The following is a 229,323-nucleotide window of genomic DNA, read 5'->3' on the forward strand; positions in this document are numbered from 1 at the left end:
GATGCCGGAACGACGACAGCTGGACCATGATGTTCGTTTCTGGTGGCTGTGAGCAGCTGACCGGCTATCTGCCCGACGACCTGATCAACAACAAGCTCGTCAGCTATGCCAGCCTGATGGATCCGGATGCAATCGAACAGGTGTCCGAAGAGGTCGCCATTGCGGTGCGCAAAGGCCGGTCTTTTTCCCTGGAGTACGCTATTACCCGCAAAGACGGCCGTAAGGTGTGGGTCTGGGAGCGTGGCTGCGGTGTCGAGCACGATGACGGCAGTGTTTTCCTGGAGGGGATAGTGCTGGATATCTCCGACCGCAAACAGCTGGAAATCGAGTTGGAGGAGATGGCCACCCGAGATCCTTTGACCGGCCTGCTCAACCGGCGGGAGTTCTCCAGAGTCCTGGAGGAAGAGTTGGAGCGCGCCCGCCGCTATGAACGTCCGATGGCGCTGTTATGGATTGATTTTGATCACTTCAAGGACATCAATGACAGCTGGGGCCACGCTGCTGGTGATACCGTGCTCTGTGCGGTGAGCGAGATCCTGACCGACCGGGTAAGAAGTGTCGATTCCGTCGGCCGGTTTGGTGGCGAGGAATTCGTTATTGTGCTGCCGGAAATGGATGTGGAGGGTGCCCGGGATACCGCCGAGCGTTTGCGCCAGCGGGTAGGTAACGCGCCGATACCGCTGGAGTCTGGCCACTCGGTGCCATTAACCATCAGCGTGGGTGTCGCGGTTTATCCTGTTCATGGTCACACAGTGGAAACACTTTGCAGCGCAGCGGACAAGGCGATGTATCAGGCCAAAATGCAGGGTCGCAACTGTGTGGCCATGGCGCAGCCGATCGAGCCGGTTCATAATGAAATCTGATAAAGGCTGAAATGTCGGCCCCAGCAAGTGTCCCGGGAGGGGCCAGTTCTCAATAACGATAAAAGGCGTCCGTTATGCATTCACTCGCCCGCCGTGCCCTGCACACCTGCGATATTCCGGAAGACCTGACCTCTGTCACTTTCCGCAATCGTGACACCGAACACCCGGATCGGGTTGGTTTACCGCAGGACGCAGTGGAATCCGTATGGCGTAGTGTGGAGGGCTTGTACCGGACCGGTGTGCACCCGGGAATCCAGCTGTCGCTCCGTTACCGGGGCGAGCAGGTGCTGCATGGCGCCATGGGCCATACCCGGGGCAACGGCCCCCATGATCCCGCCGCTCTGCCCAGGCTGCCGATGACCACGGAAACCCCGATCTGCTATTTCTCCGCCTCCAAGGCGGTGACGGCGCTGCTGATGCACATGCTCGCAGAGCAGGGCCTGGTGAATCTGATGGACCCGGTTTCCTACTACTGCCCGGAGTTTGCCAAGAACGGAAAGCGCACCATCACCGTGCACCAGATTCTCTCACACCGGGGCGGTATTCCGGCGATTCCCCGTGAGACCCCCATAGACGTGCTCTGGGAGCGTGATGAAATCTGGCGCCTGCTGTGCGCTGCCAAACCGGTCGAGGTGGATGGCGCGAAGGTGGCTTACCATGCCATTACCGGTGGCTTTGTGTTGCAGCGGGTCTTGGAGAAGGTCACGGGCGATACCATCGAGAATTATCTGGACCGGTACCTGCGCAAACCTATGGGTATGAAGTGGTTCACTTACGGAATCGCCCCGGAGAAGCTGCACGAACTGGCTACCAATTATGCCACCGGCCCGACCCCGATGTTTCCGCTGTCGTGGATCGTCAGCCGGGCCCTGGGCGGAGACATTCGCACGGTGGAGAAAGTCACCAACGACCCGCGCTTCCAGGAGGCGGTCATACCCGCCGGTAATCTCTGTGGCACCGCGGAGGAAATGGGCCGGTTCTTCCAGATGATGCTCAACGGCGGGGTTTGGAACGGCCAACGGATTTGCAGTGAGTTAACCATCCGCCGTGCCATCCACCAGTTCGGTTCATTGCAGATAGACCGTACCATGATGATCCCCATGCGCTTCAGTGCTGGCATGATGCTGGGCGGCAACCCGGTAGGACTCTGGGGGCAGCAGAGCCGTTATGCCTTTGGCCATGTCGGTCTGATCAACAAGTTGTGTTGGGCCGACCCGGCCCGGGATATTTCCGTGAGCCTGCTCAACACCGGGTTTCCGATAGTGGGTCATCACTTACCGGCCCTGGCCAGATTTGTCTATACTGTGTGCAGGCAGTTCCCGGTGTTGCCGGAAAACAAGCGAAGGCTGGTGGCTGCCTGAGTCAGTAAAAGTGAAACCTTGTTCATTCTAATTGCACTTTGTCTGACAGTTCTGCAAAATCGGCATTCTGAAACGGATTATTCACCAGACTCAAAGGATGAGGCACCATGGACAAACCGGAACTTCCCCCGCCTGAACTTCAGCGTGTCAAGCTGGACCAGCACGACAGCGTACGCAGCCACGTACAACAGCAGGTATGCGACGAGGTCCAGCGTCTGGAACGCCGTATCGAAACCCTGCGACTGACCAAAGCCCCCCATGCGGCCATCATGATCTCCACCTACGAGCGTATGATCAGCCGGAAGAAAGGCTTTCTGCAGAACTGGGACCTGTGAGCCTATTTGCGGGTTGAGGCCGACGCTGCGTTCCAGGTGGCGATGGCGAGATCTTCGCTCTGGTAGACGCAGTTATCGGGATTCTGCTTTGTTGCATCGTCGTCTTCCGCCCCGTCGTCCGGTACACGGGCAGGCTCGCCATCCGAAGTGTAGATATGCACAGTATCCATGGCGTAGTTGATCTCAACGCGCAGGCAGTCTGGCGGCGTGTTATCCGCACCGTACCGGCTCAGGTCTATGACCGTCTGCTCGGTATTCTTGATGAACAGTGTGTCGAGTTGGGCGTCGGTTACAAAGGTTTGGCGTAGTTCAATGCCCCCGACATTCCGGCTGACGTAATCGGCGGTGGCATACTCCGGCTGGTTGTAGCCACTGGCAACAAACTGCAAGGCGTCAAAGCGGGAACCGGCCAGCACACTCAGCAGCTCCGGCTGCTCTTCCCTGACATCATCGTTGACGCTTCGGGCCACATACTGAATGGTCCGATAGACCTTTTCGGTAAGGTCACTGCCTTCGGGACCCTCCGGCAGATATCGCCAATCGAGGGTCTGGTAGTTCCATTCGTAGTCGTTCAGGGGCTGGAGACTGAAGGACGCCGCCTGGTCGGTAAAGCGAATACGGGCGCCGGCACTGCGGGTGTTGTAGTTGCCGGCCTGGGACAGCGCGATGCGATCCCGGATATAACGCCGGCCTTCATCAAAGTTGGTAATACCGCCCACGCTGATCACCTGGTTCATCAGGTCCAGCGGGTTACGCACCCGGGTATAGTCCTGGCCGGTGTCGTCTGGCTGTGCACCGATGAAGATATCGATATGCCGCCGGATTTCTTCCACCGTAGCCAGGTGGTCCTCGTTGTCGGCGTCGTCGCCAGTGGGTTGTATGCTTTGGTAGAAATCGCTGAACCGGGTGAAGCTGAGGGTATCCGGCGCCTGCTCGGTGTTGGTCAGGTCAAAGGTTGAGAACACCAGGTCAACATTGGTTGCCGGGTTGAACGCGGAGGAACCGGTGCTTTCCATCCGGCACCCCGACAGGGTAAGGACGGACAGGGAAACAGCAACAAAAAGGCAGGAATGTCTCATTTCAGGTGGCCCCGGGGTGCGAAAAAACGGGTGAAAGGCTAAAGTGACTTGTGCTGACAATAAACGATAAAGCACGCAGCTACCCGCGCGGAGATCACATTTTGCAGCAACGGTTTTCCGAAACGCTCAACCGGGTGCTCGTCGCCCTGTTGATGCTGGTTGTTGTTTCCTTGCCATCGCTGGTGCAGGCGAAAAACGCCTGTCCTGCCGGGTCGGTGGTGCTGGATAGTACGACCAGCAGTGTGCGTAATCTCGATGGCTGTATCTGGTATCTGGAAGACGCCGGCCATGAGCTGGCCATTGACGACATCCTGGCTATGCCGGAGGAGCAGTTCAGCCTGCACCGGGGAGGCGTGCTCAATTTCGGTTATACCGACTCGGCCTACTGGACCCGTTTTGATCTGACCACCCGCGGCAGCCAGGTTGCCAGCAACTGGATCCTGGAACTGGCGTTGCCACTGGTGGATGAAGTCTGGCTGTATGTGGTGCGTGACGGTCGGGTGGTTGAACAGCGCCGTGCGGGCTACCTCGACAACTGGGACGACCGGGATCTGGCCGTGCCCAACCCGACCTTCCGTCTGCAGTTGTTGCCCGATGCCACCACCACCGTGTATCTGCGAACCACCACCACCAATACCTTCAGGTTGCCGGTAACACTCTGGCACCCGGACAGTTACATTGAGAAAGTCTCCATCGATGAAGCGGTCAGGGGCGTGCTGTTGGGGGCCATCCTGGCCATCCTCGCCTATAACCTGTTTGTTGCTGTGTCAGTCCGGGAACGCAGCAACATCTATTATGTGCTGTACCTGGTCTGCGCGGCGGTGTTTATCGGCACCGAACAGGTGCACGGGGTTCAGTTGCTGGACAACCGGCCACCGATTCTGGACAAGGCCTACCTGCATTTTCAGATCATCCTGACCTGGTTCTTCGGGTTGCTGATGGCCCGTTCTCTGCTCGAGACCCAACAGCGCTCCCCGGACCTGGACCAGGTGATCCGCCTGTGCCTGTATTCGGTGACGGCCACCTTCGTGTTGTCGTTCTTCATGCCCTACTCGGTGGCGATGGAATGGATTGTGGTGGGGTCCATTCTGTTGAGCCTGATCCTGATTGTGGTCAGTTACCTGTCATGGCGCTATTACAACCCGGCGGCCCGGTCCTACTTCTTTGCCTGGACCATGGCGCTGATCGGTTTTGGGATCTATGCCCTGACGGTCATGGGGTATCTGCCGCTGAATACCTTTACCACCTATGCGCCCCAATTCGGCCTGGTGGCCCAGATCATTCTGTTTTCCTTTGCCCTTGCCGATCGTATCAAGCAGGTTCAGGGCGAAGCGCTGGCCTGGAACCAGCGGGCACTGGCTAATCTCCAGCGCTACCAGTCTCTGTTTGATAACGCCATTGAAGGGGTCTTCCAGATGTCGCCAGACCGGCGCTTTGTCACCGCCAATCCGGCGATGGCCGAGTTGTTGGGCTACAGCAGCAGCCGCGAGTTACTGCAGGACAACCCGGATGTGCTGGAAACCTGCATTTCTGATGACCGGCTGCGGCGCCTGGTGGTAGAGCAACTGGAAGTCCGGGGCATGGTCAAGGGTATTGAAGCCCGCTATTTCACCCGCAGTGGTGTTGAACGTTGGGCCACCATCTCGTTGCACACGGCCTACGATCTGGATGGCGAGCCCATGCACCTTGAAGGTACCTGCATTGATGCGACCGAGAGCCACCAGCGCCAGCGAATCGAGCGGGAGCGTGAGCAGGAGCGCCTGGAGAAAGAGCTGGCCCGACACTCAGCCCAGGCCAAGAGCCAGTTTTTGGCCAACATGAGCCATGAGATCCGGACACCGCTGGCAGCCATTATCGGGTATGGCGAAACCCTGCTGGACCCAGACCTTGATGAGCGGGAGAAACGCAGCAGTGCCGAGACTGTCGTGCGCAGTGGCCGACATCTGCTGGAGTTGGTCAACGACATCCTTGACCACTCGAAGATCGATGCCAACAAGCTCGATGTCGATGTGGTACCGGTCATGCTGCCGGATTTGCTGGATGAGATTCGCGCCTTTTTCGAACCCCGGGCCCGGGAAAAGGGCCTGGAATTCACCGTTATCTGCGACTTTCCCCTGCCCGAGCAGATCCTGACCGACCCAACCCGGTTTCGGCAGATCATCATTAACCTGTGTGGAAATGCGCTTAAATTCACCGAAAAAGGCACAATTTCTCTTATTTTGCGCTGTGACCGAGAAGCCGAAACCCTCTGTGCCCGGGTTGTGGACACCGGCATTGGCATGAAACCGGAGCAACTGGAGCGGCTGTTTGATCCCTTCGCCCAGGGCAGCACGGCTATCTCCCGGCAATACGGCGGGACGGGGTTGGGACTCAGCATTTCCCGCCGGCTGGCCGAGTTGCTTGGCGGCAGTATCCGGGTATCCAGTACCTACGGTGAGGGCAGTGAGTTTGACGTCTGCATTCGCACCGGCGACCTTGCCGACGTCCATTTTCTGCGTGACGCCTCGGAGTTGAACCAGCGCCGACGGGGTATTGCCACGGTGTTGGCCCCCAGGCTCAAAGGCCGGATTCTGTGTGCTGAAGATAACGACGTTAATCGACGCCTGGTATCCATGCTGGTAGACAGAACCGGTGCCGAGCTGGTGCACGTCAGTAACGGAGCCGAGGCGCTGGAATTGGCTAGCCGGGAGCGTTTTGACCTGATTCTGATGGACATCCAGATGCCGGTGATGAACGGCCGGGATGCCACTCAGGCGTTGAGAGAAGCCGGGGTAAATACCCCAATCATCGCCCTGACAGCCAACGTAATGACGGAAGACATTGCCGAGTACCGGCTGGCGGGCTGTAACGAGCATCTGGCCAAGCCCATCGACAAACAACGCTTCTACGAGGTGCTGGCCCGGTACCTGACGGTTTGCCCTGAGGACTATCAGGGTGATACGCGCCAGTACTCGGGTAAGGTGCTGGTTGCCGAAGACAACGACGACAATCGTTTGTTGGTTGAGCGGATGTTGCGGCGCTTTGGTGTTGAGCCGGTTCCGGTCGCCAGTGGCGATCTGGCCGTCCGGCTTGCGCTGGCTGACACTGTGCACCTGGTCCTCATGGATCGGCACATGCCGGAAATGGACGGTGTAGCCGCCACCCGCCTGCTGCGCCAGGCCGGGTTCCGCCGCCCGATCATTGCCTTCACGGCCGGGGATCAGACCGAGAACGATGCTCTGCTGGCGGCGGGCTGTGATGGGGTGCTGAACAAACCGATCGACCAGTCGCATTTGCAGGCCATTCTCGAACGGTACCTGGTGGCGTCACCAGCCTCAGCGGTCACCTCCGATGATATGGCGCATTTGGTGCCCCGGTTTCTGGGCGGGCTTGAGGATCGGCGGGAACGCATGCGTGTGGCATTCCGGGCCAGGGATGCGAGCGCACTGCAGATGGAAAGCCACCAGATCAAAGGTACGGCCGGTGCCATGGGCTACCCCTTGATGACGCGCCAGGCGACCAGCCTGGAAAACCGGTTGAGGGAAAATCCGCCGGATTGGGCGCGAATCGGCAAGGAGCTCAGAACTCTGGACGAGATGATTGAACGGGCGCTGCAGGGAGCGCCAGATGAGCGGGAAACAACACAGGAACAGGCCAATGACTGAAAACCGACAGCAACAGGAACAGTATTCCCTCAGCATGATGTATGGTACCTACGCCGACGTTCTGTTCGTGCTGTTTCCGTTTCTGGTGATTGCCATGCAGCGGTTGTGGGATGGCAATCTTTACCAGACGCTGATGCGCCCGGACCTGAGCATCGCGGCGGCGATACTGGCGGGTCTGGCCATTGGCAAATTTGTGCTTGGCCTGGTGACCAATCGCGAGCTTGGGCGTTACAAAGAGCGTATTGTGTTCTTTATTGCCTTGACGTTGTTCGTGGTGCTGGGCCCGGCGATTATCCTGATACTGAGTATCACAGCCAACGCACAGGTCCCGGGATTTGTGGCGTTTGTGCAGCCGGTCTTGTTGATTGTGGCCATTTCGCTCTACACCACGGCGGTGAGCATCGCCAATATTCTGGTGCGTACCAACCAGGGGCCGTCAGGGGCGGAGGTGTCTGAAGCCACGTCGCAGTCGAAAGATGGTCGTCCCCGGCCCGCGCCCCTGGATTTGCCCAGACGAACCGGCAACGATGGCTACTGATCTGAGCGGATAATACAGGAGACAATGGATGACGGATCTGAGAATACTGGTAGTGGAAGATGAGCCCGTGATGCGGGAGCGGTTGGTTGAAATGCTCTACAAGGCGGGGGCGACGCAGGTGGCTGAATGCCCGGATGCGGCCTCGGCCCGGGCGGCTTTCGATGCCAGCGAGTACCATATTGTTCTGCTGGATCTGGGTTTGCCGGACGGAGATGGCCATGAGTTAATGACGCGCTTCAAGCAGATTCGGGAGGATCAGCATATCGTGCTGGTCACCGCCGATGACTCCATTGAAAGCATTCAGCGGGCAATCAGTGCCGGTGCCAATGGTTATGTGGTCAAGCCCTACTCCCAGGAAAAAATTCACGATGTGGTGAATAACTACGCCATCGTGCATGGCGGCGATATGGCGATGATGCAGGGGCTGAACCGGCGCCACTGACCGGTTCAGCGCATCGTCAATGCAATCAGGCGACCTGGCGTGCAATCCAGGAGTTATAACGGGTGGCCAGGGCACGCACGTAACGCGCTTCGGATCCATCCAGATTGCCCAGAACCCCTTTGAAAATCCAGCCTCGTTCATACAGGCCCAGCACCCGCTGTTCGTCATCCAGGTTGACACGCTGATTCAGTTTCTTGCAAATCGCATCCAGCAGCGGCAGCTTTTCCGGGCGCTTGATCGGAGCCTGACGATTGCTGATCGGCTGATTGGCTGCACGGGTTGTCGGATGTCTTCTCATGATGTTCTCCTTGTCGTTTTGCGGCTGCAAAAACAAAAAACCCCGGGGCCTGAGGCAACCGGGGTTTGGCAGAGAAGCTGCCCCGGTCGCCGCAATGGCTCCCGGGACTGACCGAAAGCCGTTAGATGTCTTTCACCATGGCGCGCACAGACTGCCCGTGACGGCAACCGGTGGCGGAGTAAGCGGTGGTCTTGGTAATCATCCTGGTCATATCAGCTCTTTGGATTCGGTTCACTTACCAGTGTATAGGCAATTGGCCGGTTTGCAATAGCCCCGGTGATTCGGCAAACCCGTACAGACGTGGCGAAGGTTGATCGGGATAATTCCCAGCGTCACGTGTTTTTACGTTGTGCAATCCGCGGTACCTCCGTATCAGGTATCGAATGGATCTCTCCTTTCTACGCAGCCGAATTGGCTGCGTTTTTTTTGCCCGGATATTGGCAGGCCAGGGTGGTTTCGGTTAGTTCGTAGCCACTAGTCCGTACAGCCTCTTGGGGTCGTTTTTGCGATAATTCGTACACTAACTTAATGCATTGAATTATCCGAAACCCAGAGGTTGAAACCGAAGAAAATGCCCGACGAACCCGGATCTGCCCGTAACAAATTCCGTTCCGATTTCATGGTTGAGCTTGCGTTGATTGTCGCTGTGGCCGTTTATCTGATGATGGCTCAGGGGCAGGCAGTTGGAGAAAATCTGTCGTTCACCGTGGTGGGCGCGGCCCTGATGGCCCTGGCCACCTACTGGACGCTTCACACCGTCCGTGACGGCCTGGAAGTTATTGCACTGCGGCTTCGCCCTGGCAAATAACCCGCTCCCAGGTTTTGTGCAGGATCAGCGCGTCGTTGGCGGCCCGGTGAACCGGTAGTCCCAGGTCGGCAATGACTTGTTGGCGGGTGCCCGACCACTGCCGCACCTGGGCCGGGTTCAGCAGCATGGACACCGATTCCAGCTGGAACTCCGGGGTTTCGCCGGCGGCCCGGAACAGCCGGTGCAGCCAGAAGCTGTCAAAAGTCCAGGCGTCGCAGAAGATCTGCTCCGGCAACAGCCTGTTCAGCGCCCGGGCCACTTCCCCTACCGGTGTGCCTTCCTGCTCCAGCCGTGCACGGGAAATGCCGTGTATGGTTTCCGCGCTCTCAGACCAGTCCTGCCAAAGTACGTGCGGCTGAATCAGCCAGCTGTGCAGGCTGCCATCGGGCATGCACACGCCAACTTCGATCGGATAACTTGCGATCAGATCGAGACTGGATGCTTCAAAGTCGATGAATGCCGGGCTGCTGTCTGAGTTCATTGAATCGTTGCTGGCTGTTTGTCGTTTTCCATCGAGTTTACCCCTGATCTTCCCATGACGCGAACCCAAGCGGCTCTGGCGCTGTTACAATATAGCCATGGTTTGTAAAAGCCCAATGACAAATCCCCTTCTTTTCCTGGTGAATACCCCATGACTGACACCGTTGTCGTTATCTATTCCGGGGGCATGGACTCCTTTACCCTGCTCCATCTTGCCCGGGCCCGTGGCTATAAAGTGCATGCACTGTCGTTTAATTACGGTCAGCGCCATGTACGGGAGTTGGAGGCGGCAGCTGCGGTGTGTCAGGCGGAGGCGATTCCCCACAAGGTGATTGATATCCGCGCCATGAGTGAGGTGATGGCGGGGTCCTCACTGACCTCAGACATTGCCGTGCCGGAGGGGCACTATCAGGAAGACAGCATGAAGTCGACGGTGGTACCCAACCGCAACATGATCCTGCTGTCGCTGGCCACCGGCTATGCCGTCACGGCCGGTGCACAAGCCGTCTGGTTTGGCGCCCATGGCGGTGACCATGCCATCTATCCGGATTGCCGGCCGGAATTTATCGAAAAAATGGATGCGGTGTGCCGGGTGGCGAATTACCAGCCAGTGGCGGTAGAGGCACCTTTTATGGCGCTCGACAAGGGCGAGATCCTGGGCGAGGGTTTGAAGCTGGGCCTGGACTACAGCCAGACCTGGACCTGCTACAACGGCCGGGAGCGGGCTTGTGGCCGTTGCGGCTCCTGCGTTGAGCGCCTCGAGGCGTTTGCGGCTCATGGCCTGAAAGACCCCCTGGCTTATGAGAGTCACGCCTGATGTACCGGGTAAAGGAAGCGTTTTACACCCTGCAGGGGGAAGGCGCCCAGGCTGGCCGGGCAGCGGTATTCTGCCGGTTCAGCAAATGCAATCTGTGGACCGGACGGGAGAAGGATCGGGCGGCGGCTGTCTGTAACTTCTGCGATACCGATTTTGTCGGTACCGACGGCCAGAATGGCGGGCGTTTCGAGACTGCCGTGGAGCTGGCCGAACATATTCGTAAGCTTTGGCCCGGCGCCCCGGGCCAGCCCTACGTGGTCTGCACCGGTGGGGAACCTCTGTTGCAGCTGGACCAGCCGTTGATTGATGCCTTCCACGCTGCGGGTTTCGAGGTAGGGGTGGAAACCAACGGCACCCTGCCGGCGCCGGAGGGAATTGACTGGCTGTGTGTCAGCCCAAAAGCCGACGCCGAGGTGGTTATTACCCAATGTGACGAGCTGAAACTGGTGTATCCCCAGCCTCTGGCACAGCCGGAACGGTTTCTGGGAATTCGGGCCAGGCACTATTTCCTGTCACCAATGGCCTCGCCGTCTGTACCGGATCAGGGGGATGACCCGGTCAAACGCAGCAACACCCAAAAGGCCACCGAGTATTGCCTCGCGCATCCGCAATGGCGCCTGACCCTGCAAATGCACAAGATCCTGGGCATTGACTGACCGAATGCCCGGGTGAGCCCCGCAGGCACTCTCCGGTCATGCTTCAGGCCGTTCGGCGCAGGGCCGTTTCCCGGGTGCGGAAATGGCTGGGGCTCAGACCGGTCCAACGCTTGAAGGCCCGGGTAAAGTTGGCCGCATCGGCATAGCCAAGGGCATCGGCAATCTGGCTCAGGTTCATGCCCGTGTTTTCCAGAAGTTCCTTGGCCCGCTCAAGGCGAACCTGATCCACCAGTTGCTGGAAGCTGGCCTCTTCTTCCTGGAGGCGGCGTTTCAGGGTGCGCTCGGACACAAACAGAGTAGCGGCTACCCGCGCCAGTTTTGGAGGGAACGGATGACTGGTCTCGATGACCCGTCGAACCCGGCAGGCAAAGCCGGCATCCTCCTTTAACTGCTTCAGGGCTTCCTCGCACTGCGCCCGTGAACTGGCGGCAAGCTGGTCGTCGCTGAATCGCACTGGCAGGCAAAGCTGGCTGACGGGCACGATAAGCGCGTTCTCGGTCGCGCCATACTCCACCGGCACCCCGATACGATTGCGAAAGCGGTGGAAGTGGTTGGGCTCTGGCCCGCGCCGAAGCACCCGTGTGCCGGGTACCAGGGTGCCGGTCAACTGAGCGCCCATGGTTACACAGCCAAACAGAACCGCATCCAGCACAAAACCCTGCAGTGGCCCCAGCTCGATGTCGCAGGTCACGTTATACCAGGCGTTCTGCCCGGATACCCGTTTCTGAACTTTCAGGTGGGGCGCTCGCAGCGTCAGGTAGCGGGTCATCAGCTCCAGCGCCTCTTCCAGGGTTCGGCTGCTCATGACCGCCGTTCCCAGGGCGCCGTGCAGGGGGAGCTTGAGCTCCCGGGCGAGCATGATGCCAAGGCCCGGCTCGCCACTCTCAATAATGGCGCGGGTGACAAACTCGCTGGCCTGGGCCTGGCTGACTCTTACTTCCGTTGAGTTCAGGCGAGTGGGGTCAAGACCGACCCGAAGAATGAGATCCCTTTCGTCCACTCCAATGGTATGCAGCAATTCGGCCAGGGTATGCAGGTAGATGGCCGGCATGCCCAGATCCTGTGCAGTAGAAACTGAGACGCGCATGGGTTTCCTCGTCAGCGACTGTTCTTGTTATGTAAGGGTGTTCAGTATTGCTGATTATGACCGTTTGCCCGGGCCAGCCCCATGACTTGATTGACGGGTCAATGGGCCAGAGAGGCCAATTCGGCACCTCTCCGGTCAGTCATTTCAATGGCTATGGCGCCGGATGAAGGTTTCCAGAACCTTGGCGGAACGGCCAGGATTTTCCAGCATGGGCAGGTGGCCGACGCCCCGGAATACATGCACATCGGCGTCTGGTGTGGCGGTTCTGAACCAGTTTACGCAACGGGTCGGGGTGATAACGTCTTTCTCGCCCCACTGCACCTGCAGCGGTGGTGTGCCCGGGCCGAGATACCGGGCCGGGGCAAGGGCGTCAGCGAGCATGTCGTTGAAAATGTGTCTCAGTGCTTGTCGGCGGTTCAGAAGGTCCGGGCCCAGTAATCCGGCCATGGCCAGCCCGGGTAACGTTGGTTTGCCGGTGCCCACACTGTTGAACATCCGGTAGACCCCGGCCCAGTCCTGGGGAATCAGGATGGCATCGCGATCAGACTCAAAGGGAGCGTCAATATCCACATCCGCATGTTCCGGGATACCGGCACTGTTAAGCAGTGTCAGTGACCGAGGAGGTTGCTCCAGCTTATGGGCCAGAATTGACGCAATGGCGCCTCCCATGGAGCTGCCGGCAATGTGCAGGTTGTCTGTCGCGTAGCCGGATAGCCAGTCACTCAGCCGTCGGGCCTGGCTTTCATAGCGGTAGCAGGCGTCAGCATGGTACTGGCTCTCACCCAGTCCGGGTACGTCCGGAACCAGCAGGTGCCAGTCTGCAGGGAGTCTCTGCATCCAGAAGGCCCAGTTTTCCTTCATGGCGGCAAAGCCATGTATCAACACCAGGGTTGGTCGCCCGGGTGCCGGTTTGCCACGTTCCAGAAACACCATGCGATGGCCGTCGACAATGGCTTCCTGCCGTTGTGCGCGCAGCAGCCAGCGTTGGCCGGTGCGGGCGACCGGCCATAGGTTCGGGGTCGGGACTTTCATGGATACGACAACCTCTTGATGGTAAATCCGAATTCCAGTTTACCGCCCCTGTGGTTGGGTGCTATTGCCTGCCCGCCCCGATCTGGCGTCGGTGCGGCAACCGGGTTCAAGGCGATGGCAGCCGGATATCCGTGATCACCGGGTTGTGATCCGAAGAGCGCCAAGGGCCGCTGACCGGTATCCGAGGTGGCTGGTCGTAGCCCAGGGCCCGGGGTTCATCGGCGTTGATGTTCCAGGCCTGGGCGTGGATGACATGGGGCAGCAGGCTGGCCGAAGCCAGGGCATAGTCGAGGCTGCCTTTTTCTCCCCGGTATCGGTAACTGTGGTGTGGGCAGTGGTCCTGTTGGCAGGGATGGAAGTGGTGCACCAGGCTGGTAAAGCCCTGGCGATAAAGCACCTGCACCGGGTCTTCCTGAGCGTAGCTGTTGAGGTCGCCGGTGATCAGGGTGCCGGCGAGTGTGTCCGGTGCCGGAAGTGAGCCAAGCCAGTCGAGCATGGTTTCGGTAGCCTGGCTGCGCCGATAATTGAAACAGCCCTGGCCGTCTTTCTGATCGGAATCTTTGCCGCTGGCGTTCCGACAGGACTTCGATTTCAGGTGCGTCACTACGATGCGAACAACCTGGTCGCCATGCCGGGCCTGGAACATCTGGGCCAGGGGTGGCCTGCCCATGGGCTCTGACGGCTGCCGACTGGCTTCGCCAACAGGGGTTGCCCGGTCTGTCCGGTATAACAGGGCGCTGCGAATGGCGTCGGAGCCGTCATCGCCGGGTGTCGCCACAAAACGCCACTCGGCGCCAAGTCGCGCGGCCAGTTCGGCAACGGCACTGTCTGGGCCATAGCCGTCGTTTTCAAGTTCGGTGACGGCCAGTATGTCTGGGTCCGGCAGGGTGAGAGCCGCCACCAGCCGCTGGTTCTGTTCCCGGAAGGCTGCCACGCTCTCTGCCCCCCGGGCAGTGGGAAAGCCTGCACCCTGGCCGTTACCGTTGAAGTAGTTCTCCAGGTTCAGGGTGACGATCCGCAGGTCGACGTCATCGGGCTTTCCGGGTGGTTGCGGGCGCTCGTTGCTGGCTTTGAAGACCGGTTGCCTGTCTGGCTGGACACGCCACTGGCCAAAGCGGAAATCGAGAACACCCTGCAGTTGCGAGACGGTATCGCCGGCGCGTACCGTGTTCCGCCCATCAAGCCCGCCCGGTGGCCAAGGCACGGGATCGGGATTGCGCACGGCCAGACCATCGTCCAGAAACACACGGTGTTGATGGTTGTTGCGGGCCTGCGTGACGGCTGCTGGCCCCGGTGCCAGGTATTCCGTCGGGATGACTTGATCCTCGGCGGCCAGAGTAAGCTCGCCGTAAAGGGCAAGGTTGTAGTGGTCAATAACCGTCAGCGGGGCGGCAAAGCGAACCCGCATGTTCTCAAGACTTTCCGGTGGTTGTGACCAGGGCAGTGACACCTCGATGGGCCTGGGCATCTTGCCCTCGCCGCAGACTGTCAGCTTGCCGACATCCACCAGTTCCGTCAGACCATGATATTCCTTGACGGTCCCTGTCAGTCGCAGGCGCTGGCCGGGCTTGCCCGCTGCCTGGCGTGTGTAGATGAACAGGGCTTCGGAGGTGGCCGGGTTCTGGTCCGTTTCAGCATCAGCCTGTTGCAGGTAGAAACCACCAAAACCACCTTTGTGGCGACTGTCCTGGGTGAGGATGCCTTCGACGGTGACGGTTTGCCCGGCCAGGGGCGAAGCAGGGCCGCTGCCCTGAATGGCGTGGATGGCAGTGGCCGGCGCGCCGCACGCCTCGGCCACTGCCTGCGTCGGGACGCAGAGCGTGGTAGCCAGGCCGAGGGCGGCGTTGAGCAGAAGTCTGGAAAGTGTCGTCACCGGGCCAGTCTAGCAGAGACCGGCCACCGCTTTGAGTGCCCGTTCGCGCTTGCTTCCAAAGCCAAGCTGGTCCGGGTTGGCCAGTTCCAGCTGCTGCACCAGTGGGTCCGGGTGGCTATTGTCAAAGGTAATTCCGAGCCGGGACAGGACATAGGGCGCCAACGCTGCACGGGTTTCGATGCTGAGGCAGCCCTGTTCCATACCGTAGTCGTTGGCAATGATCTGTTGTTGCGCCTCGGTCAGGCGCTGATCAGGTGCGATCTCCAGGGTGACCAGGCGTTGCCAGTCTTCATCCTGCTGCGCGGCGTGCCTGGATTTCTGCCGGAGTGCCTCCGGCTGGCCCTGAAAACGGCTCAGGGCGAAATCCCGGAATTCCCGGTTGGCATTGCACCAGGCCCGCACATGCCAGCTGTTACCCGTGCATACCAGTGAATGCGGCTCCAGCAGGCTGTCGGCGGCTTCCGGTCGGCTCAGGGACACGTAACTGGCCTTGAGTTGGCGGTGATAACGGGTAGCGTTAACCACAGCCCGCATGGTTTCCGGGGCGATGCGCCGGGACGGTTCCGGGATGACGGCATTGCCCGGCAGTCCAAGCTCCAGGTCAGAAAACGTGTCGCTCAGGCTCTGTTGCCGCGCAAGCAGGTCTTGATATTCGCTAACCTGGCCCCGTGTTACCACCGGTTTGAAACCGGCTGCCGGCACATAACCTTTCAGGTGCCGGTCGTAAACCAGGTTGCCGGGAGCCAGTTCCCGCAAGTAGGTGTTGATATCCTTTGATGCCTGCTGGCGACCAATGCCGAAACTGTGGCAGATGTGGTTGGTGGTCAGGCGTCCTTCCCACAAGGCGATGATTTCAATCAGTCGATAGCGAAGCAGTAAATCCCAGCGAATGGGCCAGTCCGTTTTCTTCATAACCAGGCGCTCACGGTCCGAGTAAGTAGCTTGATGTTTATGTTACCCGCTACGGCTATCAGGTTCTGTTACGGCCCATTAATGTAAAACATTGTCAAATACCGCGCCACTACTGGGTTCGAGGTCTCGGCAACTGCTTAGTGGAGTCGTCTGGCGATGGCTGGTTAAATACACACCAGCAGACAACCCATAACGTTGCTATCTTTTCTTTACTGTCACCCTGATGTAACCCAATACCCGGAGCCACTCATGACCCGAATGGTCACCTCCCTTTCGGCGCTGATCCTCAGCATTGTGTTGCTGGTCAGCGGCAATGCGTTTCTGATGACGCTGCTGGGTATTCGCCTGAGTATCGAAGAAGTCTCACCCAATGTCATTGGCTGGGTGTTGGTGTGCTATTCCATCGGTTTTGTCCTTGGCACCCTGTATGTCCACAAGATTATTGGCAGGGTAGGCCATATCCGCGCCTTTGCGGCATTTGCTGCTATGGCTGCCGTGGTGTCGCTGATGTATCCGATGGCGGTGTCGATGATTTTCTGGGCGGTCCTTCGGGTACTGTCTGGCTTCACCATCGCCGGTGTGTTGGTGGTGATTGAAAGCTGGTTCTCCAGCCGTGCCACTAACGCCAACCGGGGTGCGCTGTTTGCCGTTTACCAGATTGTTTTCTACTTGTCGGCCGCCGGCGGCCAGTTGATTGTCAACGTGGGTGACCCGGGCAGTTTCCTGCCGTTTTCGCTGGCGGCCATCCTGCTGACTCTCGCCCTGATTCCTCTGGCTCTCACTCGAATGGAAGCGCCGGCGATTGAGCAGGTGCACCGGATGTCGATCTTCAAACTCGGGCGGGAATCATTTTCCGGTGTCGCTGGCGCGCTGATCAGCGGCGTCATGATTGGCGGCTTCTATGCACTGGGGCCGGTATACGCCACGTTAGTGGGGCTGGACGTGGCCAGAACTTCGACCTTCATGGCCAGCGCCATCATTGCTGCCATGTTGTTGGCCTGGCCATTGGGCCGGGTGTGCGATCGATTTGACCGACGCCGGGTGATGTTCTGGGTGGCACTGATTGCTTCCGCTTCGGCCGTTGGGGTTGGCGTTTTCGGGGCGGCAAGCCTGGCGTTGCTCACCCTGCTGGTAGGACTTTTTACCGGTCTGTCGGCCACTCTGTACCCAATCGCGGTGGCCATCACCAACGACCGCATGGACAGCAACCGGATTGTCGCCGCCAGTGCCACGCTTTTGCTGAGCTACGGTATTGGCAGTGTGATCGGGCCGATCACCATGGCGGAGTTAATCAACATCATGGGGCCCTCCGGCCTGTTCTATGGCAACGCCGGCTTCCTGGTGTTGCTGGCAGTGATCACTAGCTACCGGATCAGCCACACCGACGACGTGCCGGTGGAGGAGCAGGAGCACTTTGTCCCGGCCATGCCGGAGGCGTCTCCGGTGCTTTCCGAGCTGGACCCGCGTAACACCGAGTTCCACGAATCTCCGGAAGTGGAGGAAATGCAGGAAGAGTTGCGTCAGGCTGGCTGACGCGCCTTTCGGTTTTCCCCAATTATATTTTCACCCTGATATCTGTTTTTATTTCAATGGTTAGCTTACTATTGGTGAATTTCCAATAAGGTAAGTGTTTTCTCGGTTTTCGGGGTGGCGTTTGCTTGTCCCATGCCGGATCACCATCAGGAGTGTTTAACCATGAGAGATCAATTCCCGTTTGCCGTTGCCCGGGTTACCCGCCGCTGGCGCAAGATGCTGGATGAGCGGTTGAAAGACTTGGGAGTCACGCAGGCTCGCTGGAGCACCATGGTGTATCTGCAGCAGGGTGGTGAAGGCCTTACCCAGCGCGAACTGGCCAGTCTGATGGCCATTGAAAATCCCACCCTGGTCAGGTTGCTTGATAGCCTGGAGCAGCAGGAGTTGATTGAGCGACGCCCCTGCCCGAACGATCGGCGCGCCCGCCGGTTGCATCTGACCAAGGCCGGTGCCGAGTTCATGGATGAGCTGTCCGAGCGTGCCGCTGTGTTGCGTGAAGAGATGCTGGAGGGCGTGACTGACAAGGAAATCGAATGCGCGCTCAAGGTGTTCCACAAAATTATGGATAATGCCGAGAAGCAGAAGTAACGCTTGATCGATAATTCTGTCGAGGGCCTGACCGCCCGTTACGGCGAACGCTGGCGCTGGCTGGCCGTTGCTACGGTTGTCCTTGGCACCATGGCCACGGTGCTCAGCGCCACGGTGGTGAATGTTGCGCTCCATGACATCATGATGGAGTTCGGCATTCGCCAGGGCCAGGTGCACTGGCTGGCCACCGGATTCATCGCCGCCATGACCACCACCATGCTGGCGTCCGCCTGGCTGCTGGACCGTTTTGGTGTGCGCCTGACCCTGGGTGTTGCCATGGCGGTGTTCACCGTCATATCCCTTGTCGGCGGCTTTGCCGAGTCTCCTGAACAGCTGATTGCCGCCAGAATAGGCCAGGGCGCCATGGCCGGGTTGATGCAACCCATGGGCATGTACCTGGTGTTCCGGATATTTCCGGCAGACAGGCGTGGTCAAGCCATGGGCATTTATGGCATGGGGGTGATTCTGGCACCGGCATTGGGCCCTGTGCTGGGTGGCTTTCTGGTGGACCAGTTCAACTGGCGCTATGTGATGTTTGCGCCGGCACCGGTCACCCTTCTGGGTGTCTGGATGGCCTGGCGGTTCCTGCCGCTGCCCCGCTCCCGCCCTGCGCCTTATCCCTTTGATCTGCCCGGTTTGTTACTGCTTGGGGCAACCATCGCCCTGACCCTCGATACCCTGACCCGAATGCAGGCCTGGCCAGGCCAGGAACTGCGAATCGTGATGCAATGGGCGTTGGCCCTTGGCCTTCTGTTCGCCTTTGTCTTTCGGGAACGCACGGCGAAGCATCCCCTGGTTAACCTGCTACTGTTGCGCCAACCGGTGTTTCTGTTCGCCACGCTGGGCGCCATGGCGCTTGGGCTGGCGCTGTTTGGCTCAACCTACCTGATTCCTCTGTTTGTGCAGACCACGCTGGGCTTCTCCGCGACGGAGGCGGGTCTGCTGATGCTGCCCGCCGGGGTGGTGCTGGGCATTGTTTTTCCACTGTCGGGCCGGCTGGCAGACAAGCGCAGCGCCCGCAGCCTGGTGCTGTTTGGAATCGCGGTGTTCGCCCTGTCTGCGGTCCTGTTTGCTCTGACCGGCCAGTACGCTGGGTTTGGCTGGCTGGTACTCTGGGCAGTGCTGGGCCGGATTGGGATTGGCTTTATGCTGCCGGCCCTGTCCACCGGTGCGCTGAATCCACTGCCCAAGGAACAGCTGGGCGCCGGGTCCAGCACCATCAATTTCGCCCGCCAACTCGGGGGTGCCCTGGGGGTAAATGTGGTGGCACTGACCATCGAGTTCGGTGAACACCAGGGCAGTGTGCCTACCGTGGCTGCGTTCGAGGCAGCCTGGTGGCTGGTAGCGGTGTTTGTGGCGTTGGCTGCCGTGCCGGTCTGGAAAATGCGGGTGTAAGGTGGCCAGTTGCCATTTCCGGCGGGATTCATTAGCATGTGGCCAACTTCGGGGGAGTAGCCTTCGCTTCTGGGTAACAGGAGCGGACGGTAGTCAACATACTTGGAGCTCATTCTCCATGGCTACCGTGTTCCGTGATTGATCGCGGAATTGGCAAGACCTGAGGCAGATCACCTCCACTGGGCGGAAGGTGAGCTGTCTCATGTCTGACGATTTCCGCCCTGAGGTCTCTTCGAATGGATGCGTTTCTCGCTTCAACCCTTGCCGTGGCCATTGCCGAAATTGGCGACAAAACCCAGCTCCTGTCTCTTTTCCTGGTTGCCCGATACGCAAAGCGTACCCCTATCATTCTTGGTATTCTGGTTGCGACCGTGCTCAATCACGCGCTCTCAGCGTGGCTGGGGGCCTGGGTGGCCAGCTGGATTCCGTCCCAGTGGCTGCCCTGGATTCTCGCAGTGAGCTTTGTCGCCATCGCCCTGTGGTTGCTGATACCGGATAAAGACGACAGTGCCGAATCTCGGTTTCTCGGCATGGGCGCCTTCTGGGCTACTACGGTAATGTTCTTCCTGGCGGAGATAGGTGATAAAACCCAAGTGGCTACGGTGGTCCTGGCGGCAAGGTATACGGAAACGTTATGGGTTATCATCGGCACGACGGTAGGCATGCTTCTGGCCAATATTCCGGTGATCCTGGCAGGGCGCTGGCTAATGGAGCGACTGCCGCTGGCGACGGCCAGGATCAGTGCCAGCGTATTGTTTGTGGTGCTGGCGGTGGTAACGGTCTGGACCACCCTAGTGAACTCCTGACACGGAACCGTGTCTTTCAGAGCAGAGGCCCGGAATGAATGTTTATGGGAACTGGTTGATATGTGGTTGAAAAAATGTGTCGCCGTTCTGGTGTGCCTGATGTTCCTGGCGTCAGCTGTCAATGCTGCGCAGAACCAAAAGCCGTCAGACACTGCAACGGTGGAAAACGATCGTTCGCCCCGGGTACCAACGTTCGCTCTTAACGGCGATCTGGCGGGGGAGCTGCAGGTTTTCACGACCCGCTATGAGGATACCTTTGCTGCTATTGGCCATGATGAGGCTCTGGGTTACCTGGAGTTGGTGAAGGCCAATCCGGGTGTTGACCCCTGGTTACCGGGAGACGGCACGACCATTACCCTGCCGCGTATGTATGTTCTGCCCGATGCACGCCGGGAAGGCATCGTGATTAACCTGGCCGAGTATCGGCTCTATTATTTCACCAACGATGGCGTTCAGGTGTATCCGGTGGGCATTGGGCGTGAAGAGAATCCGTCACCGCTAACCGACGCCGAGGTAACCATGCCACTGGAATCGCCTGCGTGGTATCCGCCGGCCAGTATCCGGGCATCCTATGAGGCCCGTGGAGAGTATCTGCCGCGTATGATCCCGCCCGGCCCGGATAATCCGCTTGGCACTCATGCCCTGATGTTAAGCGAGAAAGGCTATCTGATCCACGGAACCAATAAGCGTTTCGGTATCGGCTTGCCGGTCAGTGCCGGCTGTTTCCGTATGTACAACGAAGACATTTCCCGGTTTGTCTATCAGGTTCAGAAGGGCACGTCGGTCCAGATTATTCGCGAACCTGTCAAGCTTGGCTTGTCTGGCGGCGAGGTTTGGCTTGAAGTGCACCGGCCCCATGAAGATTACTCGCCCGAGGATCGCGAACAGCTATGGCGTGTAACACTGGAAAAATTGGAAGCCTTCCGCCAGCAACACCCGGACGTGGAAGTCCAGCGCCGGTCCATCGAGCTGGTGGTGGATCAGGCCGATGGCATTCCCACCATGGTCGGTGAGCGGCTGACCCGGGTGGCTTCTGATAAGGGGCAGACGGAAAGCAACCCGGAAGAGCCTGCAGAGCCGGAGCAAAAGCTGTACTTTTGACCCTGGCGCCAGGCTTTGCTGAAGTACCCGCTCCGCGACAACCAATAATAACCAAACGGCAGGAGTACTCATGAGTCGTACTATACTGATTACCGGAGCCAGTTCCGGACTGGGTGAAGGCATGGCCCGGGAGTTTGCTGCCCGGGGTGATCACCTAGCCCTGTGTGCCCGTCGTACCGAGCGGCTGGACCAGCTCCGGGCCGAGCTGGAGGGCACCTATCCGGGAGTGAAGATTAGTGTGCGGGCCCTGGATGTGAATGATCACGCACAAGTGGCCGAGGTTTTTCAGGCTTTCCGGGAGGAGTTTGGTCAGCTCGACAGGATCATCGTCAATGCCGGCATTGGCAAGGGGCAGCCGCTGGGCACCGGGCGCTTTGATGCCAACCGGCAGACCGCAGAAACCAATTTTGTTTCCGCCCTGGCCCAGATAGAAGCCGCCATGGAGATTTTCCGGGCACAGAACCATGGTCACCTGGTTGCCGTATCATCGGTAACGGCTGTTCGGGGGATGCCGGGCAACGTCACCACCTATGCGGCGACCAAGGCCGGATTGGCGGCACTTTGCGAGGGTTTGCGTGTCGAACTGAAAAAGCGCCGGTCTCCCATTCGCGTGACCACGCTCTATCCGGGGTATATCCGGACTGAGATCAACGAAAAGGTCAAGAACACACCTTTCATTGTGGACGCGAAGACCGGATGCCGGGCCATGGTCCGTGCCATTGAGTCCGGCAAGGCCGAACGTTTTGTGCCAGGTTGGCCCTGGACGCCCATTGGTTTCATACTGAGGCGACTGCCGGAGTCCGTACTGGCCCGAATATTCTGATCACTCTGCCTGGGAGATCGCCATGACGCCAAACCCGATGCAACGTCAGAACCTCCGCTTGCCCCTCTGGTCCCTGATTTTTTTCCTGGGAGGGCTGCTGGGACTGATCGGGGCTTCCTGGCAGGCAATTGCCCAGCAGGACACGCCGAGAACGGCACTGGTATTGACGGTCGAGGGTGCTATCGGCCCGGCCACAATGGATTATGTCACCCGTGGCATCAGACGGGCCGAGCAGGAGAATGCTGGCCTGGTCATTCTGGAAATGGATACGCCGGGTGGCCTGATGGATTCCATGCGGGAAATCATCAAAACCATCCTCGCCTCCGAGGTGCCGGTGGCAACCTACGTGTCACCCCAGGGCGCCCGCGCCGCCAGTGCCGGTACCTTCATCCTCTACGGCAGTCATATTGCGGCTATGGCGCCCGCCACCAACCTCGGTTCGGCAACGCCGGTTCAGATGGGCGGCCTGCCAGGCTCGCCAGAGCAAGAACCGGAGCAGCCCGCCGGGGACGACGAAGCTTCAGAGACCAGTGCCGACGACTCGGCCGCCGAACCACAGAAACGCCGGGGCGACACGGCGATGGAGCGTAAGGTTCTGGAGGATGCCGTCAGTTATATCCGTGGCTTGGCCGAGCGCCATGGTCGGAATGCCGACTGGGCGGAAGAGGCCGTCCGCGAAGCCGTCAACCTCGGCGCAACCGAGGCGCTGGAACTGAATGTTATCGATGTCGTGGCGCCTAACCTCCGCGAATTGCTGGAGGCCATTGATGGTCGCACCGTGCAGATGGCCACCGGCGAGCGGGAGCTGGTCACGGCGGACCTGGAACTGGTCCGTTCAGAACCGGATTGGCGAACCCGGTTACTGTCGGTGATCACCGATCCGAACGTCGCCTATTTCCTGATGATCATCGGTTTCTACGGCATTATCTTTGAACTGTCGAATCCCGGTGCCGTGTTCCCCGGGGTGATCGGTGCTATCTGTCTGATACTCGCGTTGTTTGCATTTCAGGTGTTGTCGGTGAATTACGCCGGCCTTGCCTTGATTCTGTTGGGGCTGGCGTTCATCGTGGGGGAAGCCTTCATGCCTAGTTTCGGCATTCTTGGTGTCGGTGGCATAGTCGCCTTTGTCACGGGATCGGTGATTCTGATGGATGGCAGCCACTCGGATATCTCATTGCCCACCGTTGGCGGCACGGCTGTTGTGGCGGGCGGGTTTATTCTCTGGACGGTTACCCGCTTCATCGGTTTGCGACGCCGTACGCCGGTCAGTGGCAGCGAACACATGGCTGAGGAAAAAGGCGTGGCACTGGACGACTTTGAATCTTCTTATGACGGCTACAAGGGCCATGTCCGAGTCAGTGGGGAGCGTTGGAATGCCCGTTGTCCGCATCAGATCACCAAGGGCACGCAGGTGCAGGTAAACGGTATGGAGGGGCTGACCCTTCTGGTTGAAGCCAGGCCTGATTCTGATCAAGGTCATTGAACGAGCAATTCGTACTAACCAACGGCAAATCAAGGAGGCCGTATGAACCTGGGTGACATTATTCCCTATATTGCACCGACTGTGGTGCTGCTTCTGATTCTCGGTTCCGCCATCAAGATCCTGCCGGAATACGAGCGCGGTGTGGTGTTTTTCCTGGGCCGCTTTCAGGGTGTCAAAGGCCCCGGCCTGATCATCGTCATCCCCGGAATTCAGCAAATTGTCCGGGTGGATCTGCGGGTGATCACCCTGGATGTCCCAAGCCAGGATGTTATTTCCAAAGACAACGTGACGGTCAGAGTAAATGCAGTGCTGTACTTCCGCGTGGTTGACCCCGAGAAGGCGATTATCCGGGTCGAAGACTATGGCGCTGCTACCAGCCAGTTGGCGCAAACAACCTTGCGCTCTGTGCTCGGCAAACACGATCTCGATGAAATGCTGTCTGAGCGAGACAAGCTGAATTCGGATATTCAGGAAATCATTGATTCCCAGACCGAGGATTGGGGTATCAAGGTGGCCAATGTGGAAATCAAACACGTTGACCTGAATGAGTCGATGATTCGTGCGATTGCCCGGCAGGCTGAGGCTGAGCGGGAACGTCGTGCGAAGGTCATCCACGCAGAGGGCGAATTGCAGGCTTCCAAAAAGCTGGTCGAGGCCGCAGAGGTGATGTCTGTGAATTCCGGTGCCATGCAGTTGCGTTATCTGCAGACCCTGTCAGACATGAGCAACAACAACTCCTCCACGATTGTGTTCCCGCTACCGATGGACATGATGAAAACCTTTATGCAAAACCAGCAACAGAAGGCTTCCGGCAACCCGGAGGGGTAAGACAAAACATTTTGAGCGAGCACAAAAAAGGCCGGTTGAACCGGCCTTTTTTGCTAAACGGCAGCCTTACTTCTGGCTGGCACGCTCGAGCATGCGCTTGGCGCGCTCGTTCGCTTCGTCAGCGGACTTCTGAGCAGCACGGGCAGCAGCCAGGGCTTCTTCAGCAGTCTGCTGAGCAGTGCGAGCGGAGCTTGCAGCGCTGTTAGCAGTGTTCAGAGCGTTGTTAGCAGTTTGCTCGGCGGAGCTTGCAGTCGCATTGGCCTCGTCGATAGCGCCCTGCTCAGTGGTGGCACAGCCTGCAGTCAGAGCAGCGGCCATTGCAAACCCGGCGATCGTCAGTTTACGCATGGTAAATCCCCTTATTGGTCGTTTTATTTCCTGTGATCCAGAAGTCATTAAGACGACTTCCTGTCAGCTAAGCCCGATAGGCGTTGACTACCGGAGTCGTCAAACAGTGTAAAACACTCAGAGACAAAATGTTAACTAAGGATACGTAAATTTTCTTAGGCTATGACAACAACTTAATACTCCCGTCATGAACGGGGTGGGTTCTGCGGTCAGGGAAGAATCCGAATGGGGGTGCCGTTATCGACCAGTGCCCAGATCTCATCCATCTCTTCATTGGTGACCGCAATACAGCCTTCGGTCCAGTCCAGGCCGGTATACGCGAAGGCAAGGTCGCCCGCTTCGTTGGGCAGTCCGTGGATCATGATGCTGCCGCCGGGATTAAGCCCCCAGGCTTCGGCCAGCTCCCGGTCACGGGCGTTCGGGTAGGATATATGGATGGACTTGTAGAAATCGCTGTTCGCGTTGCGCCAATCGAGAATGTAATCCCCTTCTGGCGTTCGCTTGTCACCCTCATACAGCTTGTGTCCTACCGGATTGCCTCCCAGTGAAATCCGATAGCTGCGCACCTTGTGCTCACCGCTCAACAGATAAAGCCTGCGCTCACTTTTGCGCACCAGAACCTTGGTGATGTTCAGGTGCTCTTCCAGCGTTGGTTCGCTGCCAGGCATGGCCATGCGTGTATCAGCCCGGGCCAGCAACTCCGAGCTACTGGCCAGGGCAGGCAATACGACAAGCATTAGTGATAGAAAAACTCTGAAGATCATGATGCTGGCACAGGTCGCTGGATGGTTAAACTTTGTTCACGTGTGTTTATAACATAGCCAGCAAGGGGATTGATAAGGGGTTTTGTTACGGTTTTTGGTTTTCCTGCACAAACCGGACGGGCGTCACGCATCCATTTTCAGGCCAACCTTGGTTACCCGGTCGGCTTCGGTGGCCCGGGCCACGAGCGTTACTGGCCCCAATATGACGGTGTCGCCAACAACTGGATGCCCCTTGGTGCGTTTGGCGAAACACTCGGCCAGCGACAACTCGGGAGGCAACTCGTCGAACTCGATACCATAGACCTGTTCCACATCGCCGAGCAGGGCATCTCCGTTCAGCACGAAGTCGCCGAAGAAGGCTCGCTCTGCCAGGTGTTTCGGAGCTTGCCGCCCGCTCAATGCCTTGCCGAGATCGGGTAGAACCGACGGCGTGGCGAACATGGCCAACATATCGCCGGCGGTCACTTCGAGGTCCTTTGTGGGCTGAAGGCACTTACGGTCGCGAAACACCCCGGCCACGGCGGTGTTTTCCGGCAGGCGCAGCTGGCCAAGGGCTCTGGGCTTGTCCCAACCCTTGCCCCGGAGTGGAAACAGCATCAGCTCGTGGTCGCCAGCGGCGGGCGCATCCAGTGGTAGCCGCCGGTAGGGATCTTCGCCGGCGGGAACTTCAAGCCGCAACTTGCGGGCGAGAGGTGCCATGGTGGTGCCCTGCACAATCAGCGACACCAGAACGATAAAGAACGCCGCGTGGAAAACCAGTTGCGCATCTGGCAGGTCGGCAATGATCGGGAACAGCGCCAAAACAATGGGCACCGCGCCTCGCAGGCCCACCCAGCTGATAAAGCCCAGCTCCCGCCGGTTGAAGCCGAATGGCCAGAGCGTGATCAGCACGGTTAATGGCCGAATAACAAAGATAAGCGCCAGAGCCAGCACCAAACCGGCGCCTGCCAGGGGGATCAGGTCTGATGGGCTCACCAGCAGGCCGAGCATCAGGAACAGACAGAGCTGTGCCAGCCAGGCCATGCCGTCGTGCACCTGAAGAATCATCGGCATCATCCGGACATGACGGTTTCCAATGACCACACCGCACAGGTAAATGGCGAGGAATCCGCTGCCTCCGACAGCGTTGGTGGCAGAAAACACCGAAATGCCGGCCGCACCCACCAGCAGGGGGTACAGCGCGGGGGTCAGGCGCATCCGATTGGCCAGTTCCACCACCAGAAAGCCACCCAGAACGCCGGCTGCGGCGCCGATGCCGAACTGTTGTACCAGCATGATCAGGCCCGAGAGAATGGACCCCTGCTCATGTTGGCCAATCAAGGTCACCAGCATCAGGGTGAGGAAAATGGCCATCGGGTCGTTACTGCCAGACTCGATCTCAAGGGTGGCACTGACCCGCTCGTTCAGGTGCAGGCCCCGGCCCTGCAGCAGAGAGAAGACCGCGGCCGCATCGGTTGAGGAAATAATGGCCCCGATCAACAACGCCATCATCCAATGCAAATCGAATACCCACCATGCCACGATGGCCGCGCCACCCGCGGTCAGGGCAACGCCAAGGGTGGCAAGTACCAGGGCTGGCCGCAGACCTACCCTGAAGGTCTCTACCCGGGTGCGCATTCCGCCATCCAGCAGGATAACGGCCAGTGAAAGATTGGCGATAAGAAAAGCCAGCTCAAAGTTATTGAACTGGATGCCGCCCGGTCCATCCTCGCCCATCATCATGCCAACAGCCAGAAAAACCAGCAGCACCGGCATGCCGACCCTGCTTGAAAGCGGGCTGAGAACGATGCTGAACACAAGCATCAAGGCGCCAATCAGAGTAAACGTGGGATCCATCAGACTCCTGACCAAAGGGACTTGCCCGGACGCTGGTCCGGGCCTATATTGCTGTGGCAATCATTATGCAGGCGGGCGTAGCTCAATGGTAGAGCAGAGGCTTCCCAAGCCTACGACGTGGGTTCGATTCCCATCGCCCGCTCCAAGACACTATCTCTGCATAGTCTGCAATTTTCCACCCCCAACCTTTTTAGGATTTCCGAGGTTGGCCCCTGTGTCCTGGCTGTGAATCTGTTAACAAAGCCGGCCTGTAATGCAACTGCCACACTACGCGATTAGTGTTCGAGGCATCTGAGTTTGGCCGGCCAAACGGCACGCTCAGTTCATAGGATTAGTACGGCCACTGGAGAGGCTGCCTGTAATCTATCCCCTTTCTCCAGGTTCTAGCTTGATGACAACGAAGTCCGATACCCCCCTTAATAGCGTTCAGCTAACCATGCTGGCACTTGGGGTGATTATCGTTTTGTTCCTCTGGGTGTTATTTCTTTGGCAAGGATCATCGACAAAGGCAGAAACACTCAATGCGAGGTTGTCCGAGAACCGCAATCTGGCGTTAATTGTGTCGGAGAGCCTAAAGCAGATGACTGATCGTGCCAAGGCCATGGGTAGCTTGGTGACTGACGATGTCATCGCGCATCAAGGGGCAGAAACTCGGCTTCTGACCCTTCTGGCAGAAGATCCGGTGTTCAACCGGCTCAGTGTTTACAACTTATCTGGAGATCTGATCTATACCAGTCATTTGGGTTCAGCACGGTCAAAGCTTGGTAGTTGGTTGGCTGGAACTGAGACGCACTTTGCCGGAACTGGATCTGCGCCTGTGCTTCCCGACCGAGTTGCGGATCCTGCATACGCGCCGGGAGAACCTGCCTGGCGATTGCCATTCCTGGTTCCGCTCAGGCTGACAGACGTGTCCCAATCCTCAAGATTGATATTGATTGAGCTGGACATCGCCTACCTGGCAGGGCTTATACAGAATGTTGAGCTGGGCGCGGGCTTTATTCAGATTTTGGATTCCAGGGGTGGTGAGTGGATGCGCGCCAATGAAAGCGGCATTGTGGTCGGAGGTCCACAGGTTCCAAAAGTTCAAATTGCAGGTGAAGGTCGTGTTGTCACCGGAGAAGCCACGCTGGAGCTGGCGGGCGAGCGTTACCAGTACGTTTTTGTTACCCGTCCAGCTAACGGTTTTACCGTCAGTGTGGCCCAGCCCTATTATGAAATCTTTGCACCGATTACGCCTGGCCGGAACAAGCAACTGGTAGCTAATAGCGTGATGACGTTACTGGTTCTGGGCATTGTGTTCTGGCTCATTCGTAGCCTGACCCAGCAGCAACGGGTTATGGAAGCATTGCGGTTGTCGGAGCGGAACAACCAGCGACTGATTGGGCGTCTTGAGACCGAGCATGCCCGCAGTAGCCGTGCCGCTTCCATTGATCATCTCAGTGGTTTGTTCAACCGTCGCCAGTTTCTGGATGTGGCGGATTCGCTGGTGCTGGAACAACGCCGACAGCGTAAGTTATCAACGATGCTGTTCATTGACCTGGACCGTTTCAAATCCATTAATGACTCGCTCGGTCACCATATCGGCGATCTGTTGTTGCAAGCGGTCGCGGGTCGTATTCAGCGAATGCTTGGAACAGGTGACATCGCCGCTCGTTTCGGCGGTGATGAGTTTGTGGTGTTGCTGGCTGGCGATCGCAGTGAGGCAGACATTGAGCAGTGGGCCTCAGCATTGACTGCGCACTTGTCCGCTCCCTACATGCTGGAAGGCACGGAACTGGTTACCAGTCCCAGCATCGGTATCGCCATCAGTCCTCGGGATGGCCAGAGTATTGATGAACTGACGAAATGCGCTGATGCAGCCATGTACTCGGCCAAGAAAGCCGGGCGTGGCCAATATCGCTTTTTCGACCAGTCATTGAATGTAGCTGATGTGGAAGAATTTCACTTGGAACAAGCCTTCGCCGAGGCTCTCAGAAAACGGGAGTTCGTGCTGCACTACCAGCCCCTGGTGTGTCTGGAGAGTATGGAAGTCATCGGCTATGAGGCCCTGGTGCGCTGGCAGCATCCGGGTATTGGTTTGCTTTATCCGGACCGGTTTATTCCTGTCGCCGAGAAAACGGGCTTTGTGGTGGCATTGGGTATGGAAGTACTTCGATTGGCGTGTGCCCAGTTATCTGACTGGAAACAGAAGTACGGTAGCTCAAAGCCAGTCGCAGTCAATGTTTCCCCGATACAGCTGGCCCAGCCGGAATTCTGTAAAGAGGTACTGGCGATGGTGGCTGACCATGGTTTGACGACAGATCTGGTGGAGCTGGAAATTACGGAAACCGCCATGCTGGAGGGCCGGGCCGTCGAGAGTCTGCACTGCCTCAAGCGGGCAGGTATCCGGCTCAGTCTTGATGATTTCGGCACCGGTTATGCAGGGTTTGCCCACCTCGAGGCGGTACCGGTAGACAAGCTGAAGATTGACCGAAGCCTGATCAATCGAATATCAAACAGCCACGATGACAGTCCCATTGTGTCCTCAACCATTATTCTGGCCAAGCGAATGGCGCTCAAGGTGGTGGCCGAGGGGGTAGAAACCCGTGAACAGCTGGTGCACCTGAAAGTCGCCGGCTGCGACATCGCTCAGGGCTATCACCTTGGGCGTCCAATGCCCGCAGAGCAAATACCAGAGTTTCTCAGAACCTTTGCAGAGGAGGCCGCCAGCGCATGAGGTTGTTGATGTTGACTCTAGGGCTTGTCTTCGTGGCTTTTGCACCATTCTCCCGTGCAGAAGCCGTTCAGGAGGTCAAATCCTGCAGCATGAACCGATTGACCTTCACCATGGTTCCTAAAAAAGACATTGACCAGCAGCGCACTGAATATCGGCCGTTAATCATGCTGTTAGAACAGGGGCTTGGAATGCCAGTTGAGCTGGTCAGAGCAACTTCCTACGAAAGCGTGATGGATGGCTTACTCTCGGGCGGTGTCGATCTGGCCGTCATGGGGCCGGCGTCCTATGTTATCGCCCACGCTCAAGATTCGGGCCTGGATGCCTTTGCGTCATTAACCACAGAGGCCGGGTTCTTTACGCCAAAGGGAAGTTTCTATTACTCGTTGTTGGTGGTTCCAAAAGCGGCAGGAATAGACAGCATTGAGCGCCTGAGACATGCCCAGGTGTTGCTGACCGACCCCTCCAGTACATCGGGGGCCCTGGTTCCAAAGAAAGAGTTTGCCACTACTATCGGCGAGCCGTTCTCCGATTTCTTTGGCGCAAACATATACGCGGGCAGCCATGACAAGGCATTGATGGCGTTGCTTGATAACAAGGCGGATGCAGCCTTTGTTTCCAGCTCAAGAGCAGATGAAGCCTACAGGCGCGGCGTGATTGATAAGAATACTCTAACCGTTCTCTGGCGCTCTGCACCGCTTCACTATGACCCGTTTGTATTCCGCAGTGGGATTTGCGAGGAAGTTCGCAGCCGGGTAATTGATTTACTGACAACACCTTCACCAATGCTTACCGAGTATTTGAATACCCAGCGCGCGATGGGAATAAACCGCGTGACCCACGATGACTACAGGGCGATTGAGGTCATCGCCCTGCCGAAATAGCCGCGTTCGGAAATTCCAGTATTCAGGTCATCATTCAATGCAACTTCAGGCGAGGATGCATCGCTCGGCTGATCTTGTCCATCAGCCAGATAATGCCCGTGCGCAGGAACCCGTGCAGGGCAACCTGGTGCATCCGGTACAGGGACACATAGAACAACCTGGCCACCTTCCCTTCGATGTACATGCTGCGACCAGACAGGTTGCCCATCAGGTTGCCGACCGTCGTGTAACGGCTGAAATTGATCAGTGAGCCATGGTCATTGTAGACAAAGGCCACTGGATCTTTGCCCTCCAGGCGGTTGCACAGGGTCTTGAACAGGGCATCGGCCTGCTGATGGGCGGCTTGGGCCCGTGGTGGCACGGGATGGTCGGAATCGGGCTGCGGGCAGGCTGCGCAATCACCGAAGGCAAAGATGTCGGTATCCCGTGTGGTTTCGAGGGTTTGCTTCACCAACAGCTGATTGCTGCGATTGGTTTCCAGGCCGCCGAGCTCCGCCAGAAACGGGGGAGCCTTGATGCCCGCGGCCCAGATGGTCATTTCAGATGGCAATTCGGTGCCGTCTTTCATGACCAGGCTGTTTTCACGCACTTCGCTGACTGGCTGCCCGGTCAGTACTTTCACCTTCTGGCGTTCCAGTTCACGGGTGGCTGCCGCTGACAGGCGCCCGGGCAGGGCCGGCAAAATCCGGTCTGCCGCTTCGATCACGCTGATGGAAACATCCGAGGACTGCAGGTGGTTCATGCCGTAGACCGGCAATTCCCTGGATGCCAGTCGCAGCTCGGCAGCCAGCTCCACACCCGTGGCGCCAGCGCCGATGATGCTGATATTCAGAGTATGGGGTTTGCCCTGATTGGCCTCGTGGTTTTTGCGCAGGAAGGCGTTGAGCATCAGGTTATGGAATCGCCTTGCTTGCCTGAGGCTGTCGAGAAACAGGCAGTGTTCCTGGGCGCCGGGTGTGCCGAAATCGTTGGCTGTACTGCCCACGGCGATCACCAGGGTGTCGTATTGAATCCGACGCTCGGGCACCACCTCGTGGCCCTCTTCGTCCAGGAACGGCGCGATGATGATTTCCTTGGCCGCCCGATCAAGGCCATTCATTCGTCCAAGTTGAAATTCATAATGATGTTTTCGCGCGTGGGCACGGTAATTGATTTCATTGGCGCTGGCGTCCAGGGAGCCGGAGGCCACTTCGTGCAACAGAGGTTTCCAGACGTGGGTCAAGCCGGCGTCGACCAGGGAGATGCGAGCCTTGTTTTTTTTGCCGAGTTTGTTGCCGAGGCTGGTGACCAGTTCCAGGCCTCCGGCGCCACCGCCGACGACAACAATGTGATGCAGGTTTTCCATAACAGTCAGACCTTCAGAAGATGAGAGCCAAGCGCTCTCGCGGGAAAACGCTTGGCTGTCTGCTCTGATCAGTCTGACCTGTGAACACAAAAGGTAGGCTGCTAACACCGTTATACTAACGTTGACGGCCCGGGATGACAATTGGACAGAAGTGTTGTCTGGCGGGTGCTTTGGGTTACACCTGAGCGCAGAAGCCGTGTTTTCCGCCGCTAGTTTGCTAATCTGGACAAAGACCTGACGTGGTTGATAAAACCGGAACACCGGCCGGTCCCGTATCATTCGGCGATGGCTGAATTAATCAAAAGCCGCTCGACAGGAGAGACGATCGTGAAACTAGAGGTTCGTGGTGTAGAAGAGGGACAACCCATTCCAGAGAAGTTTGCCTTTGGGGTTTTCAGCGAGCAGGACCACATGAGCTTTGGCCCCAACCGAAACCCCGAGTTGGTCTGGTCTGGGGCACCGGAGGGTACGAAGAGTTTTGTGGTGATGATGTTTGACCCGGATGTGCCCAGCGTAGCCGATGATGTGAATCAGGAAGGCAAAACCGTGCCCGCCGACCTGCCCCGGGTGGATTTCTTCCACTGGCTGCTGACAGACATTCCCGCCAATATCGGCCGCATCCCGGAAGGCGAAGACAGTGACGGCGTGTTGCCCAAGGGCAAGGACCATGGGCCGGGTCCGATTGGCGTTCGGGGCGTGAATAATTACACCCAGTTCCTTGCCGGCAACCCGGACATGGCGGGCACCTATGCCGGATATGACGGCCCCTGCCCGCCCTGGAACGACGAGATCATCCACCACTACCATTTTGAAGTGCACGCGCTGGATGTGGACAGTCTTGGTCTGGAAGGTGAGTTTGATGGGAACGATGTGCGCCAGGCGATGGCCGGCCATGTGCTGGCCAGTGCCAGGGTGACCGGCACCTACACTCTCAATCCAGATCTGCGCTGACGCTGTTTGTCGCCGGGCGGACGGTTCTTCGCCCGACTTCATAAAACTGACTTGCCATTGTCACCCGGGTGTCACCGGAGCTTGCCAAGGTTGTTACAGGAAACCGAAGGCAGGCCTGACACCACGGGAGGCACCATGCGAGCGTATCGCAGCGTATTCATTTCCGATGTTCATCTGGGAACGGCCGATTGCCAGGCCGACTACCTGCTGGATTTCCTCAACAACGTTCGCTGCCAGACGCTGTACCTGGTAGGCGACATTATCGACCTGATCGCCATGCAGCGCCGGGCCCATTTCCCGGACAGTCATCGGCAGGTTATCCACAAGCTGCTGGAGCTCGCCGCCACCGGTACCCGGGTGGTATACATTCCCGGTAATCACGACGAGTTTTTCCGGCGCTTCTGCGGTCAGACCTTCTCCGGCATAGAGCTGCAATACAAGGCAGTGCACACCACCGCCGACGGTCGTCAGTTTCTGGTCTGCCATGGCGACCAGTTCGACCAGGTGGTGCGCTGCAGCCCGCTGATGCTGCTGGTGGGAGACCGCGCCCACGGCCTGTTGCTGCGCCTGAACCGCTGGTTCAACGCCCTGCGTCGGCTTCAAGGCAAGCCTTACTGGTCGCTGGCGGCCTGGATCAAAAGCCGGATCGGTAAGGCCAGAACCTTTATCCGGCGATTCGAGCTGGCGGCGCTGACGGCTGCAGAGAAAGGTCATTACCATGGTTTTATCTGCGGCCACATCCACTCGGCAGGCTTTCTTCGCAGTGAAGATGGACTCTACTGCAACGATGGCGACTGGGTGGAGCATTGCACCGCGCTGGTTGAGCGGGACGACGGCAAGCTGGAGCTTTTGCACTGGTCAGAATCGCCGGTGACCCTGAGCCGGGAACCGGAACACCCCAATCCGGAACTGGCCGGTGACGCCCGGCCGGTGATCGACGCCCTGCCAGCTGCATTTCTGGACCAGTTGAACGGCCCCGTGCGCTAGCGGCTGATTGAACGGGGGGTAAGGAGTTTCAACTTGGCAGAGGACACCTGGCTGGAGTTCAGTTCTGTACCTTGTAGACCTCTAGAATTGCCGCCATGTCGTCGCCCAGATGTTCCAGCTCAGTGGCCGACAGGTTGCGCTCAGCCATGGAGCGCAGCCCCATAATCTGGCTCTGAAGTAGCCTCGCCAGCCGCCGGCAATCGGTTTTGGCGGCAATTTCTCCCTGAGTCCTCGCACTTTCCAGCAGCTCGGCAAAGGACGTTTCAATAGCGGCCAGCACACTCTGGGCCTGTGAATACAGTGCCGGGTTGGTGTTGCTGGCTTCCAGCAAGGTTTTCACGATCAGGCAGGCGCGCGCGGGCGCGCAGTCAACGTCTGTGCAGCTGCTTGCGATTTTCCGAAGATACGCCTGCAACCCTTCAACGATGCTGTCATAACTCGCCATGTGTTCCGAAAGGTCGGCTCCGCCCTGCTCTGCGTAATTGGCCAGGGCTTCAGAAAACAGGCCATCTTTACTGCCAAACGTGGCGTAGATGCTGCCCGGGCGCATATCCAGCGCCTGTTCGATCTGCTTCATCGAGCTGCCGTGATAGCCCTTGTGCCAGAACAGACTGACGGCCTTGGCCAGGGCTGTATCCCGGTCATAGCTTGGAGGTCTTGGCATAACAACACCGCCTTCGTGTGAGCTTTGAATGTTCACTCAATTATAACTTGAGTGACTGATCAAAAACAGGTGAGCTACCGTAACCGGCACCTACTGAAAGTGGTCATGACGTTGTCCCAGAAAATCATGAGTAACTACATCAATCACATCGCCAAAAAGCCGGTAGATGGCCGTTTCAATTGAACTACCTTGATTACGCCCGCAGACTGGAGAGTCCAGCCAGAAGTCAGGGATGGTGAGGCTGGGCCCACCCTTTTGTTGTTATTGATTTAGTTGCAGCCAACGGGCCAGCCTTGAGCCGGGGCGTCGGCTGATCGACCAGGGTAACCATACCATGGCGGCCAGAATTGCAGCGCCGGCCAGCACGGTCAGTATGGGATTTAGCCTAAAGGTGTTCCCCAGCCCGGCGAAGACCACTGTCATCGGGAGCATGCCGAGCAGAGTCGCGATGGCGAAACGCCAGGCTTTAATGGCAGTAACGCCGGCGGCATAGCTGATCAGGGCAAAGGAAAATACAGGAATCAGCCGGGTCAGCAGAATTGCGATGGTCAGAAAACGCTGAGACCCATCCGGAGCCAGCACTGGGTTGCCGGGGAACCGTTTGCAGATGGCATCGCGGCCAAGGCTTCGGGCAATCCAGAAGGCCGCCATGGCGCCGACCAGCGCGCCGGTCGCCGCGATCGCTGTGCCCCACACAACGCCGAAGGCAAGTCCGGCGGTTGCGCTGACAGGTAGGGTTGGGATGGGGCCCACCACCACCGCGATGATCATCAACATTATCAGCAGTAGAGGACCGATTGCGCCTTGGCTACCAAGCCAGGCGGACAGAACATCCGGAGAAAGGTTCGTTGGCATACCCAGGTTCTGTAACAGCCACCAGGATGCTGCCAGCGCAACAAGAACCACGACCAGAATTGTGATTCTGAGAGTCATTGAACAACCTTCAAGGAAGTGGCGGGTTAGCTCTGGGATATCGTGGCTGATTACTCAAGCAAGAGCGTGTCGTATCAGGGAAACCCAGGATATCACTATGACTGAGGCGTGTCGTTCGAGTCATTTGGGCCTGTGGGTTGACTCTTGAGAGCCTCGGAAACCCGCTCATCAATCCGGCGAAGGAATTCCTCGTCTGCGCGCCCCGAAGAGTGCGCCCTCAGTAGGTTGTTACTGGCCCTCAAATTGCCAATAAACGTCCGGCAGTCTTTGCACATCATCAGGTGCATTTTCACAGTCAGATTCTGACGGCCGCTGAGTTCGCCATCAATGTAATCACTGGCGATTTCGGCCAGGCCCCTGCACATTAACATTCGCCGGTCTCCTGGAAAGTCTCCACCATGAGAAAGATCCTCTGCCTCGCCCGATGTAACAGTACACGCAGGTTAGAGGCACTGACATCCAGAATGTTACAGACATCATCCGATTTATGCTGGTGGGCTTCATAGAGCATCAGGGCTGAGCGCTGAGTTTCCGGCAGGGCAGACAAATGTTTGTCCAGGCAATCGCTGAGGGCACCGTTTTCCAGCAGATTGTCGGCTGATTCATGGAACTGAAGCTTTGGGGGCAGGTCCCAATGGCCTTTGGCGTTGAAACGGTCAGCCAGTTCCGGTTCCAGGCTTTCCGAGAAATCCGTGGCCACTTCCCGATTGCTTGAGCGCAGTTTGTTTTTGCACCGATTGGCAACGATGCGGTGCAGCCAGGTTTTCAGGCCTGAGCGGCCTTCAAATTTCTGTATTGCATCTATCACTGTTACCCAGCAGTCCTGGACAACCTCTTCCGCGCTGGAGTGGTCCAGGTAAAACCGGGCCACGGCGAGCATGCCGGCTGAGTATTCACGGACTGCCCGGTGATAGGCCGTCGCGTCGCCCCGCTTGAGGTCGTCGATCAGTGATGTTTCAAGTTCAGGGCGTGCCGCTGTGTCCATGGGTTTCCGTCCCTTGTCGCTGTCAGTATGGCTGTTTGTCTTTGTATAGTGTTTCGGAATCGGTAAAAGTTCCGGTATTCTGTAGTGAGTGCTCAAAAATAATAGTTCAGGGGCTGTGTAACATCCAGCCGGTGATCGTGTCTTGGCTATAACAGCGTATTGGTTTATTCAATTCTTACAGGCATGGATATGAATCGCAGCAAGCTTTTACTTCTTCTGATTATCGCCGCCATCGTGGGGATCTTCCTCGGATTCGACGGCCACAAACTTCTTACTCTGGAAAACCTCCAGTCGCACCAGAGTGCCATCGGGCAGTGGATTGACCAGAATCTGGTATTGGCCGTCTCAGGTTACGCGGTTATCTATGTGGTTGTGACCGCCCTGTCTCTGCCCGGAGCCACCATCATGACTCTGGCCGGTGGTGCCTTCTTCGGTAACCTTTACGGTTTGGCGGCGGTCTCCATTGCGTCGACCGTGGGCGCATCCCTGGCCTTTCTGGTTGCCCGATTCCTGATGCGGGACACCCTGCGTAAGCGCTACGCGGAAACGGTGGCCAAAATGGACCGCGGCATCGAGAAAGACGGTGCGTTCTATCTGGCCACCCTGCGCCTGGTGCCGGTGTTCCCCTTCTTCCTGATCAACCTGGCCATGGGTCTGACCGCCATGAAGCTGCGCACCTATGCCCTGGTGAGTTGGATTGCCATGTTGCCCGGTACCTTTGTGTACGTGAACGCGGGCACCCAGCTGGGGCAAATCCAGTCGACCGGTGACATTCTTTCGGCCAACCTGCTGCTGTCCTTTGCCCTGCTGGGGCTGTTCCCGCTGATCGCCAAGTTTGTGGTGGGGTTCATCCGCCGCCGCAAAGTGTATGCCGGCTGGCAGAAGCCTGACCATTTCGATTACAACCTGTTGGTGATTGGTGGCGGTTCGGCCGGACTGGTCTCCGCCTACATCGCCGCGGCTGTAAAAGCCAAAGTGGCGTTGATCGAGAAGCACAAAATGGGTGGTGACTGCCTGAACACCGGTTGTGTGCCCTCCAAAGCCCTGATCCGCAGCGCCAAGGCGGCCGACACCTTGCGCCATGCTAATCGTTACGGGCTGGAGGCGGTGCCGGTGAAAGGCTCGTTCAAGAACATCATGAACCGGGTCAAGGATGTCATCGCGAAAGTGGAGCCCCACGATTCCCCGGAACGCTATCGCAAGCTCGGTGTGGACTGCATTTCCGGCGAGGCGAGTTTCGTGTCGCCCTGGGAGCTGGAGGTAAAGCACAACGACGGCCGCACCGAACGTCTCACTGCCCGCAGCATCATTGTCGCCACCGGCGGCAAGCCTGCCGTGCCACCCATTCCCGGCCTGAACGACATGCAGCCGCTGACCTCCGATAATTTGTGGGAACTGGAGGAGCAACCGCAACGCCTGCTCGTGCTCGGTGGTGGCCCCATTGGCTCGGAACTGGCGCACGCGTTCGCCCGGCTTGGCTGCCATGTGACCCAGGTGGAAAAAGGCGAGCGATTGCTGGCAAAAGAAGATGCTGATGTCTCAGAGCTGGTACTCAAACAGTTTGAATCCGACGGAATTGACGTCCGGTTGAAACATTCCGCTGCCGAGTTTCGTATAGAGGATGGAGAGAAGGTCGCCTATTGCGATTATGAAGGCGAGAAGATACGGATTCCCTTTGATCAGGTTTTGGTGGCGGTGGGGCGCGCGGCGAATACCTCCGGCCTGAACCTGGAAGCGATTGGCGTGGACACCTTGCCGAACGGAACCGTGCCGGTGGAAGACGACATGAGCTTGCGTTATCCCAACGTGTTTGCCTGCGGCGACGTGGCCGGCCCGTACCAGTTCACCCATGCGGCCGCCCATCAGGCCTGGTACGCGGCGGTGAACGGTCTGTTTGGCCAGTTCAAGCGCTTCAAGGTGGATTACCGGGTAATGCCCTGGGTGACGTTTACCTCTCCGGAAGTGGCCCGGGTTGGTTTGAGTGAAGCGGAGGCTCAGCAGCAAGGGGTTGCCTACGAGGTGACTCGCTATGGCCTGGACGATCTGGACAGAGCCATCGCCGAGAGCGAAGACCACGGCTTCATCAAGGTGCTCACGCCGCCGGGCAAAGACAAGATTCTGGGGGCCGTGGTGGTGGGTGCCCATGCAGGGGAAATTCTTGCCGAGTTCACGCTGGCGATGAAACATGGCCTGGGGCTGAACAAGATTCTGGGCACCATTCACCCGTACCCCACCTGGAACGAGTCAGCCAAGTACGCGGCGGGTGAATGGAAGCGGGCCCACGCGCCCGAAGGCATTCTGAGGCTGCTGGAGAAGCTCCACGGCTGGCGCCGTGGTGGCAAAAATACAAAAGCATTGAGGAGCACCTATGCCCCTGACTGAAACCCGACCGGCACGCAGTAAACGCATTCCGGCCGTGGAAGTGCTGGAACCCCGGGCATTCGACAGCTGGACCCACACCCGCAACGGCGACCCTCGGGGATACATCGACGCGGACAAGCTCAAGGAGCTGTGGATTCACACGGGCACCGCCTGCAACCTGGCCTGCCCCTTCTGCCTGGAAGGTTCACACCCCGGCGATGGTCGCATTCCGGGCATGAAGCTTAGCGATGTGAAACCGTTTATCCACGAAGCCATCGACATGGGCGTGGAGCAGTTCTCCTTCACCGGCGGAGAGCCGTTCGTGATCCGGGATTTCGTGAATATCCTGGATTACGCCAGCCAGCACCGGCCCTGTTTTGTACTGACCAACGCCACCGAGCCGCTGCATAAACGGCAACACCAGGTGTTGCCGTTACTGGACAACCCCTACCCGATTCACTTCCGGGTCAGCCTGGATTTTCCGGATCGCGCACGGCACGACAAAGATCGCGGCGAAGGCAGCTTTGCCCAGGCACTGGACGGTATCCAATGGCTGATCGAACAAGGTTTCAAGGTGTCCATCGCCCGGCAGACCGACCCCGGCGAAAACCCGGTGGAGGTGGAAGCCGCGTTCCGTGAGATTTTCCGTCAGTGGAACATTCCGGAGAACCTGGCGTTTACCGCGTTTCCGGACCTGGGCACGCCGGGATCTGAAGACGGCAGCCCGGAGATTACCGAGACTTGCATGGAGAAGTACCCGACCAAAGAGGCCCGTTCCCACTTCATGTGCACCTACACGCGGATGCTGGTGAAGAAGGGAGATCAGGTTCGGGTGTATGCCTGCACGCTGGTGGATGATGACCCGCAGTACGACTTGGGCGGCACGCTGGCTGAGAGCATGGACGAGCGGATTATGTTGCGGCATCACCGGTGTTTTTCCTGTTACCGGTTTGGGGCTAGTTGTTCGGCGCCCGGTTGATGTCTTGTTTCGGAGTTCTGGGGTTCTGGAGCTTTGGAGTTACGGCTGTTGGGGTTGGGGGATGCCCTCCAAAACAAAAATCGTGGATTTTTTAATGGTTTTGGAGGGCATCCCCCAACCCCAACAGCCTTGTTGAATACCGGTGGTGTACCGGAAAGCCGTTATCGATGTCGGGGGCGTTGAGCGGTGGAGGGGGTTCCAAAACCATTAGAAAATCCACGATTTTCGTTTTGGAACCCCCTCCACCGCTCAATGACCTGCACCAAAACAATGGAATAAAAAATGAACATTACTGAAGCCTCCCTGTTTTGGGGATTTCTGCTGGTGTACGGCGTGGTTATGTACGTGCTGTCGCCCAAGAGCAAGAACGCGAATTCGTTTTACAAGGGCGCGGATGACCACGGCAATCCGGTGGGCCAGTGGTCGCTCACGGCGAGTATCTTTATCAGCTGGATCTTTGCCAAATCGGTGACCAACGCCGCCAATCTTGGGGCGGCGTATGGCGTGGTCGGTGGCCTGGCCTATGCCAGTTACTGGTTGTCGATTCCGGTGGCGGGTTACGTTATCTATCTGATCCGCACCCAGACCGGGGCCAGGAGCCTGCAGGATTTCCTGACCTCCCGATTTGGTCGGTTCGCAGCGCTGGCGTTTGCGGCGGCGATCCTCATCCGGTTGTATAACGAAGTCTGGAGTAACACCGCCGTGGTCGGTGGGTATTTCGGCCTGCCTGGTGAGTGGGAATACTACGCTGCGGCGATGCTGTTTACCGTTTTTACCCTGGCGTACAGCCTCAAAGGCGGGCTCCGGTCTTCGATCTTTACCGATGTGATTCAGGCCTTTGTGTTCGTGTTCTTCGTCGGGGCGGTGTTGTTCCTGATTATTCCGGCCAACGATACCAGCGCGCTGCTGACCAACGGCGAGTTCCGCCTGAACGCCGGCTTCGATCTGCTGCTGGTGGCTTTGCTGCAGCTGTTCAGTTACCCGTTCCATGACCCGGTGCTGACCGACCGGGGCTTTGTGAACAAGGAAAAGACCATGCTCAAGAGCTTCGTGGTGGCGGGTCTTCTTGGCTTTGTGGCAGTGTTTATCTTCAGTCTGGTGGGCGTGCATGCGCGTCTCAATGGCATTGAAGCCATGGGCAATGCACCGGCGGCGGTCGGTCAATCCCTTGGTCTGGCGGCGTTGTTCTTTATGAGTGTGGTGATGATGACCTCCGCGGGCTCGACCCTGGATTCCACGTTCACGTCCCTGGCCAAATCCCTGGCGGTGGATTTGCCCCGTCTGGCTCGCCGCGCCAAGGACAAACTGCCGAGTATGCGAGTGGGCGCGGTGGTGATGGTTATTTTTGCTTTCCTGGGCAACCTGCCCATGTTCGCAGGTACCGATATCCTCAAGGCCACAACCATCTCGGGTACCATGGTGATGGGTCTTGCGCCGGTTTTCCTGTTCTATGGCTTTACCCAGTGGTCGCCCTGGAGCTTTCATCTCAGTTTCTGGACCGGGCTCGGGCTGGGTGTACTACTGGCGGTAGGCCTTATTCCATCGAGTTGGGCGATTGGTGATGGTGCCTACGCCATGTTGCTGGGTGTGAATGCCTACGGCTTTCTGATCTGTACGGCGTGTTTCTTCCTGCCTTTGCTGCTGCGGCGCCTGGCCGGAAAGTCTGTGGTTGCTGAGGGCGCGTGATAAAACGGGAGGGATCAGGCAATGGCTGACACAGAAGGGCGCAGCTGCCCGCTGGCTTACCGCTACCGGCCGGAAGCGCTTTGCGGGGAGCCCTCCCATGCCTCTGAGAGTGTGCTGTATATCGTCGGCGGGCTGTACGGCAACCCCTTTGCCCTGGACGAAATCGAAGCCATGGCGCAGGCGGAGGAGCGCCATGGTCACCGGGTCAAACTGGTGTTCAATGGCGATTTTAACTGGTTCAACGCCGACGACACCTTGTTCCGGGAGATCAACAGCCGGGTTCTGGACCATACCGCGGTTCTCGGCAATGTAGATTATGAGCTATCGCTTCCCAATGCCGGAGCGGGCTGTGGTTGTGCCTACCCGGAGTACGTGGATCAAGGTGTGGTGGCGCGTTCGAACCAGATGATGGAACGCCTGCAGGCGCTGGCGGACCAACACCCCGATATCCAAAAGAAACTCTCGCTATTACCAAGATACCGCTGCCTGATCTTTGGAGGCCTAAAGATTTTGGTGTTGCATGGTGACCCTGAGTCGCTGGCGGGCTGGGGGTTGTCGCATGAAGCATTCACCGCCGGTAACGACCGGCAGTTGGTCAGTTGGTTTCGCACCACCGGTGCCGATGTGATCGCGTGCACTCACACCTGCCTGCCGGTTCTCTGGTCTGGAGAAGTGGATGGGCGCCCTTGCCTGGTGACCAATAACGGCGCGGCGGGGATGGGTAACCTGCGCTCTGACCCACGCGGTTTGATTACCCGTATTGGCTTTACGAGCCCCTTCTCTGAGCCTGTGGCGGGCTTGGCGCGGCCCGGTTTGCACGTTTCCCTGATGCCTGTGGCTTACGATGTGAATGCCTGGCTGTCACAGTTTGACCGGCTGTGGCCGGAAGGCTCGCCTGCGGCAGTGTCTTATCGGAGCCGCCTGGTGGGTGGAACCAGTCTGGATCCTGGCAATGTGGTTTTTCCTTCCATTCCGTAACCAGTCTGTCACTGGCGAATGCTTCAATTCGGTCTATTCTGAAAGAATCGAACCCCGGTAGTTCTTGGTGGCTGTTGGGGGGCGACTTGAAATATATTTTGTGGTCTATATAATTCAACTCTAACTTTTGAAGCGAATTGATCACGTTATGACATCAGAAGGATCGAATACCACCGCCATCGCCTTGCGCAAACCCACCAAGGATGATGGCTACAGGCTCCACCAGCTGGTAGCGGAATGCCCGCCGCTGGACCCCAACTCGATTTACTGCAACCTGTTGCAGTGCAGCCACTTTGCCGAAACCGGCGTGGCCGCGGAGAAGGAAGGCGATCTGGTCGGCTTTATCTCCGGATACATCCCTCCCCAACAGCCCGAGACCGTGTTTGTCTGGCAGGTGGCGGTTCACGAGAAAGGTCGTGGACAGGGCCTCGCCAAGCGGATGCTGAAGGAAATTGTGGGTCGCGAAGCGTGCAAGAATGTCACGCATCTGGAAACCACGATTACCGAAGACAATGAGGCCTCCTGGGCGCTGTTCCGCTCTTTTGCACGTGATCTGGGAGCCGAGCTCACCTATCACGAGCACTTCGAGAAAGAGACCCACTTTGGCGGCAAGCACGACTCCGAGTTCCTGCTGCGCATCGGGCCCTTCACGAAGCCTGTCTGAGTGCCCTGATTCACCAATGTGAATCGCCGATAGCGACTAGAAACAGCCGGCGGGCCACCCGAGGTGGGCCTGCCAAAGGGCTGACATCAACGCACGGCGGGCTTGTTGCGACCGACACGTATTACCAGCAGGCTCCCCGCGCAATTACCTCGAACCTGACATGCTAAGAGGCAAGACAATGGAAATTTTTAAGTCCACTGAATCCGAAGTACGCGTTTATTCCCGTGCCTTCCCGGTGATTTTTAACCGTGCCAAGAACGCGCACCTGTACACCGAAGACGGCAAACAGTACCTAGACTTCCTGGCCGGTGCCGGTTCCCTGAACTACGGCCACAACAACGATATTCTGAAAAAGGCGCTGCTTGAGTACATCGAAGCGGACGGCGTGAGCCAGGGCCTGGATATGTTTACCACCGCCAAGCATGACTTCATGGAAGCCTATAAGAAGTACATCCTGGATCCCCGCGGCCTGGACTACAAGATGCAGTTCACTGGCCCCACCGGCACCAACTGTGTGGAAGCGGCCATGAAGCTGGCCCGTAAGGTCAAAGGCCGCACCGGTATTATCTCGTTCACCAACGGTTTCCACGGTGTCACCATGGGTGCGGTTGCCGCAACCGGTAACAAGCACCACCGTGGTGGTGTCGGCACACCGCTGGGCAGCGTTGATTTCCAGTTTTACGATGGTTACCTCGGTGAAGACATCGACACCCTGATGATCATGGACAAGGTGCTGTCCGACAGCTCTTCCGGTGTTGAATTGCCGGCGGCAGTGATTGTTGAGGCGGTTCAAGGCGAGGGCGGTCTTAACGCAGCCCGTGCCGAATGGCTCAAAGGCCTGTCTGACCTGTGTAAGAAACACGACATCCTGCTGATTCTGGATGACATCCAGGCGGGCAACGGCCGTACCGGCGAGTTCTTCAGCTTTGAATTTGCCGGCATCAAGCCGGACATTGTGACCGTGTCCAAGTCGCTGTCCGGTTATGGTCTGCCGATGGCGCTGGTGCTGTTCAAGCCGGAGCTGGATGTTTGGGAATCCGGTGAGCACAACGGTACCTTCCGTGGTAACAACATGGCGTTTGTCACGGCCCGTGCCGCGGTAGAAACCTACTGGAAAGACGACAGTTTCGCTAACGAAGTGAAGGCCAAGACCAAGGTGCTGGGCGACGCCCTGCAAGCGATCTGCGACAAGTACCCGAGTGAGTTCAAGATGAAGGGCCGGGGCCTGATGCGTGGCATTGAAGCGACCCATGCGGACATCACCGGTGCCATTACCAAGCGTGCTTTCCAGAAGGGCCTGATCATCGAGACCAGTGGTCCGAACGACGAAGTCATCAAGTGCCTGATGCCGCTGACCACCAGCGAGGAGGACTTGCGCCTGGGAGCCAGCCTGCTGGCCGAGTCGGTTGATGAAATCATGCAGGAAGGTGTCAGCGAGGCGTCGTAAGGCGCCCGTCATCCAGACCATTCATTCCGCAGGATAGCGAAGGCAAAAATATGACTACGGCACAGCATACCGTCGAGAAGATCGGCGGTACCTCAATGAGTAATTATGAGGCCGTTCGCGACAATATCATTATTGGTAAACGCAAGAAGAGCGACCTCTACCAGCGGATTTTCGTGGTGTCAGCCTACGGTGGTGTCACCAACGAACTGCTGGAGCACAAGAAAACCGGCGAGCCGGGCGTATACGCCCTGTTCGCAGACGCTGAATCAGACTGGGCCTGGGGCGACGACCTCACCAAACTGATCCAGTTCCTGACCGACATCAACGGCGAACTGTTTGAAGACCCCATGCTCAAACAGCAGGCTGACCAGTTCATTACCGACCGAATTGAAGGGGTGCGGGGTTGTCTGATCGACCTCCAGCGTCTGTGTTCCTATGGCCAATTCCAGCTGGAAGAGCATCTGCTGACCGTTCGGGAAATGCTCGCCGGCATCGGTGAAGCCCACAGTGCGTTCAACACCGCCCTGAAACTGCAGCAGGAAGGCATCAATGCGCGCTTTGTCGACCTGACCGGCTGGCGCGACAGCGAACTGCTGCCTCTCGACCAGAAGCTCAAGCAGGCGTTCGACAGCGTTGACCTGACTCGCGAACTGCCGATTGTCACCGGCTACGCTCAGTGCAAGGAAGGCCTGATGCGAACCTTTGACCGGGGCTACAGTGAAATGACCTTCAGCCGGGTGGCGGTGATCACCAATGCCCGTGAAGCCATCATTCACAAGGAATATCACCTGAGTTCTGCCGACCCCAATATTGTGGGTGAAGAGAAGGTGGTGCCCCTGGGCCGCACCAACTATGACGTCGCCGACCAGCTCGCCAACCTGGGGATGGAAGCCATTCACCCCCGTGCTGGTAAGGGCCTGCGCCAGAACGAGATTCCGTTGCGGGTGATGAACACCTTTGAACCGGAGCACACCGGCACGCTGATCACTGGCGATTACGTCAGCGAGAAGCCGCAGGTGGAAATCGTGGCCGGTGCCAAGGGCGTGTTCGCCATTGAGGTGTTTGACCAGGACATGCAGGGTGAGCCGGGCTCAGACCGCCGAATCCTGGAAGTGCTCAGCCGCTTCAAGGTGCGCTTCATGTCCAAGGACACCAACGCCAACACCATTACCCATTATGTGGACACCACGCTCAAGCACGTGAAGCGTGTGGTCAAGGCGCTGGAGGAAGAATTCCCCAATGCCGAGATCAGTACCCGCAAAGTGGCCCTGGTGTCTGCCATCGGCAGTGATATGAAGGTGCCGGGTATCCTGGCCCGTTCGGTGAAATCATTGGCAGACCAGGACATCAGCGTGTTGGCCATCCACCAGTGCATGCGTCAGGTGGATATCCAGTTTGTGATTGAAGAAGACCACTACAACCAGGCGATTGTGGCCCTGCACGGTGCTCTGATTGAACCCCACAATCACGAGTACGCCATTGTGGCGGCTTCAACCACCTGAAGAATTACCCACCGGCAAAACCGGTCGCTTTGCCGGTGGGTAATGGAGGACGTCTTGCCTCCTGATCGGGCGCCCGGTCGGCCGTTTTGCCCGGTGTTTTTCACCGGGTAAGTAACATGGCCGGGCGTGACCGATCTCCTCACCTCCCCGCTCGTTTGTCTCGGTTTTCCACGCCTTCCAGGGCAATCTGCCCGCCCGACCTCACCGTATATTCGACAAAGTTTCAACGGGTACCTTAGCCAATGCAGATACATGATCGGCAGGGACCGTCTCCGACTCTTCCCCACGATGGTGAAAGGGATTCCCTGGTAGGGTTGTACTTCAGGGATGCGTCCCGACATGAACTTCTCAGCGATGATGCGGAGCGCCGCCTGGCGCGGCAGCTGATTCGCAGCTTAAGGGTGATCAGCCAGGAACTCTGTTTGCCCGATGACACCCCACAAACCCTTCGGGAAGTGGTTGGTAGCCTGGGTGATGCCTGTGCCTTCTCCAGCCGCTGTCGCCGGGCCTATCACCTGGCCATGGCCTGCCGGCGCCGGCTGATTCAGTGCAACCTGAGGTTGGCGGTGCACATCGCCCGCCGTTACAACCAGCACGGTATCCCCATGTCAGACCTGATCCAGGACGCCAATGTGGGTTTGATCAAGGCGGTTGAACGATACGACCCGGCCAAGGGTTTTCGTTTTTCAACCTATGCCTACTGGTGGATCAGCGAGGAGGTGCGCCGTTGCCTGCAGCGTGGCGTGCGGGTAGTGCACACACCGGAGAACGTCGTCGAGGAAATACGTCAGCTCCAAAAAACCTCCATGCGATTACACCAGGCCCTGGGGCGCACGCCATCGCAGACCGAGCTGGCCAAAGCCATGGAGGCCTCGCCCTCGCGCATCGGCGAACTGAGAGCGCTGGCCGCCCGGGAAGTGTCCACCGATGTGCCTTTGCTTGAAGACGGTACCATTACCCTGGGCGACAGCCTGGCCAGTGGCGAAACCATGTCTCCAGACCATCCTCTGCGGCAGCGGGACCGGCAGATTACCTTGCAGGCCATGATGGGTGAGTTGACTGAGCGGGAGAGGGATATTCTGTCCCGACGCTACGGACTGGGCGCATCCGAACCGGAGACGCTGCAAACCCTGTCGGATCAGTTGGGAATCAGCCGTGAGCGGGTACGCCAGATAGAGAAGACCGCGTTAAAGAAGCTGCAACAGTGGTTTTCGGAGCCGAACAACGGTGCCTGACCTCAGGCACCGTGACTAAGATAGAACCACACGCCGACGGTCACCTGGCAGGCCAGTACCACGGTGGTCAGCACCAGGCGCAGTCGCAGATACCATGCCGGCCAGTAGGGCCGCATCCAGCGAGCGTCGACGATGTACAGCAGCAGGTAGGCGGTGGTGTACAGGGCAATCTTGTGGGGCGTTTGTAATAGCAGCCCTACGCCGGCGGCGACGAAAAACAACTGGCTGAGTAACATCGACACCAGTGGTGACTGGGGGTAGGAGCGGTTCTCCAGTTGCAGTGCGATGGTCCAGTAAATGCCGGCCATGAACGCGAGAATGCCCGCACTGTACGCGTAGAACCAGCTCAGGATGATGATGCTTTTCCCCGGCATTGCAAACAGGCCGGCGGTTCCTGCAAGAAACGGTATCAGGCCGGCTATGCCGACCAGGATGGCCAGACGGGCAACTGCAATCACGACCGTTGCCTCTGAACCTGTATCCGCATGGGTTCGAATTCTGTTGGCTCCATGCCCACCATTTCATGGTAGGCGGACGGGTGAACAATCTGGGTTTCACGCACGTCCAGATCGCTCAGGGTGTCCTGCAGTTGCCAGGCGCTGCGAAACAGGCGTGTTTGCCCTTTGTCGTCAGACAACAGCATCAGGCCATCCGGCCCGTGCAGTCTGGCCATGTAATGCTGGCCTTCCAGTGAAATGATCTCCAGCAGTTCAATAACCGGCTGCTCGAGGTTCCTGAGTTGGTTGAGGGTGATGCGCACGGATTGGCTCCCGAAATGGTGTTACCCAGGGATTTACGTGCAACCGCTCCGGTAAGATCATTGTGACATCTCAAAGCAGGCCTGATAGGCCGGGCATTGAACCAGATGATCATTCACCATGCCTGTAGCCTGCATGAAGGCGTAGACGATGGTCGGGCCAACGAACGTGAAGCCGGCTTTCTTCAGGGCCCTGGACATGGCCTCGGATTCTTTGGTGATCGCCGGAACTTCCTCGAAACGTTGCCAGGTGTTCTGGATTGGCTGGTGATCAACGAACTGCCAGAGAAACGAGGAAAAGCCAATGCCCTGTTCCTGCAGTTCAAGGTAGCGTCGGGCATTGTTGATCACCGAACGTACTTTCAGTCGATTACGGATGATGCCCGGGTTCTGCAGCAGGCGTTGCTGGTCTTGCTCGGTAAAGCGGGCGACGGTTTCCGGATCAAAGTTGGCATAAGCGTCGCGATAGCTCTGTTGCTTTCGCAGGATGGTGATCCAGCTCAAACCTGCCTGCTGGCCGTCCAGACACAGCTTTTCAAACAGCGCCTGGTCATCGTACTCCGGGCGGCCCCAGACGGTGTCGTGGTAATGCACGTAGAGTGGGTCGGTGCCGCACCAGGGGCAGCGCTCGGTGTATTGGGTCATAACAGTGAATCCCGGTTATCGCTTTGACCGGATGACCCTGTGGAACATGGGCTCCCAACTTGCTTCCTGGGTACCCGCCAGTGCCAGGTTATAGTCATCCGGAGGTGGTTCCAGCAGGGTGATGCCGGGCCAACTGCTCGGGCCGCCCTGATCCCTGTTTCGATAGACCAACGTTACCAGAAAACCCTCCACGTAGAAGCAACTGGCCAGCCAGGTCTGGTCGGGCTGATCGCCATAGAGCTCAAACTGGTTGCGAACTTCAAGGGTTTGCAGGTTGCCGGCAATGCCACGACCGGTTGCCTTGAGCCAGGCTTCTTTCAGGGTCCATACTTTAAGGAAATCGAAGGGATCATCAGCGCGAAACAGCCACTCCTGTTCGATGGGGGAGAACCAGCGTCTGGCAACGGCGACCCAATCCGGCCTGCGTTGGCTTGGCTCGATGTCGATACCCAGCTGATAGGTGTCTGTGCCCACGGCGCAAAGCCCCCGGCTATGGCTCAAGGACAGAAATCGGCCTTCCGGATTAACGGCACGGTTTGGTCGCCCATCCACGGGAAGACAGCACTCTGGTGCCTGGTCACTGGTTTGCGCAAGGCTTTGCCGGAGCAGCCAGCGGCTGGTCAGGAACTCCTGACGGCGAGTACCCGCCAGCCGAGCCAGTGTTTCAGCCTCGAAACCGGTCATCCAGGCAGGAGCTTCGGGAACATCCCGGTTGATCTGGTGGCACAGCCAGATACTGGGACGATCAGGGTTGGAGTCGTTGGATGGTCCAGCCATCGGCCTCTCTCACGTATTCAAAACGGTCGTGAAGTCGGCTTGGCCGTCCCTGCCAGAACTCGATGCGTTCCGGTACCACCCGATAACCGCCCCAGAAGCTGGGTAAGGGTATTTCACCGGAGCTGAACTTGCGTTTCATCTCCGCCACCTTTTGTTCCAGTAGCCCCCTTGAGGTAATCGCCTTGCTCTGTTCAGAAACCCAGGCTCCGAGCTGGCTGCCACGGGGTCTGGAGGCGAAGTACCTGAGGGATTCCGCCTTACTGACTTTCTCTACCTTTCCCTGAATACGTACCTGGCGGTTCAGACCGATCCAGGGGAACAGCAGCGCAGCCCTTGGGTTTTCGTCCAGTTCTCTGGCCTTGCGGCTGCCGTAGTTGGTGTAGAAAACAAAGCCTTGGCTATCAAAGTATTTCAGTAGCACGGTGCGCAAGTCCGGCATCTGGTCAGAGCCGGTGGTGGCAAGTGACATGGCGTTGGGTTCCAGAATCCCGGCACTACGGGCATCGTTAAACCAGGCCTGGAACTGGGCTACTGGGTCGTCATTCAGGTGTTCCCTGTCCAGCCCCTCACTTTCAAAATCCCGACGCATATCGCCGATGTCCATTCACCTCTCCTCGTCTTGCTGCGTAACCCGCTAAGTGTCTACAGGTACGGCACTCAAGCATAACGGGTTCACGTTGGCGTGTCAGCGGCTGACAAAGGACTACCGGGCGGACTATCCTAGTGTCAGGCAGGGGGTGCAGGCAGCCCCGTGTGTTCGCCCTCGATCAAGGAGAGTTTCGTGGCCCGGAGTCATTCCCCCAGTCGTTTGCCCAGAAACCTGGCTATTGTAGCGGTCGTTCTGTTTGGCTTGTACGCCCTCGCAGGCTTTTTGGCTTTGCCCTGGTGGCTCGAAAAGACTTTGCCGGAACAGCTGAATCAGCAGATGGGCTGGCAGGCTGAGTTGTCGGAAGTTCAGGTAAACCCCTTCACCCTGACCCTGGATATAACGGGGTTGTCTGCGGACGACCGTGCCGGCGAAAAAGTGGTCGGGTTTGATCGCCTGTTTGTAAATCTGGGTTTCTTTCCCCTGTTCCGGGGGATCGTCCATTTCCAGGACATTCGACTGCAGGAACCGCACATCCGGCTGGATCTGTTGGATGACTACAGCATCAACTTTGCCCGCGATTGGCAGGCCTCCCGGCCAGATGAGCTCGCACAGGAACCCGTAGCCGCAGCCGGGGATGAGGCAGGCGCGATACCCAAGCTGTACTTCCAGCACCTGGCGATCGATGGCGGCGAGTTGCTGTTCCGGGATTTCAGCCAGGCGGAGCCGGCAGAGTTCCGTATTACCCCGCTTGACCTGTCCATCAACGAGCTGGCCACCTGGCCAAGGGAGACCGGTGGCAGTCAGTATTCAGTGATTGCCGCCCTGGGTGACCAGACCATTGAGTGGGACGGTGAGCTGAGCATAGCGCCACTTTACTCCGAAGGCCGCGTGAAGGTGTCTGATTTGCGCCATGACACCCTGGCGCATTTTCTGTCGCCGTTTTTGCCATGGCAGTTACGGGATGGCACCGTGGCCATAGAGTCCTATTACCAGTTGGCGGGCGGCGAGCCGTTTGAGCTGATCACGTCCCAGGGCAAGCTGACTGTGCAGAACCTGGCCCTGGCCCTGGATGCCGGGGATGAGGAACCGGGCTTGACCACTTCCGGTATCCAGGTTGATGGTATCGGCTTTGATCTGACAGCCAGAGAAGCCCGGGTAGGTATGATCACACTCGATCAACCCTTTGTTGCCGCGGTCCGCAACAACGAGGGTCAGATTGACTGGCTGGCAACTATGCCAGAAGCCACTGCCGATGAAGGCCAGGGCGAGCCACCGGACACCGGCGTACCGGCGTTTCGCTGGTCGGTTCAGGGTTTTGAGCTGGCTGACGGGCGGGTGCGCTGGCGGGATCAGGTGCCACAGCAAGCGGCGGAGCTGGAACTGGTGGATCTGGACATAACCCTGGGCGGTTTATCGGATCGCTTGGATGAACCCGTCAGCTACCGGCTGAGTTCAGCGCTTGCCAGTGGTGGCCGTGTAGCCGCCAACGGCCAGTTGACACCGGCGCCGTTCACGCTGGAGGCGGCAGTATCCGGTTCCGATCTTGTGCTTGCGGTGATTGAGCCATACCTGCAGCAAGCGGCCAACCTGGCGTTGGCCAGCGGTGAGTTGAGTTTTGATGGCAACCTGGACCTGGACAGCCAGGACGATCCGATGACTGGTACGTTCAGCGGCACCGGCGAGGTCGCAAACCTGGATTTAAGGCTGCCTGATGGCGATGCCTCCATGTTGGGCTGGCGTACCCTGCGCCTGGCGCCAATCGAATTCAATGTTTACCCGCCAAGGCTGGAAATCGGCACGGTAACCCTGGCACGGCCCTCGCTGAACGTCGTTCGCTCACTTGATGGCGTGCACAATCTGGCCCGGATCGTTCGCGGGCAGCCAGATACCGGTAGTGAGCCTGCATCAGCGCAATCGACAGGCCCCGAAGCCAGCTCCCGCGAACCGGAGTTTGTTTTCCGGATCAATCAACTGGTGGTTGAAGACGGCGCCGTCGGTTATTCCGATCGCACACTGGAGCCGCCGTTCAGTACTAACTTTGATCATCTCACCGGTGCGGTCAGCGGCATCAGTAATGTGCCGCCACAGCAAGGACGGGTGAACCTCAAGGGCCGGCTCGCAGGCGTTGCCCCCGTCACCTTTGAAGGCACGCTGGGCGCATTGGGCACCGAGGATACCAGCGACATTCGCCTGGCCATGGAGGATCTGGCGTTGCCGGTATTGTCACCCTACTTCGGCCGATACCTGGGCTACGCCGTCGACTCGGGCAAGCTCAAAATGAATCTGGACTATGCGTTCACCGGCACCCGCCTGAAAGCCTCAAACCGGGTAGTGCTGGACCGTATGGAGCTGGGTCAGGCCGTTCCGAGTGATGAGGCCATCAGCGCGCCGGTCAAGCTCGGCCTCGCGCTGCTGACAGACCGCCGTGGCCTCATTGAGGTCGACTTGCCGGTGCAGGGTGATATCGCCGATCCGGAGTTTCGGGTCGGACAGATCGTCATGCGCGCGTTTGTGAACCTGCTGGTGAAAGCCGCGGCATCCCCCTTCAGCATGTTGGGCTCCCTGGCTGATCTGGCGGGCTTCAGTAGTGAAGACCTGGGCGAGGTCAGTTTTGTGCCGGGTAGCGTTGAGTTGGCTGAGGGTGAGGCCGCCAAACTGTCGGCCCTGGCACAGGCTTTGAGGGAGCGCCCTGAGCTGGTGCTGAACGTTCGCGGCGGCGTAAACCCGGAAGCTGACGCCCTGGCGCTACTGCGCGCCCGGATGGAAGCCCGGGGCGAGGAACTGACCGACGAAGCCTGGGTCCAGGCACAACAAGCCTGGCGCGAGGGTGAGCGCCCGCTGCCGCCAGAGGCCCTGGGGCAACTGGCTACCAACCGGGGTCTGGCGGTTCGCCGCCTGCTGCAGGAAACCCACGAAGTAGACCCTGCCCAGTTGTTCACCTTGGAGCCGTCCCGCCAGGCCATCACCGATGAACAGGGGCTTGTCACCGTGCAGTTCACGCTGGACGTTCGTTAATCCTAATTGAATCAGGTAGTTCTATGGCCAGTCTGAAACAGCGCACTGCCAGCCACTTCTTTGCCTATGTTTCCCGTCTGCGCTGGATCAAGCGCTGGGGCTTGATGCGTAACGCCATCGAAGAAAACGTCGCCACCCATTCCTGGGAAGTAGCGACCATCGCCCACGCGCTGGCGCTGATCCGCAACCGGCATTTTGACGGTCAGGTCAACGCGGACCGCATCGCGGCTGCCGCGCTTTACCACGATGCCACCGAGGTGATCACCGGCGACATGCCGACACCGGTGAAATATCACTCGAAAGTGATGCGGGAAGCCTTCGGTGATATCGAACACAAGGCAGAAGCGGAGTTACTGGCCTTGTTACCGGCCGATCTCCGGGATGACTTCTCGCCCTATGTTCGGGAGTCCCGGCTGGCTGAGCAGGAAAAGGAATTGATCAAGGCGGCTGACCGGCTCTCGGCTTGGCTCAAGTGCCGGGCGGAAATCCGTGCCGGCAACCCGGAATTCGTGCCCGCCGAAGCCCAGATCCGCGCCCGGCTGGACGCAGACGGATTGCCGGAGGTGCGCTACTTTCTGGAGGTCTTTGCACCGGGCTACGACCAGCCTCTGGATAACCTGCTGGAATAGCCTGTTGACTGGCCCCGCTGCCGGCGCCAGGCGGAGTCCGCTGCCATAGGTTTGGCCCGGGTGGCTCTCTAAAGTGGCGAAGTACCAAGACGCTGCTTTAATTGGAAAGACCACAACAAGAGGCTCCCGCCATGAAAGATCTGAAAAACAAAGTTGCCGTGGTGACCGGTGCAGGTTCCGGCATTGGCCGTGCCCTGGCCCACGCCCTGGCAGCTCGGGGCTGCCGCCTGGCGCTGTCGGATGTCAACGAAGCCGGCCTGGCGGAAACCGTCGCCACCCTCGACAAGAACCGTGTGAAAACTTACCGCCTGGACGTGTCTGACCGTGATGAGATCTACGCCCACGCCGAACAGGTGAAGGCAGATTTCGGCCAGGTAAACCTGGTGATCAACAACGCGGGTGTGGCGCTGTCTGCCACGGTGCGGGAAATGACTGACGACGACTTCAAGTGGGTCATGGACATCGATTTCTGGGGCGTCGCCCACGGCACACGGGCCTTTTTGCCGCACCTGATCGCCTCGGGTGACGGCCACGTGGTAAACATCTCCAGCGTATTCGGCCTGATTGGTGTGCCCAAGCAAAGCGCCTATAACGCCGCCAAGTTTGCCGTTCGTGGCTTTACTGAATCCCTGCGCCAGGAAATGAAGCTGGAGAACCAGCCAGTGCATGTCAGCTGTGTGCACCCGGGTGGCATTCGTACCAACATTGCCAACGCCGCTCGTATGGGCAAGTCCGAAAACGGCGACGCCCAGCGTAAGGGCTTCGATAAGCTGGCCATGACCACCCCGGACAAGGCGGCCGAAATCATCGTTAAAGGCATTCTGAAGAACGAATCCCGCATCCTGGTGGGCCCGGATGCCTGGGGTATTGATGCCCTCAACCGCCTGTTGGGCTCTGCCTATCAGCCACTGGTGGAGCGTTTCTCCAGAAAGAACCTGTACGTCTGATCGGTTCTAACCCCCGGCCCTTGAATACCGATTGCTTATTTTACAACCAGTATTCAAGGGCTATACTCTGAGGCTGATCCAGGGAAGAGTCAGCATGAATACGCCAAAGCATCCCGATCTGGGCGCGGCGCTGGAACACAGCCGCTCCGGTTTGCGGGACAATCACCGCCGTACACTCGCAAGATTACTGTTTTTTGTCACCGGTTCCGCACTGGTGGTGTTTGCTGTGCTTCAGTTTTTCAACGGATTCCCCTGGGTGTCTGCCATTGAACTGCTTGCCAGCGGCCTTCTGTTCTTCGGCGCGCAACGGCTGAAGACCACGCCCCACCTGCAGCAGTGGATCTACGCCTATCTGGTGGCCATCTTCTCATTCTTTATTGTCATCATGTTGTTGCCGGATGCCTCCATCGCGGCGTTTGTCTGGGTGTTGATGATGCCGGTGTTGGCCTATTTGCTGCTGGGAAAATGCGAAGGCATGATCCTGAGCGTGCCGTTCATGGTTGTTGGCCTTGTTGTCTACTACTTCTTCCTGGAAACCGTTGGCACCGCCCACGGCATGATTGATCTGCTGAACATGGTGTTGTGCGGCGTGCTTATGCAAGTGTTCATGCATATGTACGAGGAGCGCCGGGAGGAGGCCGAGCAACGGCTGGTGGACATGGCCCAGACCGATGCCCTGACCGGCCTGGCTAACCGGGCTAATTTCCAGTCCACCCTGGCCCGCACCATTGCCGAATGCGAACGCAACGGCAGCGGCTTTGCGCTGGTGGTGATGGACATCGACCACTTCAAGCTGGTGAACGACACCCTTGGCCATGATGCCGGTGATCACGTGCTGCGCAACATCGGCCAATGCCTGAGCGAACGCCTGCGTACCACTGACTCCGTGGGCCGGCTCGGTGGTGAAGAGTTCGGTTTGATCCTGCGGGACGTAAAACCTGCAGACGCCTTTGAACTGATGGACGAACTGCGAGAGCGCATTGCCGGCCGGGAGTTACACTACGGTGAGGCCGGTATCCGGGTGACGGCGTCCTTCGGCATTGCCCAGTGGCCTGACCATGGCCAGGATGCCGAAACCCTGTTCTGTGTCGCCGACCGCTGCCTCTATACCGGCAAACGCGCTGGTCGGAATCGGGTGGCCCCTGCGGGGCCGGTGCACCGTGACCGGAGCGAAAAAACCGTGGCTGGAGGTACAGTCTGAATCGGGTATCCTAAGGCGGACAGCATCGACAGCCAAGGACCGAATTCACCATGTGCGAACTGCTGGCCATGAGCGCCAACACCCCCACCGACCTGTGTTTCAGCTTCACCGGTCTAACCCGCCGTGGTGGCGAAACCGGCCCCCACAAAGACGGCTGGGGCGTATCCTTCTATGAAGGCAAGGGCGTTCGCAGCTTCCACGATTCCGACGCTAGTGCCAGCTCCCGCCTGGCCGAAGTGGTCCAGACCCACCCGATCAAAAGCGAAGTGGCCATCTGCCACATCCGCCAGGCCAACGTTGGCGAAATCTGCCTGGCCAACACTCACCCGTTTATCCGCGAACTCTGGGGCCGCTACTGGGTCTTCGCCCACAACGGCCAGCTTTCCCACTTTCGGGCCGCAGAGGGGTTCTACGAGCCGGTGGGCGACACCGACAGTGAAGCCCTGTTCTGCGACATCCTCAACCACCTGCGCAGTCACTGTGACCGCAATACGCCTCTTGAGGAAGTGGTAGAGAGGCTGGTGCGCCTGTCACAGTCCTACGCCCGCGAAGGCGTGTTCAACCTTCTGCTCAGTAACGGCGACTGGCTGTTCACCTACTGCACCACCAAAATGGCCAGCATCACCCGCCGAGCCCCCTTCGGCCCGGCCCGCCTAAAAGATGCCGACGTGACCGTTGATTTCGAATCCGAAACCACCCCCAACGACGTTGTCAGTGTGATCGTCACCGAACCCCTGACCAGCGATGAACAATGGGATATCTACCAGCCAGGTGAGTGGCGGCTGTGGAAAAAGGGAGAAGTGATAGCATCAGGAGGAAAATAATACTCTGGGCCAAAAAGAGCCCAGAGCACAAAGTCCAGTCAAGCAGGAGAGTGGGTTGGGAAGGAAAGCCTTCCCAACCCGCTCGCCAGCGTAACTCCAACACTAGGGCTCACTGAAGAGTCCGCCGATTGCCATTCTTATACTGCGGCGCAATGTAACCCTCGATCTCCGCCTTGAACCGACCGATCACCTCACTGTTGTCCTTGTCCCAGGGGTGGAAACCAGGCTTGAAGTACTCCAGCCAGGTCGGAATCAGGCTGGAAAACGCACCGTCCTTGCCCCACATGCGCCACATGCCCTTGGCGGCATCCTTCAACGAGAAATGCTTGCGATCGTGCATGATCATCCGGCCGGTGTACCAGGTACCCACAATGCCCAGTGCGACGGTACTGAACACCTGATAGAACGCCCGCTCGGCGTAGGTGCCGCCAGCCTGCTGGAAGACATCGTAGGCAACCGCCTTGTGTTCGGTCTCCTCGATGGCGTGCCATACCCAAAGCGGGCGCATGCTCTCGTGCATATCCTCGCGCACGTCATCCCGCTCCAGCAGCATGTCGGCCATCATGGCGGTGATGTGCTCCAGGGCGCAGGTAATGGCCAGCTGGTGGCGCTTGGGCAGTTTGCGGGCCACGTCCAGAATCACCTTCAGGTCACGCTCCATTTCCTCCACCGGCATGCCCTGGTCCCGCACGTGCTGGTTCATGGCAATGTGTTCCAGCGAATGCATGGCTTCCTGGCCAATAAAGCCGCGAACTTCCTCTTTCAGCTTGGGGTCCTGAATCTGGCCCCGGAACGCCCGTACCGAATCCACAAAGAACTGCTCGCCCTCGGGGAACAGCACCGACAGCGCATTCATGGTATGGCTGATCAGGTAATTGTTATCCAACCAGTACCGGGGTACCTGTTCTCCAAATTCAAAGCCCATGCGCTGCGGCTTGATCGAGACATTGTCCGGTGTATGTGAAACCTTGTTTTGCTTGTCTGTTTGAGTTGTTGTCAGCATGTCTGTACTCCTCTGCGATTGAACGCTTTGGCTGATGTCATGGGTCCAGTGTGGAGGAGTCAACGGCGTTTCAGAATGCGAGGTTGGGACGGCTACCGTTCACATTGGGACAAAAAGCGCCGCACAATTGGCCCGGGAGACAGGTAAATCGGTGCGAGCCGCCCCACTGCCAGTGGCGGTGGCTTCTGATAGAGTCAGAAACACGATAAATATCAATCAGGGACATGGCATGGCATCAACCAGTGCAGACAAAGAACGGCAAATGCTGGGGCTGTTCCTGGTACCCGGCGTTTACCTGCGGGTACTGGGTGAAACGGTACGCCAGCTCGGCCACAACGATCGGGCCCTTTACCAGGGGCTGGATTTCACGGCAGACGACCTCAAGGCCAACGACAGCCGCATCTTCGTAACCGATGCCATCCTGATGGCCCAGCGCGCCCTGGAGCTGGCCGGAAAGGATGGCCTCAGCTTCCACCTGGCCAAGGAACTGCGGCTGACCATTCACGGCACCCTCGGTTTTGCTGCCCTGACCAGCCCGACCTTTGAAGGGGCACTGGATTCGGTCCGCCGCTATCTGCAGTTGCGGGCCCCGTTCCTGAGTATGAAACAATCCCTGGCCGGTGATCAGGTGCTGGTGCAGCTGTGCACCGAATTCGACGTGCCGGGGCTCTACGGTTTTCTGGCGGAAACCGTCAGCGCCACCCTGATTCTGTTAACCGAACAGCTCCTGGACCGCGCCGATGCCGAAAGCCGCGGCTTTGCCCTGGAAGACGGCAAGTTGCCAGGGGTCTCGGTGCGCCTGTCTGGCCCGGAGCCCGCCTACTACGCCCGGTTTGCCAGCCAGTTACCGGTGCGTTTCGAGTACGGCCAGCCGGAGGAAATGCTGGTGTTTCCCCGCAAACTACTTGATGTGCGCATGCGCCTGGCCGACGCCGAGGCCTCCCGCATGGCCCGGGACCAGTGCGAGTTTGAACTGCAAAAGGCGTTGAAAGAACAGGGTGATATCGTGCTCGCGATTCGCAACATGCTGCGCATGACGCCTGGGCCTTTGCCCTCTCTGGAAGCCATGGCAGAGCGTTTCTGTGTGTCGTCCCGAACGCTCAAGCGCCGACTGGCGGAGAAAGACACCAGCTACCGCGAAATCGTCGAGGCGGTACTGAAAGACCGGGCCATCCAGCTGTTGCGTTATACCAATCAGTCAGTCAGCGAGATCGCCTATGAACTGGGCTACGCCGACCTGTCGAATTTCAGCCGGGCCTTTCGCAAGTGGACCGGGAAGTCGGCGTCCGAGTTTCGGGAAGGTGGGCCGGACCCGGCTCCGGAGGTGGGGCCCTGATTTGTTGCGCCTCTGGTTTGGGAGCGTGGTCGTGGGGTGGTCAGAGAATTTTTTCTGCGAAAAACAACTCGCTGCGCTCAGACATCTTTTTCGCGGAAAAAATTCTCTGACCACCCCACGCCCTGCTGACCTTTCAGATGGCGTATCTATTCACACATAGCGGTTTTTGGACGTTCTTTTCAGTGTTCTGTATTGGTTTTCGCAGTTGTTTTTCTCCGCCTATGCCCTGATATTTTGACGGACGGGGAGGTTGGATTATTTTTCCCGCCAGAAAAAAGATGTCTGAGCGAAGCGAGTTGTTTTTTCCAAGGGAAAAATAATCCCACCTCCCCAGTCCCGCCCCCAAACCCACAGGCTAGGGCAGGAGTAACACCATCCAAAAAAAGGAACCAAGATGAACGGACAACCAGACACCCACAGCAAAATCATAGGCTACCTGCTCTGGATCTTCGGATTCCTCGGCTCCCATCGCTTTTATTACGGCAAACCCATCACCGGCACCATCTGGTTCTTCACCTTCGGGCTGTTCCTCATTGGCTGGATCATCGACCTGTTCCTTATCCCCAGCATGGATCGCCAGGCCGACAAGCGCTTCCAGGAAGGCAATATCAGCTACAACATCAGCTGGATACTGCTCACCTTCCTAGGCGTGTTCGGCGTACACCGCATGTACATGGGCAAGTGGATCACCGGCATCATCTACCTCCTTACCGGCGGCCTGTTCCTGATTGGTGTGCTGTACGACTTCTGGACCCTGAACAGCCAGATCTCAGAACGCAACCACGCCGACCAGATCGGCTGATCAAAGGCCTGCGGCGATCTCCAGTTCTGCGAGGCCGTCTTCCAGGTAATCCAGCATCCGCTGCAGGCTGGGCAGGGTTCTTCGGCAGCCTATCAGCCCGAACTCCACCTGGCCGTTGTAGCTTGTCAGGGTCATGTTCAGGGCCATGCGATCCATGGCAATGGACACCGGGTACATACCCTCCAGCTTGGCGCCGTTCCAGTAGCGGGGTGAGGACGGCCCCGGCACGTTGGAAATCACCACGTTGAAGGTCTGCCACTTGGGCGCCATGCCGGTGAGCAGGTGGAATGCCGCGGGGGCCAGGGTAAGCGCGGTGTAGTTGATGATCTCTTCCGGCGACATGTGCCGGTACCGGTCCTTTGCCTCCTGCATACCATGATGGATTTTCAGCAAGCGCTGGCCGGCGTCGTTTTCGTCGGTGTGCAAGTTGGCCAGAATCACGCCTACCTGATTGCCCTCGGTGCTGTCGTCCCGGTGCAGGGATACAGGCACAAAGGCGATCAGTGGTTTCTCCGGCAGGGCATCCTGATTCATCAGATACGTGCGCAGAGCCGAGGCGCACATGGCGGTGACCACATCGTTGATGGTGGTGCCGTAGGCTTCGCACACCGACTTGATGCGGGTGAGGCAATAGGACTGGGCGGCGAAACGGCGGGAGCCGGTGATTTTCTGGTTCAACACGCTGCGTGGCGCGTGGAAGATGGAGTCGTACGCCGGGTCTTTACGGGCCTGGTTGATGGTTTTCAGCAGCTCTTTGGCCACCGTGGGAATGGTGCCCAGCTGCTTGCCAGACATCCCCAGCAGGTGGGTGATGCTGTGCCAGAGGGAGCTGCCCGGGTCGTCCCGGTCTGGCCGGGCCTTGCGGGGCAGGTCCCAGATGGGGGGGAGACCGGTGTCCTGCGGGTTGTCGCTGAGCATCCGGGTGGCCATGCGCATGGCGGATACGCCATCCACCAGGGAATGGTGAATCTTGGTGTAGATGGCAAACTGCCGATCCTTCAAGCCTTCAATCAGGTGTACCTCCCACATGGGCCGTTCTCGGTCCATCAAATGGGAATGCTCCGCCGACACAAATGCCAGTAACTCCCGGATACGGCCGGGGGTTGGCAAGGCCTCGAAACGGAAATGGTGTTCCAGGTCCAGGTGTTCGTCTTCCACCCACATTGGCTGACCCAGCTTGTAGCTCAGCCGCTGGTTAAACGGCGGCGTCACCTCAAATTTCTGCCTCAGCTCCTCCGCTAGCTGTGCCACATAATCATCCGGCGCGCCCTCGGGAAACGAGAATAACTGCAGGCCTCCCACATGCATGGGTTGCTGGCGTTTTTCCAGCCAGAGAAACAATTGGTCGGTGGGGCTCAGAGGTTTCACAGCGCAATCCTTGTTATTGATCTATGGGCCGATACTAGCGCAAGTCGGCCCAGGCTTTATTGACTTTATTAACCCGGTTCTGTGTTACCCAGGCGACTGCGCGGTAGTTGGGATCAGCGGTGGTCACCCCGCAAGGCTTTGACTTTTTCCTCCAGAAACGATGCGGAGGCCTGCTCCGGGCCAACGGGGTGGTCCGCCAGAAGGTGTATCCGGGACCAGAAGCGCTTCGGCAGGTGGCTGAATGCCGGGCCACCGCAGTGGCTAAAGAAACTGCCCCACAGGCCTCTCAGGGCCATCGGCACGACGGTGACCGGCCGGCGCTGCAGAATCATATCCACGCCGGATTTGAAGGTATCCACTTCGCCGTCCTTGGTCAGTTTGCCCTCCGGGAAAATGCACACCAGATGGCCGGCGGCCAGCTCCTCATCAATGCGGTCGAAGGCCGCTTCGTAGATTTCCGGGACTTTGGATTTAGGACCAATCGGGATGGTCTTCGCCAGCCGGAAGAAGCTGCCCATGATGGGGGTTGCGAAGATATTGTGGTCCATCACAAAGCGCACCGGCCTGCGCACGGCACCGGCAATCACCAGGGCGTCCATGTAGGACACGTGGTTACACACCAGCAGCGCTGGCCCTTCTTCGGGGATCCTGTCCAGGTGATGATGGCTGACCCGGTAAACGGTGTGGGACAGCACCCAGATCACAAAGCGCAGGGCAAAATCCGGCACCTGCTGATAAACAAAGCCGGCCACGATCAGGTTCATGATCGACAGCACCAGGAAAAACTCGGGAATGCTCAGCCCGATCACGCCCAGCATCAGCATCGCCAGCAAAGCACTGATCACCATGAATAACGCGTTGAACACATTGAGCGCGGCGATCACCCGGGCCCGGGACTCTGGCTTGGCCTCCCGCTGAACATAAGCATACAGCGGCACAATAAACAGCCCGCCAAAAATGCCGATGGCCAGCAAGTCGATGGCCACCTGGCGGTAATGGGGATCGGTGATGATCATCCACCAGTCGGAGGGGATGGGCTGCTCGGGCATGTTGAAGTACAGGTCAATGCCGAAGAAACTGAGCCCGAGGGAACCAATGGGCACAATACCCAGCTCAATCTTGTGGCCGGACAGCCGCTCACAGGCAATGGAGCCGGCGGCAATGCCAATGGTGAAAATGGCCAGCAGGATGGTGACCACGGTCTCGTCACCCAGCAGATGGGTTTTGGCAAAGTTGGGGAACTGGGTCAGGTAGGCTGCGCCGAGAAACCAGAACCAGGAGATGGTCAGAATGCTCAGGAACACATTGTGGTTTTCCCGGGCGATGGCCATCAGCTTCCAGGTTTCCTGGAGCGGGCGGAACCGAATCCTCAGATCCGGCGCGGCAGCCTCCGCCTTGGGAATCCGCAGCGCGGCGATCAGGCCTGCGACGGCAAGCAACGCAACGGCCACCGCAATCACCGGGCCCGGCACCGGGGCCTTCATCATCACGCCCGCCATTAACGTGCCCACGAGAATGGCCACAAAGGTGCCCATCTCCACCAGCGCGTTGCCACCTACCAGCTCCGAATCCTTCAGGGCCTGGGGCAGAATGGCGTACTTTACCGGCCCGAAAAAGGCGGATTGCACCCCGGTGAGGAACAAAAGCAGGAACAACATCTCGTACCAGCCGAACCAGAGCCCGATGGCGGCGACACCCATGATCACCACTTCGGCAAACTTGATCCAGCGGATCACCGCCGACTTCTCGAACCGGTCCGCGACCTGGCCGGCAATGGCGGAGAACAGAAAGAACGGCAGGATAAACAGCATGGCGGCGAGGTTGACCACCACATCTGCCGACAACCCGAATAGCCCCCCTGCGGTGTAGGTGACCAGCAACAGCAAGGCGTTCTTGAACAGGTTGTCGTTGAATGCCCCGGCAAACTGGGTCACAAAAAACGGCAGGAACCGCCGCTCCGACAACAGGCGAAACTGACTGTGATCTTCCATGACCCGAACACCCTCGATTGGCCTTGTAATGTTGCCGGAGACTAAACCCGCCGGTGAGGGTGGTCAAGCTCTGAAACGGTCTCCATACTGGGCCACAGTCTGAGCCTGTTCAAACAACAACGACGTTTTTTGGGAGCTGTATTCAATGGATGTACAACAAGCCGTCCAGTCCCGCAGGTCGGTCCGGGATTTCCTGGACACCCCGGTCTCCGAGGCTACCCTTCGCAAAGTGATCGAAACCGCCACCCGGGCCCCGTCCGGCGGCAACCTGCAACCCTGGCACCTGCACGTGGTTACCGGCGATGCCCTGGCCCGCCTGAAAACCCTGATGCGGGAGAAAGTCAGCAAGGGCTTCAACGAAGTGCCGGAATACGAAATCTACCCAGCCAAACTGCAATCACCCTACCGCGACCGCCGCTTCGAGATTGGCGAACTCATGTACCGACAGCTCGACATCCCACGGGAAGACAAAGCCGCCCGCTTCGAGTGGTTCAAACGCAACTTCGAATTCTTCGGCGCCCCGGTCGGCCTGTTCTGCACCGTCGACGACAACATGGGCCCGCCCCAGTGGTCCGACCTGGGCATGATCCTGCAAACCATCATGCTGTTGCTGCGCGCCGAAGGCCTCGACAGCTGCGCCCAGGAATCCTGGTCGGTGTACCCGAAAACCATCAGCGAATTCCTGGGCCTGCCCGAACACCGAAAAGTCTTCGCCGGTATGGCCATCGGCTACGCCAACCCCGACAGCCCGGTGAACCAGATCACCAGCCCAAGGGCACCGCTGGAAGAAAACGTCGAATTCATCAGCTGACGTAAGCGTCTCTCAGATCTCAGGCGGCCACCGACGCCGCCTGAGCCACCGGCACCTCCAGACGAATCTGATCCCCGTCCAGCAACACCGGGTACACTTTTACCGCAACATTCTCGTCCTCCAGGCATCGCCCGGTACGCAGACTGAAATGCTGCTTGTACAGCGGCGACGCCACCACCGGCTCCCCGTTGATATCCCCGGTAATCCCCCGGGCCAGCACATTCGAGCCGCTGAACGGATCGGTATGGCTGATGGCAAACAGCGCCGGCAGCCGGTGTGGCAGATAAAACACCGCCACCGGCCCGTCCTCCGTCCAAACCGCAATGCCGGAGTCAGCCACCAGATCGTCCACTGTACAAACCGCTTCCCAACAAGTCCGAGCTTTCATAAACAGTCTCCCAAGTTTCAATCTAAGTCAGTTGCCTATCCCACTAATGTTTGTGAGCGTGGGGGCCGGATTCATTTTCTGGCAGGAAAAAAGATGTCTGAGCAAAGCGAGTTGTTTTTTCCAGAAGAAAATGAATCCGGCCCCCGCGCTCCGCCCCTAAACAGAAGGCTACGAAGAAACCACCTCCAAAACCGGCCGACGCTGCCCCCGCTCTGAAGTCCACTGCTGCACCGGGTCCTTCTGCTCCGGCGCATTCACAAACTCCCGGAACCGCTTGCGCTTCTCAGGATCCTCAACGGCGGTTTTCCACTCACACTGATAGGTATTCACCAGATCTGCCATATGCTGCTCCAGCTCCTCGCCAATACCGAGGCTATCCTCTAGCACCACCTGCTTCAGATACTCCAGACCACCCTCCAGATTCTCCATCCAGACCGACGTCCGCTGCAGCCGGTCCGCCGTGCGCACATAGAACATCACCACCCGGTCAATCGTGCGGATCAGCTCCTCATCCGACAGATCCGTAGCGAACAGATCCGCATGCCGGGGCCGCATGCCGCCGTTGCCACACACGTACAGATTCCAGCCCTTCTCCGTGGCAATCACCCCGAAATCCTTGCTCTGGGCCTCGGCGCATTCGCGGGTGCAGCCAGACACCGCCATCTTCACCTTATGGGGCGCCCGCAGGCCCTTGTAGCGATTCTCCAGGGTGATCGCCATGCCCACGCTGTCCTGCACGCCGTAGCGGCACCAGGTGCTGCCCACGCAGGATTTCACCGTGCGCAGGGACTTGCCGTAGGCGTGGCCGGTTTCGAAACCGGCGGCGATCAGCTTTTCCCAGATCTCCGGCAGCTCACTCAGGGTGGCACCGAACAGGTCCACCCGCTGACCGCCGGTGATCTTCGTGTACAGGTTGTACTGCTTGGCCACCTCGCCCAGCACAATCAGCTTATCCGGGGTGATCTCGCCGCCGGGAATGCGCGGCACGATGGAATAGGTGCCGTTCTTCTGCATGTTGGCCATGAAGGTATCGTTGGTGTCCTGCAGCGGCACGTGGTCCGTGGCCAGGATGTGCTCGTTCCAGCAGGTGGCCAGAATCGAACCCACAGTCGGCTTGCAGATATCACAGCCCTGGCCCTTGCCGTATTGCTTGAGCAGGCCCCGGAAGGTGCGGATGCCGTTTACCTTCACCAGATGGAACAGCTCCTGGCGTGTGTAGGGGAAGTGTTCGCACAAATCCGTGCACACCTCCACGCCGCGTTTCTCCAGCTCGCTGTCCACCACCTTTTTGAGCAAAGCTGCACAGCCACCACAGCCGCTGCTGGCCTTGGTTTCGGCCTTCACGCCGCCCAGATCAGTGCAGCCGGCGTCAATCGCGCAGCAGATGTCGCCCTTGGTAACGTTGTGGCAGGAACAGATAGACGCGGTATCCGGCAGGGCATCGGCACCCAGGGCCGGGGCACCGCCTTCGCTCTCCGGCAGAATCAGGGCTTCCGGATTGGCCGGCAACTCAATGCCATTGAGGGCGTATTGCAGCAGGGTATCGTAGGGGCCGTTATCGCCCACCAGGATGGCGCCCAGCAGGGTCTTGCCGTCCTGGCTCACCACCATGCGCCGGTAGTGGCCGGCCTGCTCATCGTGAAAGCGAATGTTACGGGCGCCGGGGGTCTTGGCATGGGCGTCGCCGATGGAGCCCACATCCACCCCCAGCAACTTCAGTTTGGTGCTCATGTCGGCACCGGTAAAGGCCGCACTGGCGTCGTTGTTCAGCGCCGCCGATAGCGTGCGGGCCATGGTGTAGCCCGGCGCCACAAGGCCGAAGACAAAGTTGTTCCAGAGCGCGCATTCGCCGATGGCGTGGATGTGCGGGTCGGACGTGGTGCATTGGTTGTTGATCACAATCCCGCCGCGTTCGCCCAGTTCAAGGCCGCAGGCCCGAGCCAGGGTATCCTGGGGGCGGATGCCGGCGGAGAACACAATCAGGTCGGTTTCCAGATGGCTCTCATCCGAGAAATTCATCCGTAGCCGCGCGGCGCTGCCCGGCACAATGGCGGTGGTGGCTTTCTCAGTGTGCACCTGCACACCAAGGTCTTCAATTTTCTGGCGTAACAGGGCGCCGCCCTGATCGTCCAGCTGAACCGGCATCAGGCGCGGAGCAAACTCCACCACGTGGGCCTGTAAGCCGAGGCTTTTCAGCGCGTTTGCCGCTTCCAGCCCCAGCAGACCGCCGCCGACCACCACGCCGGTCTTCGCCTTCTGGGCGCTGGCCTGAATGGCGTCCAGGTCATCCAGGGTGCGGTATACAAAGCAGCCTTCCTGATCGTTACCTTCAATGGGCGGGACAAACGGGTAAGAGCCGGTGGCCAGCACCAGCTGATCGTAGGGGTACTCGCCCTTGGGTGTGGTGACCATCCGGGCGTCCCGATCAATGCCGGTCACCGGCTCATTCAGGTGCAGATCAATGCCCTGGTCGGCATACCAGTCCGCGGTGCCCATGGCCAGGTCAGCATGGCTTGAGCCGCTGAAATACTCCGACAGGTGCACCCGGTCGTAGGCCAGTTGCTTTTCTTCGCCGAAAACGACGATGTTATAGGCGTCGGCGGCCGGAGACTGGCTGAACTGTTCCAGGAAGTGATGGCCAACCATGCCGTTACCGATCACGATCAGGGTCTGTTTGCTCATAGTCTTGTCCTCTCTCATGGCAGCGGATCAGGCCGCTGCGTCGCAATAGGGTTTGCCGAAAGCGATGGTGTCCCGGTAGCGGGATATATCCGTGCCTGAACGAATCAACTCGCTGTACCAGGGGGCGCTGCTGGTGTCGCCGAGCAGAATGGCGCCGGTCAGGCGGTTGTGTTCCACCAGCAGTTGGCCGTAGACCGCTTGGGCGTAGTCCTGCCACTCAATGGTTTCGGTGTGCGGGCCCGGAGTGATCGGCCCGCAGGAAAAAATGGGGAGGTCGCTGATTTTCAGGCGTGTGGCGATTTCTCCCGGTGTGAAACCCGGGTTTCCGGACACCTGGCAGAGATGCCGGGCCAACACGGCCGCCTGTTCGTAGCCGGGCTCCACGAGGCCAAACGTGTGTTCCTGAAACTGGCAGCATTCACCGAGGGCGTGGATATGAGGATTGGAAGTGGTCATCTGCGAATCCACCTGTACGCCCCGGTTGCAGGCCAGGCCGGCTGCTTCAGCCAGTGCTTTGTTCGGATGAATACCGGTTGCCAGCACCACCAGGTCCGTCGCCAGCACGGTGCCGTCGCTGAGTTGTACCGCCTGGACCTGGTTTTTGCCCAGCAGCGCTGTCGGCTCTGTACCGGTCAGAACGGTGAGGCCCCGTTGCTGTAACTGGTGCTTCAGTAATTCGCCGGCAGCTGGATTGAGCTGTCGGTTCAGCAGGTGACCGCTGCGATGCAGAACCGTGACGTCCATGCCCCGGGCCCTGAGCCCCTCGGCCGCTTCCAGGCCAAGAAAACCGCCGCCGATGACGACCGCACGGCGATGTGTCTGCGCCCGGTGAATCAGGGTGCGGGTATCGGTCAGATCCCGGAAGGTCATCACGCCATCCAGATCCTCACCGGGCAGGCCAAGACGTGAAGGACTGGCGCCAGTGGCCAACACAAGGGTGTGGTAAGCCAGCGTGCGCCCGCTGGCGGTCGTCACCCGGCGCTGATGCGGTTCGATGGCCGTGACCGGCTCACGGTTATAGATCTCGATTTTGTGCTGGCGGAACCAGGACCGGGGTTTCAGTTCCAGCTCTGACTCCCGGACCTGATTCGCCAGCAAGGACGACAGCTGGATTCGGTTATAGGCAGCGAAAGGCTCGCCGTTGAACACCACAATGCGGCTGAACGGGTGCCCTGTGGCCACCAGTTGCTCCAGCAATCGCTGCGCAACCATGCCATGGCCGCAGATCACCAGCGCAGGGGTCTGTGTGTGTTCCATAGGTGCGCTCCCTTACTCAACGAATTGCCGAAAACCAAACGAAAAAAGCCGGAGCATCATGCTCTCCGAAGAGAACAGATGGTCCGGCACCAATGCCAACAACAATGATCTGATGGTCCGGCCTGATTCCATGGCCGGGACAGTCGTCCTTGATTAGGACATAGCGATCTCCATGCCAACTTTTTAACTCCATTTAATTCAGTTGCTTAGATGATATCGCGGCTCTATTGCACCCGTGCCGGGCAGAAAAGATGCCCCGGGATGGGGCGAAACGCACGAAGATGATGCCGGTGGTTCTGGCCTGTTAATTGCTGCAGTCCAGTCAGACAGGAACCCGCTGTGTACCGATACCAGGAGTTGCACCATGAACAGCAAACGCCAGACCAATACGGCCGCGACGGCCACAGCCGCAGACTTTCTGATGGCCTCCCGGCAGTGCGAAATCCGCAACCTGGAGTACTTTCTGCAGATGGGCCGGCTGGTGCAGAGCGTGGGTAACCTGGTGCACGGACTGCAACGGGAGCGGGGAGCTACCAACCTGTATCTGGGGTCCGGTTGCCAGCGTTTCGCCCGGGAGCGTTCGGTTATCCTGAAAGAGAACGACCAACTGGCTGTCATCTTCCGTAAGGCGCTGACCGACATACAGGAAGACCTGACTACCCATCCGGTCAGCAGCCCGCTGCTGGGTCATATTGCCAGTGCCCTTCATAGCCTCGATCAGCTGGCCGAGTTCAGGCAGAAAGTGGTCGGGCAGGAAGCCAGCGTGGTGGATGCTACGGACTGGTTTTGCGACACCATCCATCAGCTGATTACGGTGGTTTTTGAAGCCGCCGAAACCGTTGCTGAACCCTCCATTGCCGGCCTGCTGGTGGCCATGGTGCACGTGATGAATGGAAAGGAATACTGTGGCCAGGAGCGGGCGGCAGGCTCAGCGGGATTCTCCAGTGGCCACTTCGAAAACGCACTGTCACGGCGCATGATGCACCTGGTTGAAGCGCAGGAACGGTGTTTCGAGGTATTTGTTGCCTTTGCCAGCGAAGACAGCCTGGCTCTCTGGCAGGCCCTGCGGTCTCACCCGCGGGAACTGGAAATAGAGCGGATGCGCCAGAAGGCGGTGTCGGTCGGACCCTATAAATCCCTGGACAGGGAAATGGCCGATCGCTGGTTTAACCTGATGACCGACCGTATGGATGATCTCAAGAAAATCGAAGATTCCGTGGAAAACGCCTTCCACCACCGTTGCGTGGAACGCTACACCGAGGCGCGCCACTCCCTGGCTCACCAGGAAACTCTGCTGGCCTCGCTGGAACAACGGAACGCCTCGACAATGCCGGTATTGGTGGTCTGCGATAATGGAGTAGATGCGAGTACGGCAGATGCCTGGGCCGGTGACGGTGTCGGGCAACAGTCAGGCAGATCCATCTTTGATCTGGTTCAGGAGCAAACCCGCCGCCTGCGCCAGATGTCTGAAGAACTGCAAAGTGCAAAAGAAGCTCTGGAAGACCGACGCACCCAGGAAAAGGCCGTGTTGCTACTGATGGAACATCGTGACATCAGCAACGACGAAGCCCACCGATTGCTGCGAAAGCTGGCCATGGATCAGGGCAAGCGATTACCCGATGTGGCCCGGGCCCTGGTCTCCATGGCCGGCGTTCTGGGCTGACACCATCCCTGATGGCACCGGGGGCAAAGTAGCCCCGGTGCCGTGCAGTCTCAGGCAGACGCCGGCTGTTTCTCCTTCTCCACCTTTGCACTCTCCCCACCCTGCGTGGAGGCACTGGCGGCCCGCCGGCTGCTCAGGGATTCCAGCTTGCGCTGTTTCTCGTACAGGAACGACAGCACCTCCTGCCGGTAATGCACATATTTGGCGTCATCCGCCAACGCCACCCGATTACGCGGCCGAGGCAAATCAATGTGCAGATCTTCCCCCACCGTCGCCGCCGGCCCGTTGGTCATCATGATGATGCGGTCCGACAACAGCACCGCCTCGTCTACATCGTGGGTGATCATGATCACCGTATTGTTCAGCTCCTGCTGAATCTCCATCAGCGAATCCTGCAGATGTGCCCGGGTCAACGCATCCAGGGCCCCGAAGGGCTCATCCATCAGCAGCACGCTCGGTTTCATCGCCAACGCCCGGGCAATCCCCACCCGCTGCGCCATGCCCCCGGAAATCTCCCCCGGCCGTTTATTGGCGGCATGGGCCATATTCACCAGCTCCAGGTTATGGGTAATCCAGTCCCGGCGCTCCTTACGGTTCATCGACTTGCGAAACACCTGCCGAACAGCCAGCTCCACATTCTCATACACCGTCAGCCAAGGCATCAGCGCATGATTCTGAAACACCACCGCCCGCTCCGGCCCCGGTGAGTTCACCTCATGCCCGTTCAACACACAGCCACCCTTGGAGGCCTGCAACAAGCCGGCGACAATGTTCAGCACCGTCGATTTACCACAGCCGGAGTGGCCGATAAGCGAAACAAACTCCCCTTTCTGGATCTTCAGGTTCACGTTGTCCAGGGCAACGAACGGCCCTTTCGGCGTATCAAACGCCATCTCAACACCGGTAAGTTCTAAATGTGTTTTACTCATGGAAATCACCTCAAAAGCAAGCGGAGCGCCGGGTGGGTTACGCCTCCCGAAACCCTCAAAAACATGGATGTTTTTGCGGAGCGTACATGGATGTACTCGCCGCGTGTTTCGGGAGGCGTAACCCACCCGGTGCGGCATGCTCCCAAGTTTGATCACTCGTTCCAGGCCACCTTCTTCTGAATCAACAGCATCACCCGATCCAGCAAAAACCCGATAAACCCGATGGCCAGCACCGCCACCATGATCCGGCTCAACGACTGACTGCTGCCATTCTGAAACTCATCCCAGACAAACTTGCCAAGCCCGGGACTCTGCGCCAGCATCTCCGCCGCAATCAGCACCATCCAGGCAATACCCAAAGACACCCGCAACCCGGTAAAAATCATCGGTACCGACGACGGCAGCACCACCTTGCGAACGTGGGTCCAGAACGACAGCTTCAGCACCTTCGACACGTTCAGCAGGTCCGGATTCACCGCGGCCACGCCCACGCTGGTATTGATCAGCGTGGGCCACAGGCTGCAAAGGGTGACCGTGATCATCGACGTCAGAAACGACTTCTGGAACATCGGGTCATCGCTGACGTACGTGGCTGACACCACCATGGTGACCAGTGGCAGCCAGGCCAGGGGCGACACCGGCTTGAAGATCTGGATCAGCGGATTGACCGCCGCCTGAAAATACCGGTTAAGACCGAACACAATTCCCAGGGGCACCGCAATCAGCGTGGCCAGGGCAAATCCTGACAACACCGTGACCAGGCTGGTACCGATCTGATCGATAAAGGTGGGTGCGCCCGGGTAAGACCGGATTCGTACCTCCGCCTCCGGGTTGTCGGCCAGAATCCTGGCATTACGCTGCTCCTGCATGGCGATGAACTGGCTGGCGCGTTCCCGCTGGTTGGCGTGTTCTTGCCAGAGTTGTCCCGCCTGCTCCCAGACCTGAGCTGGCCCCGGAAATGCGCCAAGGGACGTCTGCACCTGGGGTGCTGCCAGATGCCAGAATCCCAGAAACACCAGAATTCCGATCAAGGGCAGCAAGGCCTGTTTGCCAGCCGCCAACAATTCATTTGGGCTCAGCCGGGCGAGCAGGTTGCGGCTCCTGGCGGCCATCGACTGGCCAATCCTTATGCTTAATGTGCTCATGTTGTGCCCCCTTACGGTGTCTCGGTGCCTTTCAGCCCGATATCAAAACGGTCTATGTAAGCGTTCGGTTCACGGGGTGTGAAAGGCACGCCGTCAATCAGCTGGCCCTGGAAGGGGCGTTCAAAGTTCTCAGCGTCAAAGTCAGGGAAGTCACTGGCGTTCATCACACCATCATCGATCAGTGACTGCGCGGCCTGAGCATACAGATCACCCCGGTATACCCTGGCTGCGGTCTGCATGTACCAGTCATCTGGCTTGGCGTCCGGAATCTGGCCCCACCGGCGCATCTGGGTCAGATACCAGATTGCATCAGAGGGATAGGGGTAAGTGGCGTGATAGCGGAAGAACACGTTGAAGTCCGGAACCTCCCGCACATCCCCTTTCTCGTATTCGAACGTGCCGGTCATGGAGTTAGCGATCACGTCTTTGTCTGCGCCCACGTAGCTGGAGCGGGAAAGGAGCTCTACTGCTTCCTGGCGGTTTGCGTTGTCGTTTTCATCCAGCCAGTAAGCCGCGCGGATCAGTGCCCGCAACAACCGCAGGTGGGTATTGGGATGCTTCTCTGCCCAGGTCTCGGTCACGCCAAAGACTTTCTCAGGGTTGTTTGGCCAGATCTCATAATCGGTGATGACCGGCACCCCGATGCCCTTGAACACCGCCTGCTGATTCCAGGGTTCGCCCACGCAGTAGCCCTGAATGGTGCCAGCTTCCATGGTGGCTGGCATTTGCGGCGGCGGGGTAACGGACAGATGAACATCGGCCTGCAAGGTGCCACTGGTATCACCCCGTTGTGGGGCGTAGAAGCCGGGATTCAGGCCGCCGGCGGCCAGCCAGTAGCGGAGTTCGTAGTTGTGGGTGGACACCGGGAACACCATGCCCATCCGGAACCGCTCGCCTTTGCTCAGGGATTGCTCCACCGCCGGTTTCAGCGCGCTCGCGGAGATCGGGTGGGCGGGTTTGTCGCCATCCATGTCCAGGTGGGGCTTCATGGTTTCCCATACCGCGTTGGACACGGTAATCGCGTTGCCGTTGAGGTCCATGCTGAAGGCGGTAATGATGTTGGCCTGAGTGCCATAGCCAATGGACGCGCCCAAAGGCTGGCCGGCCAGCATGTGGGCACCGTCCAGCTCGCCGGTGATCACCCGGTCCAGCAGCACTTTCCAGTTGGCCTGGGCTTCCAGTTCCACGAACAGGCCTTCGTCCAGGAAGTAGCCCTGTTCCCAGGCAACCGCCAGTGGCGCCATATCGGTGAGTTTGATGAAGCCCAGTTTCAGGTCTGGTTTCTCGGCCGGCCCGATGCTCGCCTGGGCCAGCGTGCTCAGCCCAATCAGTGCGCCTGTGAGCAAGCCTCTGAGTTGATGACGGCGTGTGTTCATGCTGTTACCTCTCTGTGTCTCTCTTTTCTGGCGCACAAAAAAAACGCCCACCCTCCGTTTCCGGAGAGCAGGCGCCAATGCCTTAGAACGAGAGATGTGATGTCTTGATGGTTCGCTGTTACCTCAGCATAAGCCGTGCCATTTTTTAATATTCATAGTTTTCAAAGGCTTGATATTCCCTTCCGTGTTGAGTGAGGAAAACGCCAATCGAGCCCGGTCTGTTTTTGGTGCAACCTGAGCGATTTCGCACCAATGTGAAACCTCAAGGCAGAAGTGTATCCCGGCCTGCCGGAGCCGATGGATCTGCTGAACAAGGCCGTAGCCCGGGCGTTGCCACAAGGCCGGCCGGGCAAGTGCTGTTTTGGCAATCGCTGGCCCCGTTATTGCTTTCCATAAAACAGACAATTTTGGCAAAGAAGCCCGCCCCGGCTCTGGAAACAGACCCCGGATGGCGGGCTTTTTTATGGGTAAAGCAGAGGATTGATCATGAAAAACCGCCGAACCACTCCCGGAAGTACCGCCACCACCTGCCCTTATTGCGGTGTGGGCTGTGGTGTTCTGGCGAAACCTGACGCCGTTCAGGGCGATCTTGGCCACCCGGCCAATAATGGTCGCCTTTGTGTCAAAGGCTCTGCGTTACATGAGACCGTGACCGGACACGACCGTTTGCTGGCCCCCCGTGTGGCAGGGCATACCGTTGAGTGGTCGGAAGCCATTGACCGGGTAGCTGAAGCCATTCGTGTTTCGGTCAGAGACCATGGCCCGGAGTCTGTGGCTTTTTACCTGTCTGGGCAGCTGCTCACAGAGGACTATTACATTGCCAACAAGCTGGCCAAGGGCTTTATTGGCACCCCGCACGTGGATACCAATTCCCGGTTGTGCATGTCGTCTGCCGTGGCAGCCCACAAGAGGGCGTTTGGTGAGGACTGCGTGCCCGGCTGTTATGAGGACCTCGAGCTGGCGGACTTGCTGGTGCTGGCGGGCAGTAATGCCGCCTGGACGCATCCGGTACTTTATCAGCGGATAAAAGCGTCCCACCGGCCCGGGCGCAAAGTGGTAGCCATTGACCCAAGGCAAACCGCAACCACAGAGATGGCTGACCTGCACCTGCAACTGCGGCCGGGAACCGACACCCTGCTGTTCAATGGCTTGCTGGTTTGGCTGCATGACCACGGAGCCCTGGCCACACAGTACCTGGAACAGCATTGCAATGGATTCGAGGAGACTCTGAGTGTGGCCCGCGCCTGTGCGCCTTCGATACTGGCGGTCGCCCGCGGATGTGACCTTCGGGCTGCGGATGTGGAACGCTTCTATCGGTGGTTTGCCGAGACCGATCGGACAGTCACCGCCTTTTCCCAGGGCATCAATCAGTCGGTGGCTGGCACCGACAAAGCCAACGCTATTATCAACTGCCACCTGGCCACAGGGCGCGTTGGCCGGCCCGGTGCCAGTCCGTTTTCACTCACCGGTCAACCCAACGCCATGGGTGGGCGGGAAGTGGGCGGTCTGGCCAACACCCTGGCGGCCCATATGGATTACGACACGCCCGGCGCGGTGCAACGGGTTGCCGACTTCTGGCACAGTGAAAAATTGGCAGCGGGACCGGGCTATAAGGCGGTGGATCTGTTTGAAGCCGTTCATCGGGGCGACATCCGGGTGCTCTGGGTGATGGGCACCAATCCTGCGGTCAGCCTGCCCGACAACGCCCGGGTCAGGGAGGCCCTGGCGCGATGCGAGACCCTTATAGTCTCAGACTGCGTGGCCCAGACCGATACCACGGCGTTTGCCGATATCCTGTTGCCTGCTGCCGGTTGGGGCGAGAAGGACGGTACCGTGACCAACTCGGAACGGTGCATTTCACGCCAGCGTCGATTTTTGCCAGTGCCAGAGGGTGTCCGGCCGGATTGGCGAATCATCCGGGATATCGCCCAGGCGCTCGGTTATGGTCACGCCTTTGACTACCAGGAGCCTGCGGAGATTTTCAGAGAACACGCGGCACTGTCCGGTTACGGTAACGGCGGTGAGAGAGTGTTTGATATTTCCGCCCTGGCCAAGCTGAGTTCCACGGAATATGACCGGCTTCAACCCGTGCAGTGGCCGCTTACCGGGGGCAATCCCGGTGCCTGGCTGCAGACCCGCCGGCTGTTCTCCGATGGTCGCTTTCCCACGCCCGATGGTCGCGCCCGCCTGGTACCGGTTTCGAACCTGCCGCCCGGACAGCAGCCCGATGCCCGGCATCCCCTGATCGTGAATACCGGTCGTATTCGGGACCAGTGGCACACCATGACGCGCACGGCACTGGCGCCCAGACTGTTTGCCCATCGCAGTGAGCCCTTTATCGAGGTTCACCCGAAGGACATCGCCACCTTTGGTTTGATTGAAGGTGCACTGGCCACGCTGACAGGGCATGCCCGAAAGGGGTTCACCGGCCGGGTCCGGGCCAGCCCGGCACAGAGACCCGGAGAGGTATTCGTTCCAATTCACTGGAATCGGCAGTTTGCATCCTCAGCCCTGGCCTCCGACCTGATCGCCCCCGTCGTCGACCCGATTTCAGGGCAACCGGAAGCCAAATTTGGCGTAGCCTCCCTTCGGCCACTAATCACTCGATGGCAAGCCCGGCTGATGCTGCCCGCGGCCGGGGGCACCGCATTGGACGCCACGTCACTGGACTACTGGAGCCACCAGGCACTGCCTCATAGCCGGTCCTGGTGGCTGGCCGGTCGCCGGTCAATGGACTGGCGTGAATGGGCCCAGCAGATTTTCGCCAGGGAACCGGAGCTGGTTATGCAAGATAGTGCCCGGCGTCGCTTTCGTGCGGCCTGGCTCACCGGCAACCGGTTGGATGGCGTATTGCTGGTAGAGCCCTGTGTGCAAACCATGCCGGACCTCGGCTGGTTGGATGACTGTTTTGGCTCCGAGAACCTGACACCGGAGCAGCGCCGATCCTTGTTGGCTGCAGGTTCGATCGATGCAGAACCGACCGGGCCGCTGGTCTGCAGCTGTTTCCAGGTAGGCGAGCGCCAGATCAACCAGGCAATCGAAGATGGGGCCGCCAGCGTTGAAGCATTGGGCCAGCGGCTGCAGTGCGGCAGCAATTGTGGTTCTTGTATACCTGAGATTCGTGGCTTGCTGGCGAAATCGGCGGATCGGGAGCCTGCCTGAAACCGGATCAGTCCGGGCGGCGTAGGAGGGAAACCGGTACCCGGTACCGCAAACCGCGGGCATTCAAAGTAACCGCAACCGTGCAGGTTTTTCGGTTCACCCGGACAACCTGGCCCCGTTTCTCATGCCGGCCTTCGCCAAAACAGACCGCATCGCCGACCTGCCACTGCCGGAGCTCCCGGACTGGACTGGGGAATACAAACGGTGTGCTGGGCAACGTCACTCCCGCTTCTACGGCAGTCTCCTCAAGGTACTGCCGGGTGGCGACCGACGCACCACTGCTATACAACCCGTCCAGCGCTTCATAGAAATGCCGGTTATGCACCGAACCATAGTGCCGCTGGCCTGCACTGTATTGCAGCAAATGGGCAAACTCATGGCAGCAGGTGTGGGCCAGCAGGTTCAATACACTCACCTCACCCCCAAAATAACCCCGACTCCGGATTTCCCGAGTCGATAACCAGCCCTGGGCGGTTTCCGGCTGATGCTTGGCGGCAATCATCCGCGCGCCATAGGTGATCAGATGCTGCTTCTGGATTGGATCGTAACGGTGATAGGTGGCCTGGCCGGACCCTACCCGCAATGCCAGCGCTACACCCCGGTTTTGCTCCCGAACCCGGGTTTCGGCGGGTGCCCACAGGATGTCGCGGGTGGCCTGGCACATGAGGGCGCCGAGTTGTTTTGTAATCTGATGATGCGGGGACGTCACGAGTTAATGGGCTTCCAGTTCTTTGCGGGCCGTCATTGCCAGAAATGCCGACCGGCTCATATGTCTGCTTCGGGCCTCTTCGTCTATACGGCGCAACAACCCTTCCGGAAGGCTGACGTTAAGACGGACAGCTCTGGTTTTCAAGCGGTTAACGTCGATATCGACCATCATCCAGAGGCCGCCCTGATAATCCGGATTGTTCATCAGGTCATCCAGCGAGGAAGGCTGCGGCAGCTCCATGTCCTCATCTTCGCAATACAGTTCAATGGCTTCCTGAATTTTGCCCGGTAACTCCTGCCACTGATCAGCAGCGGAAAAACAGCCGGGGAAATCCGGAATTTCGGCGCCGTGAGCGTGCTCGTCGTCGCCCTTGTGCACGTATACGGGATAAAGCACGTTTACCTCCAATCCCACCCGGCCTGGCGATAAATGTTTCTCAGGGTGCCGATGGGAATATCTTTGCGGGGGTGCGGAACCACAACATGCCCCGGTTTGTCCGGATGCTTATATTTTTCGTGATCTCCCTTGCCACCGACTTTGGCCCAGCCTTCAGCTTTGAGTCGTCTAATCAGTTCAGCACTCTTCACGATACAACATCCGTGTTGTGTATGCTTACACAATAAATGATATCTGACAACGAGGTCCGGAAACAAAAACGGCCGGCCCGAAGGCCAGCCGTTTTGGGTGATCGATCCTGAAATAATCAGGCTTCGATCGGCGTACGCCAGTCGTCTGCACCGGAAGTACCGGCAACGGCATGCTCCCAGGTTACCTTGCGGTAGGACAGAGAAACGGTCACCAGCTGGGTGAAGTCAGCGTTGGCGGCGTCCTGGCAGTGGGGCATGTTGCAGTTGATGTCGATGATGGTGGCATCTTCCAGGATGGTGGAGAAGAAGTGCTCCTGCTTGCCTTCTACGGAAGTGCGGTACCACTTGAGCTCTACCTTCGGCAGCATTTCGCCGGAAGCCAGGGCGTTGTACATCAGCGGGGTGGCTTTGTTCAGGGCAGAAGTGAACTTGAACGGCTTGTGAACACGCTGGCCGGAAGGCTGACCGGACTGCGGGTCAGTAGGGACGGTGACAACGTGGCTGAATTCCTGAACCAGCACTTCGTCTTCGTGACCTTCAACGTAGATGTTACCTACGGAGTCGGAAGTGAATGCGCCAGCGGTGATGTTACCCTGAGTTTTACCTTCGATGCTGATATAACAAGGAGTTGGCATAGTCTGCTCCATGACGTTTAAGTGAATGTTTGTCCCCGGGCTGTTCCCTGGACGCGCTTACTGGTTACAAGCGCTGTGCCAACTCTAAAAAATATATAAAATACAGATATTTATGTAATATTCGGCGAAGCCGAAGTTGGTGGTGAGCAAACCCTTGCTTGGCCTCTGGGCGAGCTTTTGCTGGCCGGGCAAAAAGTTGCCCGATCAGGGGCGCCAGGCGAAGGACGCAAGTAAGGCGAGTAACAACAGCGCAGACATTCCCTGCCAGAAGGCCACCGGGTGGCGCTCCATCAAGGGTTTCTGGTGATGCTGCTGCCACTGCGGATTCGGTTGGCGCAGGTCGAACAGAAATTCCGACAGCGCCGGGTAGCGTTTGTGGGATTCCGGGTGCAACGCCCGGGCCAGGGCATGGTCAATCCAGCCGGGAAGGTCCTCCCGGTGTAGGCGAGCAGGATGGTAGCTGAGCTGGCGTAACTGGCGGTGATTGCGAATACCCGGCACGCGGGTGCCGTAGGGTAGCTGGCCGGTCAGCATCTGATAGGCGATTACGCCCAGGGAAAACTGGTCCGCCTGCCAGCCGGTGGTTTCGCCGAGAAAGGCTTCCGGAGCGCTGTAAAGCGCGGCGCCACGGGGCCAGGTGGGCTCATCGTGGTCATGGAGTTCCTGCAGGCCAGCGATGCGGGTGGCGCCGAAGTCGATGAGCACCACGGTGCCCTCGCCGTTGATCAGGATATTCTCCGGTTTCAGGTCCTGGTGCACCATTTCCAACCGGTGAAACGCCCGCAGCCCGCGGGCAATCTGCTCCACCAATTGACGCACGGTTTCCAGTGCCGGCGCCGGGTGGTCCAGAAGCCATTGCCGCAGGCTGATTCCCTGAACGTACTCGGTGGCCAGGTACAGGCAGCTGCGAGGGCGTTCCGGCGCAAACGCTTTCACTACGTGAGGGCTGTCGATGCGCTGGGCTACCCATTGCTCGGTGGCAAATTGCTCCAGCCCCGCCGGGTTTTCGCGCAGTTCCATGGCTGGGACTTTCAGGGCGACATGCTGATGGCTGGCTTCATCGATGGCCAGGTAGACCTGGCTGCGGCTGCTGGCGTGAATCGGCCGCACAATACGGTAGCCATCCAGTACCTGCCCCGATGCCAGTTCCCGGGCGAACGGCAACTGCTGAACATCCCGGGCGAATTCGGCGCTGCTCTTTCCGGCGGCAACGGAATCTACACGAACAAGCTGCACGCTCAGGTTATCGTTGCTGCCAGCGGCAAGGGCTCGCTCGACCAGCGTTCGGGCGGCGGAGTCCAGATCTTCACCGGCCGCCTGGATAAAGCCGGCCATGTCACGCTCGGACAGATGTTCATAGACGCCGTCAGTCGCCAGCAAAAATGTATCACCGAGCCATACCGGCACCGCCAGGTAGTCGATGTCGACTTGCTGGCTCAGCCCCATGGCCCGGTTCAGGCAGCTGTCTTCCTGCGACAACCATACCCGGTGATCGGTGGTTAGCTGTTCCAGCGAGTTACCCTGCAGCCGATAGATGCGGGCATCGCCAATATGGAACACATGGGCCGTCGCCGATTTCAGCACCAGTACACTGAGAGTGCAGACGTAGCCCCTGTCCTGATCATAGCGGTAGCGGCTTTGTCGAGTTTGGGCGTGCAGCCAGGCGTTGGTGGCCCGAAGCACCCGTTGGGCCGACTGTTTTACGGACCAGCTGTCTGGTGTCGCGTAATAGTCGTTCAGAAAACCGGCGACGGCAGATTCGCTGGCAATCTGGCTGACGTTACTGGAGCTGATGCCATCGGCAATTGCCACCGCGATACCCTTGGTGCCCAGCTGATGGTCGCCCGGGATCATCAGTCCATGGAAATCCTGGTTGACCGGCTTGGGCCCCGGGTCAGTGTGCTGGCCGGTAGAGACCGCGAGCTGTGAGGTCATACCGCATTGGTGTTAAAGCGTTCCGGCAGGGTGCGCTTGGGCGCCGTGCGCACATGAGTGGCATAGAGAGTCAGGCCGGTGAACGACAGGCCTCCGACCAGGTTGCCCAGTACGGTGGGAATTTCGTTCCAGACGAAGTAGTCCATGATGCCGAACTCGCCGCCCATCAGCAGGGCAAAAGGGAACAGGAACATGTTGACGATGGAATGCTCAAAGCCCATGTAGAAGAACAGCATGATCGGCATCCACATGGCCAGCACCTTGCCCTGTACCGTGGTTGAGATCATCGCCCCGACCACGCCCATAGATACCATCCAGTTGCAGAGTACGCCCCGCAGAAAAATGGTAAACCAGCCGGCCACGCCGTGTTCCGCGTAACCCAGAGTGCGCTCCTTGCCGATCGCGGCAATGCGGTCGCCGACCACGCCGGGTTCGGTATTAAAGCCGTAGGTGAAGACAAAGGCCATGATGACAGCGACGGTTAAAGCGCCGGCAAAGTTGCCAAGGAATACCCAGCCCCAGTTGCGAAGAATGCCGCGGGTATCCACCCCCGGGCGTTTGTCCAGCAGGGCCAGGGGGGTGAGCATGAACACCCCGGTGAGCAGGTCAAAGCCCATGAGGTAAAGCATGCAGAAGCCAACCGGGAACAGCATGGCGCCGATCAGTGGGCTGCCTGTCTGAACGGCAACGGTGACCGCGAATACCGCTGCCAGGGACAGAATGGCGCCAGCCATGAACGCTCGGATCAGTACATCCCGGGTAGCCATGTAGATTTTTGATTCACCGGTGTCCACCATTTTGGTGACAAATTCCGAAGGCATGATGTAAGACATAGGTTATCCCCTGGTTCCTTCTTTGCCCGCTTTTCCGTGGGCGAAAAAAAACGACGACGCCCATGGGCTGCCGTGAATGGCAGGCATGAGCAGACGCCGTCGTCTGAAAGATTGCTGTTTGGGCAGACAAATTCGATCTGCTGACCAGGACTCAGCAGGCACCGTGCCAGCTCTGGGCTTTTCGGGGAAAAGGCTTTTAATTCAGTAAGTAATAAAAGGACAGCGGGCTGTGTGCCCGGGGCGGTGTTTGCTGGCCTGCACCGGCTCAGTGCGATCTGCGCTTCTGTGGTGCGGGTTCAGCGCAAGCTGAAGCGAACGGGCAGCGCGTAGGTAAACGTCTGGCCGCGCATGGAGTCCGGAACCTTGGGTAGGGGCGCTGCCTGGGCCAGCATCTGCATGGCTGAGTCATCAAGCAGTTGATGCCCGGAGCTGTCCCGCAGCGAATGGCTGACCAGCGTGCCGTCACGGGCAAATTCGAAGACGATCACCGGGGTACCTTCCTGCCCGAGGCGGCGGGCCCGCCGGGGGTATTCGTAATAACGGGCGAGGTGGCGGCTGAGCTTGCTCAGGTAGCTGTCGACCTCGCTGGAATTTCCTGCGTTCTGGAGGGGTATCGCATCCTGGCTGTTTTCGGCATCTGCTTCCTCCCCCGCTTCTTCTACAGCCGCTGAATCCGTGGGCGCTGGTGTGCTGGGCTCGCTGACTGGCTCAGGAACGGGCTCTGGCTTCGGAGCCGGTTCGGGCTCTGGTTCGGGCTCTGGTTCGGGCTCGGGCTCTGGTTCTGGCTCGGGTTCAGGTTCCGGTATCGGCTCTGGTTCCGGGGTGGGTTCAGGTTCGGTCACAGGTTCCTGTTCCGGTTCTGGCGATTGTCGGCCCGCAAGGCTGATCCGGATGGCCGGAGCGGTGTTGACAGCGCTGTCGCCCAGCACCGGAAGTTCCATGGGTTTGTCTGGTGCCATCAGCGCCAGTGTGGCTACCGTCGCCACAATGGCGGCGGTCAGAATCAGAGTTTTCGGTCCCCGGCCTGCGGTTGTCATGCCCCAGGCTCCGTCAGTAGCAGCACATCGGTGTAACCGCCGGCTTCCAGAACACCCAGCAGGTCTTCCAGGTCCGCCATGGTGAGGCTTTGGTCGGCGGCAATGCGCAAAGACGCCTGATCTTCAGGTTCGGGCAAACTTGCCAGCAGTCGGTCCCGGCTGACCGTTTCTCCACCCACTGTCCAGCTGCCATCGGCCTTGACCATCAGATCTGCCTCTGGAGCGCGCTCTTCTTTTAGCTGCGAGCTTCCCGGCAGTTCCGGTAATGGGTCTTCAGTGAGCTGGCCGGCAACAATAAAGAACATCAACAACAGGAACACCAGATTGATCAGCGGCAGCAACGCATCTTCAACACGTTCCAGCAGACCTTTTCCGGAGGTGGCGGGGGGTGGAACCAGTTCGGTCATGATTCGGGTGTGCCGCTACGTTTCCAGTGGGGGGTGATGCCGGCGTTATCCAGCGTGCTCAGCGTGCGGGTAAAGCTGGCCAGGCTGGCCTCCGGAGCCGTCTCGAGGTTCGCTTCGGAAACGCCGGCGGCGGTCAGGGCCGGCACCAGCTCCTGCAGGCTGTAGCGGGTGTTCTGCCAAAGGATGCGGCCATCTACCTCTACCCGGAGTTCCGGGCGGGGGTCGCCTGCGGTGGTGCCGCGCTGGCTGGTGTCGTTGCCCAGTTCCAGGTAATCCACAGGTAACAGCCTGGTGGTGAGCATGAAAAACACCAGAAGGATAAACACCACATCAATTAGTGGTGTAATCCGGATCGGTATGGGCCTGTTTGGTCGGGGCTCAACCAGCTGCATGGGCAAAACGCGGGTTGTCTGCGGTGTCGTAGCTGTGGCTGGCTTGAGCGGCCTGCTCCGCAGCAACTGCGGATTGCCCGGTAACAGGCTGCGGCTCAGTGGCAGGCAGCACGTTGAACACGCTTACCAGGGTGCTGTTGATCACTTTGTGAATGCGTCGCAGGCGAAACTCCACCCACGCCGCCAGTGCCGCAAATGGAATGGCAATGACCAGGCCTGCGGCAGTGGTGGTCAGCGCTTCGTAGATACCGCCACTGAGCTGGCTGGCATTGGCACGACCATCGGTTGCGGCCATGGCGCTGAAGGCTTCCATCATGCCCATAACCGTGCCCAGAAGGCCAAGCAGTGGCGCCAGGGCTGCGATCACTTCAATGATCTTGAGCGGCGCTTCAAAGGGTTCCAGAGCGTGTTGGGCATCCCGCACGGCGGTCTCCCGAACCGCTGTGGTGTTTGCGGTGCCTTTGCAGGCCGACATGGTATTCACCATCAAATGCATCAGAGGATTACAACGGCCCAAAAAGCCTGCCTGCTCCCGCACCTTTTCGGGCCGGGTATCTGCCGGGGAGGACTGCCACTGCTGGATAAGGTGCTTCAGCTTGCGGGTGTATCGGGGTGCGTACAAGGCGCCGAAAAGCATCAGATAAACGAAGGTGACGAGGCCAATAACGGCAATGGCGATGAGCACAATCATCACCGGTCCGCCCATGTCGATCAGTTGGGCAAGGGGGCCGTGCTGGGCCAGTGCGGCGGATGCAGGGCTGATGGAATCCATACAGAATCGCTCGGAAAATGAAAATAGATCTAAATAATAACGATTATCACTGAAATTACAAGCGGGAATCTGATTGGAAAAACCTGTCTTTGCTACACTTTCATAAAGTTCGTAGAATGCGGTGCGTACGATTTGGACAGTATGAGGCTGGTTATTTGATAAAGTTGTGGTTTGCGAGTCTGGCGAATCGGGCAGTTGCCCTGGTAGTGGCTTTTGTGTTGGTGACCGCGGTTGTGGTGGCCAGTATTGGTTCTACGCTGAGCCGGTCAGAGCTGGAATATCAGGCGCACCGCCAAGTTGAAATGATTGTCGGAATGGTGACTCGTGACCTCGACCAGAAACTTGCCCTGCGGCGTGATGTTCTCTCTCACGTTGCCAGTGAAATCCCGGCCTCGGAAGCCCTGCTCCAGAATCGGGCGCGAGTGATGTTGCGTCAGCAGGCCTCGCTGCTCAGGCTGTTTGATGCTCTGTTTATAATGGATGCCGAGGGTGAGCTACTGGCCGCCAATCCCCTTGATTATCTGGTCCCCAGCTTCAATGCCTCGGAACGGCCATACTTCAAAGCCGTTTCCAGCCAGCTAGTGCCGATTATCAGTGAACCGTACGTTACCGCTCTTGAGGGGCGGCCAGGCGTAATGCTGGCTGCACCACTTTTTGATCACCGTAAACGTTTCACCGGCATGATTGGCGGGTTGATTCTGCTCGATGGTGACAACTTCATGAGCGATATCTCCGGGATTCGTGTGGGGGATGCAGGCTATCTGCGCCTGATAACCCGGCAGGGGGTGGTACTGGCTGATGGCCGAGACGGTCGGGTTATGGTGCCGGTGGATGCCCGGCAGAGCTCTATTGTACGTGCCATGGAGGGCTTTGAAGGTACACTTCGCGATGAGTCTGAGCAGCAAATGCCGACCATCACTGCCTATGGGCAAATGGCCCAGGTGCCTTGGTTTGTGGCGGCGGTCTGGCCCGAGACGGATGCCTTCGCGTCGGTCAATCGTATGCGCGATGCTTTCAGCTGGACACTGCTGTCAGTACTGGTCGTTTTGGTCCCCCTGGGATTCTGGTTCTTCCACCGTTTGTTGCGGCCACTGCGCGATCTGAGCGTCCAGATCTATCAGCGCCATACCGGTGAGCGCCAGATGCCGGTCTCGGAAATGGGAGGGCGGGAAATCCGGAATGTAGCCCGGGTTTTCAACATGGTCCGCCATGAGCGCGACGAGATTCTGCGATCATTGGCGGAGCGGGAGGCATTCTTCCGTTCTCTGACCCAGGATGCCCCCATTGGCATTGTCCACTCCAATATTCTCGGCCGGATTGAATTTGTTAACCCGGCGCTGTTGAACATTCTCGGTGAAACGGCTGAACAGGTTACCCAGCGCTACCTTATCTCGAAAGTGGCCGTTGAAGATCGCGACACAGCATTGGCGGGCTGGCGCCGGGCATTGACCCGCCGCAGGTTTTATCGCGGACGCCTGCGGTTGCGGACCACCCGTTCACCGGGGTATGTCTGGGTAGATACCATGACCTCGGTCATTGAACTGCCAGACCAGGCGCTTGGCACCATCACGATTGTGCGGGATATCACCCGTGAAATGCGTTTTGAGCAGGCGCTCCGGGAAGAGCAGCACAGGGCCGACTCGATCCTGGATGTGTTGCAGGAAGGCGTTCTGATGGTCGACAAGGCAGGCCTGATCCGGTACGCCAACGACGCGGCCGGCGAATTTCTTGCGTTGGGCGATGATTGCATTGGTGAGAACTTCTTCGAGACCGTGACCTTTCGTTATGACAACCACAAGATGGAGCCGGAGGAGTTTCAGGAAGGCGAGGAAATCGATAACCGGTACGTTACTCTGGAAAACTCGCAGGGTCAGGTCTTCGACATTGATCTCACCATGTTGCACTTGCGCAGGGGTGAGCATGAGGAACGCCTGGTCTTTGTGCTGAGGGACGACAGCGAACGGCGTCGGGAAGAAGAACGACTCTCCTGGGAGGCTACCCACGATGCGCTGACCCAACTGGTGAACCGCAGGGCTTTCACTGCCGCGTTGCTGAAAGCGCTGGCTGAGGCGCCACACCAGGCGACGCCCGCTGTCTTGATGATGATCGATCTGGATCATTTCAAACCGGTCAATGACCAGGGCGGCCACCTGGTGGGCGACGACCTGTTGAAACGCCTGGCGGATCTGTTCCAGAGCGCGGTTCGCCAATCGGATACCGTCGCACGATTGGGTGGTGATGAATTTGCGGTTCTGTTGCCCGGATGTGGTCTGGACCGGGCCGAAGCCCTGGCAGAAAACCTGCGCAGCCGGGTCGAGGCACTGAAAGTCCAGCACGATGGCCGTTCTTTCGGTGTCACTGTAAGCATTGGGCTCACACCGGTGTCTGCTGGCGACAGCGGCCCGAGGGAGGTCATGGCACGGGCGGATGAAGGGTGCTATATCGCCAAATCTCGGGGGCGCAATGCGGTGGTCTCAGTGCCCGCCCCGCCTGACGACACGGGACTTTAGGCCAACCAGCCGGCGGACTCCGCCGCTTGCCACAGCAGGCGCAGCGCCAGCAGTGTCAGTACCAGGTTGAAGGCGAGGCTGAACCACCGGTTGGTCATGGATTTCAAAACGTGCAGCCCCAGCCAGGTGCCGGTGAAGCCGCAGGCAATCATGGCGAGAATGAACAGCAGCCAGTCCGAGAACACGAATCCGGCAACCCCGAAGACCAGCGCTTTGGGCGCATGTTGCAAGGTCATGGCAGCGGCGAAGGTGGCCACGGTTTTAAAGCGATCCCGGTGAATCTGCTTGATAAAGGCGGCGACCAGGGGGCCCGTGGCGCCCACGAACAGGCTGACAAAACTGGTGACGGCGGAAGCTAAAAAAATGCCAACGGGCCCGAACGACGCTTTTGGCAGTTTCGGCCCCCAACACAGATACAGCACGAACAGAGCGATGGATAGCTGCCAGAGGTGCGCGGGTAAATCAACCAACAGCCAGGCGCCAAGCGCCGCCCCTGAGATTACGCCGGGCGTGAAGGCAGCAATAACCTTCCAGTCGATGTGGTGCCGGGTCAGCACTGCCCGGCCGGTATTGGAGCCAAGCTGAATCATGCCATGCACCGGAATAATCGCCGCCGGTGGCATCCAGGATGCCATCAACACTAGCAGCAGAACGCCACCACCGGCACCGAGCACAGCGGTCAGCATTGAGGTTATCGCCGAGGCTAATAGCAGGAAAAGAGCGACGCCCGGGCTAATGGCCTCTGGAAACAGGGTCAGGTCCATGGAACTCACTTTGGGATTGGCGTAAGCTCCTGAGTTTCCGGTTTATGCCCCGAAAGTCCAGTGGGGGCGGGTAAATAACAACAAACAGGGTGGCCCATGAACCAGTCCGACTATCTGAGATACGACGCAACAGCGCTGGCTGATCTGATCCGCCGGGGTGATGTGACGCCCCGAGAAGTAACCGATGCGGCGGTGGAGCGAGCCAATCATGTCAATGGGGCCTTGAACGCCATTTGCCACCCCCAGTACTCGGATGCCATGGGGCAGGCGCCGGTGTCTGATGGGCCGTTTTCTGGTGTACCCCTGCTGCTGAAAGACCTGGCCCAGGAACAGGCCGGGCAACCTTGCACCTACGGCAGCCGGGCCATGCGAAAGAATATTCCGAGCCGGGACTCACAGTTCGTACAACGTGCCCGTAAGGCCGGCTTGGTGTTTATCGGTCGCACGGCAACGCCGGAGTTCGGCCTCAAGGCCGTCACCGAGTCTGCTCTTTGGGGCCCGAGCCGCAACCCCTGGAACACAGAACTGACGCCCGGGGGCTCCAGTGGTGGCTCCGGTGCCGCGGTAGCCGCCGGTGTTGTTCCCATGGCCGGAGCCAACGATGGCGGTGGGTCCATCCGCATTCCGGCGGCTTACAACGGGTTGTTTGGACTAAAGCCATCCCGCGGCCGGATCTCTGTAGGGCCCCACGCCGGAGAGGCCTGGACCGGCGCTTCGACCGACCATGTGGTGTCCCGGACGGTGAGAGACAGCGCCAGCATGCTGGATGTGTTGGCCGGTGCAGCCAGTGGCGACCCCTTCCGAATTCCGGAACCGGAGGGTTCCTGGCTGGACCTGATGCAGCAATCGCCGGGGCGGCTGAGGATTGGTGTGTTTACCTCTTCTCCTTACGACACCGAGGTAGCGCCGGAGTGTGTGGCCGCCGTCGAAGAAACCGCCCGTATGCTGGAAGGCCTTGGGCATCATGTTGAATATGCCCGGCCGGAATTTGACGGCATGGCCCTGGCACGGTGCTACCTGGCCCTTTACTTCGGTGAAGTGTCCTCAATGATGGACAGGGCCCGCGAGCAGTTCGGTGCAGAGGACAAGGATTTTGAGCTGGAGACCCGGTTACTGGGTATGTTGGGGCGTACTATGCCGTTGCCGGATTATGTTCGCCGCCGGCAGCAATGGAATGACTTTGCCCGTGCTCTGGGTGCATTCTTCGAGCGTTTTGACCTGTACCTGTCCCCGACCACCGGCCAGTTGCCGGCCAGGATCGGTGAAATGGATACGCCGGCCCACCTCAAACTGATCGCCAGGCTGATGCTAACCCTGAAAGCGGGCAAGCTGGTCCATCGTAGCGGCCAGGTGGACCAGATGGCGCTGGAAAGCCTGGCCCGAACGCCCTTTACCCAGCTTGCGAACCTGACCGGCACGCCGGCGATGTCGGTACCCATGCACTGGACCCGCGATGGTTTGCCGGTAGGCGTCCAGTTCGGCGCCGCCCATGGCCGCGAGGATCGACTGTTGCAGCTGGCCGCCCAGCTTGAGGAAGCAAACCCCTGGTTCGCCAATTACGAACGCCTGGAAAACGCATTCTGACGCGGTGACACAAACTCCCGTGCGGGGTTGTGATCCGCGCCGGCAAACTCCACGTTTATCTTTACTGGTGGAACAGGCTATGCTGTAACACAGGGATCTGATTCCCTGACTACCCTGATGGCATCGAGGAGGCGAGCATCTTATGAACCAATCGATGGCAATCGACGATCTGGTATCCGTAGCACAGGCCGAAGCCATGGGGGAACTGGACGCCCCGATGATGGCCATAGTTCTGTCCAGTGAGCAGAGCTACGACCTGCCCATCAACTCTCTGGAAACCGATGCCGACAAGGCCCGCTGGGGTCTGATTCTGCGGGCGGCCCGCGAACATGTGGAAGCCGACGCCGTAGCGGTACTCTACCCGGCCTGGACCACCATCCGTCGAAAACCGACCGATGCCGAAACATCCCAGGCCCAGGCAGAGGATGAAGACAGTGCCGATGATGATAACGGCCCCATCGACACCCTGTTTGTGCAGCTGCACACCCGAGACAGAATCTATTGGCGGGGCTTTGAACAAATCCGCGATCCCAAACATCAGCGCATTATCGGCTTTCGCCGGATCAAAGCGCTGTCCACCGACTACGACAGAGACAGCGCGCCAAGCGTGGCTGCCTGGTTGAGCACCCTGTTCGAACCTTTGCCAGACGAAGGCGAGGAAACCGATATCGACCGCGAGCTGGCGGATTTGCTGGAAGAACCCGAGGTCAGCGCGGCGCTCTACCCGCGGCAGATGCGGGCGTTGCACTGATCCCGTGATAAAGGCCGGCCGGGCGCCACGGCCCCGGCCGGATAGGTTCTATATTTCGGCGATCCGTTCCACCACCCAATACAGGCTCAGGGCGCCGACTGCCACGAGCATGGCTGGCACGGCGGCCCGTTCGTAGAAACGCGAGCGGGCGGCGAGGTACAGCAATGGGAAAACCACCAGCACCAGCGCAACCTGCCCCAGTTCCACGCCAAGATTGAACCCGGCCAGCGCCACCGCCATTTGAGAGACGCCGGTGGTCAGATCGCCCAGCACACTGGCAAAACCAAACCCGTGAATAAGACCGAAGCCGAAGGCCAGCTTCCAGGTTTTCCGGCCCAGTATCGGCCAGATGACGTTCAGGGCGGCCAGCGCAACGGACAACGCAATAATGGTCTCTACCCAGGCAATGGGCAGGCGCACCACACCGAGTGCTGAAAGTCCAAGGGTAATGGAATGGGCCACAGTAAAAGCGGTGACGATGCCGACCAGTTCAAGCAGCCTCGGTCTCAGACCGGCGTGAACCGAAGTATGTCGGGTCCCAGTAGTTTCCCGTCGTCGAATCGTGGCTGGCAGCATCAACACCAGCAGGAAGAGAATGTGATCAAGCCCTATCAGCAAGTGAACGACGCCTTCATAGAGAAACGTGCCGAATAAGCGACCACTACCGAAGCTGGTTGCTGCCAAGGCTAGCGTTGGGTCATCGGGGCCAATAACGGCAAGCGTCTCCTGGCCTTCGTAGGTCAGGCTGACAAGCCCCCTGTGCAGGGGGTCGCGATCAAACAGCAGTGTATAGGTAATGGATTCCGGTACTTGTCCGTTTGGGCATGAGACCTGATACAAAGCCGCCGCGTAAGGGCCATCGCTGTGGGTGGATAGCCCCCACTGCTCACCCTGCAGGGCGCAGCTGCCGCTGTGATTGGCCAGGAGCAGACCCTCCTCCAGGTAGCGGGTAATTTCTCCTCGGGCTGCTCTTAGCTCGGCACCACTGACCCTCCGGTCGGCATTGCGGTCGAGGGGCACCTCCAGGGCAAGGTCCCTGAGGGCGAGGTCCACCCGGACGGTCGACTGGTCAAGGTCAAGGTAGATAAAGGCATCGCTGGCCTTGTGGGCCCAGGCCGGCGATGAGCTTGCTGCCAGCATCGCAACGAACAGTAACCCAGGAAGAAGGAATCGGTTCATGAGTCGGTCTCCGGGAAGCGGCTGTCGGTTTGCCGGTGTTGGTTCAGCCAGTTGCGAACCGTGTTGGCGGGTTCTTCTTCGCCGGCCGCAATGCTGGCGCGTAATACCAGCCTGGTGTCCTCCGGCTCCCGTTGATCTTGCCAGTTGGCCAATGCATGACTAAGCGCTTGCTGTGGTTGTCCTTCCACATCAAGTTGGAACCGTGCCAGATCTCGTTCATGCAGAAGGCTCCCCCGCCAGCGAGCTTCGGAAAACCGCTCTCTCAGGCGAGTGATCACGGCATTGGCTTGAGGATGATTGGTTTGCAGCATGGCAATCGCCTGGACAACTGCCAGGGAGTCCACGTGCTCATAGCCTTCTGTCAAAGGCAGGGTGTTCTCTGGTTGGTTGTTGTCCAGAAACCAGTCGGCCAGCCGGGCGCGGGTGTACAGATCGTCTGGCTGCTGGCTGAGAATGAACCGCCAGTGGTCGCGGGCACGGGCATCGCCGAGCTGGGCTGCGAGGTCTGCAAGCGTCCCCTCCGCCCAGAGTCTTGCCGAGCTGTTGTGCCGCTGTTCTGCGCGGGTACGATCAAGAAGCTGTTGATATGCCGCTTGTGGTTGCCCGGTTCGGCCCTGAACTTGTGCCTGACAACTGTGGGCAACCAGCCCCGGCGAGGATTCAATCAAAGCGTGACATTGTACGGCCGCCTGTTCATAGCGGCCCTGTACCAACTCAAGGTTTGCCAGCGTCAGTTGGGCCTGTCGCTTCTGAGTTGGGTCATTGGCGGTGTTAATGACGGTTTGCAGGTCGGCCCGTGCATCGTCAAATTGATGCAGGCTTTGCCGAACCGTGGCTCGAAGAACTCGCAGTCGGTCGGTCAGTCGGTCCTCGGGCCATTGCGAGAGCAAGCCGCTGGCATAACCCAGGTATCTTGGGTCGCCATCCCGTCTGGCCTGGAGGATCTGCTGCTGTATGGTGTCTGCCAGTTCCGCTGCGTTGTCGGGCAGCGGGGCTTGGGTTAGCGCGGGTTGTGGCAGGGTGACCAGAATGTCGGTGTCACCAAAGTCGGTTCTGATATCGGCGGGTGCTGCCCAGGCGGCGGAGCCAAAAACGGCCATCCCGGTCAGGATGGCTGAAAAGGCTCCGCCCTTCAGGGCAGGCGCAAGAGCCACCAGCGCGCCGTGCCTGGCACGCTGGTGGCAGAGCAAACCGCGATCAGAACAGGTTGTCAAACGCCTGTTCGTTATCTTGATCATTGAAGCTGAACTCCAGGTTATTGATGTTGACCGGTTCGCGATCATCCGCCGTGCGCTGTATCTCGTTCTGGACGAACGTGGTGAAATCCACCGAGATTTTCAGGTCCTGGCCCCGGTTGTTGGAGCTGTCAGAACAGCCTGTCAGTGCCAGACCAAACACCAACAGCGCCGCGATCTTGAGTATGGGTTTCATGGAAACCTCCTTTTGTCGCTTCAGTTACGCTGTGGATTCGGGGAGCCAGAGAACGGATGGCCCAGGTACGGGAAGCCGCTCAGCAGAAGATCCCGATCAACCACTGCTCCGTCGGTGTATTCGATCTGACCAGCAGGTGCCGATTCCTCATCGAGCAGGACGCCCATCACCACGCGCAAGGCAATGTCCACCACATCATCCACAGGCCGGCGGCCATTCGGGAAGCCGGTAACGTCTCCGGCGATGACGCCCAGATCATCCTGCATGGTGACGTCGCTGCTGGCGGCCTCAATGCTGGTGTTCAGCCGAAGCATTTCACCCAGGGTTGGCGTGCCGCCGGGGCGTGTCAGGTCTGGTACACCATTGAGGAAGGCCCAAACCAGATCGGTGCGTGGATAGGCGTCGGGCGCCTGCACACCGAACAGGCTCTCGATCAGCACTGGTAAGGTGGGAGTCAGTACATAGGGTGCGAAGTTAGACGCATCGTCTTTCGGCTCGCTGGCATTGAAGAGATCCTTATCCCGAAGGCCAATCACGACTTCATTGACCAGCGGGGAACCGAGGCGCGACACCTGGGTGAATGCGCCACCTTCAACGGTCGCACCCTTGCCTGCATCACCTTCTTCGAAGGCGACAGGTCGCGGATTGATCACTCGTGCCTGGCGAAGGCTGGCTGTAGTCCAGGCACCGATGACCGGATCATTGGCCGAGGCAACACACTCGATCGGCACCTCAAGAGCAAGCGACGTCACGTTCTTGCCTTCCAGAATATTCAGACCAAGATCCCCGCCGTTCGCGCCGGTGACATCCTCGGGCGACAGGTTGATCAGATCGAAGACTTCGCCGAGGTTGACGGCAAAGGCTTCGGCCCGCTGGCCGGCAAACACCCGGCCGGTGCCGCAGCCCGGAATATTGGCAGTGTATACATGGCTCTGGGCATAGGCAGGATAATCCGCAATGGTTTTACTGCCGATGTTATCCAGTGGCTTGCTGAAGGTGGGGCTGCCTCCGTCACCGGTGACGGGCTGTGATACGCCGGTGCGCCGATCACCTCGAATGACATCCACGGTATAGGTCTGGCGAACCTGAATAGCGCCGTTCATGGCGTCATCCATGGCGCCGGGACCAACCGGTGCGCCAGTTTTCAGAGGGATGGAGACCATTTCTCCGTTCACATCGATTTTGAGATCCTGCTTCACATCCTGGAATGAGAAACGGAAGGTGATGTCTTCCTGCGCGTTCCCGGTGTTGTCGATGTGAATCTCGTAGATGGCGTCTTCATCAAGATCGAAGTAGTTGGGCCCGCCATAGGCATCCTGCAGTGGAAGGTAGTTTGCGATCAATGTGACGAAACCTTCCCGGCCAGATTCATAACTGCGGAACATATAGAAATCGGTTCCGTCCACTTTCGGTATCTCGGTGATGAATGGGGCTTCTCTGTGGCTGGACGCGTGTCCGGATCCGGCGGCCAGGCACAAACCGGCAACCGCAACTGCGAGGCCGGAGCGTTTTATTAATGTGTTCATTCCGTGCTTCCTCATCGATGGTTGGTAATGCAAAGGGGTAACGGGTGCCACCGGTGAAAAGATGCACTCCGGCGCAAAATAAAAGATGTGATTTTCAACGAGCGGTCTTGCAACTTTCGCGGCACCCGCCCCGTAACTGTTCAGGAGCATTGGAGGACACGGGGCAGAACATGACGGTTGATGAGTCAGAACAAAAAGAATTGTTGAACCTGTTGTTGGCAGTGGCACAGCATGATCGGGAGGCTTTTCGACAGCTGTACCAGCGAGTCTCGGCTCGCATGTTCGGGCTGTGTTACAAGCTCTCAGGCCAACAGGATCTCGCGGAAGAAGCCTTGCAGGATGCCTTTGTTCAGATCTGGCACAACGCGGGCGAGTATCACGGCGATAGAGGTGCACCCCTGGGCTGGATGTTGACCATTGCCAGATACCGAACTCTTGATCTCATCCGGGCACGCCGACCTCTGAGAAGTGCTGGTGACGACATGTTGAAACATCTGGAAGACGGACGCTGGGGGCCACTGGAGACCCGGCTACAGCAAGCTGGAGCAACAGCGCTGACAGGGTGCCTGGAAGAGTTGAGCGATACCCAGCGAGACACCATTCTGCTGTCCTACTACCGGGGCCTGACCCACGATGAGCTGGCTCAGGCCTTGAGCTCGCCTGTCGGCACTGTGAAGAGCTGGATAAGGCGCGGCCTGATGGCGCTGAAGAGGTGCCTGGAACGATGAAAAAAACGCCGGAACGTGTTGAAAGTCTCGCCGCAGAGTATGTGTTGGGTTCGCTAACCGGGCGGGCGAGGCAGCGCTTCGAGCGCTGGATGATGCAATCGGTGCAGGTTCGGCAGGAGGTCTGGTTCTGGGAAGAAAGGCTTGGCCAACTGACTCGGGCGGTGCCGTCGGTCAGTCCAGCCCCGTCGGTCTGGGCGAACATAGAACAGCGACTCTGGCCCACTGCCGGAGAATCTACCCAGGAACGCCCGCGCATGCGTTGGCTCTGGCCGAGCTGGAGCTTGCTGGCAAGCGCGGCTGCCTTGGTTCTGGCAGTGATTGTGGTTTCTCCTCACCAGACGGGCACAGGCCGTGATGTCCAGTTAACCGGCGCAGTGGTGCAGGCTGACGTGAGCGATCCGCTATGGCTGGTCAGCGAAGCGGGAAGTAACCGATTGAGGCTGAGACCCGTGGCCGCCGTCGACGCAGAACAGGGCAGAGATTACGAGTTATGGGTAGTGCCGGGTGACGGTAGCCCCTTGTCGTTGGGCATTATGGCCGTGGGAGGAGTATACGAGGTGACGCTGTCTGAGGATGCCCGCAGGCTGCTGGCCAGCAGCCGCACGCTGGCCATCAGCCTGGAGCCGAGAGGCGGCTCTCCCACGGGCGTACCGACCGGCCCGGTCCTGCATATCACCCGGCTTTACGAGATGTGAAACAGGGTCGAGCCGCCTCTCGGCTGATCAGTGGTTGGTGGTTAGCAGCGTGAGGCACAATTGTGCGTTCTGGATAAAGTGGGCAAAGGCTGCCAGCTGCTGTTCCGACGGCACATAGCCCGCCGCCGCATTATCGGCATAGAACAGGCCCACCAGTCGGCCCTTGGCGGTAAGCGAGCCTACCAGGGCCGGCACCTTGCCCAGCCAGCGGTCATAGGGAACACCGCCCGCCTGTTTGCCGGGTTTGTAGATGGCACAAGTGCCATGGGGTAAAAGCTCTCCTAGTGGCCCGGTGCCATCCTTGTGGATAATCAGGTGTTCGCGCCACTCTTCGGTACCACGACCGCCTACCTTTCTGGGAATCAGGTCTTGTCCGGTGCGGTCACTCATCAGCAGGGCTACCCGTTGCATTCCAATGGCCCGGTGAATGCCTTCGATCACCAGCTGGCACACTTCGTTGATATCGGGTTTTTCTGCCAGTGTATGGGTCAGATCCCGAAGGATCTGCAACTGTAGGGCGGGGTCCATAACCGGGGCTTCGGCGCCGTGTCCGGCGGCGCTCTCCTGATTGCCGGGCAGCAACGCCGTGACCTGCGGAATGCCCAGAGACACGGCTACTTTGGTGGCTTCCTGGGCGTTGACCTTCAGTTGGTCCCGGATGGCGGCGGGGCTTTCTCCAACATCTGCCGACAAACGTTCCAGCACCTTGTCCATCTCTGGCCCGCTCCAGCCATGCTCGGACACCGTGGCCATTTCCACGGTGTTGCGCACCAGGCTGCTAGCCAGGGAATTGGCTTTGCCGGGCGCCACCACTTCACGGATAAACGGCCCTAAAGACCAGGCTTCCACCAGGCCCCGGGTGATCTCGGTAAAGGTGGTGTGCAGCACGGCCTTCTGTGCCTCCACAGGCGGTTCGTCCAACCGCAGGCGCTCTTCCAGCTCGGTCGCCTGATCGGTTTCGCAGGACCAGAATGCCAGCTCACCGATGTTCATCAGCAAGGCCCCGATAAACACCTCCTCTAGAGCATGCTCTGTGCGTTTGGGCATCAAGCACCGGGCCTGAACGGCTGCGTGAATAGCGCGGGCAAGGCAACGCAACAGGTGTGGCCGGTCGTTGCGTTTGAGCAGAGTGTCGACAATCAGCGATGAAATCGCCATGGATTTCACGGCATCGAAACCGATCAACGTGATGGCACGGCTGACCGTGCTCACCTGGGTGCGGGTCTGGTTGTAGAACACCGTGTTGGAAAGTCGAAGCACCTGGGACGTCAACTGGGCATCATTCAGAATCACATTCGCCAGTTCGTTCACTGTGCTGTTGCGGCTGTCGGTCAGTTCGTTGATCTGCCGGAGGGTGTTGGCCAATACCGGCAGCTCTACCTTGCTGAGGTAGGAAACCCATGCCTGGGTGGAATTCATCCTTGAGGGCGTATTCTCGGACGGTGTAGTCACAGGTACGGCGCGCCTCGGATAGGTGGAGGTTTATTAATGTTCTTTTCAAATAGCAGTTTAGCTGAGGGCAGGCCGGTGTGTCAGGTAGCTTTTTGTGTAAGGGCAACTACACACCGCCCGGATTCGGGTTTGGTCATCGAATAGGCTATAATCGCCGGTTTTCGGCTGCGCGCCCTACGCACTCCAAAGGCAAAGACCAAGGCACTGATCGTGATTGTATTTGACCAGGTACAGAAGTCATACCAGGTGGCCGGCCGGGCGATCCCCGCGCTGCACCCCACCAGTATGACCATTGAAACCGGCGAGGTATTCGGCATCGTCGGCCATTCCGGCGCGGGTAAGTCCACCCTCGTGCGGCTGATCAACCTGCTGGAACCGCCCACCGGCGGCCGCATCCTGATCGACGACGAAGACATTACCCGGTACAACTCTGCGGAGCTGCGAGCCTTCCGCCGCAAAGTGGGCATGATCTTCCAGCACTTCAACCTGCTGTCGTCCAAAACCGTGGCAGACAACATCGCGTTTCCGATGAAGCTGGCGGGCATCTACAGCAAAACCGAGATACGGGAGCGGGTACAGGAACTGCTGGCCCGGGTGAGCCTGACCGACCACGCCGACAAGTATCCGTCTCAGCTGTCTGGCGGCCAGAAACAACGCGTTGGTATCGCCCGCGCCCTGGCCTGCCGCCCCACCATTCTGCTGTGCGACGAAGCCACCAGCGCACTGGACCCGCAAACCACACAGTCGGTCCTGAAACTGCTGGGTGACATCAACAAAGAACTGGGCCTGACCATTGTCTTGATCACCCACGAAATGGACGTGGTGCGCCGGGTGTGCGACCGGGTGGCCGTAATGGACGCCGGTCGCGTCGTGGAAATGGGCCCTGTGAGCGAGGTGTTCCTGCACCCCCAGCACCCCACCACCCGGGATTTTGTGTTCGAAAGCGAAAACATCGACCGCAACGAACTCCAGGAAGACCTGCAAAAAGCCGAAGGCCGCATCCTGCGCCTGACCTTCAAGGGCGAATCCACCTACAAACCCCTGTTGGGCAGCGTGGCAAGGGAATCCGGCGTAGACTTCAGCATCCTCTCCGGCCGGATCGATCACATCAAAGACACCCCCTACGGCCAGCTGACCCTGTCACTGGTGGGCGGTGATCTCGACGTCGCCATGCAGGCGCTGGAAGCCGCCGACGTTCACGTGGAGGTAGTGCGCTGATGGAAGCTTTGATGGAAACCCTCATGGGCAACGTCGACTGGCTGGAAATCGGCTGGGCCAGCTGGGACACCCTGGTGATGGTGGGCATGTCCCTGCTGTTCAGCGTACTGATCGGCCTGCCCATTGGCGTATTACTGTTCCTGTTCGGCAAACGCCAGCTGTTGGAACAACCGGTGGCCTACGCGGTGTTGTCGTTCGTGGTCAACGTACTGCGTTCCGTGCCCTTCATCATCCTGTTGATCGTGATGATCCCGTTCACCGTACTGCTCATCGGCACCTCCCTGGGCGTGGCCGGCGCCATTCCGCCACTGGTCGCCGGCGGTGCCCCCTTCTTCGCCCGCCTGGTGGAAACCTCCCTGCGGGAAGTCGACCGCGGCATCATCGAAGCCACCCAGGCGATGGGTGCTAACGTGCGCCAGATCATCTTCGGCGCCTTGCTGCCGGAAGCGCTTCCGGGCATCATCGCCGGTATTACCGTGACCGCCATCACCCTGGTCTCCTACGCGGCCATGTCTGGCGTCATCGGTGGCGGCGGCCTGGGCGACCTGGCCATCCGCTTCGGTTACCAGCGTTTCCAGACCGACGTGATGGTGATCACTGTCGCGTTGCTGGTGATTTTCGTACAGGTACTCCAGATGGTCGGTGACCGTCTGGTGCTTTATTTCAGCAGAAAGTAAGACCGTGATTGAGCCGGGCAGGCAATTCCAAAGTCCGGTATAGGCAGGCTGCTGGGAGGCTCCTTCCGAAAACCTGGAGCGCCAGGGATGGCGCGACGGAGCCCTACATGGACGTATTCACGGGCGTTTTTCGGAAGGAGCCTCCCAGCTGCGTGCCGTAAACCAAAGTTAAACACGATGCTCCACAGGAGAACGCAATAATGAATCTGAAGAAAACTCTGGTAGCCATCGCTGCCGTAGCAACTTTCTCCTCTGCTGCTGTTGCAGAGAAACTGTCCGTAGCCGCCACTCCGGTCCCGCATGCTGAGCTGCTGGAATTCGTCAAGCCGGCACTGGCCGAGCAAGGTGTCGAGCTGGATGTGAAAGTCTTCACCGACTACGTACAGCCCAACATCCAGGTTGATCAGAAGCGCATGGACGCCAACTTCTTCCAGCACCAGCCGTACCTCGACGAATTCAACAGCGGCCGTGGCACCAATCTGGTCACCGTTGCCGGTATCCACGTTGAACCCTTCGGCGCCTACTCCAGCAAAATCAGCTCCCTCGACGAACTGAAAGACCGCGCCGTAGTGGCCATCCCCAACGACCCCACCAACGGCGGCCGCGCCCTGTTGCTGCTTCAGGAAGCTGGCCTGATCACCCTGAAAGACGAAAGCAAGATCACCGCCACACCTCGTGACATTGCCGACAACCCCAAGCGCCTTAACTTCCGCGAACTGGAAGCCGCTACCCTGCCGCGTATCCTGAACCAGGTCGACATGGCCCTGATCAACACCAACTACGCGCTGGAAGCTGGCCTGAACCCGTCTGAAGATGCCATGGTGATCGAAGGTGCCGAGTCCCCTTACGTGAACATCCTGGTTGCCCGCCCGGACAACAAGGACAGCGACGCCATGCAGAAACTGGCCAACGCGCTGAAATCAGACGCGGTTCGCGAGTTCATCAAAGAAAAATACGAAGGTGCCGTGGTTCCCGCATTCTGACATCGGGGTACCCAGGAATGAAAAAGCCGGGCAGTGTGAGCTGCCCGGCTTTTTATTGAGTGCAATATTCTACGGCAAGGCTCTAATCAATCACCGCTCCAGTTGGACGACGGGTCCGGGGTCATCCGCAGATAGGATTTCACCGCCTTGTAGCCCTTCGGGAAGCGCTGTTTGATCTCATCTTCGTCCTGCAGCGACGGCACAATCACCACATCGCCGCCTTTCTCCCAGTTGCCGGGCGTGGCCACCTTGTGGTCATCGGTCAGTTGCAGGGAATCGATAACTCGCAACACTTCGTTGAAGTTACGACCGGTGGATGCCGGGTAGGTAATGATCAGGCGCACCTTCTTGTTCGGATCAATGATAAACAGCGAACGCACGGTCAGGGTGCTGTCGGCATTCGGATGGATCATGTCGTACAGCTTGGCGACCTTGCTGTCGTGGTCGGCAATGATCGGGAAGTTGACGGTGCAGCCCTGGGTTTCGTTGATATCCTTGATCCATTCCTCGTGGGAGTCGACTGGATCGACACTCAGGGCAATGGCCTTGACGCCACGTTTGGCGAATTCGTCTTTCAGTTTGGCGGTCAGGCCCAGTTCCGTGGTGCATACCGGTGTGAAGTCGGCCGGGTGCGAGAACAGAACCCCCCAGCTGTCGCCAAGCCAGTCATAGAATCGAATGGTGCCTTCGCTGGAATCCTGTTCAAAATCCGGTGCAGTGTCTCCAAGACGCAAACTCATAGTCGTTCTCCTCAGACAGGTTGTTGGCAAACACGGTGTTATTTTTTGTGTACGTTAACCACTGTGGCGATGGATGTGCCGAATGCAAGGGGGACTTGATCCGGAACAATCAACGGTGTGCTCACATCCTTATGAGCACCAGACATACCGACTGTTTATTTCACCCCCAGGGCCTTCTGCTTCTCAAAGTGTTCCCGGGTGAGCTTGAACACCACCGGGCTGAGTAACAGCAGGGCAATCAGGTTGGGCAGCGCCATCATGGCGTTGAGGGTGTCGGCCACCAGCCAGATAAAGCCCAGGTTGATGGTGGCACCCACGGGGATGGCGACAATCCACAACACCCGATACGGCACGATGGCCTTTACACCGAACAGGAACTCGATGCAGCGTTCACCATAGAATGACCAGCCAATGATCGTGGTGAAGGCGAAAATCGCCAGGGCAATCGCTACCACGTAGTTGCCGAAGCCGGGCAGACCGGTCTCGAAGGCCAGGGAGGTGAGGGCCGCACCGGTTTCACCCGAAGTCCAGGCGCCGGAGGTGATAATCACCAGGCCGGTGATGCTGCACACGATGATGGTATCGATGAAGGTACCGAGCATCGCCACCATGCCCTGTTTGACCGGGTTCTTGGTCTGGGCGGCAGCGTGGGCGATGGGTGCGGAACCCAGGCCCGCTTCGTTGGAAAAGATACCGCGGGCGACACCAAAGCGGATAGCAGCCCAGACGGCGGCGCCGGCAAAGCCACCCTCGGCTGCGGCCGGGCTGAAGGCGTAGCTGAACACCATGCTCACGGCTGCCGGAATCTCACTGGCGTTGATGGCCAGAACAATCAGGCCCACCAGCACATAGGAGACTGCCATGAACGGCACCAGGGCACTGGCTACCTGGCCAATGCGCTTGATACCGCCAATCAGCACCAGTCCCACCATAATCATCAGCAGCACGCCGGTGATCCAGTGGGGCAGGCCGAAGTTGGCAGACAACACATCTGCCACCGAGTTGGCCTGCACCGTGTTGCCGATGCCAAAGGCCGCGATGGACGCAAACACCGCAAACAGGACACCAAGCCAGGCCCATTTCTTACCCAGGCCATTGCGGATGTAATACATGGGGCCACCGACATGGGCGCCGCGCTCGTCCACTTCACGATAGCGCACCGCCAGTACCGCCTCACCGTATTTGGTGGCCATACCCACCAGGGCGGTCAGCCACATCCAGAACAGGGCGCCGGGGCCACCCAGGAACACGGCGGTGGCAACACCGGCAATATTACCGGTGCCTACGGTGGCCGACAGGGCGGTCATCAGGGCCTGGAATGGCGGAATATCGCCGTCGTCCTCGTCACCGCGGGCACGGCCGCTCCACATCAGCCGGAACCCGGCGCCCAGTTTCAGGATCGGCATCAGCTTCAGGCCAATACTGAGAAACAGCCCGACCCCGAGGATCATTACCAGCATGGGTGGTCCCCAGACCAGGCTATTGATTTGGCTTACAAAATCAGAAATGGCTTCCATGGGTTCTCCCACTGTTTACCACGGATGGGTCATATTTTTAGAGCCCTGAGGGGCATAACCTGTTGAGTTTAGTCGACTATTTTGTGGTGTAAACCGTTTTGCTCCTGAGAGTTGTCCATTTTGCCCAGCATTGCCTATGTTTAGAGTAACTGCGGTGCCAGTTTCGGCGCCTTAAATAAAACCGAAAAGGGGCTGCCTATGCGCTCACTGAAAATCTCGGAAGTCATGTGGAATCACATTGAGCCTATCCGTTGCGGCACACCGCTGACCAAGGTTGTTAAAGCGTTACTGGATAACCATGTCACCGGTTTGCCAGTGGTGGATGAAAAGCGCCAGGTTCTGGGCTTTGTGTCGGAGCAGGACTGCATTCACTCGCTGCTGGTGAGCAACTATCACAGCGAGGGCGAGCCCATTGTGGACGATGTGATGTTCCATAAACCACTGACGGTGTCGCCAGAGATGTCGGTGATCGATCTGGCGCAGAATCTGGGGGCCGGCAAGCCGAAAGTGTACCCGGTGGTTGATCATGGCAAACTGGTGGGAATTGTCACCCGTACAGCTATTCTGTCCCAGTTGGCGAAATCCGGTAATACCATCGAAAAACAGCGTTTTGCCAACGTTGAGGACTGACTTCTCCACCCACAATCGCCAGGAATGCTATGGAACTCTTAGCCACCAACGTTTGCTTTGACGGCGAGCACCGCCGCTATCGCCACTTTTCCGGCACGCTCCAGTGCGACATGGAGTTTGCGGTGTTTCTGCCGCCGTCGGCTCTGGGCGAGAAAGGCAAACCAGCGCCAGTGCTGTACTGGTTGTCCGGGCTGACCTGCACCGACCAGAATTTCATGCAGAAAGCCGGTGCGCAGAAACTGGCCGCCAGGCTGGGCCTGGCGATTGTGTGCCCGGATACCAGCCCCCGGGGCCTGGACCTGCCTGGCGAGCACGACAGTTATGATTTTGGCAGTGGCGCGGGCTTTTATGTGAATGCCACAGAACAGCCCTGGGCACCCCACTACCGCATGCACGATTACGTGGTGAAGGAACTGCCCCAACTGGTCGAGAATGAGTTGCCGCTCAGCAGTGAACGGTCAGTCAGCGGCCATTCCATGGGCGGCCACGGAGCCTTGATTTGTGCCCTGAAGAATCCGGGGTATTACAAATCGGTATCGGCGTTCGCGCCAATTGCCAACCCGATGGCGTGCGCCTGGGGGCAGAAAGCCCTAAAGGGTTATCTTGGGGAAGACCAAAGCCGCTGGGAAGAATGGGATGCTACCTGCCTGATCCCGACCGCAAAAGAGCGGCTGCCGCTACTGGTGGACCAGGGTACGGCCGATGAGTTTCTGGAAACCCAGCTGAACCCGGAAACGTTGGCGGATGTCTGCGAGAAGTTCCATCACCACATCAACCTGCGAATGCACCGTGGGTACGACCACAGCTATTTCTTTATTGCCTCGTTCATTGACGACCACCTGAATCATCATGCCAGGGCATTGAGTTTGGCATGAGTTCGCCGTGCTCCGCGGGTTTCAGTTGCGAAAGCCCCAGAGCAGGCTGAAATCCATGGAGGGCATTTCTTCCGGCTCTTCGGCGCCCTGGATGTTGTATTCGGGGACGCTGGTGTCTCGCTCAAACGTGCCGCTGTAGCGGTTGCCCCGGGGCCCGAAAATAGCTTTGACAAACGGTCCCCTGGCCCGGACGGCGCGGCCGGTCACCACACCGACTTCGTTATTGTCGAGCCGCACCAGCATGCCAGGCGGGTATTCGCCGAGTACTTGCAACAGTGACCGTGGAATGGCCGGGCGGACCTTGCCGTCGCCGAGGGTGGCGATCAGTTTGCGGGCAGCGGTGATGGTCATCCGGTTGCGGTAGGCTCGTTTGGTGATCATGGCCACGTAACGTTCTGACAGAGCCAGAATTTCGGCTTCTGGCAGAATATCAGTGCCACTTAGTCCCTCTGGATAGCCGGAGCCATCGGCCTGCTCGTGGTGCTGGGCGATGATTTTCAGCAACAGATTATTGGTAATGCCGGCGGAGGTCAGTGCCTGGATACTGCGGTGCGGGTGTTTGCGGATAACCGCCCGCTGGTCGTCGGTGAGCACGCGGGTGGAAGCATTTAACTGGTCGGCCACCGGCACCAGTGCCAGGTTGGCGGTCAGGGCCGCGGCGGTCAGCACACTGGTACGTTTTTCATCAAGCCCAAACGCCCTGGCCGTGAAGTGGCACAGAATGCCGTAGAACAGAATCTGTTCGTGAATGGTGGGGCCGATGGAGTACAGATGCACCAGGGCCAGGCTGGCTTCCGGGGCTTCCTGACAGGTCCGCTCCAACATTCGCGCCAGCCCCAGCAAACGTTTCTGGGCAGACGGATCTTCGCTGGTGATGGCGTTGAGGGTTGCTTCCAGGGTGGCCAGCAGGTCAGCGTAGTCGGCGAAGGGGTTACGCTGCCGTTGATCCTCCTGAATTTTTTCCTTTTTCCGTTCGATTTTCCGGGGCTTGAACCGGCCCCGCTCAAACAATTGCTCCAGCTGAGTATTGGTCTGGATAACATAGCCCTGACGCAGCAACACGTTACCGTCGGCGTCGAAAACATCCCAGGGTAATGGACGGCCAATGGTCAATGCCCCAGGGGCGATGCGTATTAAATCAGACAAAATGCTGTTTCCTGAATACCGCTTTGGCTCAAAAGTCTAACCCTGAAACTGTCGTCAATGCCACCATATGCCCAATCTCACTGCATGGCAGCATGATAGTGAAACGCCTGCCGGATATGCTCGCGAATCTGGTCATCATCCCAGGGTTTGGTCAGGAATTTGTAGATCGCGCCCTGATTAATCGCATCGGTGACGGATTTCAGGTCCGTGTATCCAGACAACACAATACGCACGGTATTCGGGTGGATGGCTTTCACCCGGCTGAGAAACTCCGTGCCAGAAATTTCCGGCATTCGCTGGTCAGAAATGATTACCTGAACAGCATTTTCAGCCAGCAAGTTGAATGCCTCACTGACCGATGTAGTCGATAATATACGGTACCCGTCTCTTCGCAAGGTGCGGGATAACGCTTTGATGATATTGGCCTCGTCGTCCAGTAACAGGAGAGTCTTCTGGCCGTTCTCGTCATTTTGGGTTGAGAGATTCGGGTGGCCGCCTTGCTGATTCATGAAGTCGATGAGTTCGGTGAAAGGCATTGGTCGCGCAAAGGCATATCCCTGCAACAGGTCACAGTTGTTCCTGCGCAAGAAAGCGGCGTGCGCCTCGGTTTCCACACCCTCGGCCACTACCTCAAGCGATAGATGGTGGGCCATCGAAATCACCCCCTGGGTAATGGCGGCGTCACTGCGATTCTGGATAACATCTTTGATAAACGTGCGGTCAATCTTTATCTTGTTGGCCGGCATGAGCTTGATGTATGTGAGGCTTGAAAAGCCAGTTCCGAAATCGTCTATCGCGATACGTACGCCCAGTGCCCGGAGTTCATTCAGAGTACGAACCACCATATCTGTGTCGTACAGAACGGTGGACTCTACCACCTCCAGTTCCAGGGAGGCGGGGGGCAGACCAGATGCCTGAAGTGCCTGCTGGACAACCTCGACGAAGCCAAATTTCCGAATCTGTATCGGCGAGACATTGACGGCAACGGTGCAATCTTTGAAGCCGGATGCGTGAATGCGGACCATATCCCGGCAGGCCTGGTGCAGCACCCAGCGCCCAAGGGCAATGATCTGACCGGTTTCCTCCGCCATCGGCACGAAGTCACCCGGCGATACCAATCCCTGTTCCGGATGTTCCCAGCGTACCAACGCCTCAACAGACTTTGTCTGGCCTGTGCGGGAGTCGATGACCGGTTGATAGAATAATGTCAGAGACTCATTGTCGATGGCGTCCTGAAGCTGATTGCGCAGCTTTACCCGTAGGTTCGCCTGAGTATTCATCTCCTCCTCAAACCATTGCCAGGTGTTGCGGCCAAGTTGTTTCGCCTGATACATGGCAAGGTCTGCTTGCTGGACCAGCTCGGCGGGCTCCTGGATACTGCCATCGGTGGCCGTCATGCCGATACTGGCGGTTAGATGCAAGGTTTCGTTGCCCACTCGGTAAGGCATCGCCAGGGCTTTCATGACCTGCTCCACCACCACTTGTGCATCGTTATCCTGTGCGAGATCGGAAAGTGCTATGACGAACTCATCGCCACTGACCCGAGCCACCGTATCGCCGGAGCGCACGAGCCCTCTGAGCCGATGAGCTACCTCGATTAGAATCTGGTCGCCGGTGCGATGGCCAAGTGAATCGTTAATCAGTTTGAATCCGTCCAGATCAATAAAAAGCAGGCCTACGTGGCGGTTGTACCGTCGGGCAAATTGGCAGGCCTGGGTTAGCCGGTCTTCCAGCAGAGCGCGGTTGGGTAGCTGTGTCAGCACATCATGGCTGGAATTGTAGGCCAGCTGATTCTCAATGGATTTCCGTTCGGAAATATCATTCAGGACGCCGACATAGTGGGTGATCGAGTTCTGATCGTCACGGATGGGCGATAGGTAAAGGTCATTCCAGAACGGACTGCCGTCTTTTTTGTAGTTACGCAGCACGACCGAGATATCGTCGCCTCTGGCGAGCCCCTTACGAATCTGGTCGAGAGCCTGTTCGTTACTCAAGTCAAAATCGTCGCCCTGCAACAGCCGGCAGTTTCTGCCAAGCACCTCTTCGGCGCCATAACCGGTGATTCGCTCAAAGGTAGGGTTTACGTAGACCAGGGGCATATCCTCGGCCAGCGCATCCGCTACTACAATGCCGTTAGAGCTGGATTCGATACAGCGTTTCAGCAGTTTGAGCCTTTGCTCATTCTCAATCTGGCTGGTTCTGTCGTTAAGGATATAAAGCGCCAGCTGTGCCTGATTTATCGTGATTAACTCGTGGGTTACTTCAACCGTCAGCGAGCGGCCGTCCCGGGTGAGATGATGTTCTAGGGCAGCTTCGGGTTGTAGGGTGACACTGTCGCCATCAGGAAGGTTAGCTTGGTTTGGTGCTTTCAGGTCATCCAATGAAAGCCTCAGGAAACCTTGCGGGGCAAGTCCATACAATTTGCGAGCAGCGCCGTTCATGGCTTTAATGCGGCCGGTTTCCGGTTCCGCCAAGCACATGGGGCTTGGGTTGTTTTCAAACAGCAGCCGGTATTGCGCTTCACTGCTGGCCAGGTTCTCGGTGGCGGCAGCCCGGTCTATGGCATAGCGGATACTGCGCAGCAGCGTGTGGCCATCGAGTTGGCCTTTCACCAGATAATCTGCGGCTCCCATCTCTACAGCACGGGCATCCAGTTCATTGTCCCCTTGGCCGGTCAGCAGGATGAACGGTGTGGTGATACCCTCCTCTTTGGCTTGTTGGATCAGGTCGAGGCCGGAATCAGGCCCCAGCCGTAGGTCAACAAGCGCTACATCCACGCCATTTTCATGCAGGCTGGCCAGACCATCACTCAAGCAGTCACGCCAGATCAGACGGGTGCTGACCGGGCTGACCTCTTCCAGCATATCCCGGGTTATCAGGTAATCGTCTTCATCGTCCTCAATCAACAGGACGCGCAAAATCGGGTCAGTCATAATCATTGCTATCTGGTATGGTCATTTCCCGGTGGTTTTGGTCCCAGTAATATGTCAGGGAATCGACAATGTTCAGTAGCTCGGTATACCGGGTTGGCTTGACGATATAATCGTTGGCGCCCTGGGCCCGGCAGAAACCGATGTCCTCATCGTTCCGAGAGGTCGTGAGTATCACGGTAGGCAGCCGACTAAGTTCCGGTGTTGAACGTATCTCAACAAGCGCCTGCCTGCCGTCTTTCAGAGGCATATTCAGATCCAGCAAGATAAGGTCCGGCAGGGAGCCGCTGTCGGCCAGTATGCCCGAGCATTCACCTTTCAATGCTGCCATAAGCTCGACTCCGTTGGAGACAAAGCACAGCTTACATTGCTTGCAACGCTCCCCGAAGGCTTCGCGGATCATCAATTGGTCGTCCGGATCGTCATCGGCGATCATGATCAGGGGGCTATATGTATCGTCATTCATCGGCTTTGCCTCGTTAACCCCGTTTGAACCGTATCCGGAAAGACGTGCCCTTGCCGGGTTTGCTGTTGACCGCCACCGTTGCACCATGGCGATCCAGGATCTTCTTCACTATCGCCATACCAATGCCGGTGCCCGTGTAGCCGTCCTTTTGGTGTAGACGCTGGAATGGGTGAAAGAGTTTCTCCGCGTAGCGTTCCTCGAAGCCGATGCCGTTATCGCGCATCACCAGTGTCCAGTTGGTATCAGTGATATCCTCTGCGGTAACAGAGATTTCCGGTGGCCGTTCTGGTTCGTGGAACTTGATGGCATTGCTCAAGAGGTTCTGTAGCACCTGACGCAGCTGGGTGGCATCGCCATAAGTGTCTGGCAAACGTCCGGTGGTGATAATGGCCTGCTCCCGGCTGATACTGGTCTCCATATCCTGCATGACTTCCCTCAGGATAGTCTCGGTATCGCAGGAAACCATCGGCTTGGCCCGGGTTGTCACCCGAGAATAACTGAGCAGGTCGTCGATCAGGTTCTGCATTCGGCCGGCGGCTGACTGCATGCGCTTGAGGTAGTCTATTTCCTGCTCATCCAGCTTGTCGGACCGGCTGATTAGCCGGTCAGAAAACGCCTGTATCTTGCGCAACGGCTCTTGCAGATCGTGGGAAGCCACGAAGGCAAAATCCTGAAGCTCACGGTTGCTGCGCTCGAGTTCGGCCATTGTCGCTTCTAGTTTCCACTGGGCTTCCTTGCGTTCCCTGATACTTCGATAGTAAACGGCCAGGCCTTCATCAGATGGGTATGCGCTGATCTCAAGCCAGTTATCCAGGGGTTCGTAATAGCCCTCAAACGATACAGACTCCCCGGTTTCCATGGCGTAGCGATAGTTCTCATCGAATTCGGTACCAACAGCGGCTGGGAAGATCTCCCAAATGTTGTGTCCCAGTAATTCGTCACGAGATTTATGTAGCAGTTCCTCGGAACGTCGGTTCACGTAGGTGAAACGCCATTCCCGATCTACCGTGAAAAACGCATCGGTAATGCTCTCGAAGATAGCGGCCTGGCGCTCGGCAAATCGTCGGATCTGTTCCATGGCTTGCCGGGACGCTGTTATATCCTGAAACGCGCCCTGCAACTTGGCGATATCTCCATTACCATCCTTGACTGCATGGCCAATGGCTCTTACCCAACGTTGTCGTCCTTTTGCTGTGATGATCTGAAGTTCTTCATCAAAGGGTATACCATCTTGAATGCAGGTTTGGACTGCGTTGGTGATACGCTTCCGGTGCTCTGGGATGTAAAACTGAATAGCATCCTCAACATCGGGGGCCTGGCCCGGTGGTAGTTCATGTATCGCGCAAACGACATCCGACCAAGTGGACTTACCGGTACTCAAATCAACCATCCAGCCACCAATCATGGCCACTCGCTCGGCCATTTTCAGAAGGGCTTCGTTCTCCCTGAGTTTCTGTTCGATGCGTCGCTGCTCTGTGGTATCCCGGGCCACCACATAGATAAGGTCGTCAGCACTGAGGGTGGCGTTTATATTCAGCCAATGTAAGTCGCCTTGTTTGTCCTGTACCCGGATATGCAGCTCAGAGACCTCGTGGCCCTCGGTGAGTGACTGTACTGCATGGCTTACCGATACTTTGTCTTCGGCATTCACCAGCTTCAGATATGAGGTGCCCAGTAACTCCTCTCTCGAGTAACCCAGTGTTTCCAGGAAGGTCTGGTTCATCTCGAAGAAATAGCTGTTGAGATCGACAATGCAGAACATATCTGGCGATAGGGAGAAAAACTGGTCTCGTTCTCTGGTCAGGGTCTCAGCCATCAACTCGTCGGTGATGTCGCGACCAACACAGAACAGGGCTTTGTCTGCTCTGGACCATTCGGCGGTCCAGGAAATGGTGACTGTGCGGCCATCGCGATGGCGCAGCCTTGTCCGGAAACCGGAGGCGCGGTCCCGATCACCGGATATCAGTAGCTGTACCTCATGCTCGGTGGCCGCCCGGTCTTCCTGCACGAGCAAGAGGTCGTAGTGTTTACCCTGAAGCTCGTCCGGCCTGTAACCGAGAATTTCCTGACAGGCGGGGCTTATGCTAAGGAAACGGCCTTCAACGCTGATGGAGCAAAGGATATCCCTGGAGAATTCCAGAATGCGTTCATTGGCAAAACGCAGAGATCGTTCCTGTTCCAGATGGTAGTTCAGAGTATTGTTGAGCATTTCCAGCGATTCCGAACGGCGTTCGGATTCGCGCCAGAAGAGGTGGCTCAGCATGACCAGAAAACTCAGCCCGATGCCGCCAAAAAGCACTAATGGTGGCAGATACCGAGCGTCGGGCGACAAAGTGCCTGCCGGCATACTGATATGGATCGTCCATTGGGTATCGTGATGTGCCTTGATGGTCCGGGAAACCAGGTCGATGCGTCGTTCCCGCTGCAGGTTCGGATTCTGATTGAACAGGGTAAGGCCGTCAGCGGTAACTCTTACTGTCAGCCCTTCCCCAAGATGTTGGGTCAGGGCCTGATAAACGTGCTCTAGATCGACCACGGCTAGAACGGTCCAGTCCAAACCCGGTAGTAGATTGATCGGCGCTGCGATAGCGGATAGGGGGCGTCCGCTTTCGGACTTCATGGGGCGGCTTAGATGCGGCTGCCTGGATTCGTTGACGTGGTCCAGCCACTCAGAGGTTCCGGGCAGGCGCATAAAATCATTGATCCAGAGCCTGTATTCCAGGTCCCGGGATTGTGTCATGACCAAGCGCCGGCTGGGGTCGAGGATCGTCAGCAGCCTTATTTCTGGAAAATCCCGAAGGTAGCTCTCAACCTCATGCTCATGGAAGGCTTGCGGTGGTGGGTCGCCCAGGAAGTCCCAGCGCTCGGCCAGCCGGCGGATCAGCGCCAGATTGATGGTGTAAGTACTGGTGCTGGAGGCTTCCAGCTGAGCGGCCAGAATATTGGCGCGTTCGAGCAGGTTCTGACTATGTTGCAGTCTGAGAAAATGCCAGCTGGCCGTGGTAAGCAGGATCCCAATGGCACCGACGACGAGAAGCCCCCGGTAGGCAACGTCAATTTGACGATGAAAAACGCTGGACATAAACGGCAGTGTGGCACCGACCAACATCACTAACCCGAATTTCTCATGCGGCATAAAAAGAAGCGGCTGAAAGTGCTATAGTTTCAGGACCTTACACCATCACCAAAGCACCAACAGCCGCTTCCAAAATGGTACCTGAAAAACTGACCTTCTCGCCACTCGTTCGCCGTAAAATTGAAGCCGATTTCTCCGGTGGTCATATCACCTCCGATGCCGGGTTGCTCCTGCTTCGGGAAGTCGACAAACAACACCGCCTGACTCAGCGTCTGGCCTCGGTGCTTAACGATTCACGGAATCCAATGCTGGTGCGGCACAAGCTGGAAACCATGACTCGGCAACGAGTCTTCGGCGTGGCGGCAGGATACGAAGACCTGAACGATCATGAGGCGCTGCGTTTTGATCAGGCCCTGCAAACCGCGGTTGGTAAAGAGAGCGATTTAGCCGGTAAATCCACGCTGTGCCGGATGGAACAGCAAGTAGACAGACACTCGGTGGTCAAGGCCCACGAATTGCTATGGCAGCATTTTATCGAACAGCACGAGACACCGCCGAAGGAAATCGTGCTGGATTTTGACGGTACCGATATCCCCGTTCATGGCGACCAGCCCGGCAAGTTCTTTAACGCTTATTACGACCACCACTGTTACTTTCCGCTGTACGTGTTCTGCGGCCGTCACCTGCTGGTGAGCTACCTGCGCACCAGCAACCGCAGTGACAGCCGACACAGCTGGGCCATTCTGGCTCTGCTGGTGAAGTTTATCCGGCAATATTGGCCCGATACACGCATCGTGTTCCGGGGTGACAGTGGCTTCTATCGGCCTCGTCTATTGAGCTGGTGCGACCGGAATAATGTGGATTACCTGGTCGGCATCAGCAAAAACAGCCGGTTGATTAAAGACGTGGAGGCGCCATCACAACTGGTCCGTGACACGCACCAGAAAGTCGGTGAAAAAGTCTCCGCCACTTATCGGTTCCGGTACCAGGCGCATTCCTGGAAGTTCCCTCGCTGGGTGGTGGCCCGCCTGGAAGAAGGCGAGCTTGGCTCCAATCCTCGCTTTGTCATCAGCTCCCGCTATGACGACGGTTTTAAGCTCTATTACGAACAGTACTGCGCCCGAGGCGATATGGAAAACCGGATCAAGGATCAGCAGCTGTATCTGTTCGCGGATCGAACGTCGAGCGTTCAGTGGTGGACCAATCAATGGCGGCTGATCCTGTCCGGCTTCGCTTACACCTTGTTCGAGCGGTTACGAGCGCACCTGAAAAAGACGCCGTTCGAGCGGATGAGCGCCAACAACCTGCGGCTGAAGCTGATCAAGGTTGGCGCGGTCATCATCCGCAATACCCGCCGAATCCGGGTGCTGATGAGTGATAGCTACCCCTACAAAGACGAACTCACGGATCTGGTACGCCGCCTGGTTCCGGGGTAGATGCCCGGGCTCCCCCGGCCCGATGCAATGGGGGAAAGGGGGCAGTGCGTCCAAGCAATAGAAACTGATCAATTATTAGGCGTTCATGACCGCATCTGAGCGGCCATGGCGGTAACCCGCTCAGTCTGCGAGACTTGCTGGGTAACTATGAGAAATCCGGGCTAATGGGCTAACCACAATGTTTGATTCGGCGACGCTGCCCAAGTGGAAACTCTCGAACACTGGATGCCAGTGTGAGAGCAGTGACAATATGCCTGAAATAAGGCAAACGCCGGCTGCGACAATACTCAACGCACTGATCTGGTAGGTCCACACTGTGGTGAGAACGCTCAGGGCTATTAAGGTTGTTACTAGCAAAAGCACAGGGTTGATGGCGAGGATACGGATGATGTTTTCGTCTGGCAGTGCTTTGAGCGCGGAGAAGGTCAGAGCGCAAATCAGCACTGTTGCCGCAAAAATCGTTGCCAGCCACCGTTTCTGTAGAACAATCGCAGCAAAGCCTATACCGAGGGTAATCGCCAAAATGCCCCCACCCGGTCTCAGACTCAGGCGGCCTGGTGTGTCGCCGGCGGTCATGGCGTCGTAAACGATGGTTACGCCGACCGCACCTAGGGTGATTGACAGGGCCAGTGTGGCACAGAGCCAAAACACCGTGACGTTGCGAGACTCAACCATTGAGCACCTGGGGGCCCAGGAGCCGCAGGATTTCTTCCGGGGTAGTCAGCCCACCCCGCAGTTTTTCCAGGCCGTCATCCAGCAGTACTTTCATGCCCTGCTCCCGGGCCAGGGTTTCAATCTGCATGGCGCTGGCGCCTTCAGTGATAGCGGCGCGCAAGTGTTCATCCACGGTCAGCACTTCGTGAATGGCTACCCGACCCTTGTAACCTTTATGGCATTTCTCGCAGCCCCGGCCACGATAGAACACCATGTCAGCATCCATGAACTGCGGCCCGAGCTGTTTAAGTATGTCGACGGGCGCCTCGGTCTCTTCCTTGCAATGATTGCAGATTCGCCGCACCAGGCGTTGCGCGATGATGGCTTCCAGTGCCGAAGCCACCACATAGGGCTTCAGGCCCAGATCCAGTAACCGGGCCACAGTGGCGGAGGCGGAACTGGTATGCAGGGTGGAGTACACCAAATGGCCGGTCATGGCGGCGTGGAAGGCCACATCGGCGGTTTCCTCGTCTCGTATTTCTCCCAGCAGGATGACGTCCGGGTCTTGCCGCAGAATAGCGCGCAAAACGCTGGCGAAATCCAGGCCGATGCGGTCTTTAACTGGCACCTGGCCCGCCATGTCGACGTGGAACTCCACCGGGTCTTCAATGGTGACGTAGTTTCGCTCCGGGCTGGCGTTGTGCTGCAACAGGGCGTACAGGGTGGTGGTTTTGCCGCTGCCGGTGGGCCCGGTGGCCAGGATGATGCCCTGGGGCTTGGCCACCACGTGCATCAAACGGTTCAGGTTGTGATCTGACAGGCCGAGGTCTGAGAGCGACTGCGCCGAGGATTGTCTTTCCAGTACCCGCATCACCACTTTCTCGCCATTGATGGTGGGCAGGGTGGAAATACGCAGGTCGACAATGCGCATGGGCGTTTTGACGGTAATCCGGCCATCCTGGGGACGGCGGCGCTCGGTGATATCCAGCTCTGCCATCACCTTGATGCGTGACACCACCGACATCAGCAGGTTGGTGGGAATGTGGATCTTGTCCTGCAACACACCGTCGATGCGGTAACGCACCACCAGGGATTTGGTGCGCGGGTGTACGTGAATGTCGCTGGCTCCAAGGCGCAGGGCTTCCAGGATGATGGCGTTGACCAGGCGGATGGCAGGAGGCTCTTCGGAGCTGCCCAACAACTGTTCCAGGGATTCCTGGTCGGCTTCGTCATCCAGCACGATTTCGATGCCCTCGTAAGGGTCATCGGTGCCAATCTTGGTGGCGATGTCATCCAGATCGTGGCTTTCGCCGAAAATCTCCGCGAGTTTTGCCTGCATCTGACCGGTTTCGCACAACAGGGGATGGATGGTGTAGCCGGTCATGAACCCCAGTTCGTCAATCAGGTTCACATCCATCGGGTCCACCATCGCCAGGCGCAAACGCTGGCCTTGGGCCCGCAAAGGCAGCACCAGCTGGCGGGTGCAGATTTTCTGGGGGATCAAAGACATCAGGCTGGGGTCTGGCTGGAACTCCCGCAGGTCCACTTCCTCGAACAGCATGTCGTCCCGCAGCAGCTCGAAGACCTTTTTGAAGTCTACCCAATCGTGTTTCAGTAGCGTGCGGATGACCGGGCTTTTCTTGCTTTGCATCTCCCGGTGCAGCTGCTGTATTTGCTGGGCGTTCAACCAGCCTTTTTTGTGTAACAGGATCGCCAGCTGGCTGCGATTGGTGGCAGTCAGCTTGCTGATGGTTTCCAGGTCTTTGCTTTGCTTTTCGGTTTGTTGCTCGAGGGCCCGGGTTCGTTGGAGGAGTTCGTACTGCTCCAGTGCCAGGGCAATCGTCAGGCGAATATCGTCATCGTTCCAGGGTTTCAGAATGAACCGGTACACGGCGCCGTCGCGGATGGAGCCCATAACAGCGTCTGTATTGGCGTGGCCGGTGAGCATGATACGAATGGTCTGGGGCCAACGCTCCCGCACTTCCCGCAACAGTTCACTACCGTTCATGCCGGGCATCATGAAGTCGGTCATGATCAGTTCTACGGGCTGCTTTTCCATGATTGCCAGCGCTTCCTGGCCATTATTTGCGAACAGCAGCTCGTAGTTCTCGCGCTGGAATACCCGGCGCAACGAGGCAAGGATGTTCGGCTCGTCGTCCACCAACAGCAGGCGATAAGGCACCTTTTTCGGCTCAGGTTTGGTGGCCTGGCCGGCATCGGTGTCTTTGCCGTAGAACAGTGATGCGTAACGTTTTGCCATCCGGCGTCCCTAATTGATCGGTAGTGTTAGCAATACCCGGGTTCCGGTACCTTCGCGTGTGTCCAGCTGCAACTGGCCGCCGTGGGCGCGGGCGGTATCCCGGGCCACCGTCAGCCCCAGCCCGGTACCAGAACCAATCGGCCTGCTGGTAAAAAAGGCATCAAAGACCTTTGCTCGTTGGTCTTCGGGAATGCCGCAGCCGTTGTCCTGAATAATGATCTGCACTTCATTGGCCTGCACCTGGGTTTTCACCAGAATCCTGCCCTGAGCTTTCTCCGGCTCAGCATCGCGAATCGCCTGGGCAGCGTTGTCCAGCAGATTGAAAAACGTTTGCGATAGCCTGGAAGGATGGCCGGATATCTCTGGCACTTCGTTCAGGCGTTCAACAATATCCAGTTGGTGTTGGTATTCGGTTTGTACCAGATGAATGGCGCTGGTCAGTAACTGATTGATGCTGCACCGAGTGTAATCGGCCTGGTCGATGCTGGAGAAGGTTTTCAGGTCAGACACAATGCTGGCGATACGGTTGGTGCCGTCGATGGATTCCGCCAGCAGATCGTTAAAATCCGCCAGCAGCTCCTCATTCGCGCTGGTCTCAGACAGTGCTTCGCCCAGCTCTTTGACGTAATCCCGGGCTACCCGCAAGTTGCTGCTGATGAAGCCAATAGGGTTGTTGATTTCGTGGGCGACCCCGGCTGCCAGCTGGCCAACGGAGCGCAGGCGGGCGCTTTCATAAAGTTCGTGTTGGGTTTTGTTGATGACTTTGACCTGCTGATCGACCTTCTCCTGGAGCTGATCGGATAGCTCCCGGTAGCGGGCTTCGGATTCCTTCAGGGCCTCGTTTTGGCGTTGCAGCTCGGCATAGCTGGCTTCGGTGGCGTCGTGATGCAGATTGGCAGCCAGCCGGTACTTGGCGATGAACATCATCAGGAAGGCCACCATGCCTGAGGCCGCCTGGCGTTCCTCGGCGCTCCCGGCGCCACTGAGCCAGCCCACCGTCTCGAGATTGAATTCCACAGGCGTGGCGTCTGTTCCCGGTTTCTGTTCGCTGAGTTCAACCGGGGCCGAGCACAGGGCCGACAGGCTCTGGTTCAGCCGCGCCAACTGATCGCGGCTCAGCAGGTCCGCCAGGGCTGGGTCGTCTTCAAAATTACGCACAGGGCGCCCCCTGTCCACTGCTGCGGCTCAGCCGTTCAACAAAGTTGCGGCGGCTGATGCCGTGATCAGCGGCGAGATGGAATTCGTCGTCAATCTGTGTGTACAGCCGGTCGAGCAGAATCTGGAAGCTTTCAATCACGCCGTCACCGCGCAGGGCGGAGGCCATCACCAGCGGTGACCAGGGCGTATCCGACCAGCGCTCCTGCAGCTCCTGCTCCGGCACTACGCCAGGAATATCCCGCTTGTTGAATTGCACCACCATGGGCAGGGTGTCGATATCCAGCCCCACTTTCTCAAGATTCTCTTCAAGGTTGCCGAAGGCAATGGCATTGTTGTCTTGCTGGGATGGCTGGGAGTCAGCCACAAACACCACGCCGTCTGCCCGCGACAGCACAGCCTTGCGGGTGCTGTCATGCTGCACCTGGCCGGGCACGGTGTAGAGTTTCAATCGCAGATCCAGGCCGGAGCCGCCGCGCAGGCCGATGGGCAGCATGTCGAAAAACAGGGTACGGTCGTCACGGGTTTCCAGCACCATCAGCTCGCCTTTGCGCTCCGGGTTGAGCAGGCTGTGCAACTGCATCAGGTTGGTGGTCTTGCCACTGAGCGCAGGGCCATAGAACACTACCTTGAGGGCAAGTTTGTTGTCGTCCGGGCTGAAATCAGGCATGGGTCCTCACCTGGGTCAATCGTCGGTCAGTAACACGGAACCATCGGCGTCGCGTTTTACCCGGGTGATGCCGGGGTTATCGGCCTCCAGCCGCAGCAGCTCTTCTTCCCTTGCCTTGATTAATGCGCGCTGGGCATCGTTTTCTTCCCGAAGTCGCTGGTTTTCCTTGTGCAGCTGGTACAGATCAATGGCGGCTTTGATGGCGGCGACCACTTCGTAGTCGTCCCAGGGTTTGGACAGATAACGGTATACCTCCGCCTGGTTGATGGCTTTGATCATGGACTCGCGGTCTCCATAGGCACTGAGCACCAGGCGGATGGCGTTCGGTTGTTTTTGCTTGGCGAATTGCAAATAGGTGACGCCATCAGCCGTGGGCATCTGGTAGTCAGAGACTATCACCGCGTATTCGTGTTCCAGCAGCCCGCCCAGTGCATCCTCCACCTTGCTGAAGGTGTCAATCTGCCAGCCCTGGGGTTTCAGCAACCGCCGCAGGCTGCTCAGAATGTTGGGTTCGTCATCTACCAGCTGAATTCTGATCATGCGGAGGTCTCCGTGTCGTCGTTCGGTTTGTGCACATACAAAGTATAGCGATGGCCATCTGGCTCGCCTTTTTCAAACGCCACCAGTTTTTCGATCAGGATCGCGCTCAGTTCCTTGCCCTCGTTGAGTAACAGCATCCCTGACGCAGCATACAGGTTGCGAGCCAGGACCATGCCTGGCCTGAGGCGCAGGGTGTCCAGTACCAGAATCGAGGGGTCTTCGTGTTCCACATCTGGGGCCAGCTCGATCAGCATTTCAACAAAACGGTCAGTCAGTTCCGGGTCGTAAAGCCGTTCACGGTATTTCTTGAGCAATTTAATGGCATTATCTCGCGCTACCTTGCGCTCGAGCACCAGGCCGAACTGGAGTTCCACAAAATCCACCGCCAGCTTGAGGATGCGGGATTCCAAGGGGATCTGGCTGCCTTCGAGGCGATCCGGAACGCCGTATCCGTTCCATTTTTCCTGATGGTGGCGGATGATCTTGCCGGTGTCTTTCAACGGCTCCAGCGCCATCAGTAACTGCTCGCCGGCGACCGGGTATTTCAGGTACTCCAGGCGCTGGTTCTTGGACAGCAAGTCTGACGGGGCGGTAAACAGTTCATCCGGCCAGCTTAGTTTGCCCATGTTATACAGGGCAGCGGCCATGGCCAGATTGCGGGTGGTTTCCTCGTCCAGCTCTATAAACTCGGCAAAGGCTTTGACCAGGCGGATTACTTTAGCATTGGGCTGGCGATTGGCCGGCAGCCGTTTATTGATGAGCGATGAGAACACCTCGGTGGTGGTGACGTAACTCTGGCGCAGCTCCTGGTAGGCCAGGTCGAGCATGTCGGCGGTTTCTTTCAGCTCCTCGGTGCGCTCCCGTACCTTGTCTTCCAGGCTGGCGTTGAGGGCTTGCAGCTCCTTGTTCTGTTTGCGGGTGAGCTTTTCCAGCGCCAGCCGACGGCGTTCGGAATACTGGAAAGCCAGGGCCTGGCGGATAATCAGCCGCAGTTCGTCATCGTCCCAGGGTTTGCTGATGTACCGATAGATCTGGCCATCGTTGATGGCTTTCACCGTGGAGGTGATGTCGGCATAGCCGGTGAGCAGAATCCGGATACACCAGGGGTATTTACTGCGAATTTCTGCCAGCAGCGTGGGGCCGTCCATGCCGGGCATGCGGGCGTCGGAGATCACCAGGTCAAATTTTTCTTTCTCCATCAATGCCAGAGCTTCGTCACCGGACCCTGCGGTGGTCAGCTCCCAGGGTTCACGGCGCAGAACGCGCTGCAGGCTGCGCAGGATGTTTTCTTCATCGTCGACCAGAAGCAGTTTTGCCTGGTCTGGCAGGTTCTCGGCACCTGCCTTTGATCGCAAGCTGGACTCAGTCATCGCTGTTCTGGTCTGGTTGGGTGACGGGCAGGGTGATACTGAAACAAGTACCTTGCCCCGGAGTGCTGACAGCTTTGATGTCACCGTTGTGTTTTTCGATGATATTGAAGCTGAGAGACAGGCCAAGGCCGGTGCCCTTACCCACCGGCTTGGTGGTGAAGAAAGGCTCAAAAATCCGGTTCAGGTGTTCCTCGGAAATGCCCTTGCCGTTATCTTCAACTTCAATCACCACGGTGTCACCGTTGTGGCGGGTGCGTACCGTGATCTTGCCGAATTCTTCAATGGCATGGGCGGCATTGACCAGCAGGTTCATGATCACCTGGTTGATCTGGGAAATGATGCACTCAACTTCCGGCAGGTCGCCAAGATCCTGCACTACCTCGGCCTTGTACTTGAGTTCGTTGTTGACCACGTTCAGGGTGGTTTCGATGCCCCGATGCAGATCCGCCAGCTTGAACTCTTCCTCTTCGATGTGGGAGAAGTCTTTCATCGCTGAGATAATGGTCTTGACCCGCTCAATGCCCTCCCGGGATTCAGCCAACAGGTCTTTAAGGTCTTCACGCAGGTAGTCGTAATCGATGTTCTGCTTGATCAGGCGCAAATCTTCCAGCGACGCTGCTGAATCCACAGCCTCCGTCAGACGGAACAGATCGTTAAGGTAACTCTCCAGGCTTTGCAGGTTGGAATACACGTACCCCACCGGATTGTTGATTTCATGGGCTACGCCAGCGGCAAGCTGGCCAATGGCCGCCAGTTTTTCGGATTGAAGCAGTTGCCGGTTGGCCTGTTCCAGCCGGGCATTGAGGGCGTCCTGTTCGGATTGTGTCGGGGCAGTTTGCGTCATTGTAGTACCTGCCTTGCGTCTTAATGAGCGGTTATCAGCCCTCGGCGCTGTTAGTGGAACCTGAATGTGACCTGCGGTTTCTTTGATCAGTGACCACTATCAAGTATAGAAATGTTAAAGCCGGGGAAGCGTTAATTTTGGTATACCCTGTGGCAAGTTACGTTATTTATTCCATATTAAAGGCAAGGCTGTTTCCGGTTTGGTAATAGCAAGCTGCCAAGGGTATTCCGTTGGCATGTTTGGAGTGTAGCTGAATCATTTTGTGACATGCATCACAAAACGGTATCCGTTCATGCTGAATTGTTAAGAAACGTAGCGGTGTGGCGAACATATGGTGGGCTTGCGCTATTCTGGATCACTAAATAAGACCATAGTCGGACGCACCCTGAATGTTTCATCGGCTAAAAAACGATTTCCGATTATCGATCATCACATTGCTTGGCATCAGCGCCATCATTGGCATCACGCCGTTTGTGATCCTGCGATTTGTTGAGGGTAATCCGCTCGCCGGTTTTGTTGATCTCGGGATTCTGTCTGGCATCGTTGGCAGCCTCGCTTATGCCTGGGTCACCGGCGACACATACCGCAGCGGCATGTTCCTGGCGATTATCATCTGCGCGGGTGCGGTCACCGTTGGTGCGGTGATGGGTGAGGCGGGTCTGTTCTGGATCTTCCCTTGCCTGGTAACAACCTTCTTTCTTGTATCGAGCCGACTTGCGGCCATTTTGAACCTGCTATCCGTTCTGGCGCTGATGTCGATTGAAACGGCGTTCAGCTCAACGGTTCAGATGTGGACGTTTGCGACCACGGCGACGGTGGTCAGCGCCTGCGCCTATGTCTTTGCCTATCGTAACCAGGATCAGCGAGAACGCTTGGAGCACCTGGCCACCATTGACCCGCTGACCGGTGTCAAAAACCGCCGCTCCATGGATGAGGAGCTGGATGCGGCTGCTGCCAATGCGGAGCGATCAGGGCTACCCTATGCCTTGGTGATGCTGGATATCGACCACTTCAAGAAAATCAACGATGTGTATGGTCATGGCGTCGGTGATAATGTGCTGACGGACTTGGTGGCGCTGATTGAACGTAATACACGAAAGTCTGATCAGCTGTTCCGTTATGGCGGTGAGGAGTTTGTGTTATTGCTGCCCGGTGTGGATGGTTCCAGCCTGCAGGCGGTTATGAACAACCTGCAACAGGTGTTGCGCAGGCATCTCAAGTACCCAGGTGGCCCGGTTACTTCGTCGTTTGGTGTCGCCTTGCTGGGCCACGGCGAGAGCGTGGAGAGCTGGCTGGCGAGGGCTGATGAAGCGCTGTATCAGGCCAAGGAGACCGGGCGGGATCGGATTGTATTTGCGGACAAGAACACTCAGCTGGTGGCCGAACCGGCTTGAACTGAAGTCCGGCTGTCGGGTTCGCCGTGATGGTGGTTTCCGGGCCGGTAGCGGAACAATCGCCAACCCAGCAAAACACTGGCGGAGGTCAGCCCGGCCGTCAGCCCCACCCAGAACCCTGCCGCTCCCAACGCCGGCCAAAGCAGGTCTGTAAAGGTCAGAACGTAGCCCAGCGGCAGTCCAACCCCCCAGAACGAAAACAGCATAATGAACATGGGAATGCGGGTGTCTTTATAGCCCCTGAGCGCACTGATGCAGGTTACCTGAATCACATCAGCAACCTGGAACATGGCGGCAAACGCCAACAGGCGAATGGTGACATCTCGCACGGCCTGATCGCCGGTGTAGAGCGCGGCAATCTGTGCGGAGAACACAAACAACAACGTAGCAAAGATCAGGGCAACTGCCGAGGCCAGAATGAGCGAGCTACGGGAAATCAGCCGGGCGGTATCCGGCGCCCGGGCACCCACCAGAAAGCTCACCCGCAGCGTCAGTGCCATGCCTATGCTCAGCGGTAGCATGAACAACAACGACACCACGTTCAGCGCAATCTGATGTCCGGCCACAATCACCGGCCCCAGTGGTGCCAGGAACAGGGCAATGACCGAAAACATGCTGGCTTCGACAAAAATGGTGAAGCCAATCGGCACGCCGATACCCAGAATGTAGCGAATTCCCCGCCAGTTGGGCTTCACCCAGTCGGCCAGCAGGTGAAACTGGCGGAAGGTACGGCTCCGGTTCAGGTAGATCAGTAAGGCAATGGCGGCGGTCCCGTTGGACAGCGATGTCGCCCAGCCGCAGCCCACACCGCCCATGGCGGGCAGGCCGAGCTTGCCGTAAATGAAGATGTAGTTCAGCGGCAGGTTGATCAGCGTGCTGAGTACCGAGAAGGCCATGATTACCCGGGTGTGGCCGAGGCCGTCAGTGAGTCCCCGCAGAGCGTTCATAAGAAGCAGGGCTGGAATGCCCCAGGCGAAGGCGTTCAGGTATCCCTGGGTGATGCCGGCAGTCTCTGTATCCATCTTCAGCATCGCCAGTACCGGGTGTACGTTGGTCAGCAACAACGCCATGATCACCGTGCCGCCGGCTGCGATGTATATGCCCTGCCAGGTGGCCGGCATGATCTTCGAGTGCTGCCGGGCACCGTTGTAGCCGGAAATGATCGGTTGCAGAGCCCCCAGCATGCCCATGAAAAACAGGAACAGTGGCATCCACAGGCTGCTGCCAATGCCTACCGCGGCCAGATCCCGAGCGCTGGCGTGGCCCGCCATAACGGTATCAATAACCCCATTGGCCATCTGTGCCACCTGGGCAATCAGGATCGGCCCGCCCAGAATGGCCAGGGTTTTCCATTCCGCCAGCGTGCGGCGAACAAGGGGCTGTCGGGCTTCGGGTAACGGTTGGTGGTTTTCGTCCATGGTGCTGGTTTCGATGTTGGTTCGTCAGGGTTGTACCTGTCAGAAGCAGACATGGTACCCGATTGGCGGTCGGGCAGCTTATAGGGGTTTGCACCGCCTTCTGTACTGGATAATGCCGGCAAAAACGGTAGAGTAGCGGTCCGGTTTATCTCAGGTGTGGTGGTATGGTTCTTCTGGTTCTGGTAACGGCGCTGTGGGCGTTTTCGTTCAGCTTGATCGGCGAGTTCCTGGCTGGCCGGGTAGACAGCGATTTTGCCGTGCTTACCCGTGTGCTGCTGGCGGCCCTGGTGTTTCTGCCCTTCACCCGCTGGCGTGGTGTGCCTGGGGGCATGAAGCTTGGCATTCTGATTACGGGCATGCTGCAGTTCGGTATTACCTACCTTTGCCTGTACCGTTCGTTCAGTTACCTCACGGTGCCTGAAGTGTTGCTGTTCACCATCTTTACTCCTTTGTACGTTACGCTGATTGACGATGCCCTGTTTCGCCGGTTCTCCCCGGTGGCCTTGCTGGCGGCAGCCATCGCCACGCTGGGCGCCGGGATTATTCGCTACGATGGCCTGAGTGAAGATTTCATTACCGGCTTCTTGTTACTGCAAGTGGCTAATTTTACCTTTGCCGCCGGCCAAGTGGGCTACAAACACGTGATGCGCCACTACGCCCTGGCCTTGCCGGGCTACCGTACCTTCGGCTACTTCTTTTTCGGGGCGCTGGTGATCGCCTTGCCGTCGTTCCTGATATTCGGTGATGCTGACAAGCTACCCACGACCAGTCTTCAGTGGGGCATTCTCGGTTGGCTGGGGCTTGCAGCCTCGGGGCTCGGGCTATACCTGTGGAATCGCGGTGCCTGTGAGGTAGATGCTGGCACCCTGGCGATTATGAACAATGCCCTGGTGCCTGCCGGGTTACTGGTGAACCTGCTGATCTGGAACCGGGATGCGGACCTCATGCGCCTTATGCTTGGCGGTGCGGTGATCGCGTTTTCACTGTGGGTGAATGCCCGTTTTCATCCCCGGGCAAGGGTCCTGGCCGGGCCCTGACAAGCCTTGTCTTCAAGATATTGGGTTGTGTGCCGTTACATTAATGTGACGTAGCGTAACTCATTAGATATTTCCTTGATATTCATCCAGACTTACGCTTGCGCCCTGAAATAATTTCCCCGGTTTAACGGACATCGACCCCCTATGCGCAAGAATCTACCTGTCACCCAGCGCGAAATTACCGTACCGGAAGGTATGCGTCTGATCAGCACCACCTCCCTCAAGGGCGTGATTACCTATTGCAACGACGATTTTGAAACCATCAGTGGTTACACCAGGGACGAACTGATTGGCCAGGCGCATAATCTGATTCGCCACCCGGACATGCCGCCGGCGGTGTTCGCCGACATGTGGGAGTATCTGAAAGCGGGCAAGGCCTGGATGGGTGTGGTCAAGAACCGGGCAAAGAACGGAGATCATTACTGGGTCAGTGCCTATGCCACTCCGATCTGGGAAAACGGCCAGATGGTGGGCTATGAATCCGTGCGCGTGGCGGCCACTCGGGACCAGATTGCGCGGGCTGAAAAACTCTATGCCGGTATTTCCGCAGGCAAGTTGTCGTCATCGTTCAGTAACCAGGCCATGTCGATGGGCCGATCCGGCTGGCCGTTTTTGTTATCCCTGGTAATCACCTTGGGTGCCATGCAACTCGAACCGCTCTGGCTGGCAGCGCTGGTTGTGTTGGTGGGTCATGGTCTGGCCTTCAGTCTGGTGTTCGGGTCTATTTCCAATCGTTTGAAAGGTTTACTCGCTTTGCGCCCCGATGCTTTCCAGGACCCCATCGTTGCCCGCACATACAGCGGTGAGCGTGGCCTGATGTCGCGGTTGGCCCTGGTGCTGGTCAGTGAGGAAGCGCGCATTCGCACAGCGCTGGCTCGAATTGACGATCAGGCTGAGCATTTGCTGCAGCAGGCCCGGGCGTCCCATGGTTTCATTACTGAGGGGGCAACGGCCATTGCCCGGCAGCGGGCGGAGACAGACCAGACCGCCTCGGCGATCAATGAAATGACCGCGTCCATTCAGGAAGTGGCGGAAGCCGTTACCCACAATGCGAAAGAGGCGGAGCAGGCCAACCGGCTGGCCCATGAGGGCAGGCAGCGCAGTGGTGAGGCCACTGCCGCGATCGAGCAGCTGGTGCAGCAGGTGAATGGCATTGGCGAATCTGTGGGTCGTCTGGGTGAATCCACCCGCACCATTGGAGAGGCGGCCGACCTGATCTCGGACATTGCCGAGCAGACCAATCTGCTGGCTCTCAACGCGGCCATTGAAGCGGCCCGCGCCGGCGAGCAAGGCAGAGGCTTTGCGGTGGTCGCCGACGAAGTGCGCTCCCTGGCCCAGAGAACCCGGCAGTCCACCGTCAAGATCCATGAGGTGATTGAGCAGTTTCGGGCCCAGGTGGATGAAACCATTCAGGCAGTACGTTCTGGTGAGGAAATCGCCAGCCAGGGGCTGGCCCGGGTGCAGGGCGCGGCAGAATCCCTGCAAACCATTGTGGGTTCGGTGGATTCGATTTCCGACAGTTTCATTACCATGTCGGCCGCGTTCGAGGAGCAAAGCCAGGTGTCGGATGAGATCAACCGTCAGATCGTTAACATTGCCGGCCTTGCTGACCAGAGCGATGAGCAGGCGGAGGCCGCCAAAGACAGCAGTGACAAGCTCAGTGGTATGGCCCACGGCCTGAAGGATCTGATTGCCCGGTTTGTCAGTAAATCTGGCTAGTTAGCTCTGCGCGGTTGGATCTGTGCGGACTACAGAAACCACCGAACAACATTTCAGCACTGGCATCACCGCGCCAGTGCTGGCAGAATCCCGCACCAATGGCCTGAACCATTGGTTTGGCGCCCTCACAATTCGTAGTTTCCTACAGCCAAAAGCACAGGAAGAAAATTCATGTCACAGTCCAACTCCGCATCAGACAGCGGTATCGGGGCTCGCGGACTCTGGTCGTCCAAGTTCGCGTTTATTCTGGCAGCGACCGGTTCCGCTGTTGGTCTCGGTAACGTCTGGAAGTTCCCTTATGTCACCGGTGAGAACGGCGGCGGTGCCTTTGTTCTGGTTTACCTGCTCTGCATCTTCATCATCGGTATTCCCATCATGATGGCCGAGGTGTTTATCGGTCGGAATGGTCGCCATAACCCGATCACCAGTTTCCGCCTGGTGGCGGAGCGCAACCTGGCATCGTCCGGCTGGCGGATTTCCGCCATCATCGGCATGCTGGCGGCCTTCATCATTCTGTCGTTCTACTCGGTTATCGGTGGCTGGGCGGCGTCCTACGTTGGCCACGCCGCCATGGGTGATTTCACCGGTGGTACCGCCGAATCCGTGGGTGAAATGTTCGGCGGCCTGCTGGCCAGCCCGGCCAAGCTCCTGCTCTGGCACACGGTATTCATGGCCCTGGTAGTCCTGGTTGTTGCTCGCGGCCTGAAAGGCGGCCTGGAGCGTGCGGTCACCATTCTGATGCCGGCCCTGTTTGTCCTGCTGCTGATGGTGGTAGGTTATGCCACCACCACCGGTCACTTCGGGGAAGCGGTTTCCTTCCTGTTCAACCCGGATTTCAGCGCCCTGACGGTTAACGGTGTACTGGTGGCCCTGGGCCATGCGTTCTTCACCCTGAGCCTGGGTATGGCCATCATGATGGCTTACGGCTCTTACCTGAGCCGCGATGTCTCAATTGGCCGCACGGCAGTTACCGTGGCGATCATGGATACCGTGGTGGCCTTGCTGGCGGGCCTGGCCATTTTCCCGGTGGTCTTCGCCAACGGTCTTGAAGCCGGCGCTGGCCCTGGCCTGATTTTCCAGACCCTGCCCCTGGCGTTCGGTAACATGCCCATGGGTACCCTGTTTGGCACTCTGTTCTTCGTGCTGCTGCTGTTCGCCGCCTGGACATCCGGCATCTCACTGCTGGAGCCGGTGGTTGAATGGGTGGAAGAGAAGACTAGCCTGGCGCGGGTTGGCAGTGCCGTGGTTGCCGGTGGTGCCTGCTGGTTGCTGGGCATTGCCTCGATCCTGTCCCTGAACGTATGGTCTGATGTGGCTCCGTTGGGTATGTTTGCCGCCTTCGAAGGCAAGACCATCTTCGATCTGCTGGACTACTTCACAGCCAACATCATGCTGCCGCTCTCCGGCCTGCTGACCGCCATCTTTGTGGGCTGGTTCGTGGCAAAGGAATCCCTGAAGAGCGACCTGGCCTTGCAGGATGGTACCTTTGGTTTGTGGTACAACCTGATCCGGTTTGTCACGCCGATTGCTGTGGCAATTGTGTTTGTCTATAACCTGCTGGCGTAATCAGCCGGTCTGATTATCAGGCAATAAAAAAACCCGGCGCTGGAGACGGCTGCCGGGTTTTCTTGTTCTAGCGGTTACTATTTACCAGTCGCTTTCGTCATCTTCGCTCATGGCCCGCAACTCATCGATGAATGGTCGGACCGCACGTTTGTCGCTTTCTGGAGCGCTCCTTGCGGCACTCATGGCCGAAGATGCGGATTGCAACATAGCTCGCACCTCGGTTTTTTGTTCTTCGGTCATGTGGGGATTGCTTTCGATTTCAGCCAGTGCCTGCTGCATGTCGTATTCAGCCGCTCCTCCTTGCTCATCAATTTCCAGGGCGGCCCAGGCCTGGTAAACCCGGTCCCCGGTCTGGCCCCATTGTTCAAGGCTGGAGAATCCATATCGTTTGACCAGCTTCTCCAGTTGTCCATGCATTGCGTGCCCTTCTATATCTTTGAGGCTGTCGGAGAAGAGGATGGAGAAATCCATGTTTTCTTCTCGCTCGGCTTCGAGGGCATCCAAAAACTCCTTATGGTCCTCAGCCAGCGCCTCGGCGGCGCCGAGACTGTCGATGAATGACCGTACGGTTTTTTCTGTCAGGTCGCGAGCCTGCGCCTGGGGGGCGAGTGTGAGGGCAATCAGGGCGAGTGCGATGATGATGGGCGTAAACAGCTTCTGGCTAATGGATTGGTGTAACGGCATGTCGCGCTCCTTTGCGGGTGTTGATTCCGGGTGTTTGTGGTCTGCTTTTGAACGGGCCGGGGCCCGGCGCCATTGCGTCAGATTAGCCTGCGTTGCACGGTTCTGCCAGCGCAGATGTTGTCAGACTTTCCCGCCCAGCAGGATGCGCACAGCGGTGCAGGCGTCTTCGAGTTCTTCGTCCCTGGGCTCGCGGCCGCCGATGATGTCACTGTACAGGCAGGATTCGGCGATGCGAACCATAAAGTAGGACAGGCTCTGGATGTTCATGGGGGGGCTCAGGTGGCCTGCGCGCACTTCGTCTTTGAGTAAGCGGGTGTTCACTTCCACGGTGCGGGCGTGCAGGGTGGAGTGGGACGAGGTGAGCATTTTCAGGGCGTATTCCGGATCCTGGTGCAGGAATTTGCGCAGGGGGCTGAAGTGCAGAATGGTCATGTTGATGTGGCGGAATACGCCCACCACGTAATCGACGCCATGGCCGGGGGTTTGGGCCCGGGCTTCTTTGTACAGAGGCTCATACAGGGACCAGAGGATTTCACCAATCAGGAGGTCTCGGTTGCCGACCCAGCGGAACAGGGTGGCGCGGCCGATGTGCAGGTCATCTGCCAGGGCGGCGAGGCTGATTTTTTCCCCTTTTAACCACATTTTTCTGGCACGGCGGAAGGCGTCCAGGGGGGTGGTTTTGGTGATTTGTTCGGTCACTTTGGGCTCTTTGGTTGGTGTGGGGTCATTCTAGCGGTTGCAGAGCTTTGGGGCTATGGCGGTCAGACCCAGAGATCTCCAATAGGCGTATCAGTGCCGAAATGGTGCTGCACCTGGGCCTGGAACAGTTCGGCGGTGGCGATGGCGTCTATCAGGGCGTTGTGGCCGGCGTAGTGGGGTAAGCCGTAGCGGGTTCGGCTGTCGGCGAGGCGAATGGAGATGGGCTGTTTGCCCATGAGTTTTTGCCAACGGCTGGGATTTCGGTTGGGGTGCAGGTGGGCTTCGATTGCCATGGTGTCTATGACCGGGAAGCGGAGTTGTTCTTTCAGGCGCCACTGCAGGGCCCGGTTCAGGAAGGGGCGTTCGATGTTGCGGTAGTGGACCACGGGGATTCGGCCGCTGAGGTGATGGAAGAGGGTGTCGAGCACGTCGGTAAGGTCCGGGGCGTGTTCGATTTCGCTGTGGGTGATGCCGTGGATGGTGACGGTGTCTTGCTGCAACGGCAGTTGCGGCCGGACGATCTGGTGCCAGGCTTTGCCGAGTTGAATGCCGGCGAGGTTAAAGGGGACCAGGCCGATGCTGATGATGGAATGGCGGTCGGCATCCAGTCCTGTGGTTTCGAAGTCGAGGGCGACCAGTGGCACCTCTTCAACGGGGGTTTGCGGGTCAGGGCAGCCGGCTTGGTAGAAGGCTCGGATTCGGGCATCCTTCGCATTTTCCGCGGCTTTTCGGTAGTTGTCTGGCCAGTCCTGTTTGCTGTTTCCGCTTTTGATGCTGTCAGACATTCCTGGTGGCTCCTCCGGCGTTGTAACGGAAGCGCAGGAACTTCTGGGCGTTGCTGACGATCTGGAAGGCGTCTTTCAGATGACTGCGTTCGAACGGGGACAGGTCTTCCGGGCGTACGTTGTTGTCGGGCTCCCGGCCTTCTTCGATGGCCAGGGCCTGGTGGCGGATGCGGACAATGGAGATGAATTCCAGGGCGTCTCGCAGGTTGCCGGCATCGTCTTCCAGCAACAGCTTGGTTTTGGCGATGTCTTTTAGTCGTTCAAAGGAATTCTGGGAGCGGCTGCCACAACCCAGGGCATGTACGCGGATCAAATCCGATAATGGCGCTGTGCCCCGACGCTTGAGGTTGAACGTTTTCTGTTGCTTGCCGTCTTCCTCGAGCACGAAGGTGCGGAAGAAGCCGAGCGGTGGTGTTCGGTTCAGGGCATTCCTGGCCAGGAAGGTAAGGAAGCGCTGGCTGCCGCTGGCTTTCTGTACAATCAGGGTTTTCAACTGTTCGGTGAAGTCGGTTTGCCCGTAAATGCCATCCAGGTCGAAGAAGATATTGCTGTTGAGCAGGGCTTCCGCCTTGGGGTTTTCGATCCAGTCGGTGAAGTAGCCTTTCCAGACACTCAGCGGTTGTCGCCATTTCGGGTTGGTGGCCATGATATCGCCGGTGCAGTACGCGTAACCACATTCGGCCAGGCCATCGGACACGAACTTGGCCAGCGCCAGAAAATATTCATCGTGCTCTTCAGGTATGAAACTGTCGTCCAGCACCATGGCGTTGTCCTGGTCGGTAACGACCAGCTGTTCATCCCGGGCCATGGAGCCCAGGGCCATGAAGCAGTAGGGCACCGGTGGCGGTCCGAGTTTTTCTTCACCCAGTTCCAGCAGACGTTGGCTGAAGCTGCGACCGATACCGGCCATGGCGCTGCCGATCATGTGGGAGTTGGCGTCTTCGTTGACCATGCGTACAAAGCTGTCGCGGACTTCCAGGCTGATTCTCTTCAGGCCTTTGACGTCGTTCTGGTGGTAGATGTTGCTGACCAGGTACAGGCTGCTCTGGCTTTCATACTTGACGATGTCTGACAACGCAATCACGCCCCGCACTTCGTCGCCTTCCATCACCGGCAGGTGGTGCACGTTGTTGTGGAGCATGGTGAGCATGGCTTCGAAGATGAAGGAGCGGGCGCTGATAGTGATCAGTCCTTCCGACATGATGTCGCTGATCGGGGTTTCCGAGGCCAGGGCATGGGTAACCGCACGGGTACGTAGATCCCGGTCGGTGATGATGCCCTGCAATTTCGGGCGTTCGCCGCTTTCATCCATCAACAGCAGCGCCGATACGCCATTGTCTGTCATGATCCTGGCGGCTTCCTGCAGGCGAACGGTGGTCGGAGCGGAAACCGGTTCCCGGGATATCAGGCGGGTAACCTTGGCGGTCATCAGTTCGTTGGATTTCTCTCTACGCGAAACCGCCGAACGCAGTCGGCTGCGGTCTTCAATCTCAACAAAGTCTGCAAAGTTTTCGTCGGTTTCCCACAGATGCTGAAAGGTGGTATCCGGAATCTTGTAGATGAGGCAATCTTCGATGGCTTTGGCGGGGAACCGGACTTTCTTGTTCATCATCAATCCGAACTGGCCAAAGATTTCGCCCTCGCCTACGCGGTTATACAGTTCACCGGAGCGGCGGAAAATCTCCACGGCGCCGCTGCGGATATAGTGGAGCCAATGATTGGTCTGGCCGAGTTCAAGTATCTGGGTGCCGGCGCGGTAGTAGACCACCTCAATACCGCTGACAACTCGTTCAAGAAGTTCTTCAGGCATGTCATTGAACGGGGGGTATTGGGCAATGTGGTTGCGGATGTCCAACAGTTCGGCCTGCATAAAACTCCCTGATCCGTCAGCGAAAAAAATGTGATAGTGAATGAATATAGCAGTGTGTATCCACCGGGGCCACGCAACCTTTTGCTAGATCTCGTTGACCACTTTGGCTGGTGTTGTTAGCCTTGCGGCTCTTTTTCAGGTGCCTGTCGCAAAGCGCGATGGGTGAAACGGGAAATCGGTGCGCCTGACCCAATCAGGCAAGGCCGATGCTGCCCCCGCAACGGTAAGCAGGTTAACGGCAATCTGATGCGCCACTGTGCCACGGCATGGGAAGGTGATTGCCCCGGAATTCGTTCTGCCTGCAAGCCCGGAGACCGGCCTGGAAAAAAACACCCGGAGTTGCGGTGGGCTGCTTGGGTGGGCGAATTTCGGCCAGCCTGACACCGCATCCGCCTGCCCTTCCTTCTGTTCCGCAACTTAAGCCTGAACCTTAAGAGTCAGCCCGTGCGGGTGCGCGCGGTTGTCGGAGTAGAGCGATGCATACCCTGAAGTTTCCTGCCGTTATTGCCGGCATTTCCATGATGGCCCTGCCCCTCGCGGTGGCTGCCCAGTCTTCTGACCAAACCGAACAGCTTGATCCAATTGTGGTGACGGCCACGCTCGGGCCGAAAACCGTGGGCGAAAGCCTGTCATCGGTAACGGTGATTGAACAAGCCGATATCGAGCGGCAAAAACCGGCCGAGTTCCGGGATCTGTTGCGCGGCCAACCTGGCGTGAACGTGGTGTCCGATGGCAGTTATGGCAAGACCACCAGTCTGTTTTTGCGCGGCGCGGGCAGTTCCGGAACGGTTCTGCTATTGGATGGCATTCGTCTGCGTTCAGGCACTGCCGGCATTCCACCCTGGCAGTTTATGCCGCCCGAACTGATGGAGCGTGTTGAGTTGGTTCGTGGTGCCAAGAGCTCCCTCTATGGTGCTGATGCGGTCGGGGGTGTGGTTCAGGCGTTTACGCTGGAGCCAAAGGCTAACCAGCAGGCTTGGGCGGAACTCTCTGGTGGCTCCCACAACACCCGTGAAACTTTTGCCGGCGTTGCTGCCCGGTCGGGGCAAACCTCGTTGCTTGCCAGTGGGGTTTACTCGGATACAGATGGCACCAATCTTCGCGCTGGCGGCGATGACAAAGGTTTCCGTAATGCTGGTGGTCTAGCCAAGGTCAGCCATCGTTTTGAGCAGGGTGGCGGCGCCGGAGTGACGGTGTTTCAGTCTGAGGGAAACACCGAGTTTGAGGGCGGTGATACCGATTACATGATCCGTGCGGCGGGTCTCTATGTTGAAGCGGTGGCCAGTGACTATTGGCGAACCCGCATCCAGTTCTCAGAAGCCAGAGATGAGCAGGAGACCTTTGGTTCCTTCCCCAGTGTCTACAATACCCTGTCCCGATCCGCCCGTTGGGACAATACCCTGACAGCCGGCGTACATGAGCTGGTCCTGGGCTCTGAGGTGATGGTTGATGAGGTGGATGGCAGTGACGAATTCGCTGAGAACAGTCGAACCAACGCAGCGGTGTTCGGCCAGGGGCGACTGAATTTCGGCGCCAGTGATTTGATGCTCAGTCTTCGCCTCGATGATAATGAGGCTTACGGTAAAGAAGAGACGGGTGGTATTGCGTTTGGTCACCAGTTTGACCGCTCGCACCGGGTTCGGTTGAGTTATGCGACCTCGTTCCGCGCCCCTACCTTCAATGACCTGTACCTCCAGATTCCGTCCGATTTTGGCAGTTACTTCGGAAATCCAGACCTGAATCCCGAGAAAGGTCAGATGGTTGAAGCTGGTTTTTCCGGCCGATATGACACCTGGTTCTGGGATGTGGCGTTGTACCAGAATGACGTCGACGAGTTGATCACCTATGTGTTCGACCCCGCAACATTCGATGGCACCATGGAGAACGTTGAGACTGCCCGGATTCGCGGCGTGGAATTGGCATCCGGCTTTCAGACCGATGACTGGGATATCGGGGCGGCGGTGACCTACGCTGATACCGAAAACCGGGATACCGGTGCACGCCTGCCACGCAGGGCGAGCAAGACCCTGCGTCTGGATGTTGATCGCCTGTTCGCCCAGTGGTCAGTGGGTGGAAGCCTTGTAGCAGAAGGCAATCGCTACAACGATGCGGCGAACACCAGTTTGTTACCGGGCTTTGGTACCTTGGATCTGCGGGCCGCCTGGAACTTCCTGCCGGGCTGGTCGGCCAGTGTCAAAATCGATAACGTGCTGGATCGACGCTACGCTACCAGTCAGGGTGGTCGGTCGATTGACGCGCCTCCGTTTTTTGAAACGTTTGATTATCTGGCTGCAGGCAGAACCTACATGGCATCGGTACGTTACGACTTCGGCCGGTAATTCCTCTCAAGGCGAGGTGTGATTCAATTTCGTGATGTTGCATCGGCTCACCCTTCTGGTCGCGTTTCTGCTGGCATCCCTTCCGGTGCTGGCAGAGCCCCTGTGCGCCCGCGACGCGCTGGATCGTGATATCTGCCTGCCGGAACCCGCCGCTCGTATCGTTTCCCTGTCACCGGGCGCCACCGAGCTGCTGTTCTCGGCTGGCGCCGGCGACAAAGTGGTGGGGGCCGTTGCCTGGAGTGACTATCCGCCGCAGGCGGAACCGTTGCCCCGGGTGGGCGACAGCAGCCGGCTGGATCTGGAAGCGATTCTGTCGTTGCAGCCAGACCTTGTGGTGGCCTGGGTGGATGGTAACTCCCGGCAGCAGGTGGAACGGCTGGAACAGTTGGGCATCACAGCATTCTGGTTGGCACCCAGAGAGTTTGAGGATATTCCACTGGCCATAGAGCACCTTGCTGACCTGGCCGGAACTAGCGATGTTGCGCAATCTGAGGTGCAGTTATTCCGGCAGGGTATCGGCGAACTGAAAGCGGAATATCAGCACGCCGAGCCCATCCGGGTGTTCTACCAGATCTGGGATCAGCCGTTGATGACCATCAACCGGGAGGAACTGATTGGCAAGGCCATTGAGCTTTGCGGCGGGGTAAATGTGTTCGGTCACCTGCCGCGGCTGGTCCCGCGAATAGGTACTGAGGCGGTTCTGGAAGCGGCACCGGAGGTGATTGTGACTTCCGGTCGCGAGCGTAATGACCGGCAATGGCTGGCGGACTGGCAGGCCTACCCGAGCCTGCCGGCGGTGGCTGCCGGAAATCTCTTTCTTGAACCGCCAGATCTGCTCGCCCGTCCAACCGTAAGGATGCTCGAAGGTGTGAGTCATCTGTGCCAGACCCTGGAGACTGCCCGTGGCCGGCTCTAGCATTCTCCGGCCGCTGGTCGCCCTGATACTGCTCGGTATTCTGGCCGTTACCCTTGCCATTGCTGTCGGCAGTGCCCAGGTGGGTGTTGGCAATGTATTGTGGGTGTTTGCCGGTGGCGGCACTGAACTGGACCGCACCCTGATTCTGGACCTGCGCCTGCCCAGAGTGCTCAGCGCCTTCGCAGTAGGTGGCTTGTTAGCCGTGGCTGGTGCCCTGATGCAGGTGTTGTTGCGCAATCCGTTGGCAGACCCCTACGTATTGGGCTTGTCTGGCGGGGCAGCTGTCGGCGCCCTGCTGGCCATGTTGGCGGGCCTGGCGGGTTTGGTGGTTTCCGGTTCCGCGTTCGCCGGCGCCATGCTGGCCACCCTGCTGGTGTTTGGCCTGGCCCACGGCAGTGGCAGCTGGACCCCGTCTCGATTATTGCTGACCGGGGTAGTGGTGGCGGCTGGTTGGGGTGCCTTGATCACGCTGATTCTGGCGATGACCCCGGCAGCCCGGTTGCCGGGCATGCTCTATTGGCTGATGGGGGATCTGTCTCACTCCGGCCAGCCCTGGCCAGGGCTGTTAGTGCTGTTGCTGGTGTGCCTGCTGGTGTTGCCCCTGGGCCGCAGCCTGAATGTGCTGGCCCGGGGTTCCATGCAGGCGGCCGCTCTGGGGGTGTCGGTAAGGCCCCTGGAATGGCTGGTATACTTGCTGGCCAGTGTGCTGACCGCCACCGCTGTCACCATGGCCGGCGCCGTCGGGTTTGTAGGGCTGGTGGTGCCGCACATGCTCAGGCTTTTGCTGGGTAATGACCAGCGTCTTATCTTGCCGGCTTGTGCCCTGGCGGGCGGGATTCTGCTGGTGCTGGCGGATACCGTGGCGCGGGTGGTCATTGCCCCGGAGCAACTGCCGGTAGGGGTGATTACCGCACTCCTGGGTGTGCCTACTTTTCTGTACCTGCTGTACCGGAGCCGATAATGACGACCCTGGCCAGCCATGAACTTGTGATGAATATCCCCGGCCGGGCGCCCGGGGCCCCGCTTGGGATCCATGTTCATCCTGGTCAGCTTTGGGGTGTGCTGGGTCCCAATGGTGTGGGCAAAACCACTCTGCTGCACACGCTGGCAGGTATCCGGCCACCCCGCAGCGGCCAGGTTTTGCTGGATCACAAGCCCCAGATTTCGCTCAGGCGCAAGCAGGTGTCCCAGCGCATTGGCCTGGTGTTCCAGGATCGGCAGGATGGCTTCCCGGCCACGGTACTGGAAACCGCACTGATTGGCCGTCACCCCTGGCTGTCGGCCTGGCAGATGGAAACGGCCGAGGATATCGCCGTGGCCGAACAGGCCCTTCAGGCGCTGGATGTGGCGCACCTGCGAGATCGGCTGGTGAGCACACTGTCTGGTGGCGAGCGTCAGCGTGTGGCCATCGCCACTCTGATGACCCAGAACCCGGACATCTGGCTGCTGGACGAACCCACCAATCATCTCGACCTGCATCATCAAGTCGCAGTGATGAACCTGCTCACCGCCAGGGCCCAAAGCGGTAAGGCCGTGTTCATGTGCCTGCATGACCTGAATCTTGCCGCCCGCTGGTGCGACCACCTGCTCCTGCTCTACCCGGATGGCCAGGCCTGTTGGGGCCCGGCCGAAACCATGCTGGTGCCTTCGGCGCTGGAACAGCTGTATAACCAGAAGCTGGAAACGGTGGAGGTAGACGGAGCACCGTTCTTTGTGCCCAGCCGCGGACCATCTATCCGGGAGTAACCATGAAATTTTCCGAATTCTACAACGTCGCGCTTGCCCGCAAAGGCGGTGAGCAGGCCTTGCAAACGCTGCTGCCTCCTGTGGTGGAGAAAAGCCGGTTGGCGGAGGTGGGAGACGATCGCTACTTGTCGGAAATCACCCGCTGCATATTCAAGGCCGGTTTTGTATGGCGGGTGATCGAGAATAAATGGCCGGATTTTGAAGCTGCTTTCGAGGGCTTTGTCCCTGCCTACTGGCAACAGGTGCCACCGGAGGTGCTTGAGCGGCTGGCGGCGGACGAGCGGATTGTGCGCAACATGCAGAAGATTCGCACCGTGCCGGAGAATGCCCGGATGATTATGGATGTGGCGAAAGACCACGGCAGCTTCGGGCAGTTTCTGGCCGACTGGCCCAGTGATGACCAGGTCGGGCTGCTCCTGTACCTGAAACGCAATGGTGAGCGCCTTGGTGGCAACTCGGCCCAGTATTTTCTGCGCCGTGTGGGCTGGGACGGCTTTATCCTGTCACACGATGTCGTCACCGCCCTCACCCGTGCCGGTATCCTAGATGCCTCGCCAGCCAGCAAGAAGGGCCTTACACAGGCCCAGCTGGCGTTCAACGAATGGCACCGGGAAACCGGGTTGCCGGTGAGCCACCTCTCGCGGATTGTGTCGTTTACGGTGGATAACTGAGGACGCCGGTTTTAGCCGGCAACCACCCCAAAGAGCGCACCAATGCCCGCGGTCAGGGCCATGGCGAGGGCGCCCCAGAAGGTAACCCTGATGGTCCCGCGCATCAGGCCAGCGCCACCGGCCCTGGCGGACAGAGCACCAAGACCGGCCAGAAAGACCAGGGAACTGACCGACACCGCGCCCAGAACCAGGCTGACCGGAACCAGCACCAGTACCAGCAGGGGCAAGGCTGCACCAATGGCAAAGGTGCCCGCGGAGGCCAACGCCGCCTGCACGGGCCTGGCCGCCAGGGCATCAGAAATCCCCAGCTCATCCCGGGCATGGGCGGTCAGGGCATCGTGCGCGGTTAGCTCGGTGGCCACTTGCCGCGCCAGTTCCCAGCTCAGGCCCCTGGCGCGGTAAATTCCAGCCAGTTCGGCCAGCTCCGATTCCGGGTCTGTCTCGAGCTCTTGCCGTTCCCTTTTAAGGTCGGCCCGCTCGGTGTCCGCCTGTGAACTGACCGACACATACTCGCCGGCCGCCATGGACATGGCGCCAGCCACCAGCCCGGCCACGCCGGCCACCAGAATGGCTTCCTTGCTGGCCCCGCTGGCCGCCACCCCCAGTACCAGACTGGCGGTGGAGACAATGCCATCGTTGGCACCCAGTACGGCGGCTCTGAGCCATCCGGTGCGGTGAACGCGGTGATTTTCCATTAACGATTTTCCGGCTTGGTGATGGTTTTATGCAACTTAGCACACCGGGAGCTGATTGGGTTCATTCCATCCAGGTTCCCGGCTGTGGAGTGGTAAATCGCAAGACGGAGTTTGGTGCCTCGCAGTCTGGCTTCATGTGCTGGTCGCTCAGCAACAGGTAATGGTCCCGGTGTGCGGTGCCGATGTCTGCGGCGCCGTCGGTGTTGAAACAGGAAAGGGTGTGTCGGTCCGCCACAATCAGGTAGCTGTTTAGCGTCTCCTTCATCCACAGCCAGGCATTGCGGTCTTCCTGCTCCAGTGAGCTGAAGAAGCTGAAATGCGTGAAATCCCGCTTCGAGAACAGGATGAACTGCTCACGAAAGTCGATCATGCCAATTTGCCCTCCGGCGGGCACGATTTGCTCCGCGGCAGACATAACATTCCGGGGCGTGCGCAGGGGCTCCAGTATCCGGTAACCCCAGGTGGAGAACAGCAGCCAGCTCAGCATCAGGGCGATGAACCACCGCCCCAGCGCATGAGAGCGCCAGAGCGCCGCCAGGCTTGCCAGCCAAACCAGGCCCAGAGTGAACATGAGGGAGCCGGCCTCATGCCATTGCGACGGGTCCCGGGTGTAGTCGGCCAGCTTGTGCACCAGGCGAGGATTGTCACTCCAGGCCAGTGCGCCAATGGCAACTAGGGTGATCCCAAGCAGCAGGTGCAAGCCAGTCATGGCGGGCCCGAACCAGCGGGCCGGGCGCTGCCCACTCAGGGCTGGTGCCAGGCTTAGGGCCAGGGCCGGTAACGCCGGCAGCACATACACCCCGCGCTTGCCCGGGCTCAGGCTGAAAAATGCCACCACCAGCACTACCCAGGCCAGCAGCACAACAACCTCCGGCTGGCGCCTGAGGACTTCACGAACGGGTTGCAGCAGCGCCAGCAGTAACAGCGGCAAAGGGAACCAGAGCGAGGGAATCACGCTGGTGAGATAGTAATACCAGGGCTGGATGTGGCCCCAGGAGTCTGCGTAGCGTTCGCCGGTCTGTTTGAACAGAATGTTGTTGCGATAAGCCAGGGCTTCGTCAGTCCCCAGATGATTGACGGCCAGCACCATGGGCACCAGCCAGGCCGCCACCACCGCGAGCATGGCCAGTGGCCCCAGGGCGCAGCGCCAGGTGAGAGTGCCCTGAAACCGCGAAGGATCCCGGAATTTGAGGGCCAGAATTGGAATGAACATCAGGGCGGGCAGAAAGCCGACGCCTTTGGTGATAATGCCCAACCCCATGAAGGCCCAGGCCACAAAATACCAGCGCCAGGACGGCGCGACGAAAAAGTGCCTTATCAGCCCGTAACAGGCCACCATGACCCAGCAGGCGACCATGGCATCAATCTGGGCCCTTTGGGCCTGAATCAGGAACTGAGGTGCCAACATCAGTAGCAGGGCGGCGATGGCGCCGGTGCGTTGATTCCACAGGCGGGTGCCCAGATCGAACACCAGCCCCAGGGTCAGCAGGCTGCACAGGGCGTTGGGTAAAAGAAAAGCGATCTTGAGATTGCCGGTCAGCCAGTAGAAGCAGGCGATGGCCCACATGAAGACCGGCGGCTTGTCCGGGTAAAGCTCTCCGCCTCTCATTGGAAGCAGCCACTGCCCGGAGTCCACCATCTCCCGCGCCACTTCCGCAAAGCGCGGTTCGTCGGCGGGCCAGGGTGATCGCAATCCCATTCCGGACAGAATCAATAGGGCCGCAAAGCCGAGCAACAGTAAAAACAGACGGTGTCGCGGCAGGTTGAACAGGGTTTCTGGTAATTGGCGTAAGAACGTGGTCGCAGGCATGGACAGAACTCAGGATGGATCCGACACAGGTTCGGCCAGGGTCTGGTTGCGCTGGCTGTGATAGAGGAAGGCGCCGATGGCTGAGGCCAGCGCAAACAACACGATACTGACCACGATCTGGGTGGCATCGGTCTGACCAATGCCCGCACCGGCAAGGGCAAAGATGGCCGTTTGTGGCAGGTAACCGAGAAGGCTGCCGCCGATAAAAGGCACGAATCGAATGCCGGAGCAGCCGGCGATGAGGTTGGTGGCCAGGTTGCTGCCAACCGGTAATAACCGGACCATAAGCACTTTAAGCCAGGTCTGCTCACGGAATAGTGCGTCAAACCGGTCCAGTCTCTTGCCGAAATGCCGCAAAAGGGTTGCCCGCAACAGGCTGCGGGAGACCCAGAAGCAGCCCGCGGCTCCAACTGCGGTTGCCAGCGTCGAAATGATGGTTCCCTGCAGACCCCCCAGGGCAAAACCCAGAACCAGCGCCAACAGCTGCCGGGGCGCGCCAATGCCGGTATACAAGGCACCCGCCAGGGTAACGATCATCAGCCCTTCGGGGCCATGGCTATTCAGGTAGTCGGACACGCGTGCCTGGTCTGTCAGAAAGCTGAACCAGCCGTCGTGCATGGCGAGGTAGCCAACCAGTACCAGGGCAACGAATGACAGCCAACGAATGCCTTTTGCCATCTCAGGCCTGTTCCGTTGTCTTGTTACCGGTGTGGAGATCGGCGGTGGTGAGGATTCTCGGCACACGGGTGCGGTGGACCAGCCACATAACACCAATCATATCGACAATGCCGACCCAGGCTCGATTCCAGGCGGTGTATTTGGAGATCCCTGCCGTCCGGGGGCGGTGATTGACTTCAACTACGGCAATCTCACCTCCAAGGCCCTTGATCAATGCAGGGATAAAGCGGTGGGCATGGTCAAACCAGGGCAGTTTCAGGAAGGTGGACTTGGGAAACAGTTTCAGACCACAGCCGGTATCGGGCACCCCGTCGTGCAGGAACGCACTGCGGATGCGATTGGCGAGCCGGGATTGAAAACGCTTCCAGGCTGTATCCTTGCGGTTCTTCCGATAGCCCGCAATACAGAAGTCCCGGGAGCGCAGGCTGTAGGCTTTTTGCAGAAGCGCGGGTATGTCGGCTGGGTCATTCTGGCCATCGCCATCCATGGTCACAATCAGTTGACCGGTGGCGCGCCGAACCCCTGTCGCCAGGGCTCCGCTCTGGCCAATACTTTGCTCGTGCCGGACAGCAACAAGTCTGCCTCCTACCGCGTCGGCCGCTCGCCGGGCGGTTGCCAGGGTTTGGTCATTGCTGCCGTCATCCACGAGCACGACTTCAAAACCGGGGTAGTCCCTCATAATACCGAAAGTTTCGGTCAGCAGGTTTGCGATGTTGCCCTGCTCGTCTCTGGCCGGTATCACCAGTGACAAAGTCTGCCCTTGCGCCATTGAGTCCATCTCCCACCAGTTTAGCTGTCACCATCGCTGACGATGGTCAGTGGGGTAGTATCCGCAGGTAAGCTTAAATAAACCTTAAGACGGGACTCTGGATCGTGAATAACGAGCGGGCAGCCAGACGTGCACGCACAGGCCCGGTTCGCCGTCGTCTCGTCCTGACAGATGCAGGTGTCCACCATGGAGTTCGGCAATGCGCCGGGCAATGGCCAGGCCCAGCCCTGCACCTCCGCCTTTTCGCTGGTCCAGCCGCACAAAACGGCTCAGGGCCCGTTCCCGCTCGGCTGCGGGAATGCCTGGACCCTGATCACAGACTGAAATGGCATAACCGTCGCCCGAGGGCGCCAGGTGGGTTGTGATCACCGTGTGTTCGGGGCTGTACTGAATGGCATTGGCCAGTAGCGAACGCATCAGGGTGTTGATCAGGGCGCTGTGGCAGCTGATCAGCGATTGGCTGGCGTCGTCCTCAAGCACCGGTTCGATGTTCTTCCTGAGAGCCAGGGGGGCGACGTCGGCAATGCTTTGCTCCAGTATGGCAGAAAGGTTGTGGTATTCCGGCGCGAAATCCGTGCCCGCGTCTACCCGGTTGAGCAACAACATCTGTTCCACCAGGTGCACCATCCGGTCAACCGATTGAATCAGGTCTGCGTATTGCGCTGGATTGTCCTCATACACTTTCTCCAGGTTCAGGCGCAGCGCCGCCAGGGGGGTACGTAACTCGTGGGCGGCGTCGGCCGAGAACCTGCGTTCACGGTCCAGGGCCTGGTTCAGCCGTTTCAGCAGGCCGTTGACCGCGTGCACCAGCCCCGCTACTTCTTTCGGGGCCTGGCGGTCGTCCAGCGGGTGAATGTTCTCCGGTGCCATGTTTCGAACCGGCTTCTCCAGCTTCCTCAGGGGGCGGAAGCTCACCTGGATAGAGGCCAGCACCGCCAGCGCAAGAAGCGGAAGCGCTAACAGGAAGGGCAGTACATTGCCCAGGGCGATCTCCTGGCTGAGTTCGTCCCGAACGTCCTCCCGCTGAGCGGTACGAATCCAGAACCCGGTGTCCGGATCCTGGAGGGTGAAGGTTCGCCACTGGAAGCCGGCCGCCTCCTGCCAGGCAAATCCCGGTTCCAGACCCCGGGCATTGTTGGCCCGGAGCGTATCCAGCACCGGTTGCTGGTCCGGCGTCCAGACTTCAAAAGCGATTTTCCGTTCATATTTGTGGCCAGAGCCGTCCGGCAGTATCTCATCTTCCTCTTCGTCACCTTCAAACACGGCGTCCGGTAACTCGAGGGTTCTGGACAGGGTAACAGCCAGCTGCTCGATGGATTGTGTGCTCGACAGGTGCTCTACCAGGCCTTGCACAATCCGGGTGCTTTGGGCCAGCTCAGCGTCGAACAGTTCCTCCAGTTGATGATCACTCACGTAGAAGCCCCAGCCGGCCGCAATCAGGGTAATCAGAAACACGGTGCTGGTGATCAGCAGGATCAGCTTGCGGGTCAGGCTCATGCGTCGTCGCCCTCTGCGGCGGCCTTGCTGTCCAGCAGGTAGCCAACCCCGCGGACGGTACGAATCGTGTGTTTGCCTACCCGTCGGCGCAGGTGATGCACGTGAACCTCCAGGGCATTGCTCTCGGCACCCTGGTCCCAGCCATAGAGCTGCTCTTCCAGTCGTCGCCGCGTCGCCACCTGGTCCGGGTGACGCATCAGGTAATGCAGGATCTGCAGTTCGCTGCGGGGCAGAACCGAGGTTTCCATGCCGACCTGCAGCTTGCCCGAATCCGGATCCAGTGCCAGCCGGCCAACACTCAGCCCTGTGGCCCGGGTGCCGGAGCCCCGGCGGGTCACGGCCCGGATACGGGCCTTGAGTTCGGCCATGGCAAAGGGTTTGGTCAGGTAGTCGTCTGCCCCGGCATCCAGCCCCTGAAGTTTCTCGGTCAGGTCGCTACGGGCCGTCAGTATGATGATGGGCACATCAACCCCCTGCTCACGGACCCGGCGGACAATGTCCAGGCCATCGATGCGGGGCAGGGTCAGGTCAAGAATGGCCAGGTCAAAACTCTCGTTCAGCAAGGCGTTAAGGGCCTGTTGGCCATCATCCACCCAGTCAACAGTGTTGTGACCGTCACGGAGCATGCTCAACATGGTGTTGGCCAGGGGGTGGTCGTCCTCGGTCAGAAGTATGCGCATTTGGCAGTTGGTATCCGGTCGTGTTTCAACTCAAAGGTTGCTCGTGCTGTTCAGTGTAATTGAAAGCTGGCGATTTGCCGTCGGAACGGGCCCGCAGTGCGGCATTAATATGTTCGGGTTTGAGGAAGAACAGAAAGTACCGGCGGTTCTGGTCGACCGGGTCGGCTACCTGCTCCAATTGGCCAAGCAAGTCATGCTGGCCCTTAGCCACGGCCACAGCCACAGGCCGGGGCAGAGTGCCGCTCGCAAGCTGGCGGCTGAGGGTGTCCACGTCAATGCCATCGACCCGGCCATCGCTGTAAAACCGCGCGGAAAACGGAGGTTCGCCAGTGTACACAAGCCGGGTCAAGGGGCTCCCGGTAAGTTGGGTTGCGGCCGTTACCAGCTCCCGTTCGGTTTTCAGTTGCTCCGGATGCAGGCTCACCCAGCCGCCGCCCAGGGTGCCCAGTACGGGGATGAGCAGGGTGGCCGCCACGGCGGTGCGTGTAATGCGCCGGCCGGTGTCCGGTGTCAGTAATCCGGAGGCGAGCGCTGCTACAAAGGGTAGTCCCGGCAGTACATAGGTCCAGAGTATGTTGCCTGCCAGGGTAAAGAACAGGGCCGGTGCCAGCGCAGCCAGTAAGACCAGAGTGCTGGCGTGCTGTTCGCCGCCGTGCCAATGCTGCAGTTTGGCGGCTCCGCGCCAGTGGTTGCGCAGAAGGCCGGCCAGCGCCGCAACCCCCCAGGGCATGCTGGCAAGTACCAGGTAGAGCCAGATAGAGCCCCGGGGGAAATCGTGGGCGCTGCCGTACAGATCACCCTGCCAGCCGCTGACCACAAAGCGCTTGATGTGCTCGCCGATAATGAAGTAATCCAGGAAACCGGGGGTCTTCAGTTCCGCCAGAACATACCAGGGGGCCGAAATCAGCAGGGTCAGGGCCAGGCCGCGAACCCAGGGCAGGCTGTGCCAGAGGGTCTGCCAGCGGTTGAAGGCGAGTGCCCAGAGGAACACCGGCAAACCGGTCAACACCAGGATCAGCGGGCCCTTGGCCAGCAGGCCAACAGCCAGGCCGATGAAGAACAGCCAGCGCCAGGCCGGCGGGCCACCCTGCAGGCGAATGACCAGGCTCACCAGAGTAAGGCTGGTGCCCAAGGCCAGGAACGAATCGGTCATCACCGTCCCGGCGCTCAGAAAGCCCAGTGCGGTGGTGGCGTAGATCAGCGCCGCCCAGAGCCCGGAGGTCCTGGCGTCGTTGCCGAGCGGGTCGGGATGCAGGTAGCGCCGCAGACTGTACACCAGCCAGACGATGCCGACATTGGCCAGCCACGAGGGCAGGCGGCCGGCGAACTCGCTGACACCGAACAGCTTGAACGACAGTGCCTGGGTCCAGAATGACAGCGGCGGCTTGCCCCAGAAAGGCACGCCATAATCAAACCACGGGGTTATCCAGTCACCCGTTTCCGCCATGATTCGCGCCATCTCCGCGTAGCGGGGTTCTGTGGTGTCTGCGAACGGCAACAGGGCAGACAAGCCGAGCCGGGCGGCAAGCACCGACACCAGCAGCCAGAGCAATGTGTTACTGGTTCTGGTCATGGCCGGCCACTCTCAGCAGGGGTTGTGCGTAAGGCGTGGTTGCCTGGCTGTCTTCCGCCACGATAAAGACCGGGCGTTGCTTGGTTTCCATATAGATGCGCCCGATGTATTCCCCCAGCAAGCCGACACACAGCAGCTGGACGCCGGACAGGAAGGTGATCATGGTGATCAGGGAGGCGTAGCCCGGTGTCGAAACGCCGAAGGCCAGCGCCCGGATGACCTCCCAAAGCCCCACAACACCTCCGGCGCCGGCGGCCAGTAAACCCAACACCAGGGCCAGTCGCAGTGGCCGGGTGGAGAAGGAAGTAATGCCCTCCATGGCCAGGTGAATGAGTTTCAGGTAATTCCACTTGGTGGTGCCTGCGATTCTGGGGTCGCGATCGAATTCCAGGGTTACGGTGGGCATGCCGACCCAGGCAAACATACCCTTGAGGTAGCGGTTGCGTTCCGGGAGCCGGTTCAGTGCCTCGACCGTGCGCCGGCTCATCAGCCGGAAATCGCCGGTATCCACCGGGATTGGCGAATCGCTGATGCGATTGATCAGGCGGTAGAACAGGCTTGCCGTGGTTCGCTTCAGCCAGCTTTCGCCGGCCCGGGACCGGCGTTTCATCAGCACCACATCCGCCCCTTTTCGCCATTCGGCAATCATGTCGTGAATCAGTTCGGGGGGATCCTGAAGGTCCGCATCCATAAGCACCACGGCCTCGCCGCGGGCGTGCTCCAGGCCGGCCGAGACCGCTGCCTCTTTTCCGAAGTTACGGGATAGCTGCAACACGCGGATTTCCGGCTGCCGCTGCCTGGCCGCCATCAGAATCGCGACCGAGTCGTCACGGCTACCATCGTCGATAAACAGCAGCTCGAAGCTGCCGTCGAGCTGCTGCCCGGTGGTCCAGAGACGGGCCAGCAGAGTGGGCAGTACCTCGGCTTCGTTATGCACCGGAATGACGATGCTCAGCATCGGCTTAGGGGAGCTTGAGCGTTGGTTTTTCATGGAAAACAAACCTCTTGGCAAAGAAGAAATTGGCCAGTGTGGCCGTTGCTGTGGCAAAGAACTGCGCAGCCAGGATCTTGAAACCGGCCAGGCTGAGAACAGAGAAACACAGAAGGTTAAGGCCCCAGCCTAGGTTGGCTGCGGCCAGATACCGTGGCAGGGCGACCCGGTGTGGCAGGCCAGAGGCGAATGCGTATTGGTGCTGGGCCAGGTAGTTGAATGCGAGTCCGGCCGTGGCGCCGGCAGCCGTTGAGAACGCCGGTGCAAGGCCCGCCTGAACCAGCAGCCACATGATCAGCCAGTGCAGCAGTGTGGCGATTCCGCCGGCCACAAGAAAACGGGGCAGCCTGCGTTGAAACCATTGATGGGCATTGAGCATGTGCACGTACGTCTGTGTCGGGTGTTGTCGGGATAGCCCCGAGGTTGCCCGCAATCTACGCGCTCATTCTTAAGCGAGCCTTAACCGGCAGGCGGCAGAAACCTTAAGGCGCCCTTAAGGTTTCTGCCGGGCTCGCTTAAGACTCATTTAAGGCAGCGCTCCTAATCTGTCAGCTGTGAACAAGTGCCCCCGAGGGGGCAGACAGAGCAAGCGAAGAGAGGGCTGCCATGACTGATGCGTTAATGATGTCGACCTGTTGTCCCCCGGACTCCGGGGAGTTGGTTCCGGCTACCCGCTGTGCTGGCCGCTGGTTTTGTGAAATCCGGCCGGACACCGCGATGGCGCAGACGGTAGCCGACTTCATCCGGCGGCGCTTTCAGCATGCTTACGGTGCCGAGCCATCTCTGCGCATCCCTCGCCTGCTGGCTTTGACAACGGCGCAGGGCACCTTGCTGGCGGCCGTGGGTGTCCGTGATGCCAGCCAGGAAAAACTGTTCCTGGAAGATTACCTGGTGCAACCGGTGGAGGCGCTGATGCCGGCACCCGGCACCCGGCGCGACCGGATCGCGGAAATTGCCCATCTGGCGGGGGTCGAAGCGGGGGTCAGCCGGTACCTGTTTGCCTCGTTGTCGGTCTGGCTTGATGGTGCCGGCTATGACTGGGTGGTGTGCACGGGCACGGATCAGCTGCGGAACAGCTTTCATCGGCTGGGCATCGCCACGCAGGTGCTGGCCGATGCCGACCCTGCACGCCTGCCCGACGGCGGCGCGGGTTGGGGTAGATACTACGACCACCATCCGGTGGTGATGGCTGTCCGCGTGTCCGATGGCTTGTCGGCGCTGCGGGAGGCGGGCTTGCTCAAGCTGGTGCAGCGCGTTACCAGTCCCGTAACAACGGGCCAGACCGATGCGGGGGATAGCTATGGTTGCCTTGCCTGAACGCTTGCATGAACGGGTGCAACGGCATCCGGAACGGGTGGCCCTGCGTGGTGAGGATACCGAGCTTAACTATCAACAGCTCTGGCAGTCGGCGGTGGCCGTTGCCGGCCAGTTTCGGGATCTTGGCCTCACCCGTATCGGGTTGTGTGGCGACAATACGCCGGCCTGGGTGGTGGCGGATCTCGCCTGCCTGATTGCGGGCGTGGTGTGTGTGCCGGTACCGGTGTTCTTCTCAAGCAGCCAGGCTGATCACCTGATCCAGCGCGCCGGCCTGGATGCACTGGTGTTCAGCGTTGAAGCGAGACCGGCTGAGCCAATTGGGCACGGTCTCTGGCTTCGCCATCTGCCGGTGTCGTCTGCACCGGCGTGGATGCCGGAGCAGACCGCCAAGATTACCTTTACCTCCGGCAGCACCGGCACGCCGAAAGGTGTGTGCCTGTCGGCCGCGCAGATGGCCGCTACCACTGATGCGTTGCAGCAGCGGCTGGATGGCGTGGAACTGCAACAACACCTGTGTATTCTGCCGCTCGCAACCCTGCTGGAGAACGTTGCCGGGGTTTACCTGCCCTTGTTGATGGGCGCAACGTTGACCATTGCGCCTTTGCAAACCCTGGGCATGACCGGAAGCAGCGGGCTGGATGTGTCCAGGCTGGCGGCCGGGCTGAACCGGCACCAGCCCCATTCGGTGATCCTGGTGCCGGAACTGGCCATGGCACTGGTTGCTGCGGCCGAGCAGGGGTTGCTAACCACGGATTCGTTTCGTTTTCTGGCCGTTGGTGGCGGCCGGGTATCACCCGACCTGCTCGCCCGGGGCCGGGCCATGGGATTGCCCCTGTATGAAGGCTATGGCTTGTCTGAGTGTGGTTCGGTGGTGGCGTTGAATGTGCCGGGTGCCGAGCGCGAGGGCGCCGTGGGCCAGCCGCTGGGCCACGTGCAGGTGCGCGTGGACAGTGAGCATCGGATTCTGGTGCGGGGCAACACCCATCTCGGTTACCTGGGCGACGAACCCGAAGCCGAAGGCTGGCTGGACACCGGTGATCTGGGCGCCCTGGACGCCGAGGGCTTTCTTGCCGTCAACGGCCGGGCCAAGAACCTGATGATTACCAGTTTCGGGCGCAATATCAGCCCGGAGTGGCTGGAAAGTGAGCTGGTGCAGGCCGTGGGCGCTGCCCAGGCGGTGGTGTTTGGCGACGGCGAGCCACAGCCCAGTGCCCTGTTGGTGATTCGGGATGGCCGGAGCCCGGACGCGGTGCGTGAGGCTCTGGTGAGGCTTAATGCCGGGTTACCCGACTATGCCCGCCTGCAGGCCGTGTACCTGCGCCGGCACCCCTTTAGCCAGGCCGAAGGCCATATCACCACCAACGGCCGACCGGTGCGGCACCAGATACAGGCAGACCTGCCCATGCTCATGGCCGAAGCCTTTCCCTTGTTTATGAACCTATCAGTGCCTGCGGGCACTTCTACCCGACAGACAACGCCAGGAGACCCCAATATGGCATTTTTTGACCGACTGCAATCTGAAACCGAACAGGCCCGCGCCCATGTCACCAGTGCTCCGGTGATTCAGGCGATCCGCGAGGGCCGCTTTGATATTGAAGGCTACACCTGGTTCCTGACCCAGGCCTACCACCACGTCAAGCACACGGTACCGCTGATGATGTCCTGTGGCGGACGGCTGCCGGAGCGCCTGGAATTTGTACGCAAGGCACTGGTGGAGTACATCGAGGAGGAGTACGGCCACCACGAGTGGATCCTGAATGACCTGGACGCCTGTGGTGAAGACAAGGAGGCCATCCGCCATGGCCAGCCGGATACCTCCATCGAGCTGATGGTGGCCTACCTGTACGACCGTATCCAGCGTGGCAACCCGGCGGCGTTTTTCGGGATGGTGCAGGTGCTGGAAGGGACGTCGATCGAGCTGGCCACTCCCCTGGGCGAAGCTATCCAGAAGCAGTTGGGGCTGCCTGACCAGGCCTTCAGTTATCTGTACTCCCACGGTGCCCTGGATCAGGACCACTTCGAATTCTTCCGTAAACTGATGAACGACATCACCGATCCGGATGACCAACGAGCGATCATCGAGGCGGCGCGCATGGTGTATCGCCTGTATGGCGACATGCTGCACAGCATTCCGCTGTCGACCGGTGGCAAGGAGCAACGTCATGAGGCTGCATGACCGTACCTTCCTGCTGCTGGGCGGAACGGGTGGCATTGGCCAGGCTCTGATCGGGCCGCTGGTAGAATGCGGTGCCCGGGTAATCGTTGGGACCCGGCACCCGGACCGGCTGGAAAAGCGTGCGGGCGTTTCACCGGTGCACCTGGAGCTCGCCAGCCCTGAACTGGATCAACAACTGCAACAATTGAGCGAAGTGTATCCGGATATTGACGGAGTGATTCACTGCGCGGGCCAGAACCGGTTTGCTGCCCTGGAAGCCATGGCGGTTAGCGACCTGGATGCGCAGCTCATGGTCAACCTGCGTTCCGCCATGCTGGTGGCTCGGCATTTTGCGCCTCGTTTCAGGAAAACCGGCCTGGGTGCGCTGGTGTTTGTAGGGTCCACCTTCGGCAGTATCGGTTTTCCCGGTTACACCGCTTATTGCGCCAGCAAGTTCGGCTTGCGTGGTTTTAGCGAAGCCCTGCGCCGGGAACTGGCAGACACCCCGGTGCAGGTGGTTTATGTGGCACCGAGGGCGACCGCCACGGCGATGAACCCGGCGGCGGTAAACGAGCTGAATCGTGCCCTGGGCAATGCCATGGACGCGCCGGAAGCTGTCGCGGCCCAGATTCTTCAGGCTATGGAAAAAGATGAGCGCCGGCGTTTTCTGGGCTGGCCGGAAAAGCTGTTCGTGTTGATCAACGGCATCCTGCCGAAGATCGTGGATAAAGCCATGCTCAAGCAACTGCCGGTAATCCGGCGCTTTCTGGACTCGGGAGCAGTGTCATGAAGTGGATGGTTATGGTGTTGGCCGGTGTGCTGGCCATGCCCGTATGGGCCCAGGATGTGCAGACCGAACTGTCGCAGATCCAGCAACGCTGGGCGGAGATCCAGTACCAGATGCCGGATAAGGAAAAAGAAAAAGCATTCGAAACGCTGGCGGAGGAAGCCGATGCCTTTGTCAGTCGCTATCCGGACCGGGCCGAGCCACTGATCTGGCAGGGTATTGTGCTCAGTACCTGGGCTGGCGCAAAGGGCGGGTTAGGGGCTCTCAGGCTGGTGAAAGATGCCCGTGCGTCTTTGGAGGCGGCTCTTGAAATCGATCCGGTCGCCCTGGAGGGCTCAGCCTATACCTCCCTTGGCAGCCTGTACTATCAGGTGCCCGGATGGCCGCTGGGTTTTGGCGACGATGACAAGGCGCGGAAGTATCTGCAAAAGTCGCTCGCTATTAACCCCGACGGCATCGATGCTAATTATTTTTTCGGCGATTTCCTGCTGGATCAGGGTGAGCCCGAGCGCGCCCGTGTCTACCTCGAGAAGGTACTGGCGGCAAGGGGTAGGCCTGGCCGTGAGGTGGCTGACGAAGGCCGGCGGGCAGAAGCAAGGGCCCGCCTGAAGAATCTGTGATTGCAGCTCGCTGCGCCGGTCGGGCTGAACTACACTCTTCAGGAGGCAAGAGTGGCAATGCTGGGGAGAAGGGCCGTTCATGGCGAGCAAAGACGGGGCAGGCCGGCCGGAAAGCATGCCTGCCCATTTCTTCCGGAAGTTGGCGTCAGGGGTCCCCGGCGTCCTGTTTACCTATTGGCTGAGCCCGGATGGGCAGTCCCACCGTTATCCTTATGTCAGCGACCAGGTTAGAGACCTGTTTGGTGTTGAACCGGCAAGACTTAATGAGGATGCCGGAGCGGTATTCTCCGTGATTCACCCGGACGACTCGACCGGCGTGGTGGAAAGCATCGTGTATTCGGCCCAGACGTTGGAGCCCTGGCGCTACCGGGCTCGCCTGAGGATGCTTGACGGCTGCTATCAATGGTTTGAAGCCCACTCGGTACCTGAACGTCAGCCCGATGGCAGTACGCTTTGGTATGGCCAGTTTCACAACATACAGCACTACAAGGATTTGGAGCAGACCCTGCGGGACAGTGAGGCGGAGTTCCAGTTCCAGGCAGGCTTCCAGAAGCTGATCGCCCGGTTGTCCGGGGAGTTTATCCAGCTTGGATTTGGCTCGATCGACGAGTGCATAGACGAGTTACTCCGGGCTATTGGAGACTTCTTTGGCATTGACCGGGCTTACGTCTACCGGTTTTCGCAAGATCACCTGACAATGACCAACACCCACGAGTGGTGCGCGCCGGGCGTGGTGTCCCTGATGCCGGATCAGCAAAACGTGCCGATTGAGGACTTCCAGTGGTGGCAGGCGAAGATCAACTCGATGAAAAGCCAGAATCAGGTAGTTTTCATTGAAGATGTCCGTCGGTTACCGCCCGAAGCCAGCAATGAGCGTGCCCTGCTGGAAGCTCAGGGCGTCAGCTCCATGTTCTGTGTGCCCATCTGGATACGTGGCCAGGTCATGGGCTTTTTTGGTGTTGATTCGTTGTCGCAACGGCCCTGGCGGGAGGACATGGCAGATCTTCTGATCATCGTCTCCGGCCTGCTGTCCGGCGCTCTTGAGCGCAACCGGCTGGAGGAAGACCTGCTGAACCAGTCGATCCGGGACCCTCTCACCGGCCTTCATAACCGCCGCTACCTCATGCCGAGACTCGATGAAGTGCTGGCAACCTGCAGTCGCCATGGTGAACAGTTTTGCCTGGCGATGTTCGACATCGATCACTTCAAGCGGATTAACGACAATCTGGGGCACCAGGCCGGGGACCAGGTGTTGGTGCGATTTGCCGAGCTGCTACTGGCAAATACGCGAAATACCGATGTGGTGTCCCGGTATGGTGGCGAGGAATTTCTCGTGGTGTTCACAGAAATGGCGGATTCGAATGTTGAACCTCTGGTGGGGCGAATCATGCAGGCCGTCAGGGCCGAGCAGTTTGTGATCGGTGGCGAGACTTTCGGGATCACTGTAAGTGCCGGCTCTGCATGTGTGGCGGAGCTTACAGAGGAACCTGTCAGCCCCCATGCCTTGATTGGCCTCGCAGATCAGCGCCTTTACCAGGCCAAGCAGGGTGGCCGGAACTGCCTCGTCGATGCATCGGGATTATCACGCATATAATAAAACAGCATTTCACCTCATATATCGTTTTAGTATATCCTTATATCTAGAGTGAGTGTCGTCAGATCTCAGAGGTGAAATTCATGACACAGCCCATTGTTCAGCATTTCTTCGACGAACCCACCAATACCTTCAGTTACGTGGTGCGTGACCCTGACAGCCAGGCCTGCGCCATTCTCGACTCGGTACTGGATTTTGATTATGCCTCTGGCTGCACAGACGTGCGTTCGGCGGACGAGATTATTCAGTATGTTCGGGACAATAACCTGACCGTCGAGTGGATCATGGAAACCCACGTGCATGCGGACCACCTGTCGGCAGCGCCTTACCTGCACGAAAAGCTTGGTGGAAGGACCGGTATCGGCGCGAAAATCGTCGATGTCCAGGAAATCTTTGGCAAAGTGTTCAATGCAGGTGCCGAGTTCGCCCGGGATGGCAGCCAGTTTGGCCGGCTGTTCGAAGAGGGTGACACCTTCACCATCGGCAACCTGGTGGGCCGGGTTCTGCACACCCCGGGCCACACCCCCGCCTGCCTGACCTATGTGATTGGCGATGCCGCCTTTGTTGGCGACACCCTGTTCATGCCCGACTACGGTACCGCTCGCTGTGACTTTCCCGGTGGCGATGCTCGCACCCTTTACCGCTCCATTCAGAAAGTACTGTCGTTGCCGGCCGAGACCCGGATTTTCCTTTGCCACGATTACAAGGCGCCGGGGCGTGATGAATACCATTACCTGACCACGGTCGCGGAACAGCGCGAGGCGAATGTGCATGTGCACGAGGGTATCTCTGAGGAGGAATTTGTGAAAATGCGCACCGAGCGGGATGCCACCCTGGAGATGCCGAAGCTGATTCTGCCCTCGGTGCAGGTAAATATGCGTGCGGGCCACATGCCGCCGGCCGAGGATAACGGGCAGGTGTACCTGAAAGTTCCGGTTAACCGGTTCTGAGCCCGGCATGAACCTCAAACAATACCTGCCTGTTCTGCAATGGGCACCAAAGTACAGCCGTGATCAGGCGACCAGCGATCTGGTCGCGGCGGTGATTGTGACCGTCATGCTGATTCCCCAGTCGCTGGCTTACGCTTTGCTGGCGGGGTTGCCGGCACAGGTCGGGCTGTATGCCAGTATTCTGCCGCTGGTGGTGTATGCAGTGTTTGGCACTAGCCGTACCCTGTCGGTGGGCCCGGTGGCGGTGGTTTCGCTGATGACGGCGGCGGCCCTGGCGCCGCTGGCGGACATGGGAACACCGGAGTACATTGCCGGTGCTGTACTGATTGCGGTGATGTCCGGCCTGATGCTGACGGTGATGGGCGTCCTGCGGCTGGGTTTCCTTGCGAACTTCCTGAGCCATCCGGTCATTTCAGGCTTCATCTCAGCTTCGGGCATCGTGATCGCGGCCAGTCAGCTCAAACATGTGTTCGGTATTCAGGCGTCCGGCCATAACCTGCTGGATATCGGCGGCTCTTTGCTGGCCTCCCTGCCGCAAACCAATGTGCCCACCTTGCTGGTGGGGGGCGGTGCCCTGGCGTTTCTGCTGTGGTCCCGCCAATATCTGAAACTTTTGATGATTCGGCTTGGCCTCGCCAACAAAACTGCCGATATCTTTACCAAAATGGCTCCGATCCTGGCGGTGGTGGTCACGGCGCTAGTTGCCTGGTGGCTGAATCTGGACGAGAAAGGTGTGCGCCTGGTGGGGGATGTGCCGGCCGGATTGCCGTCATTTACCATGCCATCTCTGGATATGGCCATCTGGTCCCAATTGGCCGTCAGTGCGCTGCTGATCAGCGTGGTGGGTTTTGTGGAGTCGGTGTCTGTGGGCCAGACCCTGGCCGCGAAACGGCGCCAGCGTATCGACCCGGACCAGGAGCTGATCGGCCTGGGCACGGCTAATCTGGGCTCGGGGCTCTCCGGTGGTATGCCGGTGACCGGTGGCTTCTCCCGTTCGGTGGTGAACTTTGATGCCGGCGCAGAGACGCCTGCAGCGGGTGCTTACACGGCAGTCGGCATTGCCCTGGCCACGTTGTTTCTGACCCCGGCCATCGCCTGGCTGCCCCAGGCGACCCTGGCGGCGACGATCATTGTGGCGGTCGCCACGCTGATTGACCTGCCGGCATTGGGCCGGACCTTCCGCTACTCCCGTACCGATTTCGGAGCCATGCTGGCCACTATTCTGCTGACCCTTGGCCACAGCGTCGAGGCAGGTATTATTGCCGGTGTGGGCCTGTCGATCGGCCTGTTTCTGTATCGCACCAGCCGGCCACACAGCGCCGTTGTGGGTCGGGTCCCGGGCACCGAACACTTCCGGAACGTCCTGCGCCACGATGTGGAACTGTGCCCGAAAGTGACCTTTTTGCGGGTGGATGAAAGTCTGTACTTTGCCAACGCCCGTTTCCTGGAGGAGCGAGTGATGGATCTGGTCACCCGGGAACCGGAGCTGACTGATCTGGTGCTGGTCTGCCCCGCAGTGAATCTGGTGGACGCATCAGCCCTGGAGAGCCTGGAAACCATCAATGAGCGGCTGACCGATGCCGGGGTGCGTTTGCACCTGTCGGAAGTGAAAGGACCGGTCATGGACCGGCTGAAGGGTACCGAACTTATCCAGCATCTCGGGGGTAACGTTTATCTGAGTACCTATGAGGCCTGGCAGTCCCTGACCGGGAGGACCGCCCTGGAGTGATCCGGGTCATGTGATCCCATTGACCGGCCGGGGGGTATCAGTAAACACTGCCCCGCGCATCCGATGGCTTGCTAACCGGTGACTTTGATGGGAATGACCGAAAATCTGCTTTCGACCAGCCAGTGGCTGCTGACCGCGGTGGTCTTTGTACTGGTGTTGCTGGCAGCCCTGCGCTCGGTAGATTGGCAGGCACTGCGCAAAGATAGCGTTACCCAGCATACGCTGTTCGGTGCGGCGGTGGCGCTCGGGTTTCTCTGGCAGCTGCGGGCGGGTATCTCGCCCGGGCTGGCTATTCATATCTTTGGTATTACTGTGATCACCCTTATGCTTGGCTGGGCACTGGCCGTTATCAGCGGCCTGTTAGCCCTGGTGATCACCGTCATCACCGGCCGTGAGCCTCTTCTGATGTTTGCCGCTAACGGCCTAGTGACGGTGATGGTGCCGGCACTGGTTACCCACGCCATCATGCTGTGGGAGCGGCGCAGGGATTTCCGCAACTTCTTTGCCTACATCTTCTTTTGCGGTTTTTTTGGTGCCGGGCTGTCGGTGGCCGCAGCCGGTGTTCTGATGTGTCTGATGCTGTGGTCCAGCGGCGTCTATACCTTCGAGACCCTGGTGCACGAATACCTGCGTTACCTGCCACTGTTCATGATTCCGGAAGGCTTTGTGAACGGCGTTTTTGTGACCGGCCTGATGGTGTTTCACCCAGACCGGCTCAGCACCCTGGATCAACGACGATACCGATAACGCCCGGTCAGATGCCTCCGCCCTGGACGGAGGTTTGTTCATGTTTGCCCAGGCTTTGATGTCGGCCCACCTGATCGCGCCACTGTGCCAGCCAGGGCAGCAAGGCTTTCGCTGGCATTGGCCGGGCGATGCCATAACCCTGAATCAGGTTGCACCCCATGTCCCTCAGGGCGCGAGCATGCTCCATGGTTTCCACGCCTTCAGCAAGAACCGGGTGGTCGAAGCGTTGCGCAAGGAAAATCACGCTCTCCACAATCGCGCGGTCACTGGCATCGGTGAGCATGTTGCGAACGAAACTCTGGTCGATCTTGATCACATCCACCGGCAGGGTGCGCAGGTAAGTCAATGACGAGAAACCGGTGCCGAAGTCGTCCAGTGCCACCTGTAACCCCAGGGACTGGCAGCGAGCCAACACATTGCTTGCACGCTTGGTGTCTTCCAGCGCGGTGGATTCCAGAACCTCCAGGGTGATTTGCCCGGGGCGGACATCCGGATGGCTGTGCAAGTAGCTTTCCAGGTAATCGGCAAAACTGCGATCCATCAGGTGAGGTGCGCTGATGTTGATGCTGACGGCGAGCGATTCGTCCGCCTCATGCCACAGATTCATCTGATGAATGGCTTCCTTGAGTACCCACTGGCCCAGCGGGATCTCCAGATGGCTGTTGGCGACAGCCGGCAAGAACTCACCGGGGCCAATCAGTCCTTTGTCCGGATGATTCCAGCGAATCAGCGCCTCAAACCCAATGACTTCGCTATCGTCCAGGCGTAACTGGGGCTGGAAATAGAGTTCGAATTCTTCGTTCTCCAGCGCGCGGGATATTTCCATCAACTGGTTCCGGCGCTGCCGGCGATGGGCATCCAGGCCGGGGTCGAAAATGTGGAACTGATTCCGGCCCTTCTCTTTGGCGGCGTACATGGCCTGGTCGGCATGGCGAATCAGGCCCTCTGCATCGGTGTCGTCCTCCGGATACAGGGTGACGCCCAGGCTGGCGGTCAGGTTGACCGTCTGGTCACCAATCTGCAGGGGCTCGCTGACATTGGCGAGTATTCGCGAATACACCGCCTCGGGGCTGTCGCTTTGCAGCAACAGTACGAATTCATCACCCCCGATGCGGGCGATGGTATCGCCACTGCGTAGGGCGCGGGTCAGGCGCTCGGCGGTCGCTCGCAGCGCCAGGTCGCCGATGTCATGGCCCAGCTGGTCGTTAATGGCCTTAAAGCCATCCAGGTCCAGGTAACAGATGGACAGCACCCGCTTCTGACGATCCGCGTGGGCGCGGGCTGAGCGAAGACGCTCTTCCAACAGTTGTCGGTTGGGTAGCCCGGTCAGGTCGTCATAGTTGGCGGCGCGGTCCAGTTCCTTCGCATGATTTTTCAGAGCAGTGATATCTGAGAACGCGGCCACATGGTAGAAACGCCCCGGCTCTTCAAGGTGAACGCGGCTGATCGACAGCAGCTCTGCATATTCTTCCCCGCTTTTCCGGCGGTTCCAGATTTCGCCCCGCCAGTGATCCGTCTTCTCAATCGACGTCCACATGGACTGGTAGTATTCGTGGGAGTGGCGACCGGAGCTGAGGATGGAAGGATTCAATCCAAGTACTTCCGGGCGACTGTAGCCGGTGATACGGGAGAAAGCCGGGTTGACGTCGATAATCCGATTGAAGTGATCAGTAATGACAATGGCTTCGTGGCTGCGATCAAACACACTGGCGGCGATGCGCAGGCCGCGTTCACTGTTTTTCCGATCGGAGATATTGGTCTGGATAACAACGAAGCCGGGCTCGACACCCTCGCTTTCGCCAACGGGCATACAGTAGGTGTGTACCCAGTAGGGCGTGCCATCCGCCGTATAATTGAGAATGTCTTCCTCGAACACTTCGCCACGGAACAGGTGTTGGCGAATACGGCGGACGGTCTCGATGTCAGTGTCCGGCCCGTAGAGGAGTTCGCCGGGGTTCTTTCCAACTATGCTGTCGAGGTGAAAGCCAGTATGACGTTCGAAAGCGGTATTCACCCATTCGATGCGACCACCCGCATCCAGAATGAGCACCAGGTTGCGGGTGGCAGAGGCCACCAATGCCAGGCGCTTGGAGTCAAACTCCGGTGAGGTATTGTTGGAATCAGGGGCATTCGACATGTGTCGGGTGTTCCGGGTGTCGGTGGTTTAAGTGTCTCTCCTCCCTGTGAGAGGGTGTGTCCGTTTATTGCAATCTCACAACGGGGCATGATGCTAGCCTATCTGGCCCGTTAAGACATTCGACCATAGCGGTGTCTGGTTGATTAATGTCAATTTCCGGGGAGATTCTTAGGGCGCACCGGACGGTAAGCGTTCATCAGCGCCAGCGCGAGTGTTTTTGCAGTTTGCGTTGCAGGGTCCGCCGGTGCATGTTCAGGGCCCGGGCAGTGGCGGAAATGTTGCCATCGTGCTCGTTCAGCACGCGCTGGATGTGTTCCCATTCCATTTCTTCCACGGACGGCGGTTCGGGCCTCAGGTCCGGTGGTGCGTCCAGGGGTTCAAAACCATTCATTAACTGGGCCACGGTAACCGGCTTGCACAGGTAGTTGACGGCGCCGCGGCGCATGGCTTCCACCGCTGTGGCAATACTGCCGTAACCGGTCAGCACCAGTACGTCCAGGTCTGGCTTCTGCTCCAGAAGTTCCGGCAACAGTTGTAGGCCACTTTCCCCGGCCAGGTTGAGGTCCAGAACACACCGGTTCACCGGCCTGGTACGGATGGCCTCCAGAGCGCTGTCAGCATCGCTGGCGCAGAGTGTTTCAATGCCCTGGCGAGACAGCGAGCGGGCCAGCACCTGGAGAAACGCCTGGTCATCGTCGACCAGCAGCCAGAGTTCCTGTGTGGTCATGGTTGTATCTCCTCGCCTTGGGGCTGGGCTACCGGTAAATCGATGACCATGGTGGTGCCTGTGTCACTGGCCTTGGCCCGGAGATTGCCGCCAAGCCTCTGGATCGTGGCATTGGAAAGGAACAACCCGACCCCAAGACCATGGTGGGAGTCGACAATGTCCTCACCCGGCGTGCCCTGCAGAGCGGTTTCCAGGCCGTCACCGTGATCTTCAACAATCACTTCCACCCGGCCGGAATCGGACAGCTGGCTTCTGACAGCGACCCAGGACGGGCTGGCTGTCAGGGCGTTTGCCAACAGGTTGAGCACCGCCTGGTCCAGGGTGGCATCCACGGCCACGGAGGCATTCGGGTGCGTACCCTGCCACTGCACTGGCCCGGACGGCCACAGCAGTGTGGCCGACTCTCGCAGCCTCGCGAGCCAGTCTTTGACCGTTAGTACTTCCAGTTGCGCCGTGCGGGCTTCAATCGCCGCCTTGGTCAGTTGTTGCAGATGTTGACTGCACAGGTTCAACTGCTGGCCCATCAGGTCGAGATCTTCCGTCAGTGCTACGGAGGCCTGGCCTTCGGTGTGGGAACGGATTTCATCCAGTAACAGGGTCATGGTATTCAGCGGGGTACCCAGCCGGTGGGCAACGGCGGCCGACGACAGGCCCAGCGCGATGATCTGTTCATCCCGCAAACGGTTTTCCCGGAATTGCGAAAGCTGGGACTGTTGCAGCCTTAGCCTGCGGGAGAGGGTGCCAACCACCAGTAGCAGGATGGCGGCGGTCAGGGCAAAGGTCACCCACATGCCCACCAGGTGCAGCCTGGCCAGGTCTGCCGAGTGGTGATCGTGCATGACCGGGGTGTGCCAGAGCACCAGCGCCGTGTACACCGCAACGCCGGTGATGGTAAGGACAATGCTCTGGCGGCTAGGCACCAGAATGATTGCGACGGCAATCGGCAGTAGCAGCAAAGATACCAGGGGGTTGGTGTAGCCGCCGGTGAAATACAGCCAGCAGCCGATCAGCAACAGATCTGTGGCCAGGGTCAGGCTGACGGGTACAAAAGCCTCGGGGGGCTTACGGCTGAACCACAGCCAGGCCAGCGTGGCCAGAACGGCATAAAGCAGGCTGAGGATCAGGGCTTCGGCCCGGTGGGCCAGTGTTACGGTGGTTTCGGCAACAGCGATCGCGACCAGTTGCGTGGCAATAATGGCCAGCCGCATACCCAGAAGATAACGGGCAGCCTGACGAAAACCGGTTTGAGAGTGTGTGAGCCATTCCATAGCGGGCATTCTAGCAGTATGCCGTCGGCCATGGTGGTGAAAACGGCGTTTGTTTGCGACGGGTCAATCGGTGAAATAACAGACCAGTTGCTGGCGCACCACATCACCGGTCAGTTGCAGATGTTGCGCCTGCAGATCATGCACCTGAACCGCCCGGTTGACCGGAGATTCGGTGCTGCTGGACGTTGGGGGGGCGGGCAGGCGCTCAGGGTGATAACGGCATTGCTGGATGTCGGGAAACAGCGCCGCGTAGGCGATGCCGGTTTCTACCAGGTCCTGGAAAAAGTGAGAACCGTAGGACAGGTCTGGCACCATCTCGCCGGCCTTTTCTGAGACCTCGACCAGGGCGGCGACCCCGGCAATGTCAGCAAAGCGGACCGGAACGCCAAGATCTGGGCTGCTGGTGCCCCAACGGCCTGGGCCGATCAGCAGGGTAGGCACACTGGATGCGCGGACAGCTTCGCTGACACGGCGGGCAACGTCGTAGCGCTGGCTGGTGGACAGCCCGGCGTACACCGAAGCGTCTACCCGGATCACCCGTTCGATGGCCAGGTTGATGTTGCCGCCCATGAAGTGGCCCTGGGTTCTGAATAGCAGCTTACGCTCAGGCAAGTCGTCGGGCAGAGCCACCGGCCCGGTCTCGCCGATGGTCGCCAGCGGGCGGCATTGCACCAGGTTGAAGGCGGGGTTGCCCTGTTGGTCCAGGTGCAGGGTGAATTCCACATCCACCGGGTGCCGGTAGCCCGCTTCCAGGGTTTGCAGCAGGTGTGACAGCCGGCGGATAAACGGAGTGCGCTGCACCAAAGGGCGGAACGTCAGCCGCCACACCGGGCCTTGCAAGCCAATCTGCTCGGCCCGGGTGCTGGCGGCCCGGTCCACCTCGGCCAGGTGATCCATGGGTAGATCGTTGGCGGTTTCCAGCAACTGGCTCAGGGGCCGGGTGTCGAGTGTGCCTTCCTGTAGGTCCAGCAAATCCACCAGGTGTTGGGAATATCGGTAGCTTTCGTCCTGGTTGCGGAATGGCTGGCGCATGGGGTGGTCCAGCGCCATCACGCAGGCGTGATCGCCTTCAATGCGGTCAACCGCCCGGGTGCCCAGGCCCATCACCAGCCGGACCATCCCCGCTTCCGGGTCCATGCTGCTGTCCCAGGCGAAGGTGTTGCGCGACACCCCTACCCCGGCGGCATCGGGCAGGTAATAGCGACCATGAAACCGCCCGTTGACCCGCTGGATCAGCAGCGCCATGGGCTCTTCCCGCTGGTCCAGGCCCCGCTGTTTGCGGTACACCAGGGCATCTTCACTCATGGATGACGCGTACACCTGGCGGATTGCGTCTTCCAGTGCCGACAGCCGCTGTTCCGGTGCCCCCTGGTTGACCAGGAACACGCTGTCGTATTTACCGGCAAAAGCATTGCCAAAGCCGTCTTCCTGCAGGCTCGATGAGCGCACCAGGATAGGATACTGGCCGTAATGGTCCAGCAGTCGCTCCAGCTCGGCCTGTATCTCGTCGGGAAACTTGCCGGCCAGGATCGCGGCTCTGAGCGCGGGCGCCTCACTCAGGTAACCCTCCCCGGAGCGCTGCCGCATGATCGCCGGCCAGAGCCCGTTGTGGACCAGGAAAGCGTAATAGGCGTCTGTGCCAAGATAACTGGAATCGTGGGGCTCCAGCTGGCTTTGCCATGGTTCGGTGGCGTCTTTCAACAGAATGTTGCGGGCAATCAGCATGCCGGTGGCCTTGCCACCAATGTAGCCGCTGCCGACCAGGCGGCTGCGAATGCCCAGCAGGTCTTCCAGCGACAGGTAACGCCGTGCCAGCTCCAGTATCCGGGAATCGCGGCTGATCATTACTTGCAGCACTTGCTCCTGCAAGTCTTCGATACAGTCGGTGTCCTGGTCGGACAAAGCCCGGCTGGCTTCCTGGAACAATCGGTCCCAATAGTCCAGCAAGGGTTGGCGATGCAGGTGTTCAAGCTCGAGGCTGGCTTGCAGTCGGGTGGCATCGCTGCTGTCCGTTATGGGTTGAAACTGTCCATCATGCTCCCGGTGCGGCAGGAACATGGTGGGAGATTGCCGCCGCCAGGCCTTGATCGGATGAATCTGCACATCGTCACCGTGGCGATGCACATCAATCATCACCTGGGTGGTCTGGCGAATCCGGTCCAGGGTCCGGCGGGAGTGGCGTTCGGGGTGCAGGGCAAACCAGGCCACGGTGTCCAGTTCAAACAGAAACGGGCACACCACCCGGAAGAAATTGCCCACCATGGCATCGGTTGCCCAGGCGTTGAGCAGCTCGCTCAGGCTGTCGCAGACATAGAAGGCGCCACGGCCATGCTGTTCGATCAGGTGCCAGACCCGGCTGGTAAAGCTTTCAAAGCCGCCGAGGGCGTCGATGGTGATGGTTCGAACCGACGGGTGGTCCCGGATAATCGGGGCATGGTCGCCAAAGCGAAGGTAGATAATCTGCCGGCCGGCATCAGAGGCGGCGTCTACGAAGGGAAGAACAAATCGGCGATAGTCGTCCAGGTCGGAAACCCGCCAGACCACGTTATCGCCGATTCGAAGGCCATCCAGAACCTCATCCAACCCACTGAGGCCAGTGGAAACCCGGTCGTCAGGCTGGAGAGGTTCGTTGCTGATCATGGCCGGATCAGATAACACCCATGGCGTTCATCGCCTTGGCAACGCGCAGGAAGCCGTTGATATTGGCGCCCAGCACGTAGTTGCCCTCGGCACCGAACTCGGCGGCGGTCTCGTAGCAGTTCTTGTGGATATCGATCATGATTTCCTCAAGGCGCTTCTGGGTGTAATCGAAGGTCCAGGAGTCGCGGCTGGCGTTCTGCTGCATTTCCAGGGCAGACGTGGCAACACCGCCGGCGTTGGCTGCCTTGCCCGGGCCGTAGGCAATCTTGGCATCCTGGAACACGATAATGCCTTCCGGCGTGGTCGGCATGTTGGCGCCTTCGGCCACGGCAACACAGCCGTTTTCAACCAGCATCTTGGCGTCTTTGCCGTTCAGTTCGTTCTGGGTCGCGCAGGGCAGCGCCACATCGCAAGGCACGCTCCAGATATTGCCGTCTTCCACGTACTTGGCGTCTTTATGGAATTCAGTGTAGGCACTGATCCGGCGGCGCTCCACTTCCTTGATGCGCTTCAGGGTCTGCAGGTCGATGCCCTTCTCATGGACAATCATGCCCTGAGAATCCGAGCAGGCAATGACCTTGGCGCCCAGCTCGTGGGCTTTCTCGATGGCGTAAATGGCCACGTTGCCGGAACCGGAAACCACCACGGTCTTGCCTTCCAGGGAGTCACCACGGGCTTTCAGCATTTCGTGGGTGAAGAACACCGTGCCGTAGCCGGTGGCTTCGGTACGCGCGCGGCTGCCGCCCCAGTCCAGGCCCTTGCCGGTGAACACACCAGATTCGTACCGGTTGGTAATGCGTTTGTATTGGCCAAACAGGTAGCCGATCTCGCGGCCGCCAACGCCGATGTCGCCGGCTGGAACGTCGGTATACTCGCCCAGGTGGCGGTACAGCTCGGTCATCATGCTCTGGCAGAAACGCATGATCTCGTCGTCGGACTTGCCCTTGGGGTCGAAGTCACTGCCGCCTTTACCGCCGCCAATGGGCAGTCCGGTCAGGGCGTTCTTGAAGATCTGTTCAAAGCCCAGGAACTTGATGATGCCGAGGTACACGGACGGGTGGAAGCGCATGCCACCTTTATAGGGCCCCAGGGCACTGTTGAATTCGACGCGAAAAGCACGGTTGATATGAATCTCGCCGCGGTCGTCCTGCCAGGGCACACGGAAGATGATCTGGCGCTCAGGCTCACAGATACGCTGGATGATTTTCTTATCGGCAAACTCCGGGTACTTCACCAGAACCGGCCCGAGGGTTTCCAGAACTTCGTGAACCGCCTGGTGGAATTCACTCTCACCCGGGTTGCGGTGCAGCACGTCCTGGAAAATCGGTTCGAGTTTTTCGTCGAGTTTAACTGTCATGGCAAGGCCCTCGGAATACGCGTATTGAAAACCGCAAAAATGCGGATGCCCAAAAAAAGGGCAGTGATTGCACCACATTGGCGCGTTAGTTGGCAAGTCGGTCGCGCAAAATTTATTCACCCTTTGCCTTCCGGGATACCTCCTTCGGGGTGCGGCATTGTGTCTCAAGCCAGCAATGCCCTCGCCCTTTAAAATTGCCAAAAATCATCATTCCCGCCGTTTGAAATGCGCTGTTAAAAGGAACGCCCTTCATGCTCAAGAAACGTCTGGCTCGCAGTATCAGCCTGGTGTTGGCTGGCTTTACCCTCACTCCCGCCGTTCACGCCCAGATGGAAGGAGAAGATTCGTTGCTGATACGGGTGACGGAGGGGCAATCTGCGGAGGCGGCAAGGCTTTCGGCTGCCGCCGTGCAGTCGGAGCCGGCACAGCGGTTGTCGGGCAGCGCGTCGGTGTCTCTGTCTCGAATGGGGGGGCGGGGGCTTGACCCGGTGATTCGAGGTCAGAACGAGGAACGGGTAGACGTGCTGCTGGATGGCATGCGGGTTGAAGGTGCCTGCCCAAGCCGGATGGACCCGCCCACCAGTCGATTGAGTACCTCGCTGGCACCGGTGCTGGAAGTGCGCACCAGTAATCGCACCCTGCGTTGGGGGCCGATTGCCGGGGGGCAGGTAGTGGCGACCACGGCGGCTCCGGAATTCGCGGATGACAACCTGACCACCGGGCACCTGACTCTGGGTGGTGCAGACAATGGTGATGGCAAGTTAATGAATGGCAGTGTAGCTGTTGGCAGTAAAGCCTCCTACCTGCGGATGGCCGCCGGCTATGACGAAGCCAACGATTATGAGGACGGCGACGGCAACAAGGTTCGCAGTTCCTATGAGAACACTGAGGGCCGGGTGGATGCTGCCTGGACCGCAGACAACGGCTTTTATATCAAAGGCCTGGTCAGCCGGCAGGAAGAGCGGGATGTGAAGTTCCCGGGCCGTGGCATGGATGCGCCAAAAACCGATACTGACCTCTATCGGATGGAAATCGGCGCACCGGTGGCCGAGGGTGGCTGGAGCCTGATGGCCTGGCAGGCAGACGTGGACCATGTGATGGATAACTTCAGCCTGCGGGAGTCTGCCATGAAAATGCAGACCGACTCGCAAACCCGCACCCAGGGTGCCCGTCTGGTGCTGGATCAGACCATCAACTTTACCAAAGACATCGCCATTGGTTTGGACGTGGAACGTAATGAGTGGGATGCCACCATGTACAACGGCATGAATCTGGACAACCCGGCGTCGTTGATGTGGCCGGGTGTGGAGCGGGACCGTGTTGGTGTCTTCGTGGAGGCATTTCACCGGATTCGGGTCAATACCCGCCTGGGTGCCGGTATCCGCTATGACCGGGTTGAAATGGATGCCACCCGCGCCGGAGACAGCTTCCGGATGATGCCCGGGGCGCCCATGACCATGACCCCGGCGATGCTGTATATGAGCGCCTATGGAGTCACGGACACCAAGGCCGACGATAACAATGTCAGCGGCTTTATCACCGGCGAGTGGCGTTTGTCTCCGGCCAACACTCTGGAAGCCACCGCTTCCCACAGTGTTCGTTCCCCCAGCGTGAACGAGCGCTACGTTGCCCAGAGAATGATGCGAGGCTCCTGGATTGGTAATCCGGATCTGGAAACCGAAAAGCACAACAAGCTGGAAGTGAGCCTGTCTGGCCGTGATGGCAACTGGAGCTGGCGCCCGGCGGTCTGGGTAGACCAGGTGGAAGATTATGTTTATCGATTTGATACCCGCAATCCCGATGGCACGGTGGATACCCGGTACGCCAATATAGATGCCCGACTGCTGGGTGTGGAAGCCCTGGTTGGCTGGAACAACGGGTCCTGGAATGCCAGTAGCAAACTGGCCTCCGTTCGCGGTGAGAACCGGGATGCCGACAAGGCATTGCCTCGCATTCCGCCAGTTCAGTTTATCCAGACCCTCGGGTGGCAGCATCAGGGCCATACCATCGAAGCGGAATGGCAACTGGCGCGCCGGCAGGACCGGGTAGATCTGGAGTCCGGCCTGGACCCAAGCACCTCTCCGGGCTATGGCGTTTTTAATCTCTCTGGCACCCATCCATTGATGGCGAACCTGAGCTTCACTTGGGCGCTGGATAATCTGTTTGATAACACCTGGGCGTATCACGTGAGTAAGGACAACCTGGCAGACAGCGGTGTGTTCAGGGTTAATGAACCTGGTCGTACCGTACGCGCCGCGCTGACCGCGCGTTGGTGACATCGATTATGGCGGTTGCCCGCTTCTCATAGCCGGCGGGTGATCTTGTGCCCCGGGCAGACAGCCAGTCTGCCCGGGGCTTTTTTTGAGGAGGTGGTCCGGGATTCGGAATGGCTGGACGAATGTGGCTAGAATGAAAGCGTTTTCGTTTTAAAGTCATCGGATTATCAGGTTTGTTATGAGTCATCGACCCGGCTGGGTGTTCTACTGTTCTTTCGTGCTGCTGGTTTTATTTGTGGTGGCCGGGGGCCTGATGCCCGCCGAGTTGTCACGCTATGCCAATGAGGCACTGGATTTCACCACCCTGCATTTTGGCTGGCTGTATCTGTTTGCCACTTCTGGATTTCTGGTGTTCTGCATTGCCGTTGCTGCCGGTAATTACGGCAAGATTCGCCTGGGTGCCGATGGTGAGGCACCGGAGTTTTCCTATCTGACCTGGCTGGGCATGATCTTTTCCGCCGGTATGGGTGTTGGCCTGGTGTTCTGGGCCGTGGCCGAGCCCATGAGCCATTTTGTGGCGCCCCCGTTTGACTCGGCTGAGCCCCGTGGCCCACAGGCCGCGAGCATGGCGATGCGGTATTCCTTGTTTCACTGGGGCTTTCACCAGTGGGCCAACTTTGCCCTGGTGGGTCTGGCCATTGCCTATGTGCGCTTCCGCCTTCAACGCCCCGGTTTGATCAGTGAAGCCTTCCGCTCCACTCTGGGTAACCGGGTGGACTCGGGCATCGGACATTCCATCAATATCCTCGCCGTTGTCTCCATCGTGTTCGGGGTGGCGACCACCCTAGGCCTGGGCGTCATCCAGATCAACAGTGGTTTGGGTGCTGTGGCCGGTACCGCGTTCGGCGTCACCCAACAACTGTTCATTCTGGCCGGCGTTGCGGTTGTGTTCCTGCTGTGTTCCCTGGCGCCACTGGAGAGCGGGATCCGCTATGTGAGTGACGCCAACATGCTGCTGGCGGCGGGGTTGCTGGTGTTCGTGTTCTTTATGGGCCCTACCGACTTCATCACCGCCGCCATGACCAATGCCATTGGTGACTATTTCGCCAATATGGTCGGCATGAGCCTGGTGATGACGCCCTACACCGGCGATGACTGGGTGGAGCGATGGACCATCTTCTACTGGGCCTGGGGGCTGTCCTGGGCACCCTTTGTCGGTAGTTTTATTGCCCGGATCTCCCGGGGCCGAACCATCCGGGAGTTTGTGTTCGGGGTGATTGGCATGCCGGTGTTGCTCAGTATTGTCTGGTTCTCCACCTTTGGCGGCTCCGCGTTGTATTTCGAACTGTTTGAGGGGGCCGCCCTGGGTGACGCCGTGCTGGCGGAGATGAGCTCGGCCCTGTTCGCCACCCTGAACTACCTGCCGGGCACTACCATTATTGGCGGCCTGATGCTGGTGCTGATCGTGCTGTTCGTTATTACTTCCGCCAACTCGGCTACCTTTGTGCTGGGTATGTTTACCAGTAAAGGGGTTCTGAACCCGAAACGCTGGTCCCGTTTGACCTGGGGCATAGTGCAGGTGTCGGTGGCCGGGGTACTGTTGCTCAGTGGCGGACTGGAAGCGCTCCAGACCATTTCAATACTGGCTGCCTTCCCGTTCATGGTGTTGATGATTTTTATGGCTGTTGCCCTGTTGAAATCACTGCGAAACGAGCAGCGGCAGATCGAGTTGCACGAGGCCATGACCAGAGAGCGCTTGCTGCGCCTGCTGGCAGAAAACGATCACCTTGGTGATGAGCGGGCTGGCTCTGAACCCGGGTTGAAGCCCGAGGAGCCCGGGAAAAACGAATGATCATCCGTTGAATGGTACCGGATGGATTTTCTGGTGTTGGCTGACTGTCGGTTGTGGCTGTGAATATTTGTCGCACCCTGTTAACAATCCGAATACGGTAACGGGTTGTATAGTAACTTTGCGCGAAAGCGCGACTCAACCATCCTGAGCGTAGACACTACCCATGTACAAACGTTTTGTTCCTCTCCTGATTCTGGCCGCGGGTATTGCGGGCTTCATTGTGCTCAAGGCAACGCGCCCCGAGCCTGCCCAAGTGGCCGCCACCGAACGTAGCTGGCGGGTCGAGGTTCAGGTCGTGGCTCCAGCTACCGGGGTGCCTGTGTTGCCGTTGTACGGTGAAGTGGTGGCGCCTGACCAGCAAACGGTGGCTGCGACCATGGCTGGCCGCATTGCCGAGCGCCCGGCAGCGGAGGGTGCCCGGGTGAGCCGTGGTGACCTTTTGCTGGCCCTGGACGAAGCAGACATTGAGCCGGCTCTTGCCCAGGCGCGGGCTCAGGTTCAGGATTTGCAGGCCCAGATCCGCTCGGAGCAGGTTCGCCATCGGAACGACCAGCGCGCCCTGGAAAGTGAGCAGGCCATTGCGGACAACGCCCGCCGCCAGTTCGAACGGATTGAAGCCCTGGTGGGTCGGAACCTGGCTTCCCGGGAGAACCTGGAAACGGCAACCGACGCCCTGGCCCGGGCGGAACTGACGGTCAGTACCCGGGCGCGGGCCATCGATGAACACCCGGCCCGATTGCAAAGCTTGCAGGCCAGATTACTGCAAGCCACCGCTAACCTGACGGCCACAGAACGGGACGGTGACAGGGCCCGCGTCGTCGCGCCCTTTGATGGTGTGGTTACCAACGTGCAGGTGGCTGTGGGTGATCAGGTATCCCGCAATCAGTCGCTGTTGTCGATTTATCCGCTGGCCGGGCTCGAAGTGCGCGCCAGGGTGCCGGAAGTCTTCCAGCGGGAATTGATCGGGGCGCTGGAGCGGGGTGACACCCTCAACGCCTACAGCCGCAACCGGGAGCATCGGTTCACGTTAACCCGCTTTGCCGGGATTGCTGACCCCGCAGGCACCGAAGCGGTGTTGACGCTCGACGGGGCGCCGGCGGGCTTGAGGCCGGGTGCGCTGCTGCCGCTGACCCTTGAGCGACCCGCCCGGGAACAGGCGGTGGAAGTGCCATTCAGTGCCCTGTACGGCGCCGATAGCATCTATCTGATGACCGACGATCAGCGTATGCAGCGGGTGCAGGTGGAGCGCATCGGCGAGGCGATAGCCAGTAACGGCGAGCGTCGTTTGCTGATCGCCGGCGAGCAGCTCACACCAGGTGCCCGCCTGATCATTACCCACCTCCCCAATGCCATGACCGGCCTGAAAGTTGAAGTGGCCGGTGACAACGGGGAGTCGTCAGAGTGAGGCGCAGGAAAGGCATTATCGGTTTCTTCGTCCACCACCGGGTAGCCGGCAATCTGGTTATGCTGGTGATGATTCTTGGTGGTGTGCTGGCCCTGAGCCGGATGAACATCCAGTTCTTTCCTACCTTTGCGTTGGATGTGGTCAGTGTGCGGGTGGTCTGGAGCGGTGCGTCTGCCGAGGACGTCGAACGGGGGATCACGGATCCTCTGGAGCAACGGCTCCGAAGTGTCGATGGCCTGAAGAAAATGACGTCTACCTCCGCTCAGGGCATCTCCTCCATCACCCTGGAGTTCCATGAGGGCACCGATCCAATTCAGGCGGTGGACGACGTGCGCCAGCAGGTGGACGAATTCAATAACCTGCCGGCTGATGCTGAAGAACCGCAGGTAGCCCGCATCGAACGTTATGAGCCAGTGGCCCGCCTGTTGATCTATGGCGACGTGGACCGCAGTGAACTGCGCAATCTGGTTTACCGGTTTGAAGACGAGCTGTTGGACCGGGGCATTGACCGCATCGCTATCCGTGGTTTACCGGAGCAGCAGATCAGTATCGATGTGCCGGCGGAACGGCTGGAAACCCTCGGTCTCTCGCTTGAACAGATTGCCGACCGGGTAGCCTCCCTGTCACGGGATTTGCCAGCGGGTATGATGGCGCAGCAGGACGCTACCCGGGAACTTCGCTCCATCGAGCAACGGCGCAGCCCGCAGGCCTTTGAAACCGTTCCGGTGCTCAGCGGTGACCGGGTGCGGATGCAGCTGGGCGATATCGCTATCATCCGCCAGGAAGCCCGGGACAACCAGACGGTGATGGAGAACCACGGCGTGCCTGCGGTGGAACTACAGCTGCAGCGCTCGGAAAACGGCAACTCTCTGGCCGCCGCCAAGGTGCTGGAAATTTGGCTGGAAGACACCCGGCCGGTGCTGCCGGATTCCATCAAAATGGAAGTGTATGACGAAACCTGGCAGCTGTTGCAGGATCGTATCTCCCTGTTGGTCAACAACGGCCTGGGTGGTCTGGTGCTGGTGGTGGGGTTGCTGTACCTGTTCCTGCCGGGGCGCGTGGCCATGTGGGTGGCGATCGGAATTCCCACCGCCTTTCTGGCCGCGCTGGCGGTGCTCTGGCTGATTGGTGGCTCCATCAACATGATTTCCCTGTTTGCCCTGATCATGGCGCTGGGGGTGATTGTGGATGACGCCATCGTGGTGGGTGAGGATGCCGATGCCCATGCGCGGATGGGCGAGGAATCCATTTATGCCTCCGAGGGTGCCGCCAAGCGCATGGTTTGGCCGGTGCTGGCATCGTCTCTGACCACGGTAGCGGCGTTTATGCCGTTGCTGGTGGTGGGGGGCGTGATTGGCAACATCCTGGGCGACATCCCCTTGGTGATGATCTGTGTCCTGATTGCCTCGCTGGTGGAGTGCTTCATTGTGCTGCCGGCGCACTTGCGCCACGCCTTCAAGCGTAAAACTGAAAAGGCGGGCCAGCCGGCGCCTGCAAAGCGTCAGCCAAACCCGGTCACTCGGCTTCGCAATGGCTTTGAGCGGCGGTTTGATGCTTTTCGCGATGGCCCGTTCCGGCGATTTTCCCGCTACAGCCTGAAGCATCGCGGCGTGACGGTGGCCAGCGCTCTGGCCCTGGCAATCCTCACCGTCGGTCTGCTGGCTGGCGGTCGTCTGGGCTTCAATTTTTTCCCGACACCGGAGCCCTCGGTGTTCTATGCCAACGCCAGTTTTGTCGCCGGTACCGATAAACGCGAGGTGGCGGATTTCATGCGCGAGATGCAGCGCGCGCTGAATGAAACAGAGCAGGCGCTGGGCGGTAACCTGATTCTCCATGCGGTGACCACCTACGGCGCTACCCAGGGAGCCGAGGGCAGTTCCCGCAACGACGATGAGTTGGGCTCGATGCTGGTGGAACTGGTGCCGTCGGATCGGCGCGACGTCCGCAACCCGGAGTTCATTGAGCAATGGCGCAAGCGCCTTCCGTTACCCGCAGGGCTGGATTCGCTCAACATCAGTGAGCGCCAGTCCGGACCGCCGGGGCGGGATGTGAACATTCGCCTGACCGGCGACAGCGCCGATAACCTCAAACGCGCGGCCGACGAAGTGGCCCAGGCTCTCAGTACCCTGCCGGGAGTGCTGGATGTGGAAGACGACATGCCCTGGGGCCGGGAGCAGTTGATCTATCAGGTTAGCCCCTATGGTGAAGCCCTGGGCCTGACCACCGTGGATCTCGGGCGTCAGCTGCGGGCAGCCTTTGATGGCCGGATTGCCCAGATCTATCAGGACGGCCGTGACGAGATCGAAGTGCGGGTGCAGCTACCCCGCGATCAACGGGAGCGGTATTCCACCCTCGAGCAAATGATGGTGCGTATTCCGGATGGCCGATTCGTGCCGTTGACCCAGGTAATGAACCTGGACCACCGTCAGGGCTTCCAGGCTCTGCGCCATGCCGACGGCAAACTGGCGGTGGAGGTGACCTCGGCCCTGAATACCCGGGTGGCCACCACCGATCAGGTACTGGAAAGCCTGCAGGCCGGCGCCCTGCCGGATATCGCCAGTCGGTATGGCGTGCGTTACAGCTTCGAGGGGCGGTCTGCCGATCAACGGGAAACCATGGACGACATGAAAACCGGCCTGGTGATCGGTATCGCACTGATGTATGTGGTGCTGGCCTGGGTGTTTGCCTCCTGGAGCCTGCCGCTGATCGTAATGGCGATCATTCCCTTTGCCCTGGTGGGCGCCTTGTTGGGGCACTGGCTGATGGGGTTGCAGCTCACCATTCTGTCGTTGTTTGGCCTCTTCGGCTTGTCCGGTATTGTGGTCAACAACGCGATTATTCTGGTGTCGTTCTATAACCAGCAGCGCCAGAAAGGACTGGGTATTACCGATGCCCTCAATGAGGCGGCCGTGCAGCGGGTTCGAGCGGTACTGTTGACCTCCCTCACCACCATTGGTGGCTTGCTGCCGCTGTTGTTTGAAACCTCCCTGCAGGCGCAGTTCCTGATTCCCATGGCGACGTCCATCGCCTTTGGCCTGGGCCTGTCCACTTTCCTGGTGTTGCTGGTGATACCGGCACTGTTGTCGTGGCTGGAGCAGTTCCGGGAATGGCGTGCGCAGCGCCATGGCGAAACGCCGGAACCCCTGCAGGGTTGAACGTTGGGGGGCGAATTGGCCAACGGGGAGAACGTTAAGGTGCACAGTGCAGTGAGCGTCAGCGGCTTACGTAAAACCTTCGGCCAGGGCGATTCGGCCGTTGCCGTGTTGTCTGGCCTGGGCTTTGATCTGCCTGCCGGCAGTTCGCTCGCCCTGATGGGGCGTTCCGGCTCCGGCAAGTCCACCTTGCTGAATATTCTGTGTGGGCTGGAGCAAGCGGATGAAGGCATCGTGACGTTGTTTGGCGAAGACGGCCGGACTGCTGACTGGCCATGCCTGCGCCGCGAGCGAATCGGTGTGGTGTTTCAGGAAGCCAACCTGATGCCGACCTTGTCGCTGCTGGATAACGTGCGCTTTCGCGCCTCATTGGCCGGCCAACCGGAAACCCGTTGCCAGCATTGGCTGGAGGTGCTTGGTATCGGAGAACTTGGCCACCGGTTTCCGGACCAGGTGTCTGGCGGCCAACGCCAGCGGGCGGCGCTGGCCATGGTCTTCGCCATGGCCCCGGACCTGATTCTGGCAGACGAACCCACCGGCAGTCTGGACCGCAACACGGCCAACGAGGTGGCTGATGAGCTGTTCAGGCTCCAGGGCGAAACCGGTTGCAGCCTGATTCTCGCTACCCACGACCCGGAGCTGGCGGCCCGCTGCCAGCAGACGCTGGACCTTGGCCATCGGTCCGGGGGCTGAGCGCCCATGACGGTGTTTACCGCCCTGCTCAGCCACTATCGCCGGCACCCCTGGCAGGGCGCCGCGCTGGCCCTTCTGATGCTGCTGGCCACCGCCTTGTGGACCGGTATTCACCACCTGACCAGCCAGGCCCGCGACAGCCTCGGCCAGAGTGAACGGCTGGTGGAGGTCCGTGAACAGGTGCTGCGAGTTGATGGTGCCGCGCTCTCGGTAGAGGATTTTGTCTCGCTTCGCCGCCAGGGCCTGTGCGTGATGCCCTGGCTGGAAGTCTTGCCGGACGGGCAGTCCCGCCGGGTGATTGGCGTCGACCCTCTGGCGGCCCTGTGTTTTCAGGAACAGGCTGATGTTGCCAGCTTTGATGGCCAGCCACTGGTTGGCCAGCCGTTCCTGGATATCGCCGACGCAGCTGCTCTAACGGCCGCCGAACAGCAGCTGTTCCTGATCCTGGCGGCGGGCGAGGGTCCTTTGCCCTCGGCCTATCGCACGGCCCCTTTCGCTTTGTCACCGGATACCGGCCAGCTGGGCGACAGTTTCCTGCTGAACCTGGATGCCTTGAGTGTACTGGTGTTGCTGATTACCGGGTTGCTCCTGCGCAGTGTCTATCTGTTGTCGCTGTCCCAGCGCCGGGACAGTTTCGCGCTCCTGGCCCGCTTTGGGGTGTCTGGCCGGCGGGTGCGCGGGCACCTGCTGTTGGAGCTTCTGTGTCTCGCCGCCCTCACCCTGATACCGGGTATCTGGCTCGGTCAGGCGCTGGCCTCGGTACTGGAAGGTGGCTTCGCCAATGTCATGGAAGGGCTGTTTGATAGCCGTCAGTTGGCGACCGGCGGCAACCACTGGCGGGTGCCTGCATTGGTGATGACCGTGCTACTGCTCGCCGTTGCCATGGTGGATTGGCTGATGCCGATGGTTGCCCGCGCCATGCCGGGCAGCCGCCTGCGGCCCGCAGCGGCCACATCTTTGGTGTTGGTCGGCCTGGCCGGTGTGTGGCTGGTCGATGTCTTGTGGCTGCTGTTTGTGGCTCTGGCACTGGTGTTGGCCGGTATCGGGTGGTTAATGCCCCGGGGCCTGTCGTTGTTGTCTGGTGCAGGTGTGCGGGCCAGCGCCCAGCCGGGTTGGCGCTGGTGGTGGGTCGAGTTTGGCGTGTTGTGCCGGCGCCTGGCGTTGCCCCTGGTGGCGTTACAGTTCTCCCTGGCCATGGTGTTGGCCGTGCAGGCTTTGGTGATTACCTTTGAAGACACCTTTGATCGCTGGTTGAGTCAGCGATTGTCGGCGGATGTCTACGTGCAGGTGCCGGAGGGCGCGGACAGCGCACTGGCTGCCAACTGGCTGACGGAGCATCTTCCAACCGCAGGCGAAGGGCTTTGGCACCATGTCCAGCGTGGCTCGGGCCGCTTGCGGCATGGGCAAGCCTGGCAAGATGTGGATATCTTTGCCGTGGCGCCGGTTGGCCCGCTGATGACTGGCTGGGGCCTGCTTGAGCAGACACGACAGCCCTGGCAGGCACTGGCGTCTGGTGCCGGTGTGATGGTTAACGAGCAGCTCGCCTATCGCCTGGGACTGTCCGTGGGCGCCGAACTGGAGCTGGTGCTGGCGGAGCGGGCCCTTGAACTGCCGGTGCTGGCCATCTACCCGGATTATGGCCGACCCGCGGGAGAAGTGATGATTGCCGGGCAAATTCTGCCGCCGGATTTCGAGGTGACGTTCGAGAGTTTCTCGATCTCCCCGGTCAGTGTCCCTATTGAAACCATCACTGACGCCTTTCGCGCACTCTGGGGCGAGCCGGCGTTGACCATCCGCGACAATCGCGCCATTCAGGACCTGGCCAACCGGGTGTTCGAGCAGACTTTTATGCTGACCCGTGCCATGACGGTGCTGACCCTGGCACTGGCGGCGGTTGCCCTGTTACTGATGGGCTGGGTGTTTCTGTCCACCCGCCTGTGGTACTTCCGACTGCTGGAAGTCTGGGGTATGACTAAAGCAGAGATCTTCCGGAAACTCCTGCTGTTGGCGCTGGCAGTCACTCTGAGTGCAGCGGCGCTGGCCTTGCCGCTGGGTGTTGGCCTGACCTGGGTGCTGGTGCACCGTATCAACCCCCTGGCCTTCGGCTGGTCACTGCCGATGGCTGTCTATCCGGTCTTCTGGTTGGAATTGCTGGCCCTGGCGTTGCTGATTGGCGGCTGTATTGCCTTGCTGATGCGCCGGCAGTTGGGGCGCCCTGCGGTTCGCCCATCGGTGACCGGCAGCGTGACGGGAGAAGAGCGATGAGGCTCCGTTGGCTGACCATGATGCTTGTCTGCGGGCTGCTTGCCGGTTGCAGCGAGCCGGGCACAGACGCAGGTTTTGCCGGCCTGGGCGGAGCGGCCGGCCCCGAGGACGGATTCGAGCAGCCGGGACCGGGCACGGAACTGGTTTTCCCCCGGGACTTCGGCCCCCATCCGGCCCACCGCATCGAGTGGTGGTACCTCACCGCGAATCTGGAAACGGACGCTGGCGAACCGCTGGGCTTGCAATGGACACAGTTCCGCCAGGCCATCGAGCCCCGCGATCTTGAGACTGAAGCTCCTGATCCCTCGGGCTGGCCATTGCAGGCGGCCTGGATGGCCCATGCTGCCGTCAGCTACCGGGAGCAGCACTGGTTCGGTGAACGTCTGGCCCGGGGTGATCTGGGCCAGGCCGGCGCCACCGTGGAGCCATTCCAGGTCTGGCTTGACCATTGGCAATTGACCACGGGTGCCTCCCCGGACGATTGGCAGGTGCAGGTCCGTCACGGGCAGCCTGATACCGACGACTACTGGGCGTTTGACCTTGAACTGACCGTGCGGGGTGCGCCGGTCGCCCACGGCGTGAGCGGCTTCAGCGCCAAGTCAGCCAGCGGCGAAGGTTCCATGTACTTCAGCCTGGTGGATATTGAAGTGACCGGACAGGTGAGGTTAGGGCGTGAAACTCTGCCAGTGCGCGGCAAGGCCTGGTTCGACCGGGAGTGGAGTAGTCAGTTTCTCAAAGCGGGCCAGCAGGGCTGGGACTGGTTTGCCCTGCACCTGGATTCCGGCGACAAACTGATGGCATTCCAGCTTCGGGAGCAGCAAGGTCAATTTCGCTCTGGCACCTGGATACCGGCGGGTGGTGAGCCGATTGCCCTGGCTCCGGGCCAGTTGCAGTTGGAACCGGGCACCGGCGCGGAGCCTGTGCCCACCCGGTGGCGCTTGGCGGTGCCGGACCATGATATTGATCTGACGCTGTCGGCTCCACCAGGTAACTACACCAACGATGGTTTGTATCCCTACTGGGAAAGCCCGGTAACGGTGACTGGCAGTCACACAGGGGCAGGGTATATGGAGCTTACGGGCTACTCCGAGCCGTAGCGCTTTACCAGACCAGGTCGCCGGATGGTGAAGCCTGCTCAGACCGCAGATCAATAATGGCTTCCTGGCTTTGCTGCTCGGCTTCAATCAGCTCCCGCAGCCGGATTTCCTGTTCTTCCAGGGGGCCGGACAGATCAATGATGATTTCCACGCGCCGGTTCTTGGCCCGGTTGTCTGCGGTGGTGTTTGCCACCCGGGGGCGGGTATCGGCCAGGCCGGTCACTCGCAGGCGCTCGGGCGACACCTGTTCCCGGGCCAGCAACACATTAGCCACTGCGGCTGCCCGGGCCGCTGACAGGTCCCAGTTGCTGAAGAATCTTTCCGTACGGATCGGGATGTTGTCGGTGTGGCCTTCTACCGCCAGATCGCCGGGCATGTCGGCCAGCACCTCTGCCATGTCAAGCAGCAAGCCCTCGAATTCCCAGGTCAGCTGAGCAGACCCGGACGGGAAGGATCCCTTCTCTTCGACCCGGATGACAATTCGGCGCTGGTCTTCCGAGACATTGATGCGCCCGTCCATAATCGCCGGCTCCAGTACTTCCAGGATCTCTGCCAGGTTGGCATCCATCTGTTCCTGAAGGGCGTCCTGCACCGCCTGCTCGGTGGGGTCGTTAAGTGTCTGCAGTTGCGGCTGCTGATCGGTGGTGGTCTGGCGGATTTCATTGACCACCGTCGGCTCCGGCGGTGCCGGTGAGAACTTGTCGAAGATCGGGCTGGTGCCCATGGGGACTTCCAGGGCCGGAACCTCCCGCTGAACGCCAAAGGCTTTGGATAATTCACCGGCAATCTGCTTGAACTTCTGGGCGTCGATTTCGGAGAACGACAGCAGTAACACGAAGAAGCACATCAGCAACGACATCAGGTCGGCAAAGGTGACAACCCAGGCCGGTATCGCACGCTTTTCCTCTTCCGGTAACTCGTCCATGGTCAGTCGCTTGCCGTCTCCGCTTCACCGTTCTTTGCGCGCTCTTTCGGGGGCAGGTAAGAAGACAGCATCTGTTCAATGATTCGGGGGTTGGTGCCTTCCTGTATGGCCACCAGCGCATCAATGTAGAGGGACTGCATACGGGCTTCTTCGGTCATTCGCAGCGACAGTTTGTCGGCGATGGGCGTGGCAATCATGGTGGCGATCATGGCGCCGTAAAGCGTGGTAAGGAGCGCCACCGCCATGGCCGGGCCGATGGATTTCGGGTCTTCCATATTCGACAGCATCTGTACCAGACCGATCAAGGTACCGATCATACCCATGGCCGGCGCCACATCAGCCAGGGCGTTGAACACCTTGGCCCCGGAACGGTTGTGGTCCAGGGTCATCAACCGCTCTTTGTTAAGCAGTTGCTTGATGGTGTTGGCGTCCTGGCCATCCACCAGCATCTGAATGCCCTGGGCCAGAAACGGCGAGCTGACGTCCCGGCCCTCAAGCCCCAGAACACCCTGTTTGCGGGCAATCTGGGCGACTTCAACCAGCTCGTCTATGCTGGCCTGGGTTTCCGGTAGCTTGAACTTGAACGCCCGGGCAGCCACCTTGAAGGCATCAAGAAACTGGAAAAAGCTGAATTTGGCTAGAACCACCAGCAGGCTGCCGCCCACTACAATCAGTAGTGACGCCGGGTTTAAAAATACCTCGGGAGACACGCCCAGTATCACCGCCGATGCGATAAGCATGATGGCGCCGACCAGGCCGATCAGGGTGGCAAAATCCACGGTTACTCCGTTAACTGCTGGGGGTTGAAGTCAGGGGGCGAGAGAATACCCTTTGATTATTCCTTAATCAATTGTCACCGTGGTGACATCGTCGGATTCCCGGTGTTCTTTCCAGGCGGCGTAGCGATGCAGGTCTGATTCCACCAGTTTCAGGCACAGTGCCACTACGCCGGCGTCGTCCAGAAAGCCGATGCCGAAAATGATGTCCGGAATCAGATCGATGGGGTTCAGCACATACAACAGCGCGCCGGCGATGGCGGCAATGCTTTTCCAGGGAATGGCCCGGTAATCGCCCCGCCAGTAATCCCGTATCAGGGAAAACATCAGCCGCACGTCGGTGGCGAACCGTTGCAGCCGGCCACTGCCCCGAACCTTTTCCTCAATGGCTTTCTGCCGTTCCAGCAGCGGCTTCAGGTCTTCCTTGGCGACCTTATCTGCTTCCTGTTTCAGTTGCGTTGCTGCTGCTCTTTCAGAGAACAATGCCATAGCTGTGCTCAATGGTTATCCGATGACTGTAACGGTAACGAAAGTCGTCCATGTCGTCATCTGTGTTTGTACTGGGTCGGGCAGTAAGCCCGCAAAACACCTTCCGGCCTTAATCGCGCATGTTTGGTGCTGCGCCCACTCACCCTCTTGCGCCAGAGCCTGAAACTGCCGGGTTTCAGCTCATGGCGCATCAGGCTGATTACGTCTTTTTCCGGCAGGCCATAGCAGGCTTCGATGGCCTCAAAGGGTGTGCGGTCTTCCCAGGCCATTTCGATAACCCGAGACAGGTCTTCAGGTGTTAGTGTGGAGCTCATCGCAGCACCTCAGCCCACAAAGATTCGTTTGGCCAGGCCTGCGCCTTTCAGACCTCGGATCGCCAGGGTGGTCACCAGCCCGCCAATCATCGCGCCCACCACACCGCAGGTGAGTATGTCCTGCCCGGTCAGGTACAGGCCGGGGATGTCGGTTTTCGGCCGCAGCCAGCGTTGTTCAAAGCGTTCCGGTGTGTGGTCCAGGCCATAGAGTTCGCCTTGCTCGTAACGGCAGAACCAGGCAGTCGACAGCGGTGTGGAGGTTTCCACATAGTCCACCTTGCCCCGGAGCTGGGGCAGCTTCTCATACATCACCTCCAGCAACTGGTCGGTGATCCGGGCTTTCACTGCCTCGTAATCATCACCTCGTTTGCCCCAGGTGGAGCCCTGCCAGGGCTCAAACATCTCCCAGGTGGTGGGGGCCACAATCTCGATGGTGGACGTGCCCGGCCAGCGATTCTGGTAATCCGGGTCTTTGGCCGCCGGGAACGAGATGTAGACCACGGGGAAAGGCGCGTTATGGGGATCACTAAGGAACCGCTCCACATTGCCATCGTGGTCTGCGCTCGGGTAAATCCAGAAGTTGGTGCGGGGCAGGCCGAGCTGGTCGGGCGTGCCTTTCAGACCGATGTAAAGACCGATATGTGGCATGGACGGCTTGATGTGTTCCCGATTGCCGGGATAGCCAATGCGGTCAGCGATGGACTCGGGCAGCAGTCGTTCGAAGGTATTGATCACCCCCGCATTGCTGATCACCAGTGGGGCGCGGATGTCATGGCCGTCGGCCATACGCACGCCAACGGCCTTGCCCTTCTCGATCAGGATATCCTTCACGTCGGCGTAGGTGAGCACATCGCCACCGCCGGCCTGAATCACCGGGATGATGGTTTTGGCAATTTCCGAGGCGCCGCCCACCGGGTAGAAGCCACCATACAGGTAATGCTTGGCGATCAGCGCGTGCACCATAAAGCTGGAATGTTTGGGCGTCACGCCGCAATCGCCCCACTGGCCGGTGATGGCGCCAATCAGCTCCTGGTTGTCGGTCAGGTCGCTTAACACCTCGTAGGTGGTCCGGTTAAAGCAGTCCGGGAGGACGGTTTTCAGGCCCCGGGAAACCAGCGGGCCGGCCAGGGCCGGGGACAGTTTGGACAGGGTGTACCACTGCATGCCGTCGGCAACTTTTCCGAGCAGGGCCAGGTAGCGATCGATGGCTTCGCTTTCGTTTGGGAACGAGGCCAACAGGGAATGCCGCAGGCCCTCCTTGCCGGCCCGAAGGTTGACGACCTTGTCGCCCAGGAAGAAACGGTCGTAGTTCTCGTCCATGGGCGCCCATTCGAGCTTGCCATCGGTGATGTAATCGAACAGCCGGCGGCCAAGAGTATGGCGGGCGCCCATGTCACCAATGTAGTGCACACCCACGTCCCATTCATAGCCGTTGCGGGCATAGCTGTGGGTGTAGCCGCCAGCGGTGTAATGCTGTTCCAGAACCAGCACCTTGTAGCCGGCCTTGGACAGGCAGGCGGCGGTGGTCAGGCCGCCAATACCAGAGCCGATCACCAGGGCGTCATAAGGGCCTTTCAAACGGCTGGCCCGATAGCGGGTGCCGATACGGATGGAGCTGGGTGTCAGTGTTTTTGAGGTTGTTTTCTTTACCACCACGATTTTCCCCACATGTGCGGATTGGCCCAGTTATCGGGATTGTTCCAGGCCCGTTTATGGTTGTAAGTATCCAGATTGTAGGTGTAAAGCGTGAGTGCGCCGTTCTCGGTTTCCAGCTCTGCGTGGCGCTGGAACCCCAAAGCGATGAAATCGGTAAAGCCCCAATCGGAGGACTGGGGCATAACGACGGCAATCTGGTGGGCGCCGTAGTTCCTCAGCTGGCCCAGTAACAGGGCGCCTTCTTCATAGGGAAGGTGCTCAAGGGTGTCGGTGATCAGGGCCAGATCCGGTGTCTGGGCCGGTGGCAGGTGGGCGTTTGGGTCTTTGGTGTCCAGAGTCAGTAACTGGCACCCTGCCTGCTGCTTCCAGACTGCTGCAACGTCGTTGGCGGTGCTTCCGCAAGAAAGCAGGGTTTGGGGTTGGCTGGTGTCGATGATTCGTGCCAGAACCTTGGCCGGGCTGTCCGCTGATGTGCTCATAGAATGGGCCAGTCTGCTGCGTCCACGGTATGCAGGCCCACCGGTTGTGAAGACCTGCCCTGCCATCGCTCAACGAAGGCTCCATCAGGATCGTATTGTTGCGCCTGCTTGTCCAGATTGAATTGCCGCAAGCCTCGCGGGTCTGCGCCCACGCCGGCCAGGTACTGCCAGTTGCCGTAGTTGCTGGCGACATCGTAATCTACCAGCTGCTGTTCAAACCAGGCTGCGCCGTAGCGCCAGTCCAGTTCCAGTTCGTGCACGAAGCAACTGGCGACCAATTGCCTGGCCCGGTTGCTCATGTAGCCGGTTTCGCGCAGTTGGTTCATGGCGGCGTTGACGATGGGATACTGGGTGTTTCCTTCACACCAGGCCTTAAAACGATGGCCATAGAAGGTCACCTGCCGATGCTTGCGTTGCACACCATCCCGGCGGAACAGGTGGCTGCCGTGTTTGAGCGCGTACCAGTAGAAGTATTCGCGCCAGAGCAGTTCGAACCAGAGCCAGTAGGTGGAATCGTTACGGGTGTGCTGGCGTTCGTAATCTTCGATGGTGGCAGCCACCTCCCGAGCTGACAGGCTGCCATTGGCCAGCCAGGGGGAAAACTTGGAGGACGAGTCCCAGTCATCCAGGGCGTTGCGGGTTTCCTTGTAGGTGGCAATGCCGTGGTTGCCAAAGCAATACTCTTGCAGGCGCGCCAGCCCGGCAGTCTCTCCGCCTGTAAACGTCAGCGCCGATGAGGGCTCCGGGATAGGCGGGCATTCACCCCGGTTGTCTTCCGGGAACCCGGGCGGCGGTGGCAGGGCGGTCAGCGTGCGAATACGCAGAAGATCGGGGCCCCGTTCGCCCTGCTTCTCGATCCGCTTGCGGAACTGGGAAAAGGTTCCGGGCAGCTCGCTGAGAGGCATAGGCAGCGAGCCTTCCGTATACAGGCTCAGTGTTTCGAACTCCTGAAACAGGGTGTTTGGCAGCTTCTGTTGAAGCGTCTGCCACTGTTGCGCTTCGATGGTGCCGGGCTGGCGTGAGCGAATAATGCGATCAACGGAATGCTGGTGAACCAGCCCAGGGAGTGCCTGCTCCGGTTCTCCGAAGGCAATGTGCAGCCGCTGGCCCAGGGCCCGCAGGCTGCGCTCCAGGTCGGTCAGGCTTTGCCACAGAAACCGCCATCGATGCTCACCCATCGCCCGGCACTGGAATGGCCCGTTGGCAAACCACCGGGGATCCACCACGTACACGCACAGCAACATGTCAGAGCGGGCCGCTGCCAGTAGCGCTGCGTTATCGTGCATTCGCAGGTCGCGGGTAAACCAGTAAAGCGTTTTCAAAGTATTAAACCTTCTGAAAAAGTTACCGGAACATACGTCAGTAATTGCCCGGAGGATTGGCGTCTGTTTCAGGCCTTGAGGGCACTGACGTGCTAAAGTCCAAGGTTAATGCTGGCAGGCAATTCGACTCAACCGGATACCAGGAGATTGAAAGTGATTAAATCCCGCGCGGCTGTAGCCTTTGAGGCTAACAAGCCACTGGAAATTGTGGAAGTGGATGTGGCGCCGCCTCAAGAGGGCGAAGTGCTTGTGAAGATTGTCGCCACCGGTGTGTGCCATACCGATGCCTACACTCTGTCTGGTGCCGACCCGGAGGGCCTGTTCCCGACGATTCTGGGCCATGAAGGTGGGGGCATTGTGGAAGCGGTTGGCCCGGGCGTGAAAGACCTGAAGGTAGGTGACCATGTCATCCCTCTGTACACCGCTGAGTGTGGCGAGTGTAAGTTCTGTACCTCTGGCAAGACCAACCTGTGCGGTGCGGTGCGGGCGACCCAGGGCAAAGGCGTGATGCCGGATGGTACTTCCCGTTTCTCGTACAACGGCCAGCCTCTGTACCACTACATGGGCTGCTCTACCTTCTCCGAATACACCGTGCTGCCGGAAATTTCCCTGGCCAAGATTCCCAAAGAAGCACCTCTGGAAAAGGTGTGCCTGCTGGGTTGTGGTGTCACCACCGGTATCGGTGCGGTGATGAACACCGCAAAGGTGGAAGAGGGTGCCACTGTGGCCATCTTCGGCCTGGGGGGAATTGGCCTGGCAGCGATCATCGGCGCCACCATGGCCGAGGCCAGCCGAATCATCGCCATCGACATCAACCCTGGCAAGTTTGATATCGCCAGGCAGCTGGGTGCCACCGACGTGGTCAACCCCAACGACTACGACAAGCCGATTCAGGAAGTCATTGTCGAGATGACCGACGGCGGTGTGGACTATTCCTTCGAATGCATCGGTAACGTCAAGGTGATGCGTGCAGCCCTGGAATGCTGCCACAAGGGCTGGGGTGAGTCGGTGATTATCGGCGTGGCCGGTGCCGGTGAAGAAATCAGCACCCGCCCGTTCCAGCTGGTGACAGGCCGGGTGTGGCGTGGCTCCGCGTTTGGTGGCGTGAAGGGCCGTACCGAACTGCCGTCCTACGTGGAGAAGGCCGAGAAGGGTGAGATTCCGCTGGATGTATTCATCACCCATGAAATGCCGCTGGAAGACATCAACAAGGCGTTCGACCTGATGCACGAAGGCAAGAGCATCCGTACGGTGATTCACTTCTGATCAGGGTTGCACCCAGGTCAGAACGTTAAAGGGGAGGCCGGCGGCCTCCCCTTTTTTTGCGGTCATAGACTCAGCCTGTTAGCTGGCCTGTAACGCCTGCACCACGGCCTTGGCGGTGCCCTCGGAAGAGGCCGGGTTTTGCCCGGTGATCAACTTGCCGTCCACCACAATGTGCGGTGCCCAGTCATCGCCACGGGTATAGCGGGCGTTGTTCTGCTTGAGCATGTCTTCCAGCAGAAACGGCACGATGTTGGTGAGCTGAACGGCGTCTTCTTCGGTATTACTGAAACCGGTGACTTCCCGGCCGCCTACGATGTTCTGATCCGGCTTGACGAACACGTTCTTGAAAACCGCCGGGGCGTGGCAAACAGCGCCAATCACCTTGTCCTGCTCGTAGGCCGTCTTGATCAGGGCGATGGACTTTTGATCCTCTGCCAGATCCCACAGCGGGCCGTGGCCACCGGGGTAGAAAATGGCATCGAACTGGTTCATGTCCACATCCGCCAGCTTTTTCGTGCTGGCGAGCATTTCACGGGCGTGAGTGTCGTCCATGAAGCGGCGGGTGGATTCAGTGAGGGCGTCTTCGGCTTCACTGTTGGGGTCTACCGGCGGCTGACCGCCTTTAGGGGACGCGAGGGTAATGTCGGCGCCTGCGTCCTTGAAGACGTAAAACGGTGACGTGAACTCTTCCAGCCAGAAGCCTGTCTTGTGGCCGGTATCGCCCATTTGGTCATGGGAAGTCAGTACCATCAGTATCTTCATAGTGGTCGATCCTTGTGTCGGAGTTCAGAAACGAGTTTGATGTGCCTTACCCCGAGACCTTGTGACGGGATGGCGATATTTCAACAGGGATTACGGTTACAGGTAGGTTATGGATGCTGCGGCCTACTATACTGTCATCGTTTTACACTCATTTGACCATGGATTGAGGCCGAAATGGACGTGAGAAACACACCGCTGTGGCTGGCATCTATACTGCTAGCGTTCTCCTTGTCAGCACAGGCGCAGCAGGGCACGGAAACCGTCGAACCACTCACGGTCACCGTCGGGGTGAACCATTCTCCGCCCTACCGAATACTGGAAGCCGGCCATAAAGGTGGCCTCTATCTGGAGATTTTCGAGGAAATTGCCGATCGCCTTGGTTGGCAGGTGAAGTACCGGGAGGCGCCGTTTCGGCGTGTTCTGCTGATGCTGCAAAGAGGGGAAGTGGATGTAATGCTGGGGCCGCTGAGAACCGACGGTCGCGAGGACTACATGACCTTCGTTGCCCCCGCTTTCCCGCCGGAGCGCCGTCTTTTCTTCTATCTGGATGACGACCACCGGATCACCCGCTACAACGATCTTTACGGAAGAACGGTTGGCGTCCTGGATGGCGCCACCTACTTCAGCCGGTTTGATCGCGACAGGGATCTGATCAAAGAATCGGCACCGCACTACGAGAACCTGATGCTGATGATGGAAAAAGGCCGGGTGGATGTGGTGATCGCTCCGGAACTTGTAGGCCTGTACACCATCAGTCGATTGCAACTCCCGGCGCAGGTATCTCCGTTTTTTGTGCCGGGCGAACGTTCCTGGATTGCGGTGTCGGATAAATCGCCTGCGCTAAAATATGCTGACGACATTCGCGCGGCCCTGAAGCTGATCGAACGTGAAGGTATCAAGGAAAATCTTGTGTTGAAGTACCTGGAACAACCCGCTCAATGACCCCTGACCACAACGATTTATGGTTTTTGCCCCTTGGCGGCACGGGTGAAATCGGTATGAACCTGAACCTCTACGGCCACGATGGCCAGTGGTTGATGGTGGACTGCGGGGTGACCTTCCCCAAGCCGGGCCGTATCGCGGCCGATGGCACCGTGCACCATCGTGGTGAGCCACCGGTGCAGATGGCAGACCCGGCGTTTATCGCCGACCGGCGGGACAAACTGGCGGGGTTGATCATTACCCATGCCCACGAAGATCACATCGGCGCCGTGCCCTATCTCTGGCCACTGCTGCAGTGCCCCGTCTACACCAGCCGATTTACCGCTGAAATCCTGCGCCGAAAGCTGGCGGAGTTTGATCTGTTGCATCGGGTACCGATCATCGAGGTGGACACCGGAGAGCGCCGGCAGATCGGCACGTTCAATGTGCAGTGGCTGGCACTCACCCACTCGATTCCCGACCCCAATGCCCTGATGATCCGCACCCGGATTGGCAACATTTTCCACAGCGGTGACTGGAAGCTGGATGATAATCCGTTGGTTGGTCACGGTTACACCACATCCACGTTTACCGATCTGGCGGAAGAAGGTGTGGCCGCCATGGTCTGTGATTCCACCAACGCCACCGTGCAGGGCCACTCGGTCTCCGAGGCGGCGCTGCACGAAGGCCTGCGGGACCTGATTGCGGTGGCCGAGGGGCGGGTGATTGTCACCTGCTTTGGCAGCAATATTGCGCGCCTGCACACGCTGGCCAGTATTGCCCGGGAAACAGGCCGCTACATGGGATTGCTGGGCCGCTCGTTGGTAAACATGAGTGGTGCGGCCAAGGCTACGGGGCTTTGGCCGGGCTCAGACAAACTGATCAGCCCCGCCCATCTGGGCTACCTGCCGCGCCATGAGGTGCTGGGTGTGGCCACCGGCAGCCAGGGTGAACCTCGAACCGCGTTGCGGCGCCTTGCCCAGGGCAGCCACCCGGATTTTGAGCTGGAAGCAGGTGACACGGTGATTTTCAGTGCCCGGGCAATACCCGGCAATGAAGAAGCCATCGAGGCGCTGATCAGCCAGCTGCGCAAACTGGGGGTGATTGTGATTACCGCCGAAGACGCGGGCGTGCCCATTCATGCCTCAGGCCATCCGGCCCAGGATGAACTCAAGGCGATGTATCGCTGGGTTCAGCCCCGCATTGCCATTCCTGTTCACGGTGAGGCTGTACACATGGACGTGCATGCCGATCTTGCGAAAGGTGCAGGCGTGCCCAGGGCCATGGTTGGCCGAAATGGCGACCTGTTCATGGTGCGGCCAGTACCGGGCATTCGGCGTCAGGTTGTCGAAACCGGACGGTTGGGGTGGCAGAAGCAGGAGTTGGTCAGAGTGTACTGAGGGTTACAAGGAACTTAGTAAGCTTATGATGGTCTATGTCGCCAATCCGTGAGTGACGCAAGGGAATGAAGATGACCACTATTCGATTATGGGATCTACCGGTCCGGCTGTTTCACTGGTTGTTGGTGTTGGCGGTGGTTGGTGCCATCGCGACCACCAAGCTCGGTGGCAGCTGGATGGTTTGGCATGAGCGATTTGGTTTGCTGGTTGTTGGCTTGCTGGCCTTTCGTATCGCCTGGGGCTTTCTGGGTTCCAGTTACGCAAGGTTTACCCGTTTTGTACGCGGCCCCGGCGCTATCATGGCCTATCTCAAAGGCGGGTGGCAGGGCGTGGGCCACAACCCGCTGGGTGCTTTATCGGTTCTGGCCCTGATCGGCCTGTTCGGTTTTCAGGCCGCGACTGGGTTGTTCGCCAATGACGAAATTGCCTTCTACGGCCCTCTTTACCCGCTGGTGTCGTCAGATCTAAGCGGCACCTTGAGTGGCTGGCACCGGCAAACCGAATGGTATCTGTACAGCCTGATGGCCCTGCATGTGGTAGCGGTGATGTTCTACACCCACGTGAAGAAAGACAATCTGGTGAAGCCGATGATCACTGGCAGGAAAGTGGTCTCAAAAGGGCGCGCCGAAGATGCTAAAGGCGGGGGTGCGATGGCATTCGTGGTGTCTCTGGTGCTTGCACTGGCGGTGGTGTGGGCGGCCAGCGGTGAGCTTGTATCACCACCGCCGGCACCCGCACCTGCACCCCAGGATCTGGGCTGGTAGGTTAACCGCGATGATCAGTCGGCGCGGAAGTTGTCATGGCAGGCCTTGCAGGTTTGCCCGACAGCGCTGAACTGTCTTGCCAGGGAGGCGCGGTCACCGGTGGCGGCCACTTCCTGCAGTTTGTTGGCTTCACGAACAAAGTTGGTGCCGACTTCCCGGACTTTATCCGTTCGTTGGAAAAACTCAGGCTTCAAACGGGTGTTCTCTGCCTTGTCCATGGTCGAGTCCGGGCTGAACAGAGCGCCCATACCAGAGTTGGCAATGGCGGCAATGGCATTGGCTGCGGCTTTCATCTGGTCAGCATTGAATTCCACATCGCCATCAACCGCCTGGGCTTTGATCTTGCCCATGTTCCAGGCCATGAACTGGTAGCCAGCCTGGCGTGCTTCGATCTGGTCTTCCACGCTCAGTTGAGCCGCTGCAGGCATGGCAAACGATGTGGCAAGTATGGCGGCGGTAATCACACCGGTTTTTTTCATCTCAGGTCCCTCTCTTTTAGTCGGATTGGTTAGGCTACCAAAATGCTCTATAAAGGCATGGTTATGAGCATGCTACCTGTATAGACTCATTGCTGACAGTTATAACAGACCAAAGTTCAATCTGGAGAATTCCGCATATGGCGATCTGGACGGTAACCCCGAACCTGGAATACATGGCTGAGGCGAGTAAAAACACCGCTGTAAGTCATATGGGTATTGAATACCTGGAAGTTGGTGACGACTACGTGAAAGGCCGCATGCCGGTGGACCAGCGCACCGTGCAGCCGTTCGGGATTCTGCACGGCGGCTCGTCGGTATTGCTGGCGGAAACCCTGGGCAGCATGGCGGCCAATTGCTGCCTGAAAGACAAGAACACCGTGGCGGTGGGGCTCGATATCAACGCCAATCACATTCGCCCGGTGACCGGCGGCTGGGTATACGGCACGGCCCGCGCCCAGCACATCGGCAGCACCACACAGGTTTGGGAAATCCGCCTGGAGAACGAGCAAGGCAAGCTTACCTGCATCTCCAGGCTGACCATGGCGGTTACCAAGCGTCCCGGTTGATGGGTTTGCGCGCCAGCACCGCCACACTGGCACAGATGGCCATGGCAGCGATAACCACGGTTGGCCCGGTTGGCAGATCCTGCCAGGCTGAGATCAGAAGCCCCAGACTGTGGCCCGCCAGGCACGTGAGTATGGCGAAGACGATGCTGGTGCCACGCAGATGTATCAGTAGCAGTGGGGCGGCAATCAATGAGGTGAACACCACGTAGATGCCGGCCAGGTCGACCGTCAGGGTGATGGCGACAGCGAATAGTGGCAGGAACAGCCAGCCGGTATAGCACTGGGGCAGGGCGTACTGCCAGACCAGCACGGCGATAGCCAACAGCACCATCGGGCCAAGCACTGCAGGTGTGGTCCAGAGCAGGTCGCCGTTCAGCGTATGGGCAAGCCTCTGTGCGCCGTGGGGGTCCTGGCTTACCAGCAAGGTGGCCAGGCACGCGCCCAGTGCGTAGAGCAGGCCGATCATGGCTTCACGGTGACGGGTCAGATACCGTAAAACCAGGCTGACCAAGGTAACAGCCAGCAGAGCAAGGGCCAGGCTCCCGGAGAGGCTCAGGGCAGAGCCGCCGGCGGGTAATACGGTACCGACCAGTAAAATGCCCAGCGCCGCCCACTGGGCGATCGCCAGATCCGCAAATACCATACCCCGCTCAAGTACCCGGTTGCCCAGAGGCACCAGGGCGACTGCAGTCAGCGTGCTGGCGGTGAGTGCCGGCCACATCCAGCCCCACTCAGTCCACATTCGTTGGCTCCTGATGATTCAACAGCGCGTCGATGATCAGGTTGATAACTTGCCCCAGAGTCTCTTCACCCGGTTGGCCGGTGACGGTGCCAGGTAGCACTATCGCCGGTACCCCGGATTGTGACGATAACCACCGGGCCGGACGATCATCCTGATAGGAGGCAAGCATAATCACGCTGGCGCGAGCCAGGTCCGGGGTGGCCAGTACGTTCCGCAGGTGCGTGCTGCCGGGTGGTAACCCGGGTTTCGGCTCCAGGTCGGCAATGACCTCGATGCCCAGCCAACGCAGCAGGTAATCGAAGGTGGAGTGTTGGGTAATCACACCGGTCCCTGTCAGTTGACGGGCCGCAGTGCGCCAGGATTGGCGGTGCTGGTTCCACTCTCCCCGCCACCGAATGTACCTCACTTGAATCTGCGCCTGCTGATCGGGGACCAGAGATGCGAGTCGCTCTGCGAGGGCACTGGCAACCAGGGGAATGGCGTCTGGAGACAGGTGCAGGTGCGGGTCGCCCTCTGGGTGGACATCCCCCATGCTGCGGTCAACGTGCTCATGACTCTGATGCAGCGGCGCATGGTCGGCGGCAAAGAACAGCCCATCGCTACCGGGCTGGATCTTGCGATTGGCCGCCCTTGAGATCAGCGAAGGTAGCCAGCCGGCTTCCAGCGACGCACCCGTGCACACGGCCAGGTCGGCTTTACGCATGGCGGCAATCAGGCTGGGCCGGGCCTCGATGTAGTGCGGGTCTTGCCAGGCGGTGGTCGCGGTGGTGATGTTTGCATCCGGCAGCAACACCGAGACCAGGCTGGCCCACTCCGGTTCGCAGGCGAACACATTCAGATTGGCGCTGGCCGGCATGCTGGCAAACGCCAGCAGCCAGCCAAACGCCCACGCCAGGCGGTTGGGCTTAGAAATCATGGGCACCATGAGCTCCGAAAGTCATCACGTATTGCAGGGTGACGGTGTTGTCGGCGTCCTCGAAACCATGTGCGCTCTGGTGCGTGTACTGCAGACGCAGAGTCGAGAAGTGGGACCGGGACCAGGCCAGCATCACATCGGTTTCTTTCAGTTGCTGATCGTGGAAGTGGTCACCATGGGCTTCCTTGAGATCCACCCGGCCATAGCGGGCTCCGACAGACCACTGTGGGGTAAAGCGGTAGACAGCGGAGGTATACCAGCCCTGGTGGTAATCTGAGGAGCGGGCATGTTCGTTCAGTTCGTCCGCGTACAGGTATTCGCCGCTGAGCGTCAGCTGTTGCTGTCGGGTGTTGCCGTTAGGCGACCATTTCCAGACCAGGTCGGCGATATAGAGGTTCTCGCCGGTGTAGGCGGCGGCATGGCTGTGGTCATGATCACCGTGGTCATGATCATGGTCATGATCGTGATCGCCGTCATGGTCACCATGAACCTGGCGGTTGTTCAGATAGGACAGCCCGGCCTGCCAGCTTTGTGACACCCCAATGTCGCCACCGAAACGAGTGTTGACGGTGTACACACCAATGTCTTCGTCACCTTCCGTCAGGCGATTGCCGTTGAAAGCTTCCGCCCCGATCTGCCAGAAAAACGGTGTGGGCATCAGCAGGTTGACCCGCAGACCGTCGTCGAAGTAGTGGCTGCCCAGCAGAGCCCGATAGGCTGCGGGGCGCTCGACAAAGTTGTCCTCATGCATGTGGCGACTGTTCAGGTAACCGACCTGGGACAGGAATCGGCCGCCCCGAACACTCAGGTTCCAGGGCATGCCGGTGGTCTGCAGGTAGGCTTCTTCCAGTGCTACTTCGGTTTCGCCGTGATGTTCTTCCAAAACTGCAGTCAGGCGGCCTGTGAACAGGTCATCGATGGGCGCAGACAATGACAGCTCGGTGTGCCCAAGCCCAAAACCCTCGTCCCGGTGGGACAGCGCGGTGGCGTTCTGTTTGTAATAACCGTCCAGAACCACGCTGATGTCTGGGTTCATTTCATTGGCCTGGGCCGACGCAAATGGCATCAGCAAGGTGGAGAACAGGCCGGCTTGAAGGCGGGTAAAACGCATGTTGAATCCTCGTACTGCTTGCATAGGAAATGGAGTCGGCGCCGGCGATGCGTTAAGCAGCCGGCGCGGTGTCATTGGTGTTGGTTAGTGAGCGTGATCGTGGTCGTGATCATCCATCAGGCCAAGCCAGACCAGGCTGGCGGCCTGGAAGTCCAGGGCGATGGTCCGCAGAACCTCCCGCTCATGGGTGTCGATTTCGATGATGGACTGACCGTCCGGTGTCAGTACAAACAGGCGGTCTTCGCTGGCCGATTCGGTAAACGCAACTTGGTCGTCCTCTGCCAGAGGCGCCATAACGTCCAGGGTGGCAACCAGTAGCCAGCTGTCGGCAGGGTCGAACAAGCGAAGCTTGCCGTCATTACCGAACACGTAGAAGGTTTCGCCATGACCATCAAAACCCTGGGCAACGCGAGTGACGCCTTCGCCCAGAGTCAACTCCAGGTAGGGCTCGGCGTCTTCCGGGTTGATGACGAAAAGCTGGTTTCCGGCAACACCGACCAGGGCGTCGACGTCATGATGAGCAACCAGGGTGCCAATGCGACTGCCGTCGATCAGGGTTGGTGGGTTATCCAGTTTTTCCGCGGGGAAGGTATCGTCTTCCAGATCGATCACCAGCACACCATCGGAGCAGCCGAAGGCCAGGGCGTGGTGATTGGCTGCCGCGCCATGCAGGCGTGGGCATTGTTCAGCGTAGAGGTGTTCGTGTGTGAAACTGCCACCGTCCAGCTGGTACCGCTCAACTTCCGCCGGCAGGGTCGTATCGGTAATCGATGAATCACGACGGGTGACGAACAGGCGATCCCCTACCATCTTGGCAACGCCATGCATGTTGTTGTCGCGACCCAGAGATGCGACCTCACTGTTACTTTCCAGGGAGTGGTCGGAGAACACTGTCACCTTGGCGTTGGCCGCGCTGGCTGCGCCGTCGTAGAACACCACGCCATACTCTTCGCCGAGGGAATAGTGGGTGGGCCGGTGATCGTTCAGCGTCAGGCTCAGCATGGATGGCGTTTCCGCGTAATCATGCATGTGGTCGCCGTGGTCTTCGGTATAGAGTCCGCTGTCCACAAAGGACACCAGGTCATCTCCGCGCTGGATGACTACCCCATACCGTGCGTTGGGTGATCGGTACAGGCGGGGTGCCTCACCGTCCAGAGGGAATTGTTCCAGGATGCTTCCGTCGTCCAGGTCCATCACCTTGATCTGTGAGCCGGTGCTGTCATAAATGGCCAGGCGCCCGGCGGTATCGATCTCTGTGTGGTCGTGACCGTCACCGGAGCTGCTGCCGCCGCATCCAGAAAGCATAAGCGCTGAGGCTGCGACAATGGATGTAATGATCAGCCTTGGTGTTACCGGCTTTTGAGCGGGAGGTGCTAGTTTCATTGAGTTCTCACTCCTTTGTTCATGTTATAACGTTGCATTTAAAGTTCAGGATGAAAGCCAGTCGAGGCCAACAATCAGTCTTGGGGTGCCATTCGGTTGCGGTGAACGGTGCACCAGTCCCCGGCCCTCATTGCCCTCCCATGCCTCGCCCTTCAGAAGGGCGACAGCGGCAGTGGGTATGGTTTGAATCTGATCTGAGGGAACGCTTTGCTCTGGCAGGGGGCCTTCACCAGCAGGACGGGCAACGAGGGGTTCGGGTAGCCACTCGGTTCCGGGCCCGCGGTAAGTGCAAAGCAGCCGCACCGGTACCCGATCCACATGAAATCTGGGGCACATAGTGTCAGCCAGAACATGTATGCGAAGACCTATCGCTTCAGGCTCAAACAGGCACTGATACATCTCTGCCAGCTCGTCGACATCGGCAATCCAGTGGTTGGAACCCTCGATATCAAGAGCCCACCCGGGCAACGCAGTGGCCGCACTTTGCCCACGTTCGAGGCTGACGAAACGCTCAAGGTTCCCCGCGCGGTTACAGAATTCATTTACGAATGCGGCCCAAAGGTTGTTCCGAGGTCTCTGCCAGACGGCCAGGTTAACGTTGTCACGGAGTATTTCCGCAAGGCACTGTACATTTTGCCCGTGGACACTCAGGGAGTGTTCGAGGTTATGAGGGTGTTGTGTCATTGCTAGAACCTCTTGGTCTGGCGAGAGAAGCCGAATCCGGGCTGACAATGTTATGTTATAACATATGATTTGTGAAGGGCTGACACGAATTGGCGAAACTGGTTTGAGGAAGTTGACCGGGGTTTGAGAGATATCAAGTTTTCAGCCTGCCGGTCGGCAGGATCGGTGATACACTCAATTTAGTTCATTTTATCAACCAGTTTGCAGCGGATGCGTTCTCGCATCAGGAGACTGTGTGTTAATCAAAGTGACGATTGGTGCGGCGATGACAAGGTTCGTGGTTGCCTGCTTGATGATGGTGTCGGTAAGCCATCACGGGGTTGCGGCCGGAGAGTCTGAAAGGTTCGTATGCACCACACTCGTGGCCAGTGGTAATCCTCAGTACCCACCTCTGCTTTGGCGTTCAGACCGGTCGCCCGGGGAGCTGGTTGGCGCTATACCAGCATTTTTGCGGGAGCTGATAGAGCCGCTCGGAGTTAAAGTTGAGGTTCGGGACAAGGGTTCCTGGGCCAGGGTGCAGCATCTTGCAAAGCTGGGTGATCTTGATCTCGTGGCCGGCGCCTTTATGACATCGGAGCGCATTGGTTATATGGATTATGTGTTGCCGCCGATGACTCACTTACCCACCAGCGTCTGGGTGCCAAAAGACCGGCCTTTTGAGTATCGCCATTGGCCGGACTTGTTGATGAAGCGGGGCAGCACCCTGATCAACAACAGTTTTGGTCAGCGTTTCGATCAATACGCAAAAGCAAACCTGATGATCGAGGGGGTGCGCACGATAGAGCAGTCATTCCTCATGGCGAGGGCGGGCCGAGTTGACTATGTGTTGTACGAGCAACTTCAGGGGCAGGTGAAACTCCAGAAGCTCGGGCTTGCCGGCGATTTTATTGCACTGGACCCACCGATTTCGAGGGAGGGGCTGTTCTTTGCGTTTCCGAAAGGCTCACCGTGCAATTCAGAATCCTTCAGGGAAGCTTTTATGGAACGGCTCTCGCACCTGACGGTGAACAGAAGATTGCCAGCGCTTATCGAGGAATATACGGCGCGGTACGTTGGCAATCAGGGCTTATAGCGGTGCATCGAGGTTGACCTGACAACGTCCAAGCTCTTTCGAGCGATAGAGTGCCCGGTCTGCTCTGTGTAGCAGGTCTTCCAGGCGCTGGTCTTGCCGCCCCAGACTGGTGATCCCGAAACTGGCGCTGATCTGGATTGCGCAGCCCCGATAATCTACTGTGAGGCTGGTCAGCGCACTCAGAAGTCGGTGAGCGGTATCCAGAGCTTCCTGCTCCGTGGTTTCCGGGAGCAGGAGTGCGAATTCTTCGCCGCCCATCCTGGCAAGGATGTCATAGTCGCGGATGTTCTCCCCAAGCGTTGAAGATACCTTGCGAAGCACCTCATCGCCCGCCTCGTGACCATGGGTGTCGTTGACTTGTTTGAAATGGTCGAGGTCCATCATGATCAGTGCCGTCGGGGACTGTTGTCGCAGGGCGCGGCTGAGTAGCTGATTGCCGAACTCAAAGAACGCCCGGCGATTCCTGAGCCTGGTCAGTTCATCCTCGAACGCGGCGGCCCGAGCCCGCTCGTGGGCTTCGTGTAACGCCAGCTCCATGTTCTTTCGTTCAGTTATGTCAGTTGCAATCTCCAGCCTCGCCAGCCGACCATCGGTCCACTGAATAGCCTGATCCCGGCACTGGTACCAGCGTTGGTCGAGCTGGTTCTGGAACTCCCAGACATGAGGTGCGTTGGCGGTGCCGTCATCGGCGACAAGCAGGTCATTCGTGCAGAAAGAGCAAGGGCCGTCGCTGTCTTGCAGCACCTGCCAGCATTTGCGGCCGTCGATGCTGCCCCAGATGCGGCGGCCGTAGGCATTCATGTAAAGTAATTCGTGGGTCTCGAAGTCAGATACATAAACCAGGGCATCGAGATTGTCGAGCACGGCCTGCAGGCCCTCGGCGGAGGTACTGGTGTCCGGAACCGGTTTTTCCGGTTGGGCGGGTAGGTTGATGGATGGTATCCCGGATCTCATTGGTACTTTTGTCTTCGTTTGATTTTTCGCCAATGTGTTGCCGAGTATGGCGTCTTTGGCCGTCGCCTGCACCCGGAATCTGTCCTATTCTTCGGCTTGTACCTACGATTACCTGATGACTTCGGATGGTGTAAGTCAGAGATAAAATGTTTCAGGAGCAACGGTATGGGGCATCGATCTTTGCCACTTTGGTGGTTGGCGTTTGCAGCGGCACTGATTCCCTTGCTGACAATTCACCTCACCTTTGCCGTATCGGTAATGGAGGGACATGTTTCCTGGTGCGTGCCGTACTGGGACAGCTGCACCAGTATCAGCCGAACCGGTCGCCACGGTACCGCCTATTTCATTTTTAAGGGGACCATGTTGCCGGCAGCACTGCTGGGGATTCTGTTCTGGTGGCTGAATGGTCTCTGGTTGCGCCAGCTTGGTGTTCAGGCTCGGCGCGTTGCCTGGATTCCGTGGCTCGGGTTGATTGCCTGTGCTGCCCTCGCCTTTTATACCCTGGCGCTGGGTCATGCCGGGGACGGTTTTAACCTGACTCGCCGTATTGGCGTTGTTCTGTATTTTTCATTCACCTATCTGTGCCAGTTGCTGGTCAGCGCCTGCCTGATGAATCATCCGAGGTGGTACACCTCCGGCCTGCGCTTGTTGCGCCTTTGCCAACTGACGCTGGCAGTGGGTATTCTTTCGGTGATTCTGACCGCGGTGGTGCCGGACTGGTATAGCCAGAAAGACGATGCCTTTGAATGGGTGCTGGCGCTGCTGATCAACCTGCACGCGCTCTGGCTGGCATTGCTGTGGCGGCGCAGCGGGTTCCGGGCGCGCCTGTGGGCAGATTGACAGCCGCGGGGACAGCCCGGGCTTGTCTTGATAGACTGCTGCCCAAACGAACTTTTCAGAGCCTTCCTTCATGACTGTCACTGCATCATCAGACCCTTGTCCCTGCTGCAGCGGCAAGGCCTACCTTGAATGCTGCCAACCCTGGCATTCCGGGCAGCCGGCGCCCACCCCGGAGGCGCTGATGCGCTCACGCTATGCTGCGTTCGTGCTGCGCAATCCGGACTACCTGCTGGCCACCTGGCATCCGGATACCCGGCCCGGGGAGCTGGAGCTGGAACACTCTCCGGACTGGGCATCGTTACAGATTCTGGATGCCAGTGAGCAGGACTCCCGTGGGCGCGTTCATTTCCGTGCGGTCTACCGGGCTGGAACCGGTTGGGGCTATCTGGAGGAGGTTTCAGACTTTGCACGGGTAGACGGTTGCTGGTACTACGTGGCCGGAGAAACGAGCGAGGGTAGCCTCAAGCCCGGCCGCAACGAGCCTTGCCCGTGTGGCAGCGGGAGAAAGTACAAAGCCTGTTGCCTTAAAGGCGGATAACAGGAAATCCTGCAACATTGAGGAGGTCAGACGTTAGTGCCGGGTTAGGATAATTCATGGGGTTCCCGTCACCCTTGGTGTGCTAGATTATCTCGTCCAGTGATGAGGAACCTATGCACTCAAAGACCCCGGTTAACCCGGAAACCACCAAAGGCGTTCTCTATGGGCTGGCTGCCTACACCCTATGGGGCAGTTTTCCCCTGTACTTCGCGTTGTTTCAGGGGATTCCCGCCTGGGAAGTCCTGATTCACAGGGTAATCTGGTCCTGCCTGTTTCTCGCCATCGTGATTTCCCTTCTCACACGCTGGCCGGCGGTAATCGCAGCGTTGAAGCAGCCAAAGAGGCTGGGTTTCGTACTCGGTTGTGCGGTGTTCATTGCCCTTAACTGGGGCGTCTACATTTATGCCGTGGAAACCCGGCACGTGCTGCAGGCCAGCCTGGGGTACTTCCTTACCCCGCTGGTGAATGTGGCCATGGGGCTGCTGATTCTGGGGGAGCGGATTTCACGCTTGCAAGTGGTTGCGGTGACCCTTGCGGCAGTGGCGATTCTGTACCAGTTTGTTCTGCTGGGTGAGCTGCCCTGGATTACCCTGGTGCTGGCGTTCAGCTTTGGCACCTACGGGTTGATGCGAAAGAAGGTCGAGCTGGATGGGCTGTCTGGCCTGTTTGTGGAAACTCTGCTGTTGCTGCCGCTGGGGCTGGTGACGCTGGCCTGGTTGTCATCGGAGGGTTTGTCTCACTTTGGTGGCACCAGCTACAGTACCTTGCTGTTGCTTTCCAGCGGTGCGGTTACTGCCATTCCCCTGCTGGCCTTCGCCGGTGCCGCCCGGCGGCTGAAGCTCTCGACGGTGGGGTTTCTGATGTACATCAACCCCACTATCCAGTTCCTGATTGCGCTTTTTGTGTTCCACGAGCCCCTGAGCACCGCGAAACTGGTGAGCTTTAGCATGATCTGGGTGGCGCTGGGGATTTATTCCTGGTCGGCCTGGGATCAAAGGGGGAGATCATGAAACAGCGCATCATCGGCTATCACCAAGACGACGAAAACCATTGGGTGGCGCAGCTGGCATGCGGGCATAACCAGCATGTGCGCCACGATCCGCCGTGGGTGAACCGCCCATGGGTTGTTACCCCGGAAGGGCGGCAGGCCATGCTGGGAGTTGAGCTGGACTGCAAAAAGTGTGACGAGGGTGCTCCGGCCGATGAGCAGCCAGGCCTTCAGGCCATCGTCTCCAGATAGGCTTCCAGTTCGTTAGCCAGCCAGCCTACCACGGCGCCGCCCTGAGCCTGCTCTGACTCGAGGGCGCTGAACACCTTCCACCAGCGCGCGCTGCGGTGGTGGATGGTTTTCAGTTGTTCTTTCCGCAGTGCCTCGGCAATTAACGGTAACGGCAGGTCCGCCCAGCCGGCACCGTCCATCACCGCATCCCGGATCAACTCGTACTGGGTAAACGCCAAGTAGTTGGCGGTTTCCGGTGAGTCTGCCACCAGCACTGAATCCTGCATGTAGGCGATGGTGATTTCGGTGTGGCTGATCAGATCGTCCTGGGTTACCCGTTTGAGCTGGCTAAGCGGATGCTCGGGCGCAGCGACGGTCAGCATGCGCACGTCAGCCAGCTCGCGGAACCATTGGTAGCCCTCATTCATCAGTTCCGGCATCAAGCCATAGGCGACATCCACCGACTGGTTGCGGACCAATGAGGGTAGTTCTCGCGGGGGCGCCAGGTAGATCGACAGGCTGGTTTGCGGAAACCGCTGTTTCAGGCGGCGCAGGATGTCTCGCCACACGTCCTCGGGAATGGCATCGTCCCGGGCGATGCGCAACACCGATTCGGCGCCACTCAGGTGGTGCTGGCAGCGGGCCTGTATCTGGCCGGCGACCTGATCAAAGCGCCGACAGTCGGTGAGAATGGACTGGCCGATGGAGGTCAGATGCAGCTGGTTACCGCTGCGTTCAAACAATTCAACCCCCAGCTCATCCTCCAGCGAGGCCAACACAGTGCTGACCGTCGTCCGGCTGCGGTTCAGCTCGCGGGCGGCCGCGGCCACGCTGCCGTTCCGGACTACGGACAGAAAGGTTTTAATCTGGGAAGTTTTCATGCTTATCTCGTTGCGCCGGATTTTCCGTCGCTCAGCGACTCACGCCTTCGTGATGATGCCGATAATATGGCCGGCAATTCTCAGGAGGTCAAAATGTTTACTTCTCTGGCGCGGGAAAATATGGCGCTGACATTATCTGCGGCCGGTGCGGGCTTGTTTGCTGTCGTCGGTATCGGCTGGGGGCTTTGGGTTGATTCCCTGGTCATTCTTTTCGATGGCGCCTATTCACTGATCAGTCTGGCGCTATCCCTGCTTTCTCTCTATGCCGCTCGCCTGGTGCGTCGGCCGGCAACAGAAGATTATCCGTTTGGTTTGGGTGCGGTGGAGCCGCTGGTGATTGCGGTGAAAGGCCTGGTTATTGCCCTGGTGTGTGTGCTTTCGCTGGCCTCGGCGGTGGTTTCGCTGCTGCAGGGTGGCCGTGCGGTGGCCGCCGACATGGCCATGGTGTTTGGTGCGGTGAACGTGGTGGGTTGCCTGGCCGTGTGGGTGTATCTGCGCTGGTCCAGCTTCCAGAACGACTCTGGCCTGGTCAGGGCCGAGCAGAGGCAGTGGCTGATGGACAGCGCCCTGAGTGCTGCTGTGATGATCGGTTTTGCCGCCGCCTGGATGCTGGAGAAAAGTCAGTGGTCAGAGCTGGCAGTATACGCAGACCCGGTGATGATGCTGGTGATCTCGGTGTATTTCATGACCGTGCCGGTGAAGATGATTCTGGAGTCAGTGCGGGAGTTGCTGCTGGCGGCACCCTCGGAAGAGGCCATGGACGATATCCAGGAAACCCTGGAAGACCTTGGCTTGAATCCGGGCCAGGTGAGAGTGGCGAAGTTGGGCCCTAACCTGCTCCTGGAAGCTCGTATGGTCAGAATCTGAACCTGGTGTTCTGGCATCAGCCAGCCTTCAGCCCGCCGATGGACAGAATCAGTCTGCGGGTGTCGTCCTTTTCGACGGCCAGGTAGTCCAGCAGGGCCTGAAGCGCGCCGTTTGGATCCTCCGGGTGGTTTGAAGCAAACCGTTTGACCAGCTCAATCTGGACATGCAGATCCTGGAAACGGCCATAGAGATCCTGGCGCTGTCGTAGGGTCTTAAGGGCGGATTTCCAGCTGTCGATGTCCAGTTCCATGAGGTAGCGGATGCGCTTCAGGAGTTTGCGGAGATTGTGGATGTCCTCATCTGGCGCGTCGTGCAGCAGTTCGGCGGTTTTCCGGTTGAACATGCGCAGCCGGTGTTCAACGCTTTTTTGAACGTCCCTGGTACTGAGTTTGTCGATCAGTTTGCGGAACTCCCTTGACTGCAGCTCGTCCTCCCAACTGTGCAGGCTCTGCCGGTAACGTTTGCTTCCAAGCCGTTTCGCCAGTTTTTTCTGTTCCTTGCCCACCCGCGCGCAGACCCATTGCTCCAGTGCCCGCAGGAGCTCTGGCTGGTCACTGCATAGCTGCGGCAGATCCTGGCGGAAGACGTGCAGATCCCGCAGGTTACTCGTGGCCTGGGCGTGTCGTTTCAGGTGGGAAATGTGGCTCTTCAGTGATTTGTTTCCGGTTACCTCGGCCAGGGATTCGGCCACGGCGCGGCTGCGACGAAGGGCAATGCGATACTGGTGGAGAAACTCATCGTCCAGGCCGAGCATCACCCCCCGATGTAACTGGTTAAGACTCTCGGCCTGCCCCAAAAGCACTGACGGAGTGTCTTTGACCGTCGCTTTGCCGGCGTTCTTGTGCCGTTTCTGGTTCTTGCGTTTGAACGCCTCATAACTGAAGTCCACCGGGGTTAGAAAGGTTTCAAGCCGACCTTCCCGTTTGCCGAGTTTGCGCCAGTGTTTGATTGGTAAACGTATGTGAATAAAACTGGCGGTGGGGAGTTCAAAGGGAGCGTGCGGCACCAGGGTGGCTGCCAGTTCCAAAAGCGCCGGGTTGTGCCCGACAATGGCCAGGGTTTGCGCCTCATTGTCACAGTTCTGCAGCCACTGTAATAGACGCCGGTAATCAAAGGTATAGAGTTCCGGGTTAGTGTAAATCTGCGCTTCACCCATCGAGGGATGCAAAATGCCTTTAAGCGTTTGTTGGGCGCGCAGGGCAGGGCTTACGTGAATCTCTCCTGCCATGGCCCCGTAACGCAGCAGCGCCTTCCCGAGCGGTGCCAGCTGTTGCTCGCCTCGTGGGTTTAGCGGGCGGTCCTTGTCGCTGAGGTTGTCGTTATCCCAGCTGGACTTGGCATGGCGGATGAGAAAAAGGTGTTTCACGGTGAGCTCTCCCCGGCACGACTGACATGAAACTTTAGTCTGACACAAGCTCAAGTCGTTTACATGACGGCCGATACCCGAACTACCTGAAAGGCTTGATACAAATGGCCTGGCTACCAAGTCGACATGTTTTACTTGAGTATTGGTATACAGGCGTTAACAAACTGGAACAGCCTTGTACGTGGCACTGTGGATAATCCCGAGGCCAGAGCAGACAATCCGGAGCAGAACCATGACATTGTTGAGCAACCTGACCATCCGAGCCCGCCTGTTGATTGGCGTATTGGTGCCGGTACTGATTACGGCGGGTACCATTGCCTGGATCACCGCCAGCCAGATTCAGGCAAACGGAGAAGCCGAGTTGGAACGCCTGGAGGAAGAGCTTCTGGATGCCCGTAAGGAAGGCCTGAAGAATCTCGTGGAAACGGCCCGGGCAGTGGTCATGGATGCCAAGAACAACTCTGGGTTGTCTGATAGAGACGCCCGCGAGGAGGCTCGCAAACGGCTACGCTCCATCACATTCGGGCAGGATAACTACGTTTTTGCCTACGCCCGTAATCTGGATAATCTCGCCTACGCTCCGGACCCTTCCCGCGAGGGGCCGACGACCAACCCCAATACACAGAAACTGGTTCGGGACCTGTTCTCAGCGGCGGGAACCGACGGCTTTTATGAGTACGACTGGACAAACCCCGCCTCGGGCGAGGTAGAGCCGAAAGTGTCTTATTCAAGCATTATCCCGGGCTGGGATTGGATGATGGGTGCCGGTATTTACGTCACCGATATTGAACGGGTATTGGTTGAGGCACGAAAGGAAATCGATTCGGCTATGGCGGCGGCCATGGGCTTTATTCTGTTGGTGACGGTTATCGTAGTTGCCGTGTCCCTGATCATAGGGCTGGTGATTGGCCGAACGGTGACGGCGCCCCTGAATAAAGTCAGCGATATGATGCAGGAAATCGCCGACGGTGATGGCGACCTACGCCAGCGTCTGCCGGAAGACGGCAAGGATGAGTTGGCTGAGCTAGGCCGCCGGTTCAATCATTTCGTGATCAAGATTCAGGATACTATTCGTGAAGTGGGCTCAACCACCGATCAGGTCGCCTCGGCCGCCGAAGAGCTGAGCCGTGTGGCCAACGAAACCCGCCAGTCGGTTCAGGAACAGGGCTCGGAAACAGACCAGATTGCGTCGGCGATCAATGAAATGGCAGCCACCATCCAGCAGATTTCCGGCAATGCCAACGAAGTGGAAAGCGCCGCTTCAGACGCCGACCGCATGGCCCGTGAGGGTGGTGAAACGATCACCAGCGCGCAAGGTGCCGTCAACCAGTTGTCCGAAGAAATGGAGAGCACGGCGGCCAGCATTAACGCCCTGGCGGAGAAGTCCAATGATATCCAGCAGGTTCTGGATGTGATCCATGCCGTCACCGAGCAGACCAACCTGCTGGCGCTTAACGCGGCCATCGAGGCTGCACGGGCGGGTGAGCACGGTCGTGGCTTCTCGGTGGTGGCGGACGAGGTTCGGCAGTTGGCCAAACGCTCTGCGGAATCCGCCGATCAGATTCGGGAAATGATTGACGGCTTTGTGGCCGAATCCAAGGCTTCTGTTGAACGGATGAACCATTCCCGCAAGAGTTCCGAGGCTACCGTCGAACGCATCAATCACGCCACTGGTGCGCTGAACACCATTGTGACATCGGTGACCCAGATCCATGATCAGGTTACCCAGATTGCCACGGCGGCGGAGCAGCAGAGCCAGGTGGCCGAGGAAATTAACCAGAATGTGGTGCGTATTGTCGACGCTGCCCAGCGTAGCGACACCGGGGTTAACCAGACCAATGAAGCCAGTCACGAGCTGGCGCGGCTGGGTGAAAACCTGCGTGAGCTGGTGAGCCAGTTCAAGGTCTGATTCCGGCGAGGCCGGCCTGCCGCATTGGCGTGGCTGGCCTCCACGGTTATCATGGCTTTCCGTTATTTGTTCGTTTTACCCTCAAAGCAATAACAATGGAAGCCAACACCATGTCTATGCACAGAATCTTCGTGGCGGCCCTTACGTTGGTTGCCCTGCTGACCAGCCCGTTTGCGGCGGCCGAGAAAACCTACACCATCCGCCTGGCTGAAACCTGGGGCCCGAACTCCAAAATCCTGGGTGAGACTCCTCGCAATATGGCCGCGATGGCGGAGCGGATGTCCAGCGGCCGCCTGAAGTTCCGGATTGATTCCTCGAACAAGCACAAGGCGCCCTTCGGTATTTTTGACCTGGTGCGCAACGGCCAGTATGACATGGGCCACACCGCCTCGTACTACTACAAGGGCACCATCCCCAACGCCATGTACTTCACCACCATACCGTTTGGCATGATCACGCCGGAAATGTATGCCTGGTTCTATCACGATGATGGCATGGCGCTGATGCAAAAGGTCTACGAGCCCTATGGCCTGCTGTCGTTTCCGGGCGGTAATACCAGCAACCAGATGGGTGGTTGGTTTCGCAAGGAAATCAACTCCCTGGACGACCTCAAAGGCCTGAAGATGCGCACCCCAGGCTTTGCCGGAGAAGTGATGGCCGAGCTGGGTGTGGCGGTTACCAACCTGCCGCCAGGCGAGCTGTACACCGCCCTGGAGCGGGGCACCATTGATGCCGTGGAATGGGTTGGCCCGGCGCTCGACCTGCAGATGGGCTTTCACCAGATCGCCAAGTATTACTATTCTGGCTGGCAGGAGCCCAATGCCGAGGTGCAGTTCCTGATCAACAAGAAAACCTGGGATTCGCTGCCGGCTGACCTACAGGAAATCCTGCGGGTGTCCATGCGCACGGCGGCCTACGACATGTACATCCAGAGTACCCATGAGAGCGGTGTTGCCTGGAGCCGCATGACCGAGGACTATCCAGACGTGACTCACAAAGTGTTCCCGCCGGAAGTCATCAACGCCCTGCGGGACACCACCAATCGCCTGCTGGATGAGTTCGCGGAGAAGGATGAACTGGCCCGTGAAATCATCACCTCCCAGCGCGACTACCTCAGCCAGGTGCGGCCCTGGACCAACATTTCGGACAAAGCCTATCTGGATAGCGTTGCAGACCAGTGAGCAGCATGTTGCTAAACCTGCCGAAGTGAGCTGAGATCAAGGAGCGTCGGGATTGCGGATTATCCCGGCGCCCCTTTCTGTTTGCCCCTGTTTCTGGAAAAATAAGCCGCTCATTCTGTGGGCAGGGCCGATGAAACAGACACTGCTATCTCTGAGCAACCTCTCCAAGCAATTTGACGGCAAAACGGTACTGGATTCGCTGGATCTGGAGATCCTTGATGGCGAGTTCATTACCCTGTTGGGGCCGTCCGGTTGTGGCAAAACCACCCTGTTGCGGTTGATGGCCGGTTTTGAGCATCCGGATGACGGTACCATTCTGCTGGGTGGCCAGGACCTGACCCACACCCCGCCGGAGAAACGCCCGCTCAACACGGTGTTCCAGAACTACGCCCTGTTCCCCCATATGTCGGTGTTCGACAACGTGGCCTATGGCCTGAAAATGGAAAAGCGCCCGAAAGAAGAGATCCGTCAGCGGGTCGACGAAGCCCTGGCCATGGTCCAGTTGGAGGAGTTTGCCCGGCGCAAACCACACCAGCTTTCCGGAGGCCAACAGCAGCGCGTGGCTATTGCCCGAGCGGTGGTCAAACGGCCGAAGATGCTGTTGCTGGACGAGCCCCTGTCAGCCCTGGACTACAAATTGCGGCGCACCATGCAGGTGGAGCTCAAGCGCCTGCAGCGGGAACTCGGGATTACCTTCGTGTTCGTGACCCACGATCAGGAAGAAGCCTTGTCCATGTCAGACCGGGTCGTGGTGCTCAAGGATGGCCTGATCCAGCAACTGGGCACTCCCAGGGAAGTCTACGAACGGCCGGCCAACCTGTTCACCGCCCGGTTCGTGGGCGAGACCAATTTCTTCCCGGGCCGCATCGACAAAGCCAACGGCGATGACACCATTACCGTGGATGTGTTTGGCCTGAAACGCACCTTTCGCAAACCCGACTTCCCGGTGGCCGCCGGCCAGCTCCTGCACGTTCTGTTGCGCCCGGAGGACATCCGGGTTCTGGCGCCGGATGACGATGACGGTGTGGCCGGCAAGGTGGTAGAGCGCAACTACAAAGGCAGCACCCTGGATTCGGTTATTCACCTTGAAGGCGGCACCGAGGTACTGGCGTCGGAATTCTTCGACGAAGACGATCCCACGTTTGACTACCGCCTGGGTGAGCCGGTGAAAGTGAGCTGGGTGGATGGCTGGGAATGGCTGTTGCCTATGGAAAGTCCCGAAGCCGAAGCTCAAGCGGAAACCAGTCTGGATGGGTAGCGTCATGCAGCAGCCGTTCCGCACGGCGGTGCTGGTTCTGGTCTGGGGCTGGTTGCTGTTCCTGGTGCTGACACCCAACCTGCTTGTAGTGGGTGCCAGCGTGATGACCCGTGACCCAGGCAGTTTTTTGTCCCTGCCCCTGAACCTGGATGCCTATCGGCAGTTGATGAACCCTCTGTACCTGGATGTGTTCCTGCACTCCCTGTACATGGCGGCCATGACCACCCTGATCTGCCTGCTGATCGGCTACCCCTTCGCCTGGGCGCTGACCAAGGTTGGCAAGCAACGGCAGATGCTGCTTATCTTTCTGTTGATTGTGCCTTTCTGGACCAATTCCCTGGTGCGTACCTATGCCCTGAAGCTGCTGCTGGCCACCAATGGCCTGCTGAATAACGCGCTGATGTCCCTGGGCATAATCGACGAGCCCCTGCGGATGCTTTACACCGAGGGAGCCGTGATCGTCGGCTTGGTGTATTTGCTGCTGCCGTTCATGATACTGCCGCTGTACGCGGTCTTTGATGATCTGAGGGAAGATTTGCTTCGGGCCTCTCACGACCTCGGCGCCGGCCGCTTGGCGACCTTTGTCCACGTGATTGTGCCGCTTACCCTGCCCGGTGTGCTGGCGGGCGTTATGCTGGTGTTGTTGCCGGCCATGGGGCTGTTCTTTGTGCCGGATATTCTCGGCGGCTCCCGCAACCTGCTGGTGGGTAACGTCATCAAGAACCAGTTCCTGGATGCCCGTAACTGGCCCTTCGGCGCCGCTGCCAGCATCGTGTTGACCCTGGCTATGGCGTTTTTGATGTTTGCCCACCGCCTGAGTAAACGGCGCATCGGGGAGGACGGTGTATGAGCCGCTGGTTGCCCCGCACCTACCTGACTCTGGTTTACCTGTTGCTGTATGTGCCCATCGTGGTGCTGGTGGTGTTTTCCTTTAACGATTCCCGCAGCGGTTATGAGTGGGGTGGGCTGAGCCTGCGCTGGTATGAGGCGCTGTTCAACAACCGGGCCATGGTTCAGGCCATGTGGAATTCCCTGTGGTTGGCTTTGTCTGCCGCCACCGTGTCGACCATGATTGGTGCCCTCACCGCCCTGGCTCTGCACCGCTACCGGTTCCGGGGCAAGAAGCTGCTCAACGGCATGCTGTTTATCGTAATGATGTCGCCGGAGATCGTGCTGGCGATTTCGCTGCTGGCGCTGTTCCTGTTAGTGGGCCTGAAACTGGGCTATGTGTCGTTGCTGCTGGCCCATGTCACCTTCTGTCTGCCGTTTGTGGTGATTACGGTCATGGCGCGCCTGAGCGGCTTTGACGAACGCCTGCCGGAAGCGGCCCGGGATCTGGGTGCCAGCGATTTTACTATGACCCGCACGGTGCTGATCCCGGTGATCATGCCGGCTTTGGTGGCAGGCTGGCTGTTGGGGTTTACACTGTCACTGGACGATGTGGTCGTGAGTACCTTTGTCAGCGGCCCGAGTTACGAAATTCTGCCCCTGCGCATCTACTCCATGGTGCGGGTAGGGCTGAAGCCGGAAGTGAATGCATTGGGTACGCTGTTGCTGGTGTTCTCACTGTTCATGTTGATCTTGTCTCAATGGATATTGCTAAGGAGTAGACGATGAAGAAACTGGCACTGGCCGGTCTGCTGGCCATAGGCCTGACCGGGTGTAGCTCTGAAGACCCGCAGGTGCTGAACCTGTACAACTGGTCCGAGTACATGCCCCAGGAAGTCCTGGACAGGTTCACCGAGGAAACCGGTATTCAGGTGGTTTACACCACCTACGACAGCAACGAAGCCATGTATGCCCGTCTGAAGTTGCTGGATGAGAGTGCCGCCTATGACCTGGCCGTGCCTTCCACTTATTACGTCAGCAAGATGCGCCAGGAAGACCTGCTGATGCCCATTGATCGCAGCAAGATCGAAGGCTTTGGCAACCTCGACGATGATCTGATCAACCTGGACATTGACCCGGACAACCAGTACAGCATTCCTTACCTCTGGGGCACCACCGGCATTGCCGTCGACACGGATGACGTGGAAGGCGAGGTGACCGCCTGGGCAGATCTCTGGGACGAGCGTTTCCAGGGTCGTGTCATGCTGACCAACGACATGCGCGAGGTGTTCCACGTGGGCCTGCGGGTACTGGGTTACTCCGGGAACAGCACCGACCCGAAGGAAATCGAGGAAGCCTACGAAAAACTGGCGGAGCTGATGCCCTCGGTACGCACCTTCAACTCCGATGCGCCCCGCATGCCCTACCTGGAAGGCGAAGCCGACGTGGGCATGATCTGGAACGGCGAGGCGGTTATGGGTAAGGAGACCATGCCGAGCCTGGAGTATGTCTATCCACAAGAGGGCATTATCGCCTGGCTGGACAGCTTCGTGATTCCCAAAAATGCCCGTAATCCGGAAGCGGCCCACCAGTTCATCAGCTTTGTGTTACAGCCTGAAATCGCGGCGTTGATCAGCGAGGATATTGGTTATGCCACGCCCAACCAGGCGGCGCTTGAGTTGCTGGACGAGTCTGTTGCCAACGACCGCGCTAGCTACCCGACCGATGCGGATATGGAGAATGCTGAATTCCAGGCGGATATCGGTGATGATGCTTTGCAGATCTACGCAAAGTTCTGGGAAATGCTGAAATCCGGCCGTTGAGGCCTCCTGCCAGGGCGGCGTCAGTGCCGCCCTGAATTCTTCCCGTCAGAATAGTTCTGTAACTGCTGCCTACGGTTTATACTGAAAACATAGCGTCCAACAGCAGGTTTCGCTTTGCGCCCCTCTTCCTGTCGCACTTTATTCTGCCTTGCCTCACTCGTTTTGGCGCTCTGCCTGTCCCAACCGGCGTTGTCTGCCATGCAGCCAGTGGATGAAGGGTGGCAATATCGCTGGGGCGACTCCCCCTTCCTGGCTGACGGCACACCGCTTTGGCTGGACGAACCGGACAGTGCCGAACACTGGCATGACATTGCTTTCCCTTCCAACCCTCCCGGCCGAAAAGGGCAAGAACATGCCTGGTTCCGGGTGACATTACCGGATGGGGAGTGGTACGCGCCGGCACTATACATCTACAGCGTCGATATCATCCTGCAGGTCTGGTTCCGGGGCGAGTTGCTGTACCAGTACGGCACCTTCGACGAGCACGGCCGTGGCAAATTTGAAGGCTGGCCCTGGCACGAGATTCCGTTGCCTGATGGCTACGAAGGCGAAACCATGTACTTCCGTGTGTTCTCCAATTACACGGATATCGGATTATGGGGAGAGGTGGCCATTCTCGATCACCCTGACCTGGTGCTGCACATCGTTGGCAACTCGGCCGAGAGTCTGGTTATTGCGGCGTTATCCGGACTGATTGCACTCCTTGCCCTGGTATTTGCCCTGATCCAGCGAGGCCAGAGAAGTTTCGCCAGCATTGCCCTGTTTGCATTCCTGACCGGTGTAATGCTGCTGGCGGAAAGCCAGGCCAGCTTGCTGATCCTGTATCAGCCACTGCTGTGGGACTATCTGGCAGCGGGCTCTTATTATTTGATTCCGGTTGCACTGGCGCTCTTGCTTAGCCAGTGGCTCGACGCCCGGCGCCCCCGCCTGGTTCGCTGGCTGATGTGGCTGCATCTGGTATTTGCGGCCCTTGCCCTTATGTTGGCGCTACTCGGGTTAGTGAACCTGTCCTCCACATTCCCGGTGTTTGACGGTGTTTTGCTGATCTCCCTGGCATTAATGGTTGCAGTGGTTGTCAGGAATTTCAGTAGCCTGTATCGGGAGCAGCAGGTGTTTCTGTTTACCTGTGGCGTATTTATCGTTCTGCTGATTCTGGATATGGCGGTAGCTCATGGCTTTCTCCCCTGGGGGCGGGTGCCGGTCAGTTGGGGGGCGCTGGCGTTCTCGCTGGCGCTTATCAGTATTTCGGTGTGGCATTACGGTAAAACCCAACAGGCGTTGCATCAGTTGACCGTTCAACTGGAACAGAAGGTGGCTGAGCGCACTGCTAGAGCTGAAGCGCTTGCTGAGCGAGAGGTAGAGCGGTCAAGGCTGTTAGCGCTGGAGAGCAAGAAAAGTCAGAAATTGGCCGATACCATTGCTGCCCTGCAGGACTGTGCGGGTGTGGAAGAGGCTTTCCAGCCTTTGCTTCAGGCGCTGCCGCAACTGTACTTGCCGATTGCCGGCTGTTTCTACCGGCGCAACCCGGGTGGTGGCTATGATCGGGCCAGCCTCTGGGGTAGATCCGCTGCCAATATCTTTCCACCCAGCCTGACACAGGATCTTTCCGGCCTGACGGAGACCGTTTTGCCTGTGCGGAGCCAGGACGTACCTGCACAACTCTGTTTCCTGCTCCGGGTTGAACCAGCCCAGTTCGGGAATGTTCCTGAGGGCGTGTTGCTTTTGGAGCGCCCGAATCTGCCAGACGTCGTGAAGGATTATGGCACCGCCCGGGTGGTTGCCTGGGTGTATCAGTCTGTCGAGAAGATCGGGATTACCCTGTCCGGGTTGGCCCTGCGATCCGAATTGCAACGGTTTTCCTATGAGGACAGCCTGACGGGTCTTAAAAATCGGCGCTACTTTGATGAGTTATTCCGACATGAGCGGGAGGTCGCCATCCGCTCAGAGCGCCCACTGAGCCTTCTGATTTTCGATATCGACCACTTCAAGCGCTTCAACGACAGTCATGGCCATGATGCCGGAGATGAGGTTCTGCGAATGGTTGGGAGAGTCCTTGAGAACTGTTTTCGCGGGAGCGATACGGTATGCCGTTATGGGGGAGAGGAGTTTACGGTTCTGATGCCTGGGGCGTCACGGGAGGAAGCCCGCCAGCGGGCGGAAAATCTTCGGGTAACCATCGCCGAATCTCAGGTTGAATACCTTGGAAAGCAGTTGGGCAACCTGACGATATCGGCAGGTATTGCATGCTGGCCGGAAAGTAGCCCGGAGTTCGACGAGCTGTTCCGGGCAGCCGACCGGGCGCTTTATCAGGCGAAGGCCGCTGGCCGTAACCGTGTGGTTACGGCCAGTGTTTGAGCTTAATGCCAGATGTTGCTGTCGATTTTCTCGTGCAGCTCCGGGTAATCCTTTGACTTGAAGTGGGGTACCAGTCCCTCTTTCCGTTGGGCCAGGTAGTCCTTGGTCAACTTGGCTACCGTGCCGGACAACAGCACAATCGCCACCAGGTTGATGGCCGCCATTAGTCCCATCGAGGCATCCGCGGCGTTGAATACCGTAACCACGGCTTCATAGCCACCCCAGATCACCATGGCCAGGGCTGCCAGGCGAAGCAGGGTGAGCCCGAGGGTGCTGCCGCCTTTCAGGTAGATCAGGGCGTTCTCGGCATAGGTGTAGTTGGCCACGATGGACGTGAAGGCAAAAAACAGGATGGCGACGGCAATAAAGTAGCCACCGAATTCACCCAGGTGGACTTCCATGGCCTGCTGGGTCAGTTGCGTGCCGGTGATGCCAGAACCGGGCTCCAGCACGCCGGCCAGCAGAATCATCACGGCTGTGGCGGTACAGATAATGATAGTGTCGACAAACACACCAAACGCCTGAACAAGGCCCTGTGACGACGGGTGGTGCGGTGCCGGTGTTGCGGTGGCCGCGATATTGGGGGCAGAACCCATGCCGGCTTCGTTAGAGAACAGACCCCGCTTGATGCCGTTGAGCATCGCGGCGGTCACTGAGCCGGCGGCGCCACCTGCGGCTTCTTCTAGGCCAAAGGCGCTTTTGACGATCATCGTCAGAATGCCCGGTACCTCGGTGATGTTCATGGCCATCACGCCAAGCGCCAGCAGCACATAGGCGCCGGCCATAAACGGCACCACGAATTCGGCAAAGCGAACAATCTTGCGAAGGCCGCCGAAGATCACGATGCCGGCGAACACGGCGATGACCACACCAACACCCAGTTTGGGCGCACCAAAGGCACCCTCCATGGCGTCGGCGATGGAGTTTGCCTGTACAGCATTGAACACCAGGCCAAACGAGATGATCAGGCAAACTGCGAAGATGGCCGCTGCCCAGGGGGCTTTCAGGCCCTTGGCAATGTAAACCGCCGGCCCGCCCCGATATTGGCCCTTGCCGTCACGCACCTTGTAGAGCTGCGCCAGGGTGCTTTCGGCATAGCCCGTGGCCATACCCACCAACGCCACCATCCACATCCAGAAAATGGCACCGGCACCGCCGAGGTACAGGGCCACGGCCACGCCGGCCAGGTTGCCGGTGCCGACCCGGGAGGCCAGGCTGGTACACAGCGCCTGGAAAGGTGAAATACCGTGAACGTCGCTTTCACGGGAGCCGCGAATGGCCCTGACCATTTCGCCGAAATTGACGAATTGCAGAAAACCCAGGCGGATGGTGAAGAAGACACCAACGGCCAGAAGGCCGTAGACGAGGACATAACCCCAGAGAATCGAGTTGAGAAAATCGACAATTGCAGTCATGGGTAGACGCCTTGTGATTTGAATGTTGTGAATTGAAAGTAATGCAAGGCGGGGGAGTCTAGCACGGTGAAAATCTGATCAGACTGCGGAAATCCGTGATTGTCAGGGGGCCGGTATTTTGCAACACTGGCCCGAGATTTCAGTATCAATGTCTGTTCAGACCACCAATACCGGGCATTTGGCATGGGATGCCACCCGGTGGGAAACACTGCCCAGGAACATGCCGTCTTTATCACTGTTGGTGCCTTTGGTACCAACGACGATCAGATCCGCCTCTTTGTCCTGAGCGAATTTGACGATCACCTTGGATGGCCGGCCTGCCTTCACAAAGCCGCGCACTTTGGTTGCACCGTGTTCCTTGGCCAGTTCCTTGGCATGGTTAACGACGCCCTTGGCGTAATCCGACAGCACTTTGTCTGGAATGTCCATGTCGTCGGGGCGGCCGATCGACAATGACGCCTCAAACAGGCTGTGGTGCTTGTAGACACACAGGATGAAAATCTCGGCACCCGGAATCAGCTTCTGCAGGTCAATTGCCTTATCCAGCGCCTTCAGCGAGGTTTTGGAGCCGTCGACGGCTACCAGAATCCGTTTGAACATAGGTCTCTCCTGTTACTGGCCGGGGAACCCGGCTCAGTCTCGGTAAGCCAGGTCCCTCAGGAACAGGGCGATATCCGGGAAGGCAATGATCAGCCCGGCGGCCGCCACCAGCATGAAGATAAACGGTGGCGTCCCCCGGATCACTTCCATGTAGGGTCGTTTGAAGATGGCGATGGCGGTAAATATGTCACAGCCAAACGGTGGCGTGGCCGAGCCTATGGCCACCTGCAGGGTGATCAGCACCCCTACCAGAACCGGGTCCAGCCCGGTTGCCTGGATGGCTGGCGCAAAGATGGGGGTAAGCACCAGGATGACCACAATCGGGTCAACAAACATGCAGGCGATGAAGAAGGCAATACAGATGGCAATCAGCACACCCACCGGGCCGGCTTCGTTTACGCCGACGGTTTCCAGGATGGCCTGGGGAATCTGGGCGAAGGAGATAATCCAGGAGAAACCATTGCCAACGGCAACCAGAATAAACACCACGGCGGTGATCAGGCCGGTGGACTTGGCGATCTTGTAAACGTCCCTGAGCTTCAGGGAGCGGAAGATCACGAACTCCAGCAGGAAGGCGTAAAGCACGCACACGGCAGCAGCTTCGGTGGGGCTGAAAATGCCGCCGTAGATACCGCCAACAATGATCACCGGGAACATCAGCGGCCAGGAGGCATCCCGCACCGACAGCGCCCGTTGTTTCCAGGTGGCCTTTTCTTCGGTTGGTACATTGTGCTTGTACGCATAGAAAAGGCAGTACAACGAGAACATGAACAGAATCAGAACGCCCGGACCGATACCGGCAATGAACAGCTCGGCAATAGAGGTCTCGGAGATAACCCCGTAGATAATCATCCCGATACTCGGGGGAATCAGGAACGCGATATCACTGGCGTTGATGATTAGGGCGAGCGTGAACGGGTCAGAGTAGCCCGCTTTCAGCATCTTCGGGCGCAGAGGCGAGCCTACCGCCACCACCGTGGCCTGGGTGGACCCGGAAACCGCCCCAAACAGTGTGCAGGAGGTGGCGGTACTGATGGCCAGGCCACCCTTGATGTGGCCGATGAAGGACATCACCATGTTGATCAACCGGTCGGCCGACTGGCCCCGGGTCATGATGTCGGCGGCCAGAATAAACATGGGGACCGCAATCAACGACGCCGGCCGGATACCACCCATCATTTGCTGGATGAAGGTTTGCATCTGGCCGAAGCCGTCGAACATCATTACAAAACCAACCACCGCTGCGGTGGTCAGTGGGATCATCATCGGGAAGCCCAGCAGCAGTAGCCCGATCATGATCAACATCAGAATGGTTGCCATAAGTAATCTTCCTGTTCCTTATCGGGTTACGGCTGTCTCAGACCTCGGACTCGGTATCAGCGTAGCCATCCACCACGCCGGTCGAGAGGTAGACGTCCTTGCTGGTGAGGTTCTTGATGGCTGTCAGGAAATACTGGATGCCGGTAATGGCGAAACCGATGGGCGCCCATATATAGATGATCCAGATGGGTATGCCCAGGGCGGGCAAAATGCGGCCACGGCCGTACAGGGTTTCGATGTAGCCGTAGGCGTGGTAACACAGGAAAAACATAACCACCGAAGTGAACAGGGCGATGAAGATCATCAGTACCTTTCGGCCCTTGGCGGGCAGAGCGTCGTATACCGCGGACATCCGGATGTGACGGCCATGGCGGGCGGCGTAACCAATACCGGCGAAGGTGATCAGAATGATCAGGATGCGGTTGATCTCACCAGAGAAAAACAGGCCTTCGCCGAACACAAAACGCCCGATCACGTTGGCGCAGGTGTTGATAGCCATGAGGATAACGCCAGCGGCGAGCATGACGGCCTCGACCTTGGCGATCCATTCATCGATGGTGCCCAGAAAGCCCGGTAAACCGGACTCGTAGGTACCGGTATCGTCTTCAACAACCTCCTGGGGATGTTCAGACATGGATTCCACTCCAGAATCATTTGCTCCCGGCCGGTAAAGACCCCGGCGGGGCGGGGGTTAAACCAGGGCCGGACATCAAGGGGTGGCTAATTGCCACCCCTTGAATCCTGCCGTCTTACTGTCCCTGAACGGCTTCGAGATCGGCCTTGAACTGGTCAAGCAGCTGCTTACCACGTTCGCCGGTCATGTTGATGAAGCGCTCTTCCACCTGCGGTGCGCGGGCGCGGAAGGCTTCAATCTGCTCGTCGTTCAGGCGGGTAACGGTAACCCGATCACTGGCTGCCTGGATTTTCTCCAGGGCTTCATCGGCCAGGCCATCGATGTGCACGATGATTTCCTCAAAGGCGTAGTCCGCAGCATCGCGAACCAGCTTTTTGTCTTCATCAGACAGGCCGTTGTAGAAATTCTGGTTCGCCATCATGGCGGTGGTAAACCAGCCGTGGCCGGTGAATACCAGGTTCGGGGATACCTCGTACAGGCCACCGGATTCAATCCAGAAAATCGGGTTTTCCTGACCCTGGATCATGTTGGTCTGCAGGGCACCGTACACTTCACCCCAGGGCAGCGGCGTGGGTGTGGCACCAAAGGCGGAATAGGTTTCAGACAACAGCGGGTTGGTCATTACCCGGATTTTCTTGTTGCGGAATTCTTCCGGTGAGGTGACTGGCTCATCGACCGTGACCACCATTTCACCCTCAGGGTACATCTTCAGCAGTTCCAGGCCCTGCTCGGAATAGAGCTCCGGGAAGTCTTCGTTGATGGCCTTGGATTCCCGGAAAAACGTGATGACCGTTTCCATGTCGGTCGGCATCAGGTAGGGAATGAAGAAGATTTGTGCCTCGGGAATCAGGGAGCCGGTGAACCCTGGTGACTGGTTTACGAAGTTGAGAATGCCAGCCTGGGTTTGCTCCATGATGTCATCAGACTCGCCCAGTTCGCCGAAGCGGAACACCTGGACCGTGTGGTCGGAATTCTCCTCAACGTATTCCTTGAATTTGTAGGCGTAAACGTCCTGAACATCACCCTCGTATTCTTCATGGGCATAGCGCCAGTTGGCTGCGTTTACCGAGTTTGCCGCAGTGATCGCTGCAAAGGCGAACGCCGAAAAACCGGCCAGTTTCCTGAATTTACTTGTGTTGCTCATCGCGCTGTCTCCGTTTGTTTTTTTGCTGAAATCCTTTGTTACATTATTAAAGACTGGCAAAACATGAGGGTTTTCGCAAGGAAATGGCCAAAATCAGATAATTCAGGCGACAGGTTTTTCGGCATCGCAAGTTTATGAAATTTCGATTTATTCAGCCGGGAGGTGGCACGGCGGAGGGAATGCCGGATTATTTTCTGAGCAAAATATAACCAGAAGGCGGCCAGTTACGGCCGCCTGTGAAATGGCATCAGCCGCCGGGTACCCAGGTGTTACACCAGCCGTCGGCGTTGACCAGAACATCGCTGAACTGCGGGTGACGACAGCCGCCCCACCCCCCGGAAACTTCCCCGGCCCAAAACGCGCAGTTGGAGCACTTGTTTCCATCCTGATATTTCTCATGACCGCTGGTACTACCGTCGTTCACGTAGTCCAGGGCATGGCCGTCCTCCGCTCTCGGCTTCTCGGCTCGGGCTGCCGGAACGTGTGTGGCCACCCGTGCCAGTGGAACGGCAGCGACACCTAACGCGGCAGTGCGCAGGAATACCCGTCGACTTTTATTGAAATCGCTCATTGGTAACTCCTTTCTCTCTCATCATTTATGGATTGCCCTGCCGGAACCGAGGTTCAGGCAACGGCGAGGGCAGCAGAACCACCCTACCAAAATGATTCGGTCGTGCACCGCGATTGGATGACATCGGTCAATGATGACGCGGGTTTAATCCGGCGTTCATGAGAAAGGCACGGAACTCATCGGCAACCCGCGCAACGCTATGCTCCAGCCGGTGGTTATCGGGTAGCAGCAGGATTGGGAGTTTCTGGGCCTGGGCCAGTTCGACGACTGGCATGGGTGGTACCACGTCGTCCTGCCAACCGTGGATGATCTGGGTATACCGGGCCTGAATGCGTGGCCGGCTTTGGGGGTAATCGGGCAGGGCCAGGGCTGGCGCCAACAGGAAGCACCCCAGTACCGGTGTGTCTGCACTGGTCTGCGCGCACACCCAGCCGCCCATGCTCGAACCGGCAAGGATGGTCCGGGCCGGGTCGGCACCCGCTGCCGCCATGGCATCGCGCATTTGCCCAAAGCGCTGGGCCGGGTCTTTGGTGCTACGATGATCAACGGCTTCGGCGTGGACGCCGGCAAACGACTCCGCCACCGTTTTAAGGGCCTGGATTTTGGTACTCCCGGGGCCGCTTTCGAGCCCATGGGAAAGAAAAACGAAAGTTTCGGGTGCAGACACGGGAATCTCTCCGGTAGTTAATCGTGGGTTTTGCCGTGAAGCCAGGTTATGAGCGGATTGCCCATCTCTGTCGTATCTCTGTATTCAGCAGAACAGGAGTCTAACAATGCACATGACACTATGGCAGCGGTGGTCGCTGATCGCTCTTATGTTTGCGGTTATGCCGGCCTGGGCCGCCGAGTGCCCCGCCTTTCTCGACCATGACCAGCGCAAGCTGCACTCCAGGGATTCCGTCAACCTGTGTGACCTGGCCGCCGGCCAGCCGATGCTGGTGGTGAACACCGCAAGCCGCTGTGGTTATACCGGCCAGTTTGAGGGCCTCGAAGCGCTGCATCAGACATTCCGCGACAAGGGCCTGGTTGTGGTGGGCTTCGCCAGCGATGATTTCCGGCAGGAGGCGAGCACCGAAGAAGAAGCCGCCGAGGTCTGTTTCGTCAACTTTGGCGTCACCTTCACCATGATCGCGCCCGGGCCGGTGACCGGTTCCCAGGCGAACCCGGTATTCCGCGAGATCAACCGTCAGAGCCAGCCGCCGCGCTGGAACTTCACCAAATACGTACTGGATCGGGACGGCAAGGTTACCGCCAGCTTCCCCAGCCGGGTTCGCCCGGACGATCCTCAGTTAATGGAAGCCATCGAAGGGGTGCTCTGATCCCGGGTTTGCGCCAGGATATCAAGGGCATGGCGTCGCTGCGCCGGATCATAGATATCGACGGTGAACATCAGTTCGTCTACGTTGATATCCGCCAGCAGATTATCGAGTTGGTGGCGGATATCATCGGCGTTGCCCATCACCTGCAACGCCAGGAAATCCAGTACGCTGAGCTTCTCACCGGCGTTCCACAGGCCGTCCATGGATTCAACCGGCGGTTTCATCCACAAGGGCTGGCCACGGAACAGAGACAGAATGCGCTGGTAACTGGTGGTGGCCAGAAACTTTGCCTGATCCAGGGAGTCGGCCGGAATGGCCGGAATGGCGAGCATAGCGTAAGGCCGGTTTAATTGGGGGGAGGGCTGGAAATTATCCCGGTAAACCCTCAGGGCTTCCCGGTACAGCCTTGGAGCGAAGTGCCCGGCGAAGGCATAGGGCAGGCCCCGCGCTGCTGCCAGCTGGGCGCTGAACAGGCTTGAGCCCAGAAGCCAGATCGGCACCTCGGTGCCCGCGCCGGGTATGGCCTTGACCGGTTGGCCCGGTTGCAGTGGGCCGAGCAGACTTTGCAGGCGGGCAACATCTTCCGGGAACTGTTCTGCCCCCAAGCCTTCACGGCGTAGTGCCCTGGCCGTGATCGGGTCGGTACCCGGTGCCCGGCCCAGGCCAAGGTCAATGCGCCCCGGATAAAGACATTCCAGGGTGCCAAATTGTTCAGCCACCACCAACGGCGGGTGATTGGGCAGCATGACGCCACCAGAGCCAACCCGAATGGTGTTGGTTCGGCCAGCGATATGGCCCACCAGCACAGACGTGGCGGAACTGGATATGCCCTCCATGTTGTGGTGCTCGGCCAGCCAGAAGCGCTTGAAGCCCAGTGTTTCGGCATGTTGGGCGTAGGCAACACTGTTTGCCAGTGTGGTACTCACCGAATCACCTTCGCGGACGGAGGCCAGTTCGAGCAGGGAATAATCGGGCAGGGTAGGCATAGTTCTCCGGTGGCTGTTGTAATCAATGGACAGGCAACCATGGTGATGTCGGCGGCCTATTTCAAGAATAGCGAAGAAGTATACCGGGAGGGTAGGTGAAGCCCGGCCAGTCGGGAATGACTGGCCGGAGGTTACCAGGGCGCTGCTTCAGAGGGCTGGTATATAGTTCTGGGTTGAATATTCGTCTGCGGACGGCTTGCTCAGGGAGCCTACCTCAAGAACGTAATCGACAAACGACTGGGCATAATCCAGGAACGTATCGGTTGCCCGGCCGTCGTCAGACACCGCGCCAAAGGTCACATAGCCATCGCGGCCGCCGGCTGTGAAGCTGTTGGTAACCACGTTCAATTCCTCGTCATCGGCCAGGGCGCGCCATTCGGCCGAATTACGCGGGTTGACCTCAATGTTGAACAAGCGCTCGCCTTCCGGCCGGTTCATGTCCACTTCCCAGCGCAGCCCTGCCGCGTAGGGGTAGGCTCCGCTGGAGCCGCCCTCAACATGTGCAAACTCAACCGCTTCGTTCAACACCGCCCGGATTTCCGCGCCAGACATGGCCAGATCCGTCAGGGTGTTGGCAAACGGCAGAAGTGTGTAGGCGTCGCCAATCGTGATGCTGCCAGCAAACAGGTCGGTTCGGACGCCACCACCGTTCTGGATGGCCACATCGGCGTTCTTGCTAAGGAACAGGAAGGCCTGGGCGACAAGGTTGGAGATGTCGCTGCCGCGGTTGGGGTCTTCGCCTTCGCACGTGTCATCCCCATAGGGCCGGCCGGGAATTCTGGCCAGGCAGAGATCTTCGGTGGCGGTTCCGATTATCCGGTTGCGGAAGTCATCCAGCTGGTTGGTGTAGTAGGCCAGCAGCTGTGCGGATGTTGGGTCTGGGGTTACCAGACTGAGCTGGTCATCGGCGTCGATGGCCGCCAGGATGTCGGCGCGCTCGCTGCCTTCCGGCTGGTAGTTGTTATCTTCGGCGTCTTTGCGCGTGAAGTTATCACCCAGGAGCAGGTGGGGCGTGCCGCTGCACGAGGTCACTACGCCGTTTTCGTCCCAGGTAACGCTGAGCTCGCCAACCACTCGGGAATACTGCCACGCCTGGGCTACGCATACTTTGTTACCATCGGCATTGGTCAGTTCTGTTGGGTAGGGCCCTGCAGCAGACAGTCCGTAGGCATCGAAGTCTCCGAGCAGGCTATGGGAATCACCACCAATGATGACATCCACACCGGACAGCGACGCTGCCAGGTTCAGGTCGTTTTCGTACTGATAATGGGTTAGCAACACGATCTTGTTGATGCCGGACGCCTCGAGCTCGTCAATCATGGCCTGCGCCGTTTCCATCTCATCGAGGAATTCGGTGGTCGCCAGCGGGCTGGAGCTGTTGCGGGTTTTATTGGCTATGTCGATGCCGACTATGGCCACCTGCTCACCACCGATTGATTTGATGACGTAGGGCTGGATGTAGTCATCCTCGGCAATCGGTGCCAGGGGAGTACCAACCTGGGGCTTGACGTTGGCGGCCAGTACCGGCGTCTGACAACTTCCGCTATCCAGCAGATCCAGGAACTTCTTCAGCCCCTCATCGCCCCGGTCGAACTCGTGGTTGCCCAGTGCAAACGCATCGAAACACACCTGGTTCATCAGTCGGGCATCGGCCTCTCCCTCAAACGATGAAAAGTACAGGGTGCCGGTTATGGCATCGCCCGCGTGCAGTTTCAGAACGTTGTCCAGGGCCGCTTCCCGCTCTGCAATTTTTCCGGCCACTCGTGGAAAGCCGCCAATCGGAAAGGACGTGCTCTTGCCGGCAATCATCAGGGACTGGGAGCCTTCTTCCAGATGGGAGTGGTGGTCGTTGATGTGCAGGATGTTGGCGGTAAAGCTGCTGGCTTCCGGGGCGTTGTTATTGCTGTCGCTGTTGCAACCGGCCAGCGCAGCGAGGGGTAATGCAATCCATAGGGTTTTGCGGATCATGCCTGAACTCCTTGTTGGGTGACTACAGGGAGTCTGCGTTGTTGAGGTGTCAAAGCCGTGATGATTTTGTTGCAGTTTGAAGGGCACAACACCTGCCAGCGGGCAGGTGTTGTGCGACCGGATTATCGGCCTCGAATGGCGTGCACTAGAGCCAGGAAGTCCTGGCCATCCACTTTGCCGTCTGCGTTTATGTCGTAGGTTGGCGCCGGGGCCTTACCAAACAGGGTTGCAAGAATAAAGCGGGCGAGGTCGCGGCCATTCACCCGGCCGTCGCCGTTCAGGTCTGCCCGGTCGGCTGCGGTGCGGGTGTCCATCTCAAGCGCCACCAGCACCGGGTCATGGTCGGAAGCGCGGTAGGGGTCCGGGACATAGAAGCTGGCCTGTTGCTCAGGAGTCTTGAATTCGGTGTTGTAGTCCAGCGCCCGGGGTTCGCTCCGGGTTCCAGCAACCCTGACCATCACCCTGATCGGCGTTGACGCCGTCAGCGTTACTGCATCCCTTGGATTTGAAATGGTTGACCGCGAAGCGCGCTACCGACAATCTGGCGAACATCTGTGACGATGGCGTGTGATTTGTACGACCGGTTTTTATCCTGTGGCTTGCGGAAAACAGGCAACGGGAAGATCCGCGACTATGCTTTGAGCGATGACAGCGCGAAGCACCGGGCGTCAGTTACTGACCGATGACAAACAGGAAGCCAACATGATTGAAGGTTTTACCGGGGCAGTAGGAGAACAACTGAAACAGAACCTGGGCGATACTCTGGAGGCGATGGCCGGTGGGCAGGTGGATTGGGCTGAGCTGGCGGTCTACGTGTTCAGCCAGGTGCTGGTGTCGGCTATCTACCTGGGCCTGTTTATCGGTGGTTACCTGTTGATTATTGGTACGTTGCGAATCGTTGTTGGCAAGCGGCGATCTCAGTCTGCACTGTTTTCACAGGTTCGGACCGGCCTGAAATATCTGTTTGCCCTTGGGGCGTTGTTGGTGATTCTGGCCCAGTTCGGGGCTGGCCCAGGGTTTCTCAAAGCGATGGCGAGGGCGGGATTCATGGCCTTGGGCTTCTTTGTGGGTTGGCTGGTACTGGCTCGACTGATGAAAGAGGCAATCGGCCGATATGGCATGGATCCATCCATCCGGCAGCTGATTGAGAACCTGTTCGCGGTGCTGATGGTGACCTTTGCGGTGGTGGCGATTCTGGCCCAGTTCGGGTTTGACGTGTTGTCGATTGTTGCGGGCCTGGGGATTGTCGGTATCGCGGTTGGCTTTGCGGCACAGTCCACTCTGTCGAATTTTATCGCCGGTATCACGTTGTTGATAGAGCGTCCTTTCCGGATCGGTGACTGGGTCAGCATCAACGGTCAGGATGGCAAGGTCGTGAAAATTGCTTTGCGCACAACCTGGCTCCGCACACGGGACAACATATTCACCATGATTCCCAATGACAGCGTGGCGTCGTCGGATATTGTCAATTACAGTGCCGAGGGCTCAACCCGGTTGAACATTCCGGTGGGCATCGCCTACAAGGAATCGGCCCGGGCCGCGCGGGAGGTGATCATGCCCGTTCTTCTCTCCCACCCTGAGGTCCTGAAAGGTGGCGCGATGGAGCCTCGGGTGGTGATGAAGAGTCTGGGGGATTCGTCGGTGGATCTGGAAGTGAAGATATGGATTACACCGGACAATCTGGACGTGCAGCCACGAATCATGGCGGATGTGCTGGAGCAGATTAAAGAGGCACTGGATGCTGCCGGGATTGAAATACCTTTCCCGCATCTTCAGTTGTTTATCGACGACGCCAAGGGTTTGAAGCCCCTGGTGGAACCGCTTTATCCAAAATTGGTGGAAAAGTGAATTTAAGAGCTTTAACCAGGAGACAACCATGAACCGACCGGCGGGCTATTACGAAGACAACACCACTCTGGCGCAATACCTGGAGTTCCACTTCGGAGAGTCCTGGCACGGTGAAGCAAATTTTCCCAAAGAGCTGGCGGACGCCGCCATGGAAGCCCTTGATGGCCGGGAACTGTGCCGGGCCCTCGACATCGGGTGCGCCGTGGGCCGCACGACGCTGGAGCTGGCACGGCATTTTGACCATGTGGACGGAGTGGATTTCTCGCAGACGTTTATCGACAAATGCCGGGAAGTCGTGGCTGACGGCGAGGCCCGTTACGCGAGACCGGAGGAAGGAGATCTGGTGAGTTATCAGGCCCGTGCGCTGTCGACCCTGGGGCTGGCGGAGGCAGCGCAACGTGTGGCGTTTCATCAGGGAGATGCGTGCAATCTTGGGTCTGACTACCGGGATTACGATCTGGTGCTGGCGGGTAACCTGATTGATCGGTTGTACAAACCTTCGTTGTTTCTGGAGAGTATTCACGAACGCATCAACGATCTTGGTTTGTTGGTCATTGCCTCGCCGTATACCTGGCTTGAGGAGTACACGCCGAAATCCGAATGGGTGGGCGGTTTTATGAAGAACGGCGAGCCTTTCACCACGCTCGATGGCCTTAAAAACATGCTGGGGCCTCATTTCAGGCTGCTGGGCGAGCCCAGAAGCCTGCCGTTCGTGATCCGGGAAACCCGCAACAAATTCCAGCACAGCTTTTCCGAACTGACCATCTGGGAAAAGTTGCCGGATTAACAGGCATTGTCATTGAATGGTCATGTAGGCGGGTTATCGTCAAAACTCATCAGGACGACACGCATAGTGTTGGTGCATCGTGTGATTGCTTTGGCCGGGGTTTTCCCCGGCTTTTTTATGCCTGTTCGTCAGCGTTGTGCCGTTCCCGGCGCAAGGCCCGCTGTTTTCGCCGTTCGTTTTCCGAGTGTTCCGAGATGGTCTGCTGGACAAACTCGATATGGTGGCCGGCAATGGCCCGGGCATCCTCGGCCCTTCCTTCCATAATTGCCTGAAACAGCCGGGAATGCTGGTCTACCAGGCCCTGCCGGGTTTTGGCGGCTCTGGCATACATGCCGCCGATGTTGGTCACGATGTTGTTCTTGAGCATGTTGAACAGGTTACGCATGGTGTGCATCAGCACCACATTATGGCTGGCCTCGGCGATGGCCATGTGGAAGCGGGCATCAGCTGCGCCTTCGGCTTCCAGGTTGTTGCCGGAGCTGTCGCGGTAACAGGCATCCAGGGCGGTCCAGGCTTGAGTGAGGTACTGGCGGTCAACTTCGGTGGCTCTTTGCGCTGCGTAAAAGGCGCAGTCTGCTTCCAGCGTGCGGCGAAATTCCAGCAGGTCGCGATGGGCTTCCGGGTGCGTTTCCAGCAACTTGATCAGTGGGTCACTGAAACTGGCACCCAGCGTTTCGGTGACAAAGTTGCCCCCTCCCTGGCGGCTGTGGAGCAGGCCTTTGGCAGCCAGTTTCTGGATTGCTTCTCTCAACGATGGCCGGGACACGCCGAATTGCTCTGCCAGCACCCGCTCCGGAGGTAACCGCTGGCCCGGTTGCAATGTGCCTTCCAGAATCATGGTTTCCAGTTGTTCAACGATGGTGTCGGCTAGGCGCCTGGGCGCCACCTGATTGATGGCCATGTACGGCTCCGGTTGATCAATAAATTGGTCTTACCAATAAATATTAGCCTTCTTTGTTCTTGTTTTCCCAGTAAAACCCATAGGCAATTAGACGAATGTCGAACGCCATGCTTTTGACAGCCCAAAGGGTGTTCAAATAACGTACTTGGACAGACTTGTAAATTGGTATTACCAATTATCCAAAAATAGTATCCAACAACAATACCCTGGAGAAAATCATGTCGTCCGGATTGCTCGCCCTGCTGGCATTTGCCCCGATTCTGCTGGCCGGAATCCTCCTGATTGGCCTGCGTTGGCCTGCCCGCCGCGCCATGCCCGTGGTGTTCCTGGTTACTGCGCTGATCGGTTACAGCGCCTGGGATATGACCCTGAACCGAATTCTGGCCTCTACCCTGCAGGGTCTGGTGATTACCATTGGTCTGCTGTGGATTATCTTCGGCGCTATTTTGCTGCTGAACACGCTGAAACATTCGGGGGCCATCACCACCATTCGGGCGGGCTTTACCAACATCACCCCGGACCGCCGTATTCAGGCGATTATCATTGTCTGGCTGTTCGGTAGCTTTATTGAAGGCGCCTCCGGCTTCGGGACGCCGGCGGCTATTGCCGCGCCCTTGCTGGTCGCGGTGGGCTTCCCGGCCATGGCGGCGGTGATGCTGGGCATGATGGTGCAGAGCACGCCGGTGTCCTTTGGTGCCGTGGGCACTCCTGTGGTGGTTGGGGTAACCACGGGTCTCGACCGTGCCACGATTACCGAAAGACTGGAGGCCGTGGGCTCCAACTGGGAGGCCTACCTGCAGTTGATTACCTCGGAAGTCGCCATTACCCACGCCATTGTTGGTGTGGTTATGCCATTGCTGATGGTGACCATGATGACCCGCTTCTTCGGCAGGAACAAAAGCTGGAAAGAAGGGTTGGAGGTGCTGCCGTTTGCCTTGTTTGCCGGTGTTGCCTTTGTGGTTCCCTACGCGCTGACCGGTGTGATTCTGGGGCCGGAATTTCCGTCTCTGCTGGGTGGCCTGATTGGTTTGGCGATCGTGACCATGGCGGCGAAGAAGGGCTTCCTGATGCCCAAAAACGCCTGGGATTTTGCCGACCGCAAGGACTGGCCCTCCGAGTGGCTGGGCAGTATCGAGATGAAGCTCGAAGACATCGCGGCCAAGCCGATGAGCGGTTTCCGCGCCTGGGTGCCCTATGTACTGGTGGGCGTCGTGCTGGTACTGAGCCGGACCGTCGACCCGATCAAACAGGCCTTTACCAGCGTTGGTGTATCGTTCTCGAATATTCTGGGTGAGGCAGGCATCAATGCCGGTGTTCAGCCTCTGTACCTGCCGGGCGGTATCCTGGTGATGGTTGTTCTGGCAACGTTCTTCATTCACCGCATGAGCGCTCGTGCCCTTGGGAATGCCGTCAAGGAATCCAGCGGTGTGTTGCTGAGTGCAGGCTTTGTTCTGCTGTTTACGGTGCCGATGGTGCGGATCCTGATCAACTCGGGCGTTAACATGTCCGATTTGCCCAGTATGCCGCTGGCCATGGCGACCTGGGCCGCCGATGCGGTTGGCGGCATCTACCCGCTGCTGGCTCCGACGGTGGGGGCGCTGGGTGCCTTCCTGGCCGGCTCCAATACCGTCTCCAACATGATGTTCAGCCAGTTCCAGTTTGGTGTCGCGGAAAGCCTCGGCCTGTCTACTGCCCTGATGGTCGCTGTGCAGGCTGTGGGTGCCGCCGCCGGTAACATGGTGGCCATCCATAACGTGGTAGCGGCCTCAGCCACGGTTGGCCTGCTGGGCCGTGAAGGCCAGACCCTGCGCAAGACCGTGTGGCCGACCCTATACTACCTGTTGGCTACTGGTTTGATTGCGCTGCTGGCGGCCTATGGCCTGGGTTTGATGGACCCGTTAATGAGCCGGTAACGCTGACCTAACGATGACGGGCGAGCGGCCGATGGCCGCATCGCCCGGAGGCAATGACTGATGAGTGAGCTGTTCTACGATGCCGCCCCGAACGCCACCCGTGTGGCCCCGGAGCGCCCCAAGCCCCGAAGTTACCCGGCCAAGCCGACGGAGGTCACGCTGTTTGGTACCTGCGTGGTGGATCTGTTCTTCCCCGAAGCCGGGCTGGATGCCATCCGCCTGCTGGAACGGGAAGGCATTCGCGTGCACTTTCCCCAGGCGCAATCCTGCTGCGGCCAGCCCGCCTGGACTTCGGGTTACGTGAACGAGGCCCGGGAGGTGGCGCGGGCACAGCTCAACCTGCTGGATAACGACTTGCCGGTGGTGGTGCCTTCTGGTTCCTGCGCCGGCATGTTCCGGCAGCACTACCGGGAGGTGTTTGCTGAAGAGCCGGATACCCTCAAGCGAGTGGAAAGCCTGGCCGAGCGCACGTTCGAGCTGACCGAGTTTCTGCTGCATGTGTGCAAGGTGGATTGGCAGGATCTGGGCCAGCCCACGCAGATTGCCCTGCACACCTCCTGTTCTGCCCGCCGGGAAATGAATACCCACCTGCACGCCCGTGAGCTGCTGGGCAAGCTGGCGAACGTAGAGCGTCTGGACCACGACCACGAAAGCGAATGCTGCGGATTTGGCGGGACGTTCTCCGTGCGTATGCCGGAAGTCTCTGGCGCCATGGTGCTGGACAAAACCCGTTCGCTGCGGGAATCTGGCGCGGCGGAAATGATCACCGCCGATGGCGGCTGCCTGCTCAACATCAATGGTTCCCTGGAAAAACAGCAACAGGCCTTCCGGGGCCGGCATCTGGCCAGTTTCCTGTGGGAGCGGGTCAGCGGTGAGGTGACATCATGAGCCAGCGCATACCGGTCAAAGAACTGACCGACAGCTTCCGTGGCCGTGCGGTGGGCGCCCTCGCGGACGACCAGCTGCGCACCAACTTTCGGGTGGCCATGGACTCCCTGATGAAAAAGCGCGCCGATGCGTTCCCGGATGAACACGAGCGCGAGGGCCTGCGGGAGCTGGGCAATCACATCAAAGCCCGGGCCCTGTCTCAGCTGCCGGATCTACTTGAACAGCTGGAAGCCAAGCTGACCGACAACGGTGTGAAGGTGCACTGGGCCGAGACCACGGAACAAGCCAACCGCATTGTGCACGCCATCATCGAGGCGAAACAGGGCTCTCAGGTGGTGAAAGGCAAATCCATGGTCAGCGAAGAAATGGAGATGAACGACTACCTGGCCGAGCGCAACATCGAGTGCCTGGAGTCCGACATGGGCGAGTACATCGTCCAGCTGGATGGCGAAAAGCCCTCCCACATCATCATGCCGGCCATTCACAAGAACCGCTTCCAGGTCTCCAGACTGTTCCATGACAAGCTGGGCGTGGAAGAAACCGAGGATGTGAACGAGCTGATCCAGATCGGCCGGCGCACCCTGCGCCAGAAATTTCTGGAAGCGGACGTTGGGGTGTCTGGTGTTAACTTCGCCATCGCCGAAACCGGCACTCTGCTGCTGGTGGAAAATGAAGGCAATGGCCGCATGAGTACCACCGCGCCGCCGGTGCACATTGCCGTCACCGGCATTGAAAAGGTGGTGGAAAACCTGCGGGACGTGGTGCCCCTGTTGTCGCTGCTGACCCGTTCCGCGTTGGGCCAGCCCATCACCACCTACGTGAACATGATCTCCGGCCCCCGCAAGGCGGATGAGCTGGATGGCCCGGAAGAAGTCCACCTGGTGCTGCTCGACAACGGCCGCAGCGGCGCCTTTGCCGATGCCCAGCTGCGCCAGACCCTGAACTGTATCCGATGCGGCGCCTGCATGAACCATTGCCCGGTGTATACCCGGGTGGGCGGCCATACCTATGGCGAGGTGTATCCGGGGCCGATCGGCAAGATCATTACGCCGCACATGGTGGGCCTGCACAAGGTGCCGGATCATCCCAGCGCGTCGTCATTGTGTGGTGCCTGTGGCGAAGTGTGCCCGGTGAAGATTCCGATTCCGGAGATGCTACAGCGATTGCGGCAGGAGAACGTGAAAAGCCCGGCGGAGCAGCCGAAAGTGAAAGACGGCGGTGCCAAATACTCCCGCAAAGAGCGTGTGATTTGGCGCTTCTGGGCCAGACTGAACACTTCGCCGATGTTCTACCGGTTGTTCCTGTGGGGCGCGACCCGCTTGCGCAAGCTGGCACCGAAAAACGTCGGCCCGTGGACCGAGAACCACTCAGCACCGGTGCCGGCCCGCCGGTCGTTGCACGATCTGGCCAAAGCCCATCTGAATCAGGGGGATCGGTGATGAGCGCCCGCAGCAATATTCTGAACAAACTTCGTGCCGGCCTGGCCGGCACCACGCCCCGGCCTGATGATTTCGACGAGGGTCTGGTTACCAACCCCTGGCAGTATGCCCCGGAAGACCGGATTACCCGCCTGCGCTCTTTGATGGAAGCGGTACACACCGAGGTTCATCAGGTCACCAGTGCCCAGTGGCCTGCCAAAGTGCAGGAATTGCTGGAGAGCCGAGGTTTGGGCAATCTGCTATACGCCCCAGGCACCGCCCATGGCAGACAGCTGGCGGTGCATTGGCAGAGAAGCAGTGCGAAAGTTCAGTTGATGGTCTATGACCGGCCCATCGAGGAATGGAAAGATGAGCTGTTCTGGAAGGTGGATGCCAGCATAACTGGTACTGTGGGGGGCATTGCAGCCACCGGTTCTCTGGTGCTCTGGCCGGATCGCCACGAACCTCGCTTGATGAGCCTGCTGCCGCCGCTGCACATAGCCTTGCTTAAGGCCAGTGAGGTGGAAGACAACTTGTACGGCATGATGCAGAAGCACAACTGGTCCGCCGGTTTACCGACGAACCTGTTGCTGGTCTCCGGCCCGTCCAAAACCGCAGATATCGAGCAGGTGCTCGCGTACGGGGCCCATGGCCCGAAGGAACTGGTTGTCCTCATCCTTGAGGACGCCTGATCAGAGATCTTTGATTGCGGTGGTGGTTGCCTGAAGTACTTCCTTGGCATCACCTTTCACCATCAGGCTGTTGTCCCGAATGAACAGGCCGTTGGGAATGCCCGCGAAGCCAGCGGACAGGCTTCGCTTGACCACCACCACGGTTTTTGCCTTGTGAACATCCAGGATCGGCA

General features: G+C 58.8%; 205 protein-coding genes, 1 tRNA gene, 1 pseudogene and 2 riboswitches (2 of these 209 only partly in view). Of the genes and pseudogenes, 101 read left to right on the forward strand and 106 right to left on the reverse strand.

Annotation, left to right across the window (positions count from 1 at the left end; translation table 11 throughout):
• The 3 genes from ACNSOI_RS00490 to ACNSOI_RS00500 all read left to right on the forward strand — a co-directional run.
• Positions 1-863: the 3' portion of a diguanylate cyclase gene (locus tag ACNSOI_RS00490; RefSeq protein WP_420194895.1), read on the forward strand. 358 nt of this gene lie to the left of the window's left edge; only the last 863 of its 1,221 coding nucleotides appear in the window; its start codon lies beyond the left edge, outside the window; it ends in the stop codon at positions 861-863.
• A 74-nt stretch (positions 864-937) separates the two neighbouring features.
• Positions 938-2,224: a serine hydrolase domain-containing protein gene (locus ACNSOI_RS00495; RefSeq protein ID WP_106694175.1), complete on the forward strand. Its 1,287-nt coding sequence runs from the start codon at positions 938-940 to the stop codon at positions 2,222-2,224.
• A gap of 107 nt (positions 2,225-2,331) precedes the next feature.
• The gene (locus ACNSOI_RS00500) at positions 2,332-2,559 is read left to right on the forward strand and encodes a hypothetical protein (RefSeq protein WP_058092899.1); all 228 of its coding nucleotides are present in this window, start codon (positions 2,332-2,334) and stop codon (positions 2,557-2,559) included.
• A gap of 2 nt (positions 2,560-2,561) precedes the next feature.
• Here ACNSOI_RS00500 and ACNSOI_RS00505 read toward each other — a convergent pair whose 3' ends face one another.
• Complete coding sequence (locus ACNSOI_RS00505; protein ID WP_420194896.1) at positions 2,562-3,575, reverse strand: hypothetical protein; 1,014 nt, start codon at positions 3,573-3,575, stop codon at positions 2,562-2,564.
• Positions 3,576-3,739: 164 nt separating this feature from the next.
• On the opposite strand from ACNSOI_RS00505, the gene ACNSOI_RS00510 reads away from it, so the two are divergent.
• Genes ACNSOI_RS00510 through ACNSOI_RS00520 form a run of 3 tightly spaced genes read left to right on the forward strand, consistent with a single transcriptional unit; the run spans position 3,740 to position 8,262 of the window.
• Entirely contained in the window at positions 3,740-7,282 is a 3,543-nt protein-coding gene (locus ACNSOI_RS00510; protein ID WP_420194897.1) for a 7TM diverse intracellular signaling domain-containing protein, read from the forward strand.
• Positions 7,275-7,820: a hypothetical protein gene (locus ACNSOI_RS00515; RefSeq protein ID WP_286252926.1), complete on the forward strand. Its 546-nt coding sequence runs from the start codon at positions 7,275-7,277 to the stop codon at positions 7,818-7,820. Before ACNSOI_RS00510 ends, ACNSOI_RS00515 begins: the two co-directional genes overlap by 8 nt.
• 28 nt (positions 7,821-7,848) lie before the next feature.
• Positions 7,849-8,262, forward strand: coding sequence for a response regulator (locus ACNSOI_RS00520; RefSeq protein WP_061331348.1), 414 nt, complete (start codon positions 7,849-7,851; stop codon positions 8,260-8,262).
• 25 nt (positions 8,263-8,287) lie between these two features.
• On the opposite strand, the gene ACNSOI_RS00525 is transcribed toward ACNSOI_RS00520, so the two are convergent.
• On the reverse strand, positions 8,288-8,560 hold the full coding sequence (locus ACNSOI_RS00525; RefSeq protein WP_061331347.1) for a hypothetical protein: 273 nt from the start codon (positions 8,558-8,560) through the stop codon (positions 8,288-8,290).
• A 571-nt stretch (positions 8,561-9,131) separates the two neighbouring features.
• On the opposite strand from ACNSOI_RS00525, the gene ACNSOI_RS00530 reads away from it, so the two are divergent.
• Positions 9,132-9,368: a hypothetical protein gene (locus tag ACNSOI_RS00530; RefSeq protein WP_058092893.1), complete on the forward strand. Its 237-nt coding sequence runs from the start codon at positions 9,132-9,134 to the stop codon at positions 9,366-9,368.
• Here ACNSOI_RS00530 and ACNSOI_RS00535 read toward each other — a convergent pair.
• Positions 9,337-9,849: a hypothetical protein gene (locus ACNSOI_RS00535; RefSeq protein WP_106694179.1), complete on the reverse strand. Its 513-nt coding sequence runs from the start codon at positions 9,847-9,849 to the stop codon at positions 9,337-9,339. The two genes, ACNSOI_RS00530 and ACNSOI_RS00535, sit on opposite strands and share 32 nt — an antisense overlap.
• Positions 9,850-9,999: 150 nt before the next feature.
• On the opposite strand from ACNSOI_RS00535, the gene queC reads away from it, so the two are divergent.
• Together queC and queE are read left to right on the forward strand one after the other, a co-directional pair.
• The gene (gene queC, locus ACNSOI_RS00540; protein ID WP_106694180.1) at positions 10,000-10,665 is read left to right on the forward strand and encodes a 7-cyano-7-deazaguanine synthase QueC; all 666 of its coding nucleotides are present in this window, start codon (positions 10,000-10,002) and stop codon (positions 10,663-10,665) included.
• Complete coding sequence (gene queE, locus ACNSOI_RS00545) at positions 10,665-11,321, forward strand: 7-carboxy-7-deazaguanine synthase (protein ID WP_106694181.1); 657 nt, start codon at positions 10,665-10,667, stop codon at positions 11,319-11,321. Before queC ends, queE begins: the two co-directional genes overlap by 1 nt.
• 43 nt (positions 11,322-11,364) lie before the next feature.
• Here the strand turns inward: queE and ACNSOI_RS00550 are convergent, their stop codons facing one another.
• The 4 genes from ACNSOI_RS00550 to ACNSOI_RS00565 all read right to left on the reverse strand — a co-directional run bounded on the left by ACNSOI_RS00550 (position 11,365) and on the right by ACNSOI_RS00565 (position 16,225).
• Positions 11,365-12,408, reverse strand: a complete 1,044-nt coding sequence (locus tag ACNSOI_RS00550) for an AraC family transcriptional regulator (RefSeq protein ID WP_061331343.1) — start codon at positions 12,406-12,408, stop codon at positions 11,365-11,367.
• Positions 12,409-12,552: 144 nt separating this feature from the next.
• A complete protein-coding gene (locus ACNSOI_RS00555) occupies positions 12,553-13,440 on the reverse strand; it encodes an alpha/beta fold hydrolase (RefSeq protein WP_106694182.1) in 888 nt (295 codons plus the stop codon).
• A gap of 106 nt (positions 13,441-13,546) precedes the next feature.
• Positions 13,547-15,313: an ExeM/NucH family extracellular endonuclease gene (locus ACNSOI_RS00560; protein WP_420194898.1), complete on the reverse strand. Its 1,767-nt coding sequence runs from the start codon at positions 15,311-15,313 to the stop codon at positions 13,547-13,549.
• 9 nt (positions 15,314-15,322) lie between these two features.
• Entirely contained in the window at positions 15,323-16,225 is a 903-nt protein-coding gene (locus ACNSOI_RS00565; RefSeq protein ID WP_106694183.1) for a WYL domain-containing protein, read from the reverse strand.
• Positions 16,226-16,474: 249 nt separating this feature from the next.
• Between ACNSOI_RS00565 and ACNSOI_RS00570 the strand changes: the two genes are divergently transcribed.
• From ACNSOI_RS00570 to ACNSOI_RS00605, 8 genes are all read left to right on the forward strand, one after another.
• Positions 16,475-17,758 (forward strand): MFS transporter, encoded by a 1,284-nt coding sequence (locus ACNSOI_RS00570; protein WP_061331339.1) that lies wholly within the window; start codon positions 16,475-16,477, stop codon positions 17,756-17,758.
• 162 nt (positions 17,759-17,920) lie between these two features.
• On the forward strand, positions 17,921-18,346 hold the full coding sequence (locus tag ACNSOI_RS00575) for a MarR family transcriptional regulator (protein WP_058092884.1): 426 nt from the start codon (positions 17,921-17,923) through the stop codon (positions 18,344-18,346).
• A gap of 3 nt (positions 18,347-18,349) precedes the next feature.
• Positions 18,350-19,741, forward strand: coding sequence for a DHA2 family efflux MFS transporter permease subunit (locus ACNSOI_RS00580; protein ID WP_061331338.1), 1,392 nt, complete (start codon positions 18,350-18,352; stop codon positions 19,739-19,741).
• 46 nt (positions 19,742-19,787) lie between these two features.
• Positions 19,788-19,892, forward strand: a riboswitch (yybP-ykoY riboswitch).
• A gap of 85 nt (positions 19,893-19,977) precedes the next feature.
• Positions 19,978-20,547, forward strand: coding sequence for a TMEM165/GDT1 family protein (locus ACNSOI_RS00585; protein WP_072675785.1), 570 nt, complete (start codon positions 19,978-19,980; stop codon positions 20,545-20,547).
• Between the two features lie 60 nt (positions 20,548-20,607).
• The gene (locus ACNSOI_RS00590; protein ID WP_374787089.1) at positions 20,608-21,648 is read left to right on the forward strand and encodes a L,D-transpeptidase family protein; all 1,041 of its coding nucleotides are present in this window, start codon (positions 20,608-20,610) and stop codon (positions 21,646-21,648) included.
• Positions 21,649-21,718: 70 nt separating this feature from the next.
• On the forward strand, positions 21,719-22,471 hold the full coding sequence (locus ACNSOI_RS00595; protein WP_286922532.1) for an SDR family oxidoreductase: 753 nt from the start codon (positions 21,719-21,721) through the stop codon (positions 22,469-22,471).
• A gap of 22 nt (positions 22,472-22,493) precedes the next feature.
• Positions 22,494-23,954, forward strand: a complete 1,461-nt coding sequence (locus tag ACNSOI_RS00600; protein WP_061331334.1) for an NfeD family protein — start codon at positions 22,494-22,496, stop codon at positions 23,952-23,954.
• A 42-nt stretch (positions 23,955-23,996) separates the two neighbouring features.
• The gene (locus ACNSOI_RS00605; RefSeq protein ID WP_106694188.1) at positions 23,997-24,782 is read left to right on the forward strand and encodes a slipin family protein; all 786 of its coding nucleotides are present in this window, start codon (positions 23,997-23,999) and stop codon (positions 24,780-24,782) included.
• A 66-nt stretch (positions 24,783-24,848) separates the two neighbouring features.
• On the opposite strand, the gene ACNSOI_RS00610 is transcribed toward ACNSOI_RS00605, so the two are convergent.
• The 3 genes from ACNSOI_RS00610 to ACNSOI_RS00620 all read right to left on the reverse strand — a co-directional run bounded on the left by ACNSOI_RS00610 (position 24,849) and on the right by ACNSOI_RS00620 (position 27,730).
• Positions 24,849-25,130, reverse strand: coding sequence for an Lpp/OprI family alanine-zipper lipoprotein (locus tag ACNSOI_RS00610; RefSeq protein ID WP_061331332.1), 282 nt, complete (start codon positions 25,128-25,130; stop codon positions 24,849-24,851).
• Positions 25,131-25,339: 209 nt separating this feature from the next.
• Positions 25,340-25,894, reverse strand: coding sequence for a L,D-transpeptidase family protein (locus tag ACNSOI_RS00615; RefSeq protein ID WP_286252946.1), 555 nt, complete (start codon positions 25,892-25,894; stop codon positions 25,340-25,342).
• A gap of 123 nt (positions 25,895-26,017) precedes the next feature.
• The gene (locus ACNSOI_RS00620; RefSeq protein ID WP_061331330.1) at positions 26,018-27,730 is read right to left on the reverse strand and encodes a potassium/proton antiporter; all 1,713 of its coding nucleotides are present in this window, start codon (positions 27,728-27,730) and stop codon (positions 26,018-26,020) included.
• Between the two features lie 71 nt (positions 27,731-27,801).
• Here ACNSOI_RS00620 and ACNSOI_RS00625 point away from each other — a divergent pair.
• The 3 genes from ACNSOI_RS00625 to ACNSOI_RS00635 all read left to right on the forward strand — a co-directional run bounded on the left by ACNSOI_RS00625 (position 27,802) and on the right by ACNSOI_RS00635 (position 31,327).
• A tRNA-Gly gene (locus tag ACNSOI_RS00625) sits at positions 27,802-27,875 on the forward strand.
• 246 nt (positions 27,876-28,121) lie between these two features.
• Positions 28,122-30,446 (forward strand): putative bifunctional diguanylate cyclase/phosphodiesterase, encoded by a 2,325-nt coding sequence (locus ACNSOI_RS00630; RefSeq protein ID WP_420194899.1) that lies wholly within the window; start codon positions 28,122-28,124, stop codon positions 30,444-30,446.
• Positions 30,443-31,327: a phosphate/phosphite/phosphonate ABC transporter substrate-binding protein gene (locus tag ACNSOI_RS00635; RefSeq protein WP_230713228.1), complete on the forward strand. Its 885-nt coding sequence runs from the start codon at positions 30,443-30,445 to the stop codon at positions 31,325-31,327. The genes ACNSOI_RS00630 and ACNSOI_RS00635 overlap by 4 nt, the downstream gene beginning before the upstream one ends.
• A gap of 34 nt (positions 31,328-31,361) precedes the next feature.
• Here the strand turns inward: ACNSOI_RS00635 and ACNSOI_RS00640 are convergent, their stop codons facing one another.
• On the reverse strand, positions 31,362-32,672 hold the full coding sequence (locus ACNSOI_RS00640) for an NAD(P)/FAD-dependent oxidoreductase (protein ID WP_106694192.1): 1,311 nt from the start codon (positions 32,670-32,672) through the stop codon (positions 31,362-31,364).
• Positions 32,673-32,999: 327 nt separating this feature from the next.
• Here ACNSOI_RS00640 and ACNSOI_RS00645 point away from each other — a divergent pair, with 327 nt between their 5' ends.
• On the forward strand, positions 33,000-33,623 hold the full coding sequence (locus ACNSOI_RS00645) for a YbhB/YbcL family Raf kinase inhibitor-like protein (RefSeq protein ID WP_106694193.1): 624 nt from the start codon (positions 33,000-33,002) through the stop codon (positions 33,621-33,623).
• A 135-nt stretch (positions 33,624-33,758) separates the two neighbouring features.
• Complete coding sequence (locus tag ACNSOI_RS00650) at positions 33,759-34,610, forward strand: UDP-2,3-diacylglucosamine diphosphatase (protein WP_072678081.1); 852 nt, start codon at positions 33,759-33,761, stop codon at positions 34,608-34,610.
• Positions 34,611-34,668: 58 nt separating this feature from the next.
• Here the strand turns inward: ACNSOI_RS00650 and ACNSOI_RS00655 are convergent, their stop codons facing one another.
• On the reverse strand, positions 34,669-35,274 hold the full coding sequence (locus tag ACNSOI_RS00655; protein WP_420194900.1) for a TetR/AcrR family transcriptional regulator: 606 nt from the start codon (positions 35,272-35,274) through the stop codon (positions 34,669-34,671).
• A gap of 51 nt (positions 35,275-35,325) precedes the next feature.
• Between ACNSOI_RS00655 and ACNSOI_RS00660 the strand changes: the two genes are divergently transcribed.
• Positions 35,326-35,457, forward strand: coding sequence for a hypothetical protein (locus ACNSOI_RS00660; RefSeq protein WP_420194901.1), 132 nt, complete (start codon positions 35,326-35,328; stop codon positions 35,455-35,457).
• 78 nt (positions 35,458-35,535) lie between these two features.
• Here ACNSOI_RS00660 and ACNSOI_RS00665 read toward each other — a convergent pair whose 3' ends face one another.
• The 3 genes from ACNSOI_RS00665 to ACNSOI_RS00675 all read right to left on the reverse strand — a co-directional run bounded on the left by ACNSOI_RS00665 (position 35,536) and on the right by ACNSOI_RS00675 (position 37,192).
• Positions 35,536-36,207 carry a TVP38/TMEM64 family protein gene (locus ACNSOI_RS00665; protein ID WP_138437332.1) on the reverse strand — a complete coding sequence of 224 codons (672 nt, stop codon included), beginning with the start codon at positions 36,205-36,207 and terminating at the stop codon, positions 35,536-35,538.
• Between the two features lie 95 nt (positions 36,208-36,302).
• Positions 36,303-36,578, reverse strand: a complete 276-nt coding sequence (locus ACNSOI_RS00670) for a zf-HC2 domain-containing protein (protein WP_138437331.1) — start codon at positions 36,576-36,578, stop codon at positions 36,303-36,305.
• The gene (locus ACNSOI_RS00675; protein ID WP_420194902.1) at positions 36,572-37,192 is read right to left on the reverse strand and encodes an RNA polymerase sigma factor; all 621 of its coding nucleotides are present in this window, start codon (positions 37,190-37,192) and stop codon (positions 36,572-36,574) included. The genes ACNSOI_RS00670 and ACNSOI_RS00675 overlap by 7 nt, the downstream gene beginning before the upstream one ends.
• A 189-nt stretch (positions 37,193-37,381) precedes the next feature.
• On the opposite strand from ACNSOI_RS00675, the gene ACNSOI_RS00680 reads away from it, so the two are divergent.
• From ACNSOI_RS00680 to ACNSOI_RS00715, 8 genes are all read left to right on the forward strand, one after another.
• Positions 37,382-39,574: an FAD-dependent oxidoreductase gene (locus ACNSOI_RS00680; protein ID WP_420194903.1), complete on the forward strand. Its 2,193-nt coding sequence runs from the start codon at positions 37,382-37,384 to the stop codon at positions 39,572-39,574.
• Positions 39,561-40,532, forward strand: coding sequence for a radical SAM protein (locus ACNSOI_RS00685; RefSeq protein ID WP_061331317.1), 972 nt, complete (start codon positions 39,561-39,563; stop codon positions 40,530-40,532). Before ACNSOI_RS00680 ends, ACNSOI_RS00685 begins: the two co-directional genes overlap by 14 nt.
• Positions 40,533-40,814: 282 nt before the next feature.
• A complete protein-coding gene (locus ACNSOI_RS00690) occupies positions 40,815-42,218 on the forward strand; it encodes a sodium:solute symporter family transporter (protein ID WP_420194904.1) in 1,404 nt (467 codons plus the stop codon).
• Between the two features lie 21 nt (positions 42,219-42,239).
• Positions 42,240-43,196 carry a hypothetical protein gene (locus ACNSOI_RS00695; protein WP_230713204.1) on the forward strand — a complete coding sequence of 319 codons (957 nt, stop codon included), beginning with the start codon at positions 42,240-42,242 and terminating at the stop codon, positions 43,194-43,196.
• A gap of 148 nt (positions 43,197-43,344) precedes the next feature.
• Positions 43,345-43,860, forward strand: a complete 516-nt coding sequence (gene ectA, locus ACNSOI_RS00700) for a diaminobutyrate acetyltransferase (protein ID WP_072675768.1) — start codon at positions 43,345-43,347, stop codon at positions 43,858-43,860.
• A 178-nt stretch (positions 43,861-44,038) separates the two neighbouring features.
• Positions 44,039-45,307, forward strand: a complete 1,269-nt coding sequence (gene ectB, locus ACNSOI_RS00705) for a diaminobutyrate--2-oxoglutarate transaminase (protein WP_061331308.1) — start codon at positions 44,039-44,041, stop codon at positions 45,305-45,307.
• 50 nt (positions 45,308-45,357) lie between these two features.
• On the forward strand, positions 45,358-46,809 hold the full coding sequence (locus ACNSOI_RS00710) for an aspartate kinase (protein ID WP_061331306.1): 1,452 nt from the start codon (positions 45,358-45,360) through the stop codon (positions 46,807-46,809).
• 242 nt (positions 46,810-47,051) lie between these two features.
• Entirely contained in the window at positions 47,052-48,044 is a 993-nt protein-coding gene (locus ACNSOI_RS00715; RefSeq protein WP_286920599.1) for a sigma-70 family RNA polymerase sigma factor, read from the forward strand.
• Between the two features lie 2 nt (positions 48,045-48,046).
• Here ACNSOI_RS00715 and ACNSOI_RS00720 read toward each other — a convergent pair whose 3' ends face one another.
• From ACNSOI_RS00720 to pdxH, 5 genes are read right to left on the reverse strand one after another with little or no spacing between them, the layout of a single operon-like run.
• Complete coding sequence (locus tag ACNSOI_RS00720; protein ID WP_061331302.1) at positions 48,047-48,502, reverse strand: DUF3429 domain-containing protein; 456 nt, start codon at positions 48,500-48,502, stop codon at positions 48,047-48,049.
• Positions 48,499-48,804, reverse strand: a complete 306-nt coding sequence (locus ACNSOI_RS00725) for a DUF6482 family protein (RefSeq protein WP_061331300.1) — start codon at positions 48,802-48,804, stop codon at positions 48,499-48,501. The genes ACNSOI_RS00720 and ACNSOI_RS00725 overlap by 4 nt, the downstream gene beginning before the upstream one ends.
• Before the next feature lie 57 nt (positions 48,805-48,861).
• Positions 48,862-49,446 (reverse strand): DNA-3-methyladenine glycosylase I, encoded by a 585-nt coding sequence (locus tag ACNSOI_RS00730; RefSeq protein ID WP_061331298.1) that lies wholly within the window; start codon positions 49,444-49,446, stop codon positions 48,862-48,864.
• Positions 49,447-49,461: 15 nt separating this feature from the next.
• A complete protein-coding gene (locus ACNSOI_RS00735; protein ID WP_420194905.1) occupies positions 49,462-50,223 on the reverse strand; it encodes a 4'-phosphopantetheinyl transferase family protein in 762 nt (253 codons plus the stop codon).
• Positions 50,192-50,827, reverse strand: coding sequence for a pyridoxamine 5'-phosphate oxidase (pdxH, locus tag ACNSOI_RS00740; protein WP_106694228.1), 636 nt, complete (start codon positions 50,825-50,827; stop codon positions 50,192-50,194). Before pdxH ends, ACNSOI_RS00735 begins: the two co-directional genes overlap by 32 nt.
• Before the next feature lie 177 nt (positions 50,828-51,004).
• Here pdxH and ACNSOI_RS00745 point away from each other — a divergent pair, with 177 nt between their 5' ends.
• The 5 genes from ACNSOI_RS00745 to ACNSOI_RS00765 all read left to right on the forward strand — a co-directional run bounded on the left by ACNSOI_RS00745 (position 51,005) and on the right by ACNSOI_RS00765 (position 57,428).
• Positions 51,005-53,827 (forward strand): DUF748 domain-containing protein, encoded by a 2,823-nt coding sequence (locus ACNSOI_RS00745; RefSeq protein ID WP_420194906.1) that lies wholly within the window; start codon positions 51,005-51,007, stop codon positions 53,825-53,827.
• 23 nt (positions 53,828-53,850) lie between these two features.
• Positions 53,851-54,456, forward strand: coding sequence for a 5'-deoxynucleotidase (gene yfbR, locus ACNSOI_RS00750; RefSeq protein WP_420194907.1), 606 nt, complete (start codon positions 53,851-53,853; stop codon positions 54,454-54,456).
• Positions 54,457-54,587: 131 nt separating this feature from the next.
• Positions 54,588-55,403 (forward strand): SDR family NAD(P)-dependent oxidoreductase, encoded by an 816-nt coding sequence (locus ACNSOI_RS00755; RefSeq protein ID WP_420194908.1) that lies wholly within the window; start codon positions 54,588-54,590, stop codon positions 55,401-55,403.
• A 94-nt stretch (positions 55,404-55,497) separates the two neighbouring features.
• Positions 55,498-56,604: a GGDEF domain-containing protein gene (locus tag ACNSOI_RS00760; protein ID WP_106694231.1), complete on the forward strand. Its 1,107-nt coding sequence runs from the start codon at positions 55,498-55,500 to the stop codon at positions 56,602-56,604.
• A gap of 50 nt (positions 56,605-56,654) precedes the next feature.
• Positions 56,655-57,428 (forward strand): class II glutamine amidotransferase, encoded by a 774-nt coding sequence (locus ACNSOI_RS00765; protein WP_420194909.1) that lies wholly within the window; start codon positions 56,655-56,657, stop codon positions 57,426-57,428.
• Positions 57,429-57,537: 109 nt separating this feature from the next.
• Here ACNSOI_RS00765 and ACNSOI_RS00770 read toward each other — a convergent pair whose 3' ends face one another.
• Complete coding sequence (locus tag ACNSOI_RS00770) at positions 57,538-58,431, reverse strand: metal-dependent hydrolase (protein WP_061331283.1); 894 nt, start codon at positions 58,429-58,431, stop codon at positions 57,538-57,540.
• Between the two features lie 229 nt (positions 58,432-58,660).
• Between ACNSOI_RS00770 and ACNSOI_RS00775 the strand changes: the two genes are divergently transcribed.
• Together ACNSOI_RS00775 and ACNSOI_RS00780 are read left to right on the forward strand one after the other, a co-directional pair.
• The gene (locus tag ACNSOI_RS00775) at positions 58,661-59,767 is read left to right on the forward strand and encodes an AraC family transcriptional regulator (RefSeq protein ID WP_286253022.1); all 1,107 of its coding nucleotides are present in this window, start codon (positions 58,661-58,663) and stop codon (positions 59,765-59,767) included.
• 394 nt (positions 59,768-60,161) lie between these two features.
• On the forward strand, positions 60,162-60,569 hold the full coding sequence (locus ACNSOI_RS00780) for an NINE protein (protein ID WP_061331279.1): 408 nt from the start codon (positions 60,162-60,164) through the stop codon (positions 60,567-60,569).
• Here ACNSOI_RS00780 and ACNSOI_RS00785 read toward each other — a convergent pair whose 3' ends face one another.
• A complete protein-coding gene (locus tag ACNSOI_RS00785) occupies positions 60,570-61,937 on the reverse strand; it encodes a WS/DGAT/MGAT family O-acyltransferase (RefSeq protein WP_286253027.1) in 1,368 nt (455 codons plus the stop codon). It lies immediately after the preceding gene.
• A 113-nt stretch (positions 61,938-62,050) separates the two neighbouring features.
• Positions 62,051-63,928, reverse strand: coding sequence for an MFS transporter (locus ACNSOI_RS00790; RefSeq protein WP_286253029.1), 1,878 nt, complete (start codon positions 63,926-63,928; stop codon positions 62,051-62,053).
• Between the two features lie 145 nt (positions 63,929-64,073).
• Here ACNSOI_RS00790 and ACNSOI_RS00795 point away from each other — a divergent pair, with 145 nt between their 5' ends.
• Entirely contained in the window at positions 64,074-64,739 is a 666-nt protein-coding gene (locus tag ACNSOI_RS00795; protein ID WP_286253030.1) for a nitroreductase, read from the forward strand.
• Between the two features lie 19 nt (positions 64,740-64,758).
• Here the strand turns inward: ACNSOI_RS00795 and nirD are convergent, their stop codons facing one another.
• From nirD to ACNSOI_RS00810, 3 genes are all read right to left on the reverse strand, one after another.
• Positions 64,759-65,127, reverse strand: a complete 369-nt coding sequence (gene nirD / locus ACNSOI_RS00800; RefSeq protein WP_106694238.1) for a nitrite reductase small subunit NirD — start codon at positions 65,125-65,127, stop codon at positions 64,759-64,761.
• A 168-nt stretch (positions 65,128-65,295) separates the two neighbouring features.
• A complete protein-coding gene (nirB, locus tag ACNSOI_RS00805) occupies positions 65,296-67,809 on the reverse strand; it encodes a nitrite reductase large subunit NirB (protein ID WP_286253034.1) in 2,514 nt (837 codons plus the stop codon).
• A 27-nt stretch (positions 67,810-67,836) separates the two neighbouring features.
• The gene (locus ACNSOI_RS00810) at positions 67,837-69,066 is read right to left on the reverse strand and encodes an NAD(P)/FAD-dependent oxidoreductase (protein ID WP_286253036.1); all 1,230 of its coding nucleotides are present in this window, start codon (positions 69,064-69,066) and stop codon (positions 67,837-67,839) included.
• A 364-nt stretch (positions 69,067-69,430) separates the two neighbouring features.
• On the opposite strand from ACNSOI_RS00810, the gene ACNSOI_RS00815 reads away from it, so the two are divergent.
• Complete coding sequence (locus tag ACNSOI_RS00815; RefSeq protein ID WP_286253038.1) at positions 69,431-70,729, forward strand: nitrate regulatory protein; 1,299 nt, start codon at positions 69,431-69,433, stop codon at positions 70,727-70,729.
• 50 nt (positions 70,730-70,779) lie between these two features.
• Here the strand turns inward: ACNSOI_RS00815 and ACNSOI_RS00820 are convergent, their stop codons facing one another.
• The 3 genes from ACNSOI_RS00820 to ACNSOI_RS00830 form a co-directional block, all read right to left on the reverse strand.
• Positions 70,780-71,658: an ABC transporter ATP-binding protein gene (locus ACNSOI_RS00820; protein ID WP_106694242.1), complete on the reverse strand. Its 879-nt coding sequence runs from the start codon at positions 71,656-71,658 to the stop codon at positions 70,780-70,782.
• Positions 71,659-71,810: 152 nt separating this feature from the next.
• On the reverse strand, positions 71,811-72,803 hold the full coding sequence (locus ACNSOI_RS00825; RefSeq protein WP_286253040.1) for an ABC transporter permease: 993 nt from the start codon (positions 72,801-72,803) through the stop codon (positions 71,811-71,813).
• 11 nt (positions 72,804-72,814) lie between these two features.
• Positions 72,815-74,179 carry a CmpA/NrtA family ABC transporter substrate-binding protein gene (locus ACNSOI_RS00830; protein ID WP_286253042.1) on the reverse strand — a complete coding sequence of 455 codons (1,365 nt, stop codon included), beginning with the start codon at positions 74,177-74,179 and terminating at the stop codon, positions 72,815-72,817.
• Positions 74,180-74,665: 486 nt separating this feature from the next.
• Here ACNSOI_RS00830 and ACNSOI_RS00835 point away from each other — a divergent pair, with 486 nt between their 5' ends.
• Positions 74,666-77,341 carry a nitrate reductase gene (locus ACNSOI_RS00835; protein ID WP_286253044.1) on the forward strand — a complete coding sequence of 892 codons (2,676 nt, stop codon included), beginning with the start codon at positions 74,666-74,668 and terminating at the stop codon, positions 77,339-77,341.
• 7 nt (positions 77,342-77,348) lie between these two features.
• On the opposite strand, the gene ACNSOI_RS00840 is transcribed toward ACNSOI_RS00835, so the two are convergent.
• The 10 genes from ACNSOI_RS00840 to ACNSOI_RS00885 all read right to left on the reverse strand — a co-directional run bounded on the left by ACNSOI_RS00840 (position 77,349) and on the right by ACNSOI_RS00885 (position 84,648).
• On the reverse strand, positions 77,349-78,005 hold the full coding sequence (locus ACNSOI_RS00840; protein WP_286253045.1) for a hypothetical protein: 657 nt from the start codon (positions 78,003-78,005) through the stop codon (positions 77,349-77,351).
• A 48-nt stretch (positions 78,006-78,053) separates the two neighbouring features.
• The gene (locus ACNSOI_RS00845; protein ID WP_138437307.1) at positions 78,054-78,446 is read right to left on the reverse strand and encodes a type II toxin-antitoxin system HicB family antitoxin; all 393 of its coding nucleotides are present in this window, start codon (positions 78,444-78,446) and stop codon (positions 78,054-78,056) included.
• 2 nt (positions 78,447-78,448) lie between these two features.
• Entirely contained in the window at positions 78,449-78,637 is a 189-nt protein-coding gene (locus tag ACNSOI_RS00850; protein ID WP_072678787.1) for a type II toxin-antitoxin system HicA family toxin, read from the reverse strand.
• Positions 78,638-78,753: 116 nt separating this feature from the next.
• On the reverse strand, positions 78,754-79,272 hold the full coding sequence (locus tag ACNSOI_RS00855) for an Hcp family type VI secretion system effector (protein WP_058092827.1): 519 nt from the start codon (positions 79,270-79,272) through the stop codon (positions 78,754-78,756).
• A gap of 204 nt (positions 79,273-79,476) precedes the next feature.
• Complete coding sequence (locus ACNSOI_RS00860) at positions 79,477-81,207, reverse strand: bifunctional protein-serine/threonine kinase/phosphatase (RefSeq protein WP_286253050.1); 1,731 nt, start codon at positions 81,205-81,207, stop codon at positions 79,477-79,479.
• A complete protein-coding gene (locus tag ACNSOI_RS00865; protein ID WP_058092825.1) occupies positions 81,204-82,040 on the reverse strand; it encodes a formate/nitrite transporter family protein in 837 nt (278 codons plus the stop codon). The genes ACNSOI_RS00860 and ACNSOI_RS00865 overlap by 4 nt, the downstream gene beginning before the upstream one ends.
• 296 nt (positions 82,041-82,336) lie before the next feature.
• Positions 82,337-83,077, reverse strand: coding sequence for an energy transducer TonB (locus ACNSOI_RS00870; protein ID WP_286253053.1), 741 nt, complete (start codon positions 83,075-83,077; stop codon positions 82,337-82,339).
• Positions 83,074-83,484: an ExbD/TolR family protein gene (locus ACNSOI_RS00875; protein ID WP_138437304.1), complete on the reverse strand. Its 411-nt coding sequence runs from the start codon at positions 83,482-83,484 to the stop codon at positions 83,074-83,076. Before ACNSOI_RS00875 ends, ACNSOI_RS00870 begins: the two co-directional genes overlap by 4 nt.
• Complete coding sequence (locus ACNSOI_RS00880) at positions 83,481-83,876, reverse strand: ExbD/TolR family protein (RefSeq protein WP_420194910.1); 396 nt, start codon at positions 83,874-83,876, stop codon at positions 83,481-83,483. Before ACNSOI_RS00880 ends, ACNSOI_RS00875 begins: the two co-directional genes overlap by 4 nt.
• Positions 83,863-84,648, reverse strand: a complete 786-nt coding sequence (locus tag ACNSOI_RS00885; protein WP_106694252.1) for a MotA/TolQ/ExbB proton channel family protein — start codon at positions 84,646-84,648, stop codon at positions 83,863-83,865. Before ACNSOI_RS00885 ends, ACNSOI_RS00880 begins: the two co-directional genes overlap by 14 nt.
• 155 nt (positions 84,649-84,803) lie before the next feature.
• Here ACNSOI_RS00885 and ACNSOI_RS00890 point away from each other — a divergent pair, with 155 nt between their 5' ends.
• Positions 84,804-87,158 (forward strand): GGDEF domain-containing protein, encoded by a 2,355-nt coding sequence (locus tag ACNSOI_RS00890; RefSeq protein ID WP_420194911.1) that lies wholly within the window; start codon positions 84,804-84,806, stop codon positions 87,156-87,158.
• On the opposite strand, the gene ACNSOI_RS00895 is transcribed toward ACNSOI_RS00890, so the two are convergent.
• Positions 87,155-87,922, reverse strand: coding sequence for a sulfite exporter TauE/SafE family protein (locus tag ACNSOI_RS00895; RefSeq protein WP_286253061.1), 768 nt, complete (start codon positions 87,920-87,922; stop codon positions 87,155-87,157). The genes ACNSOI_RS00890 and ACNSOI_RS00895 overlap by 4 nt on opposite strands.
• A 96-nt stretch (positions 87,923-88,018) precedes the next feature.
• On the opposite strand from ACNSOI_RS00895, the gene ACNSOI_RS00900 reads away from it, so the two are divergent.
• Both ACNSOI_RS00900 and ACNSOI_RS00905 read left to right on the forward strand, forming a co-directional pair.
• A complete protein-coding gene (locus ACNSOI_RS00900; RefSeq protein ID WP_286253063.1) occupies positions 88,019-89,506 on the forward strand; it encodes an amidase in 1,488 nt (495 codons plus the stop codon).
• Positions 89,507-89,648: 142 nt separating this feature from the next.
• The gene (locus ACNSOI_RS00905; protein ID WP_058092818.1) at positions 89,649-90,257 is read left to right on the forward strand and encodes a hypothetical protein; all 609 of its coding nucleotides are present in this window, start codon (positions 89,649-89,651) and stop codon (positions 90,255-90,257) included.
• A gap of 48 nt (positions 90,258-90,305) precedes the next feature.
• Here the strand turns inward: ACNSOI_RS00905 and ACNSOI_RS00910 are convergent, their stop codons facing one another.
• The 4 genes from ACNSOI_RS00910 to ACNSOI_RS00925 are packed head-to-tail and all read right to left on the reverse strand — an operon-like array spanning position 90,306 to position 94,393.
• Complete coding sequence (locus tag ACNSOI_RS00910; RefSeq protein WP_106694255.1) at positions 90,306-91,436, reverse strand: HupE/UreJ family protein; 1,131 nt, start codon at positions 91,434-91,436, stop codon at positions 90,306-90,308.
• Positions 91,433-92,650 (reverse strand): tetratricopeptide repeat protein, encoded by a 1,218-nt coding sequence (locus ACNSOI_RS00915; protein ID WP_420194912.1) that lies wholly within the window; start codon positions 92,648-92,650, stop codon positions 91,433-91,435. The genes ACNSOI_RS00910 and ACNSOI_RS00915 overlap by 4 nt, the downstream gene beginning before the upstream one ends.
• On the reverse strand, positions 92,634-92,867 hold the full coding sequence (locus ACNSOI_RS00920; RefSeq protein WP_286253066.1) for a hypothetical protein: 234 nt from the start codon (positions 92,865-92,867) through the stop codon (positions 92,634-92,636). Before ACNSOI_RS00920 ends, ACNSOI_RS00915 begins: the two co-directional genes overlap by 17 nt.
• 20 nt (positions 92,868-92,887) lie before the next feature.
• A complete protein-coding gene (locus ACNSOI_RS00925; protein ID WP_286253067.1) occupies positions 92,888-94,393 on the reverse strand; it encodes a DUF4331 domain-containing protein in 1,506 nt (501 codons plus the stop codon).
• Between the two features lie 170 nt (positions 94,394-94,563).
• Here ACNSOI_RS00925 and ACNSOI_RS00930 point away from each other — a divergent pair, with 170 nt between their 5' ends.
• Together ACNSOI_RS00930 and ACNSOI_RS00935 are read left to right on the forward strand one after the other, a co-directional pair.
• Positions 94,564-95,121 carry a sigma-70 family RNA polymerase sigma factor gene (locus tag ACNSOI_RS00930; RefSeq protein ID WP_138437296.1) on the forward strand — a complete coding sequence of 186 codons (558 nt, stop codon included), beginning with the start codon at positions 94,564-94,566 and terminating at the stop codon, positions 95,119-95,121.
• On the forward strand, positions 95,118-95,816 hold the full coding sequence (locus tag ACNSOI_RS00935) for an anti-sigma factor (protein WP_286253070.1): 699 nt from the start codon (positions 95,118-95,120) through the stop codon (positions 95,814-95,816). The genes ACNSOI_RS00930 and ACNSOI_RS00935 overlap by 4 nt, the downstream gene beginning before the upstream one ends.
• A gap of 27 nt (positions 95,817-95,843) precedes the next feature.
• Here the strand turns inward: ACNSOI_RS00935 and ACNSOI_RS00940 are convergent, their stop codons facing one another.
• Positions 95,844-97,268, reverse strand: coding sequence for an HDOD domain-containing protein (locus tag ACNSOI_RS00940; RefSeq protein ID WP_420194913.1), 1,425 nt, complete (start codon positions 97,266-97,268; stop codon positions 95,844-95,846).
• Between the two features lie 210 nt (positions 97,269-97,478).
• Between ACNSOI_RS00940 and ACNSOI_RS00945 the strand changes: the two genes are divergently transcribed.
• The 3 genes from ACNSOI_RS00945 (at position 97,479) to ACNSOI_RS00955 (ending at position 100,146) form a co-directional block, all read left to right on the forward strand.
• Positions 97,479-98,486, forward strand: a complete 1,008-nt coding sequence (locus tag ACNSOI_RS00945) for a methionine ABC transporter ATP-binding protein (protein WP_106694261.1) — start codon at positions 97,479-97,481, stop codon at positions 98,484-98,486.
• A complete protein-coding gene (locus tag ACNSOI_RS00950; RefSeq protein WP_058092815.1) occupies positions 98,486-99,163 on the forward strand; it encodes a methionine ABC transporter permease in 678 nt (225 codons plus the stop codon). Before ACNSOI_RS00945 ends, ACNSOI_RS00950 begins: the two co-directional genes overlap by 1 nt.
• Before the next feature lie 200 nt (positions 99,164-99,363).
• Positions 99,364-100,146, forward strand: coding sequence for a MetQ/NlpA family ABC transporter substrate-binding protein (locus ACNSOI_RS00955; RefSeq protein WP_058092814.1), 783 nt, complete (start codon positions 99,364-99,366; stop codon positions 100,144-100,146).
• Positions 100,147-100,232: 86 nt separating this feature from the next.
• Here ACNSOI_RS00955 and ACNSOI_RS00960 read toward each other — a convergent pair whose 3' ends face one another.
• Positions 100,233-100,886 (reverse strand): peroxiredoxin, encoded by a 654-nt coding sequence (locus tag ACNSOI_RS00960; protein WP_152437056.1) that lies wholly within the window; start codon positions 100,884-100,886, stop codon positions 100,233-100,235.
• Between the two features lie 155 nt (positions 100,887-101,041).
• Entirely contained in the window at positions 101,042-102,403 is a 1,362-nt protein-coding gene (locus ACNSOI_RS00965) for an alanine/glycine:cation symporter family protein (protein ID WP_152437057.1), read from the reverse strand.
• A 198-nt stretch (positions 102,404-102,601) separates the two neighbouring features.
• On the opposite strand from ACNSOI_RS00965, the gene ACNSOI_RS00970 reads away from it, so the two are divergent.
• Both ACNSOI_RS00970 and fghA read left to right on the forward strand, forming a co-directional pair.
• Positions 102,602-103,033 carry a CBS domain-containing protein gene (locus tag ACNSOI_RS00970; RefSeq protein WP_061331240.1) on the forward strand — a complete coding sequence of 144 codons (432 nt, stop codon included), beginning with the start codon at positions 102,602-102,604 and terminating at the stop codon, positions 103,031-103,033.
• A gap of 29 nt (positions 103,034-103,062) precedes the next feature.
• Entirely contained in the window at positions 103,063-103,908 is an 846-nt protein-coding gene (fghA, locus tag ACNSOI_RS00975) for an S-formylglutathione hydrolase (protein ID WP_152437058.1), read from the forward strand.
• 21 nt (positions 103,909-103,929) lie between these two features.
• Here the strand turns inward: fghA and ACNSOI_RS00980 are convergent, their stop codons facing one another.
• The 4 genes from ACNSOI_RS00980 to ACNSOI_RS00995 all read right to left on the reverse strand — a co-directional run bounded on the left by ACNSOI_RS00980 (position 103,930) and on the right by ACNSOI_RS00995 (position 111,586).
• Positions 103,930-105,054: an HD-GYP domain-containing protein gene (locus tag ACNSOI_RS00980; RefSeq protein WP_420194914.1), complete on the reverse strand. Its 1,125-nt coding sequence runs from the start codon at positions 105,052-105,054 to the stop codon at positions 103,930-103,932.
• Positions 105,055-105,131: 77 nt separating this feature from the next.
• Entirely contained in the window at positions 105,132-107,987 is a 2,856-nt protein-coding gene (locus tag ACNSOI_RS00985) for an EAL domain-containing protein (RefSeq protein WP_420194915.1), read from the reverse strand.
• A complete protein-coding gene (locus ACNSOI_RS00990; RefSeq protein WP_420194916.1) occupies positions 107,980-108,450 on the reverse strand; it encodes a response regulator in 471 nt (156 codons plus the stop codon). Before ACNSOI_RS00990 ends, ACNSOI_RS00985 begins: the two co-directional genes overlap by 8 nt.
• A 13-nt stretch (positions 108,451-108,463) precedes the next feature.
• Positions 108,464-111,586: a PAS domain S-box protein gene (locus ACNSOI_RS00995; protein ID WP_420194917.1), complete on the reverse strand. Its 3,123-nt coding sequence runs from the start codon at positions 111,584-111,586 to the stop codon at positions 108,464-108,466.
• Between the two features lie 74 nt (positions 111,587-111,660).
• Here ACNSOI_RS00995 and ACNSOI_RS01000 point away from each other — a divergent pair, with 74 nt between their 5' ends.
• Positions 111,661-112,962, forward strand: coding sequence for an IS1380 family transposase (locus ACNSOI_RS01000; RefSeq protein WP_136629552.1), 1,302 nt, complete (start codon positions 111,661-111,663; stop codon positions 112,960-112,962).
• A 120-nt stretch (positions 112,963-113,082) separates the two neighbouring features.
• Here ACNSOI_RS01000 and ACNSOI_RS01005 read toward each other — a convergent pair whose 3' ends face one another.
• The 7 genes from ACNSOI_RS01005 to ACNSOI_RS01035 are packed head-to-tail and all read right to left on the reverse strand — an operon-like array spanning position 113,083 to position 120,455.
• Positions 113,083-113,637: a hypothetical protein gene (locus ACNSOI_RS01005; RefSeq protein WP_420194918.1), complete on the reverse strand. Its 555-nt coding sequence runs from the start codon at positions 113,635-113,637 to the stop codon at positions 113,083-113,085.
• Positions 113,630-115,876: an ATPase, T2SS/T4P/T4SS family gene (locus ACNSOI_RS01010; protein WP_420194919.1), complete on the reverse strand. Its 2,247-nt coding sequence runs from the start codon at positions 115,874-115,876 to the stop codon at positions 113,630-113,632. The genes ACNSOI_RS01005 and ACNSOI_RS01010 overlap by 8 nt, the downstream gene beginning before the upstream one ends.
• 9 nt (positions 115,877-115,885) lie before the next feature.
• A complete protein-coding gene (locus ACNSOI_RS01015; protein WP_420194920.1) occupies positions 115,886-117,034 on the reverse strand; it encodes a sensor histidine kinase in 1,149 nt (382 codons plus the stop codon).
• Positions 117,027-117,701, reverse strand: a complete 675-nt coding sequence (locus ACNSOI_RS01020; protein ID WP_420194921.1) for a GTP-binding protein — start codon at positions 117,699-117,701, stop codon at positions 117,027-117,029. The genes ACNSOI_RS01015 and ACNSOI_RS01020 overlap by 8 nt, the downstream gene beginning before the upstream one ends.
• Positions 117,702-117,716: 15 nt before the next feature.
• Positions 117,717-118,241, reverse strand: a complete 525-nt coding sequence (locus ACNSOI_RS01025) for a response regulator (protein WP_420194922.1) — start codon at positions 118,239-118,241, stop codon at positions 117,717-117,719.
• On the reverse strand, positions 118,238-119,611 hold the full coding sequence (locus tag ACNSOI_RS01030) for an HD domain-containing phosphohydrolase (RefSeq protein ID WP_420194923.1): 1,374 nt from the start codon (positions 119,609-119,611) through the stop codon (positions 118,238-118,240). The genes ACNSOI_RS01025 and ACNSOI_RS01030 overlap by 4 nt, the downstream gene beginning before the upstream one ends.
• Positions 119,604-120,455: a sensor histidine kinase gene (locus ACNSOI_RS01035; RefSeq protein WP_420194924.1), complete on the reverse strand. Its 852-nt coding sequence runs from the start codon at positions 120,453-120,455 to the stop codon at positions 119,604-119,606. Before ACNSOI_RS01035 ends, ACNSOI_RS01030 begins: the two co-directional genes overlap by 8 nt.
• Positions 120,456-120,844: 389 nt before the next feature.
• Here ACNSOI_RS01035 and ACNSOI_RS01040 point away from each other — a divergent pair, with 389 nt between their 5' ends.
• Positions 120,845-121,849 carry a GGDEF domain-containing protein gene (locus ACNSOI_RS01040; protein WP_420194925.1) on the forward strand — a complete coding sequence of 335 codons (1,005 nt, stop codon included), beginning with the start codon at positions 120,845-120,847 and terminating at the stop codon, positions 121,847-121,849.
• Here the strand turns inward: ACNSOI_RS01040 and ACNSOI_RS01045 are convergent.
• A complete protein-coding gene (locus tag ACNSOI_RS01045) occupies positions 121,825-123,267 on the reverse strand; it encodes an MATE family efflux transporter (RefSeq protein ID WP_152437061.1) in 1,443 nt (480 codons plus the stop codon). The genes ACNSOI_RS01040 and ACNSOI_RS01045 overlap by 25 nt on opposite strands.
• Positions 123,268-123,431: 164 nt before the next feature.
• Between ACNSOI_RS01045 and ACNSOI_RS01050 the strand changes: the two genes are divergently transcribed.
• The 3 genes from ACNSOI_RS01050 to ACNSOI_RS01060 all read left to right on the forward strand — a co-directional run bounded on the left by ACNSOI_RS01050 (position 123,432) and on the right by ACNSOI_RS01060 (position 127,589).
• On the forward strand, positions 123,432-124,304 hold the full coding sequence (locus ACNSOI_RS01050) for a carboxylate/amino acid/amine transporter (RefSeq protein ID WP_058092806.1): 873 nt from the start codon (positions 123,432-123,434) through the stop codon (positions 124,302-124,304).
• Between the two features lie 144 nt (positions 124,305-124,448).
• Positions 124,449-126,023, forward strand: coding sequence for a PAS domain-containing methyl-accepting chemotaxis protein (locus ACNSOI_RS01055; RefSeq protein WP_420194926.1), 1,575 nt, complete (start codon positions 124,449-124,451; stop codon positions 126,021-126,023).
• 171 nt (positions 126,024-126,194) lie between these two features.
• Positions 126,195-127,589, forward strand: coding sequence for a sodium-dependent transporter (locus ACNSOI_RS01060; RefSeq protein ID WP_354445055.1), 1,395 nt, complete (start codon positions 126,195-126,197; stop codon positions 127,587-127,589).
• Between the two features lie 81 nt (positions 127,590-127,670).
• Here the strand turns inward: ACNSOI_RS01060 and ACNSOI_RS01065 are convergent, their stop codons facing one another.
• The 4 genes from ACNSOI_RS01065 to ACNSOI_RS01080 all read right to left on the reverse strand — a co-directional run bounded on the left by ACNSOI_RS01065 (position 127,671) and on the right by ACNSOI_RS01080 (position 131,627).
• On the reverse strand, positions 127,671-128,273 hold the full coding sequence (locus ACNSOI_RS01065; protein WP_354445057.1) for a hypothetical protein: 603 nt from the start codon (positions 128,271-128,273) through the stop codon (positions 127,671-127,673).
• A 120-nt stretch (positions 128,274-128,393) separates the two neighbouring features.
• On the reverse strand, positions 128,394-128,972 hold the full coding sequence (locus ACNSOI_RS01070) for a QsdR family transcriptional regulator (protein ID WP_354445059.1): 579 nt from the start codon (positions 128,970-128,972) through the stop codon (positions 128,394-128,396).
• 62 nt (positions 128,973-129,034) lie between these two features.
• The gene (locus ACNSOI_RS01075; protein ID WP_420194927.1) at positions 129,035-129,757 is read right to left on the reverse strand and encodes a 3'-5' exonuclease; all 723 of its coding nucleotides are present in this window, start codon (positions 129,755-129,757) and stop codon (positions 129,035-129,037) included.
• Positions 129,750-131,627 (reverse strand): putative nucleotidyltransferase substrate binding domain-containing protein, encoded by a 1,878-nt coding sequence (locus tag ACNSOI_RS01080; RefSeq protein WP_420194928.1) that lies wholly within the window; start codon positions 131,625-131,627, stop codon positions 129,750-129,752. The genes ACNSOI_RS01075 and ACNSOI_RS01080 overlap by 8 nt, the downstream gene beginning before the upstream one ends.
• A 120-nt stretch (positions 131,628-131,747) precedes the next feature.
• Positions 131,748-131,965, forward strand: a riboswitch (cobalamin riboswitch).
• A 138-nt stretch (positions 131,966-132,103) separates the two neighbouring features.
• On the opposite strand from ACNSOI_RS01080, the gene ACNSOI_RS01085 reads away from it, so the two are divergent.
• From ACNSOI_RS01085 to ACNSOI_RS01105, 5 genes are read left to right on the forward strand one after another with little or no spacing between them, the layout of a single operon-like run.
• Positions 132,104-133,966, forward strand: coding sequence for a TonB-dependent receptor plug domain-containing protein (locus ACNSOI_RS01085; protein ID WP_420194929.1), 1,863 nt, complete (start codon positions 132,104-132,106; stop codon positions 133,964-133,966).
• A 34-nt stretch (positions 133,967-134,000) separates the two neighbouring features.
• On the forward strand, positions 134,001-134,882 hold the full coding sequence (locus ACNSOI_RS01090) for a cobalamin-binding protein (protein WP_420195692.1): 882 nt from the start codon (positions 134,001-134,003) through the stop codon (positions 134,880-134,882).
• A gap of 1 nt (position 134,883) precedes the next feature.
• The gene (locus ACNSOI_RS01095; RefSeq protein WP_420195693.1) at positions 134,884-135,843 is read left to right on the forward strand and encodes a FecCD family ABC transporter permease; all 960 of its coding nucleotides are present in this window, start codon (positions 134,884-134,886) and stop codon (positions 135,841-135,843) included.
• Positions 135,843-136,628, forward strand: a complete 786-nt coding sequence (locus tag ACNSOI_RS01100; protein ID WP_354445067.1) for an ABC transporter ATP-binding protein — start codon at positions 135,843-135,845, stop codon at positions 136,626-136,628. The genes ACNSOI_RS01095 and ACNSOI_RS01100 overlap by 1 nt, the downstream gene beginning before the upstream one ends.
• Before the next feature lie 2 nt (positions 136,629-136,630).
• Positions 136,631-137,299, forward strand: coding sequence for a DNA-3-methyladenine glycosylase I (locus ACNSOI_RS01105; RefSeq protein ID WP_354445069.1), 669 nt, complete (start codon positions 136,631-136,633; stop codon positions 137,297-137,299).
• Positions 137,300-137,310: 11 nt separating this feature from the next.
• On the opposite strand, the gene ACNSOI_RS01110 is transcribed toward ACNSOI_RS01105, so the two are convergent.
• From ACNSOI_RS01110 to ACNSOI_RS01150, 9 genes are all read right to left on the reverse strand, one after another.
• Positions 137,311-137,994 (reverse strand): VIT1/CCC1 transporter family protein, encoded by a 684-nt coding sequence (locus ACNSOI_RS01110; protein WP_354445071.1) that lies wholly within the window; start codon positions 137,992-137,994, stop codon positions 137,311-137,313.
• 61 nt (positions 137,995-138,055) lie between these two features.
• A complete protein-coding gene (locus tag ACNSOI_RS01115) occupies positions 138,056-139,804 on the reverse strand; it encodes an ArnT family glycosyltransferase (RefSeq protein WP_354445073.1) in 1,749 nt (582 codons plus the stop codon).
• A gap of 9 nt (positions 139,805-139,813) precedes the next feature.
• On the reverse strand, positions 139,814-140,482 hold the full coding sequence (locus ACNSOI_RS01120; RefSeq protein WP_354445075.1) for a TVP38/TMEM64 family protein: 669 nt from the start codon (positions 140,480-140,482) through the stop codon (positions 139,814-139,816).
• Position 140,483: 1 nt separating this feature from the next.
• Positions 140,484-141,251: a glycosyltransferase family 2 protein gene (locus ACNSOI_RS01125; RefSeq protein WP_354445077.1), complete on the reverse strand. Its 768-nt coding sequence runs from the start codon at positions 141,249-141,251 to the stop codon at positions 140,484-140,486.
• 84 nt (positions 141,252-141,335) lie between these two features.
• On the reverse strand, positions 141,336-142,748 hold the full coding sequence (locus ACNSOI_RS01130; protein WP_354445079.1) for an ATP-binding protein: 1,413 nt from the start codon (positions 142,746-142,748) through the stop codon (positions 141,336-141,338).
• Positions 142,745-143,428 carry a response regulator transcription factor gene (locus ACNSOI_RS01135; RefSeq protein ID WP_354445081.1) on the reverse strand — a complete coding sequence of 228 codons (684 nt, stop codon included), beginning with the start codon at positions 143,426-143,428 and terminating at the stop codon, positions 142,745-142,747. The genes ACNSOI_RS01130 and ACNSOI_RS01135 overlap by 4 nt, the downstream gene beginning before the upstream one ends.
• A 25-nt stretch (positions 143,429-143,453) precedes the next feature.
• The gene (locus ACNSOI_RS01140; RefSeq protein ID WP_354445083.1) at positions 143,454-145,001 is read right to left on the reverse strand and encodes an ArnT family glycosyltransferase; all 1,548 of its coding nucleotides are present in this window, start codon (positions 144,999-145,001) and stop codon (positions 143,454-143,456) included.
• Entirely contained in the window at positions 144,985-145,992 is a 1,008-nt protein-coding gene (locus tag ACNSOI_RS01145) for a glycosyltransferase family 2 protein (protein ID WP_354445085.1), read from the reverse strand. The genes ACNSOI_RS01140 and ACNSOI_RS01145 overlap by 17 nt, the downstream gene beginning before the upstream one ends.
• Positions 145,964-146,371, reverse strand: coding sequence for a GtrA family protein (locus ACNSOI_RS01150; protein WP_354445087.1), 408 nt, complete (start codon positions 146,369-146,371; stop codon positions 145,964-145,966). Before ACNSOI_RS01150 ends, ACNSOI_RS01145 begins: the two co-directional genes overlap by 29 nt.
• A 227-nt stretch (positions 146,372-146,598) precedes the next feature.
• Here ACNSOI_RS01150 and ACNSOI_RS01155 point away from each other — a divergent pair, with 227 nt between their 5' ends.
• The 8 genes from ACNSOI_RS01155 (at position 146,599) to ACNSOI_RS01190 (ending at position 155,891) form a co-directional block, all read left to right on the forward strand.
• Positions 146,599-147,309 (forward strand): thermostable hemolysin, encoded by a 711-nt coding sequence (locus ACNSOI_RS01155; protein ID WP_354445089.1) that lies wholly within the window; start codon positions 146,599-146,601, stop codon positions 147,307-147,309.
• On the forward strand, positions 147,293-149,485 hold the full coding sequence (locus ACNSOI_RS01160; protein ID WP_420194930.1) for an AMP-binding protein: 2,193 nt from the start codon (positions 147,293-147,295) through the stop codon (positions 149,483-149,485). The genes ACNSOI_RS01155 and ACNSOI_RS01160 overlap by 17 nt, the downstream gene beginning before the upstream one ends.
• Positions 149,472-150,254: an SDR family oxidoreductase gene (locus ACNSOI_RS01165; protein ID WP_354445093.1), complete on the forward strand. Its 783-nt coding sequence runs from the start codon at positions 149,472-149,474 to the stop codon at positions 150,252-150,254. Before ACNSOI_RS01160 ends, ACNSOI_RS01165 begins: the two co-directional genes overlap by 14 nt.
• Positions 150,255-150,259: 5 nt before the next feature.
• Positions 150,260-150,871 carry a tetratricopeptide repeat protein gene (locus ACNSOI_RS01170; protein WP_420195694.1) on the forward strand — a complete coding sequence of 204 codons (612 nt, stop codon included), beginning with the start codon at positions 150,260-150,262 and terminating at the stop codon, positions 150,869-150,871.
• Between the two features lie 79 nt (positions 150,872-150,950).
• Entirely contained in the window at positions 150,951-152,465 is a 1,515-nt protein-coding gene (locus tag ACNSOI_RS01175; RefSeq protein WP_354445097.1) for a diguanylate cyclase, read from the forward strand.
• Positions 152,466-152,548: 83 nt separating this feature from the next.
• Positions 152,549-153,415, forward strand: coding sequence for an MBL fold metallo-hydrolase (locus ACNSOI_RS01180; protein WP_354445099.1), 867 nt, complete (start codon positions 152,549-152,551; stop codon positions 153,413-153,415).
• Between the two features lie 7 nt (positions 153,416-153,422).
• Entirely contained in the window at positions 153,423-155,144 is a 1,722-nt protein-coding gene (locus tag ACNSOI_RS01185; RefSeq protein ID WP_420194931.1) for a SulP family inorganic anion transporter, read from the forward strand.
• 87 nt (positions 155,145-155,231) lie between these two features.
• Complete coding sequence (locus ACNSOI_RS01190; RefSeq protein ID WP_420194932.1) at positions 155,232-155,891, forward strand: energy-coupling factor ABC transporter permease; 660 nt, start codon at positions 155,232-155,234, stop codon at positions 155,889-155,891.
• A gap of 7 nt (positions 155,892-155,898) precedes the next feature.
• Here the strand turns inward: ACNSOI_RS01190 and ACNSOI_RS01195 are convergent, their stop codons facing one another.
• The 5 genes from ACNSOI_RS01195 to gdhA all read right to left on the reverse strand — a co-directional run bounded on the left by ACNSOI_RS01195 (position 155,899) and on the right by gdhA (position 164,020).
• Positions 155,899-158,028, reverse strand: a complete 2,130-nt coding sequence (locus ACNSOI_RS01195; RefSeq protein WP_420194933.1) for a putative bifunctional diguanylate cyclase/phosphodiesterase — start codon at positions 158,026-158,028, stop codon at positions 155,899-155,901.
• A gap of 196 nt (positions 158,029-158,224) precedes the next feature.
• Positions 158,225-158,755: a response regulator transcription factor gene (locus ACNSOI_RS01200; RefSeq protein WP_420194934.1), complete on the reverse strand. Its 531-nt coding sequence runs from the start codon at positions 158,753-158,755 to the stop codon at positions 158,225-158,227.
• Positions 158,752-160,023 carry a sensor histidine kinase gene (locus tag ACNSOI_RS01205; RefSeq protein ID WP_420194935.1) on the reverse strand — a complete coding sequence of 424 codons (1,272 nt, stop codon included), beginning with the start codon at positions 160,021-160,023 and terminating at the stop codon, positions 158,752-158,754. The genes ACNSOI_RS01200 and ACNSOI_RS01205 overlap by 4 nt, the downstream gene beginning before the upstream one ends.
• Before the next feature lie 63 nt (positions 160,024-160,086).
• Entirely contained in the window at positions 160,087-162,663 is a 2,577-nt protein-coding gene (locus tag ACNSOI_RS01210) for a PEP/pyruvate-binding domain-containing protein (protein WP_420194936.1), read from the reverse strand.
• 7 nt (positions 162,664-162,670) lie between these two features.
• Positions 162,671-164,020 carry an NADP-specific glutamate dehydrogenase gene (gdhA, locus tag ACNSOI_RS01215; protein WP_072678740.1) on the reverse strand — a complete coding sequence of 450 codons (1,350 nt, stop codon included), beginning with the start codon at positions 164,018-164,020 and terminating at the stop codon, positions 162,671-162,673.
• Between the two features lie 251 nt (positions 164,021-164,271).
• Here gdhA and ACNSOI_RS01220 point away from each other — a divergent pair, with 251 nt between their 5' ends.
• The 7 genes from ACNSOI_RS01220 to ACNSOI_RS01250 all read left to right on the forward strand — a co-directional run bounded on the left by ACNSOI_RS01220 (position 164,272) and on the right by ACNSOI_RS01250 (position 176,700).
• On the forward strand, positions 164,272-166,296 hold the full coding sequence (locus ACNSOI_RS01220; protein WP_286253125.1) for a TonB-dependent receptor domain-containing protein: 2,025 nt from the start codon (positions 164,272-164,274) through the stop codon (positions 166,294-166,296).
• 178 nt (positions 166,297-166,474) lie between these two features.
• Positions 166,475-168,088 carry a BCCT family transporter gene (locus tag ACNSOI_RS01225; RefSeq protein WP_420194937.1) on the forward strand — a complete coding sequence of 538 codons (1,614 nt, stop codon included), beginning with the start codon at positions 166,475-166,477 and terminating at the stop codon, positions 168,086-168,088.
• Between the two features lie 163 nt (positions 168,089-168,251).
• Positions 168,252-169,493, forward strand: a complete 1,242-nt coding sequence (locus ACNSOI_RS01230; protein ID WP_138436989.1) for an efflux RND transporter periplasmic adaptor subunit — start codon at positions 168,252-168,254, stop codon at positions 169,491-169,493.
• Positions 169,490-172,648 (forward strand): efflux RND transporter permease subunit, encoded by a 3,159-nt coding sequence (locus tag ACNSOI_RS01235; RefSeq protein WP_286253130.1) that lies wholly within the window; start codon positions 169,490-169,492, stop codon positions 172,646-172,648. Before ACNSOI_RS01230 ends, ACNSOI_RS01235 begins: the two co-directional genes overlap by 4 nt.
• A gap of 39 nt (positions 172,649-172,687) precedes the next feature.
• Complete coding sequence (locus tag ACNSOI_RS01240; protein ID WP_152437086.1) at positions 172,688-173,338, forward strand: ABC transporter ATP-binding protein; 651 nt, start codon at positions 172,688-172,690, stop codon at positions 173,336-173,338.
• Positions 173,339-173,344: 6 nt separating this feature from the next.
• A complete protein-coding gene (locus ACNSOI_RS01245) occupies positions 173,345-175,603 on the forward strand; it encodes an FtsX-like permease family protein (protein WP_420194938.1) in 2,259 nt (752 codons plus the stop codon).
• A complete protein-coding gene (locus tag ACNSOI_RS01250) occupies positions 175,600-176,700 on the forward strand; it encodes a lipocalin-like domain-containing protein (protein WP_420194939.1) in 1,101 nt (366 codons plus the stop codon). The genes ACNSOI_RS01245 and ACNSOI_RS01250 overlap by 4 nt, the downstream gene beginning before the upstream one ends.
• A gap of 4 nt (positions 176,701-176,704) precedes the next feature.
• Here ACNSOI_RS01250 and ACNSOI_RS01255 read toward each other — a convergent pair whose 3' ends face one another.
• The 7 genes from ACNSOI_RS01255 to ACNSOI_RS01285 all read right to left on the reverse strand — a co-directional run bounded on the left by ACNSOI_RS01255 (position 176,705) and on the right by ACNSOI_RS01285 (position 182,661).
• A complete protein-coding gene (locus ACNSOI_RS01255) occupies positions 176,705-177,625 on the reverse strand; it encodes a flagellar motor protein MotB (protein WP_420194940.1) in 921 nt (306 codons plus the stop codon).
• Positions 177,626-177,627: 2 nt separating this feature from the next.
• Positions 177,628-178,404, reverse strand: coding sequence for a flagellar motor protein PomA (pomA, locus tag ACNSOI_RS01260; RefSeq protein ID WP_061331199.1), 777 nt, complete (start codon positions 178,402-178,404; stop codon positions 177,628-177,630).
• Between the two features lie 63 nt (positions 178,405-178,467).
• Positions 178,468-178,890, reverse strand: a complete 423-nt coding sequence (locus ACNSOI_RS01265) for a YkvA family protein (RefSeq protein WP_061331198.1) — start codon at positions 178,888-178,890, stop codon at positions 178,468-178,470.
• Between the two features lie 56 nt (positions 178,891-178,946).
• The gene (locus ACNSOI_RS01270; protein ID WP_318036578.1) at positions 178,947-179,204 is read right to left on the reverse strand and encodes a TIGR03643 family protein; all 258 of its coding nucleotides are present in this window, start codon (positions 179,202-179,204) and stop codon (positions 178,947-178,949) included.
• Positions 179,205-179,213: 9 nt separating this feature from the next.
• Positions 179,214-180,857 carry a phytoene desaturase family protein gene (locus tag ACNSOI_RS01275; protein ID WP_286253140.1) on the reverse strand — a complete coding sequence of 548 codons (1,644 nt, stop codon included), beginning with the start codon at positions 180,855-180,857 and terminating at the stop codon, positions 179,214-179,216.
• Positions 180,851-181,339: a DUF6231 family protein gene (locus tag ACNSOI_RS01280; RefSeq protein ID WP_061331195.1), complete on the reverse strand. Its 489-nt coding sequence runs from the start codon at positions 181,337-181,339 to the stop codon at positions 180,851-180,853. The genes ACNSOI_RS01275 and ACNSOI_RS01280 overlap by 7 nt, the downstream gene beginning before the upstream one ends.
• Entirely contained in the window at positions 181,336-182,661 is a 1,326-nt protein-coding gene (locus ACNSOI_RS01285; RefSeq protein WP_106694304.1) for a DASH family cryptochrome, read from the reverse strand. The genes ACNSOI_RS01280 and ACNSOI_RS01285 overlap by 4 nt, the downstream gene beginning before the upstream one ends.
• Before the next feature lie 153 nt (positions 182,662-182,814).
• Here ACNSOI_RS01285 and ACNSOI_RS01290 point away from each other — a divergent pair, with 153 nt between their 5' ends.
• Positions 182,815-183,927, forward strand: coding sequence for an S-(hydroxymethyl)glutathione dehydrogenase/class III alcohol dehydrogenase (locus ACNSOI_RS01290; protein WP_420194941.1), 1,113 nt, complete (start codon positions 182,815-182,817; stop codon positions 183,925-183,927).
• A gap of 78 nt (positions 183,928-184,005) precedes the next feature.
• Here ACNSOI_RS01290 and ACNSOI_RS01295 read toward each other — a convergent pair whose 3' ends face one another.
• Positions 184,006-184,689, reverse strand: a complete 684-nt coding sequence (locus ACNSOI_RS01295; RefSeq protein WP_106694306.1) for a type 1 glutamine amidotransferase domain-containing protein — start codon at positions 184,687-184,689, stop codon at positions 184,006-184,008.
• A 174-nt stretch (positions 184,690-184,863) separates the two neighbouring features.
• On the opposite strand from ACNSOI_RS01295, the gene ACNSOI_RS01300 reads away from it, so the two are divergent.
• The 3 genes from ACNSOI_RS01300 (at position 184,864) to ACNSOI_RS01310 (ending at position 187,774) form a co-directional block, all read left to right on the forward strand.
• Positions 184,864-185,631 carry a substrate-binding periplasmic protein gene (locus tag ACNSOI_RS01300; protein WP_420194942.1) on the forward strand — a complete coding sequence of 256 codons (768 nt, stop codon included), beginning with the start codon at positions 184,864-184,866 and terminating at the stop codon, positions 185,629-185,631.
• Positions 185,628-187,010: a ribonuclease J gene (locus ACNSOI_RS01305; protein WP_420194943.1), complete on the forward strand. Its 1,383-nt coding sequence runs from the start codon at positions 185,628-185,630 to the stop codon at positions 187,008-187,010. The genes ACNSOI_RS01300 and ACNSOI_RS01305 overlap by 4 nt, the downstream gene beginning before the upstream one ends.
• Positions 187,011-187,081: 71 nt before the next feature.
• The gene (locus ACNSOI_RS01310) at positions 187,082-187,774 is read left to right on the forward strand and encodes a cytochrome b/b6 domain-containing protein (RefSeq protein WP_420194944.1); all 693 of its coding nucleotides are present in this window, start codon (positions 187,082-187,084) and stop codon (positions 187,772-187,774) included.
• 14 nt (positions 187,775-187,788) lie between these two features.
• Here the strand turns inward: ACNSOI_RS01310 and ACNSOI_RS01315 are convergent, their stop codons facing one another.
• Positions 187,789-188,253, reverse strand: a complete 465-nt coding sequence (locus ACNSOI_RS01315; protein WP_420194945.1) for a c-type cytochrome — start codon at positions 188,251-188,253, stop codon at positions 187,789-187,791.
• Between the two features lie 137 nt (positions 188,254-188,390).
• Between ACNSOI_RS01315 and ACNSOI_RS01320 the strand changes: the two genes are divergently transcribed.
• Positions 188,391-188,819 (forward strand): hotdog fold thioesterase, encoded by a 429-nt coding sequence (locus tag ACNSOI_RS01320; protein WP_420194946.1) that lies wholly within the window; start codon positions 188,391-188,393, stop codon positions 188,817-188,819.
• On the opposite strand, the gene ACNSOI_RS01325 is transcribed toward ACNSOI_RS01320, so the two are convergent.
• From ACNSOI_RS01325 to ACNSOI_RS01345, 5 genes are all read right to left on the reverse strand, one after another.
• On the reverse strand, positions 188,800-189,561 hold the full coding sequence (locus ACNSOI_RS01325; RefSeq protein ID WP_420194947.1) for an ABC transporter: 762 nt from the start codon (positions 189,559-189,561) through the stop codon (positions 188,800-188,802). The genes ACNSOI_RS01320 and ACNSOI_RS01325 overlap by 20 nt on opposite strands.
• Positions 189,551-190,477 carry a metal ABC transporter solute-binding protein, Zn/Mn family gene (locus ACNSOI_RS01330; protein WP_420194948.1) on the reverse strand — a complete coding sequence of 309 codons (927 nt, stop codon included), beginning with the start codon at positions 190,475-190,477 and terminating at the stop codon, positions 189,551-189,553. The genes ACNSOI_RS01325 and ACNSOI_RS01330 overlap by 11 nt, the downstream gene beginning before the upstream one ends.
• On the reverse strand, positions 190,467-191,588 hold the full coding sequence (locus tag ACNSOI_RS01335) for a porin (RefSeq protein ID WP_228715469.1): 1,122 nt from the start codon (positions 191,586-191,588) through the stop codon (positions 190,467-190,469). Before ACNSOI_RS01335 ends, ACNSOI_RS01330 begins: the two co-directional genes overlap by 11 nt.
• An 84-nt stretch (positions 191,589-191,672) precedes the next feature.
• Complete coding sequence (locus tag ACNSOI_RS01340; RefSeq protein WP_228715470.1) at positions 191,673-192,971, reverse strand: hypothetical protein; 1,299 nt, start codon at positions 192,969-192,971, stop codon at positions 191,673-191,675.
• 45 nt (positions 192,972-193,016) lie between these two features.
• Positions 193,017-193,655: a DUF1826 domain-containing protein gene (locus ACNSOI_RS01345; RefSeq protein ID WP_152437099.1), complete on the reverse strand. Its 639-nt coding sequence runs from the start codon at positions 193,653-193,655 to the stop codon at positions 193,017-193,019.
• 235 nt (positions 193,656-193,890) lie between these two features.
• On the opposite strand from ACNSOI_RS01345, the gene ACNSOI_RS01350 reads away from it, so the two are divergent.
• The gene (locus ACNSOI_RS01350) at positions 193,891-194,727 is read left to right on the forward strand and encodes a substrate-binding periplasmic protein (RefSeq protein ID WP_420194949.1); all 837 of its coding nucleotides are present in this window, start codon (positions 193,891-193,893) and stop codon (positions 194,725-194,727) included.
• On the opposite strand, the gene ACNSOI_RS01355 is transcribed toward ACNSOI_RS01350, so the two are convergent.
• On the reverse strand, positions 194,722-195,681 hold the full coding sequence (locus tag ACNSOI_RS01355; protein WP_152437100.1) for a sensor domain-containing diguanylate cyclase: 960 nt from the start codon (positions 195,679-195,681) through the stop codon (positions 194,722-194,724). The two genes, ACNSOI_RS01350 and ACNSOI_RS01355, sit on opposite strands and share 6 nt — an antisense overlap.
• Positions 195,682-195,846: 165 nt before the next feature.
• Here ACNSOI_RS01355 and ACNSOI_RS01360 point away from each other — a divergent pair, with 165 nt between their 5' ends.
• From ACNSOI_RS01360 to ACNSOI_RS01375, 4 genes are all read left to right on the forward strand, one after another.
• Entirely contained in the window at positions 195,847-196,521 is a 675-nt protein-coding gene (locus ACNSOI_RS01360) for a hypothetical protein (RefSeq protein ID WP_138436969.1), read from the forward strand.
• Positions 196,522-196,591: 70 nt separating this feature from the next.
• Positions 196,592-197,059, forward strand: coding sequence for a YchJ family protein (locus ACNSOI_RS01365; protein WP_420194950.1), 468 nt, complete (start codon positions 196,592-196,594; stop codon positions 197,057-197,059).
• Between the two features lie 113 nt (positions 197,060-197,172).
• Positions 197,173-198,069: an EamA family transporter RarD gene (gene rarD, locus ACNSOI_RS01370; RefSeq protein WP_286920692.1), complete on the forward strand. Its 897-nt coding sequence runs from the start codon at positions 197,173-197,175 to the stop codon at positions 198,067-198,069.
• Entirely contained in the window at positions 198,066-198,299 is a 234-nt protein-coding gene (locus ACNSOI_RS01375; protein ID WP_374786458.1) for a DUF3565 domain-containing protein, read from the forward strand. Before rarD ends, ACNSOI_RS01375 begins: the two co-directional genes overlap by 4 nt.
• Here the strand turns inward: ACNSOI_RS01375 and ACNSOI_RS01380 are convergent.
• Positions 198,278-199,159 (reverse strand): LysR family transcriptional regulator, encoded by an 882-nt coding sequence (locus ACNSOI_RS01380; RefSeq protein ID WP_286253173.1) that lies wholly within the window; start codon positions 199,157-199,159, stop codon positions 198,278-198,280. The genes ACNSOI_RS01375 and ACNSOI_RS01380 overlap by 22 nt on opposite strands.
• 93 nt (positions 199,160-199,252) lie before the next feature.
• On the opposite strand from ACNSOI_RS01380, the gene ACNSOI_RS01385 reads away from it, so the two are divergent.
• The gene (locus tag ACNSOI_RS01385) at positions 199,253-200,026 is read left to right on the forward strand and encodes a cation diffusion facilitator family transporter (protein ID WP_058093018.1); all 774 of its coding nucleotides are present in this window, start codon (positions 199,253-199,255) and stop codon (positions 200,024-200,026) included.
• Between the two features lie 16 nt (positions 200,027-200,042).
• Here ACNSOI_RS01385 and ACNSOI_RS01390 read toward each other — a convergent pair whose 3' ends face one another.
• Positions 200,043-201,392, reverse strand: a complete 1,350-nt coding sequence (locus tag ACNSOI_RS01390; protein ID WP_420194951.1) for a CHAD domain-containing protein — start codon at positions 201,390-201,392, stop codon at positions 200,043-200,045.
• Positions 201,393-201,624: 232 nt separating this feature from the next.
• Between ACNSOI_RS01390 and ACNSOI_RS01395 the strand changes: the two genes are divergently transcribed.
• From ACNSOI_RS01395 to ACNSOI_RS01425, 7 genes are all read left to right on the forward strand, one after another.
• Complete coding sequence (locus ACNSOI_RS01395) at positions 201,625-203,301, forward strand: methyl-accepting chemotaxis protein (RefSeq protein ID WP_420194952.1); 1,677 nt, start codon at positions 201,625-201,627, stop codon at positions 203,299-203,301.
• 110 nt (positions 203,302-203,411) lie between these two features.
• Positions 203,412-204,482: a TRAP transporter substrate-binding protein gene (locus ACNSOI_RS01400; RefSeq protein ID WP_420194953.1), complete on the forward strand. Its 1,071-nt coding sequence runs from the start codon at positions 203,412-203,414 to the stop codon at positions 204,480-204,482.
• A gap of 130 nt (positions 204,483-204,612) precedes the next feature.
• Positions 204,613-205,740 carry a spermidine/putrescine ABC transporter ATP-binding protein PotA gene (potA, locus tag ACNSOI_RS01405; protein WP_420194954.1) on the forward strand — a complete coding sequence of 376 codons (1,128 nt, stop codon included), beginning with the start codon at positions 204,613-204,615 and terminating at the stop codon, positions 205,738-205,740.
• A complete protein-coding gene (gene potB, locus ACNSOI_RS01410; protein ID WP_420194955.1) occupies positions 205,733-206,590 on the forward strand; it encodes a spermidine/putrescine ABC transporter permease PotB in 858 nt (285 codons plus the stop codon). The genes potA and potB overlap by 8 nt, the downstream gene beginning before the upstream one ends.
• Complete coding sequence (gene potC / locus ACNSOI_RS01415) at positions 206,587-207,357, forward strand: spermidine/putrescine ABC transporter permease PotC (RefSeq protein ID WP_420194956.1); 771 nt, start codon at positions 206,587-206,589, stop codon at positions 207,355-207,357. Before potB ends, potC begins: the two co-directional genes overlap by 4 nt.
• Entirely contained in the window at positions 207,354-208,391 is a 1,038-nt protein-coding gene (locus ACNSOI_RS01420; RefSeq protein ID WP_420194957.1) for an extracellular solute-binding protein, read from the forward strand. The genes potC and ACNSOI_RS01420 overlap by 4 nt, the downstream gene beginning before the upstream one ends.
• Positions 208,392-208,589: 198 nt before the next feature.
• Entirely contained in the window at positions 208,590-210,746 is a 2,157-nt protein-coding gene (locus tag ACNSOI_RS01425; protein WP_172972236.1) for a sensor domain-containing diguanylate cyclase, read from the forward strand.
• 2 nt (positions 210,747-210,748) lie between these two features.
• Here the strand turns inward: ACNSOI_RS01425 and ACNSOI_RS01430 are convergent, their stop codons facing one another.
• From ACNSOI_RS01430 to ACNSOI_RS01460, 7 genes are all read right to left on the reverse strand, one after another.
• Entirely contained in the window at positions 210,749-212,161 is a 1,413-nt protein-coding gene (locus ACNSOI_RS01430; RefSeq protein ID WP_420194958.1) for an alanine/glycine:cation symporter family protein, read from the reverse strand.
• A 156-nt stretch (positions 212,162-212,317) separates the two neighbouring features.
• A complete protein-coding gene (locus ACNSOI_RS01435) occupies positions 212,318-212,761 on the reverse strand; it encodes a universal stress protein (RefSeq protein WP_152437107.1) in 444 nt (147 codons plus the stop codon).
• Positions 212,762-212,794: 33 nt separating this feature from the next.
• Positions 212,795-214,081: a TRAP transporter large permease gene (locus tag ACNSOI_RS01440; RefSeq protein ID WP_072678711.1), complete on the reverse strand. Its 1,287-nt coding sequence runs from the start codon at positions 214,079-214,081 to the stop codon at positions 212,795-212,797.
• A 37-nt stretch (positions 214,082-214,118) separates the two neighbouring features.
• Entirely contained in the window at positions 214,119-214,715 is a 597-nt protein-coding gene (locus ACNSOI_RS01445; RefSeq protein ID WP_152437108.1) for a TRAP transporter small permease, read from the reverse strand.
• A 115-nt stretch (positions 214,716-214,830) separates the two neighbouring features.
• On the reverse strand, positions 214,831-215,859 hold the full coding sequence (gene dctP / locus ACNSOI_RS01450; RefSeq protein ID WP_152437109.1) for a TRAP transporter substrate-binding protein DctP: 1,029 nt from the start codon (positions 215,857-215,859) through the stop codon (positions 214,831-214,833).
• A 247-nt stretch (positions 215,860-216,106) separates the two neighbouring features.
• The gene (locus ACNSOI_RS01455) at positions 216,107-216,430 is read right to left on the reverse strand and encodes a high-potential iron-sulfur protein (RefSeq protein ID WP_072678708.1); all 324 of its coding nucleotides are present in this window, start codon (positions 216,428-216,430) and stop codon (positions 216,107-216,109) included.
• Between the two features lie 127 nt (positions 216,431-216,557).
• Positions 216,558-217,097, reverse strand: a complete 540-nt coding sequence (locus tag ACNSOI_RS01460) for an alpha/beta fold hydrolase (protein WP_152437110.1) — start codon at positions 217,095-217,097, stop codon at positions 216,558-216,560.
• A gap of 112 nt (positions 217,098-217,209) precedes the next feature.
• Between ACNSOI_RS01460 and ACNSOI_RS01465 the strand changes: the two genes are divergently transcribed.
• On the forward strand, positions 217,210-217,749 hold the full coding sequence (locus ACNSOI_RS01465) for a glutathione peroxidase (RefSeq protein ID WP_152439565.1): 540 nt from the start codon (positions 217,210-217,212) through the stop codon (positions 217,747-217,749).
• Here ACNSOI_RS01465 and ACNSOI_RS01470 read toward each other — a convergent pair.
• The 3 genes and pseudogenes from ACNSOI_RS01470 to ACNSOI_RS01480 form a co-directional block, all read right to left on the reverse strand.
• Positions 217,716-218,735, reverse strand: coding sequence for an LLM class flavin-dependent oxidoreductase (locus tag ACNSOI_RS01470; RefSeq protein ID WP_420194959.1), 1,020 nt, complete (start codon positions 218,733-218,735; stop codon positions 217,716-217,718). The two genes, ACNSOI_RS01465 and ACNSOI_RS01470, sit on opposite strands and share 34 nt — an antisense overlap.
• 147 nt (positions 218,736-218,882) lie before the next feature.
• A complete protein-coding gene (nadN, locus tag ACNSOI_RS01475) occupies positions 218,883-220,703 on the reverse strand; it encodes an NAD nucleotidase (RefSeq protein ID WP_420194960.1) in 1,821 nt (606 codons plus the stop codon).
• A 122-nt stretch (positions 220,704-220,825) separates the two neighbouring features.
• Positions 220,826-221,134: pseudogene (locus ACNSOI_RS01480) on the reverse strand (dockerin type I domain-containing protein); the annotation flags it as partial.
• 271 nt (positions 221,135-221,405) lie between these two features.
• Between ACNSOI_RS01480 and ACNSOI_RS01485 the strand changes: the two are divergent.
• Both ACNSOI_RS01485 and ACNSOI_RS01490 read left to right on the forward strand, forming a co-directional pair.
• Positions 221,406-222,551, forward strand: coding sequence for a mechanosensitive ion channel family protein (locus tag ACNSOI_RS01485; protein WP_420195695.1), 1,146 nt, complete (start codon positions 221,406-221,408; stop codon positions 222,549-222,551).
• Between the two features lie 28 nt (positions 222,552-222,579).
• A complete protein-coding gene (locus ACNSOI_RS01490) occupies positions 222,580-223,338 on the forward strand; it encodes a putative 4-mercaptohistidine N1-methyltransferase (RefSeq protein WP_342631688.1) in 759 nt (252 codons plus the stop codon).
• 115 nt (positions 223,339-223,453) lie between these two features.
• On the opposite strand, the gene ACNSOI_RS01495 is transcribed toward ACNSOI_RS01490, so the two are convergent.
• Positions 223,454-224,239, reverse strand: coding sequence for a GntR family transcriptional regulator (locus ACNSOI_RS01495; protein WP_106694332.1), 786 nt, complete (start codon positions 224,237-224,239; stop codon positions 223,454-223,456).
• A gap of 218 nt (positions 224,240-224,457) precedes the next feature.
• On the opposite strand from ACNSOI_RS01495, the gene ACNSOI_RS01500 reads away from it, so the two are divergent.
• The 4 genes from ACNSOI_RS01500 to ACNSOI_RS01515 are packed head-to-tail and all read left to right on the forward strand — an operon-like array spanning position 224,458 to position 229,150.
• The gene (locus ACNSOI_RS01500) at positions 224,458-226,152 is read left to right on the forward strand and encodes an L-lactate permease (protein WP_342631689.1); all 1,695 of its coding nucleotides are present in this window, start codon (positions 224,458-224,460) and stop codon (positions 226,150-226,152) included.
• Positions 226,153-226,212: 60 nt separating this feature from the next.
• Entirely contained in the window at positions 226,213-227,040 is an 828-nt protein-coding gene (locus ACNSOI_RS01505) for a (Fe-S)-binding protein (RefSeq protein WP_152437117.1), read from the forward strand.
• Positions 227,037-228,479, forward strand: a complete 1,443-nt coding sequence (locus ACNSOI_RS01510; RefSeq protein WP_152437118.1) for a LutB/LldF family L-lactate oxidation iron-sulfur protein — start codon at positions 227,037-227,039, stop codon at positions 228,477-228,479. Before ACNSOI_RS01505 ends, ACNSOI_RS01510 begins: the two co-directional genes overlap by 4 nt.
• Positions 228,479-229,150: a LutC/YkgG family protein gene (locus ACNSOI_RS01515; protein ID WP_152437119.1), complete on the forward strand. Its 672-nt coding sequence runs from the start codon at positions 228,479-228,481 to the stop codon at positions 229,148-229,150. The genes ACNSOI_RS01510 and ACNSOI_RS01515 overlap by 1 nt, the downstream gene beginning before the upstream one ends.
• Here ACNSOI_RS01515 and ACNSOI_RS01520 read toward each other — a convergent pair whose 3' ends face one another.
• Positions 229,151-229,323, reverse strand: the final stretch of a protein-coding gene (locus ACNSOI_RS01520; protein WP_152437120.1) for an NAD(P)(+) transhydrogenase (Re/Si-specific) subunit beta. Its footprint extends 1,225 nt past the window's final position; 173 of the gene's 1,398 nt are visible here — the last part of the coding sequence; the start codon falls outside the window, past its right edge — the gene reads right to left on this strand; its stop codon occupies positions 229,151-229,153.

It is taken from the genome of Marinobacter sp. GH_1 (genome assembly GCF_048595985.1).
Classification (GTDB): Bacteria; Pseudomonadota; Gammaproteobacteria; order Pseudomonadales; family Oleiphilaceae; genus Marinobacter; species Marinobacter shengliensis.

Bases quoted from the DNA above. Each gene is read 5' to 3' on its own strand.
- ACNSOI_RS00495 (WP_106694175.1), top strand. From the start codon at position 938: ATGCATTCACTCGCCCGCCGTGCCCTGCACACCTGCGATATTCCGGAA.
- ACNSOI_RS00500 (WP_058092899.1), top strand. From the start codon at position 2,332: ATGGACAAACCGGAACTTCCCCCGCCTGAACTTCAGCGTGTCAAGCTG.
- ACNSOI_RS00505 (WP_420194896.1), bottom strand. From the start codon at position 3,575: ATGGAAAGCACCGGTTCCTCCGCGTTCAACCCGGCAACCAATGTTGAC.
- ACNSOI_RS00515 (WP_286252926.1), top strand. From the start codon at position 7,275: ATGACTGAAAACCGACAGCAACAGGAACAGTATTCCCTCAGCATGATG.
- ACNSOI_RS00520 (WP_061331348.1), top strand. From the start codon at position 7,849: ATGACGGATCTGAGAATACTGGTAGTGGAAGATGAGCCCGTGATGCGG.
- ACNSOI_RS00525 (WP_061331347.1), bottom strand. From the start codon at position 8,560: ATGAGAAGACATCCGACAACCCGTGCAGCCAATCAGCCGATCAGCAAT.
- ACNSOI_RS00530 (WP_058092893.1), top strand. From the start codon at position 9,132: ATGCCCGACGAACCCGGATCTGCCCGTAACAAATTCCGTTCCGATTTC.
- ACNSOI_RS00535 (WP_106694179.1), bottom strand. From the start codon at position 9,849: ATGAACTCAGACAGCAGCCCGGCATTCATCGACTTTGAAGCATCCAGT.
- queC (WP_106694180.1), top strand. From the start codon at position 10,000: ATGACTGACACCGTTGTCGTTATCTATTCCGGGGGCATGGACTCCTTT.
- queE (WP_106694181.1), top strand. From the start codon at position 10,665: ATGTACCGGGTAAAGGAAGCGTTTTACACCCTGCAGGGGGAAGGCGCC.
- ACNSOI_RS00550 (WP_061331343.1), bottom strand. From the start codon at position 12,408: ATGCGCGTCTCAGTTTCTACTGCACAGGATCTGGGCATGCCGGCCATC.
- ACNSOI_RS00555 (WP_106694182.1), bottom strand. From the start codon at position 13,440: ATGAAAGTCCCGACCCCGAACCTATGGCCGGTCGCCCGCACCGGCCAA.
- ACNSOI_RS00565 (WP_106694183.1), bottom strand. From the start codon at position 16,225: ATGAAGAAAACGGACTGGCCCATTCGCTGGGATTTACTGCTTCGCTAT.
- ACNSOI_RS00570 (WP_061331339.1), top strand. From the start codon at position 16,475: ATGACCCGAATGGTCACCTCCCTTTCGGCGCTGATCCTCAGCATTGTG.
- ACNSOI_RS00575 (WP_058092884.1), top strand. From the start codon at position 17,921: ATGAGAGATCAATTCCCGTTTGCCGTTGCCCGGGTTACCCGCCGCTGG.
- ACNSOI_RS00585 (WP_072675785.1), top strand. From the start codon at position 19,978: ATGGATGCGTTTCTCGCTTCAACCCTTGCCGTGGCCATTGCCGAAATT.
- ACNSOI_RS00590 (WP_374787089.1), top strand. From the start codon at position 20,608: ATGTGGTTGAAAAAATGTGTCGCCGTTCTGGTGTGCCTGATGTTCCTG.
- ACNSOI_RS00595 (WP_286922532.1), top strand. From the start codon at position 21,719: ATGAGTCGTACTATACTGATTACCGGAGCCAGTTCCGGACTGGGTGAA.
- ACNSOI_RS00600 (WP_061331334.1), top strand. From the start codon at position 22,494: ATGACGCCAAACCCGATGCAACGTCAGAACCTCCGCTTGCCCCTCTGG.
- ACNSOI_RS00605 (WP_106694188.1), top strand. From the start codon at position 23,997: ATGAACCTGGGTGACATTATTCCCTATATTGCACCGACTGTGGTGCTG.
- ACNSOI_RS00610 (WP_061331332.1), bottom strand. From the start codon at position 25,130: ATGCGTAAACTGACGATCGCCGGGTTTGCAATGGCCGCTGCTCTGACT.
- ACNSOI_RS00615 (WP_286252946.1), bottom strand. From the start codon at position 25,894: ATGATCTTCAGAGTTTTTCTATCACTAATGCTTGTCGTATTGCCTGCC.
- ACNSOI_RS00620 (WP_061331330.1), bottom strand. From the start codon at position 27,730: ATGGATCCCACGTTTACTCTGATTGGCGCCTTGATGCTTGTGTTCAGC.
- ACNSOI_RS00630 (WP_420194899.1), top strand. From the start codon at position 28,122: ATGACAACGAAGTCCGATACCCCCCTTAATAGCGTTCAGCTAACCATG.
- ACNSOI_RS00635 (WP_230713228.1), top strand. From the start codon at position 30,443: ATGAGGTTGTTGATGTTGACTCTAGGGCTTGTCTTCGTGGCTTTTGCA.
- ACNSOI_RS00640 (WP_106694192.1), bottom strand. From the start codon at position 32,672: ATGGAAAACCTGCATCACATTGTTGTCGTCGGCGGTGGCGCCGGAGGC.
- ACNSOI_RS00650 (WP_072678081.1), top strand. From the start codon at position 33,759: ATGCGAGCGTATCGCAGCGTATTCATTTCCGATGTTCATCTGGGAACG.
- ACNSOI_RS00655 (WP_420194900.1), bottom strand. From the start codon at position 35,274: ATGCCAAGACCTCCAAGCTATGACCGGGATACAGCCCTGGCCAAGGCC.
- ACNSOI_RS00665 (WP_138437332.1), bottom strand. From the start codon at position 36,207: ATGACTCTCAGAATCACAATTCTGGTCGTGGTTCTTGTTGCGCTGGCA.
- ACNSOI_RS00670 (WP_138437331.1), bottom strand. From the start codon at position 36,578: ATGTTAATGTGCAGGGGCCTGGCCGAAATCGCCAGTGATTACATTGAT.
- ACNSOI_RS00675 (WP_420194902.1), bottom strand. From the start codon at position 37,192: ATGGACACAGCGGCACGCCCTGAACTTGAAACATCACTGATCGACGAC.
- ACNSOI_RS00680 (WP_420194903.1), top strand. From the start codon at position 37,382: ATGAATCGCAGCAAGCTTTTACTTCTTCTGATTATCGCCGCCATCGTG.
- ACNSOI_RS00685 (WP_061331317.1), top strand. From the start codon at position 39,561: ATGCCCCTGACTGAAACCCGACCGGCACGCAGTAAACGCATTCCGGCC.
- ACNSOI_RS00690 (WP_420194904.1), top strand. From the start codon at position 40,815: ATGAACATTACTGAAGCCTCCCTGTTTTGGGGATTTCTGCTGGTGTAC.
- ACNSOI_RS00695 (WP_230713204.1), top strand. From the start codon at position 42,240: ATGGCTGACACAGAAGGGCGCAGCTGCCCGCTGGCTTACCGCTACCGG.
- ectA (WP_072675768.1), top strand. From the start codon at position 43,345: ATGACATCAGAAGGATCGAATACCACCGCCATCGCCTTGCGCAAACCC.
- ectB (WP_061331308.1), top strand. From the start codon at position 44,039: ATGGAAATTTTTAAGTCCACTGAATCCGAAGTACGCGTTTATTCCCGT.
- ACNSOI_RS00710 (WP_061331306.1), top strand. From the start codon at position 45,358: ATGACTACGGCACAGCATACCGTCGAGAAGATCGGCGGTACCTCAATG.
- ACNSOI_RS00715 (WP_286920599.1), top strand. From the start codon at position 47,052: ATGCAGATACATGATCGGCAGGGACCGTCTCCGACTCTTCCCCACGAT.
- ACNSOI_RS00730 (WP_061331298.1), bottom strand. From the start codon at position 49,446: ATGACCCAATACACCGAGCGCTGCCCCTGGTGCGGCACCGACCCACTC.
- ACNSOI_RS00735 (WP_420194905.1), bottom strand. From the start codon at position 50,223: ATGGCTGGACCATCCAACGACTCCAACCCTGATCGTCCCAGTATCTGG.
- pdxH (WP_106694228.1), bottom strand. From the start codon at position 50,827: ATGGACATCGGCGATATGCGTCGGGATTTTGAAAGTGAGGGGCTGGAC.
- yfbR (WP_420194907.1), top strand. From the start codon at position 53,851: ATGGCCAGTCTGAAACAGCGCACTGCCAGCCACTTCTTTGCCTATGTT.
- ACNSOI_RS00755 (WP_420194908.1), top strand. From the start codon at position 54,588: ATGAAAGATCTGAAAAACAAAGTTGCCGTGGTGACCGGTGCAGGTTCC.
- ACNSOI_RS00760 (WP_106694231.1), top strand. From the start codon at position 55,498: ATGAATACGCCAAAGCATCCCGATCTGGGCGCGGCGCTGGAACACAGC.
- ACNSOI_RS00765 (WP_420194909.1), top strand. From the start codon at position 56,655: ATGTGCGAACTGCTGGCCATGAGCGCCAACACCCCCACCGACCTGTGT.
- ACNSOI_RS00770 (WP_061331283.1), bottom strand. From the start codon at position 58,431: ATGCTGACAACAACTCAAACAGACAAGCAAAACAAGGTTTCACATACA.
- ACNSOI_RS00775 (WP_286253022.1), top strand. From the start codon at position 58,661: ATGGCATCAACCAGTGCAGACAAAGAACGGCAAATGCTGGGGCTGTTC.
- ACNSOI_RS00780 (WP_061331279.1), top strand. From the start codon at position 60,162: ATGAACGGACAACCAGACACCCACAGCAAAATCATAGGCTACCTGCTC.
- ACNSOI_RS00790 (WP_286253029.1), bottom strand. From the start codon at position 63,928: ATGGAAGATCACAGTCAGTTTCGCCTGTTGTCGGAGCGGCGGTTCCTG.
- ACNSOI_RS00795 (WP_286253030.1), top strand. From the start codon at position 64,074: ATGGATGTACAACAAGCCGTCCAGTCCCGCAGGTCGGTCCGGGATTTC.
- nirD (WP_106694238.1), bottom strand. From the start codon at position 65,127: ATGAAAGCTCGGACTTGTTGGGAAGCGGTTTGTACAGTGGACGATCTG.
- nirB (WP_286253034.1), bottom strand. From the start codon at position 67,809: ATGAGCAAACAGACCCTGATCGTGATCGGTAACGGCATGGTTGGCCAT.
- ACNSOI_RS00810 (WP_286253036.1), bottom strand. From the start codon at position 69,066: ATGGAACACACACAGACCCCTGCGCTGGTGATCTGCGGCCATGGCATG.
- ACNSOI_RS00815 (WP_286253038.1), top strand. From the start codon at position 69,431: ATGAACAGCAAACGCCAGACCAATACGGCCGCGACGGCCACAGCCGCA.
- ACNSOI_RS00820 (WP_106694242.1), bottom strand. From the start codon at position 71,658: ATGAGTAAAACACATTTAGAACTTACCGGTGTTGAGATGGCGTTTGAT.
- ACNSOI_RS00825 (WP_286253040.1), bottom strand. From the start codon at position 72,803: ATGAGCACATTAAGCATAAGGATTGGCCAGTCGATGGCCGCCAGGAGC.
- ACNSOI_RS00830 (WP_286253042.1), bottom strand. From the start codon at position 74,179: ATGAACACACGCCGTCATCAACTCAGAGGCTTGCTCACAGGCGCACTG.
- ACNSOI_RS00835 (WP_286253044.1), top strand. From the start codon at position 74,666: ATGAAAAACCGCCGAACCACTCCCGGAAGTACCGCCACCACCTGCCCT.
- ACNSOI_RS00840 (WP_286253045.1), bottom strand. From the start codon at position 78,005: ATGTGCCAGGCCACCCGCGACATCCTGTGGGCACCCGCCGAAACCCGG.
- ACNSOI_RS00855 (WP_058092827.1), bottom strand. From the start codon at position 79,272: ATGCCAACTCCTTGTTATATCAGCATCGAAGGTAAAACTCAGGGTAAC.
- ACNSOI_RS00860 (WP_286253050.1), bottom strand. From the start codon at position 81,207: ATGACCTCACAGCTCGCGGTCTCTACCGGCCAGCACACTGACCCGGGG.
- ACNSOI_RS00865 (WP_058092825.1), bottom strand. From the start codon at position 82,040: ATGTCTTACATCATGCCTTCGGAATTTGTCACCAAAATGGTGGACACC.
- ACNSOI_RS00870 (WP_286253053.1), bottom strand. From the start codon at position 83,077: ATGACAACCGCAGGCCGGGGACCGAAAACTCTGATTCTGACCGCCGCC.
- ACNSOI_RS00875 (WP_138437304.1), bottom strand. From the start codon at position 83,484: ATGACCGAACTGGTTCCACCCCCCGCCACCTCCGGAAAAGGTCTGCTG.
- ACNSOI_RS00880 (WP_420194910.1), bottom strand. From the start codon at position 83,876: ATGCAGCTGGTTGAGCCCCGACCAAACAGGCCCATACCGATCCGGATT.
- ACNSOI_RS00885 (WP_106694252.1), bottom strand. From the start codon at position 84,648: ATGGATTCCATCAGCCCTGCATCCGCCGCACTGGCCCAGCACGGCCCC.
- ACNSOI_RS00895 (WP_286253061.1), bottom strand. From the start codon at position 87,922: ATGGACCTGACCCTGTTTCCAGAGGCCATTAGCCCGGGCGTCGCTCTT.
- ACNSOI_RS00900 (WP_286253063.1), top strand. From the start codon at position 88,019: ATGAACCAGTCCGACTATCTGAGATACGACGCAACAGCGCTGGCTGAT.
- ACNSOI_RS00905 (WP_058092818.1), top strand. From the start codon at position 89,649: ATGAACCAATCGATGGCAATCGACGATCTGGTATCCGTAGCACAGGCC.
- ACNSOI_RS00910 (WP_106694255.1), bottom strand. From the start codon at position 91,436: ATGAACCGATTCCTTCTTCCTGGGTTACTGTTCGTTGCGATGCTGGCA.
- ACNSOI_RS00920 (WP_286253066.1), bottom strand. From the start codon at position 92,867: ATGAAACCCATACTCAAGATCGCGGCGCTGTTGGTGTTTGGTCTGGCA.
- ACNSOI_RS00925 (WP_286253067.1), bottom strand. From the start codon at position 94,393: ATGAACACATTAATAAAACGCTCCGGCCTCGCAGTTGCGGTTGCCGGT.
- ACNSOI_RS00930 (WP_138437296.1), top strand. From the start codon at position 94,564: ATGACGGTTGATGAGTCAGAACAAAAAGAATTGTTGAACCTGTTGTTG.
- ACNSOI_RS00935 (WP_286253070.1), top strand. From the start codon at position 95,118: ATGAAAAAAACGCCGGAACGTGTTGAAAGTCTCGCCGCAGAGTATGTG.
- ACNSOI_RS00950 (WP_058092815.1), top strand. From the start codon at position 98,486: ATGGAAGCTTTGATGGAAACCCTCATGGGCAACGTCGACTGGCTGGAA.
- ACNSOI_RS00955 (WP_058092814.1), top strand. From the start codon at position 99,364: ATGAATCTGAAGAAAACTCTGGTAGCCATCGCTGCCGTAGCAACTTTC.
- ACNSOI_RS00960 (WP_152437056.1), bottom strand. From the start codon at position 100,886: ATGAGTTTGCGTCTTGGAGACACTGCACCGGATTTTGAACAGGATTCC.
- ACNSOI_RS00965 (WP_152437057.1), bottom strand. From the start codon at position 102,403: ATGGAAGCCATTTCTGATTTTGTAAGCCAAATCAATAGCCTGGTCTGG.
- ACNSOI_RS00970 (WP_061331240.1), top strand. From the start codon at position 102,602: ATGCGCTCACTGAAAATCTCGGAAGTCATGTGGAATCACATTGAGCCT.
- fghA (WP_152437058.1), top strand. From the start codon at position 103,063: ATGGAACTCTTAGCCACCAACGTTTGCTTTGACGGCGAGCACCGCCGC.
- ACNSOI_RS00985 (WP_420194915.1), bottom strand. From the start codon at position 107,987: ATGACTGACCCGATTTTGCGCGTCCTGTTGATTGAGGACGATGAAGAC.
- ACNSOI_RS00990 (WP_420194916.1), bottom strand. From the start codon at position 108,450: ATGAATGACGATACATATAGCCCCCTGATCATGATCGCCGATGACGAT.
- ACNSOI_RS00995 (WP_420194917.1), bottom strand. From the start codon at position 111,586: ATGCCGCATGAGAAATTCGGGTTAGTGATGTTGGTCGGTGCCACACTG.
- ACNSOI_RS01000 (WP_136629552.1), top strand. From the start codon at position 111,661: ATGGTACCTGAAAAACTGACCTTCTCGCCACTCGTTCGCCGTAAAATT.
- ACNSOI_RS01005 (WP_420194918.1), bottom strand. From the start codon at position 113,637: ATGGTTGAGTCTCGCAACGTCACGGTGTTTTGGCTCTGTGCCACACTG.
- ACNSOI_RS01010 (WP_420194919.1), bottom strand. From the start codon at position 115,876: ATGGCAAAACGTTACGCATCACTGTTCTACGGCAAAGACACCGATGCC.
- ACNSOI_RS01020 (WP_420194921.1), bottom strand. From the start codon at position 117,701: ATGCCTGATTTCAGCCCGGACGACAACAAACTTGCCCTCAAGGTAGTG.
- ACNSOI_RS01025 (WP_420194922.1), bottom strand. From the start codon at position 118,241: ATGATCAGAATTCAGCTGGTAGATGACGAACCCAACATTCTGAGCAGC.
- ACNSOI_RS01030 (WP_420194923.1), bottom strand. From the start codon at position 119,611: ATGACTGAGTCCAGCTTGCGATCAAAGGCAGGTGCCGAGAACCTGCCA.
- ACNSOI_RS01035 (WP_420194924.1), bottom strand. From the start codon at position 120,455: ATGACGCAAACTGCCCCGACACAATCCGAACAGGACGCCCTCAATGCC.
- ACNSOI_RS01040 (WP_420194925.1), top strand. From the start codon at position 120,845: ATGTTTCATCGGCTAAAAAACGATTTCCGATTATCGATCATCACATTG.
- ACNSOI_RS01045 (WP_152437061.1), bottom strand. From the start codon at position 123,267: ATGGACGAAAACCACCAACCGTTACCCGAAGCCCGACAGCCCCTTGTT.
- ACNSOI_RS01050 (WP_058092806.1), top strand. From the start codon at position 123,432: ATGGTTCTTCTGGTTCTGGTAACGGCGCTGTGGGCGTTTTCGTTCAGC.
- ACNSOI_RS01055 (WP_420194926.1), top strand. From the start codon at position 124,449: ATGCGCAAGAATCTACCTGTCACCCAGCGCGAAATTACCGTACCGGAA.
- ACNSOI_RS01060 (WP_354445055.1), top strand. From the start codon at position 126,195: ATGTCACAGTCCAACTCCGCATCAGACAGCGGTATCGGGGCTCGCGGA.
- ACNSOI_RS01065 (WP_354445057.1), bottom strand. From the start codon at position 128,273: ATGCCGTTACACCAATCCATTAGCCAGAAGCTGTTTACGCCCATCATC.
- ACNSOI_RS01075 (WP_420194927.1), bottom strand. From the start codon at position 129,757: ATGTCTGACAGCATCAAAAGCGGAAACAGCAAACAGGACTGGCCAGAC.
- ACNSOI_RS01080 (WP_420194928.1), bottom strand. From the start codon at position 131,627: ATGCAGGCCGAACTGTTGGACATCCGCAACCACATTGCCCAATACCCC.
- ACNSOI_RS01085 (WP_420194929.1), top strand. From the start codon at position 132,104: ATGCATACCCTGAAGTTTCCTGCCGTTATTGCCGGCATTTCCATGATG.
- ACNSOI_RS01090 (WP_420195692.1), top strand. From the start codon at position 134,001: ATGTTGCATCGGCTCACCCTTCTGGTCGCGTTTCTGCTGGCATCCCTT.
- ACNSOI_RS01100 (WP_354445067.1), top strand. From the start codon at position 135,843: ATGACGACCCTGGCCAGCCATGAACTTGTGATGAATATCCCCGGCCGG.
- ACNSOI_RS01105 (WP_354445069.1), top strand. From the start codon at position 136,631: ATGAAATTTTCCGAATTCTACAACGTCGCGCTTGCCCGCAAAGGCGGT.
- ACNSOI_RS01110 (WP_354445071.1), bottom strand. From the start codon at position 137,994: ATGGAAAATCACCGCGTTCACCGCACCGGATGGCTCAGAGCCGCCGTA.
- ACNSOI_RS01115 (WP_354445073.1), bottom strand. From the start codon at position 139,804: ATGCCTGCGACCACGTTCTTACGCCAATTACCAGAAACCCTGTTCAAC.
- ACNSOI_RS01120 (WP_354445075.1), bottom strand. From the start codon at position 140,482: ATGGCAAAAGGCATTCGTTGGCTGTCATTCGTTGCCCTGGTACTGGTT.
- ACNSOI_RS01125 (WP_354445077.1), bottom strand. From the start codon at position 141,251: ATGGCGCAAGGGCAGACTTTGTCACTGGTGATACCGGCCAGAGACGAG.
- ACNSOI_RS01130 (WP_354445079.1), bottom strand. From the start codon at position 142,748: ATGAGCCTGACCCGCAAGCTGATCCTGCTGATCACCAGCACCGTGTTT.
- ACNSOI_RS01135 (WP_354445081.1), bottom strand. From the start codon at position 143,428: ATGCGCATACTTCTGACCGAGGACGACCACCCCCTGGCCAACACCATG.
- ACNSOI_RS01140 (WP_354445083.1), bottom strand. From the start codon at position 145,001: ATGACCAGAACCAGTAACACATTGCTCTGGCTGCTGGTGTCGGTGCTT.
- ACNSOI_RS01145 (WP_354445085.1), bottom strand. From the start codon at position 145,992: ATGAAAAACCAACGCTCAAGCTCCCCTAAGCCGATGCTGAGCATCGTC.
- ACNSOI_RS01150 (WP_354445087.1), bottom strand. From the start codon at position 146,371: ATGCTCAATGCCCATCAATGGTTTCAACGCAGGCTGCCCCGTTTTCTT.
- ACNSOI_RS01155 (WP_354445089.1), top strand. From the start codon at position 146,599: ATGACTGATGCGTTAATGATGTCGACCTGTTGTCCCCCGGACTCCGGG.
- ACNSOI_RS01160 (WP_420194930.1), top strand. From the start codon at position 147,293: ATGGTTGCCTTGCCTGAACGCTTGCATGAACGGGTGCAACGGCATCCG.
- ACNSOI_RS01165 (WP_354445093.1), top strand. From the start codon at position 149,472: ATGAGGCTGCATGACCGTACCTTCCTGCTGCTGGGCGGAACGGGTGGC.
- ACNSOI_RS01170 (WP_420195694.1), top strand. From the start codon at position 150,260: ATGGTTATGGTGTTGGCCGGTGTGCTGGCCATGCCCGTATGGGCCCAG.
- ACNSOI_RS01175 (WP_354445097.1), top strand. From the start codon at position 150,951: ATGGCGAGCAAAGACGGGGCAGGCCGGCCGGAAAGCATGCCTGCCCAT.
- ACNSOI_RS01180 (WP_354445099.1), top strand. From the start codon at position 152,549: ATGACACAGCCCATTGTTCAGCATTTCTTCGACGAACCCACCAATACC.
- ACNSOI_RS01185 (WP_420194931.1), top strand. From the start codon at position 153,423: ATGAACCTCAAACAATACCTGCCTGTTCTGCAATGGGCACCAAAGTAC.
- ACNSOI_RS01190 (WP_420194932.1), top strand. From the start codon at position 155,232: ATGGGAATGACCGAAAATCTGCTTTCGACCAGCCAGTGGCTGCTGACC.
- ACNSOI_RS01195 (WP_420194933.1), bottom strand. From the start codon at position 158,028: ATGTCGAATGCCCCTGATTCCAACAATACCTCACCGGAGTTTGACTCC.
- ACNSOI_RS01200 (WP_420194934.1), bottom strand. From the start codon at position 158,755: ATGACCACACAGGAACTCTGGCTGCTGGTCGACGATGACCAGGCGTTT.
- ACNSOI_RS01205 (WP_420194935.1), bottom strand. From the start codon at position 160,023: ATGGAATGGCTCACACACTCTCAAACCGGTTTTCGTCAGGCTGCCCGT.
- ACNSOI_RS01210 (WP_420194936.1), bottom strand. From the start codon at position 162,663: ATGATCAGCAACGAACCTCTCCAGCCTGACGACCGGGTTTCCACTGGC.
- gdhA (WP_072678740.1), bottom strand. From the start codon at position 164,020: ATGACAGTTAAACTCGACGAAAAACTCGAACCGATTTTCCAGGACGTG.
- ACNSOI_RS01220 (WP_286253125.1), top strand. From the start codon at position 164,272: ATGCTCAAGAAACGTCTGGCTCGCAGTATCAGCCTGGTGTTGGCTGGC.
- ACNSOI_RS01225 (WP_420194937.1), top strand. From the start codon at position 166,475: ATGAGTCATCGACCCGGCTGGGTGTTCTACTGTTCTTTCGTGCTGCTG.
- ACNSOI_RS01230 (WP_138436989.1), top strand. From the start codon at position 168,252: ATGTACAAACGTTTTGTTCCTCTCCTGATTCTGGCCGCGGGTATTGCG.
- ACNSOI_RS01245 (WP_420194938.1), top strand. From the start codon at position 173,345: ATGACGGTGTTTACCGCCCTGCTCAGCCACTATCGCCGGCACCCCTGG.
- ACNSOI_RS01250 (WP_420194939.1), top strand. From the start codon at position 175,600: ATGAGGCTCCGTTGGCTGACCATGATGCTTGTCTGCGGGCTGCTTGCC.
- ACNSOI_RS01255 (WP_420194940.1), bottom strand. From the start codon at position 177,625: ATGGACGAGTTACCGGAAGAGGAAAAGCGTGCGATACCGGCCTGGGTT.
- ACNSOI_RS01265 (WP_061331198.1), bottom strand. From the start codon at position 178,890: ATGGCATTGTTCTCTGAAAGAGCAGCAGCAACGCAACTGAAACAGGAA.
- ACNSOI_RS01270 (WP_318036578.1), bottom strand. From the start codon at position 179,204: ATGAGCTCCACACTAACACCTGAAGACCTGTCTCGGGTTATCGAAATG.
- ACNSOI_RS01280 (WP_061331195.1), bottom strand. From the start codon at position 181,339: ATGAGCACATCAGCGGACAGCCCGGCCAAGGTTCTGGCACGAATCATC.
- ACNSOI_RS01295 (WP_106694306.1), bottom strand. From the start codon at position 184,689: ATGAAGATACTGATGGTACTGACTTCCCATGACCAAATGGGCGATACC.
- ACNSOI_RS01300 (WP_420194942.1), top strand. From the start codon at position 184,864: ATGGACGTGAGAAACACACCGCTGTGGCTGGCATCTATACTGCTAGCG.
- ACNSOI_RS01305 (WP_420194943.1), top strand. From the start codon at position 185,628: ATGACCCCTGACCACAACGATTTATGGTTTTTGCCCCTTGGCGGCACG.
- ACNSOI_RS01310 (WP_420194944.1), top strand. From the start codon at position 187,082: ATGACCACTATTCGATTATGGGATCTACCGGTCCGGCTGTTTCACTGG.
- ACNSOI_RS01315 (WP_420194945.1), bottom strand. From the start codon at position 188,253: ATGAAAAAAACCGGTGTGATTACCGCCGCCATACTTGCCACATCGTTT.
- ACNSOI_RS01320 (WP_420194946.1), top strand. From the start codon at position 188,391: ATGGCGATCTGGACGGTAACCCCGAACCTGGAATACATGGCTGAGGCG.
- ACNSOI_RS01325 (WP_420194947.1), bottom strand. From the start codon at position 189,561: ATGTGGACTGAGTGGGGCTGGATGTGGCCGGCACTCACCGCCAGCACG.
- ACNSOI_RS01330 (WP_420194948.1), bottom strand. From the start codon at position 190,477: ATGATTTCTAAGCCCAACCGCCTGGCGTGGGCGTTTGGCTGGCTGCTG.
- ACNSOI_RS01335 (WP_228715469.1), bottom strand. From the start codon at position 191,588: ATGCGTTTTACCCGCCTTCAAGCCGGCCTGTTCTCCACCTTGCTGATG.
- ACNSOI_RS01340 (WP_228715470.1), bottom strand. From the start codon at position 192,971: ATGAAACTAGCACCTCCCGCTCAAAAGCCGGTAACACCAAGGCTGATC.
- ACNSOI_RS01345 (WP_152437099.1), bottom strand. From the start codon at position 193,655: ATGACACAACACCCTCATAACCTCGAACACTCCCTGAGTGTCCACGGG.
- ACNSOI_RS01355 (WP_152437100.1), bottom strand. From the start codon at position 195,681: ATGAGATCCGGGATACCATCCATCAACCTACCCGCCCAACCGGAAAAA.
- ACNSOI_RS01360 (WP_138436969.1), top strand. From the start codon at position 195,847: ATGGGGCATCGATCTTTGCCACTTTGGTGGTTGGCGTTTGCAGCGGCA.
- ACNSOI_RS01365 (WP_420194950.1), top strand. From the start codon at position 196,592: ATGACTGTCACTGCATCATCAGACCCTTGTCCCTGCTGCAGCGGCAAG.
- rarD (WP_286920692.1), top strand. From the start codon at position 197,173: ATGCACTCAAAGACCCCGGTTAACCCGGAAACCACCAAAGGCGTTCTC.
- ACNSOI_RS01375 (WP_374786458.1), top strand. From the start codon at position 198,066: ATGAAACAGCGCATCATCGGCTATCACCAAGACGACGAAAACCATTGG.
- ACNSOI_RS01380 (WP_286253173.1), bottom strand. From the start codon at position 199,159: ATGAAAACTTCCCAGATTAAAACCTTTCTGTCCGTAGTCCGGAACGGC.
- ACNSOI_RS01385 (WP_058093018.1), top strand. From the start codon at position 199,253: ATGTTTACTTCTCTGGCGCGGGAAAATATGGCGCTGACATTATCTGCG.
- ACNSOI_RS01395 (WP_420194952.1), top strand. From the start codon at position 201,625: ATGACATTGTTGAGCAACCTGACCATCCGAGCCCGCCTGTTGATTGGC.
- ACNSOI_RS01400 (WP_420194953.1), top strand. From the start codon at position 203,412: ATGTCTATGCACAGAATCTTCGTGGCGGCCCTTACGTTGGTTGCCCTG.
- potA (WP_420194954.1), top strand. From the start codon at position 204,613: ATGAAACAGACACTGCTATCTCTGAGCAACCTCTCCAAGCAATTTGAC.
- potB (WP_420194955.1), top strand. From the start codon at position 205,733: ATGGGTAGCGTCATGCAGCAGCCGTTCCGCACGGCGGTGCTGGTTCTG.
- potC (WP_420194956.1), top strand. From the start codon at position 206,587: ATGAGCCGCTGGTTGCCCCGCACCTACCTGACTCTGGTTTACCTGTTG.
- ACNSOI_RS01420 (WP_420194957.1), top strand. From the start codon at position 207,354: ATGAAGAAACTGGCACTGGCCGGTCTGCTGGCCATAGGCCTGACCGGG.
- ACNSOI_RS01425 (WP_172972236.1), top strand. From the start codon at position 208,590: ATGCAGCCAGTGGATGAAGGGTGGCAATATCGCTGGGGCGACTCCCCC.
- ACNSOI_RS01430 (WP_420194958.1), bottom strand. From the start codon at position 212,161: ATGACTGCAATTGTCGATTTTCTCAACTCGATTCTCTGGGGTTATGTC.
- ACNSOI_RS01435 (WP_152437107.1), bottom strand. From the start codon at position 212,761: ATGTTCAAACGGATTCTGGTAGCCGTCGACGGCTCCAAAACCTCGCTG.
- ACNSOI_RS01440 (WP_072678711.1), bottom strand. From the start codon at position 214,081: ATGGCAACCATTCTGATGTTGATCATGATCGGGCTACTGCTGCTGGGC.
- ACNSOI_RS01445 (WP_152437108.1), bottom strand. From the start codon at position 214,715: ATGTCTGAACATCCCCAGGAGGTTGTTGAAGACGATACCGGTACCTAC.
- dctP (WP_152437109.1), bottom strand. From the start codon at position 215,859: ATGAGCAACACAAGTAAATTCAGGAAACTGGCCGGTTTTTCGGCGTTC.
- ACNSOI_RS01455 (WP_072678708.1), bottom strand. From the start codon at position 216,430: ATGAGCGATTTCAATAAAAGTCGACGGGTATTCCTGCGCACTGCCGCG.
- ACNSOI_RS01465 (WP_152439565.1), top strand. From the start codon at position 217,210: ATGACACTATGGCAGCGGTGGTCGCTGATCGCTCTTATGTTTGCGGTT.
- ACNSOI_RS01470 (WP_420194959.1), bottom strand. From the start codon at position 218,735: ATGCCTACCCTGCCCGATTATTCCCTGCTCGAACTGGCCTCCGTCCGC.
- nadN (WP_420194960.1), bottom strand. From the start codon at position 220,703: ATGATCCGCAAAACCCTATGGATTGCATTACCCCTCGCTGCGCTGGCC.
- ACNSOI_RS01485 (WP_420195695.1), top strand. From the start codon at position 221,406: ATGATTGAAGGTTTTACCGGGGCAGTAGGAGAACAACTGAAACAGAAC.
- ACNSOI_RS01490 (WP_342631688.1), top strand. From the start codon at position 222,580: ATGAACCGACCGGCGGGCTATTACGAAGACAACACCACTCTGGCGCAA.
- ACNSOI_RS01495 (WP_106694332.1), bottom strand. From the start codon at position 224,239: ATGGCCATCAATCAGGTGGCGCCCAGGCGCCTAGCCGACACCATCGTT.
- ACNSOI_RS01500 (WP_342631689.1), top strand. From the start codon at position 224,458: ATGTCGTCCGGATTGCTCGCCCTGCTGGCATTTGCCCCGATTCTGCTG.
- ACNSOI_RS01505 (WP_152437117.1), top strand. From the start codon at position 226,213: ATGAGTGAGCTGTTCTACGATGCCGCCCCGAACGCCACCCGTGTGGCC.
- ACNSOI_RS01510 (WP_152437118.1), top strand. From the start codon at position 227,037: ATGAGCCAGCGCATACCGGTCAAAGAACTGACCGACAGCTTCCGTGGC.
- ACNSOI_RS01515 (WP_152437119.1), top strand. From the start codon at position 228,479: ATGAGCGCCCGCAGCAATATTCTGAACAAACTTCGTGCCGGCCTGGCC.